The following is a 230,686-nucleotide window of genomic DNA, read 5'->3' as shown; positions in this document are numbered from 1 at the left end:
AATGGCAGTCGATGGTTTCCATCGCCTTGGCAAGGCCACCGATTATGACCGCGTGGTCGCCGGTGAACTGGCAAAGGTTCTGGCCGGTGGGGACACCGACGTGACCGAGGAACTTTCCGAAGACGATATTCTTGAACTGGAACGCGAAGGCTTCATGCGTCTGGTCCGCAATGAAGGCACCATGGCCCGGGTTGAGCATATGCTGCTGACCGGCAAGCCGCTGCGCAATTGACCGGTCCGGGAGGAAACAGAAAATGGCTGAATATAAAGCACCCCTGCGCGATATGCGCTTCGTCCTGACCGAGCTGTTTGATTTCAACGATATCAATCAGATGCCCGGTTGCGAGGATTTTACCCCTGATGTGGTCGATGCGGTTCTCGAAGAGGCCGCCAAAGTCTGCGAAGAAGTCCTGTTCCCGATCAACCGGTCGGGCGATGAGGAAGGCTGCGCTTGGGATGACGGGGTTGTCACAACCCCCAAAGGTTTCAAGGAAGCCTACCAGACCTTTGCCGAAGGCGGCTGGACCGGGATTGCCTGTGACCCGAAATATGGCGGTCAGGGCGCGCCGAAATCCATCAATGCGCTGGTCGAGGAAATGATTTGTTCGACCAACCTGTCCTTTGGCATGTATCCGGGTCTGTCTTTTGGTGCCTATGCCGCCCTTCACAGCCACGCATCGGACGAACTCAAGGACAAATTCCTGCCCAAGATGGTCGATGGCACTTGGTCGGGCACCATGTGTCTGACCGAACCGCATTGCGGTACCGATCTTGGCATCATCAAGACCAAGGCCGAACCCCTTGATGACGGGTCCTATGCAATTTCCGGCACCAAGATCTTTATCTCGGCCGGGGAACATGACCTGACGGAAAACATCATCCATCTGGTTCTGGCCAAGCTGCCTGACGCGCCAAGCGGCACCAAGGGCATTTCGCTTTTCCTTGTGCCAAAATTCATGGTCGGGGATGACGGATCACTTGGCGATCGCAACGCGGTCAAATGCGGTTCCATCGAGCACAAGATGGGCATCAAGGCATCTTCGACCTGTGTCATGAACTTTGATGGCGCGGTTGGTTATCTGGTCGGTGAACCCCATCAGGGCATGCCCGCCATGTTCACCATGATGAACCAGGAACGCCTTTCGGTTGGCATTCAGGGTCTTGGCCTTGGCGAAGCGGCCTATCAGGGTGCGCGGGCCTATGCCAAGGACCGCCTGCAAGGCCGCGCCCTGACCGGTGCGAAATCCCCGAACCAACCAGCGGATTCCATCATCGTCCATCCCGATGTGCGGCGCATGCTGCTGACCGCAAAGGCAACCAATGAAGGCTGCCGGGCGATGGGCATGTGGGTCGCCCGTGCGCTTGATACCGCCAAACACCACGAAGATCCGGTCAAACGCGAAGAAGCTGACGAGTTCGTCCAACTGATGACCCCGATCGTCAAGGCGCTGTTCACCGACTGGGGCTTTGATAACACCAACCTTGGTGTTCAGGTCTTTGGCGGGCATGGCTATATCCGCGAATGGGGCATGGAGCAGTATGTTCGTGACGCACGTATCGCCCAGATTTACGAAGGCACCAACGGCATTCAGGCACTTGACCTTGTCGGGCGCAAAATGCCGACCAAAGCCGGTCGTTACCTGCGTCGTTTCTTCCATCCGGTGCAAGAATATATCGAAGCCAATGTCTCGAACGCCGACCTTGGTGAATATGTCCAACCGCTGGCGAAAGCCTTCATGCGTCTGCAACAGGCCACCGGCGAACTGGCCCAGCGGGGCATGAAAAACCCCGATGAAGCCGGTGCTGCCGCAACCGAATTCCTGCGTCTGTTTGGTCTGGTTGCCGTCGGCTTCATGTGGGCCCGCATGGCTGAAATCGCCCTGGCCAAACAGGATGATGATGCTGAAGGGTTCTATAAGGCCAAGCTGATCACGGCCAAGTTCTATATGGAACGTATCCTTCCGCAGTCCGGTGCCATGTTCAGCCAGATCATGTCTGGTTCCACGACCATGATGGCACTTGACGAGGAGCTGTTCTGATCATGAATTCGGGCCGCAATAACAACGCTTTGGCATCAGGAAACGGAGTTCTGTCGTGAACCTTATTTTCCGACTGATCCGTGTCGTGATCCTGTCGTTGTTGCGGCCCGGGTTGCATCCGCTTGATCCATCGACCCTGCATTTCCGCGCATGGCCTTTGGATCTTGATATCAATGTGCATATGACCAATTCGCGGTATTTCGCATTGATGGATCTGGGCCGGACCGAGCTGATCATGCGCAATGGCATTGCCAAGCAGATGCTGAAACGCAAATGGCAGCCGGTGGTGTCGGGGTCGACCATGCGGTTCAAACGCGCGATCAAACCGTTTCAGAAGTTCGCACTCGAAACGCAGGCTTTGTATTGGGATGAAAAGGGCTTCTATCTCGAGCAACGCTTTGTGGCCAAAGGCAAGACGCTGGCCCTTGGCGTGGTAAAGGCGGTTTTCGTCGGCCCGGATGGCATTGTTGCGCCTGAGGAAGTCTGTCGGATGGTCGGCGCAGATGAGACGTCCCCTTCAATGCCCGACTGGCTTTCTGGGTGGCCCGATATGGAAACCGCGATTGAAGCACGACTGGCGATTTAACACACACGAACAACCGGAAAACCGGGAGAATTGCGGAAAAACACCGCGCAGGAGGAAACATCATGGCATCCGATGACGCCGTATTGCTCAACATCACTGATGCGGTCGCAACGATTACGCTGAACCGCCCGGACCGCATGAATGCACTGGATCAGGCTATGGTCAGTGGCTTGGCAACTGCCATGGACAAGATCGAAGCCAACCTTCCCGATATCGGAGCCGTCATCATCGAAGGATCGGGCGGCACGTTCATGGCTGGCGGTGATGTGAAGTTTTTCCATCAGTTGTCAAAAGGTCCGGTCGAAGACGCGCGCCCCTCAATCGAAGCATTGATTGATCGGGTTCACGAAATTGTTTTACGCATCAACGCCCTGCCCCGCCCGGTGATCGCCAAGCTTGAAGGGGCTGTTGCCGGATTTGGCATTAGTCTGATGAATGCCTGCGACCTTGCAATCGCGGCTGAGGAAACCGTTTTCACCCTGGCCTATATCCATATCGGCACCTCGCCCGATGGTGGTGCAACCCATTCGCTGACCCGGTTGGTCGGCATGAAAAAGGCCAAAGAAATCGCCCTGCTTGGCGATCGGTTCGGGGCCGATGAAGCCCATGATTGCGGCCTGATCAACAAGGTCGTCCCGGCAGATCTGCTAGCATCCGCAACCGCGAAATACGCCACCCGTTTGTCCGCCGGACCGCGCGATGCGATTGCCCGCACCAAGGCGTTGCTGAATGCCGCCCCCGAGGCCGATCTGCAAACACAGTTGAAGGCCGAGGCCAAATCATTCGCTGATTGCACCGTAAGTGCCGATTTCCGCGAGGGCGTCACTGCTTTTGTGGAAAAACGCACGCCGCGTTTTGGCAAATCATAAAAAGAATTCAGGGAAGAATTTGATGACGAGTCTTAAAGGCAAAACACTGTTCATCACCGGCGCATCGCGCGGCATCGGAAAAGAAATTGCCCTGCGTGCAGCGCGCGATGGGGCCAATGTTGCGATCATTGCCAAAACCGATGAACCGCACCCCAAGCTGCCCGGCACCATCCATAGTGCGGCCGCCGAGATCGAGGAAGTTGGTGGCAAGGCACTGGCCCTTAAGACCGATATTCGCGATGAAGACCAAATTGCCGAGGCTGTCGCAAAGACCGTCAAAACCTTTGGCGGGATCGACATCCTGATCAACAATGCCAGCGCGATCAATCTGACCCCAACGTTGCAAACCCCGATGAAGCGGTTTGATCTGATGCATCAGGTCAATACGCGTGCGAGCTTCGCCTGTGCCCAGGCCTGCCTGCCGCATCTTCTGGAATCGGACAACCCACATATCCTCACCATGTCACCACCGCCCAACCTGTCCCCGCAGTGGTTTGCCAATCATACGGCCTATACGATTTCAAAATACGGCATGAGCCTGATCACACTTGGTCTGGCAGCCGAATTTGCCGATGAAGGGGTGGCCGTCAATTCGCTTTGGCCGGTCACGGTGATTGAGACCGCAGCGCTCAACATGATCCCAGGTCTTGAGCAGGGCCGTGCACGCACACCGCAAATTCTGGCCGATGCGGCGCATGCCATCCTGACAGCGCCATCGCGCGAAATTACCGGGGGCTTCTTTACCGATGAAAGTGTGCTTGAGGCCATCGGTGTCACCGATTTCGAACAATACAATCTGACACCGGGCAAACCGCCCTATCCGGACTTCTTCCTGGAGCTTGATCGCAACGGCAAGAACGACCCGCAGGTTGCAAAACTGCTTACGAAACTGGGCCGCTTTCACAAAGCAGCCTGACCGTCATGGCGCCGGGGAAGTGTGTGCCTCGGCGTCTCGTAGGGGCCTGATTTTACGGCTGTGGATGATCTGCACTGGAAATCGGGCTCTCTCGCCCGCTGAACTAAACCCGCCCTTTGTGGCGGGTTCTTTTTTGTGGCATGCGCACATAAAGGCACCGCCACGGGGAGAATGGCGGTGCCGCCTTCGCATTAAACGCTAGACGTTGAGGGATATGATGAAAAAGCGTGAAGCGAAGGAGTAGTTATAAGTAAGCTTCAGGACGCGCGGCGTTCCAGTGACTGACGCGGCATTTCACAAGCAACAAGACTTGGTGTCGGCAACATCATCTGTACCGAAAGTGCCATGCCAAGGTCGCGGTGATCGCGTTTGGCATCCAGGAAATGCTCCGACCAGATGCCGTCACGGTTGGCTGACAGAAACGCACAACGCAGCATCGAAAAACGGCTTGATCCATGGCAGTTATGTTCGCCAGTCACCTGTGCAAGCCAGCCGGCAATTGCGTCATGGGCAGCCTGATCAAGGATGTCCTGCATGCTGGCCCGATCACTGGCTGCAATGCTGTCTTCGGCGAGCGCATCGCGAAGGGCGTTGATCATGCGCTGACTGGCCTGCGGAGAGTTGACACCGAATGAACGCAACCACGCACGTGCCGTGTCTTCGATCAAACGCGTCATCGCAGCCGATTCAAACGCGGCATAGGTGAAACCCTTTGATGCAATGGTCATGTCAGTCATTCGTCTGGCCCTCCGGGCGGTGAACAATCAGCGGGACTTAACGCTTCGTTAAGAATGAATATCGCTGAAAAAACGCGGGATAATTTGCTCGAATCTGGGCGTTTTTGTGACGTCGAGAATCTTTTGAAAACAAACCACTAGCTTGCTGGTTTCGGACCTTCGGCTGTGATGTGATCCCGACCTGCCATGATCTGATCAAGCGGCTTGACCGGCCAGGACAGAATCAGAAGCTTTTCATCGCGCGTCAGGCTTTCAACGCCAAGCCGGGCAAGCTTTTCATAGATGATCCCGATTTCGATCGCGGTACGCGCATCCGGCTTGCGCACCGGCAGCAAAGCCGAATGCAGCGCATTGGCGTAAGGATCTTCGATCAGGCGCAATAACCCGTCTTTGACATCGTCATCACCGCTTTCGGCATTGATCCGTGCCAACGCGCGAAGCTCTTCGGGGCTGTCATATTCTTCGGGAGTAACAAAAAGCTTCATCCGGCGCGCTGCCTTTCCGATGGCAAGGCTGCTGGAATAATGGGTCAGACATGGCGAAAGCACCAAACCGGCCAGAATGGGCGACAACCACCAGAAGAATGCCGTATCCACAAAGACGGCAATCGCGCCCCAGACCACACCAATCACGATAATGGTGCGATGGGTTTTAAGGGCGGCCTTGAACGGTACCCCGGCGTCGTCACGTTCCTGTGCGTCCCAACCCACCTGATTACCAGTCAGGACCGAGAACACGAACTGGGAATGGAGCATCATCATGATCGGGGCCTGCAAGGCAGAATACAGGGTTTCAAGCAGGCCACTGGCCAATACCATTACCCCGCCATACTGCTTGCGGTCGCGGCCAAGACAGACCATCAGGATCGAGATGATCTTGGGCAGCACCAGCATGCCGATGGTAAAGATCAGCAACACCAGCATTTCAAACGACCGATCCACCGGCCATTGCGGAAACATGGTGAACTGACCGGGGAAGAAGCTATAGGTCAGTTGGGTGTTCTGAAGGGTCGCAATCGTCGAGCTCAGCAACAGCAAAAGCCACAGCGGCGATGATACAAAGCTCATCACACCCATAAAGAAATGCAGACGGCTGAGCGGTTTAAAGCCCGGCGCAACCATCAGGCGCGCATGCTGCATGTTGCCCTGGCACCAGCGCCGGTCACGGATGGCAAAATCAATCAGGTTGGGCGGCAATTCTTCCCAACTGCCTTCAAGCTGCGGGATCAGCCAGCACCGCCAGCCTGCCTTGCGCATAAAGGCGGCTTCGACGAAATCGTGGCTGAGGATATGGCCACCCATCGGCGGTTTGCCCGACAGAACCGGCAGGCCACAGCATTCAATAAACGCCTTGGTGCGAATGATCGCGTTATGGCCCCAATAGTTCGAACTGCCCATGCACCAGAATGACAGACCTGCCGACATGGTCGGGCCATGCACGCGCGAAATGAATTGCAGGATGCGGGCAAACAGCGTCTGGCGACCGGTTGGCTGCGGCGGACTTTGAATGATCCCGGCATCCGGATTGTTTTCCATCAGATAGGCCATATTGACCATGGCCTCGCCGGACATGACGCTATCGGCGTCAAAGACGATCATGTGATCGTAATTGGCGGCATAGGTCTCGCAGAATTCCTTGAGGTTGCCGGACTTGCGTTCGGTGTTTTCTGCGCGGCGGCGGAAGAAAATCTTGCCGCGTGCATTCAGATCCGAACAGGCCTTGGCCCACGCCATTTCCTCGGCAATCCAGATATCGGGATCGCGTGTATCAGACAGCACAAAGAAATGAAACGCATCAAGTTCGCCGGTCGCAGCGAGGCTTTCATAGCTTGCGCGCAATCCGGCAAAGACGCGGTTGGGGTCTTCGTTATATACCGGGATCACCACCACATTCTTGGATCGCAGGCGACCTTTGCGCGCAATCGGCTTCAGGCGTTTGAGCGTAATGGCATCAAGTCTCAGACCACGCAAAACCAGCCCGACAATCCCGGTAAAGAACGACAACGAAATCCAGGCAAAGTTGATAGTAAAGAACGCCACAACCACCATTTCCATGATGGTCAGCTGATCCGCGCCCAGAACATCGGTCATCAACCAGGCCGCATATGCAGTCGCCGCAATCGATGCGCCAAACAGGAAAATCCGCCGCGATCCGACACCGGGCCCGCGCAGTTTGACCGTCGGATCACAAAATGCGTCCTCTGATCGCTCTGCGGGTATGGTCCCTTTCGCGGGTGTGTTGGCGGCTTCTGTCATCTGGCTCTTCTGGGGTTATCTGTTTCTGGCAATTGAGGCGCTTGATCCCAGAGGATCAGAAGGCCCACGGCATGGTCCAGGTCTCGCTCAGGACCTTGTTCTGATACAACAAGAAGACCCTGAGATTGCTTGATGTCGCATCCCCGGCATTGACCAGGTCAAAGAACACACGCACGCCACCATTTTCCGGATCGGGCAGGATGCGGATGTTACGGACTTCACCCTTTGATGCGCTGATATCAGCCCGCAAGTTATTGGCATCCTTGATGAAATAATCCAGGTCACCACCGGCAAAGTTCAGCACAAAACGCGTACCGGACCGATCTTCATCACCTTGGCTGGCCAAACGCTGGATACGAGTATCGGTTGCTTGCGCCATGCCATGCAAACCTGTGCCATCGCGGGTCGCGGTAACACTGTATTCGACCTGCATTTCACCGCCGGCCGCCGGCTTGGTTTCCGGCACCCAATAAGCAACGATATTGTCGTTTGTTTCCGACGGGCTCGGGATTTCGACCAGTTCGATATGGCCCTTGCCCCATTTGCCCTTCGGCGTCACCCAATAGCCCGGCTGCTGGTCAAAGCGTTTTTCCAGATCCTGATAATGATCGAAGTTGCGGTCACGCTGCAAAAGGCCGAAGCCGATGGGGTTTTCATCCAGGAACGAGCTCATCTGCAGATGCTGGGGATTGTCCAGCGGACGCCACAACCATTCACCGCGGCCATTATTGATCAAAAGCCCGTCGCTTGAATGGACTTCACCGCGATAATCATCAAAGAACCGGCGGCGCTGTTCGCCAAACAGGAACATGCCATTCAGCGGCGCAATGCCGATCTTCTCCACCCCGTCGCGGAAGAACAGGTGGGCCTTGATGTCGGCTTGGCTCCGGTTGCCGGGCGTAATATCAAACTGATAGGCACCCGTTATCCGTTCACTGTCGAGCAACGCGAACACGGTGATGGTATTTGCGCCATCCTTTGGCTCGACAATCCAGAATTCACGAAAGACCGGGATTTCTTCACCTGTTGGACCGGCAAGATCCACGGCAAGGCCACGCGCCATCTGGCCGATTGACTGGCCCTGACCCTGAAGGCGGAAATAGGACGCGCCGAGAAAACGGGTCAGCTCATCATTGCTGGTGACATCAGAAAGCGGATAACGCAGGCGGAACCCGGCATAGTTTTGCGTCGAAAAATCATTCCCCGACAGGCCGGTCTTGCCGAAATCAAACAGTCCGGCAGAGTAAGGAATGACCTGAACTTCGCCGTCGCGCACCAGATTGATGGTTACCGGCACGTCATACATGGTGCCCGGATGAAAAAGCTCCAGACTGAAATCCGTCTCGGCCGGATTAAAGAAGGCACGCTGCGACTTGAAGCGTATCTGTGCGTAATCTTCTGCGCTCAGGGCTAAAAGTGCTTCGGGCAGTTCGCGATGCGGATTAACGAACGGCTGTTTGGCAAGATTGCGCGCAAGGTTGGTCACCATTGCCGGATCGAACATCACCGGTTTGGAGACGTTTGGCTGTTTTTCGGCATCAGACACCGCATTCTCAACCGTATCTTCCGGTTGTGCTGTAGTGTCGGCTGTCTGTTCGGCCGGTGCAGTTTGCCCGGAAGCTGGAACCGGCGCTGAAACTGGCGCAGACGCATTTTCCTCGGCACTCTGTGGGACAGGTGCCGGATCACTTTCCTGTGCATGGATGGCCGCAGGCCCGCCGATCATGATCAACGCGGACGCGGCAGCACCCAAAAGAACACGTCTGAGGGGCAGCTTGCTATGCTGCTGAAAATGTTGCGTCATGCTCTTATATGCTACCAACCGTTGGATTTTTCCGAATTTATTGGTTGCTGTTGTGCACAGAAAACAGGGCAGGAATGTGTCGTCATCAGGGTAAGAATCCGCAAAGCCACAACCGATCAGTTGCCCGAAAGGATTGCTTTAATCCCGGACATGTCATTGGGAAAGCGTCATTTTTGCATGGGCAGCAACGGAAAAACGCTGCAAAGAACCGCTTGACGGAAACGCAAAACCGTTTGTCAAACCGCTGATTGAAACGCGCTGTTTTCCGCGCTGGAATCGGCGTGCAATTCACGCGGGGAAATGTTGTGGCGCTGCTGGATGGCACGTGCCAGTGCCGTTGTGCTGCGATAACCAACCTGGCCTGCCACCGCCTGCAACCTTTTGCCATCGCGCAACAACCCAAACGCCAGATCAAGACGAATGGTTTGCAGGAAATCACCGGGCGATGTGCCCAGCAAATCGCGAAACCGGGCTGCAAAACTCGCCCGCGACATACCAGCAATTTCCGCCTGTCGTTCAACCGACCAATTTTCGCCGGGTTTCTGATGAAGTTCACCGACCACGCGCGCAATCCGCGGATCACGCATGGCGGCCAGAATGCCCGGACGGACAAGGTTCTTGGCCTGACAATGGCGCAACACCATCAACAACAGCAGATCAACCAGAAGATTGATTGCCGTGCGTTGCCCGGGCTGCGCGCCCTGTGATTCCGAAAACAGCTGATCGGTGATGGCCTCAAGCCCGGGGAGCTCGTCAAAGGGCAACAAAAGATATTCCGGCAAGCCCAGTTTCGCTGGGCTTAGACCAATATCGGGGAAATCGAGATTGGCACAGACCATTGCCGCGCCACCTGCGGGCGTCTCGATATCGTGGGGCACCGGACATCCGAAAAGAACCACGCCGGGGCGATCCAGTATCGCCTTTTCGCGCCCTTCAAAAAGGACCCGCATCGTGCCACTTTGCAAAACATGCAACATGCCTTGCTGTTGCGATGGCAGATCAGCTCGTCCCTGATGATGACTGCTGCCGCAATGGGTTCCGGCAAAAATCACATCACCGCGCGGGTGATGTCCGGCAAACAGATCGGACAGGACATCCTTCTCAGACGAATTGCGTGCTTCCTCAGACAACAAGTCACTTCTCCGACGATAGGCTGTTTTCAGATTTCAAGACGCCCTCTTGATGAACCAGTTCCGTGATCGCCTGCCAGTAAAGACCCGGTGATCACCCCGTGAAGGAGATGAAAAATGACCAAACGTTCCAGCTTCATGCGTTCCGCTGCCCTCGCCGCCGTCCTGGGTATTTCCGCAGTTGGCAGCATTGTTGCCATCAGCGCACCGGCATCAGCCGCACAGGAAGTCCACATTGTTGAAGGCTACGCCCTGCAGGGTTTTGACCCGGTTGCATACTTCACCGTAGGCGCCCCGACCCCGGGCAACTCCGAATTCAAGGCCGAACATGGTGGCGCGACCTATCGCTTTGCCAGCGCTGAAAACCGTGACCTGTTCAATGCCAACCCGGAAAAATACGCACCGCAATATGGTGGGTTCTGCGCCTTTGGTGCGGCAATGGGTCGTAAATTCGGTGCCGATCCGCAGGCATGGCGCATCGTTGACGACAAGCTGTATCTGAACCTGAACAAGGAAATCCAGCAGCGCTGGGTTGCCGATATCCCGGGCTTCATCCGTGGTGCTGACCACAACTGGGAAATCATCGAAACGATCGAAGACGCCAAGCTGGCTGATGAGAAAATGGCCCCCAAAGGCCTGACCATCGGCGCACAATAATCCCGGGCGCGGAATGCCCTGATCCGGGTTCCTCCCTGGCTCCCTGTTGCCCAGTATGACAATGGCCGGCCCGAATGAACGGGCCGGCCATTTGTTTTTTGATCTTTAGATGGCGCGATCAGTATCCGACCGCACAACCATCCTTGCGCGGGTCCGAACCCGCAACATACCCCGCATCGGTCTTGGCAATCAGCTGCGCGCCGCCAAAACCAAAATTGGTGCTGTCAGGCGTTTCGACCTTGATGACATGCCCCTTGGCCTTAAGCGCGTCAATCACCTCAGCCCCGACCGATGTTTCCACCGCAACATTCAGCCCCGAAAGTGCCTGCCAACGCGGTGCATCGGCCGCTGTTTGCGGATCCTGCCCCCAAAGCTGGGTACGGAGCGTCATCTGCAAATGGCCCTGTGCCTGCATCGGGCCGCCCATAACGCCAAAGCTCATGACCGGATTGCCATCAAGGCCCATCAGGAAGGCCGGAATGATCGTCTGGAACGGACGTTTGCCGCCCTTGACCAGATTGGGATGACCGTCTTTGAGGCTAAAGCCGTGACCACGGTTTTGCAGGCTGATCGAGGTGCCCGGCACCACAACACCAGACCCAAAGCCCATATAGTTCGACTGGATGAACGACACCATCATGCCGTTTTCATCAGCCGTACTGACATAAACCGTGCCGCCATGTTTGGGCGCACCCGCCTTGAAATCCTGTGCCTTGTTGGCGTCAATCAATGCCGCACGCGATTTCAGGTAATCATCAGACAAAAGATGTTCGACGGTGACATCGGTCATATAATCCAGATCGGCGACATAGGCTTGCATATCGGCAAAGGCCAGTTTCATGGCCTCGATCTCGAGATGCAGTGCCTCGACCGAATCCGGTTCATAATCGGTTATGTTGGTATGGCGCAAAATGCCCAGCGCGATGAGGGCTGAAATCCCCTGCCCATTTGGCGGGATTTCATGCAGCTTCACATTGCCAAAGCTTTGCGAAATTGTGCCCACCCAATCGGCCTTGTGATTGCCAAGATCTTCTTCCGACAGGGCCGCACCATGTTCCTTGGCAAAGGCGGCAATCTTGCTGGCCAGTTTGCCGCGATAGAAACTCTCACCCTTGGTTTCAGCGATATCAATAAGGCTTTCGGCCGCCGCCTTGTTGACAAACAGCTCGCCCGCCTTGGGGGCTTTTCCGCCCGGCAGGAAGGCCTCGGCAAAGCCAGGCTGTTTACCCAGCAAATCGCCGCCCTTTTCCCAAAGGGTGGCGATGATCGGCGATACGGCAAAGCCGCGGGTCGCGTATTCAATTGCTGGCTCGAACAGTTTTTCGAACGGCAGCTTGCCGAACTTTTCGGAAATTTCACGCCAAGACGATACCGCACCCGGTGTGGTGACCGATTCCCAGCCCCGCTGTGGCATGGAGTCAGAACCGGCAAAACGTTCCGGGTTCCAAGCCGCAGGCGCACGGCCAGACGCATTCAAACCATGCAGTTCCTTGCCATCCCAAATGATGGCATAGGCATCCGATCCAAGGCCGTTGCCGGTCGGTTCGACCACGGTAAGCGCAATGGCGGATGCAAGTGCGGCATCGGCGGCATTACCACCGGCCCACAGCATCCGCAAACCAGCCTGGGCTGCAAGTGGCTGGGATGTTGAAACCATATTGCGCGCCAGCACCGGGGACCGGCGTGAGGCATAAAGCGCGTCGTGACGAAGTTTCATGGAAGTCTCCTAATCCTTAATCGCCGTCTTGTTCATCGGTGGCAGGACGGTCTTTTTTGCGCATCTTCAGGACCGAACGGACACTGAAAATGACTGAAAGAAGGGCCGCCGCCAGAAGAACGGCGGAAATAGGACGGGTAAAGAACACCGTCCAGTCGGCATCACTCATCAGCGCGCGGCGCAGGTTGGTCTCAGCAATCGGCCCCAGAATGACACCCAGCACCAGCGGCGCCAGCGGATAATCAAGCGACTTCAATCCATAGCCGACAAGTCCGATCGCACCGAGCAGATAAAGATCCGTCACCCGGTTATTGAGCGCAAAGGCCCCGATCACGCAACAGATCATGACAGTCGGCACGATGAACTGTTTGGGAATGTCGGTCACGCGCAGGAACAGGCGCATCGACAGCACGCAGACCACCAGCATCATGAGCGATGCCACAACCATGGCAACGAACATGCCATAGGCAAGATCGGCATTGTCCATGATCAGACGCGGACCCACCGAAATGCCATGCACCATAAGGGCCGCCATCAGGATCGCATCGACTGCCGATCCCGGAATACCCAGTGCAATCATCGGAATAAGGCCGCCACCGGCCGTGGCAGAGTTCCCGGCTTCGGACGCAATCACGCCATCGGGGTTGCCCTTGCCGAATTCATCGGGATTTTTGGAACTGCGCTTGGCCTGATCATAGGCCAAAAGGTTCGCGATCGAACCACCGGCACCCGGAAGAGCCCCAATAAACACACCAATAAGCGAGGAGCGAACCAGATTGACCGGATGCATCAGAACTTCACGCATCACAGCCCAAGTCTTGAATTCGATGACATCGGGAATAAGCGCATCACTGCTTGGGCCTTTGCCATGATCCTCGAGCTCCCCCATCAGCTGACTGATGGCAAAGATCCCGATCAAAACCACAAGGAACGGCAGACCAGGCATCAGGACCGACGACTCAAATGTCAGACGCGGCTGGCCCATCATCGGGTCGGGGCCAATGGTCGCAAGACCAAGGCCAATCACCCCGGCAATCAGACCGCGCATCAGCGAATTGCCCACAAGGCTTGCGACAATGGTCAACGCAAAGACGATCAGCGAGAAATATTCCCACGGGCCAAGCTTGACCGCAATCATCGCAAGCGGCGGAGCCGCAATGATCAGAACGATGGTCGAAATGACAGTCCCGAAGAAGGACGACCAGACACCAAGCGAAAGGGCGCGTCCCGGTTCACCACCGCGCGCCATCGGATAGGCATCAAAGGTGGTTGCGACTGAACTTGGCGTACCCGGAATCCCCAGTAGGGCAGCACTGATCAGGCCACCGGTATAACCGCCGACATAAACCGACAGCATCACCGAAACCCCCTGCAACGGACCCATCGTAAAGGTCAGCGGCAAGGTCAGAATGATCGCCATGGTCACGGTGAAGCCCGGGATTGCGGCTGCGACGATCCCGGCAACGGAACCGATCAGCATGTAAATCAGGGTATCGAATGCGAAAACCTGATGTGCACCGGCAAGAAATGCATCCAACATCATCGTAAAACTTTATCTAGCCCGCAAACAGCACGCCGCGCGGGAGGAACACGTTAAAGACTTCTGCAAACAGCATGTTCAAGCCGACCGAGAAAATCACGGCGGCGATCAGCGACTGGAAGAGGGTCTTTTTGGAAATACCTGCGATCATCAATTGCGCGATCAGCAGAAACACAAAGGTGGTCAGCGAAAAGCCACCAAGCGGCAGCAACAGCAGATAGACAACCAGAAGCCCGAACAGCGCAAAGGAATAGCGCCGGGCAACAAGCCATGCACCCAATGACGACCCAAGACGGTTTGCACCCCCGGCCTTGCGGATATCAATCACCGCACGCACCGCTGCGATCAGGCATAAAACCGCAAGCACGCCGAAAACCAGTTCCGGGAAGGAACCCGCCCCAAGCGGCTCCCAGCGTGAGGTCGGCAAAGTGCTGGCACGCAGGCTCAGAAACGCAGCACCCAAACCGATAGCGATATAGGAAATCAGCCGTGCGACTTCAGTTCTTGCACGAAGAGCAGCGGACGCACTTGCGTCCGCTGCTGCTGCTTTCGCAGTCGACTGACTCATCCCTGAAGTTTGCCGACAACTTTGTCGACTTCACCGTCAAGTTTATCGAGATAGGCTTTGTATGCCTCGTGACCGAGATAGATGTCAGCCGAACCGGCATTGGTCATCTTTTCGCGGATATCAGGCAGGGACATTGCCTTTTCAAGCGCAGCATCAAGAGCCTCGACGATCTCGTCCGGGGTACCGGCCGGAAGAACAACACCTCGGGTCACCGCCATCGAAAGATCATAACCCTGTTCGGCCATGGTCGGGACGTCCGGCTCTTCGGAGGTACGTTCTTCGGTGCCGACACCAGCAAAGATCAGGTCGCCGTTTTTCACAAACTCGCTGGCCGATGCAACGTCACCGATCACGATATCAACGTTGCCGCCAACAGCCGCACGGATACGCTCGCCAGTGTCGCGGAAACCGACATAGCTGAACTGAACGCCAAGGGCTTCTTCGATCATTGCCATGTGAAGATGCGGAACACCGCCAAGGGTCACACCGGCGCGCACGGCCCCCGGGTTTGCTGCGGCATATGCCTTGAGCTCTTCCAGGTTGGAGAAGTTGTCATTCTTCGACAGCACCAGATACTGCGGCGACGACGTCACCAGAGCCACCGGAATGAAGTTTTTGTAGCTGAGCTCGGTGATGCCAAGCTTGTTGGCGGTGTAAAGGCCTTCGTGGATCTGCGAAATGGTATAGCCATCAGCCGGACGTTTGGCGAATTCGGCCAGACCAACGGTGCCACCGACACCTGGCATATTGACGATCGGCACGGCCTGACCGGTGACTTCCGACAGACCCATGGCGACAATGCGCATCAGTGTGTCACTGCCGCCACCCGGGCCCCAAGGCACAATGAATTCGATCGGTTTTTCTGGATAGTCCTGCGCCTGCGCCGGACCTGCGATGGCTGCGGCCAACAAACCGGCAGCGACTGCAATCTTGTGGAACATGTATCTTGCCTCCTGATATCTCGCCTGAAATGTGTGAACCATTACTACTTTGGTTCAATCTATTTGTCAGGACATTGTTGGCAGCAACAAACCACTTTCGCAAGCGCAAAAATAATATTTGGCTTTAAACAAGGATTATGTTGCAGGTTTTCACCAAAGATGGATAGTACCACTTATTAATTGATATCATAATTGGTACGGATTGGTTCGAATGTTTGAAATGGATGGCGCCATGAGCCTCTATCTCGTCTGGGGCGCAGCCATGCTGTTTGCTGGCGTCCTTGGCGGGATCATGGCCGGGCTTCTCGGTGTTGGTGGCGGGATTGTGATTGTCCCGGTGCTTTATCATTTTCTGACCACCATGGGTGTCGATGAAAGCCTTCGCATGCAGGTCGCAGTTGCCACATCGCTGACCACAATCATTGCCACGGCAATCTCATCAACGCGCAGCCACTATAAAAAGGGCTCGGTCGATATTGCGCTTCTCAAACATTGGGGCCCGGCGATCATCGTCGGCGTGATCCTTGGCACCGCGATTGGCGGACTGGCCGATGGCCGGGTTCTGACCATCGTGTTTGCCGTTGTCGCCCTGATCGTGGCTGGCAACATGATCCTTGTGAAAGACCGCGAAACCAACGAAACCAAAAACCCGCCAAAATCCGTCTGGGCGGTACTTGGGGTGATTGCCGGCAGTCTTTCGGCCATGATGGGAATTGGCGGCGGCACCATTTGCGTGCCGGTCCTGAATTTCCTGGGTTACGACATCCGCCGCGCGGTTGGCACCTCGGCCGCGATTGGTCTCATCATCGCCCTTCCCGGCACCATCGGCTATGCGATGTCGGGCATTGGCGTCGACGGTCGCCCGCCATTTTCAATCGGCTATGTCAATGTTCTGGCGGCGGCCCTGCTTATACCGATGACGGTACTTTGTGCACCAATCGGGGCACGCATAGCCCACACCATTCCGCGCCGGGCATTGCGCATGTGCTTTGGCCTGTTTCTGGCGATCACGTCTGCGCGGATGTTCTATGACCTTCTGAGCTAGGCATCCTTGCAAACATCTGGAAACAAACAAGAATTGTATATGCTTGTTCTTAGATAAACCAATGGCTTACAATGATAGGTGCGCATTGGTTCGCCAATAGATACGCATCTGGAAACGTCGACAGAAACGCCATAAAAAATGACCAAAAACCATGACTGAATTCGCGACCCAGGCGCTGGCAGAAAAGCTCAAGACCGGCTTTGCACAGGGGGACTTTGTCAAGGACGGGCGCGTGATCGCCGAACGCACCCTTGCCGAACAGCTTGATGTCGGTCGCAGGGCGCTTCGCAAGGCGCTTGATCAGCTTGAATCCGAAGGCCTGATCTGGCGCCGTCAGGGTCAGGGCACCTTTGTTGGCACCCCGCCAACCCCGCGCCTGCGCAAGCTTGAAGGACTGGCCACCAAAACCAGCCCGTTTGAAATCATGGAAGTCCGTCAGGAAATCGAACCATCGATGGCCCGGTTCGCCGCCCTTCGCGCCTCACAAGGTGATATCGACGCCATGCGCAGCATGGTCGAAAAGGCCGCCGGCGCAACCACACAGGCCGAATACGAAAAATGGGATGCCGCCTTTCATCAGCGCCTGGCCGAATCGGTCAAGAACACCCTGTTTCTGGCGGTGTTTGAGGCCGTCAATGCGGTCCGCCGCGAAGCAGCATGGGCCCGCCTGCGTGAAAGCAGCCATTCAGACACATTGATCGAAGAATTAAGCAATCAGCATCGCGACATCATCAACGCGATTGAGCTACGCGACCCCAAACGCGCCGAAGACGCCATGCGCCGCCACCTGTCCGAGGTGGAACACGCACTGAAGCAAACCTGATCTGATACCGATTTTTTTGCGGTCAGCCCTGCGGCGCAAAGTCCGCAAACATCCCGTGATAGGCCTTAAGCGGCGGCTTGGCATAGGCACCTGCCTTGCTTGTGCGAAGTCCCAGAAACGCCATGGCCTCGATCATCTTGACCGCGGCACTGACCCCGTCAATCACCGGCACGCCAAGTTCCTCGGTCAAACGATCGGCGATATCGGTCATTCCCGCACAACCCAGAACAATCGCCTCGGCATAATCATCAGCAAGGCAAATCTCCGCCTGCTTCTTAAGTGCGGCGTATGCCGCCTTGGCATTGGCCCCTTCGAAATCCAGCGTTCTCACACCGGCGGCCCGGACGACACATTGCGATGACGCCCCGTATTTCGACACCAGATGTTCAAGCGGCCGGACAGAAACCGGCATCGGGGTGACAATCGCAAAGCGCGATGACACGGCGGCCGCCATACGCAGGGCCGCCTCGCACAGCCCCAGCACGGGCGCACCGGTCAGGCAGCGCGCAGCATCAACCCCAGTATCATCAAAGCACGCCACCACATAGCCGCCGATTGGATCAGATTCCTGTTCGGGTGCTGCTTCGAGTTCGCGAATGACCGAAAGCAATCCGACACTGGCAAAGGCCTCGTCGTAATAGCCCTCGATACTGTCCGGCCCGAAAGTCGGGTTGAGTGCCAAAACCTGTGTTGTCGGCCCAACAATCCTTTGCGCCTGTTCGCCGACCTTTTTGGTAAAGCCGGTGGACATATTGGGGTTGATAACGGCAATGCGGCTCATGCTTTTTGTCCTTTGCGACGGCGCATGATGGCAACCGTGCCCAATGCCAGTGCAATCACCAGAAACGAGAACCCGGTGGTCACCGTGCCCAATGCATAAAGTACCGGCGTGGTGACATTGGTTGTCATGCCATAGATCTCAAGCGGCAAGGTATTGAGCGCACCGGCCGTCATCAGGGTGCGGGCAAATTCATCGTAGGACAGGGTGAACGAGAACATCGCAACCCCGATCAGGCTTGGGCCCACCATCGGCAAAACAACATATTGAATGGTTTGCCAGTTGCTTGCGCCCAGATCGCGCGCGGCTTCCTCGTAGGACGGATCAAACCGGTTAAACACCGCAAACATGATCAGAAGACCGAACGGGAACGTCCATGTCAGATGCGCACCAAGGGCCGAGGTAAACCATTGCGGCTGCCATTCAACGATATTGAACAGCAAACCGATGCCCAGCGAAATCAGGATTGACGGCACAATCAGACTGGCAATCGCCAGATAGAAAATCACGCTGTCGCCCCGGAACCGCTTGCGGAACGCAAGACCGGCCATGAACGAAACAACAACCGTCACCACCATGACAATCAGACCAAGCTTAAGCGACCGGCTGAACGATCCACCAAAATCACCAACGGCCTGCTGTTCAAACAGATTGCCAAACCAGTGGAACGAGAACCCGTTCATCGGGAAGGTCAGACCGCCATTCTCGCCCTGGAAGGACAGAATGAAGATCGTCAGCATCGGGCCATAAAGAAACAGCACGAACAGCGTAAAAAATGCCGCAAGGAAATAGAAGCTGGTCGGACGGCGTTCACGGGTTTTGGTTAACAATGCCATGATCACAGCTCCTTGCGGATATCAACAAGACGCAACAACGCGGTCACGATCAGCAACACCGTGATCAGCAATACCACCGCACTGGCGGCTGCCGCCGGATATTGTAGAAGTCCGATTTCATTGGAAATCTGCAAACCGACCGAGGCACTTTGCCCGCCACTCATCAGGCGGACCGTGATGAAATCGCCCATAACCACCGTGATGACAAAGATCGACCCGATGGCAATGCCGGGCTTGGACAGCGGGACGATGACGGATTTCAACGTCTCGAAGCCGCTGGCACCTGCATCGCGCGCCGCCTCGATCAAGGATCGGTCGATGCGCATCATGGAATTGAAGATCGGCACCACCATGAACAGGGTGTAAAGGTGGACATCTGCCAACACGACTGCGAAATCGGAAAACAGAAGGAATTCAAGCGGCTGATCGACAATCCCGAGATTGATCAGGGCAGAGTTCAAAAGCCCGTTACGCCCAAGGAACGGGATCCACGAAATCATGCGGATGATGTTCGACGTCCAGAACGGAATGGTGCACAGCATGAACAAAACGATCTGCCAGGTCAGACTGCGCACATGAAACGCCAGGAAATAGGCCACCGTAAACCCGATCAGCAGGGTAAAGACCCAGGTCAGAACGGCATATTTCAGGGTATTGAGATAGATGCTCCAGGTTACCGAGGAGCCCAGCAGGTACTTGTAGTTCTCTAAAATGAAGTCCGGCAGGATGCGATATTCGTCATAGTCCCAGAAACTGACCACAACAATGGTCAGAAGCGGAATGACAAGAAACACCGCAAAGATCAGCGCCATTGGCGAGATCAGGAAATAGGACGATCTTTTTGACGTATCAGAAGCCATGCTCTGTCCTTGAAACCCTGCCAGAAAACCAAAAAGTAAAAACGAATAAATGGGCCCGACATGCTGTCGGAAAATTGAAAACGTAAAATCAGAAAGTCGGGGTGACGGGCGCGACCAAAGTCGCGCCCACCAGATATCTGTCGCAGATTATGCTGCGATGAATTCGTTCCACTTGCGGACCATGTGCTTGTTCTCGTCCATGACGGAGTTCCAGCACGCGACCGAGCCCATACGCTCTTCGTAGGAACCGCCATCGCGAACCGCACCTGCTTTTTCCATGACCTTGCCATCCGGGGAAAGGATGTCGCCTTCGGCGGCTTTGCCTTCCATCCAGAAGCCCCACTCGTCTTCGGACATGAACTTCTTCGCGGTTTCCGGTGCTGCGCTGTAGTAACCCTGACGGTTAAGATACGCACCAACCCAGCCCGACAGGTACCAGTCGATATATTCGTAGGCTGCTTCAAGCTCGAGACCCGAAAGGTGCTTGGCAAGACCGATGCCACCACCCCATGCACGATAACCTTCCTTAAGCGGCTGGTATTTGCAGGCGATGCCTTTGGAACGAACTGCGGCAACGGCCGGCGACCACATGGACTGAATGACAACTTCGCCAGATGCCATCAGGTTGACCGACTCATCGAAGCTCTTCCAGAAGGCGCGGAACTGGCCGGCTTTCTTGGCGTCGATCATGACCGCGATGGTCTTGTCGATTTCTTCCTGGGTCATGTTGCCCTTATCGCCATAGGTGACTTCGCCCATGGCTTCGCACACCATCGCCGCATCCATGATGCCAATCGACGGAATGTTGAGGATCGATGCCTTGCCTTTGAATGCCGGATCAAGCAGATCGGCCCAGCTGGTGATTTCGCGATCAATCAGGTCAGGGCGAATACCAAGGGTATCTGCGTTATAGATGGTCGGGATCAGGGTCATCCATTGGGTCGGTGCAGATGCGAATTCGACACTGTCGGCACCTTCAACGAAGCCAACCGTATGCGGCGCGGTACCTTGCGCGATTTCTGAATCCGGGGTCAGTTTGCCATCAATGAACAGCTTGGAGATGTACTGATAGTTTTTGAGCTTGGTTGTATCCATCGGCTGCATGGTGCCGGCCGGGAATACCTTCTTACAGATCCAGTATTCGATATCGGCAATATCAAACGAGTTCGGCTGGGTCACGGCGCGCTGGGCAACCGCATCCGAATCAAGGGCGGTCATCTGCAGGGTAAAGCCAAGATCTTCTTTGACCTTGTCCGCAACGGCGTTGATGTTCGAAACACCGGTACCGAACTGACGCAGGGTAACGTCCTTGATGTTCTGCGCCCAGATGGTCGGGAAACCGGTGATGGCACCCGAACCGATGGCAGCACCGGTTACAACCGCTGCACCCTTAACGAAACCACGGCGTGAAACGCCGGTGTCCGTCTCGATTGTTTTCTTTGAAATTTTCTTTTCGATCGTCATGTGAAGCACTCCTGATAGCTTGTTGGTTTATTTCATTCAGGCCAGAACATGGGCATGTTCCGGCTTCCAATAGGCGATGAATTTGTCCAGTCGCCTGACCGGTGCCTGCCGAAATTCGCTTTCGGTCTTCATTAGGGTTATTTCCTTGCCGTCGGCTGTCGTTGCGACAATCCGAACCCACAGGCCGAGATACTCGACCGTGGTAATTTCGACAGGGATCTGACCGTTCTTGCTGTCTGCTGGTGGCGTTTCGTCCAGACCGATCAGGTCGGTACGAATGGTGAATTCGATGTCCTCGCCCGCCTTGCCGTCTGCAAAACCGGGCAGGAAGAAACTGTCCAGACCGCGCGCAAGCAACGTGCCTGCCGGGCCGGATTCCGAAACGGTGCCTTTGAAGATGTTCTGACCGCCCATGAAGTTCGCGATGAAGCGCGATTTGGGCTGGTTGAATATTTCGTGCGGGGTGCCTTTCTGGCGAATGATCCCGTCTTCCATCACGACCACCATGTCTGATAAGGCCAATGCCTCGTCCTGTGCATGCGTGACGTGAACGAACGTGATGCCCAGTTCCTGCTGCAGACGGCGCAATTCATCACGCATACGCGCCCGCAGGAACGGATCAAGGGCCGAAAGCGGTTCATCAAGCAAAAGGACGGACGGCTCGGTAATCAGGGACCGCGCCAAAGCAATACGCTGCTGCTGCCCGCCAGAGAGCTGGTCGGGCTTGCGATCTGCAAATTGCTCCATATGGACCCGGGCCAACATCTCTTTGGCCCGATCTTTACGATCCGATGGGGAGACACCTTGCATCTTGAGGCCAAAGGCAACGTTCTCCGCACAGGTCATGTGCGGGAAAAGTGCGTAATTCTGAAACATCATGGCCGTGCCGCGCTTGACTGGCGGCAGTTCGGTCACATTGCGATCCCCGATCAGAAGATCGCCCTCGCTGATCACTTCATGACCGGCGATCATGCGCAGTGTGGTTGACTTGCCGCACCCCGACGGACCAATCAAACAGCAATACGCCCCTGCCGGAATTTGCAGATCAATCGATTTCACTGCCTGTGTGCTGCCGTAAAATTTACTGACAGCAATCAATTCAATGGCCCCGTTGCCCGTCATCCGCTCACCCGTCGCTGCATGCAAAATTGTTAACAATCATGTCAGCGATCTAAGGCAAGATGCGTGCCACTTGATTTCATTGGCAGTTTTTCAGCGAGTCCCGCCAAACTATCAAAACTGGCGCGTTTGTTAGGCTCCTCATTCTGCCCGTTTTATGTCCACTTTATGCATATTTATTAATCACTGTGATTTATGTGCGAAAATTATAATCATCTTCGTCCCTGCACGGAAAATAAAGAACCATTTTATGTTGTGCAAATCGTCAACAATTTTGTAGAAATAGAGAACCACCCAACGAACATGAACGATGGAAAGTATCGTCACGATGGCCAAGGCCGAACAGACCGGCAGCTATAAAGGCAGCGAAAAGCTGCGCCCGGAGGAAATGATCTATCACGAGATGCTCGACGCGATCCTGGATCGCCGTCTGGAGCCGGGCATGAAGCTCATCGAGGAAGATCTTGCCAAAACCTTCGGGGTCAGCCGTGCACGCATCCGTGCGACTTTCCTGCAGCTCGCCCATGACAAGCTGATCAATCTGGTGCCCAATCGCGGCGCCTTTGTCGCTGAACCGACCATTGACGAAGCCATCGAAGTCTTTTCCGCGCGCCGCATGATCGAGGATGGCGTGGCACGCAAGGTCGCCACCAGCATGACCCCCGAACGCGCCGAACAGATCAAGGCGCATCTGGATCGCGAACATGACGCCCATCATCGCGGGGATCATCGGGCTGCCATCATTTTATCAGGTGAATTCCACCTGTTGCTTGCACGGCTTAGCGGCAATCTGGTGATCGAGGAATTCCTTGAACGCCTGATCCTGCGCACGTCGCTGATTATTGCCATGTATGAAAGCCCGCAACCGGTCGATTGCTCCCACACGGAACATGACCAGCTGCTCAATGCTCTGCTTAGTGGCGATCCCGATGTCGCGGCGGCTGAAATGTCACGCCACCTTGATGCCATCCGTGATCGCCTGCAATTGCAGCGGCCCAAACCGGGCAAAACCGATTTTGCCAGCATCTTTGGCCGCATCCCGACCTCGGAAGCCAGCTAATCCTCCTGGCGATTTCCCGTAACGCGCGCCATTCGCGACGCGCGCATATTCCGTTCACGCATCACGCGGAACCCCATTCGGATCCTCGCTGCCACGGTGATATTTGAACGTACCCGTTGATGTGCCGATCACATTACCATCCATGTCAAAGGCGGTTGCCTCGGTAAACACCACCTTGCGTCCGCCGCCCTGCTTGCGGGCAACAACCCGGACCAAACCATCCCTCGCCATCCCCAGGAAATTGGTGGTCAATGACAGGGTCAGGGATTTGCGCACATTGCCCGGCACAGGACAGAAACACACAGCATAGCCAGATGCTGTATCCATCAGGGTTGTCAGCACGCCACCATGCAGGATACCAGCCCGATTACAGTGATGGTTTTGTACATCAAGTTCGACCACCGCGTGGTCTTCGGCCCATTCCACAAGGCGATAGCCAAGATGATCCTGCAATCCGCTGCCATGGGCCTGTTCATAGGCCAGATTATCGTGCGTGCCGATCATGTGTAAGCCATCCCTGTCGTAAAACTCCACAAGCTATAGCAGAAATAGCTGAGTGCCGAAAACCGCGATGAGTCGCATACCTCGACCGGCCCCGACGCCACTCTTAACAGAGTTGAAAACCGCATCCCTTAATCAATGTTAGGCGATGCAACATGAAATAACGCTTTTATTTCAATGTGATAACCACACCGTTCTCCAACCAAGAACGGGATAGCGGTGAAACGAGAATAGTCGTCCGAACCAGCTGTCGATATATCTGTAGTCACCCCAGACACAAACGGTTCTACAAGGATCAAAGCCATGACGACGATTGCTTACAAAGACACCACCAGCATTGAACGCGAAGTCCGTATCGGTTGGTTCACCAGCTTTGTTCGTGCCCTTCAGGTTGCCGTGATCATGAAAGCATCCCAGGCCAAAAACCACGCAGAACTGACTGCGGACTGGAACAAGGCATGGCGTCAGGTTGAAGGTTAAGGCACCTGCTTTCCTTATCGTTTGAGGATGGTGCGACGGTCCTTAAATCATCGCACCCTCAAACTTCTTGACGCTTCGGGTTGAACCACCGACAACGGTTCCATGCAAAAGTTTGATATCGTGACCATCCGGCTTTTTGTCGCCATCGTGCGCGCCGGAAGTATCAATGAAGCTGCCCGGCGCGAACATATCGCGACTTCGGCAGTCTCGCGCCGCATTGGCGAACTTGAAGCCATGTTGGGCGTCAAACTTTTGCGCCGCCTGCCACGCGGGGTCGAACCGACCGAAGAAGGCACGATCTTTGCCCGCTACGGCGAAAAGCTTCTGGGCGATCTGAACCATCTTTCCAATGAATTGCGCGATTTCAACGCCGGTGAAAAGGGCAAGATCTATCTTGCCGCCGTCACTTCGGCGATTCTGACCGGCCTGCCATCGTTCTTGGCCGATTTTGAACAAGATTTCCCGCACATCACGGTCGATGTCCGTGAACTGACGTCGCGCGAAAGTGCCGAGGCCGTCCGCGAAGGTCGCGCTGATCTGGCAATTCTGGCCGATAACAGCCCGCTTGGCGATCTGTCCCATGATGTGTTCTGTGATGATCCGATCTGGGTTGTAACTCCCAAGGGGCATCCACTGATCCCCAATGCCGATAATCCGAAACCGGTGAAATTTTCCGAAGCCGCCAAATACGACATCATCTCACTGCATGAAGGCGGCGTGATTGATGATCTGATTTCCGAGGCCGCATCGAAAATCAAACTCGACATGCATCCGCATATCAAGGTCGTACGATTTGGCTCCTTGCGGCAAATGATTGCGGCGGGTCTCGGGATTGGTTTCCTGCGCAAAAGCTCGGTCGCAGGCTATATCGGGCATATGAACATTGCTGGCGCCCCGATTGCCGATGACTGGGCCAAACGCCAATTGTTGATCGCCCACGAAGGCAACGCCAACCTGACCAGTGCCGCACGCCTGTTTCGTGATTATCTTCTGCGCAAATCGGCAGAAACACAGTTCAAACCAGTTTTGGGCTGATCCCGCTCGTCAGGCAGAACGCTGTGCGCGTTCCGCCCAAAGGTCCTGTCCGCTCGGCCCCAGGGGCACTGCCATGCCGCCAAAACGCGCCACATGACGTTCGGCTTCTGCCAGAACAAGACCGGGCAGTTCAGACCATTGACCGACCGGCGCCAGCACCTCGACACGTTCATCTGATTTAACATCAAGCAGTTCGGGCAGATCTTCACGCGCGTGCGCTCCACCACCTGCAAGCATAGGCACAATAATCGCCTGCCTGTGGGCGGCGATGTCGCGCCAATCGCCAAGCGATGGCGATCCTTCGATATTACCAATGCAGATTTCCGCACCAACGCAAATCCGCCCCAGACGATCCGCAAGTCGGACTGTTTCGGGAAGCGGTTCGGTCAGGGTTTTCAAGCCGTGCGGAACAAGAAAGACAGATGTTTCAGCAAGGCTCCAGCCACGATTGCGTGCTGATGCATGAACATGCACGGCAATCATTTCACAAAAGTCCGGAAGGTTGATGGCCGGTGGCAGAATAACAGCATCGCCGAGCCCCGCCTCATGCAATTTGGCTGGCAGCTCTTCGAACACCAGATAGCCTTCACTGAAGAATAGCGGGAAAACAATCAGACGATTGGCATCAGCCGTTTCCTTAAGGATTTCGAGCTGGTCGCTGACAGAAGGTCGGCTTCGCATATATCCGTGGCTGACGCGACCATTCCAGTCAGGTGCAATTGTCCTCGCAAGGTCCCCTGCCGGATCACCGCCATTACCGCTGTTGCCATGGGACACCATCATGAGTGTCGGCATTTCGAAATGTGGCATGCATCTCACCATAGTCTGCATTGTCAAAAGCGTAGTTTGATATACGCATCATGCAACCATCTGGATCGCCAGACAGGTAAAAACCCCTGTTTTGGCGCGAAAATTTCATTGCACCAGATCCCACCGCGGCTGATCGCCAAAGCGGTCCTGGATGAATTCAACCAGCAACCTGATACGCGCAGCAAGCTGACGGCTGGGCGGATACAAAAGATACAGGGACAGAGGATCGGGCGCATAATCGCAAAGAACACTGACCAGTCGCCCGGTCTGCAATTCCGGCCCGGCGATAAATGTCGGTAATTCGGCAATGCCCAGCCCGGCAAGGGCCGCATCACGCAACACTTCCGCGTTGTTGCAGCAAAACACGCCATTGACCTGTACCGCGACCGGCCCGTCCGGCCCGGTCATTTTCCAACGTGCCCCGGATGGCAGGTTGCCGTAATGCAGACAAGGCAATCGCGCCAGATCACGAATGTCGGTCGGTTCCCCATGAATTCGAATAAACTCGGGCGAGGCACACAGCACGCGACGCATCGGTACGATTTCATGATCGATCAGGGCAAGAGTTTCGGTCGGGCGGCTGATACGCACAGTCATGTCAAACCCGTCTGCCACCGGATCAATAAAGTGATCATCAAGGGACAGCTCGACACGGATATCGGGATAGGTCCGGGCAAAATCGACCAATGCCGGCCCCAGATGCAACGTGCCAAAAGACATTGGCGCATTGATCCGGATATCCCCGGAAGGATGATCGCGATGTTCGCGGATGGAATCTTCTGCATCCCCCAGATCGGACAGAATGGCTTTGGCCCGCTGATAAAAGGCCTGTCCGCTTGGCGTGACCGATACTTTTCGCGTTGTCCGGTTCAGCAACTGAACGCCAAGATCGTCTTCAAGTGCCGCCACCGCGCGGTTAACCTGCGAACGTGATTGTCCGATCGCACGCGCGGCAGAGGCAAAGCTTCCTTCTTCCACCACGCGCACGAAACTCTTGAGGCTAGCCAGCTTGTCCATAATGCGTCTTCCTGTTTATCGCCCCGGTCGGTTCAGATTGTCGCATAGTATGCAACACAATGGCGATAATTACACGAATTGTCCCCTCGATTGAAAAGGGTATTCTGTCTTCAACAACAGACAACCTCATGGAGGTAGAAGATGCTTATTAAAGTTGATGCAGATACCCGCGGCCGTGCCCAGTTTGGCTGGCTTGATTCCAATCACACATTTTCGTTCGGGCATTACTATGATCCGAACCGCATGGGTTGGGGTCCGCTTCGCGTAATCAACGAAGACCGGGTCATTCCCGGTGCCGGTTTTGACACCCACGGTCACAAGGATATGGAAATCATTTCCTATGTTCTTGATGGTGCCCTTGAACACAAGGACAGCATCGGCACCGGATCAGTCATCCGTCCGGGCCGCCTGCAACGCATGACGGCCGGGACCGGTATCCGCCATTCGGAATACAACCATTCCAAAACCGATCCGGTGCATTTCCTGCAAATCTGGATCATCCCCGAAGCGGCCGGTCTGGAACCGGGTTACGAGGAAAAGGAAATCGCACGCCGCGATACCGGTTCCGGCCTGACCCTGATCGGCAGCCGCGATGGCCGCGAAGACTCGATCACCATTCATCAGAATGTCGATCTTTATGTCGCCCATCTCAGTGATGGCGAAAGTGCTCAGCACAAGATCGGCAAAGGCCGCATCGCCTGGGTACAGGTCGCACGCGGCAGCCTGACGGTAAACGGTGAAACCCTTAATGCCGGTGATGGCGCTGCGATCAAGGATGAAGACGAACTTGTCTTCTCGGACGCGGACAACGCCGAAGCCCTTGTTTTTGACATGGCGGCCTGAAGCGCGAAACCCGCGTGCCCCATGGTTAGGAGAACGACCATGACTTCGTATAACGCAAACACCCGTTCGATCATCCCTGCCCTTGGCAATGTATGGTCAACCCTGCAACCGCTTTCGCCTGTCATTGTCCGTGTGACCACCGGCCTTCTGTTGGTCCCGCACGGTGCCCAGAAACTGTTTGGTGCATTTGGTGGTTATGGCCTCGAAGGAACCGCAGGCTGGCTGGAAAGCATCGGCTTTGTTCCGGGCTTCCTGTTTGCCCTTGCCATCGGCCTTCTGGAATTTGTCGGCGGCCTTATGCTGACGATTGGCCTTTTGACCCGTCCGGTGGCAGCAACAGTTCTTGTCTTCATGGCGATTGCTGTTTCAACCCATCTTCCAGCTGGTTATTTCTGGAACGAGGGTGGTTTTGAAATGCCGCTTATGTGGGGACTTCTTGCCCTGTCCGTGCTTGTTCAGGGCGGGGGAAAGTTCTCTGTCGACCACAAGATCGGCCGTGAATTCTGATCACACCGCCAAATTCATGCGTGCCTTCAACGGGCTGCCTTTGTGGCAGCCCGTTTTTCGTTTGCTCCCCAAATGGGGATATTGCCCGCCCCGGAAAATGCCGAAGATGGTGATCACGCTACAGATCCAACCATTGCAAAGTGATCCGGAACGAAGCCATGAACATCGCGTCGCCCAGAAACAGTCAGAATGATATCGAAATCGCCGACGGTTTGCGCCGCTGCAAAGGGGATAACGCATACCGTAAACCGAATGCCGAAAAGCGTTTCCTGCTGGTCGATGACAGTATCGAAGTGCGCTTCTCCGTTCGCCGTGTCCTGCGCAGTGCCGGTGTTACGCACATAGACGTCGCTGAAAACGGCGAAATCGCGTTGCAGATGCTGGCCCAGGCGGGCCGCAAACAAACGCCATATGACGTGGTGATCCTTGATTATATGATGCCCGGAATGTCAGGTATCGAATTGCTTTATGAGATCGAGCGCCGTGAAATCAAGAATGCCGAAGGTACACGCAAAATCATGTTGACCGGTTTCTATGACGCCAAGGTCAATGAAGAAGCCAAATCTGTCGGCGCGACCTTCGTTCTGAGCAAACCCTGTGATGCCGCCAGCCTGTCTGCAGCAATCGCTTAGCGAGCCATACAAGCAATGCCGCATAATGCCTCGATCATATTTGTTGATGATGACCTCAACGTTCTCAGAGGTTTACGGCGGCGTATGTTATCAATGCGTCCGAACTGGGCGTTGCGCTTCTACGAAAGTGCGGAACAGGCGTTGATCGGACTGGAAGAACAGCCTGCAGACGTCGTCATTTCCGACATGCGCATGCCGTCCATGGACGGGGCGGAGTTCCTTCGGATCGTTGCAACACGCTGGCCGCAGACATCGCGCATTCTGTTGTCCGGGTATGCCGATGAAATCGCCATTCAGAATGGTGCTGCCGCCACCCATCATTTTTTGGCCAAACCCTGCACCGATAGCGACATTATCCACGTTGCCGAGCGCGGCCTGATCATGAACAAATATCTGCGCGACCCGTTTCTGGTTGATTTGCTTTCCATCGTTCCGGGCGATCTGATGTGGCCAATAACCTTTCGTCGCCTGCATTCCATACTGCAATTCAGCGGCCCCAGCAGCCATGCCGAACTTACTGATTTCGCGAACGATCACCCGGCGTTGACGAACCTTGTCCATGAGCTTGCCCTGCGTGAGCAACTCATACCCGCGGACAGTCATCCCGACTTCATCAAGCTTCTTAAAATCTTGGGCATCGAAACCATCAAGGCACTGTGCGTGCTGTGGTGCGAACTGGGACAACCCAGCCAGTTTGATGGCGAGCGGATCAGTGTCGACCTTCATCGTCCCCTTGTCCTGGGTCAGATGGCGGCCGATATCGCACGACTTCGCAACCTTGAACCGGAATCTGTCGATCAGATCCGTGCCGCTGCTCTTCTGTGTCACATCGGCGATATTTTCACTGCTCGCGTTGTGCCTGAAAAACATGCAGCCAGCCGCCATCGTGCAGACGTAGATAATTGCGACATCATATCAGCTGAAATCAGTGAAATGGGCTTTGCTCATCCGGCTGTATCAGCGTGCCTGTGTGCCTGCTGGGGTTTTTCCCATCAGATCATTGAAAACATCGCGTTTCATCATCGTCCGGAATCCGCACCAACCGACAGGTCGGAAAGCTTGCTGATTGTCTATGCAGCACAGCATTTTGCGCGCAAGGCAGGTGTTGATGGTGTGACACGCGCAGAAAAATATGACCTCGCGCGTGGATTTATCACCCGATGCGGTGCTGCGGCTGATTGGCAGGTTTGGGAACGCGCCTGCATTGGCAAGCACGTCCCGCTGGAAGCAACCAAGTCTCAAAATTTCTGAAACACGGCCTTCTGATCAAAGACCTGCCTGATTATCGAAGCAAACTGTTAAGGTCACTTGGCCCTTCAAGGAGATCCGCATTGGTGTCAGTGGCGGCGTTTTGATCGGGTTTCGGCAACCGGATCACAAATTCCGCTCCGTCGATATAGTCCGCGGACAAGGTCAGATCCCCGTTGAAATCATCCTGAATAAGTTTGCGACAGATCGGCAATCCCTGACCGGTGCCAACACCCCGTTCCTTGGTAGTAAAGAAGTAATCAAAGATGCGTTCCCGGATATTTTCGGGAACACCCGCGCCATTATCACGCAAGCGGATATAGACATTGTCATCATCGGACGTCACCAGAAGATCAATGCGCCCGCGGCGCTGACCTGTTTCACGGATGGCTTGTGACGCATTGACGATCAGGTTGATCAGCGCTTGCGACAAGTGGTTCCTGCGCCCGCTGACTTCGGTGACATCGGACTGCATGACAACGTCCAGATCGGCGATATGTTTGACCTGGTTGCGCGTCAGGGTAACGGCGGTATCGATTTCCTCGGTAATCGAAATCGGCTCCACGGCATCGGTTGTCGGATGGGCAAATTTGCGAATACCACGGACAATCTCGGCAATCCGGTTCAGGCCCTGAATGCTCTCGTCAATCGCCATCGGGACTTCTTCGGTAATGAAGTCGATCTTGGGTTTATCAAGATTAAGCCGTGCCGGTTCATCGGGATTCTTGCGATCAATCGCACCAACCAGATCGGCAAAACTGTCAGACAAGAATTCAAGATTGTTCTGTATATATTGTGCTGGCGTGTTGATTTCGTGCGCAACCCCACCGGCCAAGGTGCCAAGCGCATGCATCTTGGCGTAATCGGCGGCTTCCTCGATCACTTCCTGTTCCTGGCGCGCTTTTTGGGCGGCCATATCGGCGGCAAAAATCTTTTGGCGCTGGCGGATCATGAAAGTTGCAAGAACTGCCATGACAATCACACCGACGAAAAACAGATAGGACAGGATCTGAATATCGGTCTTCACGACCGAGATATTATTGGCGTTGTAAATCGAAACAAAGTTTGTTGTACGTACCACCGCCTGTTGCAAAGATTCGTTCATCGGCTCAAGCAAGCGATACAAAGCGCTCAGCTTTTCCTCAGGATCGGTGATGGTCGCCAACGCCGCGTCGATCTTGTCGATCTGAAGTTCAAGCTGTTTGATTGTTTCGGCGACTTCCGGCACCGTGAACAACACCTCAAACCCATCGCCATCACGCAGCAGGTAGACACGGCTGACCAGAATTTCATATTCCAGCAGGACCCGGTCGACCACATCGTCAGACAAACCAAACCGGCCGATTGCAGCCTCGATGTCACGCTGCACGACAAGAAACTGACGCTGCACCTGAAAAACCGCCCAGACGAAATTTTCGCGGTACTTGAACCGCTCATCGTCAAGCTGGTGGACAATCGCTGCCGACAGAAATCCATAAAGCACGACAAACAGGACCAATGCGATAAACATGGCCCTGCCTGACTGCTTGAACAGGAATGACTTAATTTGCTGCATCAACAGACTTTACCTGCCAGACGGAATAAGCCCAATAGGTATCAGTCTGAAACCGCGCGTCGGCGTCATAGGGGAAGATGACCCAGAATGGTCCCTTTTCGCGCACCGACATTTCGGCATCGTTGAGGTGATAGGCCAGAATGGCACCATCATTGCGCAGAACATCTGCAGGCACCATCACGTTATAGTCATTGAGTGCTGAAACACGCACGGTTTCCGCTTTCAGACCATAGGTGTCAAACAACGTATCAAAGGCAACACCACGAAACTTCTGTACCCCGTCAGTCCACTGGGTCGAGGTATTGATTTCGGTGGCCTGCAGCTTCATCAGTTCCTCAAGCGAAACATGGACAGTTTCACCATCAACCCTGGTCATGGACAATGTGCCACCCGCCAAAGACGGGGCGACATTAAATCCAATCAGTGCGATCACCATCGCAAACAGTTTAAGGGCGCTTTTCATCATTCTTTTCATGCTCCATCACACGATTATACACAGTGGTTGCCAGCAATTGTTTTTCAATGCCTGCATCAGAAATTTTGACGTGATATCAATCAGCCAGATGCCTGAAGGGGTATGATTGCGGTTTCTTCCCACTCTTCGAGTGACACCGGTACACCAAGGTGGAAACCTTGCAGTTCTGTAATCCCGTATACCCGCAGCCTTTCGACCACACCGGGGTTTTCGATACCCTTGGCGGAAATCGAAAGACCCATTTTCGAGCAGACCTGTGCAATCCATTCAACAAAGGCATCATCGAGAAAATCTGTCATGGTGCCACGCACCAGATCGCGATCAAGCTTGATGCCGGCAAAGACTTCCTGACGCAGCAGATCAAGCGAATTGTTCCCCGATCCGAAATCATCAATCAGAAGCGCAATACCGCGTTCGCGCAAACGCGTGGCATTGGCCAGCATCTCAAGATCGTTGGACAGCAATTGGCGTTCGGGAATTTCATAGGACACGGTCACCCCGCGCATCCGCATCTTTTCATAGAAGCGAATCAGCAGCTCAAAGAACTGCGGTGTCTTAAGAGAGAACAGCGACAGATTGACCGCAAGGTTGGCCTGATCGCCCATAAGCGCACGATAGCGCGGCGCCTGATCAATCATGATGGCCATCAACTGACTGCCAAGGCGGTTGATCACCGGATTGTCCTGAGAGGCTTCGATGATCTCGTCGATGCCAAATTCCTTTTCAAGAGATGGCATGCGACACAGGACCTCTGCCCCGCACAGGCCAAGGTCGCTTGCACGAAAACGCGGCTGCAGAACGGTGTGAAAGTCTGCCCGGTCAATGGCGTTATTGACCATCAGGGCCGTTGGGCCCGAAGAAACCTTTTTAACCGCCACGCCGGTATTGAGAATACGGTCAATCGCTTCCTTAAGGACCGCGACCGATACCGGCTTGGCCAGAACGCGTGTCACCATGGCCTGATTGATCGCCTCACGCAGCGACAGGCTAGAGACGTTACCAGACAACAACATCCGGTTGATACCGGGCGCCATGCGCGCTGACTGTTTGAGAAAGGAAATGCCGTCAATGTTCGGCATCACCAGATCGGCAATGATCAGGTCGGTCTGGTCGCGGTTTTGCGCCAGCCAATCCAGTGCAGCCTGCCCGTCTGTATGGGTGACGAATTCAAAGCAGCCCGACAGGGTACGACGTACCGCAGCCAGCAACTTTTCATCATCATCGACCATCAGAATGACGGGCCGTTGTTTATCAACCTGATCCATAAATGGACATCTCCGGAACGCGATCACCGCAGTAATCTTCTCAAGACAGCCCCGCCTAAATGCGTGCTATACAAATAGCGGAGCTTTGAACGTTCGCAGATTAGTGTCAGACTACCTTTCTCCAATATCCCCATTTGTGGAGGGCGCTTTTGATGACGGCCAAAAAGACGGTCCGGATTGCCTTTGTCGATGATGACGAAAATCTTCTGTCGTCTCATCGCCGCAATTTTGCCCGCCTGCGCCCGGACTGGGAGGGGGCCTTTGTCAATGACCCGATTGCCGCGCGTGACGCCATCATCGCCGATCCGGATGTTTCGGCAGTCATCCTTGATATCCACATGCCGGGCATGACCGGCCTTGAACTTGCCGCCGAACTGCGCAAGGCCCGCAAGGAATTGATCATTGTGATGCTGACGGGTTATGCCGATCTGCAATCAGCACTGCTGGCGGTCAATGAAATCGGCGTCTTTCGCTTCTATCCCAAGCCAACCATGCTCGAGACGATGCTTGATGACATCGAAACCGAGATCAAAAGCCGCCTTGGCCAAAGCGAAGATACCCTGCCGACCGAGTTCCTCGACCTGTTTGAGCTGGGCGTGATTGCGGTTGACGAGACCCTGACCATCCTGCATCTCAATTCACAGGGTGCCGAGGTTCTCAGGAGGTCTTCACTGGTGCGGTCCGGCCCGCAGGGACGCCTGATCATTGACCCAAGCCCGGAAGGACTGACGAAATTTCTTGTGCCGCCGGGCAAAACTGTTCCCCGCAGCCACCAGAGCTTCTCGCTTGAACGTGACGGTGAAAAGCTGTCGCTTCTTATTCGCCGGGTCCCCAAAAAAGCCGATGGCAAACAAAGCTTCATGATCATTCTGGTTGATCCGGCCCACCAGCGCCCGCCAGCGGTTGACGATCTGATGGATCTGTTTGGCCTGACCCGATCCGAAGCCAAACTGACCCAAAAACTGGCCGAGGGGCTGGCCCTTGATCAGGCCGCAGAACTGGTCGGAATCTCGCATTCTTCGGCACGGACGTATCTTAAGACCATCTTCTCGAAAACCGGCGTGAACCGACAGCCGCAACTGATGAAAACTGTGCTTTCAAGTATTCCGTCCTTGCGCTAACGCACTGTAAATTAGTGCTTAAGCAACGTCATCCGACCAAAGACCCACACCATAAAAACTTGAAAACGCCGCCAATACATCTACCCTGAGTTAAGAAACATCAGGGTCTTGAATGCTGGGGTGGGGCACAGGAGTTGACTGGACATAGCGACACATCAGAACCGTCGTCAAAACCGTCCTGGGCCTGTCATCGGTCGATGTCCGACCATAACCGATCTGTCAAACGGGCATGCGATATTCTGTTTGCCGGGATCGGGTTGCTGGTGCTTTTCCCTGTTCTGATGATCATTGCGGTCTTGCTGTTCGGATCTGGCTTTCACAATCCGCTGTTTTTGCAAAAACGGGTCGGCCTTGAGGGTCGGATCTTTGTCATTTTCAAGTTCCGAACTTTACGTGATCGCACCTGCCGCCCGCTTTCTGCACGCGGCCTGCGATTTGCAGAAACGCTCAGTTCAATTTTGCGCATCACCGGACTTGATGAATTGCCGCAGTTCTTCAATGTGCTACGCGGCGATATGTCGCTAGTCGGACCGCGCCCGCACAGCCTTGCCGATCATCATCGATTTACCAAACGCGTTCCCGATTATGCCGCCCGGCTTGCGATAAAGCCGGGCATGACCGGATGGGCGCAAATTCAGGGCTGGCGCGGCCCGGTCTGCAGCGATGATCACTTGCAGGCGCGCGTTGCCAGCGATCTTGAATATATCCGCCGCCAAACCCCTCTGTTTGATTGCGCCATTCTGGTCCGCACGGTTGTCCTTCCCTTCAGGACGCTGGCGCGATATCGGGCCCAACGCCAGCCCCACCGCGCACTCAAACCCTGTCTTGGTCGCGACCGGCGGCTGGTGTAATGCGTAAATTCGTGATGTCCGCTGCACTGCTCTGTGCAAATGTCGTGGCCCCCGCTGCCGCAATGGAAAATCCCGATGATGCTGGTGGCATTCGTCTCGGCCGAATTCTGGCAACCCCGTCACTTGAATTCGGCACGCGATATGACAGCAACATCTTCCAAAGCGATGCCAATCCGACCGGTGACGTCATCACAACCTTGACCCCGCGTCTGGCCCTGCAAGGCGACTGGCGGATTTTTCACCTGCATCTGGCAGCCGGCGGCGAACTTGGCTTTTTTGCCAACTCATCTAGTGATGACTATCAGGACATTGAGCTCAGCACTGCGGGCAGCCTTGATCTCGGTGCGACATCCGTTGAAGGCGGGGTTCAGCTTAAACGCGCCCATGACCCGCGCGGCAGTAACGATGTCCCGACCAGTGCCACAGAGCCCGTGATTTACCGTGATGTCAGCGCCCAGGTTGGCGGCCGCCATATTACCAACGGCCTGCATTACGAATCACAGTTTGCACTTCGCCGTCTTGATTTTGACGACAGCACCGCGCGCAACGGATCGATCATCCGCAATGATGATCGTGATCGCCTTGAACTGCGCGAGACGCTCCGCATTCTGTGGCCGCTTGATCTTGGGCGTGAGGCTTACGGAGAAATCACGTTTAACCAACGACAATATGACCGAACCCCCGATGATGGTGGACGCATCCGCGATTCTGCGGGGTATCAGGTGCTGGGCGGCATTCGCCTTGATCTGACCGATCTGATCACGGCCGATCTGGCGGCGGGCTGGATGAACCAGACTTATGCCGACCCGGCCTTTGGCGATATCGGGGATTATACCTTGCGCGGCGATTTCGACTGGTCGGTCACCCGCCTGACCAATATCGCGTTCAATGCTGCCCGCACTGTGCGCGAAACGACCCAGACCGGCGCCAGTGGCATTCTGGCCTTTGAGGCAGGAACGGGGATTTCCCATGAACTCCGTCGGCGACTGACCGTTTCGCTCAGTGCGGACTACAGCGCAGAAACCTTCCAACAGACCACACGGCGTGACAACACTAGTCGGTTTGGGATTGGCATTCGCTATGAACTGAATCGCCTTGCCCGGATCGAGGGTGGCCTCGCCTATGACCAGCGAAACTCAAACAGCGCGGGTGAGGATTATGAACGCCTGCAAAGCCACATCCGCCTCAAGCTGGAGATGTAAATGACAACACCAAAGCCACGCTTGTTCAATGGCTTGCGCACGGCCCTGATCACGCTGTTCGCCTTGATCGCAATGACGATGACGGCAACGGCACAGACCATCTATGTCTTGGACAGTGGCGATACGGTGCGGGTTACGGTGTTTGGCGAACCGGATCTGTCGGGCGAATTCAAGGTTGATGCCATGGGAAGGCTGAACCTTGCGCTGATCGGGCCGATAAGCGTGCGCAACCTCACCACCGATCAGGCGCGCCAGAAAGTCCATGACGCCTATCTGGATGGCTATTTGCGGCATCCCGATATTGCGGTCGAAATTATCGCCTTTCGTCCGTTTTTCATCATGGGGGAAGTCAATCAGCCAGGATCCTACGATTATGTGCCGGGGATGAATGTGCTCAATGCCATCGCGGTCGGCGGCGGGCTCACCTATCGCGGGGATGAGGATGACATCGAAATCCTGCGGGGTCATGATGCATCGCGCGTCGTTATCCCGGCAACGCTCGCCACCATCGTTATGCCCGGCGACATCGTGCGCGTGGCCGAAAGGTACTTCTAAATCACTGCAAAAGGACGGCTTTCCAGCACAATCCACTGTGCATTTTCGTTCAGAACGCAGGGGTTTTAGAACTGGTCCATATATCGTCGGATTTTCCGCTGTTTTCTGGATCAACCATCTTTACCTGCGCCCGTTTTCCATGATGAAATCGCGCTTACGCCATCAAGAGATGGCAAACAGATAAAAACTAAAACGATTTTGCCCCACGCAACGGAGTTCACGAAACATGTCCGGGAAAACAGAAACGCGCCATGGCGGACGCATTCTGGTCGATCAACTGGCCCTGCACGGGGCTGAACGCGTCTTTCTTGTCCCGGGCGAAAGCTATCTCGCCGTGCTTGATGGCCTTGTCGATCATCCGGGCATCGATCCGATCATTTGCCGTCAGGAAGGCGGGGCCGCCATCATGGCAGAGGCCTACGGCAAGCTGACCAATAAACCCGGCATCTGCATGGTCACCCGTGGTCCCGGTGCCACCAACGCATCGGCCGGCGTTCATGTCGCCCATCAGGACAGCACACCAATGATCCTGCTGGTCGGGCAGATCGGGCGTGACATGGTTGATCGCGAAGCGTTTCAGGAAGTCGATTACCGCAAAATGTTCGACCCATTGGCAAAGTGGGTCGGGCAGATTGATGACATCAACCGCATTCCGGAATATATCAGCCACGCCTATCACATCGCGACATCCGGTCGCCCCGGCCCTGTGGTTCTGGCGCTTCCCGAAGACATGCTTTCTTCAAGCGCCGAAGTACCTGATGCCAAACCCTACGTCCCGGTTGAGGCCAAAACAGCGCCTGAAGATGTCTCTCGCTTCCGTGACGCTCTTGCGAAATCCGCAAAGCCGGTCATGATCGTTGGTGGGGGTGGCTGGACCCGCGAAGCGACTGAAAACCTCAAATCGTTTGCAGTTCGTAACAATGTGCCGATTGCGACAAGCTTCCGCTGTCAGGACTATATCCCCAACACGCACAGCCACTTCATTGGTGATGTCGGGATCGGCATCAACCCGAAGCTGGCCGAGTTCATCAAGGACAGTGATCTTGTGATCCTTGTCGGATCGCGCATGGGGGAAATGACCAGCAGCGGCTATAGCCTGCTTGAGATCCCCTGCCCGAAACAGAAACTGGTCCATGTTTACAGCGGCCCGGATGAATTGGGCCGGGTCTACCGCCCGGATGTCGCAATCAATGCGTCCCAGCGATCCTTCCTGCGCGCCATCGCCATGATGGAGCCGGTGGATGGATCGGCCCGCGATGACATGATCGAAACCGCACACGCCAACTACATCGCCTTTTCCACCCCGGTTGAAACCCCGGGCGATGTCAAAATGGCGCATGTGGTGGCGGAATTGCGTGAAAAACTGCCTGACAATGCGATTGTCACCAATGGGGCGGGCAACTATGCCGCCTTTTTGCATCGCTTCTTCCGCTATCGGGAATACCGCACCGAACTGGCCCCGACATCGGGCTCGATGGGGTATGGGCTTCCGGCGTCGGTCTCAGCCAAGCTTGCCCACCCGGACCGCCCGGTCGTCTGCCTTGCCGGTGACGGATGCTTTTTGATGCACGGGCAGGAATTTGCCACCGCCGTGCAATATGGCGCGAATATCATCACGCTTGTGGTCAATAACGGTATGTTTGGCACCATCCGCATGCATCAGGAACGCAACTATCCCGGCCGTGTGTCTGGCACCGAACTGCACAACCCGGATTTCGCCGCCTACGCCAAGGCGTTTGGTGGATACGGCGAAACCGTCACCAAGACCGCGGATTTCGGCCCGGCCTTCGACCGCGCGGTCGCCTCCGGCAAACCCGCCATCCTTGAAATCCAGGTGGACCCACAGGCGCTTACCCCGATCAAAACCCTTGATCAGATCCGTGCGGGCACCTAAGACTGCATAATTGTTTCGAAAATGTAATAAGCGAGATCAGCGTTTGGGAATGCTGATCTCGCCGCTTTCCAGTCCGGCCTTCAGTGAATCGACGGCAACGGCCAGCTTTTCGTCAACGACATGCAGATAGGCCGTCCAGTCTGAAAGTTTGGAGAGCTCTTCCTTGCCATCGGAAATCCCCCGCAGCCCAATAAGCGGCAAATCAAACTTGTGGCAGGCCCGCAGGATGGCAAAGCTTTCCATATCGACCATGTCGGCATCAATCACATCATAGGCCGCACCCGACACCACATTCGCCCCGGTCGACAAACGCGCTTCGGGGATACCGGGAATGCGCAACGCCATCTCGATCTCGGCAGGCAGATCGACAAACGGCGTGCAGCCCTTCTCAAAGCCCAAAACCGATGCATCCATATCCCGATACGATATCGAAACGGCCTGATAAACCTCGGCCTGCTCAAGCGTGCGTGACCCTGCCGATCCCAATGTGACGACAAGATCAGGCAAATCATCCGACAGCTTCAATTCGGTCAATGCCGCGGTCAAATTGATCGCCGCCTCCACCGGCCCTACCCCGATCATCAAGGGTGTAAACCGCTCCTTGAGGTGGTCGCCATATTCCGCCGGTGCCGCCATTGGGAACAACACGTTATGGCCTGCGACATCATGAAGGTAACCGCGCATCTTTGACTTTCCGCATTCTTAAAATCAGAACCCGCAGCATAAAGGCCGGGGAACATTTCCGCAGCCCCAAAATCGCGGCATGACTGTCAGTGTAACGTGATGGTATCAAGCGGCGACAGAACGGGTCGGAGCGAACAGTTTGGCGAGATAACCAAAGCCCACAACAAGCGCGATCACGTCAAACAAAGCCATGGTCGATACGCCAATCGCGGCAAACCCGGTATTTTCAAGCAGTGGCTCGAAGCACTGGTCATTGATTTCCATAAACAGCCCGATGATGAGCAGGTAGGCGCCATAACGCTCTGAAAGTTCGTTGAGATCATGCTGTTTCTCGGCAATCTCTTCGCCATAAGCTCGTTTCGCCAACATTTCGCGCATCTCAAGGAACACGCCAAAGGCAACCAGAATGACGGCGACATCTTCTTCAAGCGTCACATCGGCATCGAATATGCCGGCCTCAAACGCAAAGGTCAGCGTGGCAAGGTGTGCCCAGCCGGTCATCACCACCATCGCCATGACAACAAAGGTCCAGATCGCCAACGAAACCGGATGAATGGTGAAAAGGAAAAACAGCTTTGTCATTGGTTCGCCCCAACAAATGCAATAACGCGCCCCTGCCGGTTTCGGCACGGTAAAAAATCATCCTTACGCGCACTATCCGCGGATGCCAACTGACAAAGCAATTCTGAGAGGAAATTGGCGCACCCGACAGGATTCGAACCTGTGGCCTTTGCCTTCGGAGGGCAACGCTCTATCCAGCTGAGCTACGGGTGCGCAATATGTAGGGCCGTGACTGGAATGTGTGGCCCGAGCGGTTTGGGTGATACAGGTTTTGACCTGAACGGGCAAGGGTTTTCGAACCCCGATACGCGCTCAATCATCCCCTATCCCGGTTAAGGTAACCTTGGCAGGTTGTGGCTGCAATCAGCTTTCGACATCGCGACGTTCATACGGGTCACGGACCACCCAGGTGCCATCCCATTCGCGGTCCTGTTCACGCCGTTCAAGGCGTTCCATGCGGTTCATCATCAGCTGTGCGGCAAAGTCGCTGTCATCAAATGCAATGACTTCTTCGTAAAGCGGCCGGGCGGCATCGAAATTGCCATCGCGGTAATGCGCCATGGCGGTTTCGTACTTGCTGCGCCATTCACGCCGTTCTTCGGAAAGTTGCCCGCCCTGCGCCAGCACTTCGTAAAGAAAAACGACCTTTTCAGTACCCAGCAGCACCACATGATCAAGGTCGCGCATTTCGACCTCACCCGACGCCATGCTGGCCGTTTCGTGCGAAGCCAGAATTTGCGTGCCATAGACCCGGTTGGCCTTTTCCAGACGGTTGGCATAGTTCACGCAATCGCCAACCACGGTATAAGCGCGTGATTTGTCCGTACCGATGGAACCGACAACCACCTCGCCGGTCGCAATGCCGACACGGATTTCAAGACCATGATCGCCAATCAGTTCGGCATATTTGGTTTTAAGCGCGTTAAAGCGTGCGACCTGTTCAAGGGCCGCCTGACAGGCATGTTTGGCATGGGCCCCTTCGCCGCAGAAGGGCGGGCCCCAGAAGCCGATCACACGGTCACCAACGAAGTTGTCGATAATGCCGCTTTGATTGGCAATCGGTTCCGTCATCGCGGTGAGATAATCATTCAGGAAGTCGACAAGCTTTTCGGGCGGCGTATGTTCCGCCAGCCAGTCAAAGCCGGTCAGGTTGACGACACTGACGGTCATCACGCGCTTTTCGGAATTCTCAAGCGCGGTTTCCTGATTGATCAGATTATTGATGACTTTCGGATCGACATATTTGCCAAACCGTTCGCGCATCCTGAACCGCACGCGGAGTTCGCGCGTCATGCGGTTAAAGGCATCTGCCAACCGGCCAAAATCACCCTTGGAGCTGAATTCAAGCTTGGTATCAAGTTTGCCCGACTGAATGGAATTCAGCGCACTCGTGGTTTTGCGCACGGCAACCACCACCGCATGCGCCATGTAATAGGCCAGCGAAATACCAATAATGACGGCCGCCAGCATCATGATGAATTCGGCCTGAATCAAGAAGTCTTCGCGCTTTGAAACGTTTTCAACTGTCTGTGCGGCGTAATCTTCAAGAAGCCGGATTTCATTGCGCAGGTTCAGCACGATAATCCGATGCAGGCCGCGCACGGTGTTTTCCTGTGACCGGGCATCGGCAAGGTTTCCTGCCCGCACCTGATCAAGCAGGCGTTCAACGCCCAAGGAAAACTGTGCCGATACATCGGCAAATTCCCGCATGCGCACATCAAGATCAAACAGCACACCCTCGTCAAAGTGACCGGATGCCTGCGCCCGACCAAGTGCAGCAAAGGTAAAGGATTTGCGGAAAGCCTGTTCGATCTGGGTTTGTTTGGCTTCGATTTCGATCTCGATGCCATTCAAAAGCGATGTCTGCGGTCCGTCACTTTCGACCACCCGCATGTAACGATCAATCAGCGAAATCTGTTCAAGCTGGCGCGCACGCACGTCCGAAAGCGAGTCCTTAACCGGCGTGACGTAGCGCGACACCGCCTCAAGATCACCATTGATGCCAAGGGACTGGATCACGGAGAAACCGGTGGCCACAACGAGCCACACGACAAAAAAGGCCGCGACACCCAGGAACTTCGCCCGAATGGTCCTTAGCATGCCGGTCCTGATCCTCCGGTTAAGTGATGGTGCATCATCAATTGCTGCTTGGCATATCGGAACGAAACAGCGGTTCGACAACCTGCATAATGCCTTGCAACTATTTAAAAAAGGCTACCTGATCATTGATTGAGGGTCAAAAAGCAATCAGTTGTTGGTGCAGGAATAAGTTTTCCGATCATCGCTGTCGACAACCCAGCGCCGAATATCCTCGATCACCACCGGCCCGTTCAGATCCCGCAACAGCATGTGATACCCCTTCGAATAAAGGCAGCGGTGATAGTAGGGCAAACCGAGGCTGGACAGTTGATCATCAAGCGCCGCAACTGCCTCAGGCGGGATCACCTGATCCTGCATCCCCGACAGCAAAAGTGTTGGCACAGATATATCTCCGGCCCGAACGCGCGCCAGATCCATGATATCGGCAACACCGGCAAGCAAATCGACCCGGACTGACGACATCATGTGCGGGTCACGCGACAGCCGACGCAACATTTCGATATTGTCCGACGGCCAGATATCAAGCCCCCGCCCGGTCAGCGGCAACCATGGCAGGCTGTGCGACAGGATCGAAAGTGGTGCGGTCTGATACCATGGCATCATGTTCCGGTTCCAAACTGCCGGTGCGACCAAAACCAGACCATCCATCAAATGCCCGCGGGTGGAAGCGGTGATGATCGCCACCGCCCCGCCCATCGAATTCCCCAGAAGGTAAATCGGCGTATCGGGATAGCGCGCGCGCAACAGCGCCAATGCGTCACTAGCATCATTGACCAGGCTCGCCGTGCCGGCCCAGAATGGACGTGTAGCCGTACGGCCAAAACCCCGCTGATCATAAGCATAGATCGCGATGCCCTTCGGGCCGACCTGTTCACCGAGCTCCATGAAGGCATTGGCATAATCGCCCATCCCGTGCAGACCAAGGATCACTGCGTCGGGATCTTCAAGATCACCCCAGCTTTGCAACGGCAGCGCCATACCATCGGCCGCAACAAAAACGTCTGGCCCAAGCACGGTCTGGGCAATCGGTGGTCCCGCCGGGCGAACGGTTGGCGCACAGGCACTTACCAACCCGGCAAAGAACAACATCGCACAGAGGCGGAAAACGGGGCGCAAAAAACACGGTGACAAAGTGGTGACCAACCCTACGCAGGAAACACAGACACTTAATGAAGATTATAATGCGTTCGCCCGCAAGGTATTGTCACACATTACATATTCCAAGCGGGCACTCGGGTTATTGAGGAAATTCTGGTTTAAGGTTTAACCAATCGGCCCGATCTAGTAGAACTACACTAGGTTCAGCGGGTTTTTTAATCCAATGACAGACGCAGACATTGGGTATTTTGCCTTGTTGCCATATCGATCGTTCCACACGTTTTCCAACGAAAGGATACGACCATGAGCATGAAAGAAGCTTACGAGAAAAAACTGGAAGCCCAACTCAATGAGTGGAGTGCCCAGATTGACAAGCTTAAGGCGCAGGCTGAGTTGGCAGAAGCCGATGCACAAATACAGTATCAGAAACAAGTCAAAGAGCTCCGCGCCATGCAAGACGAGGCCGAGCAGAAGCTCCGAGAATTGCAAAAATCAAGCGATACCGCCTGGCAAGACATGAAAGCTGGCATGGATAACGCTTGGGACTCGATTGAAGCTGCGATGAAAATGGCTACCAGCAGGTTCAAGTGATCGAGCAGATCTAGACGCAACCACACAAAACCCCGCAAGTTTTCTTGCGGGGTTTTGTAGATGATTACGAAAACGCAACGAACTAGGCGGCCTTGCCGGCACCTGCGCGTTGCTTGTTATTATCGCGGGTCAGCATCAGGAAGATGTCTTCAAGATCGCCCTCCTCGGTCGACAGATCCTTGATCGCAAGACCACAGCCATGGATCGCCTCGAGGATTTCCGCCATCTGGGTGTTGCTTGGGCGGTAATGAAGCGCGATCTGGTTTTCCGATTTAAGCTCTGCCCCCCAGGGCGACAGGGCATCGGGTACTGCGTTCAGTTCGTTGTTCACGGTCAGAACCAGCGTCTTGTGATCGATCCGGCGCAGCAGGCTGCGCTTGTCTTCATGGGCAATGACATTGCCCTGATTGATGATCGCGATCTCGTCACAAAGTTCTTCGGCTTCTTCAAGGTAATGCGTGGTCAGAACAATCGTGACGCCTGCTTTATTCAACTCCTTGACGTAAGCCCAAAGCTGCTGACGCAGTTCGATATCCACACCGGCCGTCGGTTCATCAAGAACCAGAACGGGCGGCGTATGGACCATCGCCTTGCCGACCAGAAGACGGCGACGCATCCCGCCTGAAAGCGACCTTGCGTACGAGTCTGCCTTGTCGGCGAGTCCGATGGCGGCAAGAATCTCGTCCGTGCGGCGTTCGGATTTTGGCACGCCATAGAGGCCCGCCTGCAATTCCATCACCTGACGGGGGGTAAAAAATGCATCCAAGTTCAGTTCCTGGGGCACGATCCCGATGGAGCAGCGTGCGGCCCGCATCTGGGCTTCGATATCGTTGCCCCAGATTTTTGCCGTACCGCTGGTCTTGGTGACAAGACCGGCCAAGATATTGATAAACGTAGACTTTCCGGCGCCGTTCGGGCCCAGCAGGGCAAAAAACGAGCCGCGCGGAATCTTGAGCGAAACGTTATCAAGGGCGAGTTTTTCACCGTTTGATCCCTTATAGACCTTTGTCAGCCCCTCGACTTCGATGGCATAGTCGGGCATTGCAGTCATATGTCCGTGATCTCCACTCTTTTCCGCGTCGCTTGTTTGCGCTAAGACCATGAGGCGCCATGAGCACGCGGAAGTATTGATTGAATATGCCCAATCGGTATCATTCCCGGGAAACCGGGGTCAATGCTGTCCACAGTGCGCGGCCAATCCCGATGGTCATACAAGCCTGAAAAAGGCAAACTTGGAACTGGATATATGAAGATCACCGAAGAAATCAAAGTCGGCACGCTAAATGTTGCCTGCGACGGCGGAAAAGGTCACCTTGGGCACCCGACCGTTTACCTTAATCTTGAGGAAAAAGGCGAGGTGGTCTGCCCGTATTGCTCGAAAAAATATATCTTCGACAAATCCTTGGCCGAGCACGCAGCCCACTAATCCAATACGCACCTTTTTAGGTACAGTATGGGGCCAGACCCTGCCGGTGCTTGCGCACAGATGGTCTGGCAGACCATATATTGTCACCTGCCTATGCTGTCGTGAACGCCATCACGGCCAATCCACGGGGAACTTCCATGACGTCTTCTGCACCTAACAGCTTCCGCGCTCTGCCCGATCCGGACGGGCATTTCGGCAATTTCGGCGGACGCTTTGTCGCCGAAACCCTGATGCCGCTGATCCTTGAGCTGGAACAAGCCTACAAGGACGCCAAGGCAGACCCCGCGTTTAAAAAGGAGATGGATTACTATCTCCGTCACTATGTTGGCCGTGAAAACCCGCTTTATTTCGCCGAACGCCTGACCGAGGAACTCGGCGGTGCAAAGATCTATTTCAAGCGCGAGGACCTCAACCATACCGGCGCGCACAAGATCAATAACTGCATCGGCCAGATCCTGTTGGCCAAGCGCATGGGCAAAACCCGTATCATCGCCGAAACCGGCGCCGGTCAGCATGGCGTTGCGACCGCGACTGTGTGCGCACGCTTCGGCCTGCCTTGCACGGTCTATATGGGTTCCAAGGATATCGAACGTCAGTCGCCCAACGTCTTCCGCATGCGCCTGCTTGGTGCCGAAGTCAAACCGGTCGTTTCCGGTTCGAACTCGCTGAAAGATGCGATGAACGAAGCCCTGCGTGACTGGGTCACCAACGTTGAAGATACCTTCTACATCATCGGTACTGCGGCTGGCCCGCACCCTTATCCGGAAATGGTCCGTGATTTCCAGTCGGTCATCGGCAATGAAGCCCGCCGACAGATCATGGAAGCTGAAAATCGCCTGCCCGATCAGGTGATCGCATCGGTTGGCGGCGGGTCCAACGCCATTGGCCTGTTCCACCCGTTCCTTGATGACAAGGGTGTCGAAGTTGTCGGTGTCGAGGCCGCAGGTCACGGCGTTCATACCGGCAAACATGCCGCAAGCCTTTCGGCAGGCAAGCCGGGCGTTCTGCACGGTAACCGTACCTATTTGCTGATGGATGATGACGGCCAGATCAAGGAAGCCGATTCGATTTCGGCCGGTCTGGATTATCCCGGCATCGGGCCGGAGCACAGCTGGCTTAAGGATATCGGTCGCGCGCGTTATGAACCGATCACCGACAAGGAAGCCCTTGCGGCCTTCAAACTCTGTTCGGAACTCGAAGGCATCATTCCGGCCCTGGAATGCAGCCATGCGATCGCGCAGATCATGAAAGAGGCCCCGAAAATGGGCAAGGACAAGATCATCCTCATGTGTCTGAGTGGCCGGGGTGACAAGGACATCTTTACCGTGGCCGAAGCACTGGGAGTAGAATTGTGAGCGACGCTATCATCGGCGGCCAGGACCGCATCGCCAAACGTTTTGCCAAGCTCAAGGAAGAAGGCCGTGCCGGTCTGGTAACCTTTATCACCGCAGGCGATCCCGACCCGGAAACCTCGTTTGAAATCCTCAAACAGCTGCCCGAAGCCGGTGCCGACATCATCGAACTGGGCATGCCGTTTACCGATCCGATGGCCGATGGCCCCGCCATTCAGGAAGCATCGCTTCGCGCGCTTGCCGCTGGCATGCATATGCGCAAGACGCTGTCGATCGTGCGCGGCTTCCGCGATCAGGATCATGATACGCCGATCATCCTGATGGGCTATTACAACCCGATCTATATCTATGGCGTCGCCGAATTCCTTGAAGATGCGCGCAATGCCGGGGTTGATGGCCTGATCGTTGTTGATCTGCCGCCCGAAGAAGATGCAGAGCTTTGCATTCCGACCGTGGAAAAGGGCCTGTCCTTCATTCGTTTGACGACGCCGACCTCTGATGACAAGCGTCTTCCGAAACTTGTTCAGAATACCTCGGGCTTTGTTTACTATGTCTCGGTTGCCGGTGTGACCGGTGCCGGATCTGCCAGCAATGACCAGATTATTGAGGCCATGGGACGCCTGCGTCGCCATACCGATCTGCCGATTGCGGTCGGTTTTGGCATCAAGACCGCAGCCCAGGCAGCCGACGTGGCAAAACAGGCCGATGCCGCTGTCGTCGGATCGGCAATCGTATCAAAAATTGCCGAAAGTCTTGACGAAAACGGCAAGGCCACCGATAAGACCGCCTCTATGGTTACCGGCCTTGTAAGTGAACTTGCGAACGGGGTCCGAAACGCGCGCAAATAGATGGCGCTGCGTTTGAAAGAACCGATATAGACAGAACCAAGGATCAGTATCCGATATGTCGTGGCTGACTGAATTCGTCCGTCCAAAGATTCAGAAACTTGTTCGCCGCACAGATGTGCCCGAAAACCTCTGGCACAAATGCAAATCCTGCGAACAGATGATCTTCCATCGTGATCTGGCAAAGAACAATCATGTTTGCCAGCATTGCGGTCATCACATGCGCATTTCCGCCAAGGAACGTCTCGAAACCCTGTTTGATGATGGCAAGTACCAGACCATCGAACTGCCGAATGTTCCGGTCGATCCGCTGAAATTCCGCGATCAGAAGAAATATACCGACCGCCTCAAGGCGGCCCAGGCCAAAGCAACCTTCAAGGATGCGCTGGCTGTGGCCCATGGCGAAGTCGGTGGTCATCCGACCGTGATTGCCGTTTTCGATTTCTCCTTCATGGGTGGATCGATGGGCATCGCCGTTGGCGAAGGCATCGTTGCAGCGGCCGAGCTTGCCTGTGTGCAGGATGCGGCCCTGATCGTCGTTCCGGCATCGGGTGGTGCGCGTATGCAGGAAGGCATTCTCAGCCTGATGCAGATGGCGCGCACCACGGCCGCGATCGAAAAGGTCAAGGAAAAGGGCCTACCCTATTTCGTGCTCCTGACCGATCCGACCACTGGCGGTGTTTCGGCATCCTTTGCCATGCTGGGTGATATCCAGATCGCAGAACCGGGCGCACAGATCGGCTTTGCCGGGCGCCGCGTGATCGAAAGCACCATCCGCGAAAAACTGCCCGATGACTTCCAGACGGCCGAATACCTTCTGGAACATGGCATGGTGGATATGGTCGTGCCGCGTTCGGAACTGAACGCGACCTTTGGCCGCCTGATCGATATGATCCGTCGCACCAAACCGGGTGCGGCTGTGGTGCCGATCAAGGACGCCAAGGCAAAATCGACCAAATCCAAAACTCCGAGTGCGGATAAATAACTTGGCGGGCAGCGACGCAATCCTTGCTCGCCTTGGCAAGCTGCACCCGAAAGTCATCGACCTTTCGTTAGGGCGGATTACCCGGCTGCTTGAAAAGCTGGGCAATCCGCATCTTTCGCTCCCCCCCGTCATTCATATCGCTGGCACCAATGGCAAGGGATCGACCCTTGCCTATCTGCGGGCAATCTATGAGGCGGCCGGACTTCGGGTGCATTGCTCCACATCCCCGCATCTGGTGCGTTTTCATGAACGCATCACCCTTGCCGGCCAGATGATTTCCGAAGAAGCCCTTTGTGATCTTCTGGAAGAAGTTGAGGCGGTTAATGCAGGGGACTCCATTACCTTCTTTGAAATTACCCAGGCCGCGGCATTCCTTGCCTTTTCGCGGGTTCCAGCCGATGTCCTGTTGCTTGAAACCGGGCTGGGTGGCCGTGTCGATGCGTCAAACGTCATCGATAAACCTGCCGCGACCGTGATCACGCCAATCTCACTGGATCATCAAGGGTTCCTCGGTGACACGATTGCCAAAATCGCGTTCGAGAAGGCCGGGATCATGAAAACCGGCGTTCCCTGCATCACAGCCCCACAAAGCCTTGAGGCGTTTAATACGCTGGCCTGTCACGCCAACCGCATTTCGGCCCCGATCTTCAATGATTTCGAGGTCACCCAGGAACGCGAAGACGGCTTCACCATCCGCATCGGGACCGAGCAGATCGATCTCCCGCACCCTGCCCTGCCAGGACGCCATCAATATACCAATGCCGCCACCGCGATCGCCACCGTGCGCAAGGCTGGAATTCGTGGTTGTGACGGCAAGGATACCAATATCCTTGCCCGTGGTCTTGAAACCGCAAGCTGGCCCGCACGGCTACAGAAACTTACCAAAGGCCCGCTGTGCGATGCCTTGCCCGATGGATGCGATCTGATTTTGGATGGTGGCCACAACATTGCCGCGGCCGAGGCAATTGCCGACTGGCTGTCGCGCCAACCCGCTGGCGACACCGTTGTCATCATGGGCATGCTTGATAACCGTGATGCGGAAGCCTTCCTGAAACCGTTGGCAACGCATATCACCGCCTTAGCCGGTGTGCCAATCCCCGGCGAACATCAGGCACATCGGCCAGAAACCCTGCGCGATGCGGCCATTGCCTGTGGCATTTCGCCGGCATTTTCCAGTGACGGGTTCGAAGCGGCCATTACCCAGCTTCTTGATGCCTGCCGCACCCCGAAACGGGTGCTTATTCTGGGATCCCTCTATCTTGCGGGTCTGGTTCTGGAAAAACACGCCTGATCAAGCGTATATGCGTATTTTCTGAATCAATGCTGTAATATCTCCGTCTGACAAGGCGTGCCCGGCATCATTCAACGTTATCTGATCTGCCTGGGGGAAGTGCTGTAAATAGGTTTCGCAATGCGCAAACCCGACAATCTTGTCGTCTTTGCTGTGACAGAAATGCATTGGCCGACACCCTTCGAGTATAGCCAGCTCGTCCTCCGTCAGCGAAAAATCCGTTACTTCCCAGTCTTCCAGACCCCAAAACGGGGCAGCGATGCTAAAGACCGCTGCAAAGCGATTGTTATCACGCCAGATTTGCGGATTTCGTGCCAGATATTGCAAGATGGACGACCCGCCAAGTGAATGGCCCATCAATACGGCCCCTGATCGTGCCTGTGAAACCGTCTTTGCGATCTCGGCCAACCACCCATCTATGTCCGGGCGTTCCGGGTCGGGCATCAAAGGGGCGATGATGTGAAACTCGTCACCAAGGGCTTCTTCCAGCCGGGAAATCAGGCCGGTGCTGCCGCTGTTGCCGCCTTGCGGACCGGCACTGTGGATAAAAACCAGATCACGTAACACAGCCATGATGCCCTCCGTCGTTTAGAAATCGGTCATCAGAACACAGGCAGTCAGACGTCGGGCAATCAAACGTCAGGTAGTTCGATCTTGCGCCGTGCTGAGCCCCTTGCCGGTCCATCACCGCCATCTGTACGGCGCAGACGCAGATTGCCCGCCGTATTCTGGCGGCGACGATCGCCCTGGACAAGTGGTGGCAAACCTCTGTCACCCGTAGCATCGCCATCATTTGCAACCTGGGCCGGATCACCGTGTTTGGCAGCTTCGCGTTTGACCTTGCGCCCGGTAATCCAGGTATAGCCAAGAATATAGAGCAAAAATCCACCCACACCGACGGTCAGGGTCAGGAACTGCAACACCGGCAGAAAACTGCCAAAAATCATCCCGCCGCCATAGATCATGAAGATGCAAAGGGCGGCCACCGGTGCCAAAGCCAGAAAGAAGATGCCACGCACCTTGTGGCGGATCGGGCCGTAATGCATCAGCATCGCGTAGAACAAATACATCAGCGCGACAAACACCACGAGTTTGATCAACAAGACGAAGTGATCAAAGTTGGCAAGGCGTTGATTACGTTCATAAATGCCAAAGACAACAAACAGTCCATGGACGATCAGGCCAAAGGTGCCAAAGGTCAGGATAAAGCGCAGCCATACAGTGACGCTAAAAAAGCTGCGCCATCCACCACCGTTCGCATTGCGACGGTCTTTCTGCTTTTTGCCTTTCCGGGTGGCGAGCTTCATGTCATCTGAAAGCTCACGCGCCGGACCTGCAGTTTCGACGCCGATGCCTTTTGGCAAAAATTCCGGCTTGCTCGTTTTCCGGGTCACGAACCCGCTCTCCCATGTCCCTTGGGATGAAGTAATCCGCTACCATAGCAATCCCGGGGCAAGCTGATAAGCACAAAGAAGAGTGATGCCAAAAAACCCGGAAAATGAGGGTTTTAGCAATGTTGTTATGATTTCGAAATGATATCTCAGACGCATAAGCTTACCCTTGGCATACGCATACGCAAAACTGTCAGCAGCCTTGGGTGTTTTTGCCTGTTTAAGGCAGGCGGCACTCGACTTACAGGCCGGGATCGGGCATTCTTCCGGCCAATCTTTTAACGAGTATAAGAGCACGAGACGCATGACAGATTCCGCCCCGTCCAGCACCGGTTCGTCCGCCGCCAAATCCCCGCGTCGCGTCGTTCTGGTTGACGGTTCCGGCTTTATTTTCCGCGCCTTTCACGCCCTGCCACCGATGACAAGCCCCGATGGCACGCCGGTGAATGCGGTCTATGGCTTCTGCACCATGCTGATGAAGCTGCGCGAAGATACCAAACCAGACCATATGGCGGTGATCTTTGACACCAAGGGCAAGTCGTTCCGCAACGACTTCTATCCCGACTACAAGGCCCATCGTCCGCCGCCGCCCGAAGAACTGGTACCGCAGTTTGGCCTGATCCGTGATGCGACCCGTGCATTTAATCTGCCATCCATCGAGCTCGAAGGTTTTGAGGCCGACGATCTGATCGCGACCTATGCCCGCCAGGCCGAGGCAGAAGGTTCTGACGTGATTATCGTGTCTTCGGACAAGGACCTCATGCAGCTTGTCACCGATCGGGTACAAATGTTTGATGCGATGAAGAATCGCACCATCGGTGCTGCCGAAGTTCTGGAAAAATTCGGTGTTTCCCCGGACAAGGTCATTGATATTCAGGCACTTGCGGGCGATTCCGTCGATAACGTGCCGGGTGTGCCCGGTATTGGCATTAAAACCGCCGCCCAACTTATTGATGAATATGGTGATCTTGATTCTCTACTGGAACGCGCAGGCGAAATCAAACAGCCCAAGCGCCGCGAGAAACTGATTGAAAATGCCGAGCTTGCCCGTATTTCGCGCGATCTGGTGACGCTGAAAACCGATGTGCCGGTCGTCGAACCACTCGGTGACTTCGAACTACGTGAACCCGATCCGGAAGTTCTTTTAAGCTTCATCGCAAGTCACGGCTTTAAATCATTGCTTTCTAAAGTAAAGTCGAAATTCGGCGGCGATGTTGATTTTGAAAGCCCGACGGCGGCCGGTGTTGGCGTCAATGATATCAAGGTCGAAAAGGCTGAATATGAACTGGTGCAGGATGAAGACCGCCTAAGGCACTGGATTTCCGAGGCCGAATATCTGGGCACCGTCGCAGTCGATACCGAAACCACGTCACTTGATGCCCATCAGGCCAAACTGGTCGGTGTTTCACTTTCGACCGAGCCGGGCAATGGCTGCTACATCCCGCTTGGTCATGTCAGTGGCGCGGCACAAGGCGGCTTTGATTTTGGCGACAATCCAGCCGACAGCCCAAGCAACAGCAAGGACGCGCCGAAGCAAATCAAGCTTGAGCGCGCGATTGAGCTGCTCAAACCGCTGTTGGAAGACCCCGGTGTGCTGAAGGTCGGTCAGAACCTGAAATACGATATGATCGTTCTGGCCCGCCATGGCATCAAGGTCGCCCCGATGGATGACACCATGGTGCTGTCCTATGTGCTTGATGGCACCAGCCACGGGCATGGTATGGATGAACTGGCCGAACTGCATCTGGATTACAAACCGATTTCCTTCAAGGATGTCTGCGGCAGTGGCAAGACCCAGATCACCTTCGATCAGGTCCCGCTCGACAAGGCGCTTGATTACGCGGCCGAGGACGCCGATATCACGCTGCGCCTGCATCGGTTGCTGAAACCTCGCATCGCGCAGGAACATATGGCCAGCGTCTATGAGACGCTTGATCGTCCGCTGGTGCCTGTTTTGGCCGAAATGGAAGGCCTTGGGGTCAAGGTCGATGCCGAGATCCTTAAAAACCTGTCCGAAGACTTCGCCAAACGCATGGCTGCCCTTGAAGAAACCATTCACGAAATGGCGGGCGAGCCGTTCAACCTTGGCAGCCCCAAGCAGCTTGGCGAAATCCTGTTTGATAAAATGAGCCTGCCCGGCGGCAAAAAGACCAAAACCGGGGCCTGGCAGACCGGGGCAGATGTGCTTGAAGCGCTGGCCGCCCAAGGCCATGACCTGCCGGCCAAGCTTCTGGAATGGCGTCAGCTTTCCAAGCTTAAAAGCACCTATACCGATGCGCTGGCGCACCATATCAACCCCAATACGGGCCGCGTACACACCAGTTACGGGCAAACCAACGTCAATACCGGGCGTTTGTCATCGAATGACCCGAACCTGCAAAACATCCCGATCCGAAGCGAAGAAGGCCGCAAAATCCGCACGGCCTTTATCGCCGAACCCGGTCACAAGCTGATTTCTGCCGACTATTCGCAGATTGAATTGCGCCTTCTGGCCCACGTGGCCGAGATCGACGCCCTGCGCGAGGCGTTTAAAAACGGCGAGGACATCCACGCCGCGACCGCATCGAAGGTTTTTGGCGTTCCGATCGAGGGCATGGACCCGATGGTCCGTCGCAAGGCCAAGGCGATCAACTTCGGGATCATTTACGGCATCTCGGCCTTTGGTCTCGCCAACCAGCTTGGCATTGCCCAGAAGGAAGCCAAGGAATTCATCGAAGCCTATTTCGAAATTTATCCAGGCATCCGCGATTACATGGACGAGGCCAAGGAATTCGCCAAAAAGCACGGCTTTGTCCGCACACTGTTTGGCCGCCATATCCATATCAACGGCATCAATGACAAAAACGGCATGCGCCGAAGCTTTGGCGAACGTGCCGCGATCAACGCGCCGATTCAGGGCGGTGCGGCTGACATCATCAAACGCGCGATGATTGCAGTCCCGAACGCTTTGCTGGATGCCGGGCTTAAAACCCGCATGCTGCTTCAGGTCCACGATGAATTGATCTTTGAGGCCCCGGAAGACGAAACCGAAAAGGCGATCAAGACCATCCGCGAAGTCATGGAAAACGCCGCCCACCTGTCCGTACCGCTGATCGCCGATGCCGGCATCGGCGATAGCTGGGCCGACGCGCACTAGTACCCAGACGCATATCAAAGCAAAAAGCCCCCGCTGCAACACTCTGCAGCGGGGGCTTTTTTTAAAGATCAGCTTTGACGTTCTGGGCGCTTAAAGTCCCAAAACTTCCCGCATCGAATAAAGCCCCGGCGCCTTGCCTTCCGCCCATTTGGCGGCGCGAACCGCGCCCTTGGCAAAGACTTCGCGTGACGATGCCTTATGGGTGATCTCGATACGCTCGCCCTCGCAGGCAAAGACGACTGTGTGGTCGCCAACCACGTCACCACCGCGCAGTGTTGCAAAGCCGATGGTGCCGTCTTCACGCGCACCTGTGTGGCCATCGCGGGAACGGACAGCAACATCATCCAGATTAACCCCACGCCCCTTGGCTGCAGCTTCACCCAAGCCAAGCGCGGTACCCGACGGGGCATCGACCTTGTGTTTGTGGTGCATCTCAACGATTTCGATGTCGGCGACATCCTTATCAAGGATGCTTGCCACCTTCTCGACCAGTGCGAAGGCAAGGTTCACACCGACACTCATGTTCGGGGCAAAGATGATCGGGGCTTTTTGGGCAGCGACTTTGAGTTCATCTTTCTGATCGTTCGATAGGCCGGTGGTGCCGATCACAAGGATGGTGCCTGTTTCTGCTGCCAGTTTCACATGTTTCATGGTTGCTGCCGGGGCGGTAAAATCAATCACCGCATCGACCGCTTCAAACAGTGCCTTGGGATCATCGCCGACGACAACGCCGCTTTCTTCCAGACCGGCGATCAGGGTGACGTCCTTGCCGATGAACGGGCTTCCGGGCAGGTCGGTGCCGCCACCAACCTCACAGCCCTTGGTCTTGGCCGTTTCATTGACCAACATCCGCCCCATACGGCCAGCACATCCAACAATCCCGATCTTCATTTCCGGTCTCCTCCGGGCAAGCAAATTCAAACTCGTAATTGCTTTAACACACGGCTCCGACAGCGCAAAACAAAACCCCTGGCAAAGCGGCCGGGGGTTTGGGATATTCATGTTTTAAGCGCAAGCCGATCAGTCGGTCAGGTCTTTCCAGATTTCCTTCATCTTGGAAAAGAACCCTTCGCTTTCCGGGCTCGACCCCTGTTCGCGCGAAATCTCGTCGAATTCCTCAAGCAGTTCTTTCTGACGGTCTGTCAGATTGACCGGAGTTTCGACGCTGACTTCGACAAACATGTCACCACGCGCTTGCGAGCGCAGGATGCTCATGCCCTTGCCGCGCAGACGAAGCTGCTGACCGGACTGGGTACCTGCCGGGATATTGATTCGGGTGCGGGTGCCTTCGATGGTCGGCACCTCGATGGTGCCACCAAGGGCGGCTTTGCCCATCGGGATCGGAATCCGGCAATACAGGTTGGCCCCTTCGCGCTGGAAGAAACGGTGATGCCCGATATCGAGGAAGATATACAAATCACCCGGAGGCGCACCATTGGTGCCCGCCTCGCCCTCGCCCGCCAGGCGAATGCGTGTGCCGTCTTCGACACCGGCCGGAATGGTGACCTGAAGGGTCTTTTCCTTTTCGACGCGACCAACACCGTGGCAGGATTTGCACGGGTTCTTGATGATCTTGCCTTTGCCATGGCAGCTCGGGCAGGTGCGTTCAATGGTAAAGAAGCCCTGCTGTGCGCGGACCTTGCCGTGACCATTACAGGTCGGGCAATTGACCGGCTGCGAACCGGCTTCGGCACCGGTACCGTCACAGCTGTCGCACGATACGGACCCCGGAATGGTAATCTCGGCCTTTTTGCCTTCGAACGCTTCTTCAAGCGTGATCGCCATGTTGTAGCGCAGATCCGCCCCACGGGACGATCCGCCCCCACCGCGGCGTCCGCCGCCCATGGCGCCAAAAATCTCGTCAAAGACGTCGGCAAAACCGCCGCCGCCAAATCCACCGCCGAAGCCACCACCAAAGCCGCCGCCACCGGGGCCGCCCTGTTCAAAGGCAGCATGGCCAAAACGGTCATAGGCCGCGCGCTTTTCCTGATCCTTCAGGACCTCGTAAGCTTCGCTGACCTGTTTGAATTTGACTTCAGCTTCGGTATCGCCCGGATTTTTGTCCGGGTGGTATTTCATCGCTTGCTTGCGATAGGCGCTTTTCAGCTCGGCTGCACTGGCATCCTTACTGACACCCAACAGCTCGTAATAATCTTCTTTCGCCATCTGTAACTCCGAAATACGGTCGGGCCGTTCCAGCAAATTCTTGCGTCCGGAACGGCCCGATTTTTCTTTACAGGGCGTCGTTCAAGACGACCTCTGCGGTCGCCTTACTTGTCTTTTTTGTTGTCATCGACTTCTTCGAAGTCGGCGTCAACAACACCGTCGTCGGCCTGTGCAGAGGCATCAGCGTCCGCCGCGTCACCTGCGCCAGCTTCTTCCTGCTGGGCCTGATACATGGCTTCGCCAAGTTTCATCGAGGCCTGCTGCAGTTCGTTCAGCTTGGTGGTGATGGCTTCGGCATCTTCACCATCCTTGGCTTCTTTCAAAGCCGACAGGGCGTTTTCGATTTCCGACTTGGTCGCATCGTCAACCTTGTCACCATGTTCCGAAAGGTTCTTTTCGGTGGCATGGATGATGGCTTCTGCCTGGTTGCGGGCTTCGACAAGGGCCTTGCGCTTTTTATCAGCTTCGGCGTTGCTTTCCGCATCCTTGACCATGTTTTCGATCTCGTCATCGGAAAGACCACCAGATGCCTGAATGCGGATCTGCTGTTCCTTGTTGGTCGCCTTGTCTTTGGCGGACACGTTGACGATACCGTTGGCGTCGATGTCAAAGGTCACTTCAATCTGCGGAACACCGCGCGGTGCCGGCGGGATACCAACCAGATCGAACTGGCCAAGCATCTTGTTGTCAGCCGCCATTTCACGTTCACCCTGGAAGACGCGGATGGTCACGGCCGTCTGATTGTCTTCAGCGGTCGAGAAGGTCTGCGACTTGCGGGTCGGGATCGTGGTGTTACGGTCGATCAGGCGGGTGAAGACACCGCCAAGCGTCTCGATACCGAGCGACAGCGGGGTCACATCCAGCAGAAGAACGTCTTTGACGTCACCCTGCAGAACACCACCCTGAATCGCGGCACCAAGGGCAACAACCTCATCCGGGTTCACACCTTTGTGCGGATCACGGCCAAAGAACTCTTTAACGCGTTCCTGAACCTTCGGCATACGGGTCATGCCGCCGACCAGAATAACGTCATCGATTTCACCAGCAGTAATTCCGGCGTCTTTGAGTGCGGCCTTACACGGGGTCATGGTGCGTTCGATCAGATCGCCAACCAGACCTTCAAGCTTCGCACGCGACAGCTTGATATTCAGGTGTTTCGGACCAGATGCGTCTGCGGTGATGAACGGCAGGTTGACATCGGTCTGCATCGACGAGGAAAGCTCGATCTTGGCTTTCTCGGCAGCTTCTTTCAGACGCTGCAGGGCCAGACGGTCTTTGCGCAGATCGATCTGCTGTTCTTTTTTGAACTCGTCAGCAAGGTAATCGATGATCTGTTTGTCGAAGTCTTCACCACCAAGGAAGGTATCACCGTTGGTTGATTTAACTTCGAAAACGCCATCGCCGATTTCCAGAACCGACACGTCAAAGGTACCACCACCAAGGTCATAAACGACCACGGTGCCACCGTCTTTCTTGTCCAGACCATAGGCCAGTGCAGCTGCGGTCGGCTCGTTGATGATACGTTTGACTTCAAGACCCGCAATCTTGCCGGCGTCTTTGGTTGCCTGGCGCTGGGAGTCGTTGAAGTATGCCGGAACGGTAATCACGGCTTCGGTTACCGGCTCGCCCAGATGGGCTTCTGCGGTTTCCTTCATTTTCTGAAGCACCATGGCTGCGATCTGGCTCGGGGCCATTTTCTCGCCATTGACTTCAACCCATGCATCGCCGTTTTCGCCCGATACGATTTTGTACGGAACGAGATCCTTGTCCTTTTCGACTTCCGGATCGCCGTAACGACGACCGATCAGACGTTTAATAGCAAACAGGGTGTTTTCCGGGTTGGTGACTGCCTGGCGTTTCGCCGGCTGACCGACAAGGCGTTCACCATCATCGGTGAAAGCGACCATTGACGGGGTGGTACGAGCACCTTCGCTGTTTTCAATCACACGGCCTTCTTTGCCGTCCATGACTGCTACGCACGAGTTGGTGGTGCCAAGGTCGATACCAATAATCTTACCCATAGTAAGTTCCTCTTTTAGCGGCCGGTCCGTCCCGCAGCCTCCGAAATGAAGCGCCGCGCAGGACCTCCTGGGACCAATGGTTGTAATACACGTAATTTTTCTGGGGCTTCTTCGTTACCCCGCGAACCTATATATGAAAGTCGCCACAAAGTCGCAAGCGGTCAAAGTGGGGAATCTTGGCTGTTTTTTGCCTTCAAACCGCATTTTTGATCCGATCAACTGCATTTCAGGCCCGATAAACCGGCGCAATGGGCAAGAAAAGCCGGTTTTTAAGGCACAAAACCCGACTTTCGAATTGCTTCATAACCGGGTTGCAAAACACTCAGATCACGGACCTCAGATCGGAATATCGGCAGGATTACAGCGGGTTTGGCGCAACACGGTCTCAAGTCTGTTCGCCAGATTTTCCTTTTCATCTGCGCCCAGAAAACGCGCAATTTCCAGACTTTTGCCGTGCGTGCGCAAAAACAGCGCGGTTTGTTCATCCTCACCGCGTTCCAATACCACGCGCAGCCAATAAGGCTGAAAATCAAATTCCTCGCGTTCACCACGCACTGAAATCCGTGTCACCCGAAGGTTGCCTTCTGCAAGCTCGATCCGTTCTTCCTGCCGGGCGGAACGAAAACTGAAATAAAACGCCAGTGACAGCAACACAACATCAAGCCCCAAAAACCCGATCACCGGCCATGCGCCCACCGACCAGAAGATAAATCCAATGGTCGTGGTGAGTGCGGCTATGAACAGCACAATATTGCGGGCAGCGCGGCGCGACAGCGATCGCGGCGGAAACAGATCCACCCGAAAGATCGGTTTTGCTGAACGCGGCACGTTTGGCATTTACAATCTCGTGAATGCGGAATGATATTGGCATAGGTGTTTCGCGTACCAATCACTTAACGTCATTTACATTGCGACAGCACTCAGTAGATTGGCACCTTATTTTTTCTTAATCGCGGTAAGACCAATGATCAAAGTCAGCTACGTTATAACACTGTTCAACAAGCAAGATTACATTCGGCCCGTGCTGGATGCAGTTCTTGCACAAACGGGTGACTTTGACCGCGAGATAATTTTAGTAAATGACGGTTCCACCGATGACACTTTGCCAAGGATAGAAGCCTATGCCCACCGGCACCCCGAAATAAAGATCATCACAATCGAAAACTCCGGTCCTGCGATTGCCACCAATACCGGCATTCGTGCCGCCACCGGCAAGTTCATCAAATTTGTGGATGGCGATGATGTGTTGTGTCCTAATTCGACCGAACTTCTGCTGAATGCGCTCGAAGAGACTGGCTTTGGATTAGCACATTCGCTGATCGAGCAAATCGATACTGATCAAAAAATCTATCAAAAACCTGAACCGAATCAAGGTGATTATCGGCTTTTGAGGAATTCGGAAGCGCTCTCAACGATGATTGAGATGGCTAGGTTCAATCCAAGTTGTGTCCTTGTTAGAACTCAACTGGCGAAGAGAGCTTTAGGATGTGACGAGAGGGTTTTTATACAAGATTATTCTATTTGCTTGCGCTTATCCTGCATAACCAATTTTGTGGAAGTACCCATCGTTCTGGTTTTTGCTCCGAAAGATGCGGAAGGACGGCTTTCTGGTGCCGCAGCGGGAGCCCAAGCTCTGCACGATTTGAACCTTGCGCTAGCCTACTTGCTGGAAGATCATCCTGATCTAACATCGAAGATGCGTCGCAAAATTGTTAAAAGAGCAACTAGTAGATCCTGGCGCTGGGCCAAACGACGCGAGAAAAAGTCAGTTTTCTCGATCGAATTCAGAAACTATGTGTTTGCAAAGCTGGGACTGGTGGGATCCCATCCTGAAAAGATTGTTTTTGAAAGCTGCGAAACATTCAGGCGAACTTCTACAATTAGGTTCTCTAGACATCTTGCCAGTAAACCGCAATAAGGATGTTCCAATGGCCCGCCCGATGAACAAAGCCGCCATCGAAGAGTTTTTCCAGCGTCTGTCTGATGCAGACCCGGAACCGAAAGGGGAGCTTGACTACACCAATCCCTATACCCTTCTGGTCGCGGTTGCACTCTCTGCACAGGCGACAGATGTCGGGGTGAACAAGGCGACCAAAAAGCTGTTTCAGATCGTCTCAACCCCGCAGGACATGCTTGATCTTGGCGAAGAAGCATTGATCGAGCACATCAAAACCATCGGGCTTTATCGTGGCAAGGCCAAGAACGTGATGGCGGCGGCCAAAATCCTTGTCGAAAAGCATGGCGGCATTGTCCCCAACGATCAGGAAGCCCTCGAAGAACTCCCTGGTGTCGGCCGCAAGACCGCCAATGTGGTACGCAACATCGCCTGGGGCGAACATACCATGGCGGTTGATACCCATATTTTCCGGCTCGGCAACCGTACCGGCATGGCCAATGGCAAGACGGTTCTGGCGGTTGAAAAGGCGCTGCTGAAAAAGGTTCCGGCCCGTTTCATGACCCATGCCCATCACTGGCTGATCCTGCATGGGCGCTATATCTGCAAGGCGCGCAAGCCGCGCTGTGGCGACTGCATCGTCAATGATCTGTGCAATTACAAAGACAAAACGCCTGCCGGGGCTTGATCCGGCAGGCGTTTAAAAGTTTCAGCAGTTAACAAGATCCAGATCAGAAAACCTGATCGAAGCTTGCCGGGGCAGGTGCAATGACCTTTGCGCCATCGGGCTGGACTTGCATGATGGCATAACCACGCTCGGACTGACCATCCGGGGTCAGGCGGAAGATACCGTCCACACCGACAAATCCGCTTGGATTGGTCAGCGTCTGCTGGCTCATATTGTTTTCATCACGCGCCATCAGGGCCGCCAAAGCCGTGCTGTCATAGGCAAGGCTTGAGATGCGTGGCGGCTGGCTGCCAAAGGTGCGCTCAAAACGGGCGGCAAACAGCTCCCAGTTTTCCGGGTTGGGGGCGGCAAAAATCCCGCCCTTAAGCGCCGGTTCGGCAAACAGGCCCGGATCGTTCCAGCCAAACGTTCCGATAAACTGCACCACGGATGGGTCAACATCGAAATAGGCCAGAAGCGAGGAAACCTGACGCAACTCGCCACCGGTGGCCGGCAGGATCAGGGCATCAAAATCAAGCTCGCCAAAGGTATCGACCCCTTCAAGACGCCTTAGCGCGCGTTTGGACCCGGCACTGCCATCGGCTTCAAGCTGCGCCTTGTGCGCACGCAGGTTCGCACGCCGCGCGTCATAATTGGCAAAGTCCCGAATGGTTTGCTGCAAATCTTCCGAACCGGGTTGATAGAACGCCACCCGGCCAAGGGTCCCGCCAACGCGTGAGACAACGGTATTAAGTCCGCTTGCGATCTGGCGGCCATAATCGTTTTGCGGCAGAAGGGCTGCGAAACGGTAACGCCCTTGCGTCGTGGCATAGCCCGCCGCACGCGCGATCTGGTCTTCCGGGATCAGGCCATTGACCCAAACACCGCTTTCCGCCACCCGACGATTGTTGGAAAAGGCCACCACCGGCACATTTGCCGATTTGGCAACTTCGCTGGCCCCACTAACCGATTCGGCAAATAGCGGGCCAAGGATCATCTTGGCACCGGCATCGACGGCCTCGCGCGCGGCATTCTGCCCGCCCTGATAGGTTCCCGCGGTATCGATTGGCATCAGGATGAAGTCATCACCGGCAATATCAAACATGGCGAGTTCTGCGGCATGGCGCATCGCCCGGCCCAGTTCGCCGTGCTGACCTGACAGCGGCAACAACAACGCAACCCGCTTTTCAAAAACAGCCGCATCGTCATTATACAGCAACGGAAGTTCAGCGCCCTCGCCCTCGGGCAAGGCAGCATCGCTTGGCCATGGGCTGGCATCAGGGATCAGGCCCTGATTGGGGGCACTGTTCGGATCAACGGTATTGCTGCCTGGCTGATTGGCACTTTCAACCGGCGCCCCATCACGTTGCATGCCGAAAAGGTCCGTGATACTCGTGGTCGCGTTACAAGCGGTCAGCCCGAAAGAGAGGACAACCACAGATGCCGTCCGGCGCGCAATCCGGCCCCAAGCCGGAAATAGATCCGAAAACCGATCCCGATCTGACAACGCCTGACACGGCAGCGCCTCTTTCTGCATCCGATTCTGTGACGGATGACGTTTCGGACAACCCACTCTCACCTCCAGATAAGTCGTTTCGTCCGCAGGGTAATGCGGGCGAGGGTGCAAGTAAACATGATGAAAGCCATTTGCCGCTTTCAGCTGGTCTTTATCTTGTCGCTACTCCAATCGGAAATTTGGGCGATATTACGTTCAGGGCGCTTGAAATCCTCAAACGTGCCGATGTCATCCTGTGTGAAGACACCAGAACATCGGGGAAATTGCTGTCGCGATATGGCGTGAAAACCAAGCGAATCGCCTATCACGAACATAACGCGGCCAAAATGCGCCCCGAAATCATGGATCGTCTGGGCAAGGGGCAGGGCCTTGCCCTTATTTCCGATGCCGGAACACCCTTGATCAATGATCCGGGCTACAAACTTGTACGCGACTGCAAGGCAGAAGGGTTCACTGTGACCGCCGCCCCGGGTGCTGCGTCGCCGATTGTTGCCCTGATCCTGTCTGGCCTGCCGAGCGATCATTTCTTTTATGCCGGCTTCCTGCCGCCCAAATCGATGGCGCGCAAAAAGGAACTGGCCCGCTTTGCCCCGATCCCGGGCAGCCTGATCTTTCTCGAAAGTCCCAAGCGACTGGCGGCAAGCTTAACCGATATGGCCGAAATGCTGGGGGGCACACGCGAAGCCGCCGTGACCCGCGAACTGACCAAAATGTTCGAAGAAGTCCGCAATGGCACACTTGCCGATCTGGCGGCGCATTATAACGAGGCCGGCGCCCCCAAAGGCGAGATCGTGGTGGTTGTCGGCCCGGCCGATGCCAGCGAAAACGAACCAAGTGCCGAAGACATCGACGCGCGGTTAAGCGAACTGATCAAAACCCACCGCACCAAGGATGCCGCCGATATCCTGGCCCGCGAAACCGGTCTTAAGAAACGCGACCTTTATAACCGTGCCCTTGAACTGGCCAAGTCGGACCCGGATTGACCATGGCCCGATCCCGTCCTGTGCATGACGATACATCAAGTCGCAAGCGGGCGGAAAAGGCCGGACGCCGGGCGGAAAAACTTTGTGAATTCTGGTTGCGCCTGAAGGGCTATCGCATTCTGGCCATCCGCCACAAAAGCCCGGTCGGTGAAATCGATATCATTGCCAAGCGTGGAAATGTCATGGTCGCGATTGAGGTCAAAAACCGTGCCGACCGCACAACCGCCCTGCATGCTATTACCCCAAGGCAACAAAGCCGCATCGCCCGTGCCCTTGAAACCTACGCGGGCAAGATCGGCCACACAGGTGACCTGCGCCTTGATCTGATGATTGTTCGAAATTGGGGCAGGATCGAGCATCTCAGGAATGCCTGGCAGGTTTCGTAGCAGGCATTCCTGCAGTTTGTTGGTCTTAGGGATGCATTTTCGCACCCTTGGTGATCTTATCCACACTGCGCTTATCAGCATGAATGCCAATACCAACAAACTTTGCCGTTTCAGGATCCGCTTTGGCAAAAACATCCCGATTGGCCGCATCGTGGCCAGTGGCAAACATTTCCTCAATATAGGCCGATACCCGGACACCGCGGTTTAAGGCGCGCTGATGGATTTTCGCAATGGTATCGCCATCGGCGGCCAGAACGATGGCAGGCTGACGTGACAGCGGGTTATAGATATTCTGGTTGGCGTCGATATAGGGCTCGCCGATGATATCGGGGGTTTGGGCGACAATGCCGCTCATAAGGAAGGCCGTCACATTCAGGGATTGCCAAGTTTCAAGGTCATTGCGCAAAATCAGGGCGACTTTGGTATCAAACATTCACTTCCTCCAGTCGGTCGGATGATCCGGTAATGAAAGAAGCAATAGAACAGGCAGATGATCGCGGTATTGAACGTTTGTGCAAAAGGCGCGAACGCTTCGTTGCTGCCCCGACCGCACCGGGGATCGAGCGGATCGAAGCCCTTTTTTACGGCAATATGTTCACCCCGCATCGCCACGATACCTATGCGCTGGGCATCACCTTAAAAGGTGTCCAGACTTTTAATTATCGCGGGGAATTTCGCGCCAGTAATCCGGGCAATATCATCATCCTGCATCCTGACGAGCTGCATGACGGTGGGGCTGGGACCGAGGACGGCTTGCAATATCGCATGCTGTATCTTGAACCGGCCTTGTTGCGATCAGGCCTTGATCACGACGCCGATCCCCTGCCCTTTGTCGGTGAACCGGTTATTCAGGACCCGGTTTTGTGGTCGATCATGGCCTCGGCTTTGGGGGAACTTGAGAGCGACATGGATCCGCTTTTGCGCGATCAGTTTGTCAGCGACATCGCCCAGCGCCTGTCACTACATGCCAAGGCACCACTGAAACGCCCGCGCTTTACGGCCAGCCAAAGCATGGATCAGGTGCGCGCCTTTCTGGAAGACAACTTTGACCGTCCGGTTCAATCTGACGAGCTTGAACAGGTTGCCGGTATGGACCATTTTCGCCTGATCCGGCATTTCCGTGCGCGGTTCGGAACCACACCCTATCGATATTTGATGATGCGTCGCCTGCAAAAGGCGCGGGCATTGATGATGGTTGGGCAACCCCTGGCCGGAATTGCCGCCGAAACCGGATTTGCCGATCAAAGCCATTTCAACCGCCATTTCCGCCAGACTTATGGTGTGTCACCCGGGCGTTGGGCGGAATTGTTCGCCAGCAACAACCTGTGATCGTCGGCCTGTTGCGTCGATTTCAGGCATGAATTTGCAGAAAAATGCATTTTTACTGATAAACCGGCCAGTATTTTAAGTCTCTTTAACCCCCGCGGGCCATGATGGGTGTTGTAAGACTTGGGGGAACTGGACGAGACATCCGTTAATGTCACCAATAAGAATGGTCAATCGACCACTTGGCTTTGCCAGGGCACTTCTGCTGACGGGTATGTGCATTTTGCCGCTTTCGGGATGCACGCCCACATCCGTTGTGCTCGGAGCTGGCGCAACCGCCGGTGTTGCCGCCTTTCAGGAACGCGGCTTTAACGGTGCTGTCAGTGATACGGCGATCACCGCCCAGATCTGGCAGAAGTTTCTGGCACAGGACGAAAAGCTGTTTCTCGATATCGAGATTGAAGTGGTTGAAGGCGAAGTTCTTTTGGCCGGTCAGGTGCCCACCGTGGCTGATCAACTTGAAGCTGTACGGTTAAGCTGGCAGGTTAGCGGGGTCAAAAGTGTTCATAACGAGATTGAGATCGGTGACGGCCTGACGCTTGTTGATAGTGCAAGTGATCTGTTGATCACCACCAAGATCAAGACTGCATTGATGTTTGATGGTGATGTTTTCGCCATCAATTACAGCGTAGAGACCGTCAATGGCACCGTCCATCTGATGGGAATTGCCCAGGACGACCATGAACGCAGTCGCGTGATTTCACATGCCCGGGACACCAGCTATGTCAAACGGGTTGTCAGTCATATCCGTCTGAAAGACGATGCCATCCGACAAGGAACCTGAGCCATCAGTACCGTAAGCCACATAACAGCACCGACCGATCCGGATCGCCAATGGCTTGTCGATTATGGCAAGGGCCTGAAACCTGACGCCAGCGTGGCCGAGGCAGCCCTGCATTTTGCCCGCCTGAACCAATCGAATGGCACCCATAAACGCGATGTCGCGCCGTTCATTGCGATTTTGGATGATCTCGCCGATCAGGTCCGTGCCGAATTGGCGGGTCTGACCTTGCAGCCCGATCTTGCCACCGATGGCACGGATCAGCAGGCCCTGCCGGTTGATGACAAGGAAGCCGAGCCGACCATTGATCAGGTCGTGCGCGCCTTGCAGACCGTGATTGCCGAACGCAATGGCTTTCAAGGGGATGCGGAAAACTATGATGATATTGCCAATGCCGATCTGATGCAGGTGATTGAGCGCAAGCGCGGCCTGCCGGTCGCACTTGGCATGCTCTATATCCACGCCGCCATGCGGTGCGGTATTGCCGTCACCGGTATTGATTTTCCCGGTCATTTCCTGCTGCGCGTGCAGGCCAATGGCAAACGCAAGATGATCGACCCGTTCCATGGCGCGATCAGTCTCGGTCCGGCAGAATTACGTGAATTGCTGAAGTCATTCAGTGGCCTTGATGCCGAACTTGCACCGCATCATTACCGGCCGTCATCCGACATCGATATTTTGTTACGACTTCAAAACAACATAAAGGTACGGGCGCTTCGCGCCGGTGAACTGGAGCTCGCAACCCGTGTTGTCGAACACAGTTTGCTGATCGCGCCGGACCATGAAGGGCTTTGGCATCAGCTTGGCGCGCTCTATGCCCGCCTTGACCAGGACCATATGGCGCTTGGTGCGTTTGAACAGTTCGTCAAACGTTGCGAAGACCCGCTTCATCGCGCCCGGATCGAAGCGGTAATCGAAGAATTGTATGAAAGGGTCCGTCATGAAGCGGGCCCCGGAACAGCACATACGGAAAAGAACAAGGTCGTGCCGGATTACACCGACAAGGACGACACCGGATCGGCAGACGACAATGCTCCGATCCCGCTTTTCCCCGATAAATAACCCCGAAATAGCACCCAAAAATCCTGTGCTGCGTGCTGGAATTGTCGCATTTGGCGCGATGTGCCAGATCAACATCGCGCCAGCTCACCTGGCAATGAAATAGCCATTTTCCATGTTTAGGGTCAAGTAAAGTTATTTATATATCGCATGATAGCATTTGTTATTTGCATCTATCCAAAGACAAACCGGTTTGTCTTGAAATCTATCCATCGCAAAACCGGGCGAATTGGCCCTTCAAAATCATATAAATCTTCTTGTTTCGATATTTTTGCGGGGTTTTCGCACCATTTGCGCGCTGTTACCTGCGAAAAACCTAAACAAAGCCCGAACCGTTGATTTCCGGGGCTTTGCGCGCGGCCGTTCTTGGCAGTGCGCATTCAAAATCAATTTTTGCATTCCTGGCCCGTAAATTCGAACCGGATCCAGATCGAATTTCGCCGATCAACACCTAAAAAAACATCTTTTGCAGTTTTTTAGCGAAGTTAAGGACAGGTTAAACGACCGGGCACGAAACAGTTGCAAAGCTTGCACCGAAAATCGCATTCCCTATACTCCGCAACAGTCAGTATCAGGCACACTGAAAATGATCAGGCCAAGGCACGCGCGGCGTGGCTTGCCGGTTTTTCACTGTGCCGTATAAATCAGGGTCTGAGCCCACATAACCGCAGGAATTTACTATATGAACGACACCAAATTCGACGTCGTCGGGATCGGCAACGCCATTGTCGACGTCCTTGCCCACTGCAAGGAAGAAGACCTTGCGCGTCTTGAGCTTGTCAAAAACGCCATGACCCTGATTGATGCCGACCGGGCCGATGCGCTTTATGACCAGATGGGCCCGGGCCTTGAAATGTCGGGCGGATCGGCTGGCAATACCATGGCTGGCATCGCAGCCCTTGGCGGCAAGGGTGCCTATATCGGCAAGGTGCGTGACGATCAGCTTGGCCAGGTTTTCCGCCATGACATCCGTGCGATTGGTGTCGCTTTTGATTCTGCGGCCGCGACCGAAGGTTCCCCGACCGCGCGTTGCCTGATCTTTGTCACCCCGGATGGTCACCGTACCATGAACACCTTCCTCGGTGCCTGCACCGAGCTTGGCCCGGATGATATTGACGAAGATCTGATCAAATCCGCCAAAGTCACCTACATGGAAGGCTATCTGTGGGATCGCCCCGAAGCCAAGGATGCCTTTGTTAAGGCCGCCAAGGTTGCCCATGATGCCGGCCGTCAGGTTTCGATCAGCCTGTCTGATTCCTTCTGCGTTGATCGCCACCGCGAATCCTTCCGCGAACTGGTCGACGACCATATCGACGTCCTGTTTGCCAACGAGGAAGAGATCAAGTCGCTTTACGAGGTCGAGACCTTTGAAGAAGCACTGGCCGAAGTCCGCAAGCATTGCCGCGTTGCAGCCCTGACCCGCAGTGAAAAGGGTGCTGTCATCGTAAGCCAGGACGAACTTTATGAAATCAGTGCCGAACCGGTCGCCAAAGTGGTCGATACCACGGGTGCTGGCGATCTGTTCGCGTCGGGCTTCCTGTATGGCTACACCCAGGGTCACACTCTTGAAATCTGTGGTCAGCTGGGTGCGATCTGTGCTGCCGAGGTGATTTCGCATATGGGTGCGCGCCCGGATGCGGATCTTAAGGAACTGATCGCAAAGGCACTCTGATCGCTCTTTTATATAACGAGTGCGGATGTTTGAAAGATTTCACGGGACGGCAACATTTCGTTGCCGTCCCGTTTTTTCTGTCGCGAAGGCCGGGTTTGCATGGCGCTGCAGCGCAACACAATCATTGACTTTGTCCAGAGTTTGGCGCAAACAGCCCGCATTGCAGAATAATCAACCCGACATGGCGCTTACAACGCTGGCCTTTCGCCTTAACATTGGCTATGACAGGGCGGCCTTCGGGTATATCTGCACGATTACGATCCGGGCCAGTAAACATTCAGCACATACGTTGATGTGGGTTTCCCACCGGTGATGCCGGCGGCGGCAACCATCGCGCTTGTTGCTGAATATCTACTGGCCTTGAAACACTTACTTACTGACCGATGCGCATGGGCATGACCCGGCGCGCGGCATTTTTATTTCTGGAGTCCGCGCCCATGAGCTTGCGCAATATCGCCATCATCGCCCACGTTGACCACGGCAAAACCACGCTGGTCGATTCCATGTTCCGCCAGTCCGGTGTCTATCGTGACAACCAGCGTGTTGACGAACGCGCCATGGACAGCAATGACCTGGAACGTGAACGTGGCATCACCATCGTCGCGAAACCGACGGCCGTTCAGTGGGGCGAAACCCGCGTAAACATCGTCGATACCCCGGGCCACGCCGATTTCGGTGGTGAAGTCGAACGTATCCTGTCCATGGTTGAAGGTGTTGTCCTGCTGGTTGACTCGGCCGAAGGCCCGATGCCGCAGACCAAATTCGTTCTGGGCAAAGCGCTTAAACTCGGTCTGAAGCCGATTGTGATCATCAACAAGATCGACCGTCCGGACCAGCGCGCCGAGGAAGTCCTCGACGAGATTTTCGATCTGTTCGTATCGCTCGAAGCATCCGAAGAACAGCTCGACTTCCCGGTTCTGTATGCATCCGGTCGTGACGGCTGGGCAGCTGAAAACCCGGAAGGCCCGAAAGAAAACCTGACCCCGCTGATGGAACTGGTTCTGAGCCACGTCCCGGCACCGGACGTTGATGAAAAAGCACCGTTTGCCATGCTGGCAACCATGCTGCATGCCGATAACTTCCTAGGTCGTATTCTGACCGGTCGTGTTTATCAGGGCCGTGCGAAACTCAACATGCCGGTGAAGGTTATTCGTGGCGATGGCACGGTTGAAACCGGCCGTCTGTCGAAACTGATGGGCTTCCGCGGTCTGGAACGTGTCCCGCAGGAAGAGGCCGTTGCCGGAGACATCATCGCGATTGCCGGTCTGACCGAAGCAACCGTGGCGGACACCATCTGCTCCACCGAAGTTACCACCGCAATCGAAAGCCAGCCGATCGATCCGCCGACCCTGGCGATGACCTTCTCGGTCAACAACTCGCCGCTGGCCGGTCAGGAAGGCGACAAGGTTACCTCGCGCATGATCCGTGCCCGTCTGGAACGCGAAGCCGAAGGCAACATCGCGATCAAGATCGGTGAAACCGAAGACAAGGATGCGTTTGAAGTTGCCGGTCGCGGCGAACTTCAGCTGGGCGTTCTGGTCGAAACCATGCGTCGCGAAGGGTTCGAACTGTCGATCTCGCGTCCGCGCGTTCTGTTCAAGGAAATCGACGGCGTTCTGTCCGAACCGTTCGAAGAAGTCCAGGTTGACGTTGACGAGGAATATTCCGGCGTCGTGGTCGAGAAAATGAGCCTGCGCAAGGCTGAAATGACCGACATGCGTTCTTCTGGTGGCGGCAAGACCCGTATCATCTTTATTGCGCCATCGCGTGGCCTGATCGGTTATCACGGTGAATTCCTGACCGATACCCGCGGTACCGGCGTTATGAACCGCGTCTTCCATTCCTATGGCCCGGTCAAGGGCTCTATCGCTGGCCGTCGTAACGGTGCGCTGATCTCCAACGATCAGGGCGAAGCCGTGGCCTATGCCCTGTTTAACCTTGAAGATCGTGGCATCATGTTCATCGAACATGGCGAACGCGTCTATCAGGGCATGATCATCGGTGAACACAACCGTGACAACGACCTTGAAGTCAACGTGCTCAAGGGCAAGAAGCTGACCAACGTTCGTGCGTCGGGCAAGGACGAAGCTGTTACCCTGACACCGCCGCGTCGTATGTCGCTTGAAGAAGCGCTGTCTTACATTCAGGACGACGAACTGGTCGAAGTGACCCCGAAAAGCGTTCGTATCCGTAAGCTGCACCTTGATCCGAACGTGCGTAAGCGCGAAAGCCGCAAGAAAGAAGGCTAAGCCTTTCTCTTGCCAAGCCGAATTCAAAAAGGCCGGTCCATATGGATCGGCCTTTTTGCTGTGCGCGTTTCGCAACACGGCCCGATGTTTCGGCTTTCCTTAACCTGTTTGGCCTAGCTTCATGACAGCATGCTTCAAGTTGGGGGAAATCGATGCGCAGCGCAGAAAAACGAAGCTGGGGCGAGGCCTTTGGGGCCTTTATTCATCCGCGCGTGATCACGATGCTGTTTCTGGGATTGTCGGCCGGCATTCCCATCCTTCTGATTTTCTCCACCCTGTCGATCTGGCTGCGCGAAGCGGGTGTGGATCGTTCCACCGTCACCTATTTCAGCTGGGCGGCACTTGGCTATTCCTTCAAGTTTGTCTGGGCACCGCTGATTGACCGGCTGCCCTTGCCGGTTTTGCACGGCATTCTGGGCCGTCGGCGTAGCTGGCTGATCATTGCCCAGGGCGGCATCATCGCCGCCATCCTGTGGATGGGACTGACCGACCCGGCAGAAAACCTGACCATGATGGCCTTTGCCGCGGTTGCGCTTGGTTTTGCCTCGGCCACCCAGGACATTGTTATTGATGCCTATCGGATCGAGGCCGCCGATGCCGACCTTCAGGCGATGATGAGTTCGGCCTATATCGGTGGTTATCGCATCGGCATGATCGTCGCTGGTGCCGGGGCCCTGACCATTGCCGGATTGTTTGAGGCTGAAGGTACCTATCAACACCATGCCTGGACGGTGGCCTATGCCTGCATGGCACTTGCGATGTGTGTGGGCGTGATCACCACCCTTCTTGTCAGCGAGCCCAAAGTCGTAAAGCTCGACAGCAAATATTTCCACGAAACATCGGACTATGTCCGGTTTCTTGCGATGTTTGCGATTACCGTGATCGCCTTCATCCTTGCCAATGTCTATGCCGGGGAAATCACCAATCCGCTGAAAACCGCCCTGACTGATGGCGGTATGATCAGCGAGTTGTCAGGCTTCATTGCCGGTACCGTCAAACTGGCCATTTCGGTCGGATTTGCCATCCTTGTTGCCTGGCTCACCACGCGGGTTGGCCTGACACCGACCGGCATGGTTCAGGAAACCTACATCTCGCCGGTCAAGGACTTCATCGACCGCTATGGCAAGGCGGCCATCGTCATCCTGGCCCTGATCGGGGTGTATCGCATCGCCGATATCGTCATGGGCGTGATGGCCAACGTGTTTTACACCGACCTTGGTTATTCCAAGGAAGAAATCGCCGCCGTTTCCAAGACATTCGGCCTGTTCATGACCATTGGCGGCAGTTTCCTGGGCGGGGTTCTGTCGGTCCGCTATGGCGTGGTGCGGATCCTGTTTCTTGGCGCGTTGTTATCAGCAATCACCAATGTCCTGTTTGCCTTCATGGCACAGCTTGGCCCCGACACCACGATGTTTGTCGTTGTCATCATGGCAGATAACCTGTCGGGTGGTCTCGCAACGGCAGCCTTCATCGCCTATCTGTCGGGCCTGACCAATATCTCGTTCACGGCGATGCAGTACGCGATCTTCAGTTCGATCATGACCCTGTTCCCGAAAATCCTTGCCGGCTTCTCGGGCACGGTGGTTGATGCGGTCGGATATAGCTGGTTCTTTATCGGCACGGCCGTGATTGGCATTCCGGTGCTTTATCTCGTTGTTCTGGCCGCGCGCCTGACCGACGTAAAGGACCCCGAAGATCCCAAGACCGCCGAAGCCTGATCAGGCCATAAACCAAACCGGTCCACCGTCGGGTCCAAGATCCCAAAACAAAACCGGACGCCCAATCAGGCGTCCGGTTTTTAAAATCTTGTTTCTGTTACGGGGGTTACCCGCCACTCACTGACCTTTTCAGGCGGCCTGTTCGGCCTCGTCCTGGGTCAGCAATGCGTAAATCGCATCTGCAGATCCGGCACCGCGGAGCTTGTCGCACATGCCCTGGTTGCGCAGCAGACGGGAAATCCGTGCCAGTGCTTTCAGGTGATCGGCACCGGCTTCTTCGGGCGCAATCAGCATGCAGAAAAGGTCGACCGGGTGTTCATCAACCGCGTCAAACTCGATCGGATTGCCTGCACGGGCAAAAACCATATACAGGCGGTCCAGATCATTGAGCTTGCCATGCGGAATCGCGACACCGCCACCGACACCGGTACTGCCAAGCTTTTCACGGTCAAGCAGGACAGAGAAAATCTCGCTTGCAGGGCGGCCGGTAACTTCGGCGGCCTTTTCGGCAAGTTCCTCAAGCACAGCCTTCTTCGCACCGGCACGCAGTGCCGGAATAACTCCGGACGGAGTAAGAATAGATGATATGTCCATTTTTCGCGTTGCGTTGTTTGGCTCGGAATCTGTTTCTGTCACGCGCCACTCGCTTCATTATCGTTTGGGTCCAACCAGCCGATATTTCCGTCCGAGCGACGGTAGACAACGTTCAGTCCGCCATGTTTGCCATTCCGGAACATCAGTGCCGGAATGTCCCCCAAGTCGAGCCGCATGACAGCTTCCCCAACGGAAAGCGTATCGATGCGATCGGGTGTCTCGGCAACAATCACAGGCTCGAAGCCATTTGTGTGATTATCGTCCGTTTGATCTTCATCTTCCTGTGCGATCACATAGTGGATCGCCTCCAGGCGAGCCTCCTCATAGTGGTCACGGGTTGCGTGATGATCACGCAGGCGCCGTTTATAACGCCGCAACTGTTTGGCCACTCTGTCACAGGCTGCATCAAACGCGGGATAAACCTCGTTCGCTGATGCCTTGGCCTGAACCATCATGCCCTTGCCGACATGGACCGAAATCTGCGCGTGATAGAGATGTGCCTGTTTGGTGACGGTCACCGTGGCTTCAATCGCGTGATCGAAATACTTCTCTACTGCAGGGTCCAAGGTCTCGACGACGTGCTGGCGAAAAGCATCGCCAACGTCAAGTTGCTTACCGATAACCGTAATTTGCATGGATCGCCTATCCCCGGTTGAGTGACATACCAGTTTGGTGCCCCTCTCGTAGGTGGGCGCACCATATTCCCTCGTCATTACCAAGTCAAGATATGGGTATGTTCCCTTGAATTACAGCACCTTAAGGTGCGTTTTTTCGATAAATTCGTGCTAGGAAGCACGTGATTTTTTCTCGCGCCGACGCTGCACTGACGATGGGATGCGCATCGCTTCGCGGTATTTTGCCACTGTTCGACGCGCGATGTCGATCCCTTCCTTGCCCAGAAGCTCAACCAGTTTGTCATCCGACAAAATCTTCTTGGGTTCTTCGTTGTCGATCAAGGACTTGATCCGGTGACGCACCGCTTCGGACGAATAGGCGTCCCCACCATCTGAAGATGAAATTGCCGTGGTGAAGAAATATTTCAGCTCGAACATGCCGCGCGGCGTCGACATGAACTTGCCGTTGGTAACACGTGAAACCGTACTTTCATGCATGCCGATTGCTTCGGCAATGTCGCGCAGGATCAGTGGCCGCAGATGCGCAACCCCGTGGGTAAAGAACCCGTCCTGCTGGCGCACGATTTCGCTTGCGACCTTCATGATGGTGGTCGCACGCTGATGCAGCGCCTTGACCAGCCAGTTGGCACTTTGCAGCTTCTCGCTCATGAAGCCACGCTCTTCGCGATCGCGCAGGCCCGACCCGATCTGGGCGACATAGTCTTCATTGACCAGAACCCGTGGAAGGGCTTCGGAATTCAGTTCCAGGTGCCAGTTGCCATTGCCCGCCGCACGCATCAAAACGTCCGGGATCACCGGGGTTGCGATTTCGCCATCGGCGGTCTTGCCCGGGCGCGGATCAAGGGTTTTGATCTCGGCGATCATGTCATGCAGATCATCCGAATCGACGCCGCACACCCGACGCAGGCGATCAAAGTCCCGCTTGGCCAGCAAATCAAGATTGCCCAGAAGGGCCGCCATCGCCGGATCAAACCGGTTGAGTTCGCGCAGTTGCAATTCCAGGCATTCCGCCAGATCGCGGGCAAAAATGCCAACCGGATCAAAGCCCTGCATGACCTTCAGAACTCGTTCGACATCTGCCAGATCGCATTCAAGGGATTCGGAAACTTCATCAAGATCGCCACTGATATAGCCGTTTTCATCAAGCATATCGATCAGGTAGCTTCCGATCATACGCGACGTGGCATCGGCAAAGGCGATATTGAGCTGATCATCAAGGGTCTGGCGCAATGTGGCTTCATCGGCCAGCGTCTGCTCAAGCCCCGGAAGGTCATCCCCACCCGCGGCCGAACCGCCGGCACCGCCACCTGCCCCACCACTATAGGGCGCGGAATAATCGTGACTGCCTGAAACAGGTTCACCGTTGCGGGTGATTTCACCCTCGCCGCCATAAAGCGCGTCACTTGAAACATCCAGCGGGCCGTCATCACTGCCCATGGTTTCGCTGGAGGTCAGGCGATCCGTGCCGAACCGGTCATCGCGGTCGGTGAAATTGTCGTTTGATCGGCTATCAAGGCCTTCATCACCATTGCCAACCGCACCATCACCGGCCTCGGCATAGGTCTGGCCGGGATCGGCCCGCTCCAACAGCGGGTTTTCCATCAGTTCACTGTCGATGAAATTGGAAAGCTCAATATTATTGAATTGCAGCAGTTTGATTGCCTGCTGCAGCTGGGGAGTCATGACAAGTGACTGGGACTGGCGTAGATCCAGACGCGCCTTCAGGGCCATTTATGCACTACCCCGTGTCAATCCGAACTCCCCCTAGACTTGGTTGACGGTCTGGTGGGTGTTATCAAAGGCTGAAACGATCGCCCAGATAAACCCTTCGTACATCGTCGTTTCTGACGATTTCCTCAGGACCACCTTCCATCAGAACCCGACCATCATGCAAGATATATGCCCGGTCGATAATGTCTAGAGTCTCGCGCACATTGTGGTCAGTAATCAAGACCCCAATGCCACGATCTTTCAGATGACGTACAAGATCGCGAATATCCCCCACTGCAATCGGGTCAATCCCGGCAAGTGGTTCATCAAGCAGAACAAAGTTCGGATGGGCTGCCAAGGCACGCGCGATCTCACAACGCCTACGCTCCCCGCCCGAAAGGGCCAGGGCCGGTGTGCGGCGCAAATGTTCGATGGCAAATTCTGCCAAAAGGTCTTCAAGCGACTGTTCGCGCTTGATGCGGTCATCCTCGACCACTTCAAGCACGGCCATGATGTTCTGTTCAACCGTCATGCCGCGGAAGATCGAGGCTTCCTGCGGCAAATAGCCGATTCCCATGCGCGCACGCTGATACATCGGCATCATGGTGATATCGCGCCCATCAAGGGAGATCGTGCCACGGTCTGCGGCAATCAGGCCGGTAATGATATAAAAACTGGTGGTCTTGCCGGCCCCGTTCGGCCCCAGAAGGCCAACCGCCTCGCCGCGCTGCACCGAAACAGAGACATCTTTCAGCACCGGGCGCTTCTTAAAGCTCTTGCCGAGATTATGCGCCACAAGACCCTTGTTGGTGGTGATCAGGCGCGGGCCGCTTGCCCCGCCGTCAGTTGGCTGTGCGCTGCCAGATACAGCTGTCGCCTTTGCGTTGTCGGATTTTACGCTTTTGCGCGACCAGAACAAATGACCGACCTTTCTCAGTTACCGGTCCCGGCATCGGCCGGGCTGTTGTTTTCGTCTTTTTGCGGAACCAGAAGGCCCCGAACGCGGGTTTTGCCATCGCCATTACCGTCAGCCGTCAGACGACTGATCCCGGTATTCAGATCGACCACGGCACGATCCCCGTTCAACTGGTTCTCCCCGCGGGTGATCTTAACCGATCCGATAAGGGTGGCGATACCTGTTTTCGCATCATAAACACCCTGATCACCAACAACAAACTCTGTTGCTGTGCGAATATTCACATTGCCCTGCCCGTCGATGCGGCGCAAATCATTTGCGCCATTCGGACCGGCCTCAAAGCGCGCGGTCAAAACATCCCCGCGCAGCGTGCGATCCTCGGACACCGCTACTGCATCCCCGCGTGCAACCGCAACCCGCTCTGTCTCCCAGTATTCAAGGCTGTCGCGCGCGGTCAGGGTTTCATTGGGCGTGCTGTATTTAAGGTTATCACCGGTCAGAACAACCACGGCCTCGTCAATGTCATAGACTGCACGATCACCGACCGCGACATCGGTATCGGACGACAATTTGACATTGCCAACCGCGATGATGCGGTAAATCTCGCTATTGCCGTCGCGATCGCGATAGAGCGCCTGCAACTCGTCGGCATCAACCCGCGAAGAACCCCGTTTGGCCACCGCATTGCCACGGGCAATCAGAATTTGTTCATTGCGGCGCCATTCGATGCCGTTATCAGACTCGACTTCAAGCCCGCCACTGCCATTCTGGGCCAAACCCAACGGATTAGCCGCAGCATGCTGTGTCATGGCCGACAGGCCAAGCGCGGCCGCACCCAGCATAAGCCCCCCCAGCATAAGGGGTGTCAGCAGCGTTCCAGTCTTGCGGGCGAGATGCGGCATCGCAATCATGACTTCCCTCTCATTGCTCCGTCGAATTCAATGCACTGTCGAAAATCACCAGCCGGGATTTCCCCAAAAAGCGGATCACCGCCCCCTTGTCTTCAAGCTCAAACCCGGAATCCGATGCAATGGTGCCAAACGGCCCCTGCCCGTCAACCGGCACATCGCCACTGGCACTGCCGGAATTCATGGCGATTTCAGCTTCCTCGGTGTGAATTTCAAAACCGTTATCGTGGTACATATTGACCGTACCCACCAGGTCAAGCATCCCGTCGGTTTCGGTATAGAAGCCTTCATTGGCGGTCATCGCAATCCACGATCCGTCATTCAGCGTGATGTCGGCCTGCGGACCGGACAGATAGACATGATCGGGCCGTGTTTCGGTTGCGTCGGTTTCAACGGCCTCGCTGGCCGTCACCGTAAAGGGCTGGCGATTGCCATCCACACCAAAGAAGCGCGGATTGCTCATCGCGACATTTTCCATCAGATCCTCGGGCGAGGTCGAAAAGCCAAGCCGAAAACCGCTATCCTGAACCTGTTCGATCTGCGGCCATAGGACGACCAGCGCCATGATCGTCATTGCGATCAGCGGCAGCACGAATTTCAGCATATTGACGATGACACGGCGGAATGGATTGATCCGCACATTGCGCCGGGCCGAGGGCATGCGATCACGCGAAAAGCCACGCTCATGGCGCGCCTGACGTTCGTCATGCGCTGCTGCCTTCTGGCTTTTTTCGTGGTCTTCGACCTGTGGCGTGCCCTCTGTGCTCATGCGTTATGCCACCCCGACGCGCAACAGATCATGGATATGCACAAGGCCCACCGGCACACCACCGTCATCCAAGACAAACAGGGATGTGATCGAACGGTCATTCATGATGGCAAGTGCCTCAACCGCCAGGGCATCGGCACTGGTCACTTTCGGTCCAGTGGTCATGACATCACCCACCTTCATCGCCACCAGATTGTCGGCCATGTGACGACGCAAATCGCCGTCGGTCACGATCCCGGCCAGAACACCGGCATCATCAACCACACCGACACAGCCAAACGAATGGCTGGTCATGGTGACAAGCGCCTCGGCCATCAGGGCATCGGGCGAAATCAGGGGCAGGGTATCAACCCCGTGCATGACGTCATGGACATGCAACAACCGCTGCCCCAGCTTGCCACCGGGGTGGAAGGTGCGGAAATCCTCGGATGTAAAGCCGCGCCGCTCCATCAATGTCACCGCCAGCGCATCGGCAAGGGCCAGCATGGCGGTGGTTGATGTCGTCGGCGCCTGCTTGTTCGGGCAGGCTTCCGGGCTTGCAGGCAGGACCAGCGGGCAGTCGGACTGCTTGGCAAGCGAGCTTTCCGGTTTGCGGGTCATGCCGATCAACGGCACGTTAAAGCGCCGGGTAAAAGCAATAATGTCAGAAAGTTCCGGGGTTTCACCGGAATTGGACAGGGCCAGAACTGCGTCATCCTTGCCAATCATGCCAAGATCACCGTGGCTGGCCTCGGCCGGATGCACGAAAAAGGACGGGGTGCCGGTCGAGGCAAAGGTCGCGGCGATTTTCTTGGCAATATGGCCGCTTTTGCCCATGCCGGTAACAACAAGACGGCCTTTCAGGCCCTCGATCAGGTTGATGACGTTGCAGAACTCACCATTAAGCGATTCTGCAAGCTCGCGCAGCGCATTGGCCTCGATATCAAGAACACGGCGCGCGATTGCAAGATCGGCGTCACTCGCCGGTGCTGGCACTTTTGGGGACTCGTTTGAGACGTCTTTTGAGACTGGGGTCACTGTCATCTGTTTCTTGTTAGCGTTTCCCGCCCGGAGATAGGCTATTTGACCCATCTTGCAAGATCATTGGGCCAAAACTATGAACCCGGTTGGCGTGGGGGTCAATTCTATTGCATCCCCCATACACCGCCAATCTTCACAGATGGTTAACCGGCCTTATGCCGACCTTATGAATGGGCAAAGATATCGGTTTCTTCCCAGCCCGCCAGATCAAGCGTCGCGCGGGTCGGCAGGAAGTCAAAACAGGCCTGCGCGATCTCGGTGCGCCCTTCGCGCGCCAGACGACGATCAAGCTCTTCCTTGGCCTTGTGCAGATACAAAACGTCCGACGCGGCATAATCGATCTGTTCCTTGGAAAGCTCGGCCGCACCCCAGTCGGAGCTCTGCTGCTGCTTGGAAATCTCGACCCCGACGGTTTCGCGCAACACATCCTTCAGACCATGACGGTCGGTATAGGTGCGCACCAGTTTGGACGCGATCTTGGTGCAATAGACCGGCGCACAGCGCACACCGAGATATTTGTCCATTACTGCGATGTCAAAACGCCCGAAATGAAACAGCTTCAGGACCGACGGATCGGCCAGTAGCTTTTTCAGGTTCGGTGCGCTGTAATCTTCCCCATCAAACTTGACCAGATGGGCATTGCCATCCCCGCTTGAAAGCTGCACGACACACAAACGGTCGCGGTGCGGGTTAAGGCCCATGGTCTCACTGTCAATGGCCACAACCTTTCCAAGGTCAAGGTCACCCGGCAGATCTCCGAGATGGAGGAAATTGGTCATCGCGGTTCTCCAAATGTCAAAATTTGCCTGTTCTTAACACAGCAAACCGCGCATCGCATCGCAAAAGTCGTACCAATTGCGCGGTTTTCGACGCCACAAGCAGCGCCCATCAGACAAATTCGGAAATAGTAAGCCAAAACGACAATACCCCAGCACATCTGAAATGTGCTGGGGTATGGTGCCCAGGAGAAGATTGAACAAAAATCTCCTGAAAACCGCAGAAAACCTATGGAGATTTCCTCACAAATTTAGATTTGTATACCAGTAGTGTTACCAATGAGCAAACTAAGAATCGAAGTTCAGCTCATTAGTCCCCAGCTATTTATCATATCAGTTCACGGTCATGTGATGGCAGAGGGACGCCATAAGAGTCTGATTCAGGGTTTGGGATGACAGGATTTGGGTTTCCAGTTGATCGCATAGAGCCATGAGTTCATCGACCTTGGCAACAATGCGTTTTTGTTCCTCAAGTGGAGGGATTGGAAACTCAAATTGCTCTAGTACTTTTTTGCTTAAGCCCTCAATAGCCATTCCGACCTGCCTCCCCCAGACAAGTCTTTGCACGAGCGGAGAAAGAATGCCTAAATGAACGAACGGGACCATTTCAGGAAATAACATTCTGATTATGGTAACGTGCTGGCTAACATTAGCTGTCACTAACTCTTCAGGAAAAACTGTTGAACGCCCCAAAGACGCACCTGTGATATTCAATAATATGTCGTTTGGAAATACATGTGTGTTGTTCATGGATTGATGAACGTCTTCGGGAATGTAAGCAATGTCATCCAGCCGTAAGCCATCATTCCAGACATTTTGTGAACGGAGGAAAGGTATTCCTTCCTTTGTATAAACTCTACTGCCACCGCGAGGTGTGCTTCCTGAACCCAGTTTAGCGGTTAGATTACCGAGGCGTTCATATGACCAGCTTCTTGGAATATTAAAAGTTACATCACGGTCTGTTACTGGCGGTAGAGACTTAGTTTTCTTCAATTTCCCAGTTTTAATTAGCAAATCTTTCTTTGCATTTATTTTTTCCAACAAAACACTAGCTGGCTCATCATTCGGGTCCTGCTCAACGAGCTTCCCTTGCACAGCCAATTGAAGAATTGTTGCCCTCAGATTTTTGACCGTTTCGAGGTCATCAAACCATTTGCCAAAATTGTTCTCAGCAATAGACCAGTTGGATTTGATTTCATCTTTGTCACTGGCTTCGGATAGATGATGAAGGGTGGAAGCAACACAGTCACGTTTAAGGGTGATATTTGTTTCTTGAGTGGCTTCCAGCTCATCACACAAAGCCATGAGTTCATCGACCTTAGCGACGATGCGTTTCTGTTCGGCAAGGGGTGGGAGGGGAAGAGGTTTTTGTGAAAAATAGTCTGTGGGAACACGTTTCTGACCAGCGGAACCAGTCATGTGTTGTTTTCCATCTTCAAGAAAATACGGCGACTTGAGAAATAGGTATACATATTCAGACAGGACATTATGAGTTTCATCCCTAAAGATGTGCAGTTCCGTGGTTCCCGAGCCAATACCGTTTGGAAGGTTGGAAAATACGCAACATTTGCTGTTTTCAAAACAAGGTGTGATTTTAGCTAATCCCACGTCCCCATCAGCAAACTGAGTGTAACCTTTTTTTATGTTTCCCCACTTTTTAAGTTCGTAAGAATGATGCTCTCCATAAAATTGAGAAATTAAAGGCATTGGAACGAAGCCTGCGTCTTCTTCGTCTTCTGCTTCGTTTCTCGGGTTAATTGAGCCAATTTCATATAATGATGTTAAACACCAAGTTGAAGGGATTTCATAAACTTCACTACTTCCCGGAAAAATTCCGGCTCTTTTGTTTTTCTTGATTTTGTTCTTGCTAATTAACTGGGCGCGTTCTTTCTTAATCCTCTCCAACAAAACACTAGCTGGCTCATCATTCGGGTCTTGCTCAACCAGCTTTCCCTGAACAGCCAACTGCAAAATCAAGTCTCGGAGCTTTTTAACGCCATCGGGTCCTTGGGCGAGGTGTCCGAACTCGGTTAGAAAGAGTTCTTTTTCCATAGTTATTCTCCCGCCAAACGATTTAAGGCTTCAGCGAGAATGGATTTCAGCTTGTCCTGAGTTGCTGTCATGTCCTGCTGGTTCTTGTTGAACTTTTCCAACAGTTCGGCAGGGTCCATATGCGTGACATCTTGAATGTTGGGATTCTTGATGTCCAAATTGAAGTTGTTCGCCTTGATGTCTTCAAATGACACCTTCCAAGCGTGGTCATTTTCTTCCCGATTATGCCACCAAGCCTTTTCAGGTTCGAACTCATCAATCTTCATGGGCTTGTTTTTTGAATAGCTTTTGTAGCCTTCGGGATACGGATGCTCATAAAACCAAACGTCTTTCGTTGGTTCACCCTTGGTGAAGAACAAGAGGTTGGTTTTAATGCTCGTATATGGATTGAAAACACCGTTCGGCAATCGGACAATGGTGTGCAGGTTACATTCCGTCAGGAGCTTTTCTTTGATGCGGGTTTTGATGCCCTCGCCAAAGAGAGTGCCATCAGGCAAAACAACGCCAGCCCGACCGCCTTCTTTCAGAAGATGGATAATCAGCACAAGGAAGAGGTCTGCCGTTTCACGGGTTCGAAAGCTGGCGGGGAAATTGTTTTCAATGCCGTCTTCTTCCATACCACCAAAAGGCGGGTTGGTCAGGATCACTTGAACCCTGTCGGACTCTGAGTAATCCACCAAAGGGCGGGACAGGGTGTTGCTGTGTCGAATGTTGGTGGGAACATCAATGCCATGCAGAACCATGTTGGTAACGGCAAGCAAATGGGGGAGAGACTTTTTCTCAACGCCAAAGATAGACTTTTGCAAAGTCTCCCTGTCTTCGGCACTTTTTTCGTACTTGGCGCGTTTGTGGTCAATGGTGCAGGCTAAGAAACCGCCTGTTCCACAGGCAGGGTCAAAGACCTTTTCATCCAGCTTGGGGTCAAGAATATCCACCATGAACTGGGTGACGGCCCGTGGCGTGTAGAACTCACCTGCGTTTCCGGCACTTTGAAGGTCTTTGAGGATTTGTTCGTAAATGTCGCCAAAGGTATGGCGGTCATCACTTGCGTTAAAATCAATCTCGTTGATTTTGTTAATGACCTGGCGCATCAGGGTGCCAGACTTCATATAGTTGTAGGCATCCTCAAACACGTTTTTGATGACAGTGGCGCGTTGCCCTTCTGCACCCGTTGACGGCAGTTCTTTCAGTTTGGGGAAAAGCTCGTTGTTGACAAAATCAAGCAAGGCATCGCCTGTAATGCCTTCAGCATCCTTCGCCCAGTTACACCAGCGCAGGTTTTCTGGCATCGGGGAAGTGAAGTCATCATCAAGGAGTTCAAGCTCCTCTTCACGGTCATCAAGGATTTTCAGAAAGAACATCCAGACGAGCTGGCTAATCCTTTGAGCGTCACCATCCACACCAACGTCTTTTCTCATTATGTCTTGGATGGATTTGATGATGCCCGATACGTTACTCATGCAGGTTGGTCCTGTTTAAAAAGCTCGGTTTCAAGGTCATTGATGGCTTTGCCATACTGAGCCTTACCGCCGAAAATAGATTTAATGATTTCAGTGGGGGTACCGATTTGCGGGAAGGGGGCCATCATGAGGATTTTGTTGTCCTCCAATGTCGTCAAACCTTCATCGGCATATTTATCAAGTAGGGCTTCTAAAACTGCTCTGGCTTTGTCCTCGTACTTGGCAAAATAGTTTCGTTTTTTGACGTTCTCGGCACGTTCTTTCCGAGTCAGTGGGGGTTGTCCGTAAGCGACATGGCAGATCAGGTCAAAGGTGCTGTAAGACTCACCATTTGGAACGGTTTCCCGCAAGACGTTGACAGGAACACCTTGTTCCTCAAGTTCCTTGATGATGGCGGTCTTCTTGTCTGCTTCGTTCCAGCGACGCAAAAAGGCATCCAAGGTTTCAAACTCCTTGGTGATGCTCTTGCGGGAATAGTCCTTCAAGGATTCCGTTATCAGATTGCCGTCGGCATCGAGATATTGAACCCGCTTTGAAAGGACATCCACTTCAACATCATTGATGTAGTATTTCTGCTGACCTTCGCTGTCTTCGTGGTTGTCCCATGTGACATCAGGAGGGATTTCCTGCCCACTATCATCTACATTGTCTGGCGTTTCACCATCGTCGGGGACAACATTACCATCTGGTTCTGGGGTATAGACTTGAACGGGTTGCCCATCAAAATCAGGGTCCGCAAAAAGCTCAGTGGCTTTTTTGAAATCCATGATGGTGAAGAACTTTTTACCGTGCTCTTCGTTGACCCGTGTGCCACGACCGATGATTTGCTTAAACTCGGTCATGGATTGGATGCGTTGGTCCAAGACAATCAATTTACAGGTTTTGGCATCTACCCCTGTGGTCATCAGTTTTGAGGTGGTAGCAATAACGGGGTATCTGGATTCAGGATTGATGAAATTGTCCAGCTCGGCTTTGCCTTCAGGATTGTCGCCTGTAATCCGCATGACGTAACGGTGATTTTCTGCCATGCGCTCTGGGTTGGCGTTGGCAATTGCTTGTCTCATGCGCTCGGCATGGTCGATATCTTCACAGAATATGATGGTCTTGTCATAGGGGTTTGTTTCCGTGAGGAACTCCGTCACCTTTTGAGCAACCCTTTCTGTGCGCTTTTCAAGAACAAGGGTTCGGTCAAAGTCCTTGGTGTTATAGATGCGGTCTTCAATCAGATTGCCGAACTTGTCCGTCTTGCCCTTTTCAGGGCGATAGCCCTCTAGGTCCTTATCAAAATCAATGCGAATGACCTTGTAAGGCGCAAGGAAGCCATCGCTGATGCCTTGTTTCAGGGAATAGCTGTAAACGGGTTCGCCGAAGTAGGCGATGTTGGAAACGTCATTTGTTTCCTTTGGCGTTGCCGTCAAACCGATATGGGTCGCGCTTGAGAAGTAATCGAGGATTCTTCGCCATGCCGAGGCTTCGGATGCACTTCCACGGTGGCACTCGTCAATGACAATCAAATCAAAGAAGTCCGGGGAGAACTGCTTGTATATGTTTTGCTCTTCCTCGGTCCCTGTGACTGCCTGATACAGAGACAGATAGATTTCATAGGACTTGTCTACTGTCCGGTTATGAATCTTCGTCATCTTGTCACCAAAAGGGGCGAAGTCCTGTTGTTTGGTTTGGTCAACAAGGATGTTTCTATCGGCAAGGAAAAGGATGCGTTTCTTTTGTTTGGCTTTCCACAAACGCCAGATGATTTGGAATGCCGTGTAGGTTTTGCCCGTTCCCGTCGCCATAACCAGAAGAATCTTGTTTTGCCCCTTGGCAATGGCTTCGATGGTTCTGTTGATGGCTATGGATTGGTAATAGCGGGGAGCACGACCACTGCCGTCATCATAGTAATCTTGGGAGACAATCTCTGCGGCAGTTTCGGAAAGACCCTTCATGGCTTTGAACTTCTGCCACAGCACATCAGGGGATGGGAACTCATCGAGGGTGAGTTCGGTTTCCAGCTTCTCCGTGGTTCCCGATTTGTCGTGAAACAAGAATCCCTTACCGTTGGATGAGAAGATAAACGGAATGTCCAGCATCTCCGAATATTCAAGGGCTTGTTGCATTCCTGAGCCGACAGTATGGGAATCGTCTTTGGCTTCGACAATAGCTAGGGGAATGTTCGGCTTGTAATAGAGGATATAGTCGGCACGCTTGGTTTTGCCTCGTGCCGTCATCTTACCGCGCACAATGATGCGTCCGGCGGTGAAAGTAACTTCTTCCCGCATTTGGCTGTTAATATCCCAGCCTGATTTCTTGATTGCCGGTGTGATGAGTTTGGTTTTCACATCGGCTTCAGACATCTTCATAGCCAATGCCCCCCGAACGTCTTCTTCACCTCATAAATATGCCATGCCGAACAATATCTTGATTGTCATTTTAAGCAATAGTTTGCGGGAAAAAATGCCCTCATAGCGAGATTCCGACGGGCACGACACTCGTATTGAGCTGGATGCAAACAGATAATCATAGAATCGGTAGGCTACGATGGTCATAGGCCTATTTCTTATTTCTTTTGAAGACGTTCCAACAACCTCTTGACCTGCGCCGCCTGCCAGTCACCACCGCGCGGTGTGCTAATTCCTGCTGCATTCAAAGACGCGGCAATGTCACGAAGGGTTGCCCCTTGCTCCCTGAGCGGCTTCACAATGCCTTCTAGCGTGTGCGCCCGACTATCAGCTTGCGCCTTGAGAACCTCATTGCGCTTCATGGTCTTGTCTCTTAGTCCACCTAGCTTTTGACCACGCAGCTTGGCTTGCTTCAAGGCCGCCTTTGTCCGTTGCGATATGAAGTCACGTTCTTGCTCCGCCAATGCTGCATAGATATGAAGCTGGAACTTGTCAGCCGAAGGCATTGAAGCCACCCGGAAATCAAGCCTCTTGTCTTCCATGAGCTGCGATATAAAGGAGACTTTACGGCTCAGGCGGTCGAGCTTTGCAACCAGAAGAACAGCTTTGTCACGTTTTGCGTGGTCAATTGCTTTGTTCAGTTCTGGACGGTCATCATCCTTGCCGGATTGCACATCAACATATTCTGCAATGACCTCGAACGGTTCAGGGCTGTATGTCTCAAGATACAGGGCCAAGTCCCTCGCCTGAGCCTCAAGACCCAACCCACTGCGCCCTTGGTCTGCTGTACTTACCCGCTTGTAGATGACGTAACGTTCCATAAGCCTGCCCTTGCTAACTGGTCTGTAATTGCCAGTTAAACCGGACTGTTACAAATGTCAACGTTCGTTGTGTATGTAACAAAAAAGGAAAACCGTTGGTAAGGGACTGTGAAAATTGACAAAGCTGGGGCAATAGCCGGGACCACCCTATGGGGGGGAAGTTTGCGCTAGCTCGTATACGAATGCCTGATCAGATTTGCGACCCAAAAACATCCGCGTTCAACCGACACAATGGGACAACAAACATATATTAAACATTATTAATATAACCAAAAAGCCCCCCTTCCCCCCCCATAGGTACTCCTAAAGAATTCCTTTAGTCATCCTAAGTCTGCTTTGGCTGTTTATGGTTTCTAAGACCCTCAAACAAGGAAGGAAAGAAGAACCAGTATTCAGAGTGTCCTAGAGTCGTCTTTAAGTAAGACCTAGGTAGTCTTGCATGCCATCACAGGAAGGAAAACAACTGCCACAAAACATGTGCCTTCCCTTCTATGGTGGTACCCAATTGGAAACCCGCAGAAACACTATGGTTTCAGGTTCATTGTTCTGGATCAGGAAATCCGAGCAAACACTCTTCATTCCCGACCCGGAATCTTCAGACATCAGCTACTGGAGCCTACTCCATTTGCTCTCATCGCAAGTGCATGAACTCGTTCATTTAGCTCGTTGCCGGAATGCCCTCTAACCCATTCCCACGATACATCGTGTTGGGCACTGAGTTCATCCAGTTCACGCCAGAGGTCTGCATTCTTAACAGCTTTTCCGCTTGATCCACGCCAACCCTTGGCTTTCCAGTCACTTATCCAAGTAGTCATGCCCTTGCTCAGATACTGGCTGTCAGTCACTACCCGAACGCTTGACTTACTCTGGTCAAGTGCTTTGAACGCAGCAATAGCTGCACTTAATTCCATTCGATTGTTCGTTGTCTCGGTCTCACTCCCGGTAATGGTACGCTCACAATCACCTTCGCAGATAATAGCAGCGTACCCTCCCGGACCTGGATTCCCGGTACATGAACCATCGGTATAAATCGTAATCTGGTTGTTAGTTGTCATCGTTGTCATTTTTGATTTGTTATTCCTCCAGCCGATAAGGCGCGTCTATTTGGTCGCATGAAAGCTTCGAATAGCACCGTCAAAGGGGCACACTGTGACCTGACAAACTGCATCATCAGCAGACCACAAACAGTGACGCGAAAAAGTTCTCAGCATGGTTTCATTGAAATTGCTGAGGCTCATCTGACCAAATTTTTTCATCTCCATTGCGCTTCTCCTTTCAGGTCAGCTACGAGATCGGGATGTTTAACCATGCAGTGCAAAAGCATCATCAGCAGGTCGTCTTTCGATTTGCTGCGGAACGGCTCAAGGGTCTCCTGAATTGTGATTTCAGTTACGCTTTGAGGCTGAGGGTCCTTCTTCCCTACATGCTCCATCAGTTTTTCAGGGGTCTTTCCGAAGGACTTGGCGAATGCTTCGAGTTTTCCCTTGGCAACCTCACGCTCATGCTCAGTGCCACGCACAGCCATTGCATGTAACTTCTGTGCATACTCAGCGTCTGTCTGTGAGAAGGACTGAAGGTGGGCTTTGGGTTTGCCCTTGGTGTGAAGAATGCTCTCAATACTTGCTTCAGGATCAAAAGGCTCTACGTCGATCCTTTTGGCGATCTGCATGTATCGCTTCGCTTGGGAGTAGCTGAAGCTACAGTTCTCCTCGATCCATGGCTTGAACTCCCCGTGCTTCAAAGCCTTCTTAACGCGGAGCAACTCCTCACCAGCAGCTTTCGCTTCACGCAGCATCCCCTTGCCATGCTCAAGGATGTTGTTGTGGTGGGTGTTGATTGTTTGGGCGCTGAGGGATAGCGGCGGGATTGTAACTGCCGTGTTGGTATCTCGGGTCATGATAAACCTCCATAGTCAAGCAAAGGGTGATTGTCCCAGCTATGGTGGTACCCAATTGACATGGCCGTAGATGGCTATAATTTGCCCGTACAGAGGATTTAAGTTTTGTCGCTACATCGGTAGCAATGAAACGGTAAAATGCCCTCAGCGGCCAAATAATCGGCATTTTTGTCGGTTTTTGGCTTCCTGAAAGGTGCTGCTTTCACAACTGCAACCAAAATGGTGATAGCTGCCTGAGACCGTAAATACGGGAAGGCAAAAATGATACCTCTCAACATTACTTAACGGCAGGTACCGAGCCGATTTTTGAATCGACTGATGCAGCCACCCCAGAGCCCCAAGAATCTATTGGCTGGGCTCAGGGTATTCAGACCTGATAACGGGGTATCTTGCAGATTTCCCGATAAAGCCCGGCAGGGTCGCCATATTCCCGCTCATCGACCCCCGAACCTGTATGACCTGTGATCATCCGACGAAGTTCCTGAGACATACCGTATTCACGCGCCATCGTAACGAAACGATGCCGCCACCCGTGATTAGGCTTTACATTCGGGTCTACAATGACCTGCCGTGCAAATTCTCGTAATCTGTTCTTTGCAGAGTTCCACGACCCTCTGATTTCACCTGCGGCATTTGGCTTTAGGAACAAATAGCCTTCTTCCTGAGACCGCACAAAGTCAATGAACCCGGTCTCGACAAGGTGGGGGTGTATTGGGACCTCTCTGTATTCGCCATCCTTCACAGTTACTGTCCCATCGGGCGTTATCAGGATAGCGAAATGGTTCCCATGGTCGATCAGATCAGACTTACGTAACTGAACAATCTCACCCACCCGTGCCCCTGTATAAGCGCAGACCCAAGGCACCCACCGCTTGGCATTAAGAAGCCGTTGCGACTCATTTGGCTGTTTCTGGGCGTAGTCTTGGGAATGACGCAACAAAGCCACGGCCTCAGCTTCGGTAAAGCCTTTGGGTCTACTACGCTTGACCTTCGGCAGAGCAACAGTCACCCCCTTGGCGGGGTTATCTGTGATCAAGTGCTGACTTACACCCCAGTTAAAGACCGACTTTAAACCAGACAACTCAGAATCCTTGATTGTCCGTGCTGAGATCGGTTTTCCGGTTCGAGGGTTTACATCTGAAAGCCGCTTGTCCTTATAGCCCACAACATCGCGAGGCGTTACCTTGGTTGCGTCATCATGTCCAAGGTAGTCGATAAGATATCGAACGGCCTTGCTATAACTCTCGTATGTGCTTAACGAGCGACCACCATCCCTGCCAGCTTCTTTCCACCAGCCTTCCAAAAGCTGGGTGATGGTAACTTTAGGCCGGGCGTTTGCCTCAGCAGCCTTACGGTCTTCCCAGTCTGGAAAACGAGATTCGTAATTGTCAGGTGTGTAGTCACCAAAGCTGTGGCGTTGCAGTTTTTCTGCTGCAAGGTCCATCGCAACAGCAATCTGCTCCATTAGCTTTGCACGGCTATCGTCATCGACAACAAGCCCACGCTTGGATAATGCGATGTCCGTAAATCTCCCAAAACGATCTTCGATGCTTTTTATGTTCCTAGATGGGCTAGGGATCATCAGTTGGGCCACACCAAACTCACCACGCAGGGCAGCTTTGTTATCAGCCTCTACCCTCCCCCATAACGATGGGGAACCCGGATCGTCTTCCAGTGCACCTACCCAAGCCCTGTATATTTCACCGGCAAGTGCAACAGCCTGTTTCAGCGTCAGCTTTTCAGGCCCGCTCCGAATCGACTGCCAAACCCCTTCGAGATAAGCAGCAATCTGTGCCTGTCTGATTTTGGCTTCATGGGGATCACGGGTACCAAGGGAAACCTTAACGACCGATGCAGATGCACTAACCGTGCGGGTGACAATTTTGTCGCCTACAGGAATCGAAAGTTTTGTACCGGAAATTTTCGGACGTATGTCAGCCGGAATACGCTGAACAAAGTACAGGATGCTTGAATCTTTACGCCGCATCGGACGGACCAACCGGAAAAGCATTGTTCCCCACCATTGTGTACCAGTTTGGTGAGGAATAACCGTTTGTTTTCGGGAGGTTCCCGGTATCTCTAGGATACGCGGGAGAATGGTGCCCAGGAGAAGACTCGAACTTCCACGGCCTAATGGCCACTGGCACCTGAAGCCAGCGCGTCTACCAATTCCGCCACCTGGGCATAGGGGCTTGTGGTATTTGTTCGGGCGGTGTCCGCCGGAACGGGGCGGAATATACGCGGTCAGGCTTAAGTGTCAACCAACTTTTTGATGGTTTGGTGAAACTTCCTGCGCCCGATTGCGGGTACGCGCCAAACGCCCGGTTTTTCTTGGCGTTCAGTGGGTTTCGGCCTTACACCGCGTGGTCGAATAAATAGGCTAGAACACCGTTCAAGCGGTTCCTGCCCTGATCGGTGGCATGCAACCCCGAAGAATCACAGATCAGATCACCGGACTCGATCAGGGTTTCGAGCCGATCAAGTGCCAAAACATCACGCGGTCCCTTGCCGATAATCCGTTCAAACCGTGCAGCCGGGATGGTTTCATTGAGCCGAAGGCCCATCATAACCATCTCAAGCAGGCGTTCATCGGCCTCGAGCGCGGTTTCTTCCTGTGTGCCATGACCATGCTTTTCCACCCGGTCCAGCCAGATATCAGGCGCCCGGTGACGACGAACTGCCATCGGTGTGGTGGTGCCATCGGCACCAACCACCGCCTCGCGGCCATGCGCGCCCGGCCCGATGCCGAGATAATCGCCATAGCGCCAGTAAACCAGGTTATGGCGGCTTTCCTGCCCCGGTTTGGCGTGATTGGAAACCTCGTAGCAGCGATAGCCGGCCCGTTCGGTCTCTTCCTGGGTGATCTCGTAGAGCTCGGTCGCAAGATCTTCGTCCGGCACGACCAGATCACCGCGCTGATGCAGGGTATGGAACTGTGTGCCCGGCTCAATGGTCAGCTGATAAAGCGAAATATGCCCATTGGCGATGCCAAGCCCCTTGCGCAATTCCGCGCGCCAGGCCTTGGGATCGTGTTCCGGGCGGGCATAGATCAGATCAAAGGAAAAACGATTAAAGACCGAGGTCGCAACATCCAACGCCCGCATGGCTTCCTGGGCACTGTGCAGGCGACCAAGGAACCTCAGGTCGCGGTCATTCAGCGCCTGAATGCCGATCGAAACCCGGTTAATCCCGTTGGCTGCAAAGGCCGAAAATCGGTCAATTTCGACCGTGCCGGGATTGGCTTCGAGCGTGATTTCCAGATCATCCGTTACAGGCCAGAAAGATTTGATGTCCTCAATCAAGGCCCCGGCGGTTTCCGGATCCATCAGGGATGGCGTGCCACCGCCAAAGAACACCGATCCCACTGTTCGCCCCGGATGGCGGGCCGCACCATGGGCAAGCTCCGTCCGGAGCGCCTTGCGCCAGCGCGCGTGATCAACACTGTTTGCGACATGGCTGTTGAAATCGCAATACGGGCATTTCGACAGACAGAATGGCCAGTGGATATAAATGCCAAACGGCACGGTTTCACTTGAGGCTGCGGACACGCGGGACTCTTTTCAAACGCAGGAATATTGGCCTGTAACGTAACACGCACCGCCGACGATGACATCCGCGATGCGTGCATAAGTTCAATGCAGGTGGTTAAACCTGAAATCAGTCTTCGAAGCAGGCCTTGACCAACTGGCGGAAGGCATCGGCCCGGTGGCTCATTTCATGCTTTTTCGCCGGATCCATTTCGCCAAAGGTTTCCCCGTAACCCTTGGGCTGGAAAATCGGATCATAGCCAAAGCCGTGCGGGCCACGTTTCGGCCAGACGATTTCACCCTCAACCCGACCTTCGAAATTCTCGACATGCCCGTCCGGCCAGGCCAGCGACAGGGCACAGATGAACGATGCCCGGCGGTCCGGATGATCGCCAATACCGTTCTTGACCTTTTCCATCGCCATGTCGAAATCCTTGTCCGGCCCGGCCCAGCGCGCGGAATAAATCCCCGGTGCGCCATCAAGGGCCGAAACCGCTAAACCACTGTCATCGGCAAGGGCCGGAAGATTGGCGCCATTGGCCGCCGCCGTTGATTTCAGCTGCGCATTGCCAATGAAGGTTTTTTCGGTTTCTTCGGGTTCGGGCAGGTCAAGCTCACCGGCCGAGAAGACCTCGATGCCAAACGGTTCAAGAAGTTCGGCGATTTCCTTGATCTTGCCTTTGTTGTGGCTGGCGATGACGAGTTTTTTTTCCGTGAAACGACGGGCCATGGTCTTGCCTGAAACTGCGATATCCAACTGATGCGAAAAAACGGCAGGCCCGATGCCCGCCGTTAAAATTAAGGTGCCTTAAAGACCAAGCGCCTCGCGCTGCTTGGCGAACAATTCCTTGCAGCCTTTTTCCGCCAAAGCGAACATCTGATCATAGGATGCGCGATCAAACGGCACGTCTTCGGCGGTTGCCTGTACCTCGACAATGCCGCCATTGCCCGCCAGCACGAAGTTGGCATCGGCCCCGGCATTGCTGTCTTCAGCATAATCAAGATCAAGCACCGCTTCACCTTCATAGATACCGCATGAAATGGCTGCGACCGGCTGAGTCAGCGGGATTTCCTTGATCAGGCCAAGGCGACGCACGCCCTGAAACGCCAGATAGGCGGCCACATAGGCACCGGTGATTGATGCGGTGCGCGTACCGCCATCGGCCTGAATGACATCGCAATCAAGGCGCATCTGCATTTCACCCATTGCCTTCATATCGGCAACCGCACGGATCGAACGACCAATCAGACGCTGAATTTCCTGGGTGCGGCCGGACTGACCACCACGCGCGGCTTCGCGCTGCATGCGGCTATCGGTTGCGCGCGGCAGCATGCCGTATTCGGCAGTGATCCAGCCCTTGCCGGAATTGCGCATCCAGCCCGGCACCTTGTCTTCGACTGTCGCGGTACAGATCACATGCGTGTCGCCGAACTTGATCAGGCAGGAACCTTCGGCATATTTGGATACGCCGGTTTCAATCGTTACATCGCGAAGCTGATCGGGGGTACGGCCGGAAGGGCGCATGAGAAGGAACCTCTTGGTTGTCTTGGCTTGCGTTCATGGCGACTTGAATGCCCGCGCACGAAGCGAAACTGTCCTGAAAAATTTGGCCCAAAGTAAGATGTGACCCACCAAACGTCCAGCAGTTTCCCCGGATGTTTTTATCTGTTCTGGTGCAATCCTGGCGCAAAGCAGTTAAACCAACAACTTCGACCAAATTTACAAGCTCGGCTTAGCAATAGGCCGTGCAATTGACGCAATGCGTTTGCCTGACTAAATTCTCCTCACGTTTTACGCTTCATCCATCTGGATCAATTGGCACGCAACACATGGCGCATTTTGACGATACATTGCTGGGCGACATGAATGCGCGGTCACGTGAAGTGTTCCGCCAGATTGTCGATGCCTATGTCGAAACCGGTGAACCGATCGGATCGCGGTCAATTGCACGTCGCATGTCGGAAAACCTCTCGGCTGCGACCATTCGCAATGTCATGTCCGATCTTGAGGAAATGGGTCTTCTGGTCGCGCCGCACATTTCGGCCGGGCGCCTGCCAAGTGAAAAGGGCCTGCGCCTGTTTGTGAATGCCCTGATGGAAGTTGGTGACCTTCCCAATGCCGAGCGCGACCAACTGACCAAAAACTGCGAACAGGCGGGCTATTCACTTGATCAGATGCTGGGTGAAGCAACCACGATGTTATCGGGCCTGTCGCGCTGTGCCGGGCTGGTGGTTGCACCCAAGACCGATGGCATTCGCTTAAAACAGATCGAATTCGTTGCCCTGTCGCCGGGCAAGGTTCTGGCAGTGCTGGTGGCCCATAATGGCAGTGTCGAGAACCGAATCCTTGATGTTCCGCCTGATTTGCCTGCCTCGGCATTGACAGAAGCAGCAAACTATCTAAATACCCGGTTGGCTGGAAAGACGCTTGATGATGCGCGCCTTTTGATGACGAAGGAGCGTGATCGTCTCAAGCAGGAGCTTGATGAACTTTCCGCCAATCTGATTGATGCGGGCCTGGCAACATGGGCCGGCGGGGTCAAGGGATCGTCCCTGATTGTGAAGGGGCAATCCCAGCTGTTGGAAAATATCGATACGATTGAACAGCTTGAGACCGTGCGCCGCCTGTTTAACGTGCTGGAAGCCCGCGATCAGATGATTGAATTGCTCGATGTGACGACGGATGCCCAAGGCGTTCAGATTTTCATCGGGTCGGAGAATAAACTGTTCGGCGGATCGGGTCTTTCGATGGTGATTTCGCCCTATCAGAATGCTGAAGGCAGCATTGTGGGTGCAATCGGGGTTGTCGGACCGACCCGGATCAATTATGCCCGGATCATTCCGCTGGTCGATTACACCGCCAAGCTGGTCGGTCGACTGATTGGATAAATCGCGGCGCTGCGTGTCAGGCCGCATAACGTGAAAGTAGCAAGGTTAGCCATGTCGGAAACCGCAAAGAACACTCCGGAAGATCTGCAGGACGTCAATGCAGAGGAAACCGCTTCTGAAGAGGTCGCAGCAGAGGCGACTGAGGAAGTTGTTGAGGACGCCGCACCCCAGGACCCGATCGCCGCACTTGAAGCCGAAGTCGCGGAGCTCAAAGACCGTCTGCTGCGCCAGGCCGCCGAGGTGGAAAACACCCGCCGCCGCGCCAAAAAAGACGTCGAGGATGCTGGCAACTACGCCATCACCAAATTTGCCCGCGACCTTTTGGATGTCAGCGACAACCTGCGCCGCGCGCTTGATGCTGCGGGCGATACCTCCAATGCCGATCCGGCGATGAAAACGCTGTTTGACGGGGTTGAAATGACCGAACAGGCCCTGCAAAAGGCGCTTGAAAAGAACGGCATCGAAAAGCTCGAACCGATTGGTGAAAAGCTTGACCCGAACAAACATCAGGCCGTGTTTGAACTGCCGCATCCGGAATATCCGGACGGCCACGTCGCACAGGTCATGCAGGCCGGTTACGTGCTTAAGGGCCGTTTGCTGCGCCCCGCCATGGTCGGTGTCACCAAAAATCCGGGCGGTGAAAAACCAAGCCAGACCGACACCCCGGGCGGCAACGTTGATACCTCTGCCTGAGGCCATCAAAGAAGATAAACCGGTTCTAGCGGATCGGGTTTAAAAGCAGCCTCGCCAGACATACTTGGCGAGGCTGTTTTATTTGCATTAGGCTACCGGTACTGATCACCAGCACAGGACCGAACACCATGCCGCTTCGCCCCGACCTGATCGATATCCTGCGCGATGAAAAAGCCACGATTGTCATTCTGACCGGGGCTGGCATTTCCAAGGAAAGCGGACTTCATACCTTTCGCGATCCTGATGGCATCTGGGCGAGATACGATATATCAGAGGTCGCAACGCCCGAGGCCTTCATTGCCAATCCCGATCTGGTGCATCATTTTTATAACGACCGCCGTTCGGGGTTACATGACCCGGCGGTTCAACCCAATGCCGACCATCTGGCCCTAGCACGGCTAGAGGCCGAATGGCCCGGTGACGTGCTTCTGGTAACCCAGAACATTGATGATCTGCATGGTCGGGCCGGGTCCAAAAACCTCATCCACATGCATGGTGAACTTCTGAAAATCCGCTGCAATCACTGTGATCTGCTCACCGATTGGCCGGGCGACCTTGCTAAGGAAACGCCGTGCCCAAGTTGCGGCAAGGCTGGCGGCTTGCGCCCACATGTGGTGTGGTTTGGCGAAATGCCGCTTGAGATGGAACGCATTTACGCTGCCCTTGGCGATTGCGGGCTTTTCATCTCGATCGGGACATCGGGCAATGTCTATCCGGCAGCCGGGTTCGTTCAGGTCGCCCACGAAGAAGCAGGGGCTGAAACGGTTGAGCTCAATCTCGAACCCAGTTCGGGTGCGACAATGTTTGATCACAGCCGCTATGGCCCCGCCACCGAACTGGTCCCGGCCTTTGTTGCCGCCCTGCTCGGTGATTGATAGCTGGCCTTAAGGATTGATCAATTCACGGAATGATTTTTCGCCCGCATTGCTGAACCGCACGATCCGCGACTCCGGCATCCGTCGGGCCCAACCCAAATCATAGAACCGGTCGAGCAAGGCCGCCCCGAAGGAGCCCGCCAGATGCGATTGCCGGGCACTCCAATCCAGACATTCCCGGCACAACGGCCGACGCTTGGCCCGCAAGGCATCCAGATCAATGCCAAACGTGTTGGCAAAATCGATCCCGGCCGGGGTCAGGGCAACCCCATTCACATCGCTTGCAATCAGCTTGCGTTTGGCAAGGCCATCAAACAGGGCCACCCCCATATCCCCGGCCAGATGGTCATAACAAACGCGTGCCTTGCGCAGTTCCGGGTCCTTTGGCCCGGTGCGCACGCGGTTATGCCCGACCCGGTTGGCAATCCCCATCAGGACTTCCAATGCCTCGACAATATCAGGGCCGCTGAGCGTGAAATAACGATGCCGCCCCTGTTTGCGCGGCACTACGATCTGCCCGCTCTCAAGCTTTGCCAGATGCGAGCTTGCCGTTTGCGGTGTCACACCGGCTTCTTGCGCCAGCTCGGCCGCGGTTAATGCCCGACCACTCATAAGTGCTGTCAGCATATTTGCGCGCGCCGGATCGCCAAGCAATGCGGCCACGCGGGCGATATCGGGTCCTTCTTTCATAGTTCGATGCTAATCGAAGCATTAATGCGCGGCAATCGGGATAATGGGTCGCGTCACCCAACAAGATGTTTCTCCTGAAAGGACGATGTCATGATCACCTGTTTCATCCGCTATGAAATCGACCCGTACAAAAAAGATGCCTTCATTGAATATGCCCGCAACTGGGGGCAGGCCATCCCGCGTTGCGGGGCGGACCTTGTCGGCTATTTCGCCCCGCATGAAGGATCGGTCTCGACCGCCTATGGTATCTATCATTTGCCCGATCTGGCATCCTATGAAGCCTATCGCGCGCGTCTGAAAGATGATCCCTTGGGCCGCGAGAACTATGAATTTTCCCAGCGCGAGAAATTCATCCTGCGCGAAGAACGCCAGTTTCTGAAAATTGCCTCCACCCCGCATAAGGGTCAGGACCTATGAATTTAGTTAGAATGGTCGCTCAGATCTGTGCGGATACGCGAAGCGAAACCGCAGGAAGATATCCATCTTTCAAGGTTTTGCGACAAAGTAGTCCGTGCATATCTGAGGGATCCGACGGACAGGGTTTATATTTGCAAACTCCCGCGTCAAATCCCTTGCACGGGATACCAACCCGCCCGGCGGGATTTTTCTTGGATTTCACAAATATAAACCCTGCCATTCGAACCAAATTCATAGGTCCTGACCCTGAGGAGCTGATCAAACCATGATTGCCGTCATTTTCGAGGTCACACCGCGCGAAGGGCGCTATGACGATTACCTTGCGATTGCCGGTGACCTCAAACCCGTGCTTGAAACCATCGATGGCTTTATCTCGATCGAACGGTTTCAAAGCCTGACCAATCCCGGCAAGGTTTTATCGCTGTCTTTCTGGCGCGATGAGGACGCAATTGCCGCCTGGCGCAATCTGGGTGAGCACCGCACCGCCCAGATCAAGGGGCGACACAAGATTTTTGAGGATTACCGCTTACGGGTGGCTGGTGTGATCCGGGATTACGGCCTTCATGACCGTGATCAGGCCCCGGATGACTCCCGCGCACAACATGATCGCTGATCTGTAACGTCGGTCATCGGAGCTCAGGCCTTTGCGGGTTTCGGGGATGCTTCTTCATCCCCGATTTCGCTACTCTCGGCAAATTCGGCGAATTCTTCTTCGACCGCATCTTCGACCGCTTTGGCACCGCCCTTGTAATCAAGCAGCATTACGGCCAGCACGACAATGCCTGCCCCGATGAAAATCACCGGCACCGGCAGCATGTCGAAAAAGATCAGGTCCATTGCGACCGAAAATGGCAGGGCGGTGTATGCCGCAGGCGACACCACACTGGCATCCGCAACCCGCACGGCGCGCAACACCATATAGTTGGTCAGCATGGCAAAGAAACCGGCACCCGATGAATAAAGCCAGTCGGCAAGTGACGCCGGATACCAGGTGATCATTGCAATCGGCACCCAGATCGCAACCGCGATGATCTGAGGCCAGAACAGCATGGAAAAATTGGTTTCGGTCCGGGTCAGCACCTTGGCAAACAGGGTCTGGGCGGAAAAACAGAACGCCCCGATCAGGGCCGCGGCGACACCAAGCGGCACGCCAAAGCCATCCATGCGCGGGAAACACATCACCCACACGCCAACAAGGCCCAGAAGGGTTGCGATGATTTTGCGCGGGGTCAGTTTCTCACCCAAAATCACCACCGCCAACATCACGGTCAGCAACGCCTCGATAAACAGATAGGCATTGACCTCGGCGATGCTCATCTGGCGCAGCGCAAAGAACACAAAGAACAGCGACCCGTACCACAAAACGCCACGCGCAATATGCGCAACAGGGCGGCGCGTGCGGATCTGACGCGTGCCGACAAACATGATGATGACCAGGAACACCGCAACGGTGGTCAGGGCACGCATCGCAAGGATCTGCGAGGTCGGCACATCGTGCGAAACAAGCTTGGCACAAACATCGACAAAAACGCCCGATGCCATGGCAGCCGTCATCCACAGGACACCGCGGAAATTTCCGCTCAGTCGCGTTGCGGTCATGGTCAATCCCGGTTTCGAAAGGAATGTTGGGGTTTCCGGCAGTTGGGGGGAGGCTGCTTACGTGGTGGCGCAAGGAGGCATAAGTCATTACGGCCGGAAACCCTGTATGACGATGATATTGCCTGCTTGTTTGGAAAAATACGAATGAAGCTTTTTCAGCCATTGTTGAGATTTTTTTGGCCCACTTTTCGATCAGGCCTGATAGACAGAACAAAAGACAGTAATGCTCTCCGGATGGAAACCCACGATGCGCAGAAAGCTCCCCCCGTTGCGCGCCCTTGTCGCCTTTGAAGCCACTGCACGCCACCAAAGCGTGAAGGGGGCCGCAGAAGAATTGCATGTCACGCAAAGTGCGATCAGTCATCAGCTCCGCCAGCTTGAAGAAAACCTTGGCGTGGTGCTCTTTACCCGCAAGGGCCGTGGATTGACCCTGACCAAGTCGGCCGAGCTGCTCTTGCCCCGCCTGACCGAAGCACTTGATGGCATTGCCGATATCACTGGCGAAGTCGGCCCGGACAAGGGCAAGGCAATCCGCATCGGCGCACTGGCGACCCCGGCCCTCACTGTGCTGCTGTATGAGCTTGATAACCTGCGCGACCGGCTGCCTGCCGATATTCCGGTACAGTTTCGCAAGATCGAATTTGATGACGGTCTTGATCCGCTTGAAATTGATCTCGCCCTTCAGATCGCGCCAAAGGACCTGCCCGGTCCCGAAGACTGGATTACCGAGCTTCTCACACCCGAAGTCTATACCGCCTTTGCCGCCCCGGAATGGCTGGCAAAGCGCGGCTATGATGCCAGCAATGTTGACGTCGCGACACTCGGCCCGCGCGATATCCTGTTGATCGACAGTGACAGCGAACAGTTCTCCCAGATCGAACAATGGTTCAAGGATGCCAGCTTCTCGCTCGCTGATTGCTGGACCTTCAGCCACCATATCTGGGCGCTTGAGGCCGCTCGTGCCGGTCAGGGCATCGTTGCCAGCACCGATGTTGTTGCCCGCAACTACGTTGAGCGCGGTGAATTGGTGCCACTTAATTTCCCGGATTTCATTTCGCACTGGTGGTATCGCTTGCTGATCCGCCCGGCCCGCGAAAAAGACCCGATCGTCATCGAAGCCGCTAACTGGATCCGCGAACTGATCAACCCGAAAACCGCATCACTTGCGCGCAAAAAGGTGATGTGAGCATATTTTTTGCTGCGCGTTCTCTAACTCGGCTCAGGAACAAAGTAGTAATTCCATTTCATGCAAAACATTTTGATAACAGGCGGTGCGGGATATATCGGATCGCACATTTGCATCAAGCTTCGCGAAAGTGGCTACCAACCGGTTGTGTTTGATAACCTTTCAAATGGTCACCGCGATGCTGTTTCCTCAGATGTTCCGTTTATCCACGCCGATATTCGCGACAGTGCCGCCTTGAATAAGGCCTTTGACGATTTCAAGCCTGCTGCCGTCATTCACATGGCCGCTCTGATTGAAGCTGGCGCTTCGATGGTCGAACCGGCCAGGTTTTATGAAGTCAACACTGCCGGGGCGCTGAACCTGCTCGAAGCGATGCGACGCAATGGCTGCAACCACATTGTTTTTTCGTCAACGGCTGCGGTCTATGGAAATCGGGATGATGGGCTGCTGTCCGAGACGCTCGAGGTCCGGGCGGAAAACCCCTATGGCCGCTCAAAAGCAATGGTCGAAACCATGCTGAGGGACTATGCCGATATTTACGGCTTTCACGCCATTGCACTTCGCTACTTCAATGCTGCGGGCGCCGACCCGGAAGGCCGCACAGGCGAAAGGCATGATCCAGAAACCCATCTTATCCCGCTGGTTTTACAAACTGCTGCCGGTCAACGCGACCATATCAAGATTTATGGCACGGACTATGACACGCCCGATGGAACCTGCATTCGCGACTATATTCACGTTGATGATCTTGCCAGCGCCCACGTCAAGGCGCTTTCGCATGTCATCGCGTCCGAGAATGCTGCTTTCGATGCCGTCAATATCGGCACAGGCGAAGGCTGTTCCGTCAAAGAGATCATCGAACTTTGCAAAGAGATCACCGGTCAGGATTTCAGCGTGATAGAAGATGCGCGTCGCCCCGGAGACCCTGCCAAACTGGTTGCAAACCCGGCCAAGGCGCAAGACATGCTTGGTTGGTGCGCCAACTATCCGTCCCCACGCCAGATCATCGCGCATGCCTGGGCCTATTGTCAGAAAAACATGAGAAAACCCGGTAAACCAGACGCTCAGTGATCTTTACAGGCGCGTGACAGTATCAATTCTGTATTGATCGTCAGCGCGGTCGGAAATACTGTCTGCTCACACTGATTTGGTGCCTTAGGTAAAGGCACGATACGTAACATTTAGGGATATTTTAGTGCATAAGGTCTCAGTCATCGTTTCGACCTATAATTGGCCAGAAGCGCTGGAAATGGTTTTGCAATCGCTGATCGACCAGAAGGACGATAACTTCGAGGTGATCGTTGCTGATGATGGCTCAGGGCCGGAAACGGCACAGACAATTGCCAAGATGCAAAAAAAATCCCCGGTGCCGATCAAACATTTCTGGCAGGAAGATCAGGGATACCGGCTGTCGCGCGTGCGCAACGGCGCAATCGCAATGTCCGAAGGCGATATTATTGTATTCACCGACGGTGATTGCTGCCTGATGTCGAACTTTGTCTCAAGCCACCGCAAAGCGGCCGAAGCAAACTGCTTTGTCACAGGCAAACGTGTATTCCTAAAGGAACGCTTTACCAAGCTTGCGATGAAGAACCGTCTCCGGTTCCACAAATGGCCACGTGCGATCCTTTTCATGCTGGGCCTGACGGGAAACTGCAATCGCCCATTTCAGTTCATTCCGATCCCGCAAAGCCAGAAAAGCCTGTGGGAGCACGCCAATTGCTGGAAGAAAGCACAGGGGTGCAATATTGCGGCCTTCAAGGATGATATCTTAAAGATTGGTGGCTTCGATGAAGCCTATGAAGGCCATGGGTTGGAAGATTCAGATTTCGTACTCCGCATGATCCGGGCGGGTATCCGTCGCAAAAATGTTGAATATACCTCTCCTGTCTTGCATCTCTTCCACGGTCGTTCGATGCCCAGCCGTCATGCAAACGCATCAAAGAACCCGGGTTATTTCAATAATCTTGAGGCAGAAGCAGACCGCTTCACGCCTGTGAAAAGCTCTTTGCTGCCGGTTGCCGAAACCGCCTAGGGTTTCTGATCAAAAGTATCATTTCCTGCCCCCTTGGAAGCGACGGCGTTTCGCGATAAAAGGTCGGCATCATTTTCCTTCGGATGCGTCTTTGCATCTTAGAAGCTCATATCAGCCGCCCTGGTGATCGGGGCATGCGTTCAAAAAGCGAAAGGGATTTTCCCAGATGGATCTCAGCAAGATTGCCGTTGGCAAGGATGTTCCGTGGGACGTAAACGTCGTCATCGAAATTCCGCAGGGTGGACCGGTAAAGTACGAAGTCGATAAAGACTCCGGTGCTGTCTTTGTCGATCGTTTCCTGCACACCTCGATGTATTACCCGGTCAACTATGGCTTCATCCCCAACACGCTGGGCGAAGATGGCGATCCGGTTGATGCCATGGTTATGTTCCGCGAGCCGGTCGTTGCCGGTTCTGTCATCCGTGCGCGTCCGATCGGTGTTCTGATCATGGAAGACGAAGCCGGTCAGGACGAAAAACTGATCTGCGTTCCGCATGACAAGATCGACCCGTACTACACCGACATCAAATCCCACGAAGATCTGCCGCAGATCCTGCGCGATCAGATCCAGCACTTCTTCGAGCGTTACAAAGACCTCGAAAAAGGCAAATGGGTCAAAGTCACCGGTTGGGAAGGCGCTGAAAAAGCCGCCAAACTGATCGAAGAAGGTGTGACCCGCCTCGGCAAATAAGCCGCATTCAACCCGTCTTCGGACAGGCACCGGATTTATATGCAACGCTCCGTCAGATCTGGCGGAGCGTTGTTTTTTGACTTATCGGTCGCGCAACACTACTTTGGTGCAGGGGCGCCACCCTTACAGGTTGGTATTGAGGCAAGAATTCACGTTTCAGGATGCTATTCGTGACCCGCAAAAACGCGCCCGACAAAACCCATGCCATCAGAGTTACCGTCGGTGACATCACCACACTTGATGTCGATGCCATCGTCAATGCCGCGAACGAGGCCCTTTTGCCCGGCGGCGGTGTGTGCGGTGCGATCCATCATGCGGCGGGTCCTGAACTGGCAAACGCCTGCCGGCCGCTTGCCCCCTGCCCGACGGGTGATGCCAGAATCACGCCCGGATTTAACCTGAAGGCAAAATACGTCATCCACACCGTCGGCCCGGTCTGGCATGGCGGGAACCATGGTGAGGCCGATTTGTTGGCAAGCTGTTATCGCCAATCAATCTTGCTGGCGGTCGAGAACAATCTCGCCTCTGTGGCGTTTCCTGCCATATCCACCGGGATATTTGGCTATCCGGAAGACCAGGCAGCCAAAATCGCCGTATCAACCATTTGTGAGCTGACTGGCGAATTGGCGCAAATGCCACAAATTTACCTTTGTTGTTTCTCACCATTGGCGCGTCAGCATATTGAAGCTGCGTGCCAGCACCATGCCAGCACATGATCGAATACGATAAGGTCCATCAATAGAATGCAAAGCGACGCTGCTGCACCTTCGCCGTCCCAACCGCTTGAACTGTTTGCTTCGCCAGACGGTGTGCTGAGCGTGGGTGAACACACATTTCTCTGTGCGCTTGGGAAAAATGGCGTGATTGATGCCGACCAGAAAACCGAAGGCGATGGCAAAACGCCGGCCGGTCGCTGGCAGCTGCGCTATGTGATGTATCGTGCCGATCGCAGGCCCAGCCCGCGCACCAAGCTTCCGGTCACCACCATTTCATTTTCCGACGGCTGGTGTGATGATCCGGGTCATCCAGACTATAACTGCCCGGTCCGCCTGCCGTTTGATGCCAGCCATGAAAAGCTGTTTCGCAAGGATGACCTCTATAACATCATCGTCGTTCTGGGCCATAATGATGACCCGCCCGTGCCCGGAAAGGGATCGGCGATCTTCATGCATATCGCCAAACCCGATTATGCTGGCACCGAAGGCTGTGTTGCCTTGGCCGAGAAGGATCTTGAAACACTGCTTGGACTGGCGACCTTTGAGACGTTCATCACCATCACTGCGTAAAATCATGGACTTGCCGTTTGGGTGTACAGCGCCTAGGTTCAATTGCCGGATCAATTCACAGGACAAGTCATGATTGAAGACGATTATCTCTATAAAAAAGGCGGCGTTGCAGGATTTGGTTCCCGACTGAAAGCTATTTTCGGATCGGGCAAGTTCTGGGTGCGCAGCCTTGGTGTGATCGTTCTGATTGCCGTGATCTATTATCCGGCAGGCATGGCGATTGTGCATCGTATCGATGACAACCCCGACTTTATCGGCAATTACAAGGGCGGCAGTCATGCAGTCAACACCGCCGCAGCCCTGATTGATCGCGAGGTCAACCAGAACCGCTGGACCGCCAACGATCCGTTCTTCCTGCCAAGTGCAGCCCTTGATAACATGCCGAACTTCCAGACCGGGATCGTCTATGCCCTGTCGCGCTTTGCGATCGAGCTTTCCGATCAGATCGGGCGCGCCCGTGGGTCAAGTCAGGTTGACCCGGATCTGGACGATGCCGCCGGCCTTTTGAAATTCCGTGGCGACAAATGGGTGTTTGATCCCAGTGTTTCGCTGCTGCCCGGTGTCACGTCCGAACAACAATACCGTCAGGCAATCCGGTCCCTGCAAAACTACAATACCCGTCTGACCAACGGAAATGCGGTTTTTGAACGCCGTGCCGACAATCTTCAGGAAACACTGAACCGCATTGCCAATGACCTTGGCTCGGCCTCTGCCCTGATTGATGATAAGGTGGAAAATCCGTCGATCTTTGATCGCACGGCAGATGACGTTTTCTATGCCACCAAGGGTCGTCTTTATGCCTATAGCCTGATCTTGCGCGATCTTGGCACCGACTTCGAACAGATCATCAATGAACGCCAGATCGCATCGGTCTGGGCAGAAATGATCGGATCCCTGCAGGCGGCCGCCGCACTTGACCCGATGGTAGTTGTGAACGGCTCGGCTGACGGCATCGTCTTCCCTAACCATCTGGCGGGGCTTGGTTTCTATCTTTTGCGGGCCCGTACCCAGATGCGCGAAATCAGCAGCATTCTGCAACGTTGACGTCAATGTGATTACGAAACACGCCATCCGGAATACCTGAGTTGCGCGCTGCGACTTGATCTTTTGTGGTTTTTGCCCCATTTAGGGCCTAACCAAATGAAATAGAGATTGTTGAGTGGGCAGCATAAGTCCCGACAATCAGAGTGAGAGGACAAGCCGAAAATGTTCATTCAGACCGAACCAACCCCGAATCCGGCGACACTCAAATTCCTTCCGGGCGAAGAAGTCATGGGCCGTCTTGGCACCGCCAACTTCGTTAAGGGTGACGAAGCCATCAAATCGCCGCTTGCGCGCAAGCTGTTTGAAATTGATGGCATTGCCGGTGTTTTCCTTGGCGGTGATTTCATCACCATCACCAAGGATGACTCCAAGGACTGGCAGACCCTGAAACCGCAGATTCTTGGCGGGATCATGGAACATTACACGTCGGGTCAGCCGGTTCTCGATCAGGACTCCAACGCCGCCACCGGTACCAGCTCTGCTGCCGAAGGCGATGATGAACTGGTCAGCCAGATCAAGGAACTGCTTGATACCCGTGTTCGCCCGGCCGTGGCACAGGATGGTGGTGACATCGTCTTCCACCGTTTCGAAGATGGCGTGGTCTTCCTTGAAATGCACGGTGCATGCGCAGGTTGCCCAAGCAGCACCGCGACGCTCAAGATGGGCATCGAAAACATGCTGCGTTATTACGTGCCCGAAGTTCAGGCCGTTGAACCGGTCATGGCTGACTGAACCTGACCTGGTTTTCGGGCACCTCACCGACAAGATGGCGTCCGACCATCCGGTGAACTGACCGCGCACGGATTTACGAGTCGTTAACAAATTCAGACGCCCGGCGTGAACTTTAACCCGCGCCGGGCGTAAAAATTATGCGCTGAACGAAAAGGTTTTCTTGGCGTTTTCAACTCTCGGAGATATTGCCCGTTGCGATCATCGCGCGCGGCAGGCATAGATAACCTCCACTTGGGATGGACAGTTCGACTGATCCTGGAGATTCAACAATGACTAGCGCAAAAACAAACAGTTACAGGAATGTTGCGCTCGCTTCGATTTTCGGAGCGGTTGTTTTCCTGTATATTGGTCTTTTCGCCGGAATTGATCTTTCTCCAACTCCGGAAGGTTTCGAGACAGAAACCGTCGAAGTCACGGCTGATGAAGCCGTTATCAAAAAGAAGAAAACGGTTTATCGCCGCGGCCCGGAAGTCATCGCACTCAGCCAGTATTTCAAAAGCATTGGCTATCACCTCAATGAGGTGGGCGAAGTTCCGCGCGTCTATATCAAGCGCGTGCCCGAAGGCCTTGGCGAACTGGCATCAGTTGAAGAGCGTAAACAGCTTTTCCTGAAAATCATGCTGCCGCTGGCCATGCGCGTGAACGAAGAAATCACCGCGCGCCGCGAACGTCTGATGGCCATTCAGGCCAAGGGCATTTCCGGCACCCCAGTCAGCCAGGCCGATCAGCAATGGGTCAATCAGCTGATGAAGCGCTATCGCGTGACCGATGGCGGCATCAACGCCCTGCTTGAACGCATTGATGTGATCCCGACCTCCCTGATCCTTGCCCAGTCGGCAGAGGAAAGTGGTTGGGGCACGTCACGCTTTGTGCGCAAAGGCAACGCCCTGTTCGGTCAATGGGCCTGGGGCGACGATGAAGGCATCGTGCCGAAGGATCGCGAAGATGGCAAAACCCACGTCATCAAGGCTTTTGGTAGCCTGATGGACAGTGTGCGCGCCTACGCACGCAACATCAACTCGCACCCGGCCTATCAGGAATTGCGCGAACGTCGCGCAACCCTTCGCGCCGACGGCAAGTTTATCAGTGGCTGGGAACTGGCCGAGACCCTGACCAAATATTCCGAGCGCGGCGAGGAATATGTCGACAGCCTGCATGCAATCATGAGTGTGAACGGGCTGAACGAGCTTGATGGTCTTGATTTTGCGGCAGGCGACGTCCCGCCGCCGCCAAAGGTGCTCGCCGCCCTTGAGGAATAATCCCAAGGGTCAGATGGGATAAGTCAGGCACCAAGCCAGATAAGCAAATAAAAAGGGACCCGCTCGGGTCCCTTTTTATTTGGTTCGGATATCAGAAGACCCGTTATGGCCGTCCGCGATAAATCCAGCCCTTTTCCGATTTCAGCAACCGGATTTCATCCTCGACCACCCGACGGTCGCCCACCTTGTATTCGCCTTCCTTGAGCGTCAGCATCTTGGTTTTCACCAGATCAAGCGCATCGCGCACCGTGCTGCCGACATCATCCATCGTCCCGGCCGCCTTGCCCTTTTCGGTTACGTCATCGGCAAAGTCGGCAACCGTGCGATCAAACACCAGCTCATAGCGCACCATAACAAGGACTTCGTCATCGTCTTCGGAAATGCTGTTGGTTTTGGTCACGTTTTCAACATGGCCGACCTTGGCATAGGGATCATCGCGAAACCGTTCGATCACCGCCGTGGTGATTTCATCGGCTGTCGGTCCGCTGACCTGTTCATCTTCGCAGGCGGCAAGCAGCGGCAAAAACATGATAACGGCGAAAAACCGGGTCAACTGGCCCATAAGCGATTCCTGTTTTCTGGGTTTTGGCTTGAATTGCGGACTATTGCCTCTGTGATGTGGCAAAAATCGGGTCGGATGTCACAGAACACGCCCCAAAACGTCTATATGCGCATCCAGCTGTCAGGTTATCACCCATCCACCCAAAATACCCCGACCGAATTGTTTCCCGGTGTTGGTTCGGCGGATCAGGCGGTCGCGTAACGAAACCCGGCAGATCTGGATATCCGAACAAAAAAGGCGGAGCCTGAAAAATCAGCTCCGCCTTTCTGATCTTTGATTTCGAAACGGCTTAACCGTGCTCTGCCTCGTGGGCGGCAAGGGCAGCAAGGTTCACCAGATCGTTCACGGTTGCCCCCATCTGGGCGATCTGGGCCGGTTTTTCCAGACCGATCATCACCGGGCCAACCACCGTGCCACCACCAAGTTTATCAAGCAGTTTGGAGGCTGTGGTTGCCGCATGCAGTGCTGGCATCACCAGAACGTTGGCCGGACCCGACAGACGGCAGAACGGATAAAGCTTCAGAAGCTCGGTATCGAGTGCCACATCAACCGCCATGTCACCATCGAACTCGAAATCGACATTGCTGCTTTCAAGGATGCCAACGGCTTCGCGGATACGGTCGGTATCCTCGCTATACGGGTTGCCGAAGGTCGAGTGCGAAACCATCGCCACACGCGGCTCATGCCCCATCTGACGGGCCTTGGCGGCCGCCTGAATGGCGATCTCGGCCAGTTCCTCGGCATTGGGCAGATTGTGCACACGGGTATCGGCGATAAACACCGTCCGGCCCTTGGCAATCGCGATTGAAAGCCCCATCGGGATTTCGCCCGGCTTGGCATCGATCACACCGGCAACATCGGCGAAGCTGCGATTGAAGTTCCTGGTAAGACCGGTGATCAAACCATCGGCATGCCCCTGTGCCACCATGACAGAGGCAAAGACGTTACGCTTCTGGTTGACCATGCGCTGGCAATCACGCCACAGGAAGCCCTTGCGCTGCAGGCGCTGATAGAGGAACTCGGCATATTCCGCGTTATGCTTGGACAGGGCCGCGTTGCTGATTTCGACACCATCAAGGCTTTCAATGCCAAGCTTCTTGGCGCTTTCATGGATGCGGTCTTCGCGCCCGATCAGGATCGGCGTCCCGTAGCCCGAATTGCGATACGCTACCGCTGCGCGGATCACGGTTTCTTCCTCGCCCTCGGCAAAGGCGATGCGTTTCGGGTGCGCACGGACGTAATCGGAAATCAGCTGCAAATGGGCGGCCGTCGGATCAAGACGACCGCGCAGCTGATTTTCATATTCTTCCATATCAATGATCGGACGACGCGCCACACCGCTATCCATCGCGGCCTGGGCAACCGCCTTGGGCACGGCGGTAATCAGGCGCGGGTCAAACGGGGCCGGGATGATGTATTCCGGACCATATTGCAAACGACGCCCGGAATAGGCCGCGGCCACTTCATCGGGCACGTCTTCACGGGCAAGCGATGCCACCGCGTGGGCTGCGGCAATCTTCATGTCCTCGTTGATCGTGGATGCCTGAACATCAAGCGCGCCGCGGAAGATATACGGGAAGCCCAGAACGTTGTTGATCTGGTTCGGATAATCCGAACGCCCGGTGGCGCAAATCGCATCATCACGAATAGCAGCAACTTCTTCCGGGGAAATTTCCGGATCCGGGTTGGCCATGGCAAAGATGATCGGCTGTTTGGCCATGCTTTTGACCATGGCTGATGTCACCGCCCCCTTAACCGACAGGCCAAAGAACGCATCAGCGCCCTTCATCGCATCGTCAAGCGACCGTGCATCGGTATCGGCCGCATGGGCCGATTTCCACTGGTTCATGCCGTCTTCACGGCCCTTGTAGATCACCCCGCGCGAGTCACACATGATCACATTGTCATGGGCAACACCCATGCTTTTGACCAGCTCGCAGCATGCAATCGCGGCCGCACCGGCCCCGTTGATGACAAGCTTGATGTCTTCAAGTTTGCGACCCGTCAGGTCACAGGCATTGATAAGCCCCGATGCCGCAATGATCGCCGTGCCATGCTGGTCATCATGGAACACCGGAATGTCCATGACTTCGCGCAGGCGCTGTTCGATGATGAAGCATTCCGGAGCCTTGATGTCTTCAAGGTTGATCCCGCCAAACGATGCGCCCAGGAAGCGCACGCAATTGACGAACTCGTCGACATCTTCGGTCGACACTTCAAGATCGAACCCATCCACATCGGCAAAGCGTTTGAACAGAACCGCCTTGCCTTCCATCACCGGCTTGGAAGCCAGCGCACCAAGGTTGCCAAGGCCAAGCACGGCGGTGCCGTTGGAAATGACCGCAACGATGTTGCCCTTGGAGGTGTAATCATAGGCAGTCGCCGGGTTCTTGGCGATTTCAAGACACGGCACCGCAACACCCGGCGAATAGGCGAGCGAGAGGTCGCGCTGAGTGGTCAGCGGTTTGGATGCGGTGATTTCGATTTTGCCGGGGCGGCCGCTGGAATGAAACAGCAGCGCTTCACGGTCACGAACCTTGATTTCTGTATCTGACATTGTGTTTTTCACTGACGCTTGCGTGGTGAGATGGAAAGCAACCTGTACGGTCTGTTTTGTTCTTAAGTTCTGATTTTCCTGATCGACAAGTTTGCGGCGTGGGACCGTCTTGTCGGACCGCCCAATAAATCAGGCTTCGCGCCCCGGGTCAAAGGCGACGTTAACGGCAACCGCAAAATTACGTAGCGTTTTCCGTATGTTGCGGCGCAACATTGACCTCTGGTCCGGCCCGTTTCATATGCGCAAACGCAATGGCAGACACAACCGCCCCAATGACCCAGCCGCCGTGACCGTCAGTAAGTGCTGGTTTTTCAGAGGCGTAATCACACGCGCGCAACGGGCCCCTGGGTTTGCCGTTTTTATTGCGCCGCGCAAACCGACCCGCCGATTGGCACAAATATGAACTTTCCACGATACGAAAAACGGGGGCCAATGCCCCCGTGTTCCTGTTGCCTTACCGGTAAATTCCATCGTTCTCGGCGGACTCTGTCATGCAGCTGCCCGCCACGCCAAAACGTGCGGATTACTTCGGTGAATGCAGATGGATGTTGGTCGCACCGTTCTGTTCAAGGATGGCACGTGCCTTGGCCTCGGCACCTTCATGGTCCGGGTCGATCCGCACCCACAGAATGACCGATCCGGCATCAACCGCGCGGGCGAAATCCTCGGTATGCGGGGTGGAGGTCACTTCTTCGATAAATTCACGAAGTGCGACTGCGCCAACACCGGCCCCGACCGCAATGGCGGCCGCCGCCGTCGCAGCGCCCCCAAACAAGGCAATCGCGCCGGACGCCACCAGCGGCACTTCATATTTGGTTTCACCGACCAGTGCGGTCAGCACATCGGACCAGGACCGACCATCCTTGCCTGCCACATCGATGGATTCGTGGGAGCTTAAAACCGACAGATCGGTGCGTTCAAACCCGGCATCGCGGAGCGCACGCAGAGCCGCATCGAAACCGTCCTTGGTATCAAACAGTCCGACCAGTTCCGGGGCCTGCGGGATGGTCTGTTCTTCTGCCATTTTGTACGCTCCTTGCTCACTGTTATTCTGTCGCGGAAAACGACAGTTGGTTGTTGGTCACGATCTTTATATATTCGCAGAAATTCAGGCGTTGCAATGGCATAGATCAAGTTTTATCACCCCGCCAGTTTCCTGCTCTCGTCTTTGCCTTCAGGGTTTGCTATCAAGTCATCATGAACCAGATCGCCGATAAATCCGATACCACACCGACCGCACCTTCTTTTTCCAGAGACGGCGCGACGCCGATGATGATGCAGTTCCTTGAAATCAAGGAACAGTATCAGGACTGCCTGTTGTTTTATCGGATGGGCGATTTCTACGAGCTGTTCTTTGACGATGCGGTCAAAGCCGCCGAAGCCCTCGATATTGCCCTGACAAAACGCGGCAAGCATCAAGGTAACGAAATTCCCATGGCCGGTGTTCCCGTCCACAGTCACGAAACCTATCTGCAACGTCTGATCCGCAAGGGCTTCCGGGTGGCCGTCTGTGAACAGATGGAAGACCCGGCCGAGGCCAAAAAACGCGGTGCCAAATCGGTGGTCAAACGCGGTGTTGTCCGCCTGATCACGCCAGGCACGCTCACCGAAGACAGCCTGCTAGATGCACGGCGCCACAATTATCTGGCCGCCGTTTCCGAGGTGCGTGGCAAGATCGGGCTGGCTTGGCTTGATATGTCGACCGGTGATTTCTTTGTGCAGCCTTGCGAGATGGCCGGTCTTGGTGCCGCCCTGGCGCGACTTGATCCGGGTGAAATCCTGTTTTCGGAAAAGATGCTGAACCGTTCCGAAGTGTTCGACATCTATGCCGAATATAAAAACATCATCACCCCGCAGCCGACCGCACGCTTTGATGCTGAAAATGCCCAGCTCAGGCTTAAGAAGCTTTATGAGGTCGAGGCCCTTGATGCCTTTGGCGGTTTTGAGATCGCCGAGCTTTCGGCCGCCGGTGCACTGATTGATTATGTCGAGCTGACCCAAAAGGGCCAGATGCCCCGCCTTGCCCCGCCAACCCGCGTGGCAGAGGGGGCGGCGATGGAAATCGATGCCGCCACCCGTCGGTCGCTGGAGCTGATCCAGACCCAGTCGGGCGAGCGCAAGGGATCGTTGCTGTCCGTCATTGACCGTACCCGTACCGGTGCTGGTGCCCGTTTGCTGGCCGCCCGCCTGTCCGCCCCGCTGACCAATGCCGATGAAGTCAACAAGCGCCTTGATCTGGTGGAATATTTCCATGATCGCGATGGCTTGCGATCAGATCTGCGCGCTGCCCTTGGCGAATGCCCCGATATTGAACGTGCGTTGTCGCGCCTGTCGGTCGGGCGTGGGGGCCCGCGTGATCTGGCGGCGATGCGCGATGGGCTGTCCTGCGCCTTTGCGATTGGCAATCTGCTCAATAAACCCGATGGCGGCAATGATGGCCTGACTGCCCAGCCCGAAGCCCTTTCGGATCATTTGACCATGATGGGCCATCACGGCGATCTGATTGATCTGTTGCGCCGGGCAATCGCCGAAAGCCTGCCGCTTCTGGCCCGCGATGGTGGCTTCATTGCTGGCGGCTATCACCCGCCGCTTGATGAGCTCCGCATGCTTTCAAGTGAAAGCAAAAAGCTGATCGCCAATTTGCAGGCCCGCTATACCGAGCAAACCGGCATTTCCAACCTTAAGGTCAAGCACAACAACGTACTTGGCTATTTCATCGAAGTATCGGCCAAAACCGCCGACAAGATGATGGAGATGGATGAGTTTATCCACCGCCAGACCATGGCCAATGCCGTGCGCTTTACCACCGTCGAGCTGTCCGAGCTTGAAAGCAAGGTCTCCAAGGCAGGTGATCAGGCGCTTGCGCTTGAACTTGAACTGTTTGACGAACTGGTGGCCGCCGTTCTCGCCAAGGCCGATGACATCGCCAAATGCGCAAGTGCCTTGGCTGGCCTTGATGTATCAGCTGCTTTGGCCGAACTCGCCCGCGATCAGGGGTGCATTCGCCCCAACATTGATAACAGCCTTGCCTTTGACATCACCGCTGGCCGCCATCCTGTGGTCGAGGCCGCCTTGCGTGAAAATGGCGACGCGCCGTTTGTTGCCAATGATTGCCGCCTTGAAGATGAACAAAGCCTGTGGCTGATCACCGGTCCGAACATGGCCGGTAAATCGACCTTCCTGCGCCAGAATGCCCTGATTGCCGTGCTGGCCCAGATCGGCGCGTTTGTCCCGGCGGCCAAGGCGCATATCGGGGTGATTGACCGGCTGTTTTCACGTGTTGGTGCGGCCGATGATCTGGCGCGTGGCCGATCCACCTTCATGGTCGAAATGGTGGAAACCGCATCGATCCTTAATCAGGCAACCGACCGGTCGCTGGTGATTTTGGATGAAATCGGCCGCGGCACCGCGACCTTTGATGGCCTGTCGATTGCCTGGGCGGTGGTTGAGAACCTTCATGAAATCAATCAGTGCCGTGGTCTTTTCGCCACCCACTATCACGAACTGACCGCGTTGGCCGCCAAGCTCAAACACCTGTCGTGCCATACCATGCTGATCAAGGAATGGCAGGGCGAGGTCGTCTTCCTTCATGAAGTCGGTGCGGGCAGCGCGGATCGATCCTACGGCATTCACGTCGCCCAGTTGGCCGGCCTGCCAAAGCCCGTGATCAAGCGTGCCGAACAGGTTCTCAAGACCCTTGAAAAGGGCGAACAGGGGGGTGCTGTTTCCAAGCTTGCCGATGACCTGCCGCTGTTTGCGGTTGCCATCGAACAGGCCGCCAAGGAGGAACGCACAAGCGCCCCGGCCCTTTCGGATGCGCAAAAGGCGCTTCTTGATGCGGTTGCCGATCTTGATCCTGACAACATGACCCCGCGCGAAGCCCTTGATGCGCTGTATCGTCTTCAGTCGCTAAAGGGCTGATCACCTGCAAAACAGGCGGCCTATCCCCATATCAGGTGCGTGTCTGCCGATCGGACTTGCGCACGCATTTGATGCGGATAGATGAAATTGGCGCTATGGTGCGGCAACTGTTAAGAAAATTGATATATAAACCCTGTCGCCGACAGACCGCACGCCAGGGCCGAGGAAACCGACCAACGTGACCTACAAGATCAAGAAGCAGCGCGAAATCATCGACCGCAAAAAGGTCTTTGCCGAGCTTGAGGCCATCGCAAACGATCCGGCACTCAAAAGCTTCAAACAGCGCACCGCCGTTCTCAACAAGCTGAAATCAGTACTTGAGGCCGGGCGATCTGTTATCCGCGCACGCTTTGAAGAAAGCAATTCCGGGCAGGACACCGTCTTTTCCAACAGTTTCCTGATGGATCAGATTGTCCGCCTGATCCATGATTTTGCCACCACGTTCGTCTATCCGCTGCACAATCCGACCAATGAGCAACGCATGTCGGTCGTCGCTGTCGGCGGCTATGGCCGCGGTGACATGGCGCCGCATTCCGATGTCGATATCCTGTTTCTGTTTCCCTACAAACAGACCGCACATGGCGAACAGGTTGTTGAATTCATTCTTTATATGCTCTGGGATCTGGGGCTTAAGGTCGGTCATGCGACGCGTTCCGTCGATGATTGCCTGCGCATGGGCAAACAGGACATCACCATTCGCACCAACCTGCTTGAAAGCCGCTTTGTCTGGGGTGATGAGGAAACCTATAAACTGTTTCGCACCCGCTTCATGGAAGAGCTGGTCAAGGGCAGCGGCATCGAGTTCATCGAAAAGAAGCTTGGCGAACGCGATGAACGCCACACCCGCATGGGCGATTCACGCTATGTGGTCGAACCCAACGTCAAGGACGGCAAGGGCGGGCTTCGCGATCTCCATACCCTGTTCTGGATTGGCAAATACCTTTATCGCGTCAATTCCCCGATGGAGCTGGTCGATCTCAAGGTCCTGACGCGCAAGGAAGCACGCGGCTTCTTGAAGGCACAGAACTTCCTGTGGGCGGTGCGGTGCTGGTTGCATTATCTGTCTGACCGCGAAGAAGACCGCCTGACGTTCGATATGCAGCGCGATATTGCCGAACGGCTTGGCTATACCGATCATGCCGGGGCATCGGGCGTCGAACGCTTCATGAAGCACTATTATCTGATGGTGAAGCATGTCGGGAACCTGACCCGCATCTTCTGTGCCGCCCTTGAAGAAAGCCATCAGCGTCGCCCGCTGATCCGTTTTCCTGGCAAGCTGTTTGGCACCAAGGAAATTGACGGGTTTGAGCTGCGCAATGAACGCCTGACGGTCGAAAGCCTTGATGTCTTCAAGAATGACCCGATCAAGATTTTGCGCCTGTTTCTGGTTGCCCATCAAAACCGGGTTGGCATTCATCCCGAAACGCTGCGCTGGATCACGCAAAGCCTGAAATATGTTGATCACAAGCTGCAAAACGATCCGGACGCCAACGAGGTTTTCCTTGAAATCCTCACCCAGCGTGACAGCCCGGATGTGACGCTCCGCAAGATGAACGAGGCCGGTGTTCTTGGCCGTTTCATCCCCGATTTCGGCCGTGTCGTTGCCCAGATGCAGTACGACATGTACCACACCTACACCGTGGACGAGCACACCATCAGGGCGATTGGCGTGCTTAATCAGATCGAGTCTGGCGAACTTGCCGAAGACGCCCCGGTTGCCACCCGCATCATGGGTCAGGTGATTTCACGCCGTGTGCTGTATGTCGCGGTATTGCTCCATGACATTGCCAAGGGCCGTGGTGGCGATCATTCCGAGCTCGGGGCCGAAGTCGCCGAAAAGCTCTGCCCGCGGCTTGGTCTGTCCCCCGCCGATACCGAGGCGGTCGCATGGCTGGTCAAGGCGCATCTGTGGATGAGCCTGACCGCGTTCAAGCGTGACCTCAATGATCCCAGCACCATTCGCGCCTTTGCCGATCTGGTGCAATCGCAGGAACGTTTGCGCCTGTTGCTGTGCCTGACGGTGGCCGATATCCGCGCGGTTGGTCCCAATGTCTGGAACGGCTGGAAGGCCACCCTGCTGCGTGAACTTTACTATGCCACCGATGATATGCTGTCAGGGGGTCTTAATGCCGATAGCCGCGATTCGCGCGTCGAAAATGCGCAAAACGCGCTGCGCGACGCGCTGAAAGACTGGCCGGAACAGGATATCGATGACTTTATCGAACGCGGCTATCCGTCCTATTGGCTGAGTTTTGATACCGACATCCACGTCCATCACGCTCATCTGACCCGCGACGCCCGAAATTCCGGGGCCGAGATCACGGTCGATGTCCGCATCGATACCGAAATTGATGCCACTGAAATCACCGTCCACACCACCGACCATCCCGGCCTGTTTTCCCAGATTGCAGGCGCCATGGCGCTGTGTGGGGCCAACGTGGTTGATGCAAAGATCCTGACCCTTGCCGATGGCATGGCGCTGGATACCTTTTTCGTGCAGGACACCAATGGCGAGGCGTTTAACGACTCCACCAAACTTGATCGCCTGCGCGACACACTGGAAAAGGTCATTTCCGGGCAGATCCGCCCCAGTCAGGAAATCGAACGCCGCCAGACCAAGGACAACAAGCACCGCACTGCGGTGTTCAAGGTCGAACCGAATGTCATTATCGACAACAAGGCCAGCCGCACCCACACGGTGATTGAAATCACCGCCCGCGACCGGCTGGGCCTGCTGTATGACATCACGCGTGCGCTCCGTGATCTTTCGATGCAGATTGCCTCTGCGCGTATTTCCACCTTTGGCGAACGCGCGGTTGACGTTTTTTATGTCAAGGATGTGTTCGGGCTCAAGATCGACAGCCGCACCAAGTTTGTTCAGGTCAAGGAAACCCTGACCCAGGCGATTCGCAACGACTAGATTGTTGTTCTCAGCACCAAAACAAACAAACCGGATCGATCCAATACCCATGCGCTACCCTAGGCAACGCCACGGTATGGATCAGATCCGGATGTACCGGCCGATAGGGCCAGTAAACTGCTCGAATTATATTTCTTTGGAAATTGTGACGGACGAGGAAGGGTAAAACCAAACCCGACAGCGTGACCTGTTATTCACGGTGTCGAAATCCTCGGAGTGCAGCAGGTTGAGGTGGATACCGTATTTCCCCGCCCGTCCAATATGAGGCTCGCGTCCCAACGAACCCTCAGCGAATGTAAATATGCGGGTGTTGCAACTGTTTTTCTGTGACGGCTGTCACAGGGACCCCAAAAAAATCACCTAATTCAATCACTTTCACAAAAATGCGATATACGCCGCGGTTTTAGGCCTCAAAAATTACGACTATTTTCACCTTCCACTGTCAAATTCCTGTGCATCAAACGTGAAAATACCGCAATCGCACGTCATCACCGGCAGAATCGCGCCCTTTGGTGACGCTTAAATACGGAACGCTCTCGAATGTCGCTTGTCCGCTCTATCGCCACGGTGAGTGGCTTTACGCTGTTATCCCGCCTTCTGGGATTTTGCCGCGATATTTTGATTGCCGGGATGCTCGGTGCGGGCGGCATGGCCGATGCGTTCTTTGTCGCATTCAAGTTTCCCAACCTGTTTCGTCGCCTGTTTGGTGAAGGCGCGTTTTCCGCGGCCTTCATCCCGCTTCTGGCAGGTGACATCGAAAAGCGCGGTATGGACGCGGCCCGCGAATTTGCTGCCCGCGCCATGTCGATGCTGATCCTGATCACCGGTTTTCTGGTGGCGGTGATTGAAATCCTGATGCCCTGGGCGATGTATGTGTTTGCGCCGGGTTTTGCCGAAAATCCCGAAAAGTTCGAACTTGCTGTCGAACTGTCGCGCATCACTTTTCCCTATCTTGCCTTCATATCCGCCGTCGCCCTGATGTCGGGTGTGATGAATACGCTTCATCGCTATGCCGCCGCCGCCGCCGCCCCGATCATTCTCAATATTTGCCTGATTGCGGCCTTGCTCGGCTTGGCACCGGTGACCGAAACCCCGGCCCATGCCCTGGCGTGGGGGGTGGCGATTGCCGGTGTGGCACAGTTCCTGATGCTGGTGATTGCGTGTAAGCGGGTCGGTTTTGCCATCAAATGGCAGATGCCGCGTGTTGATGACCGCATCAAGCTTCTGGGCAAACGCATGATCCCCGGCATGATTGGCGCCGGCGTCTATCAGATCAATCTTCTGATCGACACCATGCTGGCCTCCCTCGTCTCTGATGGCGCGGTCTCCTGGCTTTATTATGCCGATCGCGTGCAACAATTGCCTCTGGGTGTGATTGGCATTGCGATTGGCACCGCGCTTTTGCCGACATTGTCGCGCCAATTGCAGGGTGATGATGCCAAAACTGCGATGTATAGCCAGAATCGCGGCATTGAAATTGCGCTTTTGCTCACCCTGCCAGCCGCCATCGCCCTTGGTGTGATGGGCTTGCCGGTGATCAATGTTCTGTTTGAACGCGGTGCCTTTGGGGCGGAAGAAACGCTTATGACCGGCATGGCATTGACCGTGTTTGCCTTTGGCCTGCCGGCCTCGGTTCTGGTCAAGGTTCTCGCACCCGGTTTCTTTGCCCGCGAAGACACCAAAACACCGATCCGTATCGGCATATCCTGCATGGTGCTCAACATCATCCTGATCGTGGTTTTGATGCCATGGTTCGGGCATCTCGGCATTGCGGCGGCAACCTCGGTTTCGGTCTGGGTCAATGCGACCTCGCTTGGTTTTATTTTGCATCGTCGTGGCGATCTGACCTTTGATGCCCGCCTTACTCGGCGCATCCCGCGCATCCTTGTCGCATCCGCGCTGATGGGATCGGCACTGTGGTTTGCGATTGATGCCTTCTGGCAAAATGATGCGCTTTCGATCACGCGGATCACCACCATGGCGGTGATTGTAACCGGTGGCATGGCCGTCTATGCGATTGCGGCCCAACTGCTTGGTGCGACCAGCTTTTCCGAGCTCAAGGCGACGCTCAAACGCGGAAAACCCGCCTGATCGCAATTAATCGACACGTTTCCAGACAAGCAGCTTGACCAAATCGGGCCAGACCCTAAACTCGCGCGCTGTTTGCTTGCATGCTCGTCCGCCGGCGGGTGTCCAAAACCTGGCGGAGTATGCAGGCCCTATTAAACATAAATTGAAATGGACGACGACGTTATGGAACGTGTGTTTTCGGGCGCTCAGCCCACCGGTAACCTTCACCTTGGCAACTATCTTGGCGCGATCCGCAACTGGGTCGAATTGCAGAAGAAATATGAATGCATCTTCTGCGTGGTCGATATGCATGCCATCACGGTCTGGCAAGACCCCAAGGAACTGCGTTCCAACATTCGCGAACTGGCCGCCAGCATGATCGCTTCGGGCATTGATCCGGAAAATCAGGTGCTGTTTAACCAAAGCCAGGTTTCCGCCCATGCCGAACTGGCCTGGATCTTTAACTGTGTCGCGCGCATCGGCTGGATGAACCGTATGACCCAGTTCAAGGAAAAGGCAGGCAAACATCGTGAAAACGCGTCGCTTGGCCTTTACGCCTATCCGAGCCTGATGGCGGCTGACATTCTGGCCTATAAGGCGACCCATGTACCGGTCGGCGAAGACCAGAAGCAGCATCTTGAACTGGCGCGTGATATCGCGTTGAAATTCAACACCGATTACGAGGTCGAAGGCTTCTTCCCGCAGCCCGAACCCCTGATACTCGGTCCTGCGACCCGTGTGATGTCGCTGCGTGACGGTTCGAAAAAGATGTCAAAGTCCGATGCGTCCGATATGTCGCGCATCAACATGACCGACGATGCCGAGACGCTGGCCAAAAAAATCCGCAAGGCAAAAACCGATCCGGAACCGCTGCCAAGCGAGGTCGCCGGCCTTGAAGGCCGCCCGGAAGCCAAGAACCTGATCACCATCTATGCAGCGCTGACCGACAGCACGGTCGATGCGGTTCTGGCAGAACATGGCGGCACCCAGTTCTCTGGCTTCAAACAGGCGCTGACCGACGTGGTTGTCGAAAATCTGGCACCGATCACCGAAGAAATGGCACGGCTCAAGGCGGATCCGGCCTATATCGATTCCGTTCTGGCCAAGGGTGCCGAGCGTGCCAACGCCATCGCCCAGCCGATCCTCAAAGAGGTCAAGGAAATCGTCGGTTTCCTGAACAGCTGATCGCACGATCGCACCAGACCATCTGAACATCAAAAAGCCCGCCGGTTTAAACCAGGCGGGCTTTTTTGTTTTGATTTCGAAACGTGCCTTATCAGATCGCATTTCCGGACGGGGAAGGCTTCTGCTGCATCGCCTGATATTTCTTCAGACCATCCATCATCGTCTGGCTGAACCATGCACCCACCGGCGCATCGCCATTCAGGTTATCAGACGCCTGCTGCAAAAGCGGATGGTCCGCTGGCGCGTCATCAGCCGGTGCACTGGCAGGAAGGGGCGATCCACCCTGATCTGAATTGGCGACATCGTATCCGTCATGGGCATTTGCCGGGCGGTCATCGGCCACCGCATTGCTGCTGGCAACGGCATCAGCCGCCATGGTTTGTGCCTTGTCACGGCCAAGGGCGGCGTTAAAGCGGGCTGCCATTTCGGCTGCCGAAAGCGGCGTGCCATCTGGCGAAGTCGTCTGTATGTCGCTGGCCTTGCGTTCTGCGGTCTCGGCCTTCACGGCATTCAGTTTGGCATATTTGGCTTCATGGGCGGCCATCTCAGCGGAAATGGCCATGCCGTTGGTCTGGCGGCTGACCCGGCCGCTGCTGGCGGCGCGCGCCCAGACGGTATTGGCATCACCGGTGCTGGTGACCGGGCGACGCGCGGTTTCGGTTGCCGTCGAATTGGATGCGACGGTCCGGTTGAAGGCAGATACCGGGTTCGCCGTTCCTGCCGATGCCATGGCAACGGTCAGTTCTGCCGGATCGGTTGAGGGTGTGGCAGATGCCGAAGCAAGTTCTGCCTCAGGCTGTTTTGATGCTGCACTTTGCGCCGCTTGTGCAACTGGCGAGGCATTCTGCGTGTTCTGCGCAACGTGCGCACCTTGTGCACCCTGCGCACCTTGCGCCCACGGCACATTCAAATCAGAGGCCCGAACGCCCGTGCTGCCGGGTGCCGCATTCGATGCCAGCATGGCCTGATCAACCGGGGCCGTTGGTGCGGACTGGACAATGGTGGCCTGTTCGGCCGGGCTGACGGATTGTGATTGCGGGCCGGTCATCCAGGGCAGAACCAGATCGCCCTGATAGGCGCCGTTCTGCGCGACCGTGGTTGCCTGATTGGTGGCCGCGTTCGCATTGCCTGCATCGGCCACCGCCGTGCCATCATCAATGCCGCTGCCCCCAAACCCGTCTTCGATCATCGCCATGAAGTGGGTGCCGGTATCGTCGCCTGTGACCGCATCGACCACGGCATCAATTGCAGCTCCGGCAAGGCCAAACACCCCGCCAAAAAGGCCACCACCCGCGACGCGCGCGCCATTGCCGATCTCATCGCCGGTGAGCGAGCGATAAATCATCCCGACACCGGGAATATGTTGCAAAGGATTGATCACATCGAGGAAATCGGTGAATTCAAAGCCATCCTCGCCAAACATATATTGCGAGAATGTCCGGCCTTCGGATGTGCCAGAAAGCTGGTCGGCAGCATTGGACTGGGCAAACTTGCCGTTTGCCGCCCCATTTGTGCCACCTGCACCGCCCGCGCCACCGGATAGGCTACCGGGCGAAATTTGCCGCCAATTTTCACCAATCGACATGTCTGTCCTCCTCTTGCCATCTGTTCTGCAAAAGGAGTGCCAGTTTTAACGTATGCTAAAGCTTTGAATTATCGTGATTTTCTTGGGAAATAATTTCGCCGGACTTGCCTGTCGGAATCTTCTGCCGGGTAGCATCGGCATCTTCAAGGCCCGCCGCTTATCAGAGCGGCTTAGAACAAATGGCCTGCCCGGTCCTTTTTGGTCTGCAGATAAAACTCGTTATGACCATTGGACGGGAATTTGTGCGGGACACGTTCGGAAACCGTGACACCCCAGCTTTCAAGACCGGTGAGTTTCTCCGGATTGTTGGTCAACAACCGCACGCTTTCAAAGCCCATCTGACGCAGCATTTCGGCCGCCGGGCGATAAACGCGTTCATCGGCGTCAAAGCCAAGTTCCTCGTTGGCATCAAGGGTATCAAACCCCCGATCCTGCAGGGCATAGGCGCGCAGCTTGTTCACAAGCCCGATGCCGCGCCCTTCCTGACGCAGATACAGCACAATGCCACCCTGCCCGCTTTTGGCAATTTCCGAAATCGCACCACGCAGCTGCGGCCCGCAGTCACAGCGCAGTGACCCGATCAGATCCCCAGTAAAGCATTCAGAATGCAGGCGGATCAGGACCGGTTTATCCTTGACCGGTTCATCAATCACAATCGCCAGATGTTCCTGCCCGCCATCTTCCGGGCGAAACGCAATCACAGTCACGTTTTCGGCATCTTCAAGCGGCACACGCGCTTCGCTGACCTGGCGCAGGCTTGCTGCCGAGGCATTTTCATAGCCATTGATGCTTTCAGACTGCAAAACCAGCAGGTTCTGAGCACGGGCAAGGGTTTCAAGCTGATCAGCACTGACCGGGACGGTCACAACGGCGGGCAATAACCGCGCAAGTTTTGCCAAACGAATGGCGGCATTTTCCGCCATGCTGACCGGTCGCCAATCGCCCGCAGGCAACGCATCAAGATCAAGCAACGGATTGGCTATCTCACCCAGACGATTGGCATCAACAGCCGATTGGTCGGCTGAAACAAAGGCGACAAACGGATCATCCTTGGCCGTCTGACCAAGCGATTTGGCCCGCACACGCGGCAGGACGATTGCCGGTGAGGTGTCGCTTCCGGCGATGTCACAAAGACGTTGCAGACCATGTTGTGAGAGCGGCTCGGCGGCAATCACCGCAACGCTGTGGGCTTCGCCATTGTCATGCCCCTGAACCAGGACGATCTCGCCACGGCGCAAATCTGCCACGGCGCGGGAAACCGTTACCAGATCGGTTGCCGGGATCAGATTGCTGTCATTTTGGGCCGTCACGGCGGAGCTTTGGGTCATCGGCATCTTGTCTTTGTGATCACAACATCGCGATCCGGTGGCTATGGGGCTGGATAAAGACCCGGTTTAATTCATATAAGCGCATCAGGCGATGCGAACCTGCTTGGTCGGTGATGCGCAAAATCGCAGGAAGACACGCATCTTTCAAGATTTTACGACACGACTTCGCAGACAAATCGCCCCTACTACCTAATCCGGTTGGGCCGGGAGTTAAAGGACCAAACAGAAAACAGTTTGTTCTTGAAAATACAACTTAAGATGCTGATCCTATGGTTCGGCGCGGGATACTTAATGCATATATGGCGGGCCGGACCCGAAAGCGCCACAAAAACAAGCCGGTAAAATCAACATCAGGCGCAGACCCCGGATATGACGGCGGATCTGACAAGCAGCAAGGGATGGTGAATGTCGACAGGTAAACAGGTTCTGGTGGTTGAGGATGATGCAGCGCTCAGCCAGTCTTTGACGGAGCAGCTCAGACTTCATGAAGATTTCGAATGCGTGGTTGCCAACAGTGGCAAGGAAGCGCTCGATCTTGCCAAGGATTCCTATTTCGATGTGATCCTGCTTGATGTTGGCCTGCCCGATATGGATGGCCGCGATGTCTGCAAACTGATGCGACGCGCCAATGTCAAATCACCGATCATCATGCTCACCGGCGCCAATAGTGACTCTGACACCATTCTGGGTCTGGAATCGGGCGCCAATGACTATGTCACCAAGCCATTCCGCCTTAATGTGCTTTTGGCCCGCATTCGCGCCCATATCCGCCAGCATGAACAAAGCGAGGATGCCGTCTTTGTCATCGGCCCATACAGCTTCCAGCCCAGCGCCAAGATCCTGATCGAAACCGCGACCGAGAAAAAAGTCCGCCTGACGGAAAAGGAAACCTCGATCCTGAAATTCCTGTTCCGGGCGGGCGACAAACCGGTCAGCCGCGAAACATTGCTGGACGAAGTCTGGGGCTATAACGCCGGCGTCACCACCCACACGCTTGAAACCCACGTCTATCGCCTGCGCCAGAAAATCGAAAAGGATCCGTCAAACGCGGCGATCCTGATTACCGAACCGGGCGGTTACAAGCTGATCCCGTGATCAGACACTGATTTTATCGCCTACAAAAAGAAAATCCCGCTGATGCGGGATTTTTTTGTCACAGATGTCGGGTTACGGCGTCTATGTTATCGCCCTGATTATCCACAGAACGGCCCAAATCATGCAATCGGGCGTTAAACACACAAAAACGACCTAAAATGCGGCCTTTTTTACGGGTTTTCGCCCCGAATATCGATTTAGATACCGAAATTTAGGCCTTTTAAGGCCAATCAATAGCCCCGGGAGCCAAAAATAGCCGTCCCAATCCGCACATGGGTGGCGCCAAACCGGATTGCAGCCTCGTAATCGCCGCTCATGCCCATGCTTCTGATTTTAAGGCCATGGCGATCAGCAATCTTGCCAAGCAGGGTGAAATGCGGGGCGGGTTCCTCATCGACCGGGGGAATGCACATCAGGCCGATGATCGGCAGTTTAAGCTCTTCACGACACATCTTGATGAAATCATCGGCATCCTTTGGCGCGATGCCAGCCTTTTGCTCTTCCTCTCCGGTATTGATCTGAATGAACAGATCCGGGCAGGCACCGGTTTTATCGCGGTGTTTGGCCAATGCATTGGCCAGCTTCGGGCGATCTACCGTCTCGATCACGTCAAACAGGGCCACCGCGTCCTTGACCTTGTTGGTCTGAAGCGGCCCGATCAGGTGCAGCTCGATATCAGGAAACTCGGCGCGCAGTCCCGGCCATTTCCCGGCGGCTTCCTGAACGCGGTTTTCACCAAACACCCGCCTGCCGTCGACAAGCGCCTTGCGCACATGATCGGCATCGTGGTTTTTGCTGACACAAACCAGCGTCACATCACCCGGATCACGATCGGCGGCTTCACATGCCGCATTGATATTGCTCTGGATTTCGGCAAGGTTGACGGCAACATCGGTTTTGCCAGATGACAGATCATGATGGCTCATGGAGGGTGGTCCTTCATCGGTAACGCATTCAGGAACGGCAGGTATAGCTGCCAAGTCGGGAGTGTATCAATGGATAAGGCCCTGTTAAAGCAGGCACGCAGGCTCAATCTGCGCAATGGCGGCCCGAATTGCCCGATTCCGCCGATTGTCCTGATGACCGATGATCAAAGGATGCCCGATCCCGAACCCGCCATCCGCGCCCTCCCCCGCGACAGCATGGTCATTTTTCGCCATTACGATCATCCGATGCGCGCAAAACTTGGCGCAAGGCTCCGCACAGTTTGCCGCGCAAAGGGCATTCTCTTTCTGGTCACCAACGATGTTGGGCTCGCGCTCAAGCTCGATGCCGACGGTCTACATTTCCCTGAATACCGTGCCCTGACCGATCCCGGTATTTATCAACGAATTCCAGATCACTTTATGCGCACATCTGCCTGCCACGCCCCGAAAACGGTCCAACGTCTTGGTCTTATTCCGGAAGCAACCCGTCCCGATGGTGTGCTGATTTCCCCGATCTTCCCCACCCAGAGTCATCCAGGCGCAAATCCGATGTCACGCGCCGATATCCGGCAAATATCAAGGATGTGCCACATGCTCGGCATCACACCGATTGGGTTGGGTGGCATAACTGCACAAACAATCGGAAACCTGCGGACTTCCGCACTTGCCTCCATCGCCGGGATCGGGTTTTCTGGTGCCAATACCCCGTCCACCCGTTGACCGGAGTTCTCCTGCAAAATGCCCCGGGCCCCGCACCCTTCGCGCAAGACATTCACCCGTTTTGCTTCCAAACAGCCGTTTCAGTTTGGCCTGCCCAATGTCAGTTCCGGACTTACCCAGACGTCAGACAACAGCCCGATCTATTTCACTCGGGCAACATCGCTGCTGCGACGGCAAGTTCTGGCGAAGGCTGACGGGGTCAAGATCAAGTCTGACAATTATCGGTTTCAGGTTCTGCCACGGGATGGCTGGGGCGAACTGGATTTTTCAGAAAAATCGGTGCTGTTTCTGATCCCCGATGACGCGCTGGGCGACTGTGTCGGCATGGCGCTTTTTTTCCGGGCGCTCAAACAACGATTTGGCGATATCCGGATTGGCGTCCTTAATGCTGGCAGCGCATCAGACATCTTTGCGCTGGTGCAGGGAATCGAGATTTTTCAGCTGTTTATCTCAAGCGCACAGCTCAAACGTTTCGATCACGTCATTGATCTTAGTGAAATGGAAGGCTGGCGTGATATCGCCACCATGCCGGTCAATCCGGAAGAAGCGCTCTGCGAAGCTTTTGGCATTTCCCCCATCCCGCTTGAAAAGCGGAATTTACCAAAGGGAACGCGACTTAAAGTCGGGATTGTCCCAATGGCATCCTCACCGTTACGAACCCTACCCCCCAAACTGGTCAGCGAAGTCACAAAGATGCTGACCAACCGAGATTGCGACATCACCATGGTGCTCAATGCCTACCAGGGAGTGATGAAGGCCTATAAGGCCGCGTTGAGTGATCTTGGGACCCAAAACGGCGGCAACATCCGGATTATTGATGGCTTCAAAACCATCGGCGATCTCGTCAAATTTGTCGGGCAGCAGGATTATCTTGTTGTTGCCGACAGCGGCCCCGCCCACATCTCCAAACTGTTCCAGACGCTGGGAATTGGCATTTACAGTTCCGCAGACGCCAAAACGCTGCAAGGGCGACATACGAATTTACGCGCTTGGCAAAGTGATTTCACAGGACCGCATTGCAGCGCCCCCTGCGGGCTGGCAAAGCTGCGCGTAACGCCGGATGGCAAAATCGGCTGTATGGGCAGTCTTGGTCTGCCAATCAGCGCAGTACCAAATATGCCGGAAAAAAGTGAACCCGAATTGGCCCGGGCATTGGTCACAAACAAACCGGTGCCCTGCGTTGCCAAGTTGGACGCGGACATTCCAGCAATCAGCGACTTGATATCTCAAGACCTCGCCAAAGCTTGAACCCGCCAAAAGCGTGATCCATTTTCATTAATCACATCGACAACGATCCAAACAAGCAAAAAGAAAGGGCGGCCGAAGCCACCCTTTCAAAGCCCTGCACAATTCCGAAGAATTAGAAGGTAAGCGCAAGACCGGTAACAGCGCCGAAGCCATCGTTATCAGCTACGCTCGCGCTGTCAGACTCGTCGTCGAACCAGAAGATGGAAGATTTCCAAGCAACGCCAGCGCCCAGCGCGTAGGACATGCCAAGGTCAACAGTGCTGATTTCACCTTCGGTGGTGGTGGTACCAACTGCACGGTTGCCATACTCAGCATAACCATAGGACAAGGAAACGGTTGCCGCGTCCATCGCATAGGAAACGCCGATGTCAAATGCGTCGGTGTCGTCTGCGGTGCGCGAGTTTTCACCCTGTGCATAGTCGTCTTCGATGTGGCCCCAGGAAGAACCAACGACGAAGTTGCCAAAGCCAACGGTCGCACCAAGGCCGTACCAGTTGCCTTCACCCTGGTTTTCACCAGTTGCGGAAAGACCAAGTGCGACGCCGTCGAAATCATGACGGAATTCAATGCCAGCAGAGACGATGTTATCGCCGGTGCCATCGGTACCGTTGTAGCCGCTTGCACCGTTACGCTGGCTGTCATCGGCATAGGATGCGCCGATGCGGAAGCCACCAAAGACCGGTGAATAGTAGGTCACACGGTTCTGGTCGCCGCTCGAAGGAACGGTGTCGATCAGGTATGCGTCAACCCAGTTGGTCAGGTCGCCATCGTTAACACCTACCGGGCCTACGGACGGTGCAGTGATGCCCATCGAGTCGGCTGCGCTGTCGTCTTTGCCAAGACGAACCTGGCCAAAACCACCGGTTACATAAAGGTACTGTTCGTCGATCTGGTCGGTCGAAGTTTCGCCTTCGAGTTCGATTTTCGCGCCAACGAGAATACCGTTATCGAGGGTGGTTTCGCCCGAGAAGTGAACTTCGGTGTCGGACTGGAAAGCGTTTTTGGATTCACCAACATCCTGGTCGGCTACACCGATCCACTGTTCCATGTAACCGCCGACCGAAAGCTTGATCGGCTCGGAAGCCTGTGCGGTGCCTGCAGCGGCGACAGCGACGAGTGCGCTGGAAGCAAAAAGAATCTTTTTCATCATAACCCTCAATAGAATGACGTTTTGGGACGAAGGGGTTTGAACCGGTCGGCCCTTCGTTCTGTCGAGGGCGATATGGCCACATTGATGACCAACGGTCAATTACTCTTAATGACTTTTAGTCATTTATGGCTCGGAATGATGCATTTATGCAACACCTTTATCAAACTACATGGTTAGCTTTTTTCGGTGCCTTTAGTTGGCATCAGGAAGTTTTAATGAGGTCGCTTTTTGAATAATAATATAAATATACGTTGGTCATTTAGTATAAACAGCACTAGCGGCCCTGGCTGCCACAAATATCTAAGTCCGTACTACGAGTGCTGTGGGGACTTTACTTAAACTAGGTAATTAGACGGAGTATAGTTCGAGCAGGGTTCCTGCTCCAACGCGTCCGATCATCTCCAAAGGTTATTTTGCATCACTCACGTCTGAAACTCTTTAAGTCCCAAGCTTGGAAACAGCTAATGACAAAGCGGGCGGACTCAGAGTGGATTTTCCAGCCATGTGAAACGAAAAAAAGAAGGGGGTGGAAAATCCACCCCCTTCAATTCTTCAGCTAATCCGGGAAGGATTAGAAGGAAAGAGCAAGACCGGTGATCGCACCGAAGCCTTCGTTGTCGGCAGCGCCATCGGTAGCTGCACGATCAATGTCAAACCAGAAGACAGAAGACTTCCAGGTAACGCCAGCACCGAGGGTGTAGGCAAGGCCGAGGTCAACAGTGTTGACTTCATTTGCACCGGTGGTAGCAGCGGTGGTGCTGTCAACGCCGATTTCAGAGTACATGTAGGTCAGAGATACGGTAGCTGCATCCATTGCATAGGAAGCACCAAGGTCCCAACCCATGTCGTCGTCTTCGGTGGTGATAGCGTTATCGCCAAAGCCGTAGTCGGCGTCTTTTTCACCGTATGAAGTACCAACGGTGAAGTTACCGAAACCAACGGTACCACCAACATGGTACCAGTTACCTTCGCCTTTGTTTTCGCCGGTTGCTGCAACAGCAAGGGAAACACCATCGAAGTCAGCGCGGTATTCTACACCGGCAGAAACAACAGCATCACCAGCATTTGCATCGTCGTCATGCTCGGAAGTGGAGTCCATGGTGTAGGAAGCGCCGGCGCGGAAACCACCGATAACCGGGGTGTAGTAGGTCAGCTTTTTCGCGTCGCCATCGTCCCACACGTTGTCTGCAACGGCACCAGTCATGTTGGCGTAGTTCGGTGCATCGCCATCGTTAACGCCCGCCGGACCAACAGACGGAGCGGTAATGGACATGTCAGCAGCTGCGCCGTCTTCCTGACCCAGTTTAACCTGGCCGAAACCACCGTTGATGAACAGGTACTGTTCGTCAACCTGTGCGCCTGCTGCTTCTTCACCCTCGAGTTCGATTTTCGCACCGACTTCAATACCGTTGTCGAGCGTGGTCGAGCCAGAGAAGTGAATTTCGGTGTCAGACTGGAATGCGTTCTTGGCACCACCAGCAGCACGGGTGTCTTCGTCAACAGCGCCGATCCACTGTTCCATGTAACCACCTACGGACAGGCTGATCGGCTCAGAAGCCTGAGCTGCGCCTGCGAAACCAACAGCGACGAGTGCGCTGGAAGCTACCAGAATCTTTTTCATCTTTTCCCTCAACGTCTTTGAATGCGTTTTACGCAATACAAATATTTGGACAGCTTTTGCCGCCCGGTTCGAAAAGGATGGAGCCACTAAATAACTGTCGCGTCAACCAAAGCTGTGACCAAAATGGCACATTCGCAAATTGGTGTGGCAAAAAAAGCACACTGGTTTTCTTTGCTCATCTTGGATTTCCACCCTATATTCGCTGAAAATTCGGTTTGCTTGTTGAACACAATTCTCTCAAAGGCAGGAAATGCTAACCTTTTCTTCGTTCAAATCGCTGGTCATTGGGACAAGTGCTGCGATCATTCTCGCAGGGTGCTCCTATGGCACGGTTGACTACGATCAGTTCCCCGGTTCGGCGAATACTGATGAGCGTATCAACGGGCAGACAATGACACGCGCACAAGAGAAAGAGCGCGGAGGTCTGTTCGGTTCAGAAGGCCTGAACATATTCGGTGGTGAAAACTCGCAGCAAGGTGGTGGTTCCGGCATTGGCGTGAACAGCTTCCTGTGGCGCGCATCGCTTGATACATTGTCCTTTATGCCGCTCAATTCTGCGGATCCGTTTGGCGGTGTCATTATCACAGACTGGTATACGCCACCGGAATCTCCCGATGAACGCTTCAAACTGACTACTTATATTCTCGGAACGTCGTTGCGTTCGGACGCTATCAAGGTTTCTGTCTTCCGTCAGGTCAATGTTGGCCCGAACCAATGGCAGGATGCGGTTGTTGAGCCAGGCACTGTCACCTCAATGGAAGACGCCATCCTGACCCGCGCTCGTCAGCTGCGTATCGATAGCGCGAATTCCGAATAAGGGTAATGTCGCAAGACACACTTTATATTTCTCCTGAATACAACCCCCACTCGCTACAACGCGACTGGGGGTTTGTTGTATCGGTAGAACGAAGCGATGTTTTTGAGGTGATGCCAGAGAGTCTTGCGACGATTCGTACAGCACTCTGCTTCTCAGTTCATAAGGCATCACCAATAGATTTTTCGCCACCCCTCTCACAACCCTATCGCCCGGCCAAGGTCACAACCGACGAAACAGTGGGCAATGGCGCACAGCTTTATCATGAAGTCGGGTTCGATATCATGTCACTCGCTCTGCTGGCCGATGTGCCAGCCCACAGACCGTTACACTTGACGCAAAACAGCCTAATGGGTCACTGGCGTTGGTTACGTGACGTCTGGCGTGTAGGATCCTCGCGCCCACAGTGTACGGCAACCATGGATACCCGGAACGCGGTGACAAAGGCATTACGAAACGGCAAAAACAATCTTGCCATAGCAGAGCTGCGCAATCTGTTCAAAAAGGTGCAGCAGAATCCGGACAATGCCGGACTGCACATTTCTTTTCTGAACAGCCTATCTCTGTTTTGCCCTTTCATCGCAACCGAACTATTGTGGCGGCAGGGTCGGATTAAACAGGATCCAATCAGCCGGTCCTGGACCAAAGATAAAGAAGGTATAGTTGAATGACATTGCGCGCGGTTCTTCCGATTCTCGCACTTTTGGCCCTGACAACGTTCAGCGCCTGCGGATTTCGCCCGCTCTATGCCACAGCGGGTGACGACTACAACACCGCAGCCAATATGGCCCAGGTAAAGGTCGCCCTGATCAATGACCGTGTCGGACAATTGACCCGCAATGCCCTGCTTGAGACGCTGACCCCACGCGGTCAAAGCACAAATCCCCTTTATGACTTGCAGGTGACCGTAAGCGAATCAACAAGCCAGCAAGGTTTTACCAAGGACAATGAAGCGACGATTGCCGATTACCTGATTGATGCCAGCTATGAACTTGTCCGCCGATCCGATACCAAGGTCCTGCGCAAAGGGTCGGTCCGTGCTCGTACCAGCTACAACATCGTCGATTCGGAATTTGCCACCATCGAGGCTGAGGATGCCGCCCGTGGCGACGCTGCCCGTAATCTTGCCCAGCAGCTGGCCAACCAGGTCGCGATTGGCCTGCGGTCGCAATAACGTCGTTCACCGCACCTTTCAAACCTCACGCCCACTACCCAACGAACCACAAGGCGCATCATGAAACTCAAGGCAGCACAGGTTGAAAACTTCTTGCGCGCCCCGGATGCGAAGGCGCAGCTGGTCCTGATTTATGGCGAAGACGAAGGCCTTGTGCGTGAACGCGCGACCAAACTGGCCAAAACCGTGGTCGAGGACCTCAAAGATCCCTTCCGCGTGATCGAGCTTGGCACGGCCCAACTCAAGGAAGATCCCAGCCGCCTGCGCGACGAAGCCGCCGCCATGAGCTTTGGCGGCGGGCGCCGTGTGATCCGACTCCGCGATATCGGTGATGCGCAGGCCCCCGTGATCGCAGATTTCCTCGGTGATCCGGCCGGCGATGCCCTGATTGTCATTGAAGCCGGAAGCCTTCCGACTCGCTCCAAACTGCGTCAGGCGGTTGAAAAGGCCGGCAATGGCATGGCCCTGCCCTGCTATGCCGATGGCGCGCGCGATATTGAGGCCCTGATCCAGTCGATCATGGAAGAACACAAACTGCGCATTGACCGCGACGCGACAAGCTATCTGGTCGCCAATCTCGGCTCGGACCGCATGATTTCACGAAGCGAGCTTGAAAAGCTCGCCCTCTATGCGCTGAAGGACGGCCAGGTCACACTGGCAGACGCCATGGCCTGCGTTGGCGACAGTTCCGCCCGCCACTATGACGATGTCATTCAGGCCGTCTCACAGGGCAATGTGGTTAATCTTGATGCCGCTCTAACCCGGCTGGTCGAAGAAGGCCTCAACCCGGTCGGGGCGCTACGCATGATGATCAGCTATTTTCAGAAGCTTCATCTGGTCAAGGGACAGGTTTCCCAGGGTACCAGCGCCGATCAGGCGATGAAGTCGCTCCGCCCGCCGCTGTTTTTCAAGGCCGCTGATCAGTTTCGCGCCAATCTGAATTACTGGGCGGTCAATAACCTGCAGCGTGCCTTGCAAATCCTGCTGGAAGCCGAAAAGGACTGCAAAAGCGGTCTGGCCATCCCCGAAACCATCGCCCATCGCGCCATGATCAAGGTCGCGGTTGCCCGCCAGAAACAGGTCAGACGTTAACCGCTAACCCGATTCGACAGTCTTCAGCGCCATCGCAGTAATTAAGGTCGATGCGATATGACCGCGCCCTGACTGGAATGCGTCCAAAACGCACTCACAACGCAAAACGCGGTCCGGGATATAAGCCCCGCACCGCGGTAATATCTAAAGGATCCGCTTCACCTCAACCGTTCCCCGGCGAGATTTTGCTTCTTCCTCTTTAAGTTTCTTAAGCTGATCGATCTTGTCACGATCAAGATCCTTCATGCTGGTTTTGGTTACGGCTTTTTTCCCGTGCCATCTGCAACCTCCTCCAGCACATCCTCGTCGACTTCTTCCTGCGCGATCGGCATGTCGCCTTCGGGCTCATCGTCGATCATCAGGCTGTCGTCATCGATCCCGTCAAGATCACGGCCGCCATCAACCGCATCGGCAATCGATTCGAGCTCGCTGGTCAGCGCATCCTCGTCTTCGTTTTCCGCATCATCGACCGATTCGGCTTCAAACTCGTCATCTTCGATAAACATCGAATCGAATTCGTTCTCATCCGGTCCGGGCGCGGCATCGGCATCATCAGAAATGTCGGCTGCCTTGCCATGGGTCAGGCGCTGCAGGATGTCATCAAGCTGCTCCAGCGTTTCATAGCGGATGGAGATTTTACCCGCCGATCCGTCGAAGTCGATATTGACCGCCAACCCCAACATATTGCTAAGGTCACGCTCCAGAGACACCGTATCTGGGTCTTTTTCAATCGAAGACCGGCCCGATGATTTCTTCGGACGCGCGGACTTGCCGCCGTCGGTCTTGACCAGTTTCTCCGCCTGACGAACATTCAGGCCCTTCTTGACGATCTGGGCCGCAAGCTCGACAGCGTTGTCCGCCCCAAGCAATGCACGGGCATGGCCGGAGCTCAGAACCTTGTCTGAGAGCATCTGCTTGATCGGGGCCGGCAGGCCCAGCAAACGCAGGCTGTTGGCAATGTGGCTGCGGCTTTTGCCCAGTGCCTGGCCAAGTGCTTCCTGCGTGTGGGAAAACTCGCTCATCAGGCGGTTATAGCCCTCCGCCTCTTCAAGTGGCGACAGATCCTGACGCTGCAGGTTTTCAATCAGGGCAATTTCAGCAGTTTCGCGATCATCAAATTCGCGCACCAGAACCGGCACTTCATGAAGCTGTGCCCGTTGCGCCGCGCGCCAGCGACGTTCACCGGCGATGATTTCATATTTGGTTTCGCCCGTCGAAGAGGCACGCACCAAAATAGGCTGAATGATACCCTTTTGGCGGATCGAGGCCGCCAGATCATCAATCGCGTCATCATCAAAATTGCTGCGCGGCTGAAACGGCGACGGTTTCAGATCGGTGATCGCAATATGCTGCGTCGTGCCGCCCGGTCCCGGATGGGCCGCCTCGGCGCTATCGCCGCTGGCGGCAACCGCAACTTCTTCGTCCTCTTCACCCAGAAGTGCAGACAATCCCCTGCCCAACCCGCGTTTTTTTGCTTCGCTCATGCTTTAACCCCTTCGCGTTTCAGGACTTCGCTCGCAAGATTCAGATAGGCCCGTGAACCCGGGCACTTCATGTCATAGACCAGCACCGGTGTTCCGTGGCTGGGGGCTTCGGAAACGCGGACATTGCGCGGGATCACCGTGCGATAGACCACATCCCCGAAATAATCGCGCACATCGTTGGCCACCTGGGCCGACAGGTTGTTGCGCTTGTCATACATGGTCAGGACAATGCCCTGAATTTCAAGGTTCGGATTGAACGCCTTCTTGACCCGCTTGATGGTCCGCACCAGATGGCTGACCCCCTCAAGGGCAAAGAATTCGCACTGCAAGGGCACCAGAACCGCGTCGGATGCTACCAGCGCATTCAGGGTCAAAAGACCCAGCGACGGCGGGCAATCAATCAGGACGTAATCAACATCGTGCGGCAATTTGCCAAGCGATTCCTTAAGCTGCATCTCGCGGCGGTCGAAATCGACCAGCTCGATCTCCGCCCCCGAAAGATCCATGCCAGACGGCACGATGCTGAGCCGCGGGATCGAGGTTTCCTTGCGTGCCTCTTCCAAGGTATTGCCGTTGATCAGCACATCATAGGAACTGATTTCGCGGTCGGACGGACGCAGACCCAAACCGGTACTGGCGTTGCCCTGCGGATCAAGATCGACAATCAGAACCCGCTGGTTCACTGCCGCCAGTGCGGTTGCCAGATTGATCGTCGTGGTGGTCTTGCCCACCCCGCCTTTCTGGTTGGCCACGGCGATGATGCGCGGACGATGCGCGGCACCATCAGATTTCGTCGAAAGCGGCAAATCAATAACATCCGTCACCGGCCCACTCCTTTTAAGATCATCACGACACCGTCCGGATCGACCAGGCTGGCATGCGTGGTTACATCAAATGTCCAACCGGCGTCACGTGCGTCCGCCAGCTCATCCTCAAAGGCACGTCCCTTCAGCAGCACATAATGGCCGCCGTCTTTCAAATGGCGCTGCCCCAATTCAAGCAGCTTCGGCAAGGGGGCAAAGGCGCGCGCCGTAATCACATCGGCCTGCCGCGGGGCAGCCGCCTCGATCCGTTCACGGGCAATTTCGGTCTTATCCAGCACACCGCAAACCCGGGCGGCTTCCATCAGGAAGACCGTCTTTTTGGTGTTGGATTCCATCAAGGTGACGTTATTGGCGCCAAGGATCGCCAGAACGATACCCGGGAAGCCGGCACCCGATCCAAAATCAACGATTTTGCCGGTTGTCGCAATGTCTTCAACATAGGGCCAAAGCTGCGCAGAATCTTGTAAATGACGTCCCCAAACGTCTTCGGCCGTGCTGGCGCCAACGATATTAATCCGTGGCTGCCACTTCACGACAAGGTCTGCATACTGGCTGAGGCGATCCAATGTTTCACGTGAAACATTCAAATCCTGCTCAAACCATGTTTTTACGGGTGTGGAAATTGTCTGCATATTTGAGTTATAGGCCGAGCCAAAAAAACACACCAGTCTTGATTTTCGTCCATTCGTGTTTTTGGCCGCGTCGGATGCGATAAAATCGGAATAAAACACATCGAATGTTTCACGTGAAACATTCCCACATCCAAAATGCATCATTCCAGAGCCAAAACTCCGCACATTCGATGAAGTTTACCTGCCCTCCAACACCGCGGAGGCGACTCCGTCACCCTACCTAACCAAAATCCCCTGCGACTCGGCAGAAGTAGCCGTTAACGATCAGCCACACTTCCACATGACCCGGCTGTCTCATCCGCCTGCCCGTACATGCGACGCGCCAGCCAAAACAAAACGCCCGGCCAGTAAATTTGGCCGGGCGTTGTAATGTGGATCAGAAGCGTCCGGATCGGACGCATTATATAGTGTAGTTTGGACGAAGACCGATCAGGCGGTCTTGCTGACGGCGGCCGTCTGATGCTTGTGGCTTTTGATATGGCCCAGCAATGCGGTGACCGCTGCCGGGGTAACACCCGGAATACGCGACGCGGCACCGATGGTTTCCGGCTGGATTTCTTTCAGCTTCAACCGGATCTCGGCCGACAGCCCGCCGACCTTATCAAAATCAAGCCCACGCGGCAGACGCAATTCCTCGTCCCGGCGGAAGGCCGCGATGTCGGCTGCCTGGCGATCCAGATAGCCCTTATACTGGGCATCGATTGAAACCTGTTCCTTGATCGCCGGATCAAGTTCGCCCAGCTGCGGCCAAACCTTGGTCAGGGTATCGAAATCAATATCGGGATAGGCCAGCAGGTCATAGGCCGAGCGACGCACGCCGTCCTGATTGATCTTGATATCGAACTTGGCCAAACCATTCGGGGTTTCGGTCAGCTCGGATACTTCGGCCTTGGCCGCATTCAATGCCGATTTTTTCGCATCCCAAGCATTTGCGCGGGTCGATGCGATACAACCAATATCAAGACCGCGATCCGTCAGACGCTGATCAGCGTTATCGGCACGCAGCATCAGGCGGTACTCTGCACGCGAGGTAAACATGCGATACGGCTCGCGCGTGCCAAGGGTCACCAGATCATCGATCATCACACCGATATAGGCGTCAGCCCGATCGAGAACGAATTCGCGCTCAGCACCCTCGGCAATCAGGGCGGCATTCACACCAGCGATCAGCCCCTGCCCGGCGGCTTCTTCGTAGCCGGTGGTACCATTGATCTGACCGGCAAAGAACAGGGCCGCGACCTTTTTGGTTTCCAGCGTATGACGCAACTCGCGCGGATCAACGAAATCATATTCCACCGCATAACCCGGACGGAAGATCTCGACCTTTTCCAGACCCGGAATGGTCGCCAGCATGGCAAGCTGGACGTCCTCTGGCAGCGAGGTTGAAATGCCGTTCGGATAGATGGTCGGATCGTCGAGCCCTTCGGGTTCGAGGAAAATCTGATGCTGATTTTTCTCGGCGAAGCGCACAACCTTGTCTTCGATGGACGGGCAATAGCGCGGACCGCTGCTTTTGATTTTGCCGCTATACATCGGCGCGCGGTCGAGGTTGGCGCGAATGATTTCGTGGGTCGCCTCGGTCGTCCAGGTCATATGACACGGGATCTGCGGCACGGTAATTTCGCGGGTCAGGAACGAAAAAGGTTCTGGCGGATTGTCGCCCGGCTGTTCCTGAAGGCTCGCCCAATCAATCGTGCGGCCATCAAGACGGGCCGGTGTGCCGGTTTTCAAACGGCCTAATCGGAAATCATATTTTGCCAGCGTCTCAGACAGACCGGTTGCCGGGGCATCGCCCATGCGACCGGCGGGTTCGGATTTCTCACCAATATGGATCAGACCATTAAGGAACGTGCCAGTGGTCAGCACCACCGCCCCGGCAAGATATTCGGTGCCATCGCCAGTGATGACACCCTTAACACGGTTATTGTCATCAATGATCAGGTCCTCGACACCGCCTTCAAGGATGGTGAGGTTTTCCTGTTCAGCGAGGATATCCTGTACGGCCTGACGATAGAGCTTGCGATCGGCCTGTGCACGCGGCCCACGGACTGCGGGGCCCTTGGAACGATTGAGCATGCGGAACTGAATGCCCGCGCGGTCAATCGCGCGGCCCATCACACCGTCAAGCGCATCGACTTCGCGCACCATATGCCCCTTGCCCAGACCACCGATGGCCGGGTTGCAGGACATTTCCCCGATGCGATCCGCACGGTGGGTAACCAGTGCCGTGGATGCACCCATGCGCGCAGCGGCAGCGGCGGCTTCACATCCGGCATGGCCGCCGCCGACCACGATGACGTCAAAGCGGTTATTTGGCACGTTCTGTGACATCGACTTCCTCACTCAATCCCCGCTGCTTGTCACGCTGCGGGCGTGAACCTTGTTTGGTTCGAATAGGTGTATATGGTCAACCTTGTGACGAATGTTTCACGTGAAACATTCCCGGGAGACAAGCCTAACGACTCTTCCCTAACTCTATTTGCCGATACAGAAATCCCCGAAGATAATATCGAGCAAATCTTCCACATCGACACGTCCGGTAATCTTGCCGATTTCGCGAACAGCAAGGCGTACATCCTCGGCCGCCAGTTCTGCGATATCGGTCTGCAATCCGCGATCCAGATGATCGCTGGCACTTTCAAGTGCCCGCCGATGGCGCAGCCGTGTCAGCGGCACGGGCCCGGCAAAATCGAGCCCCTCTTTTACGCGAGTCTCCAGCAGTTGCAAGAGGCTTTCCATCCCCTGCCCGGTCATGGCCGATATGGGTAAAACGGGAAGCTCCAGCGCACGGCCATCGACCGACGTTCCCTGCCAGCTTGCCGGAATGGCGCTGCTATCGGTCGCATCTACCTTGTTGATCAGGATCAGCGTCTTGTCATCGATCAGGCGGGCAGCCTCCGGATCAATCTTCGGCCAGTCATTGCGATCAATCACCACCAGGCGCAGATCGGCATTTTCGGCCCGCTCCGTCGCACGGCGCACGCCTTCGGATTCGATCACGTCACCGCTTTCGCGCAGACCCGCCGTATCGACCATGGTCACCGGGAAGCCGCCCAGATCGAGATGGACTTCGATCATGTCGCGCGTGGTCCCGGCGATCTCGGACACGATGGCGGCATCACGCTGGGCCAGCCGGTTAAGCAGGCTTGATTTGCCGGCATTCGGCGCACCAAGGATCACGATCTGGAAGCCCTCGCGCAGCCGTTCGCCGCGACGATTATCAGCAAGATGTTTTTTGATCTCGCCAAACACACTCATCAGATCACCGCGTACCACCGGCACGATGCCATCGGGCAAATCTTCGTCGGGGAAATCAATATCGGCCTCGATATGGGCCAAGGCCTTCATCAGGCGCGCGCGCCAGCCTTCATAAAGCGTGCCCAACTCGCCAGCCATCTGGCGCACCGCCTGACGGCGCTGGGCGGCGGTTTCGGCATCAATCAGATCGGCGATCCCCTCGGCCGAGGTCAGATCCATCTTGCCGTTTTCAAAGGCGCGTCTTGTGTATTCGCCGGGGTCGGCCACGCGCAATCCGTCCTGACGTGACAGGCAATCGAGCACCCCTTCGATCACCGCGCGCCCGCCATGGACATGCAGCTCGACCACGTCTTCGCCGGTAAAGCTTGCCGGGCCTTGGAAATAGATCGCCACCGCATCATCAAGCCGTTCGTGCGACTTGGGATCGCGGATCGGCGCATAGATCGCATGGCGCGGTTTGGGCATGGTATCGCGGCCCAATAACGCACACAGCACAGCCCCCGAACGTGGGCCAGATAACCGGATCACGGCAACACCGGCACGCCCCGCGCCGGAGGACAGGGCAAAAATGGTTTCTCGGCTGGCAATCATGGCGGATCCGTCAGTTCTGAAAATGCAGTTGCGTGGCAGAGGAGGATATCGTCCAGACAGCGGCAAAGGTCAACATATGGCAGAAAATAACCAACAGGGGTTTAATGAGCTTTGTGTTGGTTGCGCGGATCATTGGGTGCGCTTTGGAAATCACCCTCGCCCCGTCATGGACCCCCGCCTGCGCGGGGGTGACGGTTTGGGCTGCCAGGGGTGTTGCCTTATCCTGCTAACTCGGTGGAGGCATCCTGAACGCCATCAGACTTGGAGAGAGCGACAATCCCCAAAAGACCCGTCATGCCCGCGCAGAGCCTGTGCCCGCGGCGGCGGGTACGGGCATCCCTTGCAGTAGGGCACAAAAAAACCGGCCACACATATATTGCGGGCCGGTTTGATTACTCAAGGTTACGCAGGGGCGCTTATTGATCGGGATTAAGCATCAACCGTTCAACCACCTGCCCGCCGATCAGATGGTCATTGAGGATCGCCTCGATGTCTTCCATCGTCTCGTAGCGATACCAGGTTCCTTCGGGATAGACCACCATCACCGGGCCCAGTTCGCAGCGATCGAGACAGCCGGCGGTATTGATCCGGGTTTGGGGCAGGCCAAGTTCCTTGGCGCGCACCTTCATGTAATTGCGAAGTTTGGTCGCGCCCTTGGAATTGCAGCATCCGCGTTCATGGCCAGCGGGGCGTTCGTTCTGGCACACGAAGACATGTGCCTGGTAGTAGTGTTCACGCATGATATCGGGTCTGCCTAGCCTTTGTCCTTGTCACCGGCACCGCCGGTGCCCGCATTGAACTGGCCCCAGAAGGCTTTCTGAAGCTGTTCCCAGTTCTGAATGCCCTGTGGCAGCCAGGTATTGAGCATGGTTTCCGGATCCATCGCCGCCAGATTGGCTTTCATGCGGTCTTCGATATCTTGCATCATCGCCTTTTGCATCGGCTGAACATCAGGAAGACCAAAGAAGGTCCGTGCCTCTTCCGGCGTGCAATCAATGTTCACGGTTACTTTCATCGCCCTGGTCTCCTGATCTGTTTTGTTTTTTGGTCTCTGTCACTTTACGTGATTTGCGTGACTGGCTGTTTGCATGGCTGGCCCATTATCCCCACCAGAACCGCCTTCGCAATCACAATAACGCCAAGCTGCCCCTACCATATGGGAAGCAAGCGGATGCGGCGACCGCAACTTTCACAATATTGCGATAAAAGATTTCGGCCATTTGCCTTTATGAATGAGGCCATAACCCTTAGAATCAGGCAAACAGCCTCATAAAGCATTGCCAGCACTGATGACTGGCGCGTGATTGCAGATCGCGCTACCGCAAACGATAAAGCCATCGGCTTAATGGATGGCACAGGACACAAAATGGAACTCGCACGCAACAATCTTGGTTCGGAAACCAGCCCCTATCTTGTTCAGCATCGCGACAACCCGGTGCATTGGCAGCCCTGGAGTACCGAAATTCTCGCCAAAGCCAAGGAATTGAACAAACCGATCCTGCTATCGGTCGGGTATGCGGCGTGCCATTGGTGCCATGTCATGGCCCATGAAAGCTTTGAGGATGAGGGTATTGCGGCTCTGATGAACGAGCTTTTTATCAATATCAAGCTCGACCGCGAAGAACGCCCGGACCTTGATGCGCTTTATCAGAATGCGCTGGCCCTTCTCGGCCAACAGGGCGGCTGGCCATTGACGATGTTTTTGACCCCGGATGGCGAGCCGTTCTGGGGCGGGACCTATTTCCCCAAGGAAGCGCGCTATGGCCGGCCGGGATTTGGCGATGTGCTTAAGACCGTCGCCAAGATTTACGCCGAAAAACCCGACGATGTCCGCCACAATGTCAGCCAGATTTCCAATGCCCTGATCAAAATGAACAGTGCGGCAGTTGGCGCGATTCCCAGCCTTGAGATGATTGATCGCTGCGGCCATGGCTGCTTACAAATCATGGATGGGGAAAATGGCGGCACATCCGGCGCGCCGAAATTCCCGCAGCCGAGCCTTTTGTCCTATATCTGGCGCACCGGTGTGCGCACCGATGATGACGGGCTGAAACGCATCGTCAAACACAGCCTGGACCGCATGTGCCAGGGCGGCATTTATGATCATCTGGGCGGCGGTTTTGCCCGCTATGCCGTCGATGACCAGTGGCTGGTGCCGCATTTCGAAAAGATGCTCTATGACAATGCCCAGCTGATTGATCTTTTGTGCGATGTCTGGCGGGTCGATCCCAACCCGCTTTACGCCAAGCGGGTCGAGGAAACCATTACCTGGATCTTACGCGAAATGCGCATTCCCGGCGGCGCCTTTACCGCAAGCCTGGATGCCGACAGCGAAGGGGTCGAAGGCAAGTTCTATGTCTGGTCCGAGGATGAAATCGATCAGATCCTTGGCACGGATGCCGAGCTGTTCAAGAAATTATATGACGTCTCCAAGGAGGGTAACTGGGAAGGCCATAATATCCTTAATCGCACCGCCTCAGGGCTTGAGCTTGCCGATGACGCGACCGAGGAAAAGCTGGCCGAGCTTCGCGCCAAGCTTCTGACAGAGCGCACCAAACGTATTCGCCCGGGCTGGGATGACAAGGCGCTGACCGACTGGAACGCCATGACCATTGCCGCCTTTGCCGAGGCGGCAATGACCTTCCACCGCGCCGACTGGCTGGATTATGCCAAACTTGCCTATGGCTTTGTCATCAATACCTTGATGAAGGGTGACCGCTTCCTGCACAGCTATCGCGATGGCCGCGTGCAGCATGCCGGTATGCTCGAGGATTATGCGCATATGATCCGCGCGGCCTTGAGGCTTTATGAATGCTTTGGCGAGGATGCCTATCTTAATGAAGCCATCCGGTGGTCGGCCGCGGTCGAAACCCTGTTTGCCGATGCCAAGGGCGGCTATTTCCAGTCGGCATCGGATGCCAGCGACCTTGTCGTGCGTCAGAAACCCTTCATGGATAACGCCGTGCCATCGGGCAATGCGATCATGGCCCAGAATCTGGCCAAGCTTTATGCCCTGACTGGCGATGCGCAATACCGCGATCAGGCGGAAATCACCCTTGCGGCCTTTGGCGGGCGGATCAGCGAGCAATTCCCGAATATGCCGGGCCTTATGATGGCCGCTGAAATGTTGCAAAACCCCGTGCAGATCGTGCTGATCGCCAAGGATCGCAGCCAGACCTATCTTGATATGCGCCGCGCTATTTTTGGCGCGTATCTGCCAAACCGGGCGATCACGATCCTGTCGGATGGTGATCCCCTGCCCGATGGCCATCCGGCCCAGGGCAAAACCGCGATTGACGGCAAGGAAACCGCCTATATCTGTCAGGGGCCGGTATGTTCGGCGCCCGTCACAGGCGTGGAAGAATTGACCGAAATGCTGGCAGATTTGCCCGCCAAGGCGGCCTAGCCCCGATGCCGCAAATATCGCTCAACAGCCCTGTCGGCGCAATTACGGTTTTCGCGTTTGAAGATCAAATCGTTGCGCTTGACTGGGGATTTGTTGAAAAGATTGAAAGCACACCGGTGCTTGAAGAAGCCCAAAAGCAGCTGAACGCCTATTTCGCAGGGCGCTTGCACAGCTTTGATTTGCCACTGGCCCCGGACGGGACGGATTTCCAGAAAACCGTCTGGCAGGCGATGGGCAAAATCCCGATGGGCAAGACCGCGACCTATAAGGAACTGGCGACCATGGCCGGATCGCCCAAGGCATTTCAATCGGTTGGCAAGGCATGCGGCCTTAATCCGATCCCGATCCTTATTCCCTGCCACCGCGTTCTGGCAACCGGCGACAAGCCGGGCGGCTATTCCGGCCATGGCGGGCTTGCAACCAAGCGCGCGCTTTTAAAGATCGAAGGTGTGGATTTGCCTCTGCCGAGTGATCAATCAGCTTTCGATTTCTAGGTTCTTTGGAAAATCTATTTGGAAAGAATTCAGAACAACATTCGAAATCTCTTCTCCGTCGATCAGCAAAGCCGTACTCATTGTCGCTGAGTCGAGGTCTTGACCCTTATCCAAGCCTATAAATTTGTACTCTGTTTTCTTGCTTGTTTCCGGGTAATCACCATCAGAGTCCATCTTCATGAAAAATCTGGCAGCCCCGTAAAGTACGATGTAAGCGATCTTGCGACCTTTTTCCAAACCAACTTCTTTGACAAATCCGCGATACATCAAAATGCGGCCGTTATGTTCCACTTTTGTTAGCACATGGGCCAAAACGGTTGGGGATTCAGGGCCCACTATGTGATCAAACAAGGCACCGTGAAAAGCCTTCAAGCGAAGATGTCCCAGATCAATCGCACGGATAAACACATAGCCACATGCTGTTCCAATCAAGGTCGCGCACAGCACATAACCAAGCATAAAGAAAACGAACGTACGAAGTTCCCAAAATGGTACTGGAAGAGCGTGGTCCCAGAAAGCTTCCAGAAAACTCCTGACAGCCTCCCGACTACTGTTCAGCCAAACAGGATCAAATAGAGTTTCCCAAATCACGAGCAAGATAATCGTTATTGCATGTGCAAAAATCGCAGTAACGATAACAAGTGCAATGTTTGAGAGAGATCCTGACGGGGAAACATTTCTCGTAATCCTGCCACCATGATAAAGGCTAAACCTGAAACCCATTCCTGGCATGATGAGAATCAGAAATACCAGTGTGACGAGGGTCAAGGTCATAGCATAGCTTGCCTTTATAAATCAGGCCGGTTCTCTGTGGCGTTCGCGTTGATTCTTGAGTTCAGAAATTTTCTGCTTCACTTCAGCAAAGGTGAACACAGAATAATCACCTTTCCCGTGTTTCCGGCATTCCGAAAGGGCTTCTTCAACCAACGCAATATCACCGTCAGCAATCGCCAATAGCTTCATGACAGCTTTCTGTTGGTTTCTGTCTAGTAGTTGCATAGACACACCTCCACCTTCTTCCTTGTGGAATATAGTCCATAGAAGATCTGATTTGAATCCCCAAGCAGAAACAAATATTCCGACAATATCCTTTCACAGACATTAAACGGCAGAAAATTAGGACATTTCACGAACTCAAACCAGCTATTCACTAGCATAGCAAACTGCTTGCAGCTTGTTGCCATCCGGATCTCGGACATAGGCGGCATAATAGTTTGGCCCGTAATGCGCGCGCAGGCCAGGTTCGCCTTCATCCATGCCACCGTATTTGAGCGCCGCTGCGTGAAAGGCATCTACCATGTCACGTTGATCTGCCTGAAACGCGATATGAGTACCATTGCCCCAGGTTGCCGGGCGTCCATCTGCCGGGCTGTAGATGTAAATGGTTGGCATCTGTCCATCCCGCTCATAAGCCAGCGGCTTTTCAGGCGGTTTTGGCAATCGCTCGAAGCTCAGCGTACCAAGAACGGCGTCGTAAAACTTCGCTGAGCGGGCCTTGTCATTGGTCCCGAGGGTGATGTGGCTGATAACTGACATGGGGCAATCCGAGTTATGGGCATTGGGCTTTTAGTCTGTTCACTATTGCATTAATCCGTGCAGTTGCATAGAACATAAAGTGAACAACTGGAGAGCCATGATGGACAGCCTGCAAGGATACACCGCCAAATCCGGGACACTTGTGCCGGTTTTCACCATCGAGGTGCAGACATTGCCCGAAGATACGGATCGCATTCTTGACGAAGTTATGAAGGTCCATCCGCTTGGCTTTGGGCGGTATCAGCGCAATGCGAGCATTTCCGCAGTGGGAAAAGAAACCGCGCAGCCAGAACCGGGATCGACCACCACAACACATGTTGACGGATTTGCGGCCGGTTCGACTGAGACCTACCCGATGGTCGAGCTCAAAATCTCGATTGATCGCGACCAGAAGGCGCTCGCCAAAGTCATGGACGCGATCATCTATGCGCATCACTACGAGGAACCGGTGATCTTTGTCCGTGAGGACTGGGCAAGTCGCGCCGCCTACAATCCGCAAAGTGACAACCCCAATCGCTGGTGGAACAACGGCAAAGGGTTGCCCGATCGGATTGATTAATCACGTCGTTTCGGATGGAATTCTTCCAATCCTGTGCTGCAAAGCAATCGCGATTAACCTACACTCCTCCCATTAACGAAACAGGCGTTGGAAAACGCAAAGATGGGAGGTCTTCCATGACCAAAGCATTCCGATTTTACGAGACCGGCGGCAGTGATGTCCTGAAATTTGAAGACGTCGACATCGGCAGCCCGGGCGAAGGCGAAGTCCGCCTGGCGCAAAAGGCCGTTGGCCTGAACTATATCGATATTTATTTCCGCTCCGGCGTTTATCCGGCACCGAGCATGCCGTCCGGCCTTGGTCTTGAGGGTGCTGGTATCATTGAGGAAGTTGGTCCCGGTGTGACGGATCTGGCCGTGGGCGATCGCGTGGCCTATGCCGCACAGCCACTTGGTGCCTATGCCGAAGCACGCGTGATGCCGGCCAAGGGACTGGTGAATATCCCTGATGATGTCAGCTTTGAGCTGGCCGCAGCCGCCATGCTTCAGGGCATGACCGCGCAATATCTTCTGCGCCGGACCTATAACGTCAAAAAGGGCGACACCATCCTGATCCACGCGGCGGCTGGCGGGGTTGGTCAGATTGTGTGTCAGTGGGCCAAGCATCTGGGGGCGACCGTGATCGGCACAGTCGGGTCCAAGGAAAAGGCCGAAATCGCCAAGGCCAAGGGCTGTGATTATCCGATCCTTTATCGCGACGAGGTCGTCTCCGAGCGGGTCAAGGAAATCACCAATGGCCAAGGCGTTGAAGTTGTTTACGATTCGGTCGGTAAGGACACGTTCGAGGATTCGCTTAAATGCCTCAAACGACTTGGCATGATGGTGAGTTTTGGTCAGTCATCCGGTGCGGTGCCGCCGGTATCGCTGGCCCAGCTTGCCCCGGGGGCCTATTTCCTGACCCGCCCGAGCATTTTCCAGTACAACGCCACCCGCGAAGAGCTTCTGGCCAGTGCAAATGAGCTGTTTGATGTTTTGAAATCAGGCATTGTCACGATTGATATCACCGCGACCTACCCGCTTGCCGATGCTGCCAAGGCGCATGACGACCTTGAAAGCCGCAAAACCAACGGGTCGATCGTCTTTACCGTCTGATCACGGCATTCAACGCCTTGATACATCGATAGATTTCCGGATTGAGGCAGGGTTATTTCCCTGCCTCTTTCAGTTCGTTCTGATGGAAAATCCGCACATCACGCGCAATCGCGTCAAAGCGCTCTGAAAGGCCCTCGCTCACTTCGCGGCACGGGGCAATGACAGCTTCGGCCCAGTCGACATAGGCCAGGATCTGCCTTTCATCCCAGCCAACCGGTGTGTCGGTCAGCATCGCACCGACATTGGCGACCTTATCGGCCAGTCGCACAAGCTTGGCACCATTGGTCAGGCTTGGCGCGGTTTCGATCTGCTTTGCCTTGCGCTCGTCCCTTGGCAGGGCCTTGTCATCACTGACTTCGAGCACAATGTCGGCAATGATGTCGTTAAAACAGGCGGCAATTTCATCGCGCGTCGCGCCGCAATCCTCGATCACGTCATGCAAAACGGCGGCACAGAGAATATCCTCGTCCGTCCCCGGTTCGCATTCGACAATCAGGCGGGAAACCTCGATCGGATGATTGATATAGGGTTCCTGTGCAGCACCTTTGCGACGCTGGTCGCGATGGGCACGGGCGGCGAAATCGACGGATTTGAGTAGAAGCTGCATAAAGCGCGATATGATCGTGAACGGGTCTGCCCAGAGTCCCACGGCTTTTGCGCGGTTTCAAGCCTTGATCCGTTCCGCCCGATGAAAATCATGCAGAGCCGTGAAAAACAGCGGCAAACAGGATAGACTGATTTTTCTACCATCAAGCGGGAGACGCCGAAAATGTCACAGGAAATGCGCCTGAAACTGACCTTGTGGAATGAAAACGCTGAGACCCCGCTGCATCTGAGTGCCCTTGCCCCCAAGGATGGCTGGCAAAGCGCCCCACCCAACCGGATCGAGGCCGGTGAAACAGTGGTGTGCGAGATCACGGCTGCCAACACATTGGCGATTACGCTCAATTACGGCACGCATCATATCGGCATTCATCTGAGCGACGACAATTTTTCCATCGAGCCAGGTGATGCCCGTGTGGATCGGCAGAAACTGGGGAGCGGCTTGGCAGAGGTGACACTTGCCCTTGGATAGAGGTTGTTTAACGGTTATTTCGATATTGAAATAAAAAACGGGACCACAGAGGGTCCCGTTTGTTTTTTACGATCCAGTAGACCGGGCCCATCAGGCCCGCGCGGCTTTAGCCGTTCATGGAATCGAAGAAGTCGTCGTTGTTCTTGGTGCCCTTGAGCTTGCCAAGCAGGAATTCCATCGCGTCCTGCGGACCCATCGGGTTGAGGATACGACGCAAGACCCACATCTTGGACAGAACGCTCTTGTCGACCAGAAGCTCTTCCTTACGGGTACCCGATTTGAGGATATCAATCGCCGGGAAGATACGTTTGTCAGACAGTTTGCGATCGAGGATAAGCTCGGAGTTACCGGTCCCCTTGAATTCTTCAAAGATGACCTCGTCCATACGCGAACCGGTATCGATCAGGGCGGTTGCGATGATGGTCAGAGAGCCACCCTCTTCGATGTTACGGGCCGCACCGAAGAAACGTTTCGGACGCTGCAGCGCGTTGGCATCAACACCACCGGTCAGGACCTTGCCCGAGCTCGGCACAACAGTGTTGTAAGCACGCGCCAGACGGGTGATCGAGTCCAGCAGGATGACAACATCATGCTTGTGTTCGACCAGACGTTTGGCCTTTTCCAGAACCATTTCGGTGACCTGAACGTGACGCTGGGCCGGTTCATCGAAGGTCGAGGAAATGACTTCGCCCTTCACCGAACGGTCCATGTCGGTCACTTCTTCCGGGCGTTCGTCAATCAGAAGAACGATCAGATAGGCTTCCGGGTGGTTTTCTTCGATCGCGTGCGCAATGTTTTGCAGCATCACGGTTTTACCGGTGCGCGGCGGTGCGACGATCAGGGCACGCTGACCTTTACCAAGCGGCGAAACCAGTTCGATCACGCGGTTGGTGGTGTCCTTGTTCGCACCTTCCTGATCGGATTGACGCTCCATCTTGAGCGGCTCATCAGGATAGAGCGGGGTCAGGTTATCGAAATTAACGCGCTGACGGACTTTTTCCGGCGCATCGAAATTGACCTTATCAACCTTGAGCAGGGCGAAATACCGTTCGCCTTCTTTCGGGGAGCGGATCTGGCCTTCAACGGTGTCGCCGGTTCGCAAGCTAAAACGCCGCACCTGGCTCGGACTGACATAAATGTCGTCAGGGCCGGCAAGGTAGTTTGCCTCGGGGCTGCGCAGGAAGCCGAAACCATCGGGCAGAACTTCAAGAACGCCTTCGCCAAAGATGGCGTGGTCGTTCTCGGCCAACTGCTTGAGGATCGCGAACATCAGCTCCTGCTTGCGGAGCGTGCTGGCGTTTTCGATTTCGAGTTCATCAGACAGAGCAAGCAGCTCGGTCGGAGATTTCTTTTTAAGGTCCTGAAGATGCATATGTGCGTTTAATGATCTGTGGTTGCCGAAAGGGCGAAGATTTTATGGAGATAGAAAAGAGAATGTGCGGTTGACCGTCAGGCAAGGCGCTCAGGCTTTTGCTGGGGCGTGCGGACGGTTCGAAACCTTGGAGTTGCAAGAAAGGCAGGTCTTTTCATGTTTCTGGATCGAAACACCCCCGATTGATACCCTTGAAAATCGCAATAGTCAAACCGTGATTCGAAAGAACCGGGCAATTTTACAGCCATTGATACGAAAATATCACATCTCGCCCCCGCTAACCGACCGCATTCCGCTCGCCCATGCCGGGTTTGAGCCAGAATCCCGTGTCCTTTGTCATCGGTGCTTTTGCATCAAACTGTCTGGGCCTCGCGCACGGACGCAAGGAAATCGGCCACTTCCTTGCGCAGGCTGGTCGCGACATTGGCAACCTGATCACAGGCGACGATAACGTGATCGGCGGCCTCGCCGGCATTGTCGGTTGCTTCGCGGATACCGGCAACATTGCCCGAAACCTCGGTCGTGCCTTGCGACGCGCGATCAATATTATTGGCAATTTCCGAGGTTGCGGCTTCCTGTTCATTGACCGCGGCTGCCAATGAGGACGAGGTCGCGTCAATCTGGCCGATTTTTTCGCCAATCCGCGAAAAGGCATCAACCGCGCGTTCTGTCGCGTCCTGCAGATTGCCCATCTGCTCGGAAATTTCGTCGGTTGCGCGCGATGTCTGGGTCGCAAGGTTTTTGACCTCGTTGGCGACGACGGCAAATCCCTTGCCCGCCTCGCCAGCTCGGGCGGCTTCGATTGTCGCATTAAGCGCCAAAAGATTGGTCTGTTCGGCAATATCGCGGATCAGGCCAATCACCTCGCCGATCTTTTCAGCACCTTCTTTCAGCGCAGTTGCAATGACTTCGGCCTCACGCGCCTCGTCGGCGGCGGCGGTCGCATTATCCGACGACGCAGAAATCTGCCGGGAAATCTCAAGGATCGAATTGGCCAGCTGTTCGGTTGCCGAGGAAACCGCCGACACATTTTCGGACGCTGATTTGGCATCATCTGCCACCAGGCGGGCCTTGTCGCGGGTCTCGTCGATGGCTGATGTCATGTTTGAAGACGTGGTGCGCAAACCATCAGTCGACTGGCCGATATCACCCAGCAAGGCGTTGATCCTGGCCTCAAACCGTTCGGCCAGCCGGCTGACTTTTTCAGCACGGGCAAATCGGGCGGCCTGTTCCTTTTCACTTTGGGCGGCCATTTCCCTATTCTCGACAAGGCTGTCGCGGAAAAACTGCACCGATCGGGCCATGGCCCCGACCTCATCCCCGCGCGCAGCCCCGGATACCTTGACCGATAGGTCACCTGCGGTCAGATCACTCATGGTTTTGGTCATGGCACGGATCGGCGCAGAAATATCGCGACCAACGATGACAACCAATGTGCATGCAAGTGCGATAATGATCAGCAAACCGGCCAATGTGCCATAAAAATAAAGCTGCGCTTCAGAGAGCTTTTGCGCCGAGAGGGTGACCAGGCTTTGGGCAATATGGTCTTCTATCATCTTGTAAATATTAATCTTTACCGTGATGGTCGCAAACCAGTCCGTCCCCGCAATGCCATTGGTGGTTCCGGTTACCGGGTAACTGAGCGCCACATCACGCAACTTGTTGACCGCCGCAACCGCCGGGTCCTGCATCGCGCGGTCGTAAAATTCCCTGATCTCTGGTGCGGCCATTTCCTCGAACACAGAGAGATAAGCGTTTTGCAGCGTAATCAGTTCGACAAATCGACGATAAAGGTTGGGTTCAAACTTGCCCATGCCAAACCCGGCCGCACCTGTGGCGCGCTCAAGCCCGCCACGTTCCTTGGCCTGCATGAAATCATTAAAGGCCGCGATCGAGCGGACAAGTTCGGGATCGTTGCTGATTGTGCTCATGACATTGACGGTCGAGAGCATGCCGGAAATGATCGAGGTATAGAACCGAACCGCCTCGCCAAGTTCTATATCCAGCGCATAGACCTTGGCACGTGTTTGGGGCACGGTATCAAGCAGCCCAACAAAGACGCCAACCTGCTCTGCCAGACCCGGGTGATAGGCGGAAAGATCAAAATCGTTTAACGCATTGCGCAAAGACTGAATGCGGGCATCCGACAAGTTGCGCTGATCGGCAAGTTGTGGTCCGAACTGTTCACCTTTGGAGCCGATAAAGCCCGCCGATGCGCCGCGTTCCTTTTGCAATTCGTGCACGGTTGCGCCGATCTGAACCGCAAGTTCGGTCAAGCCACCAATTTTGCCAAGTTCATCCATTTCCCGATAACGGTCGGAAATAATGACGCCGGACAGAACAACAAGTCCCAACAAAGGTGGGATCAGAGAAATCGCAAGTTTCTTGCCAATCTGAATATTCGCAAACATGTAAAGCCCCGTGCATTGTGGAATGCGAGGCCGCCAAATATGCGTTCTTCCAACTCCCGGGGCGCGCAGGTTTTATATTGATACGATATCGTATCAATTGCCTTTTATTGTTGGTCTGGTGACGCGCCTGGACTTTGTGCGGCGCAAAATAATCAGCGCGGCACATTTGGATATTGTAACCCTTGGATTAAATTCAATGGTTACGTTTCAACTTAAAAGGCGTTCAGGAAATCCTGTTTCACGAAGAGCGATGCTGTTCGCGCACAATTTCAAGCATCCGGTTGAGCTGATCCTCGCTCAGGCCGGCGATGCGTTCCGACAGCAGGTTGGCCAGTTCGGTGGCCTGGGGTTCCAGTCCGGCGGTATCGACGGTGATTTTCGGGTGCGAGAGCTGGGCCAGACGTTTGACGTCATCGACCTCGTCCCAGACCAGATTGAAATAACCGCAGATTTGCTGCACCAGGCCGGGGCTGGGCCGCCCGCGATGACCGTGTTCAAGCGCGGACAGATAGGCCGGTGACAGCTGCAAGGCGGTTGCCATATCGGTCAGCGTCACGTTGTTGCGCGCACGGAGTTCCCGGATGCGATTGCCAAAAGGTGTCACGGGCGTCTCCGTTTCAACAAGACATAAAAGGCCCCGGCGCCACCGTGCTGAATCTGGGCCTGATGGATGGCAAGAATGCGATTGCGCAGGTTTGGCGCACTCAGCCATTGCGGGGTGCGTTCGCGCAAAAGACCTGTGCGGCCATATTCATCAGCGCGCGATCCCTTGCCAGTGATTACGAGAACGCAACGTTTTCCGGCCCGCCAGCTATCCTCGATAAAGGCATTGAGCGCATTATGGGCGACTTCCTGGGTCATGCCATGCAGGTCAATGCGCCCGTCGATCGACATCTTGCCCTTTTGGAATTTGTTGGCAGTCGATCGATCAATCCCGTCGGTGACACCGGGTTTCAGTTCGGAAAGGTTCTGTTTTTTGATCTTTGGGCCACGGTCAGCATGGCGGGCCGAGGGCAGATTGCGCGCCGCCCGGCTTTGTTCGGACTGTTCAAGTTTTTCGCCAAGATTATCGGGCAAGGTAATTGCGGTGTCACTGGTGTGGATGTCATCATCAGACGCGACCACGTCATCGCCGGCCTTGCGCCTTTTCTTGCGCAAAGGTTTGACGTCACGGGTAAAGACCTCCCACAGGGTCTTTTCGTCATCCGTGACGGTGCGGCGTCGCTTATTTGGTTTCTTCTGACTCATCGACCAAGACAATATGCAAGCGGCGCGGTCCATATACGCGAGGCTTTATCGTCCATACGATATCACCTGTTTGCAACAGCCCGGTCACCCAAAGGAATGTTCGCGGCATATTGCCGTGTCATTGCTTTTCGCGCAACCGCGCCCGTCGCGCATTTCGCCTTCGCCGCAACAATATGTTTGCAGGAAAAGCAGGCCAGACCGGGAAAGGTGACCCGACGGGGTTTTGTTTCAGGTATCGATGTCGGTCAAATCGACACAGGTGACCCCGTTATTATCAAGATCAAGCATCGCCTTGAGAAATGCACTGTCAAGATTGGTCGAAAGCCCGTGCATCCGGCGGTTTTCAACAAAAAATCCGTCGGTCTTGAAGCGATCAAGCTGGGTTTGCAGCCTTGTGATGTCGCTTTGCGGTACATCACCACTGATCGCGATATAGAGATAACAGGTGCGATAGGGCTTGAAACCAGTCACATCAGGAATGCTGACTTCGGGATATTCGGCACGGACCTTATCAAGATAATGGCGCAGGATATTGCCGCCGATGGCAATCAGATCGACGCGATCAGCCATCATCATCGGCAAAAGAAGTTCTTCCCGCGGCACCATAACCAGTTGTTTGGCGCCGCGATCACGAAGATATCCTTCACGCGCCGATCCCATCAGAACCCCGATCCGGGCATCGCGCAAAAGTGTGTCAAACGCCATGTCCGACCAACCGGTATCGACAAAGCCAAACAGGTTCCAGAAGGTCCGGCTGACCGGACCCACCCACTGGAAGACATCTTCGCGATAATCAATTCGGGTGGTGGGGTAAATTACGTGGCCGACTTCACGTCCGGCCAGCTCCATCTGACGTTTCCAGGGCATCTGCGGCACGATTTCAACAGCCAAACCGGCCTTGGTAAACAGTTCGATGGCAAGCGTATCGAAGTAGCCTGGCTCCGGCCGGCCCGATGACTGAACCCGCGTACTTTCAGACAGATGGATGATGTAGGTGCCATCAAACGTGGAGTTTTCTGGAGCTTTTTCGTCAGTGAGTGTCTGGGCGCGAAGATTACCTAAAGCCGTGATCAGCGCACAGACCAAAACCAGCATCGCAAGGAGGCGATTGGCGTATTGAGAAACTGTAAGTTCGGAAAACCGCAATGATGGACACCGCTGTTTTCCCATCTTATGCCTCTTGCTTTATAAGCCAGAGCGCGTCTTTGACTTTGGCCTCGATATAGGCGCGGTGAGCAGCAAGTTCTTCGTCGCTGATCACATGCGGCCTTGGTTCCAGCCGGTTGCCCCGCGGGCCCAGAACCCGACGCCCGCCGTTATCTTCATCCTGATCACCGTTTAGCGCATTGGGATCAAGCGACAGGCCGTGCTGACGGCCACCCAGAAGTTCCAGATAGACCTGGGCAAGAAGATCGGAGTCAAGCAGGGCTCCGTGAAGGGTACGGTTGGAGTTATCGATCTTGAACCGACGACACAGCGCGTCGAGGCTGACCGGGGATCCAGGGAATTTCTTGCGCGCCATCTGAACGGTATCAAGGGCGCGTTCCATGGCAATGCGCGGCTTATTGAGCCATTCAAGCTCCGCATTGAGGAACTTCATGTCGAAGCTGGCATTGTGAATGACCAGAACCGAATCTTCGCCAATGAATTCGATGAACTCATCAGCGACCTCGGCAAAGACCGGCTGGTCTTTGAGGAACTCATCGCCCAAACCGTGAACGTCGAATGCCTCCTTGGGCATCGGGCGCTGCGGATTGATATACTGGTGATACTGCCGCCCGGTGGGCATGTGATTGATCAGTTCGATACAGCCGATTTCAACCAGTCTGTGGTCAGCATAGGGATCAAGGCCGGTGGTCTCGGTATCAAGAACAATCTCACGCATGTAGTCGTTATCCAGTCATCAACTGAGTTGGTCGATAATACCCTGAATATATTGAAAAGTGACGGCACGCCCCAACCCGGTCGGGATGATGAAATCAGCGCGCTTTCGCTTTTCGATATCTGGCATCTGTTTGGACAGAATGGCGGAAAATTTTGTCTCCGTCATCCCTTCTCGCGAAAGAACACGCTGGCGTTGTATGAACCCCGGGGCCGATACAACCGCAACATGATCACAGCGCTTTTCACCGGATGTTTCATATAAAAGCGGGATGTCGAGAACAACCAGCTTGCGCCCCAAACGACGTTGGGCGGCAAGGAACCGGTTTTCAGCTGCGCGCACCAGCGGATGCAGGATGGTTTCAAGCGTTTTTAGAACATCCGGATTGGAAAAGGCGATCTTGCCCAATGCCTGTCGATCAATCCGGCCATTAACGATCACATCGGGAAAGGCCCTGGCGATCGGATCAAAGGCGAGGCCATCTGGCGCCATCAATTCGTGGGTCGTGGCATCGGCATCATGGACCGGCACACCAAGGTGACGAAACATCGCCGCCGCGGTTGACTTGCCCATGCCGATAGAGCCGGTTAACCCAAGAATTTTCATAATAAGATTACCATTCAGATCTTAATCAGGCGAAAGAACGAAATCGCGCAGTTCCTGGGTGACTTCAGGATCAATCCCGAACCAGCGATGGAAACCCGGTCGTGCCTGATGGAGCAACATGCCAAGCCCATCGACAATCGGATTGCCGCGGGCTTTGGCCTGAACCAGCAAATCCGTCATCAGCGGCGCATAGACAATATCAGTGACAAGGGCGGTTTGTGGCAAACCGGACAGATCGATCTCAAGCTTGGGCTGGCCGACCATGCCAAGGCTTGTGGTATTGACGACAAGCGACGCGTCCTCAAGGGCATCAGGTGCAACCGGCCAGTCAATCACCTTGATCCGCGGGTCCTTGATTTCGGCCGCGACGTCTTCGGCGCGTTTGCGGGTCCGGTTGGCCAGACGAATTTCCGGGCAACCTTCATCCAGCAAGGCGACCAGAACCGCACGGCACGCCCCGCCTGCCCCAAGCACCACCGCCGGACCGCTGGCAAAAGCGATATCAGGTGCTTCCTGGCGCAGGTTTTCAAGGAAGCCAAATCCGTCGGTATTATCGCCCAAAAGACGCCCATCCTTGGCGAAGGTCACGGTATTGACCGCGCCGATGCGGCGCGCACGATCAGACAGTTCATCACATTCGGGCATCGCCATTTCCTTTTGCGGAATGGTGACATTGACCCCGGAAAAGCCCAGATTGCGCAAGGAAATCAAGGCGGCCTGAAAGTTTTCCGGCTCCACGGGCAGTGGCATATAACAGCCATCAATGCCGTATTTCGCCAGCCAATAGCCATGCAGGCGCGGCGATTTCGAATGCGATACCGGCCAGCCCATCACGCCGGCAAGGCGCGATGTGCCCGATAGGGTGCGATAAGGATTTCGCGAGGTCATTGCGTGCTGTTTCCTGCCAGATGGGGTTTTGATGCGTTTTTGTGATTATGCCTTGAGAACACCGTGATCGCGCAAGAAGCCAATCAGCGGCAAAAGCGGCATGCCCAGCACGGTAAAGTAATCGCCGCGCACCTCGGTAAACAGCTGCGCACCAAGGCCTTCAAGCTGATAGCCGCCCACACAGTGATAAATCTCTTCGCCGGCGGCATCGAGATATTCTTCGAGCCATTCATCGGTGAAGTTGCGCACGGTCAGATGGGCGGTATCAATCGTGCCCCAGATGCGCGAGCCTTCCTTATATATAACAGCGGCCGAGACCAGCTTGTGACTTTTGCCCCGCAGAGCCAGAAGCTGTGCCCGGGTATTGTCACGGTCCATCGGCTTGTCAAACCAGATGCCATTGCATTCCAGCATCTGATCAGCGGCAATCACAATCGCATCGGGTTGTTGGCGATACATGCGCAGCGCCTTCATTTCGGCCAGGGTTTCCGCGGCCTCGGCCGCCGTCGCACCCTCGGCCTTCATCGCCTGTTTATAGCCGTCCTCGTCAATCATCGAGGCGACGGCTTCGCAATTGACACCAGCATTGGTCAGCATGGCATGGCGGGCCTTGCTGCTTGATGCGAGAATAAGACGATGGGTGCTGGGCATATGTTTATCCTGTTGGTGCAGCTTAATGACCGCGGCGGTCATACATGGTCGATAAAATAATGGCGGCGGTTTCTTCGATGGACCGGCGGGTCACATTAATGATCTTCCAGCCGCGTTCGGTAAAGTATCGCCGTGCCTGATGAACTTCGTCGCGGACTGCAACCGGGTCAACGTAATCGCCGCCCTCACCGCGTTCGATCTGGCGCAGGCGGTTTTTACGGATCGAGACCAGCTGATCAACATCCTTGATCAGGCCAACCACCAGCGGCTTTTTGAGCTGATCAAGTTCCGGCGGCAACGGGCAGCCCGGCACAAAGGGAATATTGGCGGTCTTGATGCCGCGATTGGCCAGATAAACCGATGTCGGGGTTTTGGACGTGCGCGACACACCGACAATCACCACATCAGCATCTTCCAGATCCCAGCCCGATTGGCCATCATCATGGGTCAGGGTGTAATCGATCGCCTCGATCCGGTTGAAATATTCCTCGTCCATTTTATGGAGCGCGCCGGTCCGGCCGTGCGATTGCTGGCCGAGATACCCGGCCATCATGGTCACCGTGTTATCAAGCACGTGGCTGTGCGGGACCTGCAGGCGGCGACAGCCTTCTTCGAGCTTGCGGCGGATGTCGCTGTCAAAGACGGTGTAAAGAACGATGCCGGGATTGCGTTCGATATCGGCCAAGACACGCGCCAGCTGGGCATCGGTCCGGATCAGCGACCAGACATGTTCATGGGCACGCACATCGGGAAATTGCGCAACACAGGCGCGCGCAATGCCATCAACGGTTTCCCCGGTTGAATCCGAGACCAGATGAAGATGGAAAATTTTGTCCGTCCCGACCATGCCTGTCCGTTTCTTTGGTCAATTTTTGGCGACCCAAGCGAAATCTTATCCACTTTTTGCCGACCAAACGATTTTTCTAACTTTATTCAAACAACGTTACGGCTGTTCAAAATACCGATCACTAACCGGATGGATAAGAGTTTTATCGGAACCCGAAGTTAGCAGATCGGAGTCGGCCCTGTGGATAAATGTGGATAACGGGTGCGACTCCGGCCCGATTTTTTCCACAGGAATTATCCTCCCGCTCATACAAAGTTTCTCAAGTGCTCTGTCCCGAGCGGGATAAGTGCCAAATTTTTCCCGTAATAACAGGGATAAGACTGCAAAAACCAGACTTATTCACCTTATCCCCATTATTCAAAAACGTCTTTTCCCAAGGCAGAGTCCGGGAGTCGTTCGGAGTCGTACACAGTTTTCCCCAAGGCCGCTTGAGATGAATCATTTTTCCCGAGTCGGAATGTGAATAAACTGTGCGTGAAATTTAATCCCTGTTATCCACAGGGAACCACTCACAAACAACATCCTTTTTTATTAAATAAGGTTTTGTTAGGCAGAACGTGGAAAACGTCTTGGCAAAGGCCCCAGGGCACATTTCACGAAATAACAAAGCCGGTTCTGACGGGTGGCCGAACGCCACGTGTCAGGCCAAAGATCAAAAAAGCGATCGGGAAGAGAAACAGGAAACCAGATGCCTAACACCCAAAAGACCTTCTTGCGTGCCCTTGCCGGTGAAACCTTGCCGGTACCGCCGATCTGGCTGATGCGCCAAGCTGGCCGCTATTTGCCAGAATACCGCGCAACCCGCGCAGAAGCAGGCTCTTTCCTTGATCTTTGCTATAATCCTGATCTTGCTTGCGAAGTTACGCTCCAGCCGCTGCGGCGCTTTGACTTCGATGCGGCGATATTGTTCTCCGATATCCTCGTTATACCGCAGGCACTTGGACAGCATTTGGCCTTCAAGCAGGGAGAAGGCCCACAGCTTGAGGCCATCCGCGATGCTTCAGGCCTTGGCAAGCTTTCAGTTGATGGCATTCATGACACGCTTGGTCCGATCTATGAGACGGTTTCAAAGCTTTCACACGCCATTCCATCCAGTACAGCACTGATCGGCTTTGCCGGTGCGCCCTGGACCGTTGCGACCTACATGGTCGAGGGCAAGGGTTCCAAGGATTTCCCGAATATCCGCCGCTTTGCCTATGGCGATCCGGATGGTTTTGCCAAACTGATCGACATTCTGGTCGAGGCGACCACGCAGTACCTTCTGAAGCAGGTTGAGGCAGGCGCAGAATGCATTCAGCTGTTTGAAACCTGGGGCGGGGTTCTGTCCGAGACCGGCTTTAATCGCTGGGTGATCGAGCCGACCAAACAGATCGTTGCCAATTTGCGCGCCGTGCACCCGGATCTGCCGATAATCGGCTTCCCGCGTGGCTGTGGCTTGCATCTGGTCGATTTCAAACAGAAAACCGGTGTGACCGCAGTTGGCCTTGATAGCGGGGTGAAACTCGACTGGGTGGCGGAAAACCTTCAGAAACTGGGGCCCGTGCAGGGCAATCTGGATCCGATGTTGCTGATCACCGGGGGTGATCCGATGTTTGATGAAACCAAACGCATCCTTGATACGCTGGGCAAGGGGCCGTTCATCTTCAACCTTGGCCATGGCATCACGCCGGAAACCCCGCCGGAACATGTTGGCCAGCTGGTGGACTTCATTCGGGATTACAAAGGGTAAATGTCGGCAATTGCTGCATTTTATTTTGTGATTTTTGAAATCAATCAAATCGATTGAAAAATTCAATGCGTATGATGGGCGTTGCCTGTTGCGCTTGGGTCCGGTTTGACCAAAATAGGCGCCGGAGCGCGACGGGTTTACATCATTCCCGGTTTGTCGGGAACCGGTCCAGACACGATCTGACATGAAGGATAGCCAAATGTCCGAGACGACGCGCAAGAAACGCGCCATTGTTCTTTTCAATCTGGGGGGGCCGGACAGTCCGGCAGCTGTTGAGCCGTTTCTGTTCAACCTGTTTAACGATCCGGCGATCATCAGCCTGCCCAATCCGTTCCGCTTTTTGTTGGCCAAGCTGATTTCGCGTCGCCGCGCCCCGATTGCGCGCGAGATTTATGATCATATTGGCGGTAAATCGCCGCTTCTGGAACTGACCCAGGAACAGGCAGATGCGCTTCAGATTGCGCTCAATGCCGAAGATGACGGCTATGAAAACCGTTGCTTTATTGCCATGCGCTATTGGAAACCGTTTGCCGATGATACCGCGGCCGATGTCAAGGTATGGGGGGCGGACGAACAGATCCTGCTTCCGCTTTATCCGCAGTTTTCAACCACCACCAGCGGATCGTCGGTCAAGGACTGGAAACGGGCCTGTGCCAAGGTTGGCCTGACATCCCCGATCAAAACGGCATGCTGCTATCCGACCAATCCGGGCTTTGTTGAGGCCTCGGCCGAGATGATCAAGGCGGGCTATGAGCGCGCGCTGGCCAAGGCCACCGAACTCGGCATTGATAAGCCACGCATCCTGTTTTCCGCCCATGGCGTGCCCAAAGCCGTGATTACCAAGCGCGGTGATCCCTATCAGTCGCAGATCGAAAAAACATCGGCCGCCGTGGTCGAGAAAATGGCGATCGAAGGATTGGACTGGAACGTTTGTTATCAAAGCCGGGTCGGCCCGATGGAATGGATTGGCCCATCGACCGAGGACGAGATTGAACGCGCCGGCAAGGAAAACAAGGGCATCGTCGTGGTGCCGATTGCCTTTGTCACCGAGCATTCGGAAACCTTGGTCGAGCTTGATATCGAATATGGCGAACTGGCGCATGAAAAACACGTGCCGATCTATGAGCGCGTGCGCACCGTCTGTTCCCATCCGAAGTTTATTGCCGGACTTGTTTCGGTTGTAAAACAAACCCAGGACGAGCTCGATGAAAAAGGCCCGGATGACTACACGGTCGAAACACGTGGCTGGTGGTGCCCGGATGAACATTCCTGTGCGGTCGCCAAGCAGCCCTCTTTGAGACCTGCCGGGGCCTGAATTGGCCAAAAGCGCGTCGCGTTTTAGATCACAGTTATAACGCCAATCGGGCCGGTTCTGTTTTTGGATCGGCCTGATTGCTGTTATGGTCGGGAAAATTCAAAAAATTCCCGCTTGCGCGGGCTTAAACCTGCCGACCCTGACCGTCACATCCAGAGAAGAGAGAGATGGATAGCTACAGCATTATCAAATCCCTGCATGTCATCAGCGTGATCGCCTGGATGGCGGGTCTTCTTTATCTGCCCAGACTTTATGTCTATCACTGTGAAGTGGAACCGGGATCGGAAGCCAGCGAGAAGTTCAAGGTGATGGAACGCCGTCTTTTGCGGGCCATCATGAACCCGGCAATGATCGCGACCTGGATTTTTGGCGGCTATCTGATCCATGCGGCCGGTGTCATGACCGAAGGCTGGTTCCACGTCAAACTGCTGTGTGTGGTTCTGATGACCATCGCGCACATGATGATGGCGCGTTACCGCCGGGCGTTTGAAGCGGATGCCAATACGAAATCGCAGAAATTCTATCGTATTTTCAATGAAGTACCGACGATCCTGATGATCATTGTCGTCTTCATGGTGATCGCACGTCCCTTCTGATCGGCTCTGTTTGACGGCCCATCAGCGAAAACGTTTCGATTTTAAAATAAAAAGGCCGCCAAACTGGCGGCCTTTGTTGTGTTATCGTTTTGGTATCGAACCAAAATCCGATGGATGGGGTCAATCAGGCGTTGCCGGCCGGCTGACCTTCCATCTTGGATGCGAATTTTTTGCGGAAAAGATCAGCAAAATCAATCTGCTGCATCATCAGCGGCGGGAAGCCACCGTCTGCGGTCAGGTCTGCGACGATCTTGCGGACATAGGGGAACAGCAGACGCGGAACTTCGATCATCAGAACCGGCAGGCGGTGTTCGTCAGAAACATTCAGCGTCACAACGCAGCCATACTGCAGTTCGGCAATGAAGGCCACCTTGTCGCCAACGTCGGCTTTGACGTTGATCTTGATGGTGACTTCGTGAAGTTTCTGGTCCTGGGTGGTGCGGGCCTCAACATCAACGTCGATATTGATTTTCGGCTGCTGCTGCAGGGCAACGCTTTCCGGTGCGTTCGGGTTTTCGAACGACAGATCCTTGATGTACTGGGTGTGGATCGTGATCGGATTTGCGGCCGGCTGCTGCTTCTGTTCTGCTGCGCCTTCTGCACCGGTGGTATTCTCGGCCATTAAAGTCTAGCTCCCTTAGAGGTCATTTCGTCTTGATCAGAAAAAAGCTTTCGGCTTGAAGGCTTTGCCTTGGCTGAAATGCTTATTACTGACGCCGCCCCGTTGCGGCAGATAAATTGGACTTGTTGGCCTAGCACGTCTGGCGTGCACGGGCAAGCCAATCAGAGCGGGTCAAAGCCCTTATCAAAGCCCGTATTTCCGGGGGTTTGGTTGTCCTTATTGCGGACAAAGGCCTTTGACTCAAAGAAGGCTGACCGGGGGTGTCGGTCAACCTTCTGATTTTGTGATTTTCGTATGAATTCAGCGCGTCTCGTCACGCGGGGGCAAATTGCGCGGTGTTTCGGGATTGTCGCCCGGATCGTTGCTGCGATCGGTGTCGTTTGACGGGTCATTCGGGCTGACATCTTCGAAATCGCCATCAATGATCGGCCCGGCCCCGCGCGGCCGTGATCCGCGAGGTCCACCGGCGCCATGTCCGCCGGGTCCAGTCGGTCCGCGCCCGTTTGGCCCGCCTTGCGCGCCGCTGGAATAGGTCGCACCGCGGAAGTTTGTCCGGATATTGCCCGACTGGACCAGCTTCATGATGACCTTGGCCCCGATCAGCTGGCGCAGCGGCGGGACAAGCAACAGGAAGCCGAAGGTGTCGGTGACAAAGCCCGGGGTCAGAAGCAACACACCGGCGATCAGAATGCAGATGCCGTCAAACAGGGCCCCAATGGGCATTTCGCCCTGATCCATCTGGCTTTGCGCCTTGGCCAGGGTTTGCAACCCCTGGGCACGCATCAGGGACGTGCCGATGATGGCTGTCAGAACAACCACGCCAATGGTCGGCCATAGCCCGATCAGTTCGCCGGCCTGAATGAAGACCGCGATTTCGATGATTGGCATGGCGACGAATATCGCGAGAAAGTAAAAGCCCATTGTTTCTCCGTTTACTGGCGATGGATTGCCTGTATGCGCCGCAAATGTCGTATTATCACATGCATTTTACGGCCAAAGCTGACGTCTTGCTGAAACTATTGCAGAAAACAACTTGGTTTTCAGCGATTTCTCATTAATCTGCACACTTAAGTTCGTTGATTAGTTGGTGGGAACGCTAATGTGACAACGCGACAAAAATGCGGCAGATCGTCATCTTGGCCTTGCCCCGGCGCATATCGCACCGGTGAAGGGTGAAGATGATCACATCTTGCCGGGTAATCGGCAGTTGCCCTTGCATTTGGTTAAGTTCATACCATCTCTCCACCACGGTTGTGATATACAGACAACCAGTTTGAAACCATTAGGATCACGAGACCGTCTTGCAGTATTTCGATATATTCTTATTCGCTCTGATTGCGGTTTTCCTTGTGCTGCGTTTGCGTGGCGTGCTTGGCCGTCGCACCGGCAATGAAAAGCAGGGGCCGTCCGATATCTTTGGCCGTCAGACTCATGACAATGAAGGCCAGAAAGACGCCGCAGCTCAGACCGATAATGTTTATCGCCTGCCGGACTCCGGTAACGATCAGGATGCGGCAGATGTTCCTTCGGGCACGTTTGCAACCCTGCAGGAGATCCAGAAGCACGATCCGAACTTCACCCAGCAGGACTTCCTGAATGGCGCGCGCATGGCGTTCGAAATGATCGTCGAATACTTTGCCAAGGGCGACAAGGATGGCCTGAACCCGTTGCTTTCGGCCGAGGTTTACAAGAACTTTGCCGCTGCAATCGATGCCCGCGCTGAAAAGGGCGAGCACGAGGAAACCACCCTGGTCGGTATCAAGAGCGCGTCCATCCATGACGCCAGCCTTGAAGGCCGCACCGCCTATGTCACGGTCAAGTTCGTGTCCGAGGAAGTCTCGGTCATTCGCAATGCCGAGGGCGATGTTGTGGATGGCGACCCCAACAAGGTGGTCGAGGCCGAAGACCTTTGGACATTCGCGCGCAACATCGAAAGCCGCGATCCGAACTGGCAGCTGGTTGCGACCGAAACCCCGGAAGAAGAAACCGCCGATTAACGCGGGTTTCGCAAAGACCAAACATATCAAAGGCGATCCGATAAACCGGGTCGCCTTTTTTCATGTCCGCATGGTAACGAGCCCGCGCAATTATCGGCTTGTTAAGCATGTCAGGGGCAAAATCGGGTTTTCGTAGAACCGTTGAAAAAACGGTGACGTTCGAATTGGCTAAATACGGGTTTCCATCTTGAAAAGACGACTGGTTTTATCGCGCAGCCTGTCCCTTGTTTCTGTTCTGGTCGGTGCGGCTGCCGCCCTGATCTGGATGTTTTGGCCACAAATCACCGGACAGATCGAACCCCCGGCCGAGGTGGAAGACAAATTGACCCTGCGCCCGGCGACGTTTGCCGATCTTGATGGCTGGCAGACCGACGATATGCGCGGCACCGTGCGGGCCTTTGCCCGGTCGTGCCAGGCGATGCTAAGACGCAGTGATGACAAACCCGTCGGGCCTGATCCGCGCATGGGCACGATTGGCCAGTGGCGTGATCGTTGCGAAACTGCGGTTTCGCTTGATGTTGAAAGCCTTCGCAAGGAAGACGCACGTGCGTTCTTTGAAAGTGGTTTCAGACCCTATCTCAGTGGCAATCGCGATACGGCCGAGGGCCTTTTTACCGGCTATTACGAGCCGGAATTGCAAGGCCAGCTGACCCGTGGCGGGGCGAATCAGACGCCGCTTTATCTTAAGCCCAATGACATGGTCTCGATCGATCTTGGCGATTTCCGCGAGGATCTGAAAGGCACCAAGCTGGTCGGGCGGATCGCGGGTGATGCAATCAAACCCTATTACGACCGCGAAGCGATCGAGGAAGGGGCGTTATCGGACCGCGATCTTGAACTGGTGTGGGTCGATGACGCTGTGGATGCCTTTTTCCTGCAAATTCAGGGGTCTGGTCGGGTAGTACTGCCCGATGAAAGTGTGCTTCGGGTGGGTTATGCCGCGACCAACGGCCATCCTTACTTTGCCATCGGGCGCGAACTGATTGCGCGCGGGGTGCTGACGCGTGAAACCGTATCGCTGCAATCAATCCGTAAATGGCTGCATGACAATCCGGGCGAAGCTGATGCGGTGATGAATACCAACGCATCCTACGTGTTTTTCCAGCCGCTTAAGGTTGATCCGAATGACCCCGAAGCGGGGCCGCTGGGATCGCAAGGGGTGCCGTTGGAACCGGGTCGGTCATTGGCCGTGGATCGCAGGTTCCACGCCATGGGGGTTCCGGTCTGGCTTGAAACCAGCGATCCGATGAATGCGGACCGTACATTCCGCCGCCTGATGGTGGCCCAGGATACCGGCGGGGCCATTCGCGGGCCGGTGCGCGGTGACATCTTCTTTGGCCCGGGCGAGGACGCGGCCCTTTATGCCGGTCATATGAACCGGCAGGGCCGGAAATATGTCCTGTTGCCCAACAGCATCGATCCGGCAAGCTGGCAGGATGCGGATACTCAGACAGGGGGCACTTCATGATCCGTCATATTGTGTTGCTGCAGATCCCAAGCCACATCGCGCAAAGCGACATCGACACCATGATCGGCGAACTTGAAAAAGTTGCCTTTTCAGTGCCGGGCGCGTTGGCTTTTTGCGGCGGGGCAAAGATGACCGGAAGCGGCCTTAGTCAGGGATTTACCCACGCCATCACCATTGATTTCACCGATCTGGCGGCGCGCGACACCTATGTCCGCGGCCTTGATCAGGACTGGATTGGAATTCGATTGTCGGAAATGACCGAAGGCGGCCTTGGCGGTATTCTCGCCATAAGTGTCAATGTTGATGACATCCATACGCCTGACAAGGGATCGGACAAGAAGCCGGAATTACGCTGGATCTGAACTAGATTACGTCGGATTATCTTATAATTAAGATCAAACCGACGATCTAAATTGCGTATTTTTGGATATTTCGGCGCATGGACCTGAAACAGGGACAGCGCAAAGAAAAACACCGGACAGCAAGGCCATCCGGTGTTGATCTGAATTGCAATGGTGCCAGACTTACTGGGCGGCAACGATGCCTTCGTTGCCGGCATCCGATTTGCCGCAACCACCTGCGTCACCGGTGCTGCCGACGCGTGATTTGCGCTGACGCTGGCTTTCGGATTTGAGCTGGCCACAGGCGGCCAGAATATCGCGACCGCGCGGCCAGCGGATCGGCGCTTCGTAGCCGTTATCAAGCAGGATTTGCGCGAACTTCTTGATATCGTTGGTCGGCGTGCATTCGTAATCCGAACCCGGCCATTTGTTGAACGGGATCAGGTTGAACTTGCAGTGAACGCCTTTGACCAGTTTGGCCAGCGCACGGGCATGTTCCGGTTTGTCGTTCACGCCTTTCAGCATGACATATTCCATGGTGATCGGACGGGCATTAGACATGCCCGGATAGTTCCGGCACGCATCCATCAGTTCTTTCAGCGGGTATTTCTTGTTGATCGGCATGATTTCGTTGCGCAGATCATCATCAGGCGCATGCAGCGAGATCGCCAGACCAACGCCAAGGTCTTCGCCACAGCGCACGATTTCCGGCACCACGCCCGAGGTCGACAGCGTGATCCGGCGACGCGAGATCGAAATACCTTCGCCGTCCATGGCAATGCGCAGGGCATCGCGAACGTTTTCATAGTTAAACAGCGGCTCTCCCATGCCCATCATGACGATGTTCGACAGACGGCGGATGCCATTGGCCGGGGTCGGCCATTCGCCGTAGCTGTCGCGTGCGACCATGAACTGGCTGACGATTTCGCCCGGTGTCAGGTTACGCACCAGAAGCTGGGTGCCGGTATGGCAGAATTTACACGTCAGCGTGCAGCCAACCTGCGATGAAATGCAGACAGCACCGCGATCTTCGTTGCGATCGGGGATATAGACCGTCTCGGCCTCGTTGCCGTCATGGAACTTCATCAGCCATTTGTGGGTGTCGTCGGTGCTTTTCTGATCGGCTGTCAGAACCGGACGCCCGACATAGAAATCCTGAGCCAGGCGATCGCGCAGCTTTTTGGAAATGTTGGTCATGTCCTCGATGTCGGTGACACCGCGGTTATAAATCCAGTTCCAAAGCTGTTTGACGCGGAACTTGCTTTCGCCCATGCCAGCCATGAGTTCGGTCAGTTCTTCGCGGGTGATGCCAACCAGATCACGACGCCCGTCGGCAGCCTGCCCATTGGCGGCGCGCGAAACGAAGTCGGACAGCGACGGCCCATCCTGCTTGGCAGGGGCATCGGTCTGGGGTGCGTTTTCGGTCAGGACGTCGGTCATCCCGGGCTCTCTCTTTTGCGTAGTGTGGGTTTGCCAGACGGTTTTTGGCCGTCTTGTTCTGGCGTCAGCGGGACTATACCAGAAATGATGCAAAAATGCTTGGCCCCGCATATAGCGGGGCCGGGTCGATTTAGAAACGATAAATTTCACATTGCAGCTATCACAGCACTGCAATCACGGTTGCAAAGCAGTCTGTGAAGGCCCCACCAACCGGTGTGATCAGATATGGATCAGTTGACCGGCTTGGTGTTGCAGGCCTTTGAAATCGCATTATAGGCGTTGGTAAAGCCCGACAGCGAATAGGTATCGGTGGTCTTGGTATCGCGTGACGAATAGCCAACCACAACCATGTTCGATCCGGCTTTCATCGCGCTGACCAGTTTGCGGTCTTCTTCGCTGTTTACCGCCCAGGCGGAGTCATCATGGGTGAACAGCTTGAAACTTTTGGAATCGATTCGAAGATCGACCTCGCTGCCCGACTTGTAGGTATAGCCGGTGATGAAGCTGACTTCATTGAGCAGCTTGAGTGCCGGGCGATGGGTGACCATGACATAGATTTTGCCACGCTGGGTATAGTCGCCTTTGGCCGAGGTCGGCTGGCTGCCCATATAGCAGACTTTCTGGCCATCCTCGGAATAGGTGTAGGCTTCCCACTTGCCGTAAACATCAATCAGCTGCGGGGAGTTCTGGGCCTGTGCCACGTTGGTCGCAAAACCAAGCGCAAGCAGACAGGCAACCGTGCCAAGAGCGGCGGCAAACGAATTTCTGACGAGACGATGGGCGTGTTTTTTCATGAGGTCGCGTATCGTGTCTGAAGTTTCGGGATCGGTCCGACCGGACCACGTTAGGACGCATAAAATCCAAAGGATATGGCAAATTTATGAGGTTCGTTTTCCGAGATTGCCGCCAAAAGGTAAAGATTAAACCAAGGAATGCGTCCAACCGGGTGCGAACAGGCAAATTTTACAAATTATTCTGTGGATGGCGCCGGACGCCAGCCATGGCTGGTGATGCCCTTATTGGCGGGATTGCCGGTAAGCCGTTGTCACACCACTAAAATTGATCGGCAGGTGTCAGCCGCGTGCGAGATTCTTTTTGACCACCTGATCCAGACAATCCTGAACCGTGATCGGCTGATTTCCGCGCCGCATGCGCGCAAGCATGTGACGGAGTTCACGGGGGGCACCTTCGGTTGCCGGGGCAAAGAAGGCATCAAACGAACATTGATCGGATCTGTATTGCCAGACGCGGATGTCACCTTCGCCGCGGATCATTTCCGGTTCGCCGATTTTGGCCTCGACTTCCGGTTCTGACAGACCCTTGAGCGATGCGTTGGGCACCGGCTTGAACGGGATGGCGGCCGTTGTGGTGCGTGATCTTGAATTTTCCGGGCGCCTGCGGGCTTCGGGCTGGGTCGTGGTGACGTTGCCCTTGGTATTAAGCTCGCCGTAATTGGTGTTTGTCGAACCCGGTGGCACTGACGACCCGCCACCACAGGCCGAAAGACCCATGGCAATGAGCGCCAGAAGCAAAATCACCCCGAATGGACGGGTGACGTCTGTTCGGGGTGAGGTTTGGGTCAGAGCAATCATGCGCGCTAAAAATCAGGAATCGTCAGATTTGCGCGGGATGGTGATTGCGCCGGTGCTGCCGCCGCGGCTTATACCGGTGTCAGCACCTTCGACATATTCCAGCTCGCCCTTGATGCGGGCACCATTTTCAATCTGAAGCGCACCATAGGTGATCTTGCCACTGATTTCAGCCGAGTGGACGACAACCACACGGCCAGCCGTCAGTTCACCTTCGAACTTGCCGCTGATTTCGGCTTCATCCACCTGGGCAGAACCGATGAAGCTGCCGCCTTCGGAAACTTCGAGGCGCGAGCATTCCTTGATCTGGGCTTCGACAACGCCTTCGACGACCAGAACGTCACAGGAACCGATTTCACCTTTAAGCGTGATGTCACGACCAACTGTCAGTTTCTTGCCCTCGGAGGAGTGGCTACCCGATCCTCCCGGGCGACCGGAACTGCCGCGGGTCGGGATTTCAAGCGGGCGCTTCGGGATTTCCGGGCGGAAGTTGGTGGAATGCGGTTTGCTGGACATTTGCGGTTCATCCTTTGTGCGCGGTTGGGTGAAGAGCCGCGGCTCTGTTCGTTTTTCTGTTTTTTCGAACGTGCGGGTTTCGCTGGCTTTGTCAGATACAGCATCAGAGGCCGAGGTCATCGTCCCGGAAAGCTTGTCTGATCCATCCAGGCGAGATGTATCTGACGAAGTCGCACTTCTGTCGACTGTTTTGTTGGCTTTTTTCTTTCCAAACATGGGATGACCAGATCCTTAGAGTTGCAGTTTCGATGTTGGTCTAGGTGTATCGGCCTTGCGGTTACCGGTCAGGCGGTCTCGGGCACATAGGTGCCAAGACGCACAGAATAGTGGACCATAAAGGCGGTGGCGATGATCGGCGCGACCAGATTGACCAAGGGAATGGTCATCAGGAAGGTCAAACCGACCCCGGCAATCCAAAGCTTTTTCTGGCGGCTTTTGCGAATGGCCTCAACCGTTCGCGCATCATAGCGGCGTGCGGCAACCAGTTCAAAATATTCACGCGACAAAAGATAGCCATTCATCCCGTAAAACGCGATGACATAGAGCGGTCCGGCCAGAAGAAGCGGCAAAATCAGAATGTTAAGTGCCAAAGCCGTCAGGGCGAATTTAAGACCGCTGATCAGCGCATCAATAATCGGCTGCGGACGGGTATCGGGCAGGGTCGGATAGTGCTTGTCTTCGACCGCGTCGGCAATCTGATCGAGCAGAAGGCTCGAGATCAGGACCGTGGCCGCGGGAAACAGCAACAGCACAAGAAGGGTCAGACCGATGCCCAGAAGCCAGTCGACGGCGGTTTCAAGCCAGCCACCATCGGTAAAGAAGGTGATGGAATTCAGGCCGAACCAGATCAGGACCCACAACCCGACAATGGTTGCCAGTGCACCGGCAACACCGATCAGCACAACTTTGCGAAAACGCGGGTCGGAAAACTGCGCAACGGATTTCAGAAAGTCATTGATCATGGAAGATGTCGGTCCTGTCCTGTCATGTGTCGAGTGTGCGGAATATATCCGCAAGGGAATCATGCATTAGTTTAGTAGGCAATTAAAATTAACAGCCTGTGAAATCAGGGGGTGGCTTTGCAGATTTCCCAAGAATGCGACATCTATCGCAGGCATCAGGCAAAAAAAAGGCGTCCGGCCAGGGGGGAGAACCGGACGCCAGCGCTCCGATAATCTGGAGCGTGAGGAAAGGTAGGGGAGACCTTTTCCTCACACCGGGTTCCCGTCGTTTAGGGGAACCTTGTGACAGACTCACATATAGGAAGCACAGTGCGTCCGTGCCATGGGTTTGGGCCCGAAAAAGCCGACAAATTTTGAAACTTTTCCCTGATTCCAATCCGCGGTGATTTCGTTACGAAATCACAATTACATTCACCACTTGGCCAAGCAGTTGAATCAGAAAATATTCTTGATCCGGCACCGGTTTACGGGCGGTTCAAAGACATCAAAATCGGATGGGAAATTTTTTTGGGCTAGTTGCGCTGATTTGGCCAGATGCGTTCAAATTTGAACAGTTCCGGGTCAAGCTGCATGCCCTCTTCGGTATTGAACAGGGTGACCGTGGTTTCGACCCCGGTCGGGTCCTTGACGCTCCACTGACGCAGCTGCATCGGCTTTTCGGTAAACACCAGGGTTACACTTCCGGCACCCGGATCGGATTTGCGCACCAGTTCAACGCGGACAGTTTCGGCCGTGCGACGATAATCGACAATCTTGACCTTGTCGGTCAGCGAGATGTTTTCCGCCAGGATGATACCGGCCGGGGTTTCATCAATGTCGAAATAGGTCGGCGCGTTGATTTCCTTGTCATAATAGATGAAATCATGACCGGTCGAGACCAGCAGGATCTGGGCTGGCGGGTTATATTCAAACCGCATCTTGCCCGGGCGTTCCATATAAAGATCGCCCTCGGCCGCACCGCCATCCGATGAAATCTGAACGAACTCGGCCTTGAGCGTCGTGATCCCGGCCAGATAGTTTTCGATCTTTTCGATCATCTCAGGCGTGATCTGATCGCTTGCTTGCGCGTGGGCTGTGCTTGGCAACAGGGTCAGACTGGTGAGCGCACCAAGACCGATGGCGGACGCAATGACACTTGCCGCGAGAACGGCGCGGCCTTTCTTGCCAAACAATTTCCAGCGAGTCTTCGGTTCTTGGTTCAAACGGGTCATGTGTCTTACCGGTGTTCGTAACAATTCGTTGATCGCAATCATGGCGATTGCAGAAGGTGAATGGCGGATGATAAAAATCGTGCCAAATAGTAACCACTCACTGCGAGTAACATATCGCATCATTTGGCCGGGAAGGCCAGCCGGGTCAAGCCATGCCCGCAAATGACCTTAATTGGCCGTTTTGAGCCTTAATTGCAGGTTGTTTGACCACCGGCAAGCAGGAGAACACGTTTAATGAGCCGTATCGTCGCCATCCAGATGGACCCGATCGAGAGCATCGACATCAAGGGGGATTCGACCTTTGTCATGGGCCTTGAAGCCCAGGCGCGGGGATATGACCTTTTGCACTATCATCCCGATGACATGTTCTATGACCGGGGCCGGATCAAGGCGGAAGTCCGCCCGATGACGTTGCGCTACGAACATGGCAACCACCATGATCTGGGCGAAGCACGGGTGATTGATCTGGCGCGCGAAACCGATGTGATCCTGATGCGTCAGGACCCGCCGTTTGACATGAACTATATCACCGCAAGCCATCTGCTTGAGGCGATCCACCCGGAAACCTTTGTGGTCAACCATCCGGGCCATGTCCGTAATGCGCCGGAAAAGATCTTTGTCACCGAGTTCCCAGATCTGATGCCGCCGACCCTGATCACGCGGTCGGCAGCCCGCATCAAGGAATTCCGCGAAGAGTTCAAGGACATCATCGTCAAGCCGCTGTTTGGCAATGGCGGGGCGGGCGTGTTCCACCTTAAACCCGGTGACGAGAACCTCAATTCCCTGTTGGAACTGTTTGCTGCACAGTCGCGGGAACCGTTGATGGTGCAGGCCTATTTGCCTGACGTGCGCAAGGGCGACAAACGCATCATTCTGGTTGACGGCGAACCGGTGGGCGCGATCAACCGCGTTCCGGCCGAGGGTGAAGCACGTTCGAACATGCATGTCGGTGGTGTGGCCGAGAAATCGATGCTGACTCCGCGCGAACGCGAGATTTGCGATCGCATCGGGCCGGAGCTTAAGAAACGCGATCTGATCTTTGTCGGGATCGACGTGATTGGCGATTACATGACGGAAATCAACGTCACCTCGCCGACTGGTCTGCAGGAGATCAACCGCTTTGACGGCTCCAAACTGGAAAGCCTGATCTGGGATGCGATTGAAACGCGGCTTGGCTAGGCCGAGCTCCCCATTTCGGTGAAGCTAAAAAGGGCAGGTGATCATCACCTGCCCTTTTTGTTGGGTGATTTTGTGGGGCTTGAAGCGGGCTTTGATCAGCGCGCCTTGACCTCGACCTCGACAAAGGTGATGGCGAAGTCATTGTTGTTGATCACGTTATGGGACACGCCGGTCTTGCGGGCATAGGATTTCCCGGCGGTCATGTCGGACGGAAACGTTGTGCCGTCATCGTTCACAATGGTCAGGGTGCCGGTTGTCATCGGGACGACGACATAATCCATGCCGTGAACATGATCACCGGTTTCGGAGCCGGGCGGGAAGTGCCATTCGGTCACCTTGACGGCATCGTCATCGACCTGAACGGTGGGAATGGCTTTGGGGCGCTGTGCAGTCACTGGGTTTCTCCAATTTTTGCGGTTAACCCGTTGATGATAGCGACAAGTCCCTCATGCTGCTTGCCTTTTTTATGTCGGCCTGTTGTGTGACTTTGACGATGCCGTCGCCGTCCGGTTCCGCTAAGCTGGAACTAACGCGGCGATCAAACGTATGTTTCAAGGGTCAAGTTCACATCATTTTGGCAGGTAGTAACAGCGCATGACCAGCTCCGAGGCGACAAAAATCACCGATCAGGATCTTTATGGGCCGTTCCTGTTTGCCCGGGGTGCTGATGCCAAGACGGCAAAAATCGCCGCCCTTGTGGTTGCCGATGATGATGCAGAAATCCCGGAATTGAAGGCAAATGGCCGTGATGTCATTGCGCCCTCGAAGCTTGCAACGCTGTTTGGCCGAAGCTATTGGCGGTTTGATTTTGAGCTGCCGTCAAACCGGGCCGCGTCATATAGTTTCGGAAACGAAACATACGAAGTATGCACCGATCTTGGGAGTGATCTTCGCATCGGGTTTGTATCGTGCAATGGTCAGGAAGACGGCGATCTGGACCGGCCGCTTGAAGACCGCAATGCGCTTTGGTCGGATTTGGGCAAAGAACATGCAAAACAGGCCTTTTCGCTTTTGCTGCATGGTGGCGATCAGATTTACGCCGACGGCGTCTGGGAATGCCACGAGGATATCATTGCCTGGGACAAGGCCGGGCGCAGCGAACGGTTGGCAACCGCCTTTTCCGATGTCATGCGCGATGCTGTTTTGAAGTTCTATCTTGATCATTATCTGGCGATTTATGGCCAACCGCAGATCCGCCACATGCTGGCGCGCGTGCCGTCGCTTATGATGTGGGATGACCATGACATTTTTGATGGCTGGGGCAGTCACAAGAAGTGGTTTCAGGGCAGTGCCGTTGCCAAGGGCATGTTTGCCTGCGCACGCGAAGCCTTTTGCCTGATGCAGCTTGGCTGCACACCCGATGATTTGCCCGATATGGTCAAGGATCGCGATGGCATAAGCCTTGGCTGGCGCACCGATTTTCCGGGCGTCAGTATTGTTGCGCCTGATTTGCGATCCGAACGGACACCAAATGACGTGATGGGCGGCCATGGCTGGCGCGATTTGCCCGAGATGCTCAAAACCGTGCCGGATGGCAATCGTATTCTTCTGATGTCGAGTGTGCCGGTGATCGGGCCGAGATTATCATTGATCGAGATGGTGTTGCATCTTTCCCCCCGTGCCCAGAAATACGAGGATGACCTGCGCGATCAGTGGCAAAGCCGCTGGCACCGGCGCGAATGGTGCCGTTTCCTTGAACTGATCGAAGAAATCGCCAACGAGCATGATCACGAGATCACCCTGTTATCGGGGGAAATCCATGTCGCAACCCGGGGCACCTTTGAAACACGGGGTAAAACCATCCATCAACTGGTGGCATCGGGCATTTCGCACACCGCACCACCCCCCACCTTTGCCAGGGTTTTAGGCCTTCTGGCATGGATCGGGGAGAACCCGCTTCCGGGTCGGCCGACAGAGTTAAAACCGCTGCCGGAACGCAAAGGTACCTATTGTGCGGCGCGAAATTACCTTACACTGTTACGTAAAGACACCAACTGGCATGCCAAATGGCATCTCGAAGGAATTGGCTGGACGCCGGATTTGCGCGTTTGAACGCGAAGCGTAACCGACGGAAATGTGCCAATGGCAAGGGGCTTTGGATCATGATGCAGCTTTATTACGCGCCAACTTCACCCTTTTCGCGCAAGGTGCGCGTTGTCTTGCGCGAGTTGGGTCTGGAAAAACAGATCAGCGAGATCCTGATTGATCCGTGGACGGATGAGGCGCTGCGTGCCCATAACCCGCTTGCAAAAGTGCCGACCCTGATCCTTGAAGACGGCATGGCGGTTTTTGAATCTGCCGTGATCTGCGACTATCTTGATCAGCTTGCCAAATCCCAGGGCATTTCAAAGGGTGTGATCCCCGAAAGCGGCCCGGCCCGCTTAAGCGCCCTTAAATGGCAGGGATTGGCGGATGGCATGATGGCGGCAACCGCCCGGCTTTATGCCGACTCCCAACGCGAAGACGGTGATCGTTCCGAAGACGTAATGGAAAGACAGGCGCAGGCGATTACATCTGGCATCGAGGCGATCCTCGATGGCCTTCCGGCGCTTCGCACCGAGGAGCCACATCTTGGCACCTGGTCGGTGCTGATTGCACTTTATTACATTGATTTCCGTTGGCCGGACCGGCGGTTTGATATCCCGGTGCGGGTGCGCGACTGGATGGCGATCATGTCAGAACGTGAATCCTTTACCGAGACCACCTTCCACCTGCCCCACGATGGTGATTGATCAGCAAATCCAACGATTACCTGCGACAAACGCCGCCAGACATGCTATCGCCGCCTTTTGAAGATTGAATTGCGAAAAGCCGATGACCGAACCGACCATTACCAAAGCCATGCGTGAACGCGCCTGGGTCCGCGCTGAACGGATTGAGGGCGAAGACCCCAAGGAAGTGCGCAAGCACAAGGAAAGCGGCATCACCATGAAAAAGGCCAGTTTCGGCAAGTTCCGTAATTTCGGCTGGACCGTGGTTGATGAGGTTGCCGTGCCGTGCCGCAAGGAATTCCTTCCGCCGCGCGAAACGGATGACGAAACCTCGGACTAGGCCGCTAGCGCAAATGTGATGGCCGATGCCGGTGGGCTTGATTGACAAAGTGGCCGATGAAGGGCGCTATGAACCGATTGTTCTTGCGCCTTTTTCTTTGCCTGAGTTTGGTCTTGCCCGATGACAACCCGATCTGATGCGATTTCGTTTGGTTCGCTTGACGATATCGCGCCCGCAACCCTGATTGCCCATATGTCCGATCCGCGAATGGCGGAGCATATGCCGTTGCTAAACGGTCCGTGGGATGAGGATGACGTCGCTCGGTTCATGGCGGCCAAGAAGGCTTATTGGCAGCGCGATGGCCTGGGACATTGGGCGATCTTTTATGATGGCACCTATGTCGGCTGGGGCGGGTTTCAGAAAGAAGGCGATGATTGGGATTATGGGCTGGTGCTGCGGCCTGAATGTTTCGGGCTTGGCATGGCGATCACGCACAAGGCGCTTGAATTTGCCCGATCCGATCCGCGTATTTCGTCGGTGACATTCCTGTTGCCGCCGACCCGCACCAAACTCGCCGCGTTAAGGCGCCTTGGTGCCGTGTTCGAAGGAACGGTTTCCCATGACGGGGCCTGCTTTCAAAAGTTCCGGCTTGAGATCGGCTAATCCCGCTTGGCATTGCCAAAGCCCGGCTTAGTTGCCGGGTTCCTGGGACAGGTTGATTAACGCTGCCAGAAGCTGCTTTGGATCCGTGTTGGCGACCTGATTTTCCAGCTGTTGTTGGGTTTCCTGCCAGATCGGGAAGGCGCGACTGAGAAGGTGTAAGCCGTCCTTGGTCAAAGCCAGCAGGCGGCCACGCTTGTCTTTGGGGTCGGGTGTAATCTCAATCAGTCCACGCCGTTCAAGCGGTTTGAGATTGGCCGTCAGGGTGGTGCGATCCATCGCCAGCAGGTCGGCGACATCTTTCATATGCGGCGGATATGGCCGGTTTAATGACATCAAAAGTGAATATTGTCCGCTTGTCAGATCAAGGGGGCGAAAGGCGTCATCAAACCGCCTTGCGACGGTGCGTGCGGCACGCCGGACATGCAGGCAAAGGCACGAGTCCCTTACCATTATGGTGTCGGCATAGGGGACGATCTGATCGCTATGGTTGAAATCTTTTTTTGACATGGATAAATTATGTTGATATCAACGTATTTGTCAAATGGGAAAACAAGAAAATGCTGATAAATCGCCCGTTTTGACCGTCACCGCGTTAAATCCGTTCTGCCTGGCAAGGAGAATGCCCCATGCAGAAGATCAGTCCTTTTTTATGGTTTGATCAAACCGCTGAAGAAGCCGTGAATTTCTATGTTTCGGTATTTGCCGATGCCAAAATCGGCAAAGTCATGCGTGCAAGTGCGGCCGGTCCCGGCCCGGAGGGACGTGTTCTGACCATTGGCTTTGAACTATTTGGGCAAAGCTTTACCGCGTTCAACTTCCCCACAGATTTCAAGTTTACCGAAGCCGTTTCGTTTGTCGTCGACTGCAAGGATCAGGCAGAGGTCGATTATTACTGGGATTGTCTGTCCGACGGCGGGCAGCCACGCGATTGTGGCTGGGTCAAAGACCGGTTTGGCGTGTGTTGGCAAATCACCCCGACGCGCCTGATTGAATTGATGAGCGACCCGAACCCGGCCATCGCCGCACGCGCGGCAACCGCAATGATGACCATGCAAAAGATCGATATCGCGGCACTTGAACGTGCGGTCGCCGATGGCTGATCAGGCCTGAGCACTCATGAAGCCAAACCCCTCGCACCACCAACGCAAGGATATGTCTGATGTCAGAAAAACAAGCCAAGGATCGCCAGGCGATTGCCGATCTGTTTGATCGTTGGGCGAATGCCAATCGCAGCAAGGATATCGATGCGATCATGGCGCTTTATCACCCCGATATCTGTTCCTATGACGCGGTTGGACCACTGCAATTCAATGGCGCCGCCGATTACCGCGCCCATTGGGAAAAGTGCCTGCCCAAGGACGCCGACATGATTGTCGAGATGCAGACACCAAGCATTCGCGTCTCAGGCCATCTTGGTGTTGCGCATTTCCTGATCCGCTGTGGCATGCGCGATCCGGATGGTACCGAACATTCAAGCTGGATGCGTTCAAGCACTCAGCTTGAAAAGCGCGACGGCCAATGGCGCATCGCGCACGAGCATTTTTCCGTGCCGTTTGATTTTGAAAATGGCCAAGCCCAGTTCGGGCTTGAGCCATAAGCCGTGCCCATCAACGCAATCTTACAAAGGAAGCCCCGATGAAAGTGATCAGCTATTTGAATTTTGATGGTAATTGCCGCCCGGCAATGGAGTTTTATCAGTCTGTTCTGGGGGGTGAGCTTATCACCATGTCTTATGGTGAAACCCCGATGGCCGAAGAAATGCCCGCCATGGCCGACAAAATGGCCCATGCCTGCCTTGTCGGTGACGGCTGGAACATTATGGCGTCTGACAGCCCATCCGAACATTTCGAGGCGATGAAAGGCATGAACATTTCCATTCATGCCCCGACTGCCGAAAAGGCGCGTGCGTATTTCGACGGGCTTGCGGTGGGTGGCACAGTGATCATGCCGTTCGAAGAAACGTTTTGGTCAAAGGGCTTTGGTCTGGTGACTGACAAGTTCGGCACGCCCTGGATGGTCAATACCGACATGGAACCGGCATAGGTGCCCACCCGCACCAAACTTGGCGGTCTGGTGGATCGGGGAGATCTCTGAGAAATCAGTTAGTTGTTAAAGCGAAATGTTTTTATGCTTGCGCTTATCAGATCACGTAAACAACCCGGCACGCGGACTGATGTGCCGGGTTGTTTGTTTTAATCGCCCCGGTTCAGGGGAATTAAGAGCTGGATACGTGAGTGGGATCAGATCGTTTGACCGCCTGAAACCTCGATTCGCTGGGCTGTGACCCAGCGATTGTCATCACGCAGCAGGCTTGCAACCATCGGACCGATATCATCGGGCAAACCGACCCGGCCAAGGGCGGTCATGCTGGCAAAGGCCTCGTTATAGGCGGGGGTATCGCGGACTGCACCGCCAAGGAAGTCGGTCTCGATCGCGCCCGGGGCAACGCAATTGGCCGTGATGCCACGTTCGCCGAGTTCCTTGGCCAGATAGACCGTCAGAATTTCAATCGCACCCTTTGCCGCGGAATAGGCGGAAAAGCCCGGGAAGGACACGCGTGTCAGCCCCGAAGAATAGGTAATAATGCGTCCGTTATCGGCAAGTATCGGCAAAACCGCCTGGACCAGGAAGAACACGCCTTTGACATGGACATCAAACAGGGAGTCGAACTCTTGTTCAGTGGTTTCGGCGAACGGTGTCATTTCGCCGTGGCCGGCATTGTTGATCAGATGATCAAAACTGTCGCGTCCGAAGACTTCGGTCAGGGCCTTTTTCAGGGTGGCAACAAAGGCCGGGAAGGTCGAGATTTTGGTGACATCAAGTTGCAGCGCAACGGCCTTTTGGCCAAGGGCACGGATTTCTTCGACGACTTCCTGGGCCTGCGCTTCGTTGCCGCGATAGGTGACGATGACATCATTACCCGCCTTGGCAATGCTGATGGCGGCGTTGCGGCCAAGTCCGCGGTTGGCACCGGTGATCATGGAAATTTTCGACATGATGTTTCCTTTCAGGTTTATCGATGCCGCAAACCTACCCCTGTCTTGATGGTAGTTGTTGCCTGTCTGTCTATGAATTTTGCCTGTTTGTCCAAATGATGGAAAACGAATTGCAATATTGGGTCATATGCTTACCTATTAATCCAATCGACTTGTCCAAAAGACCCGTGTGAGCAGTGAAAGGCTTATGGTGCAAACCCTGTTTGATCTTGTTCGGCGCTATGCCGATGCGCATGTAGACCAGTCCGGTGTGGCCCAAACACCGGTGCCCGGCCTTTCGATGGTGCGGGTTCTCTATCCCGGTGCGCTTCAGGTGGCGATCAACCGGCCACTTGTTGCGATGGTGCTTCAGGGGCGCAAATTGGTGACAATGGGGGCGGAGACATTTGATCTTGGTCCGGGCGATGCGCTTTTGATTTCTGCAGACGTGCCGACCGTCAGCCAGATTTCCAAGGCAAGCGTTGCGGCGCCCTATTACGCGCTGATTCTTGAACTTGATCTGGCGATGATTGCCGATATTGCGGCGGCCATCGGCCTTCCGCACGGGCAAGGCGGGCCGATCTCTGTCGAGCGATTTGATCCCCATGTCGAAGATGTGGCAACCCGATTGATGCAGTTTCTGAACCGGTCCGGGGCGATTTCGGTCCTTGGTGATGGCCTGCTTCGTGAAATGCATTACTGGATGCTGTCAGGGTCACATGGCACTGCGATCCGCAGGCTGGGAACCGCAGACAGCCATGCCCAGCGTATCAGTCGCGCGGTGGCGCTGATTCGTGCGCAATTTGCCGAGACCCTTCGGGTGAATGAACTTGCCGAGGCCGCAGGCATGAGCATTTCGTCATTTCACCAGCATTTCCGTGCGGCAACGACGCTTTCGCCCCTGCAATTCCAAAAGCAGCTTCGCCTGATCGAGGCACGGCGAAGAATGATGGCCGAAGGCACGGCAATCGCCGATGCCGCTTATGCAGTCGGTTATGAAAGCGTGCCGCAGTTTACCCGCGAATATAGCCGCCTTTTCAATGTGTCACCGGGGCGCGATCTGCGTCAGACCCGGGTGGGAACATCCGGCCTACAACCGGCATAAGCCAATTTGAGCCATGCGACCAATCTGCCGACCTGACAGGGGTTGGCGTTGCCAGCGTTTGATATCATTGTGTTCTCTTAATGAACGGACCCTGACATAGCAGCATGGTATTTACGGGCTTAAACGGAACGCCAAGTGATTGCCCGTAAACGATATGTTGCCTTGCCCCCGGTTTCCCGTCAAAGTAATGCAACTTGGGGTTATGGGGGGTCAGGCAAATTGACAGCGCGGGTTACCACAGTTGCCTTTGCCGGGATTGAAACGATCCCTGTTGATGTTCAGGTGCAAATGGCAAGTGGCCTTCCGGCCTTTACTGTCGTTGGCCTGCCCGACAAGGCGGTGTCCGAGGCCCGTGAACGGGTGCGATCTGCGCTTTCGGCCATGGGATTGGCCCTGCCGCCCAAACGCATCACGATTAATCTGGCCCCGGCTGATTTGCTGAAGGAAGGGTCGCATTTCGATCTGCCGATTGCGCTGGGCATTCTGGCCGAGATGGATGTCATCGGCCATGACGATATCGAACGGTTCTTGGTACTGGGTGAATTGGGGCTTGATGGCAGCATCACCAAGGTTGGCGGTGTCTTGCCCGCCGCCATGGAAGCCGGGATGCAGGAATGCGGCATCATTTGTCCGAACGCCAACGGGGCGGAGGCCCTTTGGGCCGGTGATCTTGAGATTCTGGCGCCCGCAAGCCTTGTGGCCCTGATCAATCATTTCAAAGGCACGCAAATTCTGCCCCGCCCGATCCGGCGTGACGCAGACGAGATCAATGATTTCCATGGTGATCTGCGCGATATTAAGGGACAGGAAAGTGCGAAACGTGCGCTTGAGATCGCAGCAGCCGGGGGCCATAACCTTTTGATGTCGGGACCGCCGGGATCGGGGAAATCGATGCTGGCGGCCCGCTTGCCGGGCATTCTGCCCGATCTTGATGCCAGACAGGCGCTTGAAACCACGGTCATCCATTCCGTATCCGGAATGTTGCCCGAAGGCGGGCTGATCAGAACGCGTCCTTTCCGCCAGCCTCATCACTCTGCCTCGATGCCAGCCCTCGTCGGTGGGGGTGTAAATGAACACAAAATATGAGACTGTAAAATTAAATATGAGAACTTGTGTCGGAAAATATGAGAATGCCAAAATGGTACGGGTGAATCTCAAATTTTCGTTGTGAAGACAGTATTCAGTTTCACATACGAATTTAATTGAACAGCACCATATAATTTTTATATTAGTCATAGTGTGAGTTGCGGGATCAGTTCCCTCGTGCTAGCGAGAAAACCCTGCAGCAAGAGAATTGGAGCGGGTGACTTAGGTTGCGCCGCTTTTTTTATTTAACTTGATTTATCCGATGCGGACGCCCTAGTGATCGTATCAAACGGAGTTTTCGGGATCGCTTTGATCCGTTGAGAACTCCGTCGTATCGGCTAGCTATTCAGATACCCCTGTCTGTTTTGCTGCTGTTGTATTTCGAGATCGATTTTATCAGTTCAAATATCCGTTCACGCAACACATCATCCTCAACACCGTAATAACTGCGTACAAGTTCTAAAGTTTCTCGCCGCTGCATAGGGTCCTCACGAGAAACGAAGAGTTGAGTAACAATCTTGTTGCGTTGAGCAATAGACTTGTCAGTAAGATCGCGTGGTATGTCATCGTAGAAATAACTGACCGGAACTTTGAGTGCTTGGGCAATATCATATAGCCTTGATGCACTTACTCGATTGGTTCCCCGCTCATACTTTTGAACCTGCTGGAAAGTAATACCCAAAAGTTTAGCAATTTCTGTCTGCCCGAAACCGTTAAGCATGCGGAGCTCGCGCAATCTTCTACCGACATGAAGATCAATTGGGTGAGGTCCTACTGTTTTTGTTTTTCGCCGTCCGTTACGCATTGGTTTGCGACGGCGATTATCGTCTGGCTGTTTAGAAGGCATGCTTGTCTGATTCCGCGGACGCATTGAGAGAATAATATTCTAAATAATGCAAATTCGGGAGCTGTTGCTATTCATGTTTGAGCATTTTGATAGTGAAGAAATGTAAGTGATCAGCTCTCTTCTGCACTATTAAAGCGCAATCAGCTTATCTACATTGTGCTGCCTTTCAAATTTTCTGAGAATGGAGCTCTCAATCATCCTTCCTCAAACGGGGTGTGGGAGAAACTATCGGACGTTTTGCGTGGAGGATTGCAAAGCTTTTCGTCTCGGTTATCTGCTGACAATTAGATAGGCTACTGCAGAAAATCCGTTGGCGCGCTGACCTTTCTAAAACGCAAGAAGCCGCCTACCAGGTGGTTAGTCTGGATCAAAGGCGGCTTCTCTAATTGAGAGGTGATTGCTTTAGATAGAACCAACTCGGTATCAGCTGAACCAATGTGTGATTTATTGACGGTATTGTCAATAAATCCCCGATCACAAAACACCCCAGGTATGAGGTCTGTACAATCAATAAATCGCCCATTAAGCGTGCTCAAAACAACACCTTTGAAATCAGACTGACATGCAGTCACTCTCATCATGAAACAAAAAAGAAAATCAGGTTGAACATCGGGTATCATTCATAACCGGTATAATGCTCCGTCTCTAGATTGAAACAATTGTTGGCTATGCAATCATTGTCGTGAGCTTCGTGGGTATCAGTATCGGCATCCGGCTCGGAAGTCATATTTCGGTCGATTTCCTTGATGCTTTTGTCCCGGAAAAATACGTTCCGGCGTTACATGCGATTGCCATGGCCCTCGGGATTATATTTGCCATTGCGCTAATCTATTATGGAGGAAAACTCTTCCTGCCCCCTTGGGCGCGGTCAGTTATCCCCGCCTCTTACAGCATGATCCGGAGACTGATTTTATCATTACTGACAGCACTGCGCACTGAACTGATTGAAGGTAAGTCGAGGGCGCTCACCCCGCCATTTCCATGACAAAGACAAATGAATCACAAGCAACGGATATCACTCAAATAACTTTTATCTCGGCCCTGACACTTCGAAAGGATGTTTGACAGTTAGACTGCTCGAACAGAACTCAGGAATGCTTGCACTTTCTCACGCAATTTGTCTGTTTCATGTAATAAACTGCCCGAAGCATCTAATACTTGTTCAGCTGCTCCACCTGTCGAAACCGCAGCTTCATTCACACTAATAATACTACTAGTGACTTCGGTGGTACCCCCAGCGGCTTCTTGGACGTTGCGAGTGATCTCGAGTGTAGCAGCTCCCTGTTGCTCAACAGCGCTTGCAATTGCTGCCGAAACTTCACTAATCTCCGAGATAGTGGAAGAGATTGCAGCGATTGCCTCAACCGCACCATCAGTCTCACTTTGGATATTTGAAACCTGCGCAGTAATCTCATCAGTTGCTTTTGATGTCGCTGTCGCCAAATTCTTGACTTCTGCAGCCACCACAGCGAAACCCTTACCCGCGTCACCAGCACGAGCAGCCTCAATCGTCGCATTTAGAGCAAGAAGGTTAGTTTTCTCGGCAATATCGCTAATCAGTCCAACAACGTCACCAATCTTTTGCGCTGCATCCGCCAACCCACGTACCCGGACATTCGTTTCTTCCGCATTTACAACGGCTCGAGCTGCAACCGTGGATGACTGCCCCACCTGTTGATTTATTTCGCTAATCGAAGCGCTTAACTCTTCAGTTGCACTCGCTACTGTTTGAACGTTAGTCGAGGCCTGTTCGGCCGCTGTCGCAACTATCCCAGCTTGCCGACTTGTCTCTTCTGCAGTATTGGTCATTCCAGTCGCAGTCGATTGCATTTCCTTGGCCGCAGTTACGAGGGCTTTGAGCACAAAAGCCATTTCACTGTCAAACTCGGCGGTAAGTTCGCTTATCTTCTCGGCTCGTTTTTCTCTTAATTTTAGCGCTTCAGCTTCTTTCGTGGCAAGCTGATCAGCACGAATCATGTTTTCTTTGAACACCAATACTGCTTGAGACATTTCTCCAATTTCATCTCCACGATGCTCACCTGGAACATTTGCTTCTTTGTCCCCCGCAGCTAACTTTTTCATCACTTCAGTAATTTGCACGATAGGTTGAGAGATGCCCCTCCCAATTAACCACGCGAAAATTACACCAATGATGATTGCAGCACCCGCTAGTATCTCGCTGATCAAAACAGATCTTTTAGATGCAGCAGCAGCGCGCGGGCCGATCTCATCTTGCTCTGCTTTTACGTCAAGCTTGAGGTCTTCTAACTCACTGGCAACAATCGGCCCGATACGCTCTAACTCATTGGAAACCAAATCGCCACGTACTGGATCAAAAACCGAGAGCGAAACGATTTCTTCAAAAGATTCAGAATATGCTGTCAAGTTATCTGAAACTACTCTCGAGGCCTCTTTTCGGTTTCCTTCGGACAGTAAAGACCCTAGTTCTTGATTCAACAGCTTAGTCGTGTCGAGCATATCAAGTACTATTTGGGCATCTTCAGGGCTATTGCTTAATAGATAATCTTTAACTGCCACCCGTGCCTCCAACAGCTTCTCCTGCACACGGACCGCTTGATTTGATTGGAGAACAACTTCTCTGTAACGCGTAAAGTCTGTCCCCACACTACTCATGGAAACGACGCCTAACACGGCAACGGTTGCCAGAAGCAACAGGATGAGCGCAAAGCCTCCGAAAACTTTTGTCGAGATTTTTAAGTTACGCATTAGATTAGTCATCGCTTTCCTCCGAACGGCCAGCATTCGCTGGCTGCTGCTTCCAATTGTTATTCTAAGCCAGATGTGTCATTGGCCCTTTTATAATTAGAGATCGAAGATATTATGCCATTTTATTTCAGTAAATGAAGTCGCGTCAGCCAGGATAAACATCTCCTGAGGCTGGAAATAGACATGCGCACGCGAGTAATCCGCTACGCACAAAACTAACCGCGACGCTTACCCTAATCGACGGTCGGGATGCAGCACTGGGATAACTATAGACGAAACGGGATCGGTAAAATGCAGTGACCATGAGCTCCGCAGCATAAAGCTGCCGGTAAAAAGTCCAATCTCGGGAAAATGCAATATCAAACAGCCCTATGACATCGCGAAAAAAAGGGAGGCATGAAGCATATGCGCACACCTCCCTTGCACAACTGGAACGCATCAAGCTCCAGGAACTTTTTGATCCTTCGCCTCTTTCGCTGAGGAGGGTGACGTTGAGAAGTAGTTTCGTGCAAGTAGTGCACTGCCCACAACAATCGCACCCAAAGATACGAGCATGTACGGCGCGACACTGCCAACAGCGACGCAAATGAACAGGCTTCTCATTAGCCGCGACAGAGTGCCATTCATATAGCCCTCTATTGCAGCCGCCAGTGAAATCGTTCCGATAACACCGCCGATCACGGCAAGCCCAATCTCAATGGATGAACCGGAACCGATGATAGCAGGATTCCAAATAAAGACGAATGGCAGCAGAAAGCCGACTGCGGCAAGTTTGACTGCATCAAACGCAATCTTGAATGGATCCTCTTCTGCAATGGCCGCTGCCGCCAGCGCCGCAACCGCAATCGGTGGCGTCAAGGCCGACAGGATCGCGTAGTAAAGCAAGAACATATGAGACTCAAGAAGCGGATATCCCAACTTTGAAAGTGCTGGCCCAACGAGAACTGCTGCAAGAATGTAAGCACTTGGTGTTGGCATCCCTAAACCGAGAATGATGGTCACCACAGCGGAAATCATCAAGGTGATAACCGGATCCGCACCACTGATTGTCATGATCACGTTTGCCGCTTTCATGCCAAGGCCCGTCATAGACAGACCTCCGATTACAAGTCCCGCAGCCGCGCACGCGCCAGCAACGGGGAGGATGCGCAGTGTGGTTTCACCAAGGCCTTCAACTACACGCCAAACGCTCATGCGGGTTCGCGCAGAGCAAGCCGCTGCAATGACGACAGAAGCAGCTCCCAAGCCTGCCGTCATGGTTGGCGAATAACCAAGCGACAGTGCGAGTATGATCACCGCGATCGGGACAATAAACATCCAGCCATTAATGAGGGTTGCCTTAAGCGTAGGGACATCATCTGGATAGGAGCGCAGATCGCGTTTGACCGCGCGCAAGTGAACCTGCGAGAAAACGCCAAGATAGTAAAGGATCGCTGGAATAATCGCGGCGTAGACGACTTCGCGATACGCAAACCCTGTGTACTCAGCAAGAATGAACGCGGCTGAGCCCATGATAGGCGGCATGGCGCTGCCACCTGTGGATGCAGCAACTTCAACTGCGCCGGCGAAACGCGATGAATAGCCAAGGCGCTTCATGATTGGGATCGTTATCGAGCCCGTCGCGACGACATCAGATACGGGACTGCCTGAAATCGTTCCATACATGCCTGATGAGATAACAGCGACCTTTGCTGGACCACCGGGGCTCTTTCCAGTCAGCGAGGCAGCAAGGTTAAAGAAGAAGTCCCCTCCGCCAGCAAATGACAGCAACGTCCCGAACAGAACAAATAGGAAAACATAGCTAGCGACAACCTGGATCGGGACACCAAAGACACCGTCCGTTGTAAAGATTAGCGCATCCAGCAGGTAGGTGTATTCGATCACTCCGTGCCCAAAGGGCGGGGGTAGCAAGTGACCGAACAGGTTGTAGGCCATAAAACCGAGAACAACGATCGTAAGACCTGCACCCGTCGTGCGACGCGTCGCTTCAAGTGACAAGAATAGAAGTGACGACCCGAAGAAAAGTTGAGCAGGTGTAAGCTCTTCAAGCAAAGTAATCCGGCTTGAAATCACACTTGCATTCACAAGGAAAAACACTCCGGTAGCGAGGCTCAGTACACTTAACACCCAATCAATAATGGTCGGTTTGTCCCGTGCATTAGTTGTTGCACCGACCACCAAGAAGAGCATCGAGAACAAGGCGCTAAGAAACAGAATGCCAATTATAAGCGGGTCCGAGATAACGAAGAGGTTGCCGTAAATAACCCCGATCGCAAATAGCGCCGCCAAGCTGATCAGAACTTTGTGGGGTAGGGCCGCAAACGTACGTTTGCGGCCTGTGTTTACAAGTGACTTCATCATTTGAGAAGTCCTGCCTCGCGATATGCCCGTTCTGCACCGGGATGGAACGGCAGAACATCCTGATCAGCCATAAGCTCCGGGGTCAGCGCCTTCATAGAACCGTGAACCGCCTTGATCTCGTCAACATTTGCAATCAAAGCCTTGGTAAGGTCATATGCAGTTTCTTCCTCCATCTGATCCGTCGCCACCAGAAGAGCACCAAGGGCCGACGTTTCGACATCATTTGGCTGATTGGAATAACTTCCTCCGGGGATTGTATAAGTTTGAGTTCCGAAACGGGCATTCGTGGCATCAATTACATTCTGGGGAATGTCGAGGACAATGACTTCATTGTTTTCGTCAATTGCGCGGAATGAGGAATGAAGAACAAAGACACCATTGGTAACAATGTCGATACGACCATCCTTCAGCAGTTCTGCCTGGTCGTTTGCCCCGGCCTGAACAATGCGTCCACCATTTGCCTCAACAGCTTCCGTGGTTAACCCAGCTTGTTCGAGCATGAACAACGCTACGTTGGACGTAATGTTACCCGAACGGTTTACACCAATACGCACCGGTGCTTTTGCTGTTGCAAGATCGTCGAGGCTATCGATGTTGTATTCGTCGGCAATCGACTTCGCCAAGAAGAAATGCATCGGCGCCCAATTATACATGTAACCAATTGCACGCATGTTGTTTACAGGAGCCTTGAAGGGTTCTTCACCTGCCAGAGCAATCTTCACTTCAGCGTTGTGAACTAATCCCGTATCCGTCCGGTTTGCTCCCAGCAAACCAATATTTGCAAATCCACCACCAGTTGCCTGATATGTTACAACGGAATTTGGGTCTGATTGTTTTACGGCACGGTCGATACCTGCGCCGAGAAGGGACCACAAGCCACCCGGATTGCCACCTGAGAGCGTCAGGTTTACCGGTTCAGCCTGTGCAGTGTTAACGCCGAAGGCCAGTCCAATAGCCGCGGCAAGAGTCAAAAGCCTCATTCTTTCCTCCCTAATGGGTAAGATCTCAATTTATAATTTCTGTTATTTTTATTGGATGCCGACCGTCAAAGGTCCCACTGGAACGGCATCAGGCCTCGAAAGTGATATTGACGTTCTTTTGCTCGGTGTAAGACAGCATCTCGCCCAAGCATTCTTCGCGTCCGATGCCGGATTGCTTCATCCCGCCATACGGTGTGCCAAGGAAATGGTCGCTGGAATTGTTGACCCAGACATACCCGGCGCAAATGTCATCAACTGCACGCATAGCTTGTGAGATATCGCGCGTCCAAACCGAGGCAGTGAGCCCGTAATCAACCCCATTTACCGCTTCGATCAGGGAGTCATAGTCACTCCATTTGAGGACGCTCAGCACCGGTCCGAACACTTCTTCTTGCGCAATGCGCATATCGGGGGTGACGTCAGCAAATACAGTCGGTCGAACAAAGAAGCCATGAGACAGCTCTTCGGGTACATCGCCGCCCGCCACCATCCTGGCACCTTCATTCTGCGCTATTTCTATGTAACCGCGGACCTTGTCATACTGACCGCGCGTCGAGAGACAGCCCATTTCGGTACTAGGTGAGAGTGGATCGCCCGGCTTTACTGCATCAAATGCGGCGGCCAACTGATCAACGACGGGATCATATAGGCTTTCATGGACGAATACCCGACTGGTCGAGCCACAAGACTGTCCTGCTGTCCATGGCAGGTTCATGCCCTTGACCGCGCTTTGAACAGCCTTTTCAACATCCGCATCCGGGAACATGACAAGTGCGTTCTTTCCGCCCAGTTCCAATGACACATGTTTAAGTGTATCGGCAGCCTGACGCATGACGGCACGCCCGGTTGCGGCACTGCCGACAACGCTGACGCTGGCGATACCGGGATGGGTTGAAAGTCCTGCCCCCAGATCAGGGCCGCCATTCAGCACATTCAAAACGCCTGGTGGGAAAAGTCCGCCAATAAGTTCGGCAACCTTTAGGCTTGAAAGCGGTGTTTCTTCCGATGGTTTGATGATCACACTGTTGCCAGCCATGATTGGCGGCGCAAGCTTTGCGCAGGCGAACATCAGCGGGTGATTAAATGGGACGATGCGTGCCACGACACCAACAGGCTCTCGCACAACATAGTTCACTTTCCCCGCCCCAACCGGGACGGTCTCACCTTTAATCTCCGTGGCCAAGCCCGCAAAGAATTCCATCAAGGTAACTGCGATATCCACGTCAAACAGCATCCCCCGCAACGAGTTACCGCTGTCGAGAGCGTCAAGTCGCGCGAGTTCTTCCTTGTGCTCCTTGATCTTGCTTGCAGCTTCGCGCATAACACGCGACCGTTCCAAAGGGATCGTCTTCGCCCAAATTTTCTGACCTGCAGTTGCAGCTTTTACAGCGGCTTCAAGTTCTTCCTCGCCGGCACTGTCAACTTTGGCAACTTCTTGTCCGGTCGATGGGGAATAAACCGGTATCTGCTGGCTAGAACTTCTATGCCAAGCTCCACCATAATAAACCCCTTGGGGGAGTTTGTTGGGCAATGTGCCCAGGGCTGCAGAAGCGGCGACTACCTGCTTCATGTGATTTTTCCTCCCGGGAATTTCCGTGTTTATTATTTTTTGTAATCACGGAAAGGTCTCTCTGGTCTTTTTTATAAGATATCTAAATTAAATGGCAGCAAAGGAGATCAGTCAACCATAAAATTAGATATCTTAGTTTTGTTCGAAAAAAATAGCAGGCTCACAAACGAACCTGCTATCAAAACCTTATTCGGCAGCGACACTTTTCTCTTCCACAAGAGTTCGCCAATCCACTGTCTGCGGATAGACCCCCTCGCGCGAAGCGATGTCTGCATGCGGAATTCTTGGCTCGACGGTACCGATCGCATCGCCACCGGCAGCAACTTTTCTGGCTGCATCAACCATCAAGCGGCGAAACTCGACAATCGCGAGATCGGAAGCCCCAAGAATATCTACCGATCGATCAACAATGGCACCCATAGATACCCACATCACAATATCCTGATTGGGAATACCCTTAACACCCGTGAAACTCCCGAGCTTCATAGCCTGGCGATCCTGCAGGAAATTATTGTGCAATTGACGCTGGGAGACCCAACGATCATCAAGGTGAATGCCTTTTTGTGCGTGATTGAATTTTCGCCACTCTTCGGTTGTCGGACAGGCCTTTCCACCCCAGGCAATGAAATGGAAATGAGTGGTTTCATCGTCAATAGGAACGATAACACTCGCAACATTATAATTGTTATTCGGCGGGATCAGAGATGTATAGGGTGCAATATACTCGGTAATACGAAGATAGTTATGGGTACTAGGATTTTTGATCGGCTTACGGATCGCAGCATAGTGGAAGCCGTAGCTGGTCGTTTGGGTCTGCATGCGCGGAGATTTATCCGTCGAAGGGCGGTACCATGCCTGATCATCCGCGGAAGCGCCTTCAACGCGGGCCGGCTTCATATCCGATGAATGCAAACTGGACGAATGTGCGGAATCGATCTGCCCTTCGGTAATCTGCGCCCAGTTGGCCGGAATCCTGATTTTCAGGATTGAAACCTGGGTATCTTCGGTCGGGGCAAATGCAGGTGGCGAAAACGGATACATGTCTTCTTCTTCGCCAAGCCATGCCCAAACAAAGCCCCCCCATTCGACGGTCTTGTAAGACTTGTGCTTTACCTTCTCATGTAGCGGACTGCCTTCGGGTTCGGACGACATGGCAACACAGTTGCCTTCAACATCGAACTTCCAGCCGTGATAGAGGCACCGCAGTCCGCAATCTTCGTTACGACCAAAAACCAGAGATGCACGTCTGTGCGGGCAGAGCTCATCAAGAAGACCAAGCTTTCCGTTTGAATCCCGAAAGGCGACATAGCGATTGCCAATCGCCTCCACCAGCAGCGGTTTGCCATCCGCTTCGGCAACTTCTTCAATGAGGCAAACCGGCGTCCAGTGCTGGCGCATCAGCTTCCCCATTGGCGCATCACCCGAGACGCGGGTTAACAGGTCATTCTCTTCATGGCTGAGCATAACGTGAACTCTCCTCCTTTGTGTTTTCTTAGATATCAAAGAATCAATATCACATCATTACAGGCATCTAGTGACTTGACAAGAATTATTAGATATCTAATTTATTCATCAAAGTTACTTCGGGAGGAAAAAATGTCAACAGAATTAGAAAGCATAAAAATGCGCGTAGAGGCACGGCGTCAGCTAACGCCTTATATTTGCGAGTTTACGCTTTCCCCCGTGGATGAGATCGAACTCCCTGCCTTTGCGCCGGGATCGCATATCACCGTCGAAACGCCATCCGGCGCGATGCGCCGCTATTCGCTTGTTAATGATGGGGAATTTCCGGAAACCTACGTGATTGCCGTGAAACGCGAGCCTGAATCGCGTGGCGGATCATCCTCAATGCACGAGTCAGCTACTGAAGGTAGCGAGATTACAATTCAGGCACCCGAGAACTCGTTCGCACTCAAAAATGCACCGAAATATTTGCTGATTGCAGGCGGAATCGGGGTCACTCCAATTTACGCAATGGCCAATCACCTGTCTGCGCAGGGCAAGCCGTTCGAGATGATCTACTGCACCCGATCTGCCGAGGAAACTGCATATCTGGATGATATCAAAAACGCATTCGGATCACGCGTTAAGTTTCATCACGACAATGGCGATCTCAATCAGGTTTATGATTTCTGGGATCACTTCGAAGAGCCCGGTGCCGGGCATGTCTATTGCTGCGGTCCATCCCCCTTGATGGAAGAAATCAAAGCCATCTCAGGCCATTGGCCGGAAGGGCGTGTGCATTTCGAAGACTTCAAAGCCGTCGATGCCGTGCGCGAAGACGATAAACCGTTTGAAGTGAAAGTCGCCAATCTCGATACCACCATCACGGTTCCTGCTGACAGGTCCGTTCTCGAAGCACTTCGTGATAATGGCATCAAAACGGTAAGCTCTTGTGAAAGCGGCACCTGTGGCACTTGCCGCTGCAAGCTGATCGAAGGGGATGTTGACCATCGCGACATGGTCCTGATGGATGAAGAAAAAGACAGCCAGATCATGATTTGTGTCTCCCGCGCAAGGGAGGGAAATCTTGTCATCGAACTCTAATCAGCCGAAGCTTGAGGCGCCCTTGCGCCTTGGCGTCATCGGGCTTGGTCGCGGGTTCATGCTGACATTGCCAAGCATCAATGCAGATGATCGGGTGCAACTTGTTGCGGCATGCGCACCGCGGGAATCTTCACGTGCGGCGTTCGAGCAGGAGTTTGGCGGGCGCACCTATCAGAACGTCGAGGATATTTGCGCCGATCCGGACGTCGAAGCCGTCTATATCGCCACACCGCATCAAATGCATGTCGATCACGTGGAAATTGCTGCGAAAGCCGGAAAGCATGTTTTGGTTGAGAAGCCACTTGCGATCCATCTTGAAGACGGCATCAAAATGGTCGAAGCCTGTGAGAAAGCGGGCGTGCAACTGATTGTGGGCCCCAGCCACAGCTTTGATGGGGCTGTAATGTTGGCCCATAAGATCATTCAGTCTGGCGATGTCGGCAACGTCCGCATGATTCATGCAATGAACTATACCGACTTCCTATATCGTCCGCGTCGACCGGAGGAACTCGTCACAGAAGAAGGCGGCGGAGTGATTTTCAGTCAGGCTGTCCACCAGCTTGATATTGTTAGGCTTCTGGGTGGCGGCATGATGAAAACCATCACTGCGGCCACCGGGAACTGGGATCCGGCCCGCCCGACTGAAGGCGCATATAGCGCATTGGCTACATTTGAAGGCGGTGCCTTTGCCTCTTTGACCTATTCGGGCTACGCGCATTTTGATTCCGATGTATGGCAAGGCTGGGTTGGCGAACTTGGCTATCCGAAGGACCCTGAAAGCTACGGTCAAGCCCGCAAAGCCTTGACCAAGGTTTCAAGCCCGGAAGAAGAATCCGCCCTGAAATCCGGTCGAACATATGGCGAAACCCCGGCACGACCACCCGCGCCAAACCACGAACATTTTGGCCCGATCATTGTCTCGTGTGACGGCGGCGATCTGCGGATTACGCCCAACGGGGTTTGGCTGCACGGCCATTTCGAACAGAAATACATTCCTGCACCGCTGGAGATGGGCCCACGCGCCGGCGTTAACTCCGCCTTGATTAAAGCTGTCCGCTTTAACGCTCCGCCATCACAAACCGGGCGCTGGGGCCTTGCCACGCTTGAAGCGTGCCACGCGATTTTGCAATCCGCAGAAGCGGCAGCACCGGTCAAGCTGCTTCATCAAATACAGACACAAAAAACAAATATTGGAGGAAACTCGTGAGTAATCTGACACTTTCACTTGCCTACGGAGACTATGATCGCACCAGGCCGATTTTTGATGGACGCGTCAAAATTGATGGCGTAGATCCCGTATCAATGCTGCTGTCCCCGGAAGAAATGTTCTTCCGGGCATTCCGTAACGAAGATTTCGATGTCAGCGAGCTTTCATTTTCGTCCTACTGCGTAAAACTCGCACGAGAAGAATCTCACTATGTGGCAATTCCGGTCTTCCTGTCGCGCGCCTTCCGCCACACGTCGGTTTACATCCGGACGGACAAAGGCATCAATAGCCCCGAAGACCTCAAAGGACGCCGCATCGGTATTGCGGAATATCAGCTGACGGCAAATGTCTGGGTGAGAGGCATTCTTGAGGATGACTATGGGGTAAAACCATCCGACATCCATTGGGTACGTGGTGGCATGGACACGCCGGGTCGGCCGGAAAAGATCAAGGTTGATCTGCCCGATGATGTCAAAATGACCCAGGCGCCAGACGGTGCGACGCTTAATCAGATGCTGATGGACGGTGAGATTGATGGTTTCATTGGTCCGCGTTGGCCAAAATGCTTTAACGAAGGTCACCCGCATGTCGGGCGCCTGTTCACTGACAGCATTTCAGCGGCAGAAGACCACTATAAACGTACATCGATCTTCCCGATCATGCATGTGTTGGGTGTCCGCAAAAGCTTGGCTGAGCAGCATCCATGGCTTCCCGGGGCGCTGCTTAAGGCGTTCTCGCAATCAAAGAAGATGGCGCTTGATGCGCTGAGCGACACGTCCGCGACGAAGGTCACGATGCCGTTTGTCGAAGACACGCTTGATCGCGCGAAAAACCTTCTGGGTGATGATCTTTGGCCCTATGGCGTTGCGCCAAACCGCAAAGTCATCGAGACGTTCCTTGACTATCACTACCGCCAAGGACTTTCACCGCGCAAACTTTCGATCGACGAGCTTTTCCACCCCTCCACGCGTGAGGTCTTCAGCCTATGACCAATACCATCGCAAAAACATCTGCAGTCATGCCCTCCTTGCCGCACATTCTGATCGAGGAAGGCGTTCGCGCCGCCCTTAAGGAGGATCTTGGACGCGCCGGCGACCTGACCACGGATGCAACAATTGGTCCTGATCTCAGTGCAAAAGTATCTTTGGTCTCGCGTGAAGCCGGGCGTTTATGTGGTGTCGATTTCGCACGAAGTTCCTTTGCACTTGCCGGTGCGGGGCTGGCGTTTGAGGCATTCAAGAAGGATGGAGATGTTCTGGCCCCGGGTGATGAAATCGCCCGGGTGACCGGCAATGCACGTGCCATACTGTCATCGGAACGCGTTGCGCTAAACTACCTGTGCCATCTGTCAGGCATCGCAACGACAACCGCAAAGTTCGCAGATCTAATTGCTCATACAAAGGCACGCATTTGCTGTACGCGGAAAACCACACCGGGCCTGCGCGCATTTGAAAAGTATGCGGTGCGCTGTGGGGGCGGTGCCAACCATCGCTTTGGTCTTGATGATGCCGTCCTGATCAAAGACAACCACATTGCCGTTTGCGGATCTATCACCAACGCAATTGAAGCTGCCCGCAATTATGTCGGCCATCTTGTCGTAATCGAGATCGAAGTCGACACGCTGATACAGCTTGAAGAAGCCCTTGCAGCGGGCGCATCAACGGTGCTGGTTGATAATTTCGGCATCAACGGTCTGAAAGAGGCGGTTGCCCTTAATGCCGGCCGTGCGCGGATCGAAGCATCCGGTGGCATCAATATCGACACCATCAAGGACGTTGCTGAAACCGGGGTTGATTATATCTCAAGCTCGAAAATCACGATCTCGGCACCAACCCTTGATATTGGCCTCGACGTAACACTGGGATAGGAAAATGAAACAGTTTCAGCCAGGCGATGTGATTGAGGTCAAACTTCCGGGTGGTTTTGCCTATGTACAGATCACACATAATCACCCGGCCTATCCAGAAGTCATTCGTGCATTGCCGGGTTACTACAAAAAACCTCCGGAAAACATTCTCGAACTCGCATCAGGTCAATCAGTCTTCACGGTTATGCTGCCGTTATTTTCCGCAATCGAGCGAGGCATGCTTGAAGGGCGAAAAGTGACAAGCACGAAGGTCCCCTCCAGTGACAGCACCTTCCCGACATTCCGTATTCCCATCAGGGACCGACAAGGAAATGTTGTCTATTGGTGGTTCTGGGATGGTGAAGGACTGAATTATGATGCAAATCCAGATGCCGGAAGCGAAAACATGCCGCTTCGCGAAATAACCACGACCGATACCTTTATCGAGAGGCTTTCTGCGACCGCGCCGTGTTAAATACCTGAAAAAAACTTAAGTCGGAATGCGGGTAGGAGGGACCTTTCGCCCCTCTTCACCTGCTTTTCGCTCATCCTCTTCAAGATTATCCAGAATCAGAAGCATCCCCTTACGGATTATATCCAACTCGGAAGATGACAATCCTGCCAGCGCAACCTCGTTCACCTCTACGGCAAGCGGTTCAAGTTCGATGCGCAGTTCTTTGCCACGCTTGGTCAGAAACACATGCTGTTTTCGCTTGTTTCCGGCTAGCGTTCTTTTTTCAAGAAAACCAAGCGCTTCAAGCCGCTGCAGAGCCGTGTGGGTTGTGGGTTCAGTTAATCCGGCTTCTTCACTCAACTCACGTTGTGTCAGACCTTCCTGCTCCCACAGGATGCGTAAAAATATCCACTGCCCGAACGTAACATGATGAGAGGCCAAACGTATTTGCAAAGACCGGTTAAAACCCCGAGTTGCCAACCGGATAATATGAGCAAGACGCTCTCGCGAATTGGGAACTCTGTTTTCTTTATCGGTCATGAACAAAACGACGCCCTTAAAGCCAACTGAAATATTTTGCGTTTGACTGATACAGTCGTCGTATAGAGGAGTCAAACATGCTTGATACACAGCATATCAAGCATGGTTGACACATGCCATATTTACTCTGCTGTTTCATCCGCCGTGCGGGTCATTCCCGCAGACATTGCTTTGCTGTAACCCGGGGTGATGCGTGCATCGATAACGACAGCATTGCCCTGTCTGACATCCTCGAGTGCCACCTCAATTGCCGATTTCAAATCACGCGCATTGGTCACGGGACCAATGGCCTTTACCCCTTGCGCGCGGGCCATGGCGGCAAGATCGATATCAGGTCCTCCAATATGCTGACCGATCCATTTGTTTTCAACTGGACGTTCACGGCTGACGGCAACTTTTTCCTGATGGATTTCGTCATTATAGAAAGATCGATTATTGGCAATGATCGCGAGGAAAGGGATACCGTAACGGGCCGCGGTCCAGAAGGCCGAAACACCCATAAGGTAATCGCCATCCCCCAACACGGCAACGGGTAGCCGATCTGTACCCTTCAGTGCCAGTGCTGCCCCGACCAGCATACCCGGCCCTGAGGCAATACCTGCGCCACCGTCATAGCCAAGATAGTCAAGTGGATGACGGAAATGCCACAAATCCCCGCCCCAACTCAATGGCAGACGAACAAGAGACACAACCTCGTTTTTAAGCCCATCGCCGAGGGCCGCAGCAAGGGTATCTACATCCATAGGTCCCAAATCATCTGTCAACTTTCCGGTACTGAAAGCCGGCAAGTTCTGCGGTTTCAATTGGGGTGTTAAACCGACCTCTTTACATAGTGTACGTATGACGATGTCGGGCTCAGCCGCAATATGCAGATCAGCTCGAACCGCGGCCTGATGATCAAGGCTCCAGCCATTGTGAAGTTGGTGATCAACCGATAGCTGAACGAGTGGTGCATTCTCGGCCTGAGCGCCAGCCTGTTTGAGTGTGCCCGCAACGTCTACCCAGTCAAAACTGACAATCAAATCAGCTTCGTTGAGGACTTTTGCACCATCAGGGGAAAGGAAAAATCCTGGCGTTCCGGAATGAAGAGAATGGTCTGTCGGAAAGGCCGCACCCAGTTTGATATCGGTGAGAACGCGAGCATTGAAATGCTCTGCCAAAGCCACTCGGTATGCCCAGTCATCTGCAGACCGAGAAACTCGGCCCATAAGAAATACTGGGGACCGGGACTCTTTTAGCCGCGTGTGAAGTTCCGCAAGCGCGTCGGGCAATAATCCCTGTGACATAGGCAACTTAAAACGCCTTGGATCGGGTGTCTTGATCGGGGCTGTGACAGCCTCTTCCTGTACTGCAACATCAAAACAAATATACACAGGAGCCATGGGTGCTGTTTTTGCAATTAAAGCGCCGCGAATCATGGCCTCAAGCGAAGCAGATAACGATGCAGGTTGATCATCCCATTTGACATATGGCCGAACAATCGCCGCCTGATCGCGCGACGTGTGGATCCAATCTATCCAAGGTCGTCGTTCCGTCGCATCGACAGGACCGGTTGCCCCAAAGACCATAACAGGGACTCGGTCACACCAGGCATTGTAGATAGACATTGTCGCATGCATTAAACCGACATTTGCATGCACAATCGCGGCCATAGGCCGTCCGGTTACCTTCGCCCAGCCATGTGCAATTGCGACGGTATGTTCTTCATGAAGGCACAACAGCATTTGAGGATTTTCGTTGCCCAGATGATTAACAAGGCTGTCATGCAGCCCACGAAAACTGGAACCGGGATTAAGCGCTACATATTCGACATCGAGAGCACGCAGCATCTCCGCGATCAGATCGCTCCCCCACAAGCCTGTTGTCTCGGATATGACAGGCCGCTCGACCTTTTCCATCTCTTCCTCCCGATTTTTTACTTTAGTTGGTGTTCTTTATAGTCTCCCATTTAAGTACTTCGATATCTAATATCATGTCAAACGGGTTTTCCGATGCTATCTGCGGCTCTGATCCTCGTGACGGAGCAATCTGCTTCTGTTTTTCCGTCTGGGTAGCTAAGCGGGACTTCCTGCTTGTTTGGGAGCGGATGGTGAGGCCGTCGCCGGGCACTTGAATGTGCACTGGAAAGAGGTGGTCGATAAATGCGCGGTTCGTGATGTCACTGCGACGTGCTGCCCTAGACGATAAACAGACCTGCTCTTACACGCCGCAAAACCCTGTCCCTTTACTGGACCAATGGCGGCTCCACCCTTGACCAAACTCCGTATCCGCAATCGTGCTCAATGCTACGAATGCGTGGCACTGTTTGAGGAATAAACTCTAAGAGCAGTCTGACATGCAGGAGAGGGAGTCGACCAGCCAGTATCTCGGTTCGGAGAGTCATTTCGCCTCGATGGCAGATGACTCACCTTGGTCAACAGTTTCAAAGCAATCTTGGCTATTGCCGGTATCTGATCTGAAACCGATACGCGCTATCACTGTCCGTCCAGACAGTTGTCTAGATATTGCCGGGTTGTAAGCAGAGCTGGCAATCCATCTGCGATCATGACATCAAGGGGTTTCGCCCCAAGAAACAGCGGCCCCTGATTGGGCAGCAATATCCAGGAGCGGGCGATCGGCGTGTTAAAATACAGCTCAAGGCTGCGATAGATGCCGATCAGTGCGCTCAGCCTGAGCATCTGATCGACATTGATCCGGCCGCGATAATTCGGGCGGCGCGCGCCGCGCCATTTGCCCGGGGACATATCGGCAAGGGCTGCCGCCTGACGGGCGGACAATGCCCAGTTGTGTGCAATATTGCGATAGGCCTTGAGCGCGACCGCAGTCGCTCTGGGGTTCTGGCTGAAGTGCGCTGCCGTGGTCCGTGCCTCCCGTTTTATCTCTTCTGCCCGTCAACAAGCTGGAAATGTCGTCCCGTTTCGCCCATCATACAAGGGTGACATGGGTCGAGAGTTGGATGCATGACAAGGGAGGTCCCTATGGATTCCACCAGCATCAATCTTTTTCTCTTCGGCACCGGGGCCTTTTTCGTCCTGCTGCTCATTGGCATAAAGATCGGCGAATATCTGGAAAAGCACCCGAAGCCGGACTGACCCTTTTCCCTGGGCGAAAGATAGGCGGCGCGGTGCGGCCTGGCCTCTCGGCGAGCCGATCGTTTCGGAGAAGCCAAAGCCCGCCGGAGATTGGCGAGCTTTGGCCATTGTCTGTCGGGGGAGGCTTAGAGCCAAACGGTGCCGACAGCCCAGAATTGAGATGTTGGGTGGAGAGGATACCCTGTCAAGCAGGCGGGCAATCGTTTCGGCTGTGAATTTGTCCGTTAAGGTCTTTTAACGGACAAATTCATCTACTGTTCGGCCAAGAAGAAAAGGCAGATGGCAGGGCCCTGTTTCGATCATCGGTGGCGCAAATAGGTGAATAGTGTCTTTTGGTTGATTATTTTTAAGTGAAGATTCGCTGAAGTTGTTTTATTCTGTGCTTTCAGTAGATTTCCAAGGAGCTTGATGATGACCAAGATCAAAGGAAAGAACGACGGTCCCGGTGGGCGCAACGAGCACTACGACGTTGGACCTCGTAAGAATGTTCCGCGTAAGCAAATAGTGAACGAGATTAAAAAAGGTCAGCATCCTGACGCCCATGTTGTGAAGATCAATGGTCGGGAATACGCGCGCGACAATCCTGATCGCTCGAAAAAAGACAATGTGAACCGTTAAGTCTCATTGCACATTCTGACACGAGTACTAAAGGCGAAATTGCTGCCGTTTAAACTCTGCTATTCTTCCGAGATGTTGGCCGAATTGAGGGCAGGAGTGCTACCCATGACAAAATATGTAGTGGGATAACCCAGTTGAAGCGGATTTTGTGATACCAATAGTTTTGGCACTTTCCAGCAAACCATTAACCACCTTTGCATAGCCCCCCTACTCTTAATTGGGGCGTGGTTGATCAAGCATTGACGTTTGCTTCTGGTCTAGAATGGCTCCCATCAAATTGCACAAATCGATCTGGAAGGTTTTTTCATACCTTCTGATTGGGACGTTCCTTTGGCAAATGGGGGGAGAGATGAGATCAAAACTAGTAAGTATTTCCGTAAAGAATGTCGGATGTATTGGCAGCGAGACATTGACCGTTAAGCTGGACAATATTCTTTGCCTGGTTGGTGCAAACAACGCCGGAAAGACTACAATCCTGAGAGCCTACGAGCTGGCGCACACGCCGAGTTCATTCGATTATGCCAAGGATCGTTGCAATTGGGCTCCCGAAGGTGAAGCGTCGGAAATTCAACTTGATGTGCATATCCCTGAGGGTATGGGCAATGTTGACGAGAAATGGAAATTTGATGACGGCAACGGTCTGCGCATCGTACGAAGTCGCTGGATATGGCCTGCAGATCGTGAAGGCATTACGCGTGAGACTTGGGATCCAGAGGTCGAGGACTGGGCAAGTGATGGTAAGGCCGGCGGGGCCGACAATGTATTCAAGTCTCGTTTACCAAAGCCAATGCGTGTCGGTTCTCTAGATGACGCGATCAAAACGGAAGAAGTGCTCCTCACTTTGGCTTTGAGCCCCATCGTGACCGAGTTAAAGGCGTCCGCGAAGGACGAGAATTCGGATCTGTTTAAAGCAAGACTGGCACTTGCCGATACAGTGAATAAAGTGGCTGTACCGCACGAAGCACGGATAAATGAAATCTCAGAAAAAGTGATGGGGAGCTTGCAAGCTGTATTTCCTGATCTCGGGGTAAAGCTGCAAGTGGAAATGCCACCACCAGATTTGAAAATTGAGACCTTACTTAAACAGGGATCAGGAATAAGGATCGAGGAGGCAAGTGGAAAGTCTCAGCTTACCCAGCAAGGCACGGGAGCGCGCCGAGCACTTTTTTGGTCGATGCTACAGGTCCATAACGAGATGGAGCGTGACAAGGAGCGTCGTACCGCTGTTGAGAAGGCTTTGATCAGCGAAGAAAAGAAGAAAACAAGAGATGAGGCCAAAATAGAACAGTTAGCTGCGACACTTGCTGCCTTAGACGGTACCGGAGATTTTCCTGCCGACGCGGAAGACCCTGCATTGCCCGGCTATATATTGCTCATGGACGAGCCGGAAAATGCGTTGCATCCGATGGCGGCCCGTTTGGCTCAAACGCATCTCTATGCACTCGCCAATCATCCAGATTGGCAAGTGCTTATCACAACGCACTCGCCTTATTTCATCAACCCGTTGGAAGATCACACGACGATCGCAAGATTGGAGCGGTCTGTCGACGGAAAATCGATCTCGCCGCTTATCTATGTAGCAGACCAGGTGTCGTTCTCCCCTGATGAGAAAGAAAACCTGAAGGCACTGCAATTGACGGATGTCAGTTTGGCTGAAGTTTTTTTTGGCAGTTATCCTATCCTGGTGGAGGGAGATACCGAACAGGCTGCGTTCCTTGGCTCTGTTCAGAATGAAGACTCCAATTTGAAGCGGAGTGCCAGCATCATTCGAGCACGAGGCAAAGCGATACTGATACCGCTCATGAAGATCTTGCATCATTTCAAGACAGACTTTGGGATTGTTCATGATGTTGATTGGCCTTTCTCCAAGTCTGGCGAGAGCCACAACCCCATGTGGACAATTAACAACTCTATTCGCGAAGCTGTTATCGCGTGTCGTCAAGACGGTATCAATGTTCGACATCGTTGGAGTATTCCCGACTTTGAACGGTTTCTTGGTGGAGAGGAGCTTGGCAAAGACAAACCCTATGAAGCCTACAAGGCTGTGACATCTGACAAAGCAGTTGGCGAAATGGTTCTTGACCGAATGATTGAGTTATACGTTGAAGGCTCACCGGATCCAGATGGTTACGATTCGCAGAAACCACATCTTGACCAGTTGCTCGAGCAGTTGTCGGAGTGGGCAGCGCAACATGGGGAAGATGGGAATGTGAGATTAACGGGGAGTCCCCAAGCTCAATCAGCAGGGTGACACGATCAACAACTCTTCTAGTTTCTTGCAAACAAAATTGGTGACGACACAAGCCTTAGAGGCAATCTGATGACCGAAAATGATACGGAGAAAATGGGGGGCTTCATTGCCCGCGAGCATCATAAGCTCCGCTTTACCGAACTTTGTGAGACCTTCTTTGCACGGCTCGTTTTGATGAAATGCCCAGACCCTAAACTTGAGCGAACAATAACTGTTCAGCTATCTCTCTGCGATTTCTTTCGAAAGGTCAGCAAAGAAGCGTTGGTGTCTAGTCTCGCAGCTGAAACGATTAGGCATACGCATAAAATGTCAGAACTTGTCGGTGATGCTCTGTCAGCTCTGACTGGAGTTGAAATGAGCCCCACAGGAGAAGAGAAAACCCTTCTTGAGCATTACCAAGATCATATCGCAACTCGACTCAAATGGCTGGAAACAGGTAGCGAGGTTGATGAGCTTGCTCCGTGTGTAGAGCGTGTTTCATGTGCGGAAGTTGATGGACTGCAAGTCTTTGACATAGCGGTCTGCCCGAAAGTTCTATGTGAAGAGGTTTCCAAACGTATCCCTTTTGCTTTGGAGCTTTCTTCAAAACTCCTCATGCTCCTTGCGACAGCCCAGAATCGACCCGGAGATTCTGGGCCGCGTATAGATTTCAGAAAGCAGGTGGAGCTTCTCGTAAATCAATTAGACGAACGGTTTGATACGACGGGAGAAACGGAATTCACCCTGCTGTCTAATAGAATTCCCTTTAGGTGGGCGATCCAAGTTTTTGACAACATGGATTTAACAATGCTTGGAATTGGCACTTCGGGGTTAGAGGATAAAATTCTTCTACCATTGTTCCTAGAAGTGAACGGTTATCTTGATCTGATTGACCTTGATTTGGAGAGTGATCCCCGCGAGCGAAACGATGTTGTTGTTCGCTATTTTGTTCGGCGGCCAGCAAAACAAAATATCTTTGGTGCTGTGGATGCGGGACTTAGTCCCCAAACGAGATCTTTGCTGAATGAAACTGAGCTCGTTCTGTATCATCGTTTACATCAGCACGTACGTCAGGGATTAGTGTTTGGTGGGAAAGCCGAACTTGAGCAGTCGTTTGGTGCAATATGCTCAGGGCTTCTTCGAAGAGCCTCGTTTTGTATCGAAGAACCGAGTCTCATGAGAGAGCTAGCCGAAGTTTGGCTGGAGCAGCATAAAGACGAAAAAACTCTTCAGATTGAAGACAAGTTTTTTCTACCATTTATCTATGAGCGCCTGCGGAGTGAATTTGGCGCACGCGTCGTCAAAAAGCCGGAACGCTTCGGTGGAGAGGCAGACATACTGTTTGATGATTCAATCCCCATTGAACTGAAAGTACGTCGCGGACGCAAAAAACCAATAGATTTGGCCGATATTGAGAAAGCTTTCCCTCCAGGTGGGCAAGCTGCATCTTATGCCGCCATCTCGCGTTTGGGATTCGTCTTGGTTCTTGATCTCCCTGAGGAGGATGCATCGGTGGTAAGTTTGGAGAACTGCGTGACCACTCTTGAACGTCGATATCCCGAAGACGCTATGTATCCAACGTGTATCGTAGTGATTGTGTTTCGGTGTGTTGCACGAAGCCCGAGTAAATCACGTTAAAGAAGCCAACTGCTTAAATTGCGCGATCTCAAGGGATGCTGCAGAATGGCCGCGAGGACTCATGGCACCGACAGTCTTGGGATTATTCACGGGCCTTCCGCCTTTTCAATAACGTATGAAGCAGGCCAATTTCTTGGGCGTTCCTTTTCATTGTCTTTGAAGCGCTCGATGGCGGATATATGTATGAGGCTATCTGGTGGAATATGGCGGGGCTCCCCCCTAGGAAAATAAAACCGTTTCCACCAGATTTTTCGTTCATGCCATTCTTGGCGATGTGCGTTCTTGGGCAGAAATTCCAGAAGTCTCCAGCCGGTCGTGAGGGATGTGTGTAAAAGGCCATCAGCCGATGGTTTGGTGTATTGGCGCGCATTGACCCTTGGGTGGCCAAGTACGATATGGTTGACCATTTGTGTGCGAATTCTCAGGCCCCTGTTTCGTGCTTGCGCTAGCATCCATCGTAACGGGAACTTGGACAGCGCACTTTCTTCTTCGACAAAGCCGCCGCCGATATCTGAATGACAACCGTTGAACCAGACCTCGCGCAGGTCTTGCTTTGTGTGATTAGTGGCCTGTGAATATCGGTTCGGTTGGAACTTCTGACTGTTCGCCCAGTTTTTCAGGCGGAACATCCGGCGGTATTCATGAATAGCCACGGCATGGCGAACCACCTTGACTGCCGGATTTATCGAGGCGAATGGTAGTTCTTCAAGGTGGAACTTTGGAAAGATGCTGAGCCATACCGGAACGATGACTGAGGACACCGTATCCCAAACGCCAAGAAACTCGATCGGAACCTGAGCATAGGGACGCACGATCTCGCGAAACTCATGGGCGGTAGCATAATTACTATCCTCTTTGGCATTTTTGTAGGCTTTAAGCGCATAGCCTGCAAAATTAGCCTGATGTTGGCGTAACAAACCTACAAGATAGATCATGCCAGCCAATACGCGAACCGTATATGCGCCTCTGCTAAAGCCAAACAGATATATTCGGTCGCCCTCACGGTAGTTTTCTACCAGAAAGCGGTATGCTGCCAATACGTCGCGATCCAGACCTTTCCCGGTCGCCATTTCAAAAGTGGCATGGGCCTTTTGCCGCCACTTTCCCCAACTGTCTGGCATTGCAACAGTGCCAATTCCCGGTTGGTAAAAGACCAGCTGCTGTTCACTCTTTTCTGCGATCCGATAGAGCTTAAGCACATTGGAAAGCTGCTTGCCAATTTCGTTGGTGGTGCCATCGCAACAGACAACAAGATTCCTGCCTGGGCCGACGCTGGAGCGCGACATGCGCGTTTTGGATGGGGTATCTGTCATGGCCTAACCTGACGCTGTGGCGATTTTTCTGAAACGTGGGAGCTCCGATAGGATCTCGAACAGTTTCAAGTTGTTCCTATGTGTTAATTATGAAAGTATATTCTATCTTTGGTTGCAACTATTTATACTTCGGAATTCACATAAAACTTGCACTGAGCTGTGAAGATGCCGCACGACCTCTCGCAGAATTCTGACCACGAGATTCCCGAAGACCTAGAGTGGTTGTTGGGCGCATTCCGGTTGGTAGACTTGCATGACTCAGCGCATGCTGTGGGAGTACCTGCGCAAGATGTCGTACTAGCACGCCCTGGCCGTGAGTTGCGCGGACTTTGGCTTGATGTCGCATTAGAGCTCTTTAACTATTTAACCGTTTCAGATTTTGAATCGCCAGGGGCATTTATTCCGATAGATCCCTTCATTGATCAAATCCAGCAGCGCCATCCTGAACTCGGCGTGACGGATGTGCAGTATGTCGTAAGGGTCTTGGCACGACCGACAGAGGTGCATTTCCTCTCGGGGCGAGAGGAAGAAATCAATCCAAAATCATTCGTTACCAAAGATACCGCACTGTTGGAGCGTTCGAGGTCTGGCGGGCTCGTGAGGCTCAGTGCGCGAGGGCATCAAACTGTTCAGATCGCTAAGTCCGCCAAAGAATGGATTTATACTGGAGATCTTAGTGATGGTGTCGTCAAAGCGTTGAGGTTGGGCGATTTTGGTAAAATGATCGCCCTTTGCGGCCAGATGGTCCGTAGTATTAATCGTGAAGCTGAACAGCTGGTTGCAGCAACCGAGCAACCGGGTTTTGGGCAACTGCGGCGTTACTATCTTGAGAACCGAGGTGCCTATCAGGAAACCATAGAAGGAGCACTCAAGACGCTTCTTGAGGTGCGCGAACACCTTGCCACGACATCCTGCGCAGAACGATTTCAACAATATACCGAAAAATATGGCGAGGGTGCTGTGCTGTGGGACCAGATCCGTCGTGCACCGCGTGAACTGGCGCAGTCACTCGAGGGGTTCTTGAAGCGCTTTCTTGAATGTATTGACAGAATGCAAGACCGCGGCGCGGTTATTGCACGCCACGTTGACTTTTCAAGGCTGGCACTACGTTTTGCGTATGACCCTTTAAGCGAAGCAGAAATGATGGGCATGGTTGATTTGCTGATGCCGCAATTGCCGCGGACGGTTGCACCTCATCCGGTGGATTTTAGAAACTTTATCATCAGCCGGACAACCAAGACTGAATCCAACCGAGTTCTCCTACCGCCCGCAGACGAAAATCTCTCACTTAAAGAACTCAAGTGTATCGATGCTTATGCCAAGCGCTTCGAACAGCGACTTGCAGAAGGACCTCTGCCGTTATCCGAGATTATTATGAATGGTTGGGTTGAAGAGAGCTCGATACGCTTAGTTGAGGAGTTGATATCAGATTTTAGTGCTCCACCCTTCTTTCAAATTGGACAAGTTCGTGTAGCGGTAGCGCTTCATGATCAAGTGAAGTTGTCGCTCGTCGATGGTGATTTCAGAGGTAACGATATCGTTCTTGTAAAGTGCGAAGAGGTGCCGAGTGATCGATGATAACCTCGGGCATTTGCTGACATTTATGTTGCGTCACAGAGAGGCGCGTCTTGGCTCAGGAACACGGAAAAGCCACCCGGGGGAGCTGGATGTTGCAAAGGCGTTAGACGATCTGGACATTCAGCAATGGGATGTTCTTGGAAAACTCGCTGAGGCATTTGGGTTTAAACTTGAAATTGTTGAAGGTGGTCCGGGACGCCCGGAAATCGGCGAGCGTACATTCCTGTTCTTGCGCAACCCGCAATCAGGAATGCCGGAGTTTGGTGGGAGCCATAGCGCGCTGGAGGCGATGAAGCGTCAAAAGAACGAAACCCAACAGACGGCGAGGACGTGGTGGATATTCATTTGGTCGCATCACATGGCCCTACTTTATGATGGAAGATCTCTAACTGAGGTTTCCCGCTTTACCGGGGCGGATTTTAGAAGAGAGCATCTGGTTGGATTGGTTATGTCAGGCATTGACACTTTGTCGAGAATTGACGTCGCCCCGGACAAACGGGCGATCTTTGCACAAATACTCCTTGAGGTGGATCCGCATCGAGAAGTTCAGATCAGGGTCGACTCATTTTTAATGACCATGACGGAAGCGGGATTGCTAGAGCAAGTTGGTGATGATGTTTTTCGGCAAACTCTCCTTGCGGCTAAAGAAGCCGCACATTCTGTCGAAATCGGTTTGGGTGACTTGTTTGAAATCCCGCTAGAAGACCCAGTTGAAGGAACCCTGAACCTTGCGACAGTGCAGGATCCAAATGCCAATATTGTGGGCCAATCGGATTCCGAGGAGTTTGATTGATGGCTTTGATTGGTGCGTTTGAGACGTCAAATTTCCTGAATATCAAAAAGGCCGGGAAGCCATGGAGGCCAAGGTTTCGCGCAACGCGTTTTCGATTTGGAGGATTTAACACAGCCGTCCAGATGACAAACGGGAAAGGCAAGACCTCTATCGTGTCAAGTGTGCTGGGTATTCTCTCTTTGGACGCTCGTCTATGCAAACGCATGAAGGAACGGATGGCACCGGAAAGTGCGGGTGTCTGGAGCCATGTTCGTGTTGAATTCATTGAGGTGGATATTCATCAGCCGGTCTATATGCATCGCGCATTTGGAGAGGATTTACCGGGAAAAAGAGTCACATTTGGCGCGTGCGGGTATGCCAACGGAGACGTCATATACTACTACTACCCCCGTGATTTGGATGCGGTACCGATTTCTCGCCTGTTAGACGATGGGGCAGAAGAGCTATATGCAAATTCTGAAGTCGAGGCTGCGATAAAAGCTATCCCTGGCAGTAAATGGAATGTGCGCCCAAGGAAGGATCGCATTGAGTGGCGATCCCTAGTTTACGCTTATATGCCCAAAAATGTTCTCGAGCGAAACGTCAATCATATTTTGCGTGGAGCTGGCGATCATTCCGAGCCGTTATTTAAAACGGAAAGAGTTAAGGGCAGGGACTTTGGCACCAGCTTCTTCTGGCAAAATATAGCGCCCGAGCTCATGGCGGGTCCGCGCATTCGAGAAATCATCAATGGGGCAGACGGGGATTGGAGCCAAGAAAGCCCATACTTCGAAGATAACGTCAGTGCCTCGGGTAGAAAGCTCAGCCGTACAAAGCGACAGCAGCGGTTGCGCGAGACGGAACTAAAGGAGCAAGAGGCAACGCTCAAAGACTTACAGCCTCTGGCTGATATGGGGGACGCTCTACAAAAAGCGGAAAGACAGCTGAATGAACGTATGTCTGTTGTGGCGCAAACTGTAGTCTTGCTACGTGATCTCGTTGACGAAAATCCGCTGCCAGGTTTGTTGCGTTCACCAACAACGACTATTGAGAATGAACTGGTGCGAGAGGTACTCGCCAATGTCGTCTGGGTACCAGCCCTTGAGGGCTCAAATACCGAAGGTGCACCCGCCCTATGGGGAGCATATCTGTTTAAAAAGTTCGCCACCGATCCCGAATTTAATTATAGACGATTCCTAGAAAATGTGCTTGGCGTGAATTATGGGAAGAAGGCGCGGCAAGTTATTGAAAGTACACTGTACATTGGGGTCGACTCGGGAAAACCTGTCAAACATAGTGGCGGTAAAGAGCCGACATGGTTGGTTTTAGGTGATCTGCTCAAAGTGATAGAGCGACATGATAGCTGGAGCATTTCAAAAGCCGCACTGATCGAGGCGATCAATCATGCGTTTGATATTCTTTCCAGCCAGATGGACTCCAACCCTCTACGCAAACACAGATCTGAAATCGAAGCAGATGCACATCATCTGTCGGAAAAATCAATTCTGCTCGCGCAAGAGTTGGCAGACACCCAGCAGCGTCTCGATCGCCGAAAACTCGAACATAAAGAATCTGAGGATTTACGCCGGTCTTACAATGACATGGTTGAGCGAGGATTCTCTGCTGAAGAACTGTCTGCGCCGATCCGGACTGAAGAGAAAATCCTGAACGAAAATGATCGCCTGGACGCTGAAGTCGAAGATAAGGTCGGCAGAAAAGCAGAACTGTCCAAGTCTTTTGAGGCATTCCATCAGTTTGGAAGAAAACACGAAAAAGGTCTCTCTTGGTCTCCAATTGAACATGCGGATCAGATTCAAAAGAACTGTGATGCGGAGGGGAAAAGACTGGAGCAGTGCAAGCGCGATCTCAGCGAAAGCGAACAGTTGCTTAAGTCGAGCGAGGACAAATTAAATGCCTATAGGAAGCAGATCGACCAGCTTCATACTGAGTTGAAGAGGCTTGAAACTTTTGCGTCAGAAGACAGCGAATACACAGCTCTGTTTGGCGACCTTGAGCCCAATGACTCGTTTGAAGATCAACTACTTGACGCTTCGTTCAAGAGTAACAAAGCACTAGATGACGCACGGCGAAACCATCATGACCTTTCTGGTCTTAAACAATCGAGTTCGCTCTTTGAGATAGAATGCCCAGAGGCAGAGCCAGATACCTGGTTGGAATGGGCCCGTAACCAACGTGGCCAGTTGATCGTCGATATCGGTCACGAACAGGAAACTCAGACCACTTTACATCTCCAACTCAGAAGCCTCGAACACGCATGTGTGTCCCCATCTGGCGACGTTTTACGTGCGTTCTCGCTTCTAACTGAGGATCAAAGCTACAAATCGGTGAGCGATGTGATCCTTGAATGTATCTCCAGTGACACGGAACGCAAAAAGCTCGCGAGCCAATTCGGGGCGTTCCTTGCTGTTCCCGTTTTCAAGAATCCTAAAGATGCATTGGCTATGCGCCAGGCATTGGATAGAGAAGATTTGCAGGTTCCTGTTTTTCTTGAGGAAGGCCTCAAAGACTTTCTGAACAGGGAAACAAACGGGATATCCTGGGAAGGCGGTGTCTCGTCAGGTTTGATGTTGGGAGAGTATAACGATGTGATCGCAGCGCTCGTTGAACCGGAAGCACTTGAGCGTCGGAAAAAGCAATTGCGTGCAGACATTAAGTCAAGTGAAGCAAGGCTTGAGCATACTAGAGAAGAGCTTGAGCGCATAGGTGAGCAAAGCTCATTATCTTTGTCAGCAGTTGCTTTATCAGGTTTTAAAAACGCCGGTGGTGATCAAGCGATGGCCTCACTTGAGAGTTCCATCGTCGGTTTGGAAGAGGCGTCCGCTCTGGCAAAGCAGCGGATCACAAGACGAGCATTTACACTTATCTCCAATCGACGGGAATTCCTCAAAGCGGGCGGAGCTGAAAACCTGACGATCTTGAAGAGAGATTACCTATCACTTACGAATCAGATTGAAGAGTTAGAAGCCCAGCGTGAGCACCTGGGTGAAACCGTCGAACACAGGTCTGTCCAAAAGACTGCCGCTGAAGAGAAACTGTTAGGATTCACCTCACAGTTGGCAATGATTGAAGTTCTGAAAGAATGGCAGCGTTTACTTGATCAAGGGGAATTTGAGTGGCTCAAGCATGCTGAGGCTGAAATTGCAGCGCAAAAGGCGATTCTAAAGGAAAACCGAGATCGGTTGCGTGGCATTAATTTCGAAAAAGCCCAGAAATATGTAGATTGTCAACAGGACATTGAAAACATCAAGGACGAGCTTGAGGCAACGCAGGCAAAACACGAAGAACTGAGTGGTGCAGTTTCTCAGGCAAAAGGAGATGTAAACCTCCTGCGGGCAAAGATTGAGCGCGCGCTAGTTTTGGAAGGGCGGCTCGATCAGCTGGTGTCCGCAATCTGCTACCGTTATGTGGACGCCTATGGCTTCGTGCAGAATTTCAAGGACAAAGAAGGTGCATCAGATGGGAGGCTGGCACAGGACCCCTTGTTCCAGAGGTTCGAATTCATAAGAAGATACCTTGTTGATAAAGATAGATATTTTATCGAAGAAGAGGGCTTTATTGAGCATGTCAGCATGATTTGCGACGAGCTTGGAACTAAACGAAGTGAGGCCGAGCGTTTGGCTAGAGACGCGTTAAAGGCCGTGGAATCGGCACGTAAGGCTTTCATGACGGAAAAGGAAAAGCTCTCCAACACTGGTGAAGCAGATGACGATATCAAAGGTCCTATTTTTAGACGTATCGCACGCGCCGAACCATCTGATGTAAGGACTCTGGTTGACGAGATAAAGGGGAAAATCGATGATCAAAGGGAGCTTCTCGAAGCAATCCAGCGGGACGTCAAAAAGAATAAAGACAGCTTGATGAAGGTGTGGAAAACGCTTCTTGATGACGGCGTAAATGTACATCTTGGATATCTCAAAGAAGTCCTCGCAAAAACGCCAGATGCAACGTTCAAGATCGAGATTGAAACCGCTGCTCCCGAGCTATGGGAGAGTATTCTTGAGCAGGTTCTTGAAGAGATTGAGATAACCGAAGAGCGGGAAGCTAATACCAAGAGCGAACCAACTTCCGCGGAATTGACACGTAACAGAGCTCAAGCACGTGATCGAATTGCAAAAATCATTTATCCGCGGCTGTTTCCAGAAGCAAAAATTGCGGTGCAACACAACTCGATTGGGGGAAGGCCCTTTCCTTTTGACCGGGAGGGTGTGAGTGAAGGTCAATATGCGGCGTTGGAATTGTTGTGGACTGTAAAGCTCGCTGAATTTGCCTTTAAGAGAGACGCGTTAGAAAAGGGCTCGGCGCTAGGGCTGTCACCGATTCTAAGAAGGAAAGCTGAAAATGCGGCGCAGGGCATTTTGATAATTGATGGTCTGTTCTCCAATTTGTCAGATGAAAGCTTAATTGATCTGTCTCTCGGAGGTAGTCTGGAACTCCAAAGTAACCTTCAGATTATCGGCTTTATTCACCCTCCTCACTACCGGAACAATTTCGACATTTTCCCTCGTTTTATCGTTGGTAAGCCGGCAGGTGGCATCGGCGAGGACGGTGAGCACGTATGGACGAATGTCGATATTGAGCTCGGAAACGGGGCCAAATTGAAAATCAGGCCAGGGGAAGTGGTGATGGCAAATATGCAGGGCCAACGAAGACAGAAAGACGCTACGCAAAACAGGAATCAGGTTATCGACGACCTTTTCGATGATCAATCGGCAACGCATTAAACTCAATTCTTTGGGGCTTTAGGGCTGATATGAGTATTCTGTTGCAAGATGGTGATCTCGATATTGTGCGTGCCGCACTGCGATCAGGCACAAGAACCGGAACTATAAGGAAGTCGAGATTGTGGGTACTTCTCGAAGAGAGGTTACCTGAGCGCTTTGATACACCAATGATCATAGAGTCATTGCGAGAGCTCCAAGCGTTGGGTGAGCTTCGGGGCGTGTTCAGCCATGGTATGAGGCCCCTGCGCAACGTCCAACTTGATCTCAAACGAGAAGACATCCCTGCCGAGTATGCCCGATGGCAAGAGGTTATTGCGAAGTACCAAGATAAACTGAATGTTCCACAAAAAGCGGCACTACAGCGTGTCTCATCCTCAGTGTTGGAACTGTCCGAAGCTGATCAAATATCAATACTCGAAGGCTTGATTGCAATTTTCAACGATAAAGGGGTAAGTCACCGAGATCCATATATCACTTCGGCGAAACACTTGCTTGGCTCGTCCAAGGCTTTGGACACACTGGGTGCGCCAGTGGCTGAGGCCTTTGGGGTTGCCAAAGACGCCGGATATAATCGGGTTCAATATGTCCTGACAGCAGGTCCAAGACTAGAAGATGCAGATGCTATCGTTTTCATAGAAAATATGGCCGCATTTACTGCCTTTTCTCAGTCTCCGTCTAAACGTTCGATCATTGGAATCTGTTCATTCGGGTACGGCATCTCGTTGGAAAATCTTGGCGAGAGATTGCTGATGGGTAAGGTCGTGTCTTGTCCTGTGGACAATACGCGCCAAGAGTTGTCCACCCTCATCAAAAGCGATAAGACCAAACTATTCTGGGGGGACTTGGATCGAGAAGCGCTCAGAATCTTTGAGAAGCTTAGATACAGGATTCCCGAGCTGAGATTGTCTGCTGCTTACGGCTATATGATCGAGGAATTTGAGCGCCGTGGTGGTCACCCCTATGGAGCGTTCTCAGGAAAAAGCGGCCAGCAGCGGACCGCATCAGATGCCTCAGATAAGCTCCGTTTGATTATGGACCTTGTTAGATCTCGCGCATTTGATCAAGAAGCCGTGTGTGATCCTTGGTTAGGGGACATTGTTGGTGACGTTTGGGAATGAGCCGACAGGTTTCCGAGAAAAGAATTTATCCTTCAACAAGATCTAGTTGGCAGTTGCCCCCGCATGGAGGAAACAGTCTTGTGTTTGGCACATAGCTATTATCAAATGTCAGTAGCAAATGCCCAAGTTGAGTGGGAGAGCGTTTACGCGCTTCAGCAGTCTCCAGCTTGTGATCCCAATCTTCATCTTTATGGCGGTCGATAGTGATTTGTCGCGGATGATAAAAAGTGTTTTGGGGACCATAAGAATAAACAATGCGATTAAAGCCGCAGTAGTCTGGGCCTGGAACTCGCCTAAATCGCATATCTGCACCGTGATGTGGTGCTACAAGTGCAGTAAAAGCTGTAATAGCTCTACTCAGACAATTGGGTATAACGTTGTATCTGGCATCGCCCGGGAGCAATATACGCCTATCCAGAATTTGATGAGTTGCGATCAAAGCTAGCCCAGAATGATTCCGTCCTCGCCCCTGGCATTTGATCAATTCTACAGAACCTACACGTATGCTTCCTATATTATTTGGATAAATCAGTAATTTTCCTTTGCTGTCTATGTTGGCGGCTAATGTGCGATGCACAGCTCCTAATGTTTGGCGTGGTACAATCCAAGTATGTTGAAGAATGCCTGAGTCTCTCTGAGCCGATGACCAGTGATCCCAATCCCAGTGAGATAGAATTACTGGCTGCTTAAGTGATTTGCAGAAGTGACGCAGTTTGGTCGGAAAGGTCGATTGGTTAGCCAGAGCTCCTCCTCCAAAGTCAAAGTACAATGTTGGAGCTGGGGAATACACGTTTCTAAGCAGTGCATTACAGTTACCCTGACCAACATCGTAGACCGCTACACCTTCAACCGAGTTGCACGAGGGATTGAGGGTCTTCTTTATATCACTCACCGTCGCATCTTTAATGTCATCGAGGTCAAAGCAGTCTCCGAGACTTTTTTCAAACTCAGCAGATACTCTTTGAGGTGACGCTATCACCCTTGAAACTGGAGGAGAGAACAGGCCAAAATATTGATCAACAGGGATGCCATCGTTCGCAAATTCTAGAAGATACCAGTTACCTCTCTCCTCTATTTCATCTGTTGGGGCATCTATTTCATGTCTCAGTGAATCTAGCTCATCTGTTGAGACATATTTTCCAAAGAGCAGGCTTCTTTTTCCCACAATGATCGATATGGGCGCTACCTTAAACCAGTTTATTGAAGCATCTTGGTGTTTTCGTTCAGAACGATATTTTTTCCAAGTACGGTTGAACCAGTCTGCGTCAACAGTATCAAAATATACATATGAGTCGGATTGTGAGCCTACCCCGTCGAGAGACTCAATTTTATCGAGTTTTGCGTAAACGGCTCTCGGTTTTTCAATAACCGGATCCCCTGAAAAAAAGTTGTTGAACACGGTTAGCCTCCCAACCTTGGATACGGTTGTTAATTTGATGCATCTAATTTAATTATGCAACTATTGGTGTATATTTTGTAACAGGATAATAGATCAATGAGGACATAAAGTCTGACGTCATTGGTCAGAGTTCATAAACAGATTATCGTTTCATTTTCCCATTGAAGTTTTGATTTTAGGTCAAAAATTATCAATTGTTCTTGGTTTGTTTTTTCTGTTACCGTCTTTTTCTAACGATTTGCTCTTAATACAGGATTCGGAACGATCGAATCAGGTAACTCCTTTCTCGAACTCGCCAACCGGGCGGGACGCATTATGGATCAGGCGCTGGCACCTTCAACGCGCACACGGTATCTCGCATCCTGGCGACGATACGAAGCCTGGTGTGCGGCCAAGGGCATTGAAAAGCCAAATTCCGACCCTAAGACGATTACGCTCTTTCTGACAGAGCGCTCAGCCAAAGTGGGACAAAGTGCTCTCGAACAAGATCTCGCGGCCATCCACTTTATGTGTGCGATGAACGGTCTGGAGTTTAAGGATCCTCGAAACTATTTGCGTCGTTTCATGCGAGGTATTCGCCGGGAGCGAGGTCATGATCCCAAACGCAAACGCATGATCGCTCCCGTGTTATTGGGGCAAATGCTGGATCATTTGCCAGAGAACGGTCCAAAGGCGTCCCGGGATAGGGCCGCTTTGCTGATCGGATTCTCTCTGGCATTAAGGCGCTCCGAGATTGTTGCAATCGGTTGGGATGACATTGTTTTTGAAGATGCTCACCTGATCGTACGTCTGAAGCCATCAAAGAACCACAGCGATGCCGTCTTCCAGTGGATACCCAAAGTGCCGTCGTCGCTTTGCGCCTTTAATGCGATGGAACACTGGTACCAGTTGAGTAACAGACCCATTGATGGTCCCTGTTTTCCTGCAATCCGCGATGGAAAAATTCAAAAAAGAGCGGTTTCTGACCGCTACATAAATCGTCTGGTAAAGCGATTGCTGTTGTTGTGTGACAAGGTTCCCCAAGAGTTCGGCGCACACTCACTACGAAGCGGAATAGCAACAACTGCGCATTGGGAGGGTCTCTCGGATGCGGATATCCGCAAGATTACCCGCCACAAAAGTACCGGTGGCCTTTTACCTTATCTGCAGCCCAAAGATGGCCTGTTGCATGAACAGATTTTTCGATCTTTCGATAATGAAGGAGGACGCGCAGGATCGAGAAAATAGTTTGTTAAGCGCACAATATATTCTGTCGTCTGGTGTTGCTTTCAGACACGGGACACCTGATGAATTTGGTAAAACACACATGTTGGGGGTCCATGTCTGATCGCATCCCGTCTATTGAAACACCGCAACTGCGTACTGCTCCTTTTAGAACCCCCCACATTCTTCTCGATGTCGTCGGTTTCACACATGATCCCATAGAATCTCCAAATCTTGGCTATCGTGCAGACCAGATTTGGGGTCTCGCCAAATTTGCGCCTTGTGAGGACGTTTTTCCGACATCGAAGAATAAATCGGGAATTGATGTTGTTACGTATCTGGCTGCTCGGGCGCAAACCGAGAGCTGGGTTTACCGCAAGTTTCCAGTGCGAGAATTCGGATTGATGAGAGAGGGGCGTGTTTGGAATAATCGCATTCACTCACCTATTCCTGATCTGGAAGTCTTCCATGCGACTCTTGATCCCAAGACTGCGCGGCTTGAGTGGCTCACCCATAGTATAGACCACTATCAGTGGATCAATATTCCAGACAATCTGGAGAAGTTTGGTCCATTAGAACTTCCCTCTCCCCGATTACTCGTTTCCGGTCGGCTAAAGGGGGCAGATCACCAAACACAATTCATTATGAGTTGTGCAGATTTTCTCTGGTATCTGACTGGATATTGTTCTGAGCTGTTAGTTGGCCTGATGAACGGGAAAACGCAGCCCGTTGTCGAACGGTTTTACCGTGAGCCATTTGAGCTTGAGCATGGGCATATTCGAATCTATCCAAAAAACTACAACGCTGGCGCCAAATTTGCGGCGGCGATTGAGTTGGCTAACATTTTATCAATGGGAAAGAATGCGGAAGCATTTTTGGGGCAATGTGGTTCGCTGATTTTGAAGGGGTTAAGCCCGTATCGTTGGCCAATTTGTCCACCAAGATTGATTTTGCCATTTAGCGATCCGTTTGAAATCAAGTTCGCGGGCTTCTCAGCAGGCCTTACATCTGACATTCGCCTACCTCTGGAATATGACATCACCGAAAGCTCCCATGCGATTAACGTTCTTCAAATTCAGAGAATTAGAGCGTTGCGCTTGGCATCTACGATTCAGGTCGTTGTTCCGGCAAAGCCTGAGAAAATGGCGTTTGAAACGGAAGATGGAGTATTTTCAGTCACGAGAGCCGGTGGGCAAGAGATCATCGGTGTAACGTCCGAGCCGGCTGATCTGGGGTTTGATGGGGAAACTCTGAATCTGGAAGCCAGTGACTTTGTTCCGCCAAACGCAGACATTCGCATTGAAAAGCACTTGGAAGAGCTGGAGCAAAACCAGATAGGTCCAAAATACCAGTTTGTTGAGGGTGATGTTGCAAGCGGGTCATTTGCGGAGCCCTTCTCGAGCGGGACTTTGCACTCAACACTGGAGTTTTCTCCAGATGTAGACATCGAAATAGCGCAGCAGTTACGCAAACGAAAAGCGACGGTCGCGCGTGACCTGTTCGGTTGTTCACCGAAAATCCCTTTACCTTTTCACCTCGTTGAATTGGTGGACGATGGTCAAAGTGAAGAGCTGCGGCCAGAGCCAGGTGGGGATCCGATCGATTACCCGTTACCTGATTTGGCAAGAGCTTTGGCAACTCTCCAGAGAAAAACCGGAAATCGAATCGCAACACTCGGAGATGATTGGATTCCTGTAGCTGACGGTAAATTTGCTGTAATTGAGTTTCCGAGTACACGCGAATGGCCGGGATGTATTCCACTCAGAAAGGCTGGCAACGGCCGAAATTTACTGGTGATGGTCTGTCGGGTGCCCAACCGCGGAAAATTTAGTTATTTGATGTTTATTGAGCGAAGATTGCGCAACGGCCTCTATGAAGGACGCCCAGCATTTGTCGCTCATCCAGTCACTTTGTTGAAGCTTCCTGTCCGTTTGATTAGGGATATTCTGTATTTCACGATGCGGGCGGACCACGAAGTAGACGGGATGAACGGTTGGCCTACCACGTTAGATTTGTTGAGTACCGTGAACTGCTACGCCAAAAGATTGGAACGTGACGATCCCAAGCCTGAAAACATGCCCCTGATCATTGAAGAACTTTTGCAGCTATCCTAGTTTGGAGAAAATGTCAGGTAACGTGTGGCGGTTTCGCTAAGTGCCGGATGCGGATTTTTTAAATCTTTAAGCAGGAACGAATGCCAGCAATCTGCACGCATCGCATATGCAATAAGCCGCCATGGCCAGTCTTGAAGTGCCCGGCCGACGATGGCCATGAGTTTGTGTCTATCTTCACAACTGAGGCTCTCCAGCCTTTGCGATTTTTGTTCCCCTTCAAAGCTAAATTCGGGGCCGCCTGACATTTCTCGTATGACTTCCCGTAACCTTGCGACACGAGGTGCTCGATGATGCAATATGCTCATGAGGTCATAAACGAGTTTGGCATACGATTGAGGGGATGGCATCGGTACATCCCAGAAAAGTGTTCCTGTACGAAAACCCTGTTCGAGCCTTTTCTGCAGTCTTTCTGCATGACTGTCTATTGGTAAAGCTTCAGCTTCCCGGCGATCAAACCCGCAAGAATGACAGGTATGCCAAGGACTGCGATGAAGACATACAGGCTCGCCGCACTGCCAACATCGATCATGCAGTCTTTGAGAATGGATTGTGCATTGAGTAATGAACACAAGCCGCCACGACAATCGGTAGTAACCCTCATCAGCCAAACATTGAGGGCAGAAGGCTTGGCCATATTTACGATGGGTTCTGTGATAAACTCCCAGAACTGTAATCATCTGCTGCACATTGTTCGGCTTCAGCATGGGAAACACGCGTCGTTCCAAAAGATGGATGGTTGTTTCGGCGGCCGCTGAAATTGGCGTGCCTGTCAGACGGGCAAGGTCGCAGACAATCTGTTTATCTGTTGGTCGGTCAGTATCCCGTGTAAAAAAATGCTGATGCTTTGACAGGAAATGGCAGAAGGTACCGACAGGTATGCCGTTTGCGTTCGCGACGCGGATCAGCCAGCTTGTGAAAGACTCATCGACTTGAGGCTTTGGGCGAACCGGTAACATGGTCATTTACCCGGCAATTTGTTCGGCTTCTGCTTTGCGGCGTGAAGGTGATGTATAGTCCGCAATTTCAAAATGATGTGGTTTGAGATGAGCGGAACTTTCATCAAGCGCAATGAAAGTCGCTTCTTTCACATACGAAACCATCTCTCCAACGGTCCGTTCTGAAATTGTTAGAATGGTCCTCGCCAGTTCAGATTTATGCAGGTTCGATGGCTCTGGAAGTGGCAAAGTAGATTCGAGAAAATAGAGAAACCTTCGATAATCCTTTCCGTCTTTCCATTCAGGAAGGTTATATGGCTTGAAGCGATTAGCCAGCTGATCATCGGTTTGGATGGTCCGGATGGCTTTCTTGGTGCCGGCACAGATAAAGGAAAGCCTAAGCTCATTGCTCAGAAAGCGCAGCATATTGAGGAACTGACGCTGCTGGGTAAATTTGCCCTCCGAGATGTTATGAAGTTCATCAATAATGATGAGGCGCGTACCGACGCCCTTAAGAACGTGCAGTACCTGGCTTTCGAGATTTGCTGTTGTATCGCTGGGTCGGTGAACAGCTCCAACTTTATCGAGGACCTGTTTGTAGAATCGTCGAAGTTCAGGCCCTGGTGGCATCGTGATAAAAATAACCGGGATTTGGTCAGCTTCTTCCTCTGGAATTGAGCGACGCGGATGACGGCTCAGAGCTTCCTCCAAAATCATGGTTTTCCCATTATTGGTTTCGCCGACCAGCATCATGGATGGCATGCGGTGCGTTGGCGGGTGCTTGATCATTGCTTCGATCTTTTCAAGCATTCGATTGCCAGTATCGTAAGGGAACCATTTAGGGGTGTTCAGCCAATGAATCTGTTCGTCCCGTGATGCCTCCAGATATTTTGCCGCTTCACTATGAAGGTGCTCAGTCATCGAATTTTGATCTCCGATTCAATCATTGAGGGATCGAATTCAAATTCCAGATCGTCATCGGATAGCGTCTCCCGAGGCTCGGTCGGAGCAGGCTTGGCCGCGTGCGTTTGCGACGCATGAGGATTCATGCGGCGCTTTTCGGTTCTACGCTGCTTTTTTGCCTTCTGAGTGGAAGCCACTGACTCTGCGATGCGGTTCTGCATAGCTTCATAACCGGCAAAAATACGCCCTTCATCGACCTGGTCTTTACCCTCTCGCCGCATCCTATCCTTGATATGTCTGAGCTCCCAAATGCTCATGGGAGGCTGGCTCGGGTCGCGATAGGGAAGCTCATAGTATGTCTTGTCTTCTGGGTGATAGAGATACAGCGTCGAAATATCTCTAGGGTCGCGTCGAAGTTCAAACTTCCGCTTGTCCCCATCAAACAATATCTGTCCCAGAATGTCAGAATAGTAGTTGATGCCGTCAACACGTACGCCATATCGCTGAACGGTGCGTGTCATGACAGGTAGAAAATCGATCAGGAATGTTTTTTGATTGCTGGGCAAACGTGGGCGCCGGACAATTGAACGGGGATCATTTTCACCAAAACCCTGTTCGAACTTTGCAGCGGGAGGCATGCCAATACCTTGGTGGAGCCTCTGATTGTAGACGTTAACAATAAACTCCAGAAGGTAACCTTCCAACTCCTTGAGGGTCATACAGGCTCGTCCCTGGGAGTCGTACTCGCCCCGATGATGACTGCTGGAGAAAGTCGTACCGGGAATATTATGGGATCTATGGTTCAGCGTTTTGATGAAACGCTCAATCACAGCACCAAATTGCGGTGCTCCTTTAGGACGATAGTCAAGGGAAATACCGTGTTGATCGCAGCCTCGTTTGAAGGCTGCGCTATGGAAATCTGAGCCGTTATCGACGAAAATTTTCTCCGGAAGTCCCTGCATTGACCAATTGCCCGAGATTTTATGTTCACGCAGCAGTTGCTCTTTGGGTAGGACAGCTTGTGTCAGACAGAGGGCGGTAGATAGTGAGCTTGGCGCTCCGAAAGAAAGATAAAAGCCCGTGCAGGCGCGGCTGTATGAATCGACGGCCGACGTGATCCAGGCTCTATCAATTCCTTCGCGTTCATTAGGGTCAACAAGAGTAATATCGGTCGGGGTGTGGTCGATTTGGGCTTGTTCGAGAGGACGAGTTGCCGTGGTTGCAGAACCCTTGTGTGGCTCAAAAAGATGTTTCGCTTTCTTTTTAGAATAGCGATGTTCTGTCGCTATGAAAGCCGGGACGTCTGCAATTCGACGATAAATGGTAGGTTTTGAAGGAGGTGAAAGTTTGGCTTTGAAACACTGCAACTCGACTTCTTCGACAACACGTGCCCGTATCGGACGCTCTTTTGTCAGATAAAGGTTTTTAATTACATCAGAGATAATTTTTTCGACGTCGGGATGGAGGCGTTGTTTGGTCTTGTTGCCTCTGTTAAGGCCAACCACAAGACTCGAAGTCTGATGATCCTTCCTGAAATTTTTTACCCAGCGGTAAAACGTCGGGACACTGCAATTCAATTTAGCAGCAAAATCTGCAGCCAGTTCTTTGGTCGGGCTGGCAATTTCAAGCCATCGTTCAATAACTTGCCGACGTTCGAGCGCGCTATCCCAACGCTCGTCGTCAATTTTGTCTGGCTGAGTGTTTTGGAATGTCAAATTCCTAGCCTACGCAAAAGAAACATAACGATATCGAAACTATAATAAATAGATCGATAAATCAGCATCTAATCTACTTTCATCATCGGCAAAAAGCTGATGTGTCGCAAGCATCTTGAGAACTTCTGTGTGAACTTGTTCCTCAGAAAAATTGTGAAGAGCATCTGTGATTTGCCGGATTGTCGCAACTTTGTGCTGCTGGACAAACAGGTCAATTGCAGATTCTACCGGAGTATCAGAATCCAGAAAGCGATAGGGCAGGAGCTCACGAGCACGTTCAAGTTCTGATGTTCGGATTTCTTTTTCGGTGAAGACGCTAAAGGACCAGCCTTTGAACTCGGTCCATTGTTTTGCGTGCTTGAATTTTTGCAAAAGGGTTGGCTGATTTTTACCATCAAGGTCGGAAGTGTATTTGATTTCCACCAGCATGGTGTGCAGGCCAGATTCCGGCCGCTCCAACTCATGACGATAACGCGTGATTAGAAAGTCGGGCGTGTAGGTTCGTTCTTTGCCCAGGTCATCCAGATATCTGATGGTGACCGGCTGAGCTTCGATTGAAAAAACACCCCTTCTTCCGGTCATCAAGATAGCAAAATCGCGTTCCAGTGACGATTCGAAGGGTATTTGTGGTTGGTCAGGGGCTACTTTTAGTAAACCCGTTATTGATCGGTCGGTTGGCCGAATTTCACGTGCGCCGCGTGTTTCAGCGGAGATGTCATCAAGGATTTCAAAAAGACTCTCAGCAAGGCTGTAATTTTTGCCGAGTCTCATATTTTGTGTTTCAGTCTCATATTTAGTGAGCCAATCCACCCATAAGCCTTTGTTTTTACTCATACCTGTAAGTCTCATATTTTATGTTTCTTTACAGGGGGGCATCGGGTCAAGCCGGGCGAGATTTCGCTGGCCCATAATGGTGTGCTGTTTTTGGATGAATTGCCGGAATTTCAGCGCAATGTGCTTGATGCCCTGCGCCAACCGCTTGAAACCGGGCAGGTATCGGTTGCGCGCGCCAATGCGCATGTGACCTATCCGGCACGTGTGCAACTGGTCGCGGCGATGAACCCGTGCCGGTGTGGTTATCTTGGCGATAATGAACTGGCCTGCACCCGCGCCCCACGCTGTGGCGAGGAATATCAGGCCAGGCTTTCAGGGCCGCTTCTGGACCGGTTTGATATTCAGATCGAAGTACCCGCCGTCAAGCCCGAAGACCTTGATTTACCGGCCAAAGGCGAAAGCAGTCAGGCGGTGCGCGAACGGGTGTTTCTGGCCCGTGAATTGCAAATGTTGCGATATAAAAACGAAAACATATCGACCAATGCGCTGGCCGATGGGGAGGTCCTTCAGGAGGCCGCCGCCCTTGATGCCGAGGGCCGCGGATTGTTGCAGGATGCAGCCCGCCAGATGAAGTTATCGGCCCGCGGATATCACCGGATACTGCGGGTGGCGCGTACCATTGCCGATCTTGCCGGAAGTGCGGCGGTCAAGCGCGGCCATATTGCCGAGGCGCTGAATTACCGCCAGATGGTCTATCGGCGCTAATCCCCCGTCACTGGGCGACCCGGGTTTGATCATATGCGCGAAAGGCCGTTCTGTTTGCGGATGATGTTGATCAGGCCGCGCAAGCCCGGATGATTGTTGTGGCGGCTGCTGTAATACATGTGGAAGGGATCATCGGATGATGCATGGTCTTCCAGCACGATTTCCAGCTGTCCGCTGACAAGGTCATCGGCAATGCGCGATTCCAGCAGATAGGCCAGTCCAAGCCCGGCCTTGGCGGCGGAAATCGTCGTTGCCGTGTCCTGAATGGTGATGTGGCCCGGCACGCGGTAGCTTTTCTGATCGGGGCCGGTACCAAGTTCCCAGGGAAACGGTGAATTGTCGCCCAGAAGAAGTTGCAGGCATGTGTGATTGCGCAGGTCTTCGGGGGTATCTGGTTTTCCGCGGCGTGCAAGATAATCCGGTGCGCCGACCACGACCCAGCGCTGGGGTCCGCTAAGCGCGACGGCAACCATGTCTTCGGGGACCAGATGGCCGAACCGGATGCCGGCATCATACCCTTCGGCGACAATATCAATCGGCCGGTTTTCAACAATAATGCTGAGGCTGACATCGGGAAAGGTCTTGGCAAATTCCGGCAATGCCGGGGCGATCAGAAGATGTGCGGCATCGGAAAAGGCGTTGATGCGGACCTCGCCAAAGCTGGCGGCACCGGGGGCATCAAGCGTCTGGAGTGCTTCATCGAGTTTGTCAAAACCCTCGGCAAGCTTGGTTGCAAGGTCCTGACCCAGTTCGGTCGCCACGATCGATCGGGTGGTTCGATTGATCAGCTTTACGCCAAGGCGGCTTTCCAGACGGCGGATCGCGTGACTTGCGGCCGACGGCGAAAGTCCGAATTCAATTGCCGCGGCCTTGAAGCTCTGGCGGCGGACAATTGCCAGAAACAGGCGTAGATCAGCAAACTCTGCGCGGTCGATTCCAGCCAAGTTGATCTCTGTTCACTTTGTGGATGATTTCAGTTCATGAAAAACCATACCACACGGGGCGGTGCAACAAGTAATCTGGCCAAAAGTCAGACAATTTAGCCGGAGGAATGCGATGAGTGATATTCAGGCAGTCAGGATTCCCGACCTGATGTCGCGCCGTGTTCTGGTAACCGGGGGCTCGACCGGGATCGGGGCCGAGATTGTCCGGGGGTTTGCCGCGCAGGGTGCCAAGGTTGCCCTTCATTATAATGAAAGCAGTGAAGCAGCACGCGCCCTTCAGGCAGAGTTTCCCGAGCATGTCGTAGCTGTTCAGGGCGATATGAGTGAAACGGGTACACCGACGAAAGTTGTCAGGGAAGCCGCAGGGATGCTTGGCGGGCTGGATGGCCTGATCAACAATGCTGGTGGCATGCTGGGCCGGGTGCCGACCACCGAGGTCGAGCCCGAGCATCTTGATCGTGTCTTTGCCCTGAATGGCAAATCGGTCTGGGAAGCGACGGTGGCGGCATATCCTTACCTCAAAGCGTCAGAAAACGGTTTTGTGGTCAATACGACATCGATTGCCGCGCGCAATGGTGGCGGGGGCGGTGCTGTGCTGTATGCGGCGGCAAAATCCTTTGTCAGCAGCCTGACACGCGGGCAGGCAAAGGAATTTGTGGCGGACGGCATTCGCGTGAACGCCGTTTCGCCGGGTCTTATCCAGACGCCGTTTCATGACCGCTATACACCGCCCGATGTTCTTGCCGCGCAAAGCGCAACAGTACCGATGGGCCGCGTGGGCCGCCCGGATGAATGTGTCGGGGCGTTCCTGTTTCTCGCCTCGAACGCCATGGCGGGCTACATCACAGGCCAGATCATCGAGGTCAATGGCGGCCAGTTAATGCCTTAGGAGCAACAATAGATGAACTACAGAAAATTTGGGAAGACAGGCCGCACGGTCTCGGAAGTCGGTTTCGGTGCCTGGGCCATTGGTGGCGCATGGGGCGATGTATCAGAGGCTGACGCGCGCGCGGCCCTGCATGCCGCCCTTGATAACGGCACGACATTCATTGATACCGCCGACGTTTACGGTGATGGACGTTCGGAAAAAATCATCGCCGATGTCATGAAAGAACGCGGTGGCGAACGTCCGTTCATCGCAACCAAGGCCGGGCGTCGGCTCGATCCGCATGTGTCCGAGGGATACAACAAGCAGAACCTGACAGCCTTTGTTGAACGCAGCCTTAAGAACCTTGCGACGGATTGTCTTGATCTGGTGCAGCTTCATTGCCCGCCGACAGAGGTTTTCTATCGCCCGGACGTGTTCGAGGTGATGGAGGAAATGGTCACCGCCGGGAAAATCCGCAATTACGGTGTTTCGGTCGAGAAGGTCGAAGAAGGCCTCAAAGCCATCGAATATCCCGGGGTTGCGTCGGTTCAGATCATTTACAACATCTTCCGCCAACGCCCTTCCGGACTTTTCTTCCGTGAGGCAAAAGCAAAAAATGTCGGGGTTATCGTCCGTGTGCCGCTGGCATCCGGCCTTTTGACCGGCAAAATGACCAAGGACACCGCCTTTGCTGCAGACGACCACCGTGCGTTTAACCGCAACGGCGAGGCGTTTGACAAAGGCGAAACATTCGCCGGTGTGCCGTTTGATGTTGCGCTTGAAGCTGTTGAGGAAATCCGCCGGCTGGTTCCGGACAATATCACCATGGCGCAGTTTGCCCTGCGCTGGATTTTGATGGAAGAAGCCGTCGGTGTTGTGATCCCGGGGGCGAAGAATGCAGCCCAGGCCGCGGCAAACGCGGCGGCAAGTGATGTGGCACCGCTGCCCTCAGAGGTGATCGGTGAGTTGCGCAACATCTATGAGCAGCGCATCGCCCCGCACGTCCATCATTTGTGGTGATCACACGTTTCCATCGGCTTTAAAGGCCGATGAGGCAGAAAAAGGGGCACCATGCGGTTGGTGCCCCTTTTTGCGTTTCAGGCGGATTTGCGGACTTCGCTTTGCATTTCCGGGCGGCTTTTGCGTTCGATCTTATAGACCGACGAGGGCGGGACATTGCGCACCGTGGTGCCGATGCGCGTTGCCTGAAGATCAAGCCGGGCCAGGATGGCTTCCGGCACCGGGCAGCGCGGGCCATAGGTGAATTGGTAAAATGCGCCGTCTTCGCGCAGATATTCAAAACTGCCCGACAAGATCCCCATGATCTGGCGCGGTGTCATCGACAGAAGCGGCAGGCCGCTAATCGCGCTTGCCAATTCGCCAGCGCCAAACAGGCCCTTTTTGCCCAAACGACAGGCATCCATTTGCAGGATGCGGGCCCTAGGATAGCGTTCGGAAAGCAGGCGGGAGAAATCCGGTCCGGCTTCGATCAATGTCAGGTCATCTTCACGCAAGCCGCGATCAAGAAGTGCACGGGTAAACACACCGGTCCCCGGTCCGAGTTCCAGAACCGGGGTGCTTTGGGTGTTGATTTCGGATGTGATCAGACGCGCCAGCGCCGGGCTTGAGGGCGAAATGGCGGATATTTTTCTGGGATCGGTGACCCAGGCGCGAATGAAAGGCAAAAAGTCCGACATCGAATGAAATGCCCCACTTGGTAAAGGGAGAGCGCATAAACTGCCTACCCTTTATGTCGCTTCGGGCGCTTATTTGTGTTCATTTTGCGAAATGCCACCCGGCAACGTATCCATCCGGGAACGCGCGAGGTGGCGTTCAACGCAATTGATTACGCAGCCCGATTGCGGCGCAGAACATCAATGATTTCGGCCTTGTGCGGATCGGCATGAAATGCATCGGCCATGATCATCACACCCTTGGTGCCGTCATTGGCCTCGATCATGAACAGCGTTGCCTCGTCACCCGGATCGGTGCCTTGGTCGGTGCTGTTGGAATGGACAAGGCGCAGCTCGTCCGGGGTATAAAGCTTGCCGGTGCCGTCACTGCGTACACCGCCCTCCTCGGCCATGAAATGATGTTCAAAACCGTGTTCTTTGGCGTTTGCCTGAAGATCAGCCAAGGTCATTGCGGGCCTCCTCGATCAAAAATTGTCTGATAAAGGCAAAACGCAAATCCTGGCTGCTTGTTCCGAAATCAGCTGTGCTTGCGGCGAAGACTGTCGATCAGGTCGGCCTTGTTACGGTCGGTATCAAAGCTGTTGGGCACAATCAGCATGCCGCGCGTGCCATCGCTGGCCTCGATCATGTAAAGGGTGGCGTCATCGCCCGGGTCGGTTCCGGCATCGACAGAACGGGAATCGATAATGGTCAAATCATCGGCGCTGTATTTCGCCTGTTTGCCATCGCAAGTGACATGGTTTTCCGATGCGCTGAACACATGCGAAAAGCCGCGTTCACGGGCCAGATCTTGTAATTCGCTCAAGTTCATGATGGTCCTCCGTTCGATGGATGCAGCCGTAAGGCCAACAATCATCAGACCCTATCACGAAATGCGCCCGGCGTATTTGCGTGTGCGCAATCTGGCAGAAAACAAGGCCTATTTCGGATCAAGAGCCATCTTCATGCCCTCGTGGCTGGCGACAAATCCAAGCCGTTCATAAAACCGATGGGCATCCTTGCGGGTTTTATCCGTTGTGAACTGTATCAACGCCGCGCCAAGTGATTTCGAAATCGAAATGGATTGCTTGATCAATTTTCCGCCGATCTTCTGACCGCGGGTACGGCTTGCCACCCGGACCCCTTCGATCTGGGCGCGCAGTTGGCCGCGCCGCGACAATCCGGCGATCAGGGTCAGCTGCAAACAGCCGACAATGTCCGTGCCCTTGATGGCCAGAAGATACTTGTTGGGCAGCGCATCGGTTGACTGGGATGACATGGCATCAAACGCGGCGTAATAGGCATCGGGAAGCGGATCGCCAAGTTCCTCGCGGGTTTTGCCTTTTTCATCATCGGCCAGAAGGGCAACGATGGCAGGCAAATCATCGCGGGTGGCATAGCGAAACGTGATGTCATCGGATTTTGTGGTGGTGGCGGCGGCGTTCGACATTGCGGGATCCCTTTGCTGATGGCGCGCCATCATGGGCAAAGCCGGGGACCAAGGCAATATGGCAATGACGCCGCCTGTTAGTGCATCAGGCGGCGTCATTGCCGGTAGTGCGGGGGCCAAGGCCAAAGACCGGCACGGGGATGGGGGAAATCATGCCGATATCAAACCAGGGACCCCGGCAAGCAGGGTTTGTGGAGGTCAGGCAAGACCACCATTGGCACGGATGGTCTGACCATCCACCCAGCCGGAATCCGGCCCGGCGAGGAAGGACACCACACCGGCGATGTCATCAGGTTCACCAAGCCGTTCGAGCGGTGGCATTTTTGCGAAATTGGCGATCTGTTCGTCGGTCTTACCATTGAGGAACAGTTCGGTTGCAACCGGGCCCGGCGCAACGGCATTGACCGTGATCTGGCGACCGCGCAGTTCCTTGGCGAAAACACCTGTCATTGCCTCGACCGCGGCCTTGGTGGCGTTATAAACGGCATAGCCTGGCAGTTTGAGGTGAAGTGCGGTGGTCGAAAAATTGATCACCCGGCCATGGTCACGCAGGTGTTTTGCGCCTTCGCGCAGCATGTTGAAGGTGCCGCGTACATTAATGTCCATCATCGCGTCATAGGTGGCATCATCCATGTCGGCAATCGG

General features: G+C 54.0%; 212 protein-coding genes, 2 tRNA genes and 2 pseudogenes (2 of these 216 running past the window's edge). 101 read left to right on the top strand and 115 right to left on the bottom strand.

The annotated features are described in order from the left end of the window. The 5 genes from AUQ41_RS02650 to AUQ41_RS02630 all read left to right on the top strand — a co-directional run. Window positions 1–232 carry the 3' portion of a 3-hydroxyacyl-CoA dehydrogenase/enoyl-CoA hydratase family protein gene (locus AUQ41_RS02650; RefSeq protein ID WP_063086504.1) on the top strand. Its footprint begins 2,093 nt before the window's first position, so the window shows 232 of its 2,325 coding nt (coding positions 2,094–2,325); its start codon lies off the left edge, out of view; its stop codon occupies window positions 230–232. Between the two features lie 22 nt (window positions 233–254). After that, window positions 255–2,039 carry an acyl-CoA dehydrogenase C-terminal domain-containing protein gene (locus AUQ41_RS02645; protein WP_063086500.1) on the top strand — a complete coding sequence of 595 codons (1,785 nt, stop codon included), beginning with the start codon at window positions 255–257 and terminating at the stop codon, window positions 2,037–2,039. Window positions 2,040–2,094: 55 nt separating this feature from the next. Then, complete coding sequence (locus AUQ41_RS02640; RefSeq protein WP_063086498.1) at window positions 2,095–2,625, top strand: acyl-CoA thioesterase; 531 nt, start codon at window positions 2,095–2,097, stop codon at window positions 2,623–2,625. Window positions 2,626–2,687: 62 nt separating this feature from the next. Then, the gene (locus tag AUQ41_RS02635; protein ID WP_063086496.1) at window positions 2,688–3,494 is read left to right on the top strand and encodes an enoyl-CoA hydratase/isomerase family protein; all 807 of its coding nucleotides are present in this window, start codon (window positions 2,688–2,690) and stop codon (window positions 3,492–3,494) included. A gap of 22 nt (window positions 3,495–3,516) precedes the next feature. Then, a complete protein-coding gene (locus tag AUQ41_RS02630) occupies window positions 3,517–4,410 on the top strand; it encodes an NAD(P)-dependent oxidoreductase (RefSeq protein WP_063086494.1) in 894 nt (297 codons plus the stop codon). Between the two features lie 257 nt (window positions 4,411–4,667). Here AUQ41_RS02630 and AUQ41_RS02625 read toward each other — a convergent pair whose 3' ends face one another. The 4 genes from AUQ41_RS02625 to AUQ41_RS02610 form a co-directional block, all read right to left on the bottom strand. Continuing rightward, window positions 4,668–5,147, bottom strand: a complete 480-nt coding sequence (locus tag AUQ41_RS02625; protein WP_063086492.1) for a hypothetical protein — start codon at window positions 5,145–5,147, stop codon at window positions 4,668–4,670. A gap of 137 nt (window positions 5,148–5,284) precedes the next feature. After that, window positions 5,285–7,402 carry a glucans biosynthesis glucosyltransferase MdoH gene (gene mdoH, locus AUQ41_RS02620; RefSeq protein ID WP_063086490.1) on the bottom strand — a complete coding sequence of 706 codons (2,118 nt, stop codon included), beginning with the start codon at window positions 7,400–7,402 and terminating at the stop codon, window positions 5,285–5,287. Between the two features lie 55 nt (window positions 7,403–7,457). Next, window positions 7,458–9,206, bottom strand: coding sequence for a glucan biosynthesis protein (locus AUQ41_RS02615; RefSeq protein ID WP_063086488.1), 1,749 nt, complete (start codon window positions 9,204–9,206; stop codon window positions 7,458–7,460). Between the two features lie 236 nt (window positions 9,207–9,442). Beyond that, window positions 9,443–10,336 (bottom strand): AraC family transcriptional regulator, encoded by an 894-nt coding sequence (locus AUQ41_RS02610; protein ID WP_063086841.1) that lies wholly within the window; start codon window positions 10,334–10,336, stop codon window positions 9,443–9,445. Window positions 10,337–10,453: 117 nt separating this feature from the next. On the opposite strand from AUQ41_RS02610, the gene AUQ41_RS02605 reads away from it, so the two are divergent. Continuing rightward, window positions 10,454–10,993, top strand: coding sequence for a YHS domain-containing (seleno)protein (locus AUQ41_RS02605; protein WP_063086486.1), 540 nt, complete (start codon window positions 10,454–10,456; stop codon window positions 10,991–10,993). A gap of 118 nt (window positions 10,994–11,111) precedes the next feature. On the opposite strand, the gene AUQ41_RS02600 is transcribed toward AUQ41_RS02605, so the two are convergent. Genes AUQ41_RS02600 through AUQ41_RS02585 form a run of 4 tightly spaced genes read right to left on the bottom strand, consistent with a single transcriptional unit; the run spans window position 11,112 to window position 15,759 of the window. Further along, window positions 11,112–12,710 carry a gamma-glutamyltransferase family protein gene (locus AUQ41_RS02600; RefSeq protein ID WP_063086484.1) on the bottom strand — a complete coding sequence of 533 codons (1,599 nt, stop codon included), beginning with the start codon at window positions 12,708–12,710 and terminating at the stop codon, window positions 11,112–11,114. 16 nt (window positions 12,711–12,726) lie between these two features. After that, window positions 12,727–14,253 carry a tripartite tricarboxylate transporter permease gene (locus AUQ41_RS02595; RefSeq protein ID WP_083952704.1) on the bottom strand — a complete coding sequence of 509 codons (1,527 nt, stop codon included), beginning with the start codon at window positions 14,251–14,253 and terminating at the stop codon, window positions 12,727–12,729. A gap of 13 nt (window positions 14,254–14,266) precedes the next feature. Further along, entirely contained in the window at window positions 14,267–14,818 is a 552-nt protein-coding gene (locus AUQ41_RS02590; protein ID WP_063086482.1) for a tripartite tricarboxylate transporter TctB family protein, read from the bottom strand. After that, window positions 14,815–15,759 (bottom strand): tripartite tricarboxylate transporter substrate binding protein, encoded by a 945-nt coding sequence (locus tag AUQ41_RS02585; RefSeq protein WP_063086480.1) that lies wholly within the window; start codon window positions 15,757–15,759, stop codon window positions 14,815–14,817. The genes AUQ41_RS02590 and AUQ41_RS02585 overlap by 4 nt, the downstream gene beginning before the upstream one ends. Window positions 15,760–15,970: 211 nt before the next feature. On the opposite strand from AUQ41_RS02585, the gene AUQ41_RS02580 reads away from it, so the two are divergent. Continuing rightward, window positions 15,971–16,804 (top strand): sulfite exporter TauE/SafE family protein, encoded by an 834-nt coding sequence (locus AUQ41_RS02580; RefSeq protein ID WP_063086478.1) that lies wholly within the window; start codon window positions 15,971–15,973, stop codon window positions 16,802–16,804. A 151-nt stretch (window positions 16,805–16,955) separates the two neighbouring features. After that, window positions 16,956–17,627: a FadR/GntR family transcriptional regulator gene (locus AUQ41_RS02575; protein WP_063086476.1), complete on the top strand. Its 672-nt coding sequence runs from the start codon at window positions 16,956–16,958 to the stop codon at window positions 17,625–17,627. Window positions 17,628–17,649: 22 nt separating this feature from the next. Here AUQ41_RS02575 and AUQ41_RS02570 read toward each other — a convergent pair whose 3' ends face one another. The 5 genes from AUQ41_RS02570 to AUQ41_RS02550 form a co-directional block, all read right to left on the bottom strand. Then, a complete protein-coding gene (locus AUQ41_RS02570; RefSeq protein WP_063086474.1) occupies window positions 17,650–18,408 on the bottom strand; it encodes an aspartate/glutamate racemase family protein in 759 nt (252 codons plus the stop codon). After that, complete coding sequence (locus tag AUQ41_RS02565; RefSeq protein ID WP_063086472.1) at window positions 18,405–19,241, bottom strand: ABC transporter permease; 837 nt, start codon at window positions 19,239–19,241, stop codon at window positions 18,405–18,407. The genes AUQ41_RS02570 and AUQ41_RS02565 overlap by 4 nt, the downstream gene beginning before the upstream one ends. Window positions 19,242–19,243: 2 nt before the next feature. Further along, complete coding sequence (locus AUQ41_RS02560; protein WP_008888643.1) at window positions 19,244–20,101, bottom strand: ABC transporter permease; 858 nt, start codon at window positions 20,099–20,101, stop codon at window positions 19,244–19,246. Window positions 20,102–20,248: 147 nt separating this feature from the next. Beyond that, the gene (locus AUQ41_RS02555) at window positions 20,249–21,565 is read right to left on the bottom strand and encodes a PotD/PotF family extracellular solute-binding protein (RefSeq protein ID WP_063086470.1); all 1,317 of its coding nucleotides are present in this window, start codon (window positions 21,563–21,565) and stop codon (window positions 20,249–20,251) included. 36 nt (window positions 21,566–21,601) lie between these two features. After that, window positions 21,602–22,687, bottom strand: coding sequence for an ABC transporter ATP-binding protein (locus tag AUQ41_RS02550; protein WP_063086467.1), 1,086 nt, complete (start codon window positions 22,685–22,687; stop codon window positions 21,602–21,604). Window positions 22,688–22,994: 307 nt separating this feature from the next. On the opposite strand from AUQ41_RS02550, the gene AUQ41_RS02545 reads away from it, so the two are divergent. Next, window positions 22,995–23,744, top strand: coding sequence for a GntR family transcriptional regulator (locus AUQ41_RS02545; RefSeq protein ID WP_008888646.1), 750 nt, complete (start codon window positions 22,995–22,997; stop codon window positions 23,742–23,744). A 54-nt stretch (window positions 23,745–23,798) separates the two neighbouring features. On the opposite strand, the gene AUQ41_RS02540 is transcribed toward AUQ41_RS02545, so the two are convergent. Continuing rightward, entirely contained in the window at window positions 23,799–24,248 is a 450-nt protein-coding gene (locus AUQ41_RS02540; RefSeq protein ID WP_063086466.1) for a PaaI family thioesterase, read from the bottom strand. A 300-nt stretch (window positions 24,249–24,548) separates the two neighbouring features. Here AUQ41_RS02540 and AUQ41_RS20630 point away from each other — a divergent pair, with 300 nt between their 5' ends. Together AUQ41_RS20630 and AUQ41_RS02535 are read left to right on the top strand one after the other, a co-directional pair. Then, on the top strand, window positions 24,549–24,725 hold the full coding sequence (locus AUQ41_RS20630) for a hypothetical protein (protein ID WP_156518938.1): 177 nt from the start codon (window positions 24,549–24,551) through the stop codon (window positions 24,723–24,725). A gap of 102 nt (window positions 24,726–24,827) precedes the next feature. After that, window positions 24,828–25,760 carry a LysR family transcriptional regulator gene (locus AUQ41_RS02535; RefSeq protein ID WP_063086464.1) on the top strand — a complete coding sequence of 311 codons (933 nt, stop codon included), beginning with the start codon at window positions 24,828–24,830 and terminating at the stop codon, window positions 25,758–25,760. 9 nt (window positions 25,761–25,769) lie between these two features. On the opposite strand, the gene AUQ41_RS02530 is transcribed toward AUQ41_RS02535, so the two are convergent. Both AUQ41_RS02530 and AUQ41_RS02525 read right to left on the bottom strand, forming a co-directional pair. Further along, window positions 25,770–26,570: a CbiX/SirB N-terminal domain-containing protein gene (locus AUQ41_RS02530; protein ID WP_063086462.1), complete on the bottom strand. Its 801-nt coding sequence runs from the start codon at window positions 26,568–26,570 to the stop codon at window positions 25,770–25,772. 105 nt (window positions 26,571–26,675) lie between these two features. Beyond that, window positions 26,676–27,587: a LysR family transcriptional regulator gene (locus AUQ41_RS02525; RefSeq protein ID WP_063086460.1), complete on the bottom strand. Its 912-nt coding sequence runs from the start codon at window positions 27,585–27,587 to the stop codon at window positions 26,676–26,678. Window positions 27,588–27,728: 141 nt separating this feature from the next. Between AUQ41_RS02525 and AUQ41_RS02520 the strand changes: the two genes are divergently transcribed. The 4 genes from AUQ41_RS02520 to AUQ41_RS02505 all read left to right on the top strand — a co-directional run bounded on the left by AUQ41_RS02520 (window position 27,729) and on the right by AUQ41_RS02505 (window position 30,820). Beyond that, complete coding sequence (locus tag AUQ41_RS02520; protein ID WP_008888651.1) at window positions 27,729–28,430, top strand: pirin family protein; 702 nt, start codon at window positions 27,729–27,731, stop codon at window positions 28,428–28,430. A gap of 39 nt (window positions 28,431–28,469) precedes the next feature. Continuing rightward, the gene (locus AUQ41_RS02515; RefSeq protein ID WP_063086458.1) at window positions 28,470–28,937 is read left to right on the top strand and encodes a DoxX family protein; all 468 of its coding nucleotides are present in this window, start codon (window positions 28,470–28,472) and stop codon (window positions 28,935–28,937) included. A gap of 158 nt (window positions 28,938–29,095) precedes the next feature. Next, window positions 29,096–29,569: a response regulator gene (locus AUQ41_RS02510; protein WP_063086456.1), complete on the top strand. Its 474-nt coding sequence runs from the start codon at window positions 29,096–29,098 to the stop codon at window positions 29,567–29,569. Window positions 29,570–29,584: 15 nt separating this feature from the next. Further along, on the top strand, window positions 29,585–30,820 hold the full coding sequence (locus tag AUQ41_RS02505) for a response regulator (RefSeq protein WP_083952705.1): 1,236 nt from the start codon (window positions 29,585–29,587) through the stop codon (window positions 30,818–30,820). A 31-nt stretch (window positions 30,821–30,851) separates the two neighbouring features. On the opposite strand, the gene AUQ41_RS02500 is transcribed toward AUQ41_RS02505, so the two are convergent. The 3 genes from AUQ41_RS02500 to AUQ41_RS02490 form a co-directional block, all read right to left on the bottom strand. Beyond that, window positions 30,852–32,372, bottom strand: a complete 1,521-nt coding sequence (locus AUQ41_RS02500) for a sensor histidine kinase (RefSeq protein WP_232308289.1) — start codon at window positions 32,370–32,372, stop codon at window positions 30,852–30,854. Next, the gene (locus tag AUQ41_RS02495) at window positions 32,359–32,838 is read right to left on the bottom strand and encodes a molybdopterin-dependent oxidoreductase (RefSeq protein WP_232308288.1); all 480 of its coding nucleotides are present in this window, start codon (window positions 32,836–32,838) and stop codon (window positions 32,359–32,361) included. Before AUQ41_RS02495 ends, AUQ41_RS02500 begins: the two co-directional genes overlap by 14 nt. Before the next feature lie 89 nt (window positions 32,839–32,927). Further along, window positions 32,928–34,112: an EAL domain-containing protein gene (locus AUQ41_RS02490; protein WP_063086448.1), complete on the bottom strand. Its 1,185-nt coding sequence runs from the start codon at window positions 34,110–34,112 to the stop codon at window positions 32,928–32,930. 152 nt (window positions 34,113–34,264) lie between these two features. On the opposite strand from AUQ41_RS02490, the gene AUQ41_RS02485 reads away from it, so the two are divergent. The 5 genes from AUQ41_RS02485 (at window position 34,265) to AUQ41_RS02465 (ending at window position 39,735) form a co-directional block, all read left to right on the top strand. After that, window positions 34,265–35,233: a response regulator gene (locus tag AUQ41_RS02485; RefSeq protein ID WP_063086446.1), complete on the top strand. Its 969-nt coding sequence runs from the start codon at window positions 34,265–34,267 to the stop codon at window positions 35,231–35,233. Between the two features lie 197 nt (window positions 35,234–35,430). Continuing rightward, on the top strand, window positions 35,431–36,084 hold the full coding sequence (locus AUQ41_RS02480; RefSeq protein WP_063086444.1) for a sugar transferase: 654 nt from the start codon (window positions 35,431–35,433) through the stop codon (window positions 36,082–36,084). Further along, window positions 36,084–37,286 carry an outer membrane beta-barrel protein gene (locus tag AUQ41_RS02475; protein WP_063086442.1) on the top strand — a complete coding sequence of 401 codons (1,203 nt, stop codon included), beginning with the start codon at window positions 36,084–36,086 and terminating at the stop codon, window positions 37,284–37,286. The genes AUQ41_RS02480 and AUQ41_RS02475 overlap by 1 nt, the downstream gene beginning before the upstream one ends. Next, window positions 37,287–37,841, top strand: a complete 555-nt coding sequence (locus AUQ41_RS02470; RefSeq protein WP_063086440.1) for a polysaccharide biosynthesis/export family protein — start codon at window positions 37,287–37,289, stop codon at window positions 37,839–37,841. Window positions 37,842–38,067: 226 nt separating this feature from the next. Next, window positions 38,068–39,735: a thiamine pyrophosphate-binding protein gene (locus tag AUQ41_RS02465; RefSeq protein WP_063086438.1), complete on the top strand. Its 1,668-nt coding sequence runs from the start codon at window positions 38,068–38,070 to the stop codon at window positions 39,733–39,735. Between the two features lie 36 nt (window positions 39,736–39,771). Here the strand turns inward: AUQ41_RS02465 and AUQ41_RS02460 are convergent, their stop codons facing one another. The 5 genes from AUQ41_RS02460 to AUQ41_RS02440 form a co-directional block, all read right to left on the bottom strand. Next, entirely contained in the window at window positions 39,772–40,419 is a 648-nt protein-coding gene (locus AUQ41_RS02460; protein ID WP_063086432.1) for a 5'-methylthioadenosine/S-adenosylhomocysteine nucleosidase, read from the bottom strand. Window positions 40,420–40,524: 105 nt separating this feature from the next. Beyond that, window positions 40,525–41,001: a hypothetical protein gene (locus tag AUQ41_RS02455; RefSeq protein WP_063086430.1), complete on the bottom strand. Its 477-nt coding sequence runs from the start codon at window positions 40,999–41,001 to the stop codon at window positions 40,525–40,527. A 115-nt stretch (window positions 41,002–41,116) separates the two neighbouring features. Further along, window positions 41,117–41,193: transfer RNA gene (locus AUQ41_RS02450), tRNA-Arg, on the bottom strand. A 150-nt stretch (window positions 41,194–41,343) separates the two neighbouring features. Further along, window positions 41,344–43,080, bottom strand: a complete 1,737-nt coding sequence (locus AUQ41_RS02445) for an adenylate/guanylate cyclase domain-containing protein (protein WP_008888665.1) — start codon at window positions 43,078–43,080, stop codon at window positions 41,344–41,346. 147 nt (window positions 43,081–43,227) lie between these two features. Further along, window positions 43,228–44,211 (bottom strand): alpha/beta hydrolase, encoded by a 984-nt coding sequence (locus AUQ41_RS02440; RefSeq protein WP_232308287.1) that lies wholly within the window; start codon window positions 44,209–44,211, stop codon window positions 43,228–43,230. A gap of 270 nt (window positions 44,212–44,481) precedes the next feature. Between AUQ41_RS02440 and AUQ41_RS02435 the strand changes: the two genes are divergently transcribed. Further along, a complete protein-coding gene (locus tag AUQ41_RS02435) occupies window positions 44,482–44,769 on the top strand; it encodes a hypothetical protein (protein WP_063086426.1) in 288 nt (95 codons plus the stop codon). Between the two features lie 82 nt (window positions 44,770–44,851). Here AUQ41_RS02435 and AUQ41_RS02430 read toward each other — a convergent pair whose 3' ends face one another. Further along, the gene (locus AUQ41_RS02430) at window positions 44,852–45,820 is read right to left on the bottom strand and encodes an ABC transporter ATP-binding protein (RefSeq protein ID WP_008888668.1); all 969 of its coding nucleotides are present in this window, start codon (window positions 45,818–45,820) and stop codon (window positions 44,852–44,854) included. 195 nt (window positions 45,821–46,015) lie between these two features. Between AUQ41_RS02430 and AUQ41_RS02425 the strand changes: the two genes are divergently transcribed. From AUQ41_RS02425 to AUQ41_RS02405, 5 genes are all read left to right on the top strand, one after another. Further along, entirely contained in the window at window positions 46,016–46,195 is a 180-nt protein-coding gene (locus AUQ41_RS02425; RefSeq protein ID WP_040822460.1) for a zinc-finger domain-containing protein, read from the top strand. Window positions 46,196–46,332: 137 nt separating this feature from the next. Further along, window positions 46,333–47,550, top strand: a complete 1,218-nt coding sequence (gene trpB, locus AUQ41_RS02420; RefSeq protein WP_008888670.1) for a tryptophan synthase subunit beta — start codon at window positions 46,333–46,335, stop codon at window positions 47,548–47,550. Next, window positions 47,547–48,395, top strand: a complete 849-nt coding sequence (gene trpA / locus AUQ41_RS02415; protein WP_063086424.1) for a tryptophan synthase subunit alpha — start codon at window positions 47,547–47,549, stop codon at window positions 48,393–48,395. Before trpB ends, trpA begins: the two co-directional genes overlap by 4 nt. A gap of 55 nt (window positions 48,396–48,450) precedes the next feature. Continuing rightward, window positions 48,451–49,377 (top strand): acetyl-CoA carboxylase, carboxyltransferase subunit beta, encoded by a 927-nt coding sequence (accD, locus tag AUQ41_RS02410; RefSeq protein WP_063086422.1) that lies wholly within the window; start codon window positions 48,451–48,453, stop codon window positions 49,375–49,377. Between the two features lies 1 nt (window position 49,378). After that, entirely contained in the window at window positions 49,379–50,668 is a 1,290-nt protein-coding gene (locus tag AUQ41_RS02405) for a folylpolyglutamate synthase/dihydrofolate synthase family protein (RefSeq protein WP_083952706.1), read from the top strand. Here AUQ41_RS02405 and AUQ41_RS02400 read toward each other — a convergent pair whose 3' ends face one another. Continuing rightward, on the bottom strand, window positions 50,669–51,241 hold the full coding sequence (locus AUQ41_RS02400) for an alpha/beta fold hydrolase (RefSeq protein WP_063086418.1): 573 nt from the start codon (window positions 51,239–51,241) through the stop codon (window positions 50,669–50,671). It lies immediately after the preceding gene. Between the two features lie 59 nt (window positions 51,242–51,300). Further along, on the bottom strand, window positions 51,301–52,062 hold the full coding sequence (locus tag AUQ41_RS02395) for a hypothetical protein (protein ID WP_063086416.1): 762 nt from the start codon (window positions 52,060–52,062) through the stop codon (window positions 51,301–51,303). A 301-nt stretch (window positions 52,063–52,363) separates the two neighbouring features. On the opposite strand from AUQ41_RS02395, the gene polA reads away from it, so the two are divergent. Further along, complete coding sequence (polA, locus tag AUQ41_RS02385) at window positions 52,364–55,195, top strand: DNA polymerase I (RefSeq protein WP_063086412.1); 2,832 nt, start codon at window positions 52,364–52,366, stop codon at window positions 55,193–55,195. Between the two features lie 90 nt (window positions 55,196–55,285). Here polA and dapB read toward each other — a convergent pair whose 3' ends face one another. From dapB to AUQ41_RS02365, 4 genes are all read right to left on the bottom strand, one after another. After that, window positions 55,286–56,086 (bottom strand): 4-hydroxy-tetrahydrodipicolinate reductase, encoded by an 801-nt coding sequence (gene dapB, locus AUQ41_RS02380; RefSeq protein WP_063086410.1) that lies wholly within the window; start codon window positions 56,084–56,086, stop codon window positions 55,286–55,288. Window positions 56,087–56,215: 129 nt separating this feature from the next. Beyond that, the gene (dnaJ, locus tag AUQ41_RS02375; RefSeq protein WP_063086408.1) at window positions 56,216–57,361 is read right to left on the bottom strand and encodes a molecular chaperone DnaJ; all 1,146 of its coding nucleotides are present in this window, start codon (window positions 57,359–57,361) and stop codon (window positions 56,216–56,218) included. A 104-nt stretch (window positions 57,362–57,465) separates the two neighbouring features. Further along, window positions 57,466–59,382, bottom strand: coding sequence for a molecular chaperone DnaK (gene dnaK / locus AUQ41_RS02370; protein ID WP_008888681.1), 1,917 nt, complete (start codon window positions 59,380–59,382; stop codon window positions 57,466–57,468). A 336-nt stretch (window positions 59,383–59,718) separates the two neighbouring features. Next, window positions 59,719–60,219: a DUF2244 domain-containing protein gene (locus AUQ41_RS02365; protein WP_063086406.1), complete on the bottom strand. Its 501-nt coding sequence runs from the start codon at window positions 60,217–60,219 to the stop codon at window positions 59,719–59,721. 127 nt (window positions 60,220–60,346) lie between these two features. On the opposite strand from AUQ41_RS02365, the gene AUQ41_RS02360 reads away from it, so the two are divergent. Continuing rightward, the gene (locus tag AUQ41_RS02360) at window positions 60,347–61,300 is read left to right on the top strand and encodes a glycosyltransferase family 2 protein (protein WP_083952707.1); all 954 of its coding nucleotides are present in this window, start codon (window positions 60,347–60,349) and stop codon (window positions 61,298–61,300) included. Between the two features lie 22 nt (window positions 61,301–61,322). Then, a complete protein-coding gene (nth, locus tag AUQ41_RS02355) occupies window positions 61,323–61,964 on the top strand; it encodes an endonuclease III (RefSeq protein WP_063086839.1) in 642 nt (213 codons plus the stop codon). Window positions 61,965–62,007: 43 nt separating this feature from the next. On the opposite strand, the gene AUQ41_RS02350 is transcribed toward nth, so the two are convergent. Continuing rightward, entirely contained in the window at window positions 62,008–63,315 is a 1,308-nt protein-coding gene (locus tag AUQ41_RS02350; RefSeq protein WP_063086838.1) for a penicillin-binding protein activator, read from the bottom strand. Window positions 63,316–63,383: 68 nt separating this feature from the next. Between AUQ41_RS02350 and rsmI the strand changes: the two genes are divergently transcribed. Both rsmI and AUQ41_RS02340 read left to right on the top strand, forming a co-directional pair. After that, window positions 63,384–64,442, top strand: a complete 1,059-nt coding sequence (gene rsmI, locus AUQ41_RS02345) for a 16S rRNA (cytidine(1402)-2'-O)-methyltransferase (RefSeq protein ID WP_083952708.1) — start codon at window positions 63,384–63,386, stop codon at window positions 64,440–64,442. A gap of 2 nt (window positions 64,443–64,444) precedes the next feature. Continuing rightward, window positions 64,445–64,828: a YraN family protein gene (locus AUQ41_RS02340; protein ID WP_063086401.1), complete on the top strand. Its 384-nt coding sequence runs from the start codon at window positions 64,445–64,447 to the stop codon at window positions 64,826–64,828. A gap of 25 nt (window positions 64,829–64,853) precedes the next feature. On the opposite strand, the gene AUQ41_RS02335 is transcribed toward AUQ41_RS02340, so the two are convergent. Continuing rightward, complete coding sequence (locus AUQ41_RS02335) at window positions 64,854–65,261, bottom strand: DUF2000 family protein (RefSeq protein ID WP_063086399.1); 408 nt, start codon at window positions 65,259–65,261, stop codon at window positions 64,854–64,856. A gap of 32 nt (window positions 65,262–65,293) precedes the next feature. Between AUQ41_RS02335 and AUQ41_RS02330 the strand changes: the two genes are divergently transcribed. From AUQ41_RS02330 to AUQ41_RS02305, 6 genes are all read left to right on the top strand, one after another. Beyond that, window positions 65,294–66,157: an AraC family transcriptional regulator gene (locus tag AUQ41_RS02330; RefSeq protein ID WP_063086397.1), complete on the top strand. Its 864-nt coding sequence runs from the start codon at window positions 65,294–65,296 to the stop codon at window positions 66,155–66,157. 148 nt (window positions 66,158–66,305) lie between these two features. Beyond that, complete coding sequence (locus AUQ41_RS02325; RefSeq protein ID WP_143588679.1) at window positions 66,306–66,938, top strand: BON domain-containing protein; 633 nt, start codon at window positions 66,306–66,308, stop codon at window positions 66,936–66,938. A gap of 93 nt (window positions 66,939–67,031) precedes the next feature. Further along, the gene (locus AUQ41_RS02320; RefSeq protein WP_063086395.1) at window positions 67,032–67,997 is read left to right on the top strand and encodes a SirB1 family protein; all 966 of its coding nucleotides are present in this window, start codon (window positions 67,032–67,034) and stop codon (window positions 67,995–67,997) included. Between the two features lie 679 nt (window positions 67,998–68,676). Further along, the gene (locus tag AUQ41_RS02315; RefSeq protein ID WP_008888691.1) at window positions 68,677–69,666 is read left to right on the top strand and encodes an adenosine kinase; all 990 of its coding nucleotides are present in this window, start codon (window positions 68,677–68,679) and stop codon (window positions 69,664–69,666) included. 437 nt (window positions 69,667–70,103) lie between these two features. Then, window positions 70,104–71,915, top strand: coding sequence for a translational GTPase TypA (typA, locus tag AUQ41_RS02310; protein ID WP_063086392.1), 1,812 nt, complete (start codon window positions 70,104–70,106; stop codon window positions 71,913–71,915). A gap of 152 nt (window positions 71,916–72,067) precedes the next feature. After that, window positions 72,068–73,633 carry an MFS transporter gene (locus tag AUQ41_RS02305; protein WP_063086390.1) on the top strand — a complete coding sequence of 522 codons (1,566 nt, stop codon included), beginning with the start codon at window positions 72,068–72,070 and terminating at the stop codon, window positions 73,631–73,633. 129 nt (window positions 73,634–73,762) lie between these two features. On the opposite strand, the gene ptsN is transcribed toward AUQ41_RS02305, so the two are convergent. From ptsN to rph, 19 genes are all read right to left on the bottom strand, one after another. Then, on the bottom strand, window positions 73,763–74,227 hold the full coding sequence (ptsN, locus tag AUQ41_RS02300) for a PTS IIA-like nitrogen regulatory protein PtsN (RefSeq protein WP_008888694.1): 465 nt from the start codon (window positions 74,225–74,227) through the stop codon (window positions 73,763–73,765). A 38-nt stretch (window positions 74,228–74,265) separates the two neighbouring features. Then, window positions 74,266–74,862 (bottom strand): ribosome hibernation-promoting factor, HPF/YfiA family, encoded by a 597-nt coding sequence (hpf, locus tag AUQ41_RS02295; protein ID WP_008888695.1) that lies wholly within the window; start codon window positions 74,860–74,862, stop codon window positions 74,266–74,268. Between the two features lie 150 nt (window positions 74,863–75,012). Further along, window positions 75,013–76,593 carry an RNA polymerase factor sigma-54 gene (rpoN, locus tag AUQ41_RS02290; RefSeq protein ID WP_063086388.1) on the bottom strand — a complete coding sequence of 527 codons (1,581 nt, stop codon included), beginning with the start codon at window positions 76,591–76,593 and terminating at the stop codon, window positions 75,013–75,015. Between the two features lie 64 nt (window positions 76,594–76,657). Further along, window positions 76,658–77,491 carry an LPS export ABC transporter ATP-binding protein gene (gene lptB / locus AUQ41_RS02285; RefSeq protein ID WP_008888697.1) on the bottom strand — a complete coding sequence of 278 codons (834 nt, stop codon included), beginning with the start codon at window positions 77,489–77,491 and terminating at the stop codon, window positions 76,658–76,660. Between the two features lie 14 nt (window positions 77,492–77,505). Next, window positions 77,506–78,399 (bottom strand): LptA/OstA family protein, encoded by an 894-nt coding sequence (locus tag AUQ41_RS02280; RefSeq protein WP_063086386.1) that lies wholly within the window; start codon window positions 78,397–78,399, stop codon window positions 77,506–77,508. A 10-nt stretch (window positions 78,400–78,409) separates the two neighbouring features. Continuing rightward, window positions 78,410–79,165 (bottom strand): LPS export ABC transporter periplasmic protein LptC, encoded by a 756-nt coding sequence (lptC, locus tag AUQ41_RS02275; protein WP_063086384.1) that lies wholly within the window; start codon window positions 79,163–79,165, stop codon window positions 78,410–78,412. A 3-nt stretch (window positions 79,166–79,168) separates the two neighbouring features. Beyond that, on the bottom strand, window positions 79,169–80,188 hold the full coding sequence (locus tag AUQ41_RS02270; RefSeq protein WP_232308286.1) for an SIS domain-containing protein: 1,020 nt from the start codon (window positions 80,186–80,188) through the stop codon (window positions 79,169–79,171). A gap of 161 nt (window positions 80,189–80,349) precedes the next feature. Next, window positions 80,350–80,964 (bottom strand): ribonuclease D, encoded by a 615-nt coding sequence (locus AUQ41_RS02265; protein WP_008888701.1) that lies wholly within the window; start codon window positions 80,962–80,964, stop codon window positions 80,350–80,352. Window positions 80,965–81,294: 330 nt separating this feature from the next. Continuing rightward, entirely contained in the window at window positions 81,295–83,013 is a 1,719-nt protein-coding gene (locus AUQ41_RS02260) for a restriction endonuclease subunit S (RefSeq protein WP_063086379.1), read from the bottom strand. Window positions 83,014–83,015: 2 nt separating this feature from the next. Beyond that, window positions 83,016–84,473 (bottom strand): class I SAM-dependent DNA methyltransferase, encoded by a 1,458-nt coding sequence (locus AUQ41_RS02255; RefSeq protein WP_063086377.1) that lies wholly within the window; start codon window positions 84,471–84,473, stop codon window positions 83,016–83,018. Beyond that, window positions 84,470–86,830, bottom strand: coding sequence for an EcoAI/FtnUII family type I restriction enzme subunit R (gene hsdR, locus AUQ41_RS02250; RefSeq protein ID WP_063086375.1), 2,361 nt, complete (start codon window positions 86,828–86,830; stop codon window positions 84,470–84,472). Before hsdR ends, AUQ41_RS02255 begins: the two co-directional genes overlap by 4 nt. A 197-nt stretch (window positions 86,831–87,027) precedes the next feature. Beyond that, a complete protein-coding gene (locus AUQ41_RS02245; protein WP_063086373.1) occupies window positions 87,028–87,690 on the bottom strand; it encodes a recombinase family protein in 663 nt (220 codons plus the stop codon). A 602-nt stretch (window positions 87,691–88,292) separates the two neighbouring features. After that, the gene (gene rnhA / locus AUQ41_RS02240; RefSeq protein WP_198155602.1) at window positions 88,293–88,754 is read right to left on the bottom strand and encodes a ribonuclease HI; all 462 of its coding nucleotides are present in this window, start codon (window positions 88,752–88,754) and stop codon (window positions 88,293–88,295) included. Between the two features lie 188 nt (window positions 88,755–88,942). After that, window positions 88,943–89,587 carry a DUF3102 domain-containing protein gene (locus AUQ41_RS02235; RefSeq protein WP_063086371.1) on the bottom strand — a complete coding sequence of 215 codons (645 nt, stop codon included), beginning with the start codon at window positions 89,585–89,587 and terminating at the stop codon, window positions 88,943–88,945. A gap of 367 nt (window positions 89,588–89,954) precedes the next feature. Next, complete coding sequence (locus tag AUQ41_RS02230; protein ID WP_063086369.1) at window positions 89,955–91,574, bottom strand: DUF6538 domain-containing protein; 1,620 nt, start codon at window positions 91,572–91,574, stop codon at window positions 89,955–89,957. Window positions 91,575–91,684: 110 nt separating this feature from the next. Next, a tRNA-Leu gene (locus tag AUQ41_RS02225) sits at window positions 91,685–91,771 on the bottom strand. Between the two features lie 170 nt (window positions 91,772–91,941). Beyond that, window positions 91,942–93,135, bottom strand: coding sequence for a radical SAM family heme chaperone HemW (hemW, locus tag AUQ41_RS02220; protein ID WP_063086367.1), 1,194 nt, complete (start codon window positions 93,133–93,135; stop codon window positions 91,942–91,944). 109 nt (window positions 93,136–93,244) lie between these two features. After that, window positions 93,245–93,844: an RdgB/HAM1 family non-canonical purine NTP pyrophosphatase gene (gene rdgB / locus AUQ41_RS02215; protein WP_063086365.1), complete on the bottom strand. Its 600-nt coding sequence runs from the start codon at window positions 93,842–93,844 to the stop codon at window positions 93,245–93,247. Window positions 93,845–93,922: 78 nt separating this feature from the next. Beyond that, the gene (rph, locus tag AUQ41_RS02210; RefSeq protein ID WP_063086363.1) at window positions 93,923–94,639 is read right to left on the bottom strand and encodes a ribonuclease PH; all 717 of its coding nucleotides are present in this window, start codon (window positions 94,637–94,639) and stop codon (window positions 93,923–93,925) included. Window positions 94,640–94,944: 305 nt separating this feature from the next. On the opposite strand from rph, the gene hrcA reads away from it, so the two are divergent. The 3 genes from hrcA to AUQ41_RS02195 all read left to right on the top strand — a co-directional run bounded on the left by hrcA (window position 94,945) and on the right by AUQ41_RS02195 (window position 97,571). Continuing rightward, window positions 94,945–96,003: a heat-inducible transcriptional repressor HrcA gene (gene hrcA / locus AUQ41_RS02205; protein WP_008888710.1), complete on the top strand. Its 1,059-nt coding sequence runs from the start codon at window positions 94,945–94,947 to the stop codon at window positions 96,001–96,003. Window positions 96,004–96,054: 51 nt separating this feature from the next. After that, on the top strand, window positions 96,055–96,696 hold the full coding sequence (gene grpE, locus AUQ41_RS02200; protein ID WP_063086361.1) for a nucleotide exchange factor GrpE: 642 nt from the start codon (window positions 96,055–96,057) through the stop codon (window positions 96,694–96,696). A gap of 128 nt (window positions 96,697–96,824) precedes the next feature. Next, on the top strand, window positions 96,825–97,571 hold the full coding sequence (locus AUQ41_RS02195; RefSeq protein WP_063086359.1) for an NAD-dependent deacylase: 747 nt from the start codon (window positions 96,825–96,827) through the stop codon (window positions 97,569–97,571). Between the two features lie 9 nt (window positions 97,572–97,580). On the opposite strand, the gene AUQ41_RS02190 is transcribed toward AUQ41_RS02195, so the two are convergent. Beyond that, window positions 97,581–98,261, bottom strand: a complete 681-nt coding sequence (locus AUQ41_RS02190) for a helix-turn-helix transcriptional regulator (RefSeq protein WP_063086357.1) — start codon at window positions 98,259–98,261, stop codon at window positions 97,581–97,583. A 90-nt stretch (window positions 98,262–98,351) separates the two neighbouring features. On the opposite strand from AUQ41_RS02190, the gene AUQ41_RS02185 reads away from it, so the two are divergent. Further along, the gene (locus AUQ41_RS02185; protein WP_063086355.1) at window positions 98,352–98,678 is read left to right on the top strand and encodes an NIPSNAP family protein; all 327 of its coding nucleotides are present in this window, start codon (window positions 98,352–98,354) and stop codon (window positions 98,676–98,678) included. Between the two features lie 265 nt (window positions 98,679–98,943). Then, entirely contained in the window at window positions 98,944–99,291 is a 348-nt protein-coding gene (locus tag AUQ41_RS02180) for an antibiotic biosynthesis monooxygenase (protein WP_063086353.1), read from the top strand. A 23-nt stretch (window positions 99,292–99,314) separates the two neighbouring features. Here AUQ41_RS02180 and AUQ41_RS02175 read toward each other — a convergent pair whose 3' ends face one another. Continuing rightward, window positions 99,315–100,277 carry a DMT family transporter gene (locus tag AUQ41_RS02175; protein ID WP_063086351.1) on the bottom strand — a complete coding sequence of 321 codons (963 nt, stop codon included), beginning with the start codon at window positions 100,275–100,277 and terminating at the stop codon, window positions 99,315–99,317. A gap of 247 nt (window positions 100,278–100,524) precedes the next feature. On the opposite strand from AUQ41_RS02175, the gene AUQ41_RS02170 reads away from it, so the two are divergent. The 9 genes from AUQ41_RS02170 (at window position 100,525) to AUQ41_RS02130 (ending at window position 108,510) form a co-directional block, all read left to right on the top strand. Further along, a complete protein-coding gene (locus AUQ41_RS02170; RefSeq protein ID WP_008888717.1) occupies window positions 100,525–101,463 on the top strand; it encodes a LysR family transcriptional regulator in 939 nt (312 codons plus the stop codon). Window positions 101,464–101,523: 60 nt separating this feature from the next. Next, window positions 101,524–102,534 (top strand): UDP-glucose 4-epimerase GalE, encoded by a 1,011-nt coding sequence (galE, locus tag AUQ41_RS02165; RefSeq protein ID WP_063086349.1) that lies wholly within the window; start codon window positions 101,524–101,526, stop codon window positions 102,532–102,534. A 124-nt stretch (window positions 102,535–102,658) separates the two neighbouring features. Continuing rightward, window positions 102,659–103,498, top strand: coding sequence for a glycosyltransferase family 2 protein (locus tag AUQ41_RS02160; protein WP_063086346.1), 840 nt, complete (start codon window positions 102,659–102,661; stop codon window positions 103,496–103,498). A gap of 166 nt (window positions 103,499–103,664) precedes the next feature. Next, window positions 103,665–104,189 carry an inorganic diphosphatase gene (gene ppa / locus AUQ41_RS02155; protein WP_008888719.1) on the top strand — a complete coding sequence of 175 codons (525 nt, stop codon included), beginning with the start codon at window positions 103,665–103,667 and terminating at the stop codon, window positions 104,187–104,189. A 170-nt stretch (window positions 104,190–104,359) separates the two neighbouring features. Then, window positions 104,360–104,905, top strand: coding sequence for an O-acetyl-ADP-ribose deacetylase (locus AUQ41_RS02150; protein WP_198155601.1), 546 nt, complete (start codon window positions 104,360–104,362; stop codon window positions 104,903–104,905). 27 nt (window positions 104,906–104,932) lie between these two features. Beyond that, the gene (locus AUQ41_RS02145) at window positions 104,933–105,475 is read left to right on the top strand and encodes a L,D-transpeptidase (RefSeq protein WP_063086342.1); all 543 of its coding nucleotides are present in this window, start codon (window positions 104,933–104,935) and stop codon (window positions 105,473–105,475) included. Window positions 105,476–105,544: 69 nt separating this feature from the next. Further along, entirely contained in the window at window positions 105,545–106,519 is a 975-nt protein-coding gene (locus tag AUQ41_RS02140) for a DUF2333 family protein (protein ID WP_008888722.1), read from the top strand. 162 nt (window positions 106,520–106,681) lie between these two features. Next, on the top strand, window positions 106,682–107,251 hold the full coding sequence (locus AUQ41_RS02135; RefSeq protein WP_008888723.1) for a NifU family protein: 570 nt from the start codon (window positions 106,682–106,684) through the stop codon (window positions 107,249–107,251). Window positions 107,252–107,520: 269 nt separating this feature from the next. After that, window positions 107,521–108,510 (top strand): glucosaminidase domain-containing protein, encoded by a 990-nt coding sequence (locus tag AUQ41_RS02130; protein WP_008888724.1) that lies wholly within the window; start codon window positions 107,521–107,523, stop codon window positions 108,508–108,510. A gap of 103 nt (window positions 108,511–108,613) precedes the next feature. Here the strand turns inward: AUQ41_RS02130 and AUQ41_RS02125 are convergent, their stop codons facing one another. From AUQ41_RS02125 to AUQ41_RS02110, 3 genes are all read right to left on the bottom strand, one after another. Further along, window positions 108,614–109,072: a hypothetical protein gene (locus AUQ41_RS02125; protein ID WP_008888725.1), complete on the bottom strand. Its 459-nt coding sequence runs from the start codon at window positions 109,070–109,072 to the stop codon at window positions 108,614–108,616. Window positions 109,073–109,361: 289 nt separating this feature from the next. After that, entirely contained in the window at window positions 109,362–111,629 is a 2,268-nt protein-coding gene (locus tag AUQ41_RS02120) for an NADP-dependent malic enzyme (RefSeq protein WP_008888727.1), read from the bottom strand. A gap of 523 nt (window positions 111,630–112,152) precedes the next feature. Then, on the bottom strand, window positions 112,153–112,653 hold the full coding sequence (locus AUQ41_RS02110) for a hypothetical protein (protein ID WP_063086338.1): 501 nt from the start codon (window positions 112,651–112,653) through the stop codon (window positions 112,153–112,155). A 173-nt stretch (window positions 112,654–112,826) separates the two neighbouring features. Here AUQ41_RS02110 and mutS point away from each other — a divergent pair, with 173 nt between their 5' ends. From mutS to trpS, 4 genes are all read left to right on the top strand, one after another. Beyond that, complete coding sequence (mutS, locus tag AUQ41_RS02105; protein WP_063086336.1) at window positions 112,827–115,550, top strand: DNA mismatch repair protein MutS; 2,724 nt, start codon at window positions 112,827–112,829, stop codon at window positions 115,548–115,550. Between the two features lie 178 nt (window positions 115,551–115,728). After that, window positions 115,729–118,470 carry a [protein-PII] uridylyltransferase gene (locus tag AUQ41_RS02100; RefSeq protein ID WP_063086334.1) on the top strand — a complete coding sequence of 914 codons (2,742 nt, stop codon included), beginning with the start codon at window positions 115,729–115,731 and terminating at the stop codon, window positions 118,468–118,470. 540 nt (window positions 118,471–119,010) lie between these two features. After that, a complete protein-coding gene (gene murJ, locus AUQ41_RS02095) occupies window positions 119,011–120,561 on the top strand; it encodes a murein biosynthesis integral membrane protein MurJ (protein WP_063086332.1) in 1,551 nt (516 codons plus the stop codon). A gap of 162 nt (window positions 120,562–120,723) precedes the next feature. Next, window positions 120,724–121,725, top strand: coding sequence for a tryptophan--tRNA ligase (gene trpS / locus AUQ41_RS02090; protein ID WP_008888734.1), 1,002 nt, complete (start codon window positions 120,724–120,726; stop codon window positions 121,723–121,725). Window positions 121,726–121,816: 91 nt separating this feature from the next. Here trpS and AUQ41_RS02085 read toward each other — a convergent pair whose 3' ends face one another. Continuing rightward, window positions 121,817–123,310, bottom strand: coding sequence for a hypothetical protein (locus tag AUQ41_RS02085; RefSeq protein ID WP_063086330.1), 1,494 nt, complete (start codon window positions 123,308–123,310; stop codon window positions 121,817–121,819). A gap of 170 nt (window positions 123,311–123,480) precedes the next feature. Continuing rightward, on the bottom strand, window positions 123,481–124,638 hold the full coding sequence (gene ribA / locus AUQ41_RS02080) for a GTP cyclohydrolase II (protein ID WP_063086835.1): 1,158 nt from the start codon (window positions 124,636–124,638) through the stop codon (window positions 123,481–123,483). A 405-nt stretch (window positions 124,639–125,043) separates the two neighbouring features. Between ribA and AUQ41_RS02075 the strand changes: the two genes are divergently transcribed. After that, window positions 125,044–125,733 carry a response regulator transcription factor gene (locus AUQ41_RS02075; RefSeq protein ID WP_008888737.1) on the top strand — a complete coding sequence of 230 codons (690 nt, stop codon included), beginning with the start codon at window positions 125,044–125,046 and terminating at the stop codon, window positions 125,731–125,733. Between the two features lie 230 nt (window positions 125,734–125,963). On the opposite strand, the gene AUQ41_RS02070 is transcribed toward AUQ41_RS02075, so the two are convergent. Then, window positions 125,964–126,659, bottom strand: coding sequence for a YggS family pyridoxal phosphate-dependent enzyme (locus tag AUQ41_RS02070; RefSeq protein WP_063086328.1), 696 nt, complete (start codon window positions 126,657–126,659; stop codon window positions 125,964–125,966). A gap of 69 nt (window positions 126,660–126,728) precedes the next feature. Here AUQ41_RS02070 and AUQ41_RS02065 point away from each other — a divergent pair, with 69 nt between their 5' ends. After that, entirely contained in the window at window positions 126,729–127,379 is a 651-nt protein-coding gene (locus AUQ41_RS02065; RefSeq protein ID WP_063086326.1) for a thiamine phosphate synthase, read from the top strand. 18 nt (window positions 127,380–127,397) lie between these two features. Then, complete coding sequence (locus AUQ41_RS02060) at window positions 127,398–128,627, top strand: glycosyltransferase family 9 protein (RefSeq protein ID WP_063086324.1); 1,230 nt, start codon at window positions 127,398–127,400, stop codon at window positions 128,625–128,627. A gap of 112 nt (window positions 128,628–128,739) precedes the next feature. On the opposite strand, the gene AUQ41_RS02055 is transcribed toward AUQ41_RS02060, so the two are convergent. Both AUQ41_RS02055 and AUQ41_RS02050 read right to left on the bottom strand, forming a co-directional pair. After that, window positions 128,740–129,774, bottom strand: coding sequence for a porin (locus AUQ41_RS02055; RefSeq protein WP_063086322.1), 1,035 nt, complete (start codon window positions 129,772–129,774; stop codon window positions 128,740–128,742). A gap of 574 nt (window positions 129,775–130,348) precedes the next feature. Beyond that, entirely contained in the window at window positions 130,349–131,398 is a 1,050-nt protein-coding gene (locus tag AUQ41_RS02050) for a porin (RefSeq protein WP_063086321.1), read from the bottom strand. A gap of 250 nt (window positions 131,399–131,648) precedes the next feature. Between AUQ41_RS02050 and AUQ41_RS02045 the strand changes: the two genes are divergently transcribed. Genes AUQ41_RS02045 through holA form a run of 4 tightly spaced genes read left to right on the top strand, consistent with a single transcriptional unit; the run spans window position 131,649 to window position 134,478 of the window. Further along, a complete protein-coding gene (locus tag AUQ41_RS02045) occupies window positions 131,649–132,215 on the top strand; it encodes a DUF3576 domain-containing protein (RefSeq protein ID WP_063086319.1) in 567 nt (188 codons plus the stop codon). A gap of 5 nt (window positions 132,216–132,220) precedes the next feature. Further along, entirely contained in the window at window positions 132,221–132,883 is a 663-nt protein-coding gene (locus AUQ41_RS20625; RefSeq protein WP_143588680.1) for a hypothetical protein, read from the top strand. Then, window positions 132,880–133,386 carry an LPS assembly lipoprotein LptE gene (gene lptE / locus AUQ41_RS02040; RefSeq protein WP_063086317.1) on the top strand — a complete coding sequence of 169 codons (507 nt, stop codon included), beginning with the start codon at window positions 132,880–132,882 and terminating at the stop codon, window positions 133,384–133,386. Before AUQ41_RS20625 ends, lptE begins: the two co-directional genes overlap by 4 nt. A gap of 60 nt (window positions 133,387–133,446) precedes the next feature. Beyond that, the gene (gene holA, locus AUQ41_RS02035; protein ID WP_063086316.1) at window positions 133,447–134,478 is read left to right on the top strand and encodes a DNA polymerase III subunit delta; all 1,032 of its coding nucleotides are present in this window, start codon (window positions 133,447–133,449) and stop codon (window positions 134,476–134,478) included. Window positions 134,479–134,735: 257 nt separating this feature from the next. Here holA and AUQ41_RS02030 read toward each other — a convergent pair whose 3' ends face one another. The 7 genes from AUQ41_RS02030 to AUQ41_RS02000 form a co-directional block, all read right to left on the bottom strand. Continuing rightward, window positions 134,736–135,962 carry a ParB/RepB/Spo0J family partition protein gene (locus AUQ41_RS02030; RefSeq protein ID WP_063086314.1) on the bottom strand — a complete coding sequence of 409 codons (1,227 nt, stop codon included), beginning with the start codon at window positions 135,960–135,962 and terminating at the stop codon, window positions 134,736–134,738. After that, window positions 135,959–136,786: a ParA family protein gene (locus AUQ41_RS02025; RefSeq protein ID WP_008888748.1), complete on the bottom strand. Its 828-nt coding sequence runs from the start codon at window positions 136,784–136,786 to the stop codon at window positions 135,959–135,961. The genes AUQ41_RS02030 and AUQ41_RS02025 overlap by 4 nt, the downstream gene beginning before the upstream one ends. Further along, window positions 136,783–137,373, bottom strand: coding sequence for a 16S rRNA (guanine(527)-N(7))-methyltransferase RsmG (gene rsmG / locus AUQ41_RS02020; protein ID WP_232308285.1), 591 nt, complete (start codon window positions 137,371–137,373; stop codon window positions 136,783–136,785). Before rsmG ends, AUQ41_RS02025 begins: the two co-directional genes overlap by 4 nt. Before the next feature lie 474 nt (window positions 137,374–137,847). Next, window positions 137,848–139,749, bottom strand: coding sequence for a tRNA uridine-5-carboxymethylaminomethyl(34) synthesis enzyme MnmG (mnmG, locus tag AUQ41_RS02015; protein ID WP_063086312.1), 1,902 nt, complete (start codon window positions 139,747–139,749; stop codon window positions 137,848–137,850). A 144-nt stretch (window positions 139,750–139,893) separates the two neighbouring features. Then, window positions 139,894–141,267, bottom strand: coding sequence for a tRNA uridine-5-carboxymethylaminomethyl(34) synthesis GTPase MnmE (gene mnmE / locus AUQ41_RS02010; protein WP_063086309.1), 1,374 nt, complete (start codon window positions 141,265–141,267; stop codon window positions 139,894–139,896). Window positions 141,268–141,683: 416 nt separating this feature from the next. Next, window positions 141,684–142,007, bottom strand: a complete 324-nt coding sequence (locus AUQ41_RS02005; protein WP_063086307.1) for a ferredoxin — start codon at window positions 142,005–142,007, stop codon at window positions 141,684–141,686. A 14-nt stretch (window positions 142,008–142,021) separates the two neighbouring features. Further along, window positions 142,022–142,282, bottom strand: coding sequence for a DUF6489 family protein (locus tag AUQ41_RS02000; RefSeq protein ID WP_063086305.1), 261 nt, complete (start codon window positions 142,280–142,282; stop codon window positions 142,022–142,024). Between the two features lie 351 nt (window positions 142,283–142,633). Between AUQ41_RS02000 and AUQ41_RS01995 the strand changes: the two genes are divergently transcribed. Both AUQ41_RS01995 and AUQ41_RS01990 read left to right on the top strand, forming a co-directional pair. Next, window positions 142,634–144,673 carry a thioredoxin domain-containing protein gene (locus AUQ41_RS01995; RefSeq protein ID WP_063086303.1) on the top strand — a complete coding sequence of 680 codons (2,040 nt, stop codon included), beginning with the start codon at window positions 142,634–142,636 and terminating at the stop codon, window positions 144,671–144,673. Between the two features lie 5 nt (window positions 144,674–144,678). Then, the gene (locus tag AUQ41_RS01990) at window positions 144,679–145,167 is read left to right on the top strand and encodes a methylated-DNA--[protein]-cysteine S-methyltransferase (protein ID WP_063086301.1); all 489 of its coding nucleotides are present in this window, start codon (window positions 144,679–144,681) and stop codon (window positions 145,165–145,167) included. On the opposite strand, the gene AUQ41_RS01985 is transcribed toward AUQ41_RS01990, so the two are convergent. The 3 genes from AUQ41_RS01985 to AUQ41_RS01980 all read right to left on the bottom strand — a co-directional run bounded on the left by AUQ41_RS01985 (window position 145,150) and on the right by AUQ41_RS01980 (window position 146,703). Then, on the bottom strand, window positions 145,150–145,941 hold the full coding sequence (locus tag AUQ41_RS01985) for a hypothetical protein (RefSeq protein WP_063086299.1): 792 nt from the start codon (window positions 145,939–145,941) through the stop codon (window positions 145,150–145,152). The two genes, AUQ41_RS01990 and AUQ41_RS01985, sit on opposite strands and share 18 nt — an antisense overlap. 21 nt (window positions 145,942–145,962) lie before the next feature. Continuing rightward, window positions 145,963–146,166: a hypothetical protein gene (locus tag AUQ41_RS20620; protein WP_143588681.1), complete on the bottom strand. Its 204-nt coding sequence runs from the start codon at window positions 146,164–146,166 to the stop codon at window positions 145,963–145,965. Between the two features lie 144 nt (window positions 146,167–146,310). Continuing rightward, complete coding sequence (locus tag AUQ41_RS01980) at window positions 146,311–146,703, bottom strand: VOC family protein (protein WP_063086297.1); 393 nt, start codon at window positions 146,701–146,703, stop codon at window positions 146,311–146,313. A gap of 97 nt (window positions 146,704–146,800) precedes the next feature. Here AUQ41_RS01980 and AUQ41_RS01975 point away from each other — a divergent pair, with 97 nt between their 5' ends. Continuing rightward, a complete protein-coding gene (locus AUQ41_RS01975) occupies window positions 146,801–147,262 on the top strand; it encodes a hypothetical protein (RefSeq protein ID WP_197146322.1) in 462 nt (153 codons plus the stop codon). 116 nt (window positions 147,263–147,378) lie between these two features. Further along, entirely contained in the window at window positions 147,379–148,353 is a 975-nt protein-coding gene (locus tag AUQ41_RS01970) for a quinone oxidoreductase (RefSeq protein ID WP_063086295.1), read from the top strand. A 52-nt stretch (window positions 148,354–148,405) separates the two neighbouring features. Here AUQ41_RS01970 and AUQ41_RS01965 read toward each other — a convergent pair whose 3' ends face one another. Continuing rightward, complete coding sequence (locus AUQ41_RS01965; protein WP_040822497.1) at window positions 148,406–148,960, bottom strand: HD domain-containing protein; 555 nt, start codon at window positions 148,958–148,960, stop codon at window positions 148,406–148,408. A 162-nt stretch (window positions 148,961–149,122) separates the two neighbouring features. Between AUQ41_RS01965 and AUQ41_RS01960 the strand changes: the two genes are divergently transcribed. Further along, window positions 149,123–149,428, top strand: a complete 306-nt coding sequence (locus AUQ41_RS01960; protein WP_083952710.1) for a hypothetical protein — start codon at window positions 149,123–149,125, stop codon at window positions 149,426–149,428. Between the two features lie 106 nt (window positions 149,429–149,534). Here AUQ41_RS01960 and rho read toward each other — a convergent pair whose 3' ends face one another. The 10 genes from rho to AUQ41_RS01910 all read right to left on the bottom strand — a co-directional run bounded on the left by rho (window position 149,535) and on the right by AUQ41_RS01910 (window position 159,333). Further along, window positions 149,535–150,800, bottom strand: coding sequence for a transcription termination factor Rho (gene rho / locus AUQ41_RS01955; protein ID WP_008888761.1), 1,266 nt, complete (start codon window positions 150,798–150,800; stop codon window positions 149,535–149,537). 353 nt (window positions 150,801–151,153) lie between these two features. After that, window positions 151,154–153,211, bottom strand: a complete 2,058-nt coding sequence (locus AUQ41_RS01950; protein ID WP_063086291.1) for a methyl-accepting chemotaxis protein — start codon at window positions 153,209–153,211, stop codon at window positions 151,154–151,156. Window positions 153,212–153,449: 238 nt separating this feature from the next. Further along, complete coding sequence (locus AUQ41_RS01945) at window positions 153,450–153,815, bottom strand: helix-turn-helix domain-containing protein (RefSeq protein ID WP_008888763.1); 366 nt, start codon at window positions 153,813–153,815, stop codon at window positions 153,450–153,452. Then, on the bottom strand, window positions 153,812–154,459 hold the full coding sequence (locus tag AUQ41_RS01940; RefSeq protein WP_063086289.1) for a Smr/MutS family protein: 648 nt from the start codon (window positions 154,457–154,459) through the stop codon (window positions 153,812–153,814). The genes AUQ41_RS01945 and AUQ41_RS01940 overlap by 4 nt, the downstream gene beginning before the upstream one ends. A 228-nt stretch (window positions 154,460–154,687) precedes the next feature. Beyond that, window positions 154,688–155,629: an ABC transporter substrate-binding protein gene (locus tag AUQ41_RS01935; RefSeq protein ID WP_063086287.1), complete on the bottom strand. Its 942-nt coding sequence runs from the start codon at window positions 155,627–155,629 to the stop codon at window positions 154,688–154,690. Between the two features lies 1 nt (window position 155,630). Next, window positions 155,631–156,344 (bottom strand): DNA polymerase III subunit epsilon, encoded by a 714-nt coding sequence (gene dnaQ, locus AUQ41_RS01930; RefSeq protein WP_063086285.1) that lies wholly within the window; start codon window positions 156,342–156,344, stop codon window positions 155,631–155,633. A gap of 18 nt (window positions 156,345–156,362) precedes the next feature. After that, entirely contained in the window at window positions 156,363–156,947 is a 585-nt protein-coding gene (coaE, locus tag AUQ41_RS01925; RefSeq protein ID WP_063086283.1) for a dephospho-CoA kinase, read from the bottom strand. A 21-nt stretch (window positions 156,948–156,968) separates the two neighbouring features. Beyond that, the gene (locus AUQ41_RS01920) at window positions 156,969–157,835 is read right to left on the bottom strand and encodes a shikimate dehydrogenase (RefSeq protein ID WP_063086281.1); all 867 of its coding nucleotides are present in this window, start codon (window positions 157,833–157,835) and stop codon (window positions 156,969–156,971) included. A gap of 45 nt (window positions 157,836–157,880) precedes the next feature. Then, window positions 157,881–158,486 (bottom strand): nucleoside triphosphate pyrophosphatase, encoded by a 606-nt coding sequence (locus AUQ41_RS01915; RefSeq protein ID WP_063086279.1) that lies wholly within the window; start codon window positions 158,484–158,486, stop codon window positions 157,881–157,883. Window positions 158,487–158,508: 22 nt separating this feature from the next. Then, window positions 158,509–159,333, bottom strand: coding sequence for a pyruvate, water dikinase regulatory protein (locus AUQ41_RS01910; protein ID WP_008888770.1), 825 nt, complete (start codon window positions 159,331–159,333; stop codon window positions 158,509–158,511). Window positions 159,334–160,021: 688 nt separating this feature from the next. Between AUQ41_RS01910 and hemE the strand changes: the two genes are divergently transcribed. The 3 genes from hemE to hemJ all read left to right on the top strand — a co-directional run bounded on the left by hemE (window position 160,022) and on the right by hemJ (window position 162,973). Continuing rightward, complete coding sequence (gene hemE / locus AUQ41_RS01905; protein WP_063086277.1) at window positions 160,022–161,062, top strand: uroporphyrinogen decarboxylase; 1,041 nt, start codon at window positions 160,022–160,024, stop codon at window positions 161,060–161,062. Between the two features lie 199 nt (window positions 161,063–161,261). Then, window positions 161,262–162,377 (top strand): ferrochelatase, encoded by a 1,116-nt coding sequence (gene hemH / locus AUQ41_RS01900; RefSeq protein WP_063086275.1) that lies wholly within the window; start codon window positions 161,262–161,264, stop codon window positions 162,375–162,377. 167 nt (window positions 162,378–162,544) lie between these two features. After that, window positions 162,545–162,973, top strand: a complete 429-nt coding sequence (gene hemJ, locus AUQ41_RS01895; RefSeq protein WP_063086273.1) for a protoporphyrinogen oxidase HemJ — start codon at window positions 162,545–162,547, stop codon at window positions 162,971–162,973. Window positions 162,974–163,097: 124 nt separating this feature from the next. Here hemJ and secB read toward each other — a convergent pair whose 3' ends face one another. Together secB and AUQ41_RS01885 are read right to left on the bottom strand one after the other, a co-directional pair. Then, window positions 163,098–163,595 (bottom strand): protein-export chaperone SecB, encoded by a 498-nt coding sequence (gene secB / locus AUQ41_RS01890; protein WP_008888774.1) that lies wholly within the window; start codon window positions 163,593–163,595, stop codon window positions 163,098–163,100. A gap of 300 nt (window positions 163,596–163,895) precedes the next feature. Further along, window positions 163,896–164,516, bottom strand: coding sequence for an FxsA family protein (locus AUQ41_RS01885; protein ID WP_063086271.1), 621 nt, complete (start codon window positions 164,514–164,516; stop codon window positions 163,896–163,898). Between the two features lie 380 nt (window positions 164,517–164,896). On the opposite strand from AUQ41_RS01885, the gene AUQ41_RS01880 reads away from it, so the two are divergent. The 3 genes from AUQ41_RS01880 to AUQ41_RS01870 all read left to right on the top strand — a co-directional run bounded on the left by AUQ41_RS01880 (window position 164,897) and on the right by AUQ41_RS01870 (window position 167,422). Further along, window positions 164,897–165,592, top strand: coding sequence for a Tim44/TimA family putative adaptor protein (locus tag AUQ41_RS01880; RefSeq protein WP_008888776.1), 696 nt, complete (start codon window positions 164,897–164,899; stop codon window positions 165,590–165,592). Window positions 165,593–165,779: 187 nt separating this feature from the next. Then, complete coding sequence (locus tag AUQ41_RS01875; RefSeq protein WP_063086269.1) at window positions 165,780–167,060, top strand: murein transglycosylase A; 1,281 nt, start codon at window positions 165,780–165,782, stop codon at window positions 167,058–167,060. Continuing rightward, window positions 167,057–167,422 (top strand): Dabb family protein, encoded by a 366-nt coding sequence (locus tag AUQ41_RS01870; RefSeq protein ID WP_008888778.1) that lies wholly within the window; start codon window positions 167,057–167,059, stop codon window positions 167,420–167,422. Before AUQ41_RS01875 ends, AUQ41_RS01870 begins: the two co-directional genes overlap by 4 nt. Window positions 167,423–167,584: 162 nt before the next feature. Here AUQ41_RS01870 and rlmN read toward each other — a convergent pair whose 3' ends face one another. The 6 genes from rlmN to AUQ41_RS01840 form a co-directional block, all read right to left on the bottom strand. Beyond that, window positions 167,585–168,841, bottom strand: coding sequence for a 23S rRNA (adenine(2503)-C(2))-methyltransferase RlmN (rlmN, locus tag AUQ41_RS01865; RefSeq protein WP_008888779.1), 1,257 nt, complete (start codon window positions 168,839–168,841; stop codon window positions 167,585–167,587). A 230-nt stretch (window positions 168,842–169,071) separates the two neighbouring features. Continuing rightward, window positions 169,072–169,635 (bottom strand): invasion associated locus B family protein, encoded by a 564-nt coding sequence (locus tag AUQ41_RS01860; protein WP_063086267.1) that lies wholly within the window; start codon window positions 169,633–169,635, stop codon window positions 169,072–169,074. A gap of 279 nt (window positions 169,636–169,914) precedes the next feature. Next, a complete protein-coding gene (locus AUQ41_RS01855) occupies window positions 169,915–170,433 on the bottom strand; it encodes a hypothetical protein (protein WP_143588682.1) in 519 nt (172 codons plus the stop codon). 12 nt (window positions 170,434–170,445) lie between these two features. Continuing rightward, the gene (locus AUQ41_RS01850) at window positions 170,446–170,946 is read right to left on the bottom strand and encodes a polymer-forming cytoskeletal protein (RefSeq protein WP_231959646.1); all 501 of its coding nucleotides are present in this window, start codon (window positions 170,944–170,946) and stop codon (window positions 170,446–170,448) included. A 284-nt stretch (window positions 170,947–171,230) separates the two neighbouring features. Then, window positions 171,231–171,908: an EI24 domain-containing protein gene (locus AUQ41_RS01845; protein ID WP_008888783.1), complete on the bottom strand. Its 678-nt coding sequence runs from the start codon at window positions 171,906–171,908 to the stop codon at window positions 171,231–171,233. Window positions 171,909–172,420: 512 nt separating this feature from the next. Further along, entirely contained in the window at window positions 172,421–173,119 is a 699-nt protein-coding gene (locus AUQ41_RS01840; protein WP_063086261.1) for an outer membrane lipoprotein carrier protein LolA, read from the bottom strand. Between the two features lie 234 nt (window positions 173,120–173,353). Here AUQ41_RS01840 and gshB point away from each other — a divergent pair, with 234 nt between their 5' ends. After that, window positions 173,354–174,298, top strand: coding sequence for a glutathione synthase (gene gshB, locus AUQ41_RS01835; protein ID WP_008888785.1), 945 nt, complete (start codon window positions 173,354–173,356; stop codon window positions 174,296–174,298). 95 nt (window positions 174,299–174,393) lie between these two features. Here gshB and AUQ41_RS01830 read toward each other — a convergent pair whose 3' ends face one another. After that, window positions 174,394–174,693 (bottom strand): cupin domain-containing protein, encoded by a 300-nt coding sequence (locus AUQ41_RS01830; RefSeq protein WP_008888786.1) that lies wholly within the window; start codon window positions 174,691–174,693, stop codon window positions 174,394–174,396. A 199-nt stretch (window positions 174,694–174,892) separates the two neighbouring features. Between AUQ41_RS01830 and AUQ41_RS01825 the strand changes: the two genes are divergently transcribed. From AUQ41_RS01825 to AUQ41_RS01810, 4 genes are all read left to right on the top strand, one after another. Then, the gene (locus AUQ41_RS01825) at window positions 174,893–176,350 is read left to right on the top strand and encodes an alkaline phosphatase D family protein (protein ID WP_063086260.1); all 1,458 of its coding nucleotides are present in this window, start codon (window positions 174,893–174,895) and stop codon (window positions 176,348–176,350) included. A 50-nt stretch (window positions 176,351–176,400) separates the two neighbouring features. Continuing rightward, window positions 176,401–177,030, top strand: coding sequence for a glutathione S-transferase N-terminal domain-containing protein (locus AUQ41_RS01820; RefSeq protein WP_168173389.1), 630 nt, complete (start codon window positions 176,401–176,403; stop codon window positions 177,028–177,030). Window positions 177,031–177,112: 82 nt separating this feature from the next. Continuing rightward, the gene (locus tag AUQ41_RS01815; RefSeq protein WP_008888791.1) at window positions 177,113–177,349 is read left to right on the top strand and encodes a hypothetical protein; all 237 of its coding nucleotides are present in this window, start codon (window positions 177,113–177,115) and stop codon (window positions 177,347–177,349) included. A gap of 120 nt (window positions 177,350–177,469) precedes the next feature. Next, window positions 177,470–177,952 (top strand): GNAT family N-acetyltransferase, encoded by a 483-nt coding sequence (locus tag AUQ41_RS01810; RefSeq protein WP_063086256.1) that lies wholly within the window; start codon window positions 177,470–177,472, stop codon window positions 177,950–177,952. A gap of 27 nt (window positions 177,953–177,979) precedes the next feature. Here AUQ41_RS01810 and AUQ41_RS01805 read toward each other — a convergent pair whose 3' ends face one another. Further along, complete coding sequence (locus AUQ41_RS01805; protein ID WP_063086255.1) at window positions 177,980–178,459, bottom strand: MarR family winged helix-turn-helix transcriptional regulator; 480 nt, start codon at window positions 178,457–178,459, stop codon at window positions 177,980–177,982. 119 nt (window positions 178,460–178,578) lie between these two features. Here AUQ41_RS01805 and AUQ41_RS01800 point away from each other — a divergent pair, with 119 nt between their 5' ends. From AUQ41_RS01800 to AUQ41_RS01790, 3 genes are read left to right on the top strand one after another with little or no spacing between them, the layout of a single operon-like run. Beyond that, window positions 178,579–179,052: a VOC family protein gene (locus AUQ41_RS01800; protein ID WP_063086254.1), complete on the top strand. Its 474-nt coding sequence runs from the start codon at window positions 178,579–178,581 to the stop codon at window positions 179,050–179,052. Window positions 179,053–179,111: 59 nt separating this feature from the next. Continuing rightward, window positions 179,112–179,549 carry an SgcJ/EcaC family oxidoreductase gene (locus tag AUQ41_RS01795; protein WP_063086253.1) on the top strand — a complete coding sequence of 146 codons (438 nt, stop codon included), beginning with the start codon at window positions 179,112–179,114 and terminating at the stop codon, window positions 179,547–179,549. A 38-nt stretch (window positions 179,550–179,587) separates the two neighbouring features. Further along, window positions 179,588–179,995, top strand: coding sequence for a VOC family protein (locus AUQ41_RS01790; protein ID WP_063086252.1), 408 nt, complete (start codon window positions 179,588–179,590; stop codon window positions 179,993–179,995). Between the two features lie 197 nt (window positions 179,996–180,192). Here AUQ41_RS01790 and AUQ41_RS01785 read toward each other — a convergent pair whose 3' ends face one another. Then, window positions 180,193–180,948, bottom strand: a complete 756-nt coding sequence (locus tag AUQ41_RS01785) for an SDR family NAD(P)-dependent oxidoreductase (RefSeq protein ID WP_063086250.1) — start codon at window positions 180,946–180,948, stop codon at window positions 180,193–180,195. Between the two features lie 187 nt (window positions 180,949–181,135). Between AUQ41_RS01785 and AUQ41_RS01780 the strand changes: the two genes are divergently transcribed. Together AUQ41_RS01780 and AUQ41_RS01775 are read left to right on the top strand one after the other, a co-directional pair. Then, on the top strand, window positions 181,136–182,032 hold the full coding sequence (locus AUQ41_RS01780; RefSeq protein WP_063086248.1) for an AraC family transcriptional regulator: 897 nt from the start codon (window positions 181,136–181,138) through the stop codon (window positions 182,030–182,032). 219 nt (window positions 182,033–182,251) lie between these two features. After that, window positions 182,252–183,097 (top strand): annotated as a pseudogene (locus AUQ41_RS01775) (YifB family Mg chelatase-like AAA ATPase); the annotation flags it as partial. A 367-nt stretch (window positions 183,098–183,464) separates the two neighbouring features. Here AUQ41_RS01775 and AUQ41_RS01770 read toward each other — a convergent pair. Next, window positions 183,465–183,965 (bottom strand): helix-turn-helix domain-containing protein, encoded by a 501-nt coding sequence (locus AUQ41_RS01770; protein WP_223304932.1) that lies wholly within the window; start codon window positions 183,963–183,965, stop codon window positions 183,465–183,467. Between the two features lie 649 nt (window positions 183,966–184,614). Here AUQ41_RS01770 and AUQ41_RS20490 point away from each other — a divergent pair. Next, on the top strand, window positions 184,615–184,950 hold the full coding sequence (locus AUQ41_RS20490; protein WP_083952712.1) for a TRAP transporter small permease subunit: 336 nt from the start codon (window positions 184,615–184,617) through the stop codon (window positions 184,948–184,950). A gap of 83 nt (window positions 184,951–185,033) precedes the next feature. Here AUQ41_RS20490 and AUQ41_RS01760 read toward each other — a convergent pair whose 3' ends face one another. The 5 genes from AUQ41_RS01760 to AUQ41_RS01740 all read right to left on the bottom strand — a co-directional run bounded on the left by AUQ41_RS01760 (window position 185,034) and on the right by AUQ41_RS01740 (window position 193,067). Continuing rightward, on the bottom strand, window positions 185,034–186,704 hold the full coding sequence (locus AUQ41_RS01760; protein WP_063086832.1) for a methyl-accepting chemotaxis protein: 1,671 nt from the start codon (window positions 186,702–186,704) through the stop codon (window positions 185,034–185,036). A 426-nt stretch (window positions 186,705–187,130) separates the two neighbouring features. Continuing rightward, window positions 187,131–189,053, bottom strand: a complete 1,923-nt coding sequence (locus AUQ41_RS01755) for a TRAP transporter fused permease subunit (protein WP_063086242.1) — start codon at window positions 189,051–189,053, stop codon at window positions 187,131–187,133. Next, window positions 189,050–190,033: a TAXI family TRAP transporter solute-binding subunit gene (locus AUQ41_RS01750; protein ID WP_063086240.1), complete on the bottom strand. Its 984-nt coding sequence runs from the start codon at window positions 190,031–190,033 to the stop codon at window positions 189,050–189,052. Before AUQ41_RS01750 ends, AUQ41_RS01755 begins: the two co-directional genes overlap by 4 nt. An 88-nt stretch (window positions 190,034–190,121) precedes the next feature. After that, complete coding sequence (locus AUQ41_RS01745; protein ID WP_063086238.1) at window positions 190,122–191,603, bottom strand: aldehyde dehydrogenase family protein; 1,482 nt, start codon at window positions 191,601–191,603, stop codon at window positions 190,122–190,124. 186 nt (window positions 191,604–191,789) lie between these two features. After that, complete coding sequence (locus AUQ41_RS01740) at window positions 191,790–193,067, bottom strand: Rieske 2Fe-2S domain-containing protein (RefSeq protein ID WP_063086236.1); 1,278 nt, start codon at window positions 193,065–193,067, stop codon at window positions 191,790–191,792. On the opposite strand from AUQ41_RS01740, the gene AUQ41_RS01735 reads away from it, so the two are divergent. From AUQ41_RS01735 to AUQ41_RS01715, 5 genes are read left to right on the top strand one after another with little or no spacing between them, the layout of a single operon-like run. After that, window positions 193,056–194,150 (top strand): PDR/VanB family oxidoreductase, encoded by a 1,095-nt coding sequence (locus tag AUQ41_RS01735; RefSeq protein ID WP_223304934.1) that lies wholly within the window; start codon window positions 193,056–193,058, stop codon window positions 194,148–194,150. The two genes, AUQ41_RS01740 and AUQ41_RS01735, sit on opposite strands and share 12 nt — an antisense overlap. Further along, complete coding sequence (locus AUQ41_RS01730) at window positions 194,134–195,357, top strand: Gfo/Idh/MocA family protein (RefSeq protein ID WP_223304935.1); 1,224 nt, start codon at window positions 194,134–194,136, stop codon at window positions 195,355–195,357. Before AUQ41_RS01735 ends, AUQ41_RS01730 begins: the two co-directional genes overlap by 17 nt. Beyond that, the gene (locus tag AUQ41_RS01725) at window positions 195,354–196,346 is read left to right on the top strand and encodes an ABC transporter substrate-binding protein (protein ID WP_175494872.1); all 993 of its coding nucleotides are present in this window, start codon (window positions 195,354–195,356) and stop codon (window positions 196,344–196,346) included. Before AUQ41_RS01730 ends, AUQ41_RS01725 begins: the two co-directional genes overlap by 4 nt. 29 nt (window positions 196,347–196,375) lie before the next feature. Beyond that, complete coding sequence (gene nadC, locus AUQ41_RS01720; RefSeq protein ID WP_196871246.1) at window positions 196,376–197,224, top strand: carboxylating nicotinate-nucleotide diphosphorylase; 849 nt, start codon at window positions 196,376–196,378, stop codon at window positions 197,222–197,224. 4 nt (window positions 197,225–197,228) lie between these two features. Further along, entirely contained in the window at window positions 197,229–197,678 is a 450-nt protein-coding gene (locus AUQ41_RS01715) for a hypothetical protein (protein WP_063086230.1), read from the top strand. A 15-nt stretch (window positions 197,679–197,693) separates the two neighbouring features. On the opposite strand, the gene AUQ41_RS01710 is transcribed toward AUQ41_RS01715, so the two are convergent. From AUQ41_RS01710 to AUQ41_RS01700, 3 genes are all read right to left on the bottom strand, one after another. Continuing rightward, complete coding sequence (locus tag AUQ41_RS01710) at window positions 197,694–198,197, bottom strand: MarR family winged helix-turn-helix transcriptional regulator (RefSeq protein WP_063086228.1); 504 nt, start codon at window positions 198,195–198,197, stop codon at window positions 197,694–197,696. Window positions 198,198–198,319: 122 nt separating this feature from the next. After that, complete coding sequence (locus AUQ41_RS01705; protein ID WP_063086225.1) at window positions 198,320–200,095, bottom strand: thiamine pyrophosphate-binding protein; 1,776 nt, start codon at window positions 200,093–200,095, stop codon at window positions 198,320–198,322. Window positions 200,096–200,671: 576 nt separating this feature from the next. Next, entirely contained in the window at window positions 200,672–200,974 is a 303-nt protein-coding gene (locus AUQ41_RS01700; RefSeq protein ID WP_198155600.1) for a hypothetical protein, read from the bottom strand. 726 nt (window positions 200,975–201,700) lie between these two features. On the opposite strand from AUQ41_RS01700, the gene AUQ41_RS01695 reads away from it, so the two are divergent. The 3 genes from AUQ41_RS01695 (at window position 201,701) to AUQ41_RS01685 (ending at window position 205,775) form a co-directional block, all read left to right on the top strand. Next, window positions 201,701–201,907 carry a DUF3892 domain-containing protein gene (locus tag AUQ41_RS01695; RefSeq protein WP_063086221.1) on the top strand — a complete coding sequence of 69 codons (207 nt, stop codon included), beginning with the start codon at window positions 201,701–201,703 and terminating at the stop codon, window positions 201,905–201,907. 349 nt (window positions 201,908–202,256) lie between these two features. After that, window positions 202,257–204,158, top strand: a complete 1,902-nt coding sequence (locus AUQ41_RS01690) for an ATP-dependent endonuclease (protein ID WP_083952733.1) — start codon at window positions 202,257–202,259, stop codon at window positions 204,156–204,158. A 69-nt stretch (window positions 204,159–204,227) separates the two neighbouring features. Further along, complete coding sequence (locus tag AUQ41_RS01685) at window positions 204,228–205,775, top strand: hypothetical protein (RefSeq protein ID WP_063086220.1); 1,548 nt, start codon at window positions 204,228–204,230, stop codon at window positions 205,773–205,775. Between the two features lie 86 nt (window positions 205,776–205,861). Here the strand turns inward: AUQ41_RS01685 and AUQ41_RS01680 are convergent, their stop codons facing one another. Next, window positions 205,862–207,088: a DUF2235 domain-containing protein gene (locus tag AUQ41_RS01680; RefSeq protein WP_083952713.1), complete on the bottom strand. Its 1,227-nt coding sequence runs from the start codon at window positions 207,086–207,088 to the stop codon at window positions 205,862–205,864. A 165-nt stretch (window positions 207,089–207,253) separates the two neighbouring features. On the opposite strand from AUQ41_RS01680, the gene AUQ41_RS01675 reads away from it, so the two are divergent. From AUQ41_RS01675 to AUQ41_RS01660, 4 genes are all read left to right on the top strand, one after another. Further along, on the top strand, window positions 207,254–208,666 hold the full coding sequence (locus AUQ41_RS01675; protein WP_063086219.1) for a hypothetical protein: 1,413 nt from the start codon (window positions 207,254–207,256) through the stop codon (window positions 208,664–208,666). Next, on the top strand, window positions 208,656–209,459 hold the full coding sequence (locus AUQ41_RS01670; RefSeq protein WP_063086218.1) for a hypothetical protein: 804 nt from the start codon (window positions 208,656–208,658) through the stop codon (window positions 209,457–209,459). Before AUQ41_RS01675 ends, AUQ41_RS01670 begins: the two co-directional genes overlap by 11 nt. Then, the gene (locus tag AUQ41_RS01665; protein ID WP_063086216.1) at window positions 209,459–214,180 is read left to right on the top strand and encodes a hypothetical protein; all 4,722 of its coding nucleotides are present in this window, start codon (window positions 209,459–209,461) and stop codon (window positions 214,178–214,180) included. Before AUQ41_RS01670 ends, AUQ41_RS01665 begins: the two co-directional genes overlap by 1 nt. Window positions 214,181–214,299: 119 nt before the next feature. Continuing rightward, complete coding sequence (locus AUQ41_RS01660; RefSeq protein ID WP_063086213.1) at window positions 214,300–215,298, top strand: Wadjet anti-phage system protein JetD domain-containing protein; 999 nt, start codon at window positions 214,300–214,302, stop codon at window positions 215,296–215,298. Window positions 215,299–215,323: 25 nt separating this feature from the next. Here the strand turns inward: AUQ41_RS01660 and AUQ41_RS20615 are convergent, their stop codons facing one another. After that, entirely contained in the window at window positions 215,324–216,697 is a 1,374-nt protein-coding gene (locus AUQ41_RS20615; RefSeq protein ID WP_143588683.1) for a hypothetical protein, read from the bottom strand. 315 nt (window positions 216,698–217,012) lie between these two features. Here AUQ41_RS20615 and AUQ41_RS01650 point away from each other — a divergent pair, with 315 nt between their 5' ends. After that, window positions 217,013–217,924 carry a tyrosine-type recombinase/integrase gene (locus tag AUQ41_RS01650; protein ID WP_063086209.1) on the top strand — a complete coding sequence of 304 codons (912 nt, stop codon included), beginning with the start codon at window positions 217,013–217,015 and terminating at the stop codon, window positions 217,922–217,924. Window positions 217,925–218,016: 92 nt separating this feature from the next. Beyond that, entirely contained in the window at window positions 218,017–220,014 is a 1,998-nt protein-coding gene (locus AUQ41_RS01645; protein WP_143588684.1) for a hypothetical protein, read from the top strand. Here the strand turns inward: AUQ41_RS01645 and AUQ41_RS20485 are convergent. Genes AUQ41_RS20485 through AUQ41_RS01620 form a run of 4 tightly spaced genes read right to left on the bottom strand, consistent with a single transcriptional unit; the run spans window position 220,011 to window position 224,401 of the window. Beyond that, window positions 220,011–220,970, bottom strand: a complete 960-nt coding sequence (locus AUQ41_RS20485) for a TniQ family protein (protein ID WP_168173391.1) — start codon at window positions 220,968–220,970, stop codon at window positions 220,011–220,013. The genes AUQ41_RS01645 and AUQ41_RS20485 overlap by 4 nt on opposite strands. Window positions 220,971–220,976: 6 nt before the next feature. Continuing rightward, complete coding sequence (locus tag AUQ41_RS20480; protein ID WP_083952717.1) at window positions 220,977–221,870, bottom strand: TniB family NTP-binding protein; 894 nt, start codon at window positions 221,868–221,870, stop codon at window positions 220,977–220,979. Further along, window positions 221,867–223,567, bottom strand: coding sequence for a Mu transposase C-terminal domain-containing protein (locus AUQ41_RS01630; RefSeq protein WP_083952718.1), 1,701 nt, complete (start codon window positions 223,565–223,567; stop codon window positions 221,867–221,869). Before AUQ41_RS01630 ends, AUQ41_RS20480 begins: the two co-directional genes overlap by 4 nt. 39 nt (window positions 223,568–223,606) lie before the next feature. Then, window positions 223,607–224,401 carry a TnsA endonuclease N-terminal domain-containing protein gene (locus tag AUQ41_RS01620; RefSeq protein WP_168173392.1) on the bottom strand — a complete coding sequence of 265 codons (795 nt, stop codon included), beginning with the start codon at window positions 224,399–224,401 and terminating at the stop codon, window positions 223,607–223,609. A gap of 33 nt (window positions 224,402–224,434) precedes the next feature. Between AUQ41_RS01620 and AUQ41_RS01615 the strand changes: the two are divergent. Continuing rightward, window positions 224,435–225,106 (top strand): annotated as a pseudogene (locus AUQ41_RS01615) (ATP-binding protein); the annotation flags it as partial. A gap of 29 nt (window positions 225,107–225,135) precedes the next feature. Here AUQ41_RS01615 and AUQ41_RS01610 read toward each other — a convergent pair. Beyond that, window positions 225,136–226,050: a LysR family transcriptional regulator gene (locus AUQ41_RS01610; protein ID WP_063086194.1), complete on the bottom strand. Its 915-nt coding sequence runs from the start codon at window positions 226,048–226,050 to the stop codon at window positions 225,136–225,138. Between the two features lie 112 nt (window positions 226,051–226,162). Between AUQ41_RS01610 and AUQ41_RS01605 the strand changes: the two genes are divergently transcribed. Together AUQ41_RS01605 and AUQ41_RS01600 are read left to right on the top strand one after the other, a co-directional pair. Then, the gene (locus AUQ41_RS01605; protein ID WP_063086192.1) at window positions 226,163–226,939 is read left to right on the top strand and encodes an SDR family NAD(P)-dependent oxidoreductase; all 777 of its coding nucleotides are present in this window, start codon (window positions 226,163–226,165) and stop codon (window positions 226,937–226,939) included. A gap of 12 nt (window positions 226,940–226,951) precedes the next feature. Continuing rightward, window positions 226,952–227,938, top strand: coding sequence for an aldo/keto reductase (locus tag AUQ41_RS01600; RefSeq protein ID WP_063086190.1), 987 nt, complete (start codon window positions 226,952–226,954; stop codon window positions 227,936–227,938). A gap of 77 nt (window positions 227,939–228,015) precedes the next feature. Here the strand turns inward: AUQ41_RS01600 and AUQ41_RS01595 are convergent, their stop codons facing one another. From AUQ41_RS01595 to AUQ41_RS01575, 5 genes are all read right to left on the bottom strand, one after another. Beyond that, window positions 228,016–228,615, bottom strand: a complete 600-nt coding sequence (locus tag AUQ41_RS01595) for a class I SAM-dependent methyltransferase (RefSeq protein ID WP_063086185.1) — start codon at window positions 228,613–228,615, stop codon at window positions 228,016–228,018. A gap of 149 nt (window positions 228,616–228,764) precedes the next feature. Further along, window positions 228,765–229,061 (bottom strand): hypothetical protein, encoded by a 297-nt coding sequence (locus AUQ41_RS01590; RefSeq protein WP_008888804.1) that lies wholly within the window; start codon window positions 229,059–229,061, stop codon window positions 228,765–228,767. 68 nt (window positions 229,062–229,129) lie between these two features. After that, on the bottom strand, window positions 229,130–229,423 hold the full coding sequence (locus AUQ41_RS01585; RefSeq protein ID WP_008888805.1) for a hypothetical protein: 294 nt from the start codon (window positions 229,421–229,423) through the stop codon (window positions 229,130–229,132). A gap of 108 nt (window positions 229,424–229,531) precedes the next feature. Continuing rightward, complete coding sequence (locus AUQ41_RS01580; RefSeq protein WP_083952719.1) at window positions 229,532–230,041, bottom strand: GNAT family N-acetyltransferase; 510 nt, start codon at window positions 230,039–230,041, stop codon at window positions 229,532–229,534. Between the two features lie 198 nt (window positions 230,042–230,239). Further along, window positions 230,240–230,686 carry the 3' portion of an SDR family oxidoreductase gene (locus AUQ41_RS01575; protein WP_063086183.1) on the bottom strand. 294 nt of this gene lie beyond the right edge of the window, so only the last 447 of its 741 coding nucleotides appear in the window; its start codon lies off the right edge, out of view; its stop codon occupies window positions 230,240–230,242.

Origin of the sequence: Thalassospira sp. MCCC 1A02898, assembly GCF_001618185.1 — a bacterium.
Taxonomy (GTDB): Bacteria; Pseudomonadota; Alphaproteobacteria; order Rhodospirillales; family Thalassospiraceae; genus Thalassospira; species Thalassospira tepidiphila.
This window is presented reverse-complemented; position numbering and strand designations above follow the sequence as displayed.

What these genes read in the sequence shown, in the direction of transcription:
- AUQ41_RS02550 (WP_063086467.1), bottom strand. Translation starts at nt 22,687, where the DNA reads ATGACGGGCAACGGGGCCATTGAATTGATTGCTGTCAGTAAATTTTAC.
- AUQ41_RS02645 (WP_063086500.1), top strand. Translation starts at nt 255, where the DNA reads ATGGCTGAATATAAAGCACCCCTGCGCGATATGCGCTTCGTCCTGACC.
- AUQ41_RS02555 (WP_063086470.1), bottom strand. Translation starts at nt 21,565, where the DNA reads ATGACGATCGAAAAGAAAATTTCAAAGAAAACAATCGAGACGGACACC.
- AUQ41_RS01595 (WP_063086185.1), bottom strand. Translation starts at nt 228,615, where the DNA reads ATGTCGGACTTTTTGCCTTTCATTCGCGCCTGGGTCACCGATCCCAGA.
- AUQ41_RS01885 (WP_063086271.1), bottom strand. Translation starts at nt 164,516, where the DNA reads ATGGGCTTTTACTTTCTCGCGATATTCGTCGCCATGCCAATCATCGAA.
- AUQ41_RS02230 (WP_063086369.1), bottom strand. Translation starts at nt 91,574, where the DNA reads ATGCGGCGTAAAGATTCAAGCATCCTGTACTTTGTTCAGCGTATTCCG.
- AUQ41_RS01605 (WP_063086192.1), top strand. Translation starts at nt 226,163, where the DNA reads ATGAGTGATATTCAGGCAGTCAGGATTCCCGACCTGATGTCGCGCCGT.
- gshB (WP_008888785.1), top strand. Translation starts at nt 173,354, where the DNA reads ATGAGCCGTATCGTCGCCATCCAGATGGACCCGATCGAGAGCATCGAC.
- AUQ41_RS02070 (WP_063086328.1), bottom strand. Translation starts at nt 126,659, where the DNA reads ATGAGCCATCATGATCTGTCATCTGGCAAAACCGATGTTGCCGTCAAC.
- AUQ41_RS02515 (WP_063086458.1), top strand. Translation starts at nt 28,470, where the DNA reads ATGACTTCGTATAACGCAAACACCCGTTCGATCATCCCTGCCCTTGGC.
- AUQ41_RS02485 (WP_063086446.1), top strand. Translation starts at nt 34,265, where the DNA reads ATGACGGCCAAAAAGACGGTCCGGATTGCCTTTGTCGATGATGACGAA.
- AUQ41_RS02605 (WP_063086486.1), top strand. Translation starts at nt 10,454, where the DNA reads ATGACCAAACGTTCCAGCTTCATGCGTTCCGCTGCCCTCGCCGCCGTC.
- AUQ41_RS02305 (WP_063086390.1), top strand. Translation starts at nt 72,068, where the DNA reads ATGCGCAGCGCAGAAAAACGAAGCTGGGGCGAGGCCTTTGGGGCCTTT.
- AUQ41_RS02495 (WP_232308288.1), bottom strand. Translation starts at nt 32,838, where the DNA reads ATGATGAAAAGCGCCCTTAAACTGTTTGCGATGGTGATCGCACTGATT.
- AUQ41_RS01705 (WP_063086225.1), bottom strand. Translation starts at nt 200,095, where the DNA reads ATGGAAAAGGTCGAGCGGCCTGTCATATCCGAGACAACAGGCTTGTGG.
- trpB (WP_008888670.1), top strand. Translation starts at nt 46,333, where the DNA reads ATGACGTCTTCTGCACCTAACAGCTTCCGCGCTCTGCCCGATCCGGAC.
- AUQ41_RS01650 (WP_063086209.1), top strand. Translation starts at nt 217,013, where the DNA reads ATGGATCAGGCGCTGGCACCTTCAACGCGCACACGGTATCTCGCATCC.
- grpE (WP_063086361.1), top strand. Translation starts at nt 96,055, where the DNA reads ATGTCGGAAACCGCAAAGAACACTCCGGAAGATCTGCAGGACGTCAAT.
- AUQ41_RS01870 (WP_008888778.1), top strand. Translation starts at nt 167,057, where the DNA reads ATGATCCGTCATATTGTGTTGCTGCAGATCCCAAGCCACATCGCGCAA.
- ppa (WP_008888719.1), top strand. Translation starts at nt 103,665, where the DNA reads ATGGATCTCAGCAAGATTGCCGTTGGCAAGGATGTTCCGTGGGACGTA.
- AUQ41_RS01710 (WP_063086228.1), bottom strand. Translation starts at nt 198,197, where the DNA reads ATGACCGATAAAGAAAACAGAGTTCCCAATTCGCGAGAGCGTCTTGCT.
- AUQ41_RS02520 (WP_008888651.1), top strand. Translation starts at nt 27,729, where the DNA reads ATGCTTATTAAAGTTGATGCAGATACCCGCGGCCGTGCCCAGTTTGGC.
- AUQ41_RS01985 (WP_063086299.1), bottom strand. Translation starts at nt 145,941, where the DNA reads ATGACCTTGACCCTCGTCACACTGGTATTTCTGATTCTCATCATGCCA.
- AUQ41_RS01910 (WP_008888770.1), bottom strand. Translation starts at nt 159,333, where the DNA reads ATGGTCGGGACGGACAAAATTTTCCATCTTCATCTGGTCTCGGATTCA.
- AUQ41_RS02475 (WP_063086442.1), top strand. Translation starts at nt 36,084, where the DNA reads ATGCGTAAATTCGTGATGTCCGCTGCACTGCTCTGTGCAAATGTCGTG.
- AUQ41_RS02050 (WP_063086321.1), bottom strand. Translation starts at nt 131,398, where the DNA reads ATGAAAAAGATTCTGGTAGCTTCCAGCGCACTCGTCGCTGTTGGTTTC.
- rlmN (WP_008888779.1), bottom strand. Translation starts at nt 168,841, where the DNA reads ATGACCGACGTCCTGACCGAAAACGCACCCCAGACCGATGCCCCTGCC.
- AUQ41_RS02615 (WP_063086488.1), bottom strand. Translation starts at nt 9,206, where the DNA reads ATGACGCAACATTTTCAGCAGCATAGCAAGCTGCCCCTCAGACGTGTT.
- AUQ41_RS02635 (WP_063086496.1), top strand. Translation starts at nt 2,688, where the DNA reads ATGGCATCCGATGACGCCGTATTGCTCAACATCACTGATGCGGTCGCA.
- nadC (WP_196871246.1), top strand. Translation starts at nt 196,376, where the DNA reads ATGCCCTCCTTGCCGCACATTCTGATCGAGGAAGGCGTTCGCGCCGCC.
- AUQ41_RS02265 (WP_008888701.1), bottom strand. Translation starts at nt 80,964, where the DNA reads ATGACCAATTTCCTCCATCTCGGAGATCTGCCGGGTGACCTTGACCTT.
- AUQ41_RS01960 (WP_083952710.1), top strand. Translation starts at nt 149,123, where the DNA reads ATGTCACAGGAAATGCGCCTGAAACTGACCTTGTGGAATGAAAACGCT.
- AUQ41_RS02060 (WP_063086324.1), top strand. Translation starts at nt 127,398, where the DNA reads ATGCCCCGGGCCCCGCACCCTTCGCGCAAGACATTCACCCGTTTTGCT.
- ptsN (WP_008888694.1), bottom strand. Translation starts at nt 74,227, where the DNA reads ATGGACATATCATCTATTCTTACTCCGTCCGGAGTTATTCCGGCACTG.
- AUQ41_RS20485 (WP_168173391.1), bottom strand. Translation starts at nt 220,970, where the DNA reads ATGTTACCGGTTCGCCCAAAGCCTCAAGTCGATGAGTCTTTCACAAGC.
- AUQ41_RS20620 (WP_143588681.1), bottom strand. Translation starts at nt 146,166, where the DNA reads ATGCAACTACTAGACAGAAACCAACAGAAAGCTGTCATGAAGCTATTG.
- AUQ41_RS02465 (WP_063086438.1), top strand. Translation starts at nt 38,068, where the DNA reads ATGTCCGGGAAAACAGAAACGCGCCATGGCGGACGCATTCTGGTCGAT.
- AUQ41_RS02185 (WP_063086355.1), top strand. Translation starts at nt 98,352, where the DNA reads ATGATCACCTGTTTCATCCGCTATGAAATCGACCCGTACAAAAAAGAT.
- AUQ41_RS20630 (WP_156518938.1), top strand. Translation starts at nt 24,549, where the DNA reads ATGACGACGATTGCTTACAAAGACACCACCAGCATTGAACGCGAAGTC.
- polA (WP_063086412.1), top strand. Translation starts at nt 52,364, where the DNA reads ATGACAGATTCCGCCCCGTCCAGCACCGGTTCGTCCGCCGCCAAATCC.
- rsmI (WP_083952708.1), top strand. Translation starts at nt 63,384, where the DNA reads ATGCCGTCCGGCGCGCAATCCGGCCCCAAGCCGGAAATAGATCCGAAA.
- AUQ41_RS02235 (WP_063086371.1), bottom strand. Translation starts at nt 89,587, where the DNA reads ATGACCCGAGATACCAACACGGCAGTTACAATCCCGCCGCTATCCCTC.
- AUQ41_RS01645 (WP_143588684.1), top strand. Translation starts at nt 218,017, where the DNA reads ATGTCTGATCGCATCCCGTCTATTGAAACACCGCAACTGCGTACTGCT.
- AUQ41_RS01965 (WP_040822497.1), bottom strand. Translation starts at nt 148,960, where the DNA reads ATGCAGCTTCTACTCAAATCCGTCGATTTCGCCGCCCGTGCCCATCGC.
- rph (WP_063086363.1), bottom strand. Translation starts at nt 94,639, where the DNA reads ATGCGCCCTTCCGGCCGTACCCCCGATCAGCTTCGCGATGTAACGATT.
- mnmE (WP_063086309.1), bottom strand. Translation starts at nt 141,267, where the DNA reads ATGATTGCCAGCCGAGAAACCATTTTTGCCCTGTCCTCCGGCGCGGGG.
- AUQ41_RS02530 (WP_063086462.1), bottom strand. Translation starts at nt 26,570, where the DNA reads ATGCCACATTTCGAAATGCCGACACTCATGATGGTGTCCCATGGCAAC.
- AUQ41_RS02365 (WP_063086406.1), bottom strand. Translation starts at nt 60,219, where the DNA reads ATGCCAAACGTGCCGCGTTCAGCAAAACCGATCTTTCGGGTGGATCTG.
- AUQ41_RS01850 (WP_231959646.1), bottom strand. Translation starts at nt 170,946, where the DNA reads ATGTCCAGCAAACCGCATTCCACCAACTTCCGCCCGGAAATCCCGAAG.
- AUQ41_RS02145 (WP_063086342.1), top strand. Translation starts at nt 104,933, where the DNA reads ATGCAAAGCGACGCTGCTGCACCTTCGCCGTCCCAACCGCTTGAACTG.
- AUQ41_RS02600 (WP_063086484.1), bottom strand. Translation starts at nt 12,710, where the DNA reads ATGAAACTTCGTCACGACGCGCTTTATGCCTCACGCCGGTCCCCGGTG.
- AUQ41_RS02480 (WP_063086444.1), top strand. Translation starts at nt 35,431, where the DNA reads ATGTCCGACCATAACCGATCTGTCAAACGGGCATGCGATATTCTGTTT.
- coaE (WP_063086283.1), bottom strand. Translation starts at nt 156,947, where the DNA reads ATGAAAATTCTTGGGTTAACCGGCTCTATCGGCATGGGCAAGTCAACC.
- AUQ41_RS20625 (WP_143588680.1), top strand. Translation starts at nt 132,221, where the DNA reads ATGTCGCAAGACACACTTTATATTTCTCCTGAATACAACCCCCACTCG.
- AUQ41_RS01860 (WP_063086267.1), bottom strand. Translation starts at nt 169,635, where the DNA reads ATGAAAAAACACGCCCATCGTCTCGTCAGAAATTCGTTTGCCGCCGCT.
- AUQ41_RS01665 (WP_063086216.1), top strand. Translation starts at nt 209,459, where the DNA reads ATGGCTTTGATTGGTGCGTTTGAGACGTCAAATTTCCTGAATATCAAA.
- AUQ41_RS02135 (WP_008888723.1), top strand. Translation starts at nt 106,682, where the DNA reads ATGTTCATTCAGACCGAACCAACCCCGAATCCGGCGACACTCAAATTC.
- AUQ41_RS02490 (WP_063086448.1), bottom strand. Translation starts at nt 34,112, where the DNA reads ATGGATCAGGTTGATAAACAACGGCCCGTCATTCTGATGGTCGATGAT.
- AUQ41_RS01990 (WP_063086301.1), top strand. Translation starts at nt 144,679, where the DNA reads ATGCCGCAAATATCGCTCAACAGCCCTGTCGGCGCAATTACGGTTTTC.
- AUQ41_RS01840 (WP_063086261.1), bottom strand. Translation starts at nt 173,119, where the DNA reads ATGACCCGTTTGAACCAAGAACCGAAGACTCGCTGGAAATTGTTTGGC.
- AUQ41_RS02455 (WP_063086430.1), bottom strand. Translation starts at nt 41,001, where the DNA reads ATGACAAAGCTGTTTTTCCTTTTCACCATTCATCCGGTTTCGTTGGCG.
- AUQ41_RS01755 (WP_063086242.1), bottom strand. Translation starts at nt 189,053, where the DNA reads ATGATGAAGTCACTTGTAAACACAGGCCGCAAACGTACGTTTGCGGCC.
- AUQ41_RS01785 (WP_063086250.1), bottom strand. Translation starts at nt 180,948, where the DNA reads ATGTCGAAAATTTCCATGATCACCGGTGCCAACCGCGGACTTGGCCGC.
- AUQ41_RS02505 (WP_083952705.1), top strand. Translation starts at nt 29,585, where the DNA reads ATGCCGCATAATGCCTCGATCATATTTGTTGATGATGACCTCAACGTT.
- dapB (WP_063086410.1), bottom strand. Translation starts at nt 56,086, where the DNA reads ATGAAGATCGGGATTGTTGGATGTGCTGGCCGTATGGGGCGGATGTTG.
- AUQ41_RS01715 (WP_063086230.1), top strand. Translation starts at nt 197,229, where the DNA reads ATGAAACAGTTTCAGCCAGGCGATGTGATTGAGGTCAAACTTCCGGGT.
- lptE (WP_063086317.1), top strand. Translation starts at nt 132,880, where the DNA reads ATGACATTGCGCGCGGTTCTTCCGATTCTCGCACTTTTGGCCCTGACA.
- AUQ41_RS02130 (WP_008888724.1), top strand. Translation starts at nt 107,521, where the DNA reads ATGACTAGCGCAAAAACAAACAGTTACAGGAATGTTGCGCTCGCTTCG.
- AUQ41_RS01845 (WP_008888783.1), bottom strand. Translation starts at nt 171,908, where the DNA reads ATGATCAATGACTTTCTGAAATCCGTTGCGCAGTTTTCCGACCCGCGT.
- AUQ41_RS02470 (WP_063086440.1), top strand. Translation starts at nt 37,287, where the DNA reads ATGACAACACCAAAGCCACGCTTGTTCAATGGCTTGCGCACGGCCCTG.
- rpoN (WP_063086388.1), bottom strand. Translation starts at nt 76,593, where the DNA reads ATGGCCCTGAAGGCGCGTCTGGATCTACGCCAGTCCCAGTCACTTGTC.
- AUQ41_RS02195 (WP_063086359.1), top strand. Translation starts at nt 96,825, where the DNA reads ATGCCGCTTCGCCCCGACCTGATCGATATCCTGCGCGATGAAAAAGCC.
- AUQ41_RS02140 (WP_008888722.1), top strand. Translation starts at nt 105,545, where the DNA reads ATGATTGAAGACGATTATCTCTATAAAAAAGGCGGCGTTGCAGGATTT.
- accD (WP_063086422.1), top strand. Translation starts at nt 48,451, where the DNA reads ATGTCGTGGCTGACTGAATTCGTCCGTCCAAAGATTCAGAAACTTGTT.
- AUQ41_RS01690 (WP_083952733.1), top strand. Translation starts at nt 202,257, where the DNA reads ATGAGATCAAAACTAGTAAGTATTTCCGTAAAGAATGTCGGATGTATT.
- AUQ41_RS02590 (WP_063086482.1), bottom strand. Translation starts at nt 14,818, where the DNA reads ATGAGTCAGTCGACTGCGAAAGCAGCAGCAGCGGACGCAAGTGCGTCC.
- AUQ41_RS20480 (WP_083952717.1), bottom strand. Translation starts at nt 221,870, where the DNA reads ATGACTGAGCACCTTCATAGTGAAGCGGCAAAATATCTGGAGGCATCA.
- AUQ41_RS02255 (WP_063086377.1), bottom strand. Translation starts at nt 84,473, where the DNA reads ATGAGTAACGTATCGGGCATCATCAAATCCATCCAAGACATAATGAGA.
- AUQ41_RS01685 (WP_063086220.1), top strand. Translation starts at nt 204,228, where the DNA reads ATGACCGAAAATGATACGGAGAAAATGGGGGGCTTCATTGCCCGCGAG.
- AUQ41_RS01970 (WP_063086295.1), top strand. Translation starts at nt 147,379, where the DNA reads ATGACCAAAGCATTCCGATTTTACGAGACCGGCGGCAGTGATGTCCTG.
- AUQ41_RS01810 (WP_063086256.1), top strand. Translation starts at nt 177,470, where the DNA reads ATGACAACCCGATCTGATGCGATTTCGTTTGGTTCGCTTGACGATATC.
- AUQ41_RS02245 (WP_063086373.1), bottom strand. Translation starts at nt 87,690, where the DNA reads ATGGAACGTTACGTCATCTACAAGCGGGTAAGTACAGCAGACCAAGGG.
- AUQ41_RS02175 (WP_063086351.1), bottom strand. Translation starts at nt 100,277, where the DNA reads ATGACCGCAACGCGACTGAGCGGAAATTTCCGCGGTGTCCTGTGGATG.
- AUQ41_RS01825 (WP_063086260.1), top strand. Translation starts at nt 174,893, where the DNA reads ATGACCAGCTCCGAGGCGACAAAAATCACCGATCAGGATCTTTATGGG.
- AUQ41_RS02065 (WP_063086326.1), top strand. Translation starts at nt 126,729, where the DNA reads ATGGATAAGGCCCTGTTAAAGCAGGCACGCAGGCTCAATCTGCGCAAT.
- AUQ41_RS01805 (WP_063086255.1), bottom strand. Translation starts at nt 178,459, where the DNA reads ATGTCAAAAAAAGATTTCAACCATAGCGATCAGATCGTCCCCTATGCC.
- dnaK (WP_008888681.1), bottom strand. Translation starts at nt 59,382, where the DNA reads ATGGGTAAGATTATTGGTATCGACCTTGGCACCACCAACTCGTGCGTA.
- AUQ41_RS02560 (WP_008888643.1), bottom strand. Translation starts at nt 20,101, where the DNA reads ATGGCTTCTGATACGTCAAAAAGATCGTCCTATTTCCTGATCTCGCCA.
- AUQ41_RS01590 (WP_008888804.1), bottom strand. Translation starts at nt 229,061, where the DNA reads ATGACCTTGGCTGATCTTCAGGCAAACGCCAAAGAACACGGTTTTGAA.
- galE (WP_063086349.1), top strand. Translation starts at nt 101,524, where the DNA reads ATGCAAAACATTTTGATAACAGGCGGTGCGGGATATATCGGATCGCAC.
- AUQ41_RS01600 (WP_063086190.1), top strand. Translation starts at nt 226,952, where the DNA reads ATGAACTACAGAAAATTTGGGAAGACAGGCCGCACGGTCTCGGAAGTC.
- AUQ41_RS01580 (WP_083952719.1), bottom strand. Translation starts at nt 230,041, where the DNA reads ATGTCGAACGCCGCCGCCACCACCACAAAATCCGATGACATCACGTTT.
- mutS (WP_063086336.1), top strand. Translation starts at nt 112,827, where the DNA reads ATGAACCAGATCGCCGATAAATCCGATACCACACCGACCGCACCTTCT.
- AUQ41_RS02120 (WP_008888727.1), bottom strand. Translation starts at nt 111,629, where the DNA reads ATGTCAGATACAGAAATCAAGGTTCGTGACCGTGAAGCGCTGCTGTTT.
- AUQ41_RS02075 (WP_008888737.1), top strand. Translation starts at nt 125,044, where the DNA reads ATGTCGACAGGTAAACAGGTTCTGGTGGTTGAGGATGATGCAGCGCTC.
- secB (WP_008888774.1), bottom strand. Translation starts at nt 163,595, where the DNA reads ATGGCCGAGAATACCACCGGTGCAGAAGGCGCAGCAGAACAGAAGCAG.
- AUQ41_RS02000 (WP_063086305.1), bottom strand. Translation starts at nt 142,282, where the DNA reads ATGAAAGTAACCGTGAACATTGATTGCACGCCGGAAGAGGCACGGACC.
- AUQ41_RS02125 (WP_008888725.1), bottom strand. Translation starts at nt 109,072, where the DNA reads ATGGGCCAGTTGACCCGGTTTTTCGCCGTTATCATGTTTTTGCCGCTG.
- AUQ41_RS02360 (WP_083952707.1), top strand. Translation starts at nt 60,347, where the DNA reads ATGATCAAAGTCAGCTACGTTATAACACTGTTCAACAAGCAAGATTAC.
- AUQ41_RS02630 (WP_063086494.1), top strand. Translation starts at nt 3,517, where the DNA reads ATGACGAGTCTTAAAGGCAAAACACTGTTCATCACCGGCGCATCGCGC.
- AUQ41_RS02445 (WP_008888665.1), bottom strand. Translation starts at nt 43,080, where the DNA reads ATGCTAAGGACCATTCGGGCGAAGTTCCTGGGTGTCGCGGCCTTTTTT.
- AUQ41_RS01750 (WP_063086240.1), bottom strand. Translation starts at nt 190,033, where the DNA reads ATGAGGCTTTTGACTCTTGCCGCGGCTATTGGACTGGCCTTCGGCGTT.
- AUQ41_RS02460 (WP_063086432.1), bottom strand. Translation starts at nt 40,419, where the DNA reads ATGCGCGGTTACCTTCATGATGTCGCAGGCCATAACGTGTTGTTCCCA.
- AUQ41_RS01975 (WP_197146322.1), top strand. Translation starts at nt 146,801, where the DNA reads ATGATGGACAGCCTGCAAGGATACACCGCCAAATCCGGGACACTTGTG.
- AUQ41_RS01800 (WP_063086254.1), top strand. Translation starts at nt 178,579, where the DNA reads ATGCAGAAGATCAGTCCTTTTTTATGGTTTGATCAAACCGCTGAAGAA.
- AUQ41_RS01745 (WP_063086238.1), bottom strand. Translation starts at nt 191,603, where the DNA reads ATGAAGCAGGTAGTCGCCGCTTCTGCAGCCCTGGGCACATTGCCCAAC.
- AUQ41_RS01995 (WP_063086303.1), top strand. Translation starts at nt 142,634, where the DNA reads ATGGAACTCGCACGCAACAATCTTGGTTCGGAAACCAGCCCCTATCTT.
- AUQ41_RS01915 (WP_063086279.1), bottom strand. Translation starts at nt 158,486, where the DNA reads ATGCCCAGCACCCATCGTCTTATTCTCGCATCAAGCAGCAAGGCCCGC.
- AUQ41_RS02055 (WP_063086322.1), bottom strand. Translation starts at nt 129,774, where the DNA reads ATGAAAAAGATTCTTTTTGCTTCCAGCGCACTCGTCGCTGTCGCCGCT.
- AUQ41_RS01920 (WP_063086281.1), bottom strand. Translation starts at nt 157,835, where the DNA reads ATGACCTCGCGAAATCCTTATCGCACCCTATCGGGCACATCGCGCCTT.
- AUQ41_RS02595 (WP_083952704.1), bottom strand. Translation starts at nt 14,253, where the DNA reads ATGATGTTGGATGCATTTCTTGCCGGTGCACATCAGGTTTTCGCATTC.
- AUQ41_RS02570 (WP_063086474.1), bottom strand. Translation starts at nt 18,408, where the DNA reads ATGAGCCGCATTGCCGTTATCAACCCCAATATGTCCACCGGCTTTACC.
- AUQ41_RS01820 (WP_168173389.1), top strand. Translation starts at nt 176,401, where the DNA reads ATGATGCAGCTTTATTACGCGCCAACTTCACCCTTTTCGCGCAAGGTG.
- AUQ41_RS02425 (WP_040822460.1), top strand. Translation starts at nt 46,016, where the DNA reads ATGAAGATCACCGAAGAAATCAAAGTCGGCACGCTAAATGTTGCCTGC.
- AUQ41_RS02535 (WP_063086464.1), top strand. Translation starts at nt 24,828, where the DNA reads ATGCAAAAGTTTGATATCGTGACCATCCGGCTTTTTGTCGCCATCGTG.
- AUQ41_RS02575 (WP_063086476.1), top strand. Translation starts at nt 16,956, where the DNA reads ATGACTGAATTCGCGACCCAGGCGCTGGCAGAAAAGCTCAAGACCGGC.
- AUQ41_RS02085 (WP_063086330.1), bottom strand. Translation starts at nt 123,310, where the DNA reads ATGTCGATTGGTGAAAATTGGCGGCAAATTTCGCCCGGTAGCCTATCC.
- rho (WP_008888761.1), bottom strand. Translation starts at nt 150,800, where the DNA reads ATGCATCTTCAGGACCTTAAAAAGAAATCTCCGACCGAGCTGCTTGCT.
- AUQ41_RS01735 (WP_223304934.1), top strand. Translation starts at nt 193,056, where the DNA reads ATGGCTGAGCATAACGTGAACTCTCCTCCTTTGTGTTTTCTTAGATAT.
- AUQ41_RS02330 (WP_063086397.1), top strand. Translation starts at nt 65,294, where the DNA reads ATGAAAGAAGCAATAGAACAGGCAGATGATCGCGGTATTGAACGTTTG.
- AUQ41_RS01855 (WP_143588682.1), bottom strand. Translation starts at nt 170,433, where the DNA reads ATGATTGCTCTGACCCAAACCTCACCCCGAACAGACGTCACCCGTCCA.
- trpS (WP_008888734.1), top strand. Translation starts at nt 120,724, where the DNA reads ATGGAACGTGTGTTTTCGGGCGCTCAGCCCACCGGTAACCTTCACCTT.
- AUQ41_RS01935 (WP_063086287.1), bottom strand. Translation starts at nt 155,629, where the DNA reads ATGGGAAAACAGCGGTGTCCATCATTGCGGTTTTCCGAACTTACAGTT.
- AUQ41_RS01780 (WP_063086248.1), top strand. Translation starts at nt 181,136, where the DNA reads ATGGTGCAAACCCTGTTTGATCTTGTTCGGCGCTATGCCGATGCGCAT.
- AUQ41_RS02315 (WP_008888691.1), top strand. Translation starts at nt 68,677, where the DNA reads ATGAACGACACCAAATTCGACGTCGTCGGGATCGGCAACGCCATTGTC.
- AUQ41_RS02580 (WP_063086478.1), top strand. Translation starts at nt 15,971, where the DNA reads ATGTTTGAAATGGATGGCGCCATGAGCCTCTATCTCGTCTGGGGCGCA.
- AUQ41_RS02585 (WP_063086480.1), bottom strand. Translation starts at nt 15,759, where the DNA reads ATGTTCCACAAGATTGCAGTCGCTGCCGGTTTGTTGGCCGCAGCCATC.
- mdoH (WP_063086490.1), bottom strand. Translation starts at nt 7,402, where the DNA reads ATGACAGAAGCCGCCAACACACCCGCGAAAGGGACCATACCCGCAGAG.
- AUQ41_RS02435 (WP_063086426.1), top strand. Translation starts at nt 44,482, where the DNA reads ATGAGCATGAAAGAAGCTTACGAGAAAAAACTGGAAGCCCAACTCAAT.
- AUQ41_RS02340 (WP_063086401.1), top strand. Translation starts at nt 64,445, where the DNA reads ATGGCCCGATCCCGTCCTGTGCATGACGATACATCAAGTCGCAAGCGG.
- hemJ (WP_063086273.1), top strand. Translation starts at nt 162,545, where the DNA reads ATGGATAGCTACAGCATTATCAAATCCCTGCATGTCATCAGCGTGATC.
- AUQ41_RS02110 (WP_063086338.1), bottom strand. Translation starts at nt 112,653, where the DNA reads ATGGCAGAAGAACAGACCATCCCGCAGGCCCCGGAACTGGTCGGACTG.
- AUQ41_RS01940 (WP_063086289.1), bottom strand. Translation starts at nt 154,459, where the DNA reads ATGAGTCAGAAGAAACCAAATAAGCGACGCCGCACCGTCACGGATGAC.
- nth (WP_063086839.1), top strand. Translation starts at nt 61,323, where the DNA reads ATGAACAAAGCCGCCATCGAAGAGTTTTTCCAGCGTCTGTCTGATGCA.
- AUQ41_RS02540 (WP_063086466.1), bottom strand. Translation starts at nt 24,248, where the DNA reads ATGATCGGCACGCACGATAATCTGGCCTATGAACAGGCCCATGGCAGC.
- AUQ41_RS01675 (WP_063086219.1), top strand. Translation starts at nt 207,254, where the DNA reads ATGCCGCACGACCTCTCGCAGAATTCTGACCACGAGATTCCCGAAGAC.
- AUQ41_RS02005 (WP_063086307.1), bottom strand. Translation starts at nt 142,007, where the DNA reads ATGCGTGAACACTACTACCAGGCACATGTCTTCGTGTGCCAGAACGAA.
- AUQ41_RS02500 (WP_232308289.1), bottom strand. Translation starts at nt 32,372, where the DNA reads ATGCAGCAAATTAAGTCATTCCTGTTCAAGCAGTCAGGCAGGGCCATG.
- AUQ41_RS01620 (WP_168173392.1), bottom strand. Translation starts at nt 224,401, where the DNA reads ATGAGTAAAAACAAAGGCTTATGGGTGGATTGGCTCACTAAATATGAG.
- ribA (WP_063086835.1), bottom strand. Translation starts at nt 124,638, where the DNA reads ATGACCCAAAGCTCCGCCGTGACGGCCCAAAATGACAGCAATCTGATC.
- AUQ41_RS02625 (WP_063086492.1), bottom strand. Translation starts at nt 5,147, where the DNA reads ATGACTGACATGACCATTGCATCAAAGGGTTTCACCTATGCCGCGTTT.
- hrcA (WP_008888710.1), top strand. Translation starts at nt 94,945, where the DNA reads ATGGCGCATTTTGACGATACATTGCTGGGCGACATGAATGCGCGGTCA.
- typA (WP_063086392.1), top strand. Translation starts at nt 70,104, where the DNA reads ATGAGCTTGCGCAATATCGCCATCATCGCCCACGTTGACCACGGCAAA.
- AUQ41_RS01770 (WP_223304932.1), bottom strand. Translation starts at nt 183,965, where the DNA reads ATGCCTTCTAAACAGCCAGACGATAATCGCCGTCGCAAACCAATGCGT.
- AUQ41_RS01585 (WP_008888805.1), bottom strand. Translation starts at nt 229,423, where the DNA reads ATGAACTTGAGCGAATTACAAGATCTGGCCCGTGAACGCGGCTTTTCG.
- AUQ41_RS01795 (WP_063086253.1), top strand. Translation starts at nt 179,112, where the DNA reads ATGTCAGAAAAACAAGCCAAGGATCGCCAGGCGATTGCCGATCTGTTT.
- AUQ41_RS02325 (WP_143588679.1), top strand. Translation starts at nt 66,306, where the DNA reads ATGTCACCAATAAGAATGGTCAATCGACCACTTGGCTTTGCCAGGGCA.
- AUQ41_RS02045 (WP_063086319.1), top strand. Translation starts at nt 131,649, where the DNA reads ATGCTAACCTTTTCTTCGTTCAAATCGCTGGTCATTGGGACAAGTGCT.
- AUQ41_RS02270 (WP_232308286.1), bottom strand. Translation starts at nt 80,188, where the DNA reads ATGACAGTGACCCCAGTCTCAAAAGACGTCTCAAACGAGTCCCCAAAA.
- AUQ41_RS01980 (WP_063086297.1), bottom strand. Translation starts at nt 146,703, where the DNA reads ATGTCAGTTATCAGCCACATCACCCTCGGGACCAATGACAAGGCCCGC.
- rdgB (WP_063086365.1), bottom strand. Translation starts at nt 93,844, where the DNA reads ATGGCCCGTCGTTTCACGGAAAAAAAACTCGTCATCGCCAGCCACAAC.
- murJ (WP_063086332.1), top strand. Translation starts at nt 119,011, where the DNA reads ATGTCGCTTGTCCGCTCTATCGCCACGGTGAGTGGCTTTACGCTGTTA.
- AUQ41_RS02350 (WP_063086838.1), bottom strand. Translation starts at nt 63,315, where the DNA reads ATGCAACGTGATGGGGCGCCGGTTGAAAGTGCCAATCAGCCAGGCAGC.
- hemH (WP_063086275.1), top strand. Translation starts at nt 161,262, where the DNA reads ATGTCCGAGACGACGCGCAAGAAACGCGCCATTGTTCTTTTCAATCTG.
- AUQ41_RS01760 (WP_063086832.1), bottom strand. Translation starts at nt 186,704, where the DNA reads ATGACTAATCTAATGCGTAACTTAAAAATCTCGACAAAAGTTTTCGGA.
- AUQ41_RS02180 (WP_063086353.1), top strand. Translation starts at nt 98,944, where the DNA reads ATGATTGCCGTCATTTTCGAGGTCACACCGCGCGAAGGGCGCTATGAC.
- AUQ41_RS02510 (WP_063086456.1), top strand. Translation starts at nt 29,096, where the DNA reads ATGAACATCGCGTCGCCCAGAAACAGTCAGAATGATATCGAAATCGCC.
- AUQ41_RS02260 (WP_063086379.1), bottom strand. Translation starts at nt 83,013, where the DNA reads ATGGAAAAAGAACTCTTTCTAACCGAGTTCGGACACCTCGCCCAAGGA.
- AUQ41_RS01680 (WP_083952713.1), bottom strand. Translation starts at nt 207,088, where the DNA reads ATGACAGATACCCCATCCAAAACGCGCATGTCGCGCTCCAGCGTCGGC.
- mnmG (WP_063086312.1), bottom strand. Translation starts at nt 139,749, where the DNA reads ATGTCACAGAACGTGCCAAATAACCGCTTTGACGTCATCGTGGTCGGC.
- AUQ41_RS01695 (WP_063086221.1), top strand. Translation starts at nt 201,701, where the DNA reads ATGACCAAGATCAAAGGAAAGAACGACGGTCCCGGTGGGCGCAACGAG.
- dnaJ (WP_063086408.1), bottom strand. Translation starts at nt 57,361, where the DNA reads ATGGCGAAAGAAGATTATTACGAGCTGTTGGGTGTCAGTAAGGATGCC.
- AUQ41_RS02335 (WP_063086399.1), bottom strand. Translation starts at nt 65,261, where the DNA reads ATGTTTGATACCAAAGTCGCCCTGATTTTGCGCAATGACCTTGAAACT.
- AUQ41_RS02280 (WP_063086386.1), bottom strand. Translation starts at nt 78,399, where the DNA reads ATGATTGCGATGCCGCATCTCGCCCGCAAGACTGGAACGCTGCTGACA.
- AUQ41_RS01950 (WP_063086291.1), bottom strand. Translation starts at nt 153,211, where the DNA reads ATGTTTGCGAATATTCAGATTGGCAAGAAACTTGCGATTTCTCTGATC.
- AUQ41_RS01740 (WP_063086236.1), bottom strand. Translation starts at nt 193,067, where the DNA reads ATGCTCAGCCATGAAGAGAATGACCTGTTAACCCGCGTCTCGGGTGAT.
- AUQ41_RS02430 (WP_008888668.1), bottom strand. Translation starts at nt 45,820, where the DNA reads ATGACTGCAATGCCCGACTATGCCATCGAAGTCGAGGGGCTGACAAAG.
- hsdR (WP_063086375.1), bottom strand. Translation starts at nt 86,830, where the DNA reads ATGAAGATGTCTGAAGCCGATGTGAAAACCAAACTCATCACACCGGCA.
- lptC (WP_063086384.1), bottom strand. Translation starts at nt 79,165, where the DNA reads ATGAGCACAGAGGGCACGCCACAGGTCGAAGACCACGAAAAAAGCCAG.
- AUQ41_RS02525 (WP_063086460.1), bottom strand. Translation starts at nt 27,587, where the DNA reads ATGGACAAGCTGGCTAGCCTCAAGAGTTTCGTGCGCGTGGTGGAAGAA.
- holA (WP_063086316.1), top strand. Translation starts at nt 133,447, where the DNA reads ATGAAACTCAAGGCAGCACAGGTTGAAAACTTCTTGCGCGCCCCGGAT.
- AUQ41_RS02545 (WP_008888646.1), top strand. Translation starts at nt 22,995, where the DNA reads ATGGAAAGTATCGTCACGATGGCCAAGGCCGAACAGACCGGCAGCTAT.
- AUQ41_RS02170 (WP_008888717.1), top strand. Translation starts at nt 100,525, where the DNA reads ATGCGCAGAAAGCTCCCCCCGTTGCGCGCCCTTGTCGCCTTTGAAGCC.
- AUQ41_RS01815 (WP_008888791.1), top strand. Translation starts at nt 177,113, where the DNA reads ATGACCGAACCGACCATTACCAAAGCCATGCGTGAACGCGCCTGGGTC.
- AUQ41_RS02565 (WP_063086472.1), bottom strand. Translation starts at nt 19,241, where the DNA reads ATGGCATTGTTAACCAAAACCCGTGAACGCCGTCCGACCAGCTTCTAT.
- AUQ41_RS01790 (WP_063086252.1), top strand. Translation starts at nt 179,588, where the DNA reads ATGAAAGTGATCAGCTATTTGAATTTTGATGGTAATTGCCGCCCGGCA.
- hemE (WP_063086277.1), top strand. Translation starts at nt 160,022, where the DNA reads ATGCCTAACACCCAAAAGACCTTCTTGCGTGCCCTTGCCGGTGAAACC.
- AUQ41_RS02400 (WP_063086418.1), bottom strand. Translation starts at nt 51,241, where the DNA reads ATGGCTGTGTTACGTGATCTGGTTTTTATCCACAGTGCCGGTCCGCAA.
- AUQ41_RS02190 (WP_063086357.1), bottom strand. Translation starts at nt 98,261, where the DNA reads ATGAAAGAAGGACCCGATATCGCCCGCGTGGCCGCATTGCTTGGCGAT.
- dnaQ (WP_063086285.1), bottom strand. Translation starts at nt 156,344, where the DNA reads ATGCGTGAGATTGTTCTTGATACCGAGACCACCGGCCTTGATCCCTAT.
- AUQ41_RS02030 (WP_063086314.1), bottom strand. Translation starts at nt 135,962, where the DNA reads ATGAGCGAAGCAAAAAAACGCGGGTTGGGCAGGGGATTGTCTGCACTT.
- hpf (WP_008888695.1), bottom strand. Translation starts at nt 74,862, where the DNA reads ATGCAAATTACGGTTATCGGTAAGCAACTTGACGTTGGCGATGCTTTT.
- rnhA (WP_198155602.1), bottom strand. Translation starts at nt 88,754, where the DNA reads ATGACAACGATGACAACTAACAACCAGATTACGATTTATACCGATGGT.